The sequence below is a fragment of the Ewingella sp. CoE-038-23 genome (assembly GCF_040419245.1).
Classification (GTDB): domain Bacteria; phylum Pseudomonadota; class Gammaproteobacteria; order Enterobacterales; family Enterobacteriaceae; genus Ewingella; species Ewingella allii.
The window spans coordinates 115,344-346,029 of sequence record NZ_JAZHOH010000001.1; the positions used below are offsets into that span (position 1 = coordinate 115,344).

Genomic DNA, 230,686 nt, shown 5'->3' on the forward strand with positions numbered 1-230,686 from the left:
AGATGATCAGATGACCAATATTTCACAGGTCACCGAGGTTTATGGTGTATCGCGTAACCATATGGTGAAAATCATCAATCAGTTAAGCCGGGCTGGATTGGTCACAGCCGTGCGGGGTAAGAACGGTGGGATTAAGCTGGGTAAGCCGGCAGAAACTATCCTTATTGGCGACGTAGTGCGTGAGCTTGAACCTTTGACGCTGGTGAACTGCGCCCAAGATTTCTGCCACATCACGCCAGCGTGCCGACTTAAGCAGGTATTACACACTGCTGTAGAACATTTTCTTGATGAGCTGAATCAATATACTTTGGCTGACATGGTCAAAGACAATTCATCGCTCTACAAATTATTGCTTGTTGAATGAAAGAGTTTCAACAAACTGCTGATGACAACGGAGGAACCGCTATGTCACAAGATCCATTCCTGGAACGAGAAGCAGAGAAGTACGAATCACCTATTCCAAGTCGTGAATTTATTCTTGAACATCTCGCTAAACGTGAAACCCCTGCCAGCCGCGAAGAGCTTGGCAATGAACTGAATTTATCCGGCGAAGAAGCGCTGGAAGCACTGCGCCGCCGTCTGCGCGCCATGGAGCGTGATGGCCAGCTAGTCTTTACTCGCCGCCAGTGTTACGCACTGCCAGAGCGCCTGGACCTGCTGAAAGGCACGGTCATTGGCCACCGCGATGGTTACGGCTTCTTGCGCCTCGAAGGCGTGAAAAAGGACGACGTTTACCTCTCTGCCGAACAGATGAAAATGTGCATCCACGGCGACGTGGTGCTGGCGCAGCCTATCGGCACTGACCGTAAAGGTCGTCGCGAAGCCCGTATCGTGCGCGTGGTGGTACCGAAAACTAGCCAAATCGTTGGCCGCTACTTCACCGACGCCGGTGCAGGCTTTGTGGTGCCGGACGACAGCCGTTTAAGCTTCGACATCCTGATCCCAGCCGACGCCATTAACGGCGCGCGCATGGGCTATATGGTGGTGGTCGAGCTGACCCAGCGCCCAACGCGCCGCACCAAAGCCGTGGGGAAAATTGTTGAAGTGCTGGGCGACAAAATGGGCACCAGCATGGCGGTGGATATCGCGCTGCGTACTCATGAAATCCCTCACGTCTGGCCGCCGCAGGTGCTCAAGCAGGTTGAAGGCCTGAGCGAGCAGGTGCCGGAAGAGGCTAAAAAAGGCCGCGTCGATTTACGCAAATTGCCGCTGGTCACCATTGATGGGGAAGACGCCCGCGACTTCGATGACGCCGTATACTGCGAGAAAAAACGCGGTGGCGGTTGGCGTCTCTGGGTGGCTATCGCCGATGTCAGCTATTACGTGCGTCACGGCACCGCGCTGGACGACGAAGCGCGCAGCCGCGCGACCTCTGTCTACTTCCCGTCGCAGGTTGTGCCAATGTTGCCGGAAGTGCTGTCCAACGGCCTGTGCTCGCTCAACCCGCAGGTTGACCGTCTGTGTATGGTCTGCGAGATGACCATCTCCGCGCAGGGCAAGCTGACCGGCTCGAAATTCTATGAAGCGGTGATGAGCTCCCATGCTCGCCTGACCTACAACAAAGTCTGGCGCATCATCGACGGCGACGAAGAGCTGCGCGAGCAGTACAGCCCGCTGGTGAAACACCTGCAAGAGCTGCACACCATGTATAAAGTGCTGGATCAGGCGCGTGCAGAGCGTGGCGGTATTGCCTTCGAAACGGAAGAAGCCAAGTTTATCTTCAACGCTGAGCGCCGTATCGAGCGCGTCGAGCCGACCGTGCGTAACGATGCCCACAAATTGATCGAAGAGTGCATGATTTTGGCGAACATCGCCGCCGCGCGCTTTGTTGAGAAGCACAACGAGCCGGCGCTGTTCCGCGTCCACGACCGTCCAAGCGACGACCACATCTCCGCGCTGAAAAGCGTGCTGGGTGAGTTAGGCCTGGTGATGGGCGGCGGCATGAAGCCTGAGCCGAAAGATTACGCGCAAATCATGGATGAGCTGGCGGATCGCCCTGACCGCGAAATGCTGCAAACCATGCTGCTGCGTTCAATGAAGCAGGCGATTTATGATCCGGAAAACCGCGGTCACTTCGGTCTGGCGCTGCAATCTTATGGTCACTTTACGTCGCCAATTCGTCGCTACCCTGACCTGGCGCTGCACCGTGCGATTAAGTACCTGCTGGCGAAAGAGCACGGCACGCTGAAAGAGCGCTGGACGCCAACCGGCGGCTGGCACAGTGATTACGAAGACATGCTGCAACTGGGCGAGCACTGCTCGATGGCCGAGCGCCGCGCGGATGAAGCAACGCGTAACGTGGCCGATTGGCTGAAGTGTGACTTCATGCAAGACCACGTGGGTGAAGTGTTTAACGGCATAATCGCCAGCGTCACCGGCTTCGGCTTCTTCGTGCGCCTCAACGACCTGTTCATCGATGGGCTGGTGCACGTCTCCACGCTGGATAATGACTATTACCGTTACGACAACATCGGTCAGCGTTTGATTGGTGAGTCCTCCGGCATGGTTTATCGCTTGGGCGATACCGTCGAAATCCGCGTTGAAGCTGTGCACATGGACGAGCGCAAAATCGACTTTGCTCTGGTGTCCAGCACGCGCAAACCGCGTGGCGAAGGTAAAACTGCCCGCGACCGTGCGAAGAAACCGGGTGAACGCGCCATGCGCCCAACCGGCCCGGCCAACGGCGGTCGCCGCCGCACGGGCAAGAAAGGGGTGAATTTCGAGCCGGACAGCGCTTTCCGCAAAGAAGACGGTAAGCCAGCCAAACCCGCGCGTTCGAAAAAAGCCGCGAAAGATGCCGCTGTAGCCCCTGTAGATAAAGGGGCTGTTAAAGGGGCGACGGGCAAAGACGGTAAGCCGAAGAAGGCCAAAAAGCCTTCTGACAAAACGCAGAAAATTGCCGCCGCCACCAAAGCCAAGCGCGCAAAGAAAAAGCAGTCTGACAGCTAGCCGGACGGGTGATAGAATCGCCCGCAACCTTGTTTAATGTTTAATTGCGGACAGCATGCTGTCCGCAAGTCTATTTTAAAGAGCATCATGAGCGAAATTATCTACGGTATTCACTCCGTTAAAGCCTTACTCGACAACGATCCGCAGCGCTTTCTGGAAGTTTTCATCCTGAAAGGCCGTGACGACAAACGCCTGAAACCCTTGATCGATGAGCTGGAAGCCAGCGGCATTGTGATTCAGGTGGCAAACCGTCAATGGCTGGATGAGAAGTCCGAAGGTGCGGTGCATCAGGGCATTATCGCCCGCGTGCGCGAAGGGCGTCAGTATCAGGAGAATGATCTTCCTGCGCTGCTTGAAAGCCTCGACAGCCCATTCCTGCTGGTGCTGGACGGCGTGACTGACCCGCACAACCTGGGTGCTTGCCTGCGTACCGCTGACGCGGCGGGCGTTCACGCGGTGATTGTTCCTCGTGACCGTTCTGCCAAGCTAAACGCCACGGCGAAGAAAGTCGCCAGCGGCGCGGCAGAGAACGTGCCATTGATCAACGTGACCAACCTGGCACGCACCCTGCGCGTGTTGCAGGAGCACAATGTCTGGATCGTCGGCACCGCCGGTGAAGCCGACCACAACCTGTATCAGAGCAAAATGACCGGCCCAATGGCGCTGGTGATGGGTGCCGAAGGCGAAGGTATGCGCCGCCTGACTCGCGAACACTGCGACGAGCTGATCAGCATCCCAATGGCCGGTTCCGTCTCTTCTCTGAACGTGTCAGTGGCGACTGGCGTCTGCTTGTTCGAAGCTGTGCGCCAGCGCGCGCTTAAAGCCTAATCTTTCGGATTAAGTCTTTGATAATTAAACGGGAGCCAACAGGCTCCCGTTTTGCATTCCTGCCTTTGTGATCTACCCGCCGGTTAATTCCCCGATTTTTACCATACTTGATCCCATCACGACGTGGCCCTTTTACAGTCATGGAGAACATTATGGACTGGCAAACCCATCGAGTTTTTAATCAGCCGAAGCCGCTCAGCAACAGCAATTTATTCCTTTCTGACTCCCCTCTGCGCGAAGCGGTAAGCCGACACCATGCCGGCTGGGACGCCGACGTGCTGGCCTCCCTTGGTCAACAGCTGGGTTCGGCCGAGTCGCTGGAGCTTGGGCGACTGGCCAATGTTAACCCGCCCGAGCTTTTGCGCTATGACCCGACCGGCGAGCGGCTGGACGAGGTGCGCTTTCACCCCGCGTGGCACCTGCTGATGCAAGGATTGATTGCCAATCGCGTGCATAACCTACCGTGGGAGGATGAGGCGCGGATTGGCTCCTCGGTGGCGCGCGCGGCGCGTTTTCTGCTTCACGCGCAGGTGGAGGCGGGCACGCTCTGCCCGATAACCATGACCTTTGGCGCGATCCCGCTGCTCAAGAAAACCCTGCCCGCCGAGTTCAAGCAGTGGCTCACGCCGCTGCTTTCTGATCGCTATGACCCTCATTTGCTGCCCGGCGACCAGAAGAAGGGCGTGCTGATTGGCATGGGGATGACCGAAAAGCAGGGCGGCTCGGACGTGCTGAGCAACACCACTAAGGCGACGCCGCTGGCCTCGCGCGGCCCCGGCGAGGCGTATCGGCTGGTCGGGCATAAGTGGTTTTTCTCCGTGCCGCAGAGTGATGCTCACTTGGTGCTGGCCCAAGCCGACGGCGGGCTGTCGTGCTTCTTCCTACCCCGCGTCTTGCCCGACGGGCAGCGCAACGCGGTGCGCATCGAGCGCCTGAAAGACAAGCTGGGCAATCGCTCCAACGCCAGCAGCGAGGTGGAGTTCCAAAACGCCACCGGCTGGCTGCTGGGGGAGGAGGGTGACGGCGTTCGCCATATCCTCAAGATGGGCGGCCAGACGCGCTTTGACTGCGCCTTGGGCAGCCACGGCATGATGCGCCGGGCGCTGTCTGTTTCGCTTTACCATGTGTTCCAGCGGCAGGCGTTTGGTAAGTCGCTGGTGGATCAGCCGATGATGCGCCAAGTGGTGAGCCGCATGGCGCTGCGCCTTGAAGGGCAAACCCAAATTTTGCTGCGGCTGGCGGCCGCCAGCGGCGCGGCGGAGAGTGTTAGCGAGCAGGTGCTGTATCGCCTGCTGACGCCCGCGGCCAAGTTTGAAGTGTGCCGACAGGGCATGCCTTTTGTGGCCGAAGCCATGGAGACGCTGGGCGGCGTGGGGTATTGCGAAGAGAACGAGCTGCCGCGCCTGTATCGCGAGATGCCGGTCAACAGCATTTGGGAAGGCTCTGGCAATATCATGTGCCTTGACGTACTGAGAACCCTGAAGAAAGTGCCCGACAGCGGCGAGCTGGTGCAGCAGTTTTTACATCAGTCTCGCGGGCAGAATCGCTGGTTTGACCGCGCCGCGCGACAGTTGCTGCAAAGGCTGCGTTCTCCCGATGAAGCGCAGGCGCGCTGGCTGACTTCGCAGCTATTTAATCTGTTTACTGCCGCGCAGATGTTGGAGTTTTCCCCGCCGCCGATTGCCGATGCCTGGTGCCAAATGACCTTAGACGAGCGCGGCGAAAGCCTGCTTTCAGAGCGCCTGTGCCAGCAGTTGCTTAACCGCGCCATAGGGGCGGAGTAGCGTTTAGCGGTACAGAATAGCCTGTGAATACCAGCGGCCCGGCACGATGGTTTCGCTGTTAAACATGATCACATAGTAACGCGCGCCTTGGGCATCCGCCTTGCGCTGCACGGCGGCTTCGGCGTCCATCGGGCTGCCGATCACTTCCACCGTAATGCTGCCCATTTTGGTCAGGGTGGATGTTTGCGCGCGGGTGATTTCCTGCGCCTTGGCGGTGAGGGCCGGTGGCGGAACCGGCGTGGTTTGCGTCAGGCTGCTACAGCCGCCGAGGGCGACAACAAAAAACAGGGCAATCAGGGGAGGCGTTTTCATGGGAGTGTCCAAAATATCGGCGATAGCCTCAGTGTAGCCCTTCGCCGAGGAGTCTGGCGAGAGGCGCTACGTCACCCCTCGCCAGAGATCGCACTTTTAGGAACTTATCTTGAACAGGCTGACAACGCGCGACAAGTGCTCACCCTGCTCGCTGAGCGACTCGGTGGTCTGGTGAGAATGCTCAACCAGCATGGCGTTCTCCTGCGTGGCTTTGCCAATCTGCATAATCGCCACATTGACTTGGGAAATGCCCGCCGACTGCTCGTGAGAAGCCACGTCAATGTCATGCATCAGGGCGCTCACTTGACGAATGCCCCGCAAGATATCGCTCATAGTGGCCTGCGTTTTACGCGCGCTGTGCTGGCCGTCGTCGACCTTCTGCAAAGAGTCGTTGACCAGCGTCTCAATCTCTTTCACCGCATTGGAGCTGCGCTGCGCCAGAGCGCGGACTTCGGCGGCGACCACGGCAAACCCGCGACCCTGTTCGCCCGCGCGGGCGGCTTCTACGGCGGCGTTCAGCGCCAGAATATTGGTCTGGAAGGCAATGCTCTCGATGACCGTAGTGATATCCGCAATGCGCTTCGACGAGTGCTCGATGGCCGCCATGCTCTCTGCGGACTGCCTGACGGCATCTTCGCCCGCCGTGGCGGCCTCTGCCGTCTGCTGCACCAGTCGTGCCGCCTGAGAGGCGTTGTCGGCGTTGTGCTGCACATTGCCGGTGATCTGCTCCATGCTGGCCGAGGTTTCTTCCAAACTGCTGGCCTGCGTGCCAATCTGCTGGGTTATCTTGCCGCCGTTGGAAGCCAGACTTTGAGTGCTTTCGCTGACTTCCACCGAAACTTGGCGAACCTCCGCGACGATTTTCTCCAGCCCGTTGCCAATGCCGTCGATGGCATTCATCAGCGCGCCAATTTCATCAATCCGCTGAGTCTGCGCTCGGGCCAGCAAGTTACCACTGGCGTACTGCTCGGCGATTTTCACCACCTGATTCAACGGCTGGCTGACCATTCTTTTGGTTAGCCAGACAAACAGCACGGCAAAGGCGGCGAGGGCCAGCAGACTGATGACAATGAACTGGTTGCGAGTCTGATCGACCTTTTCAACCAGACTGTCTCTGTCGGTGGTGCCCGCCACAATCCAGTGCCATTCGGGGATGCTGGTGTACACCATAAATTGTGAACGATGGGTTTCGGTGTCGATATACTCCTGCTCGCCGTGCTGCTGGCTTATTACTTTCTGCAGCATGCCTTCCGGCCACGCTGGGCGCTGGCCTTCGCGATGTGCATCAATGAGATAGTTACCCAGATTTTTCCCTTCGGCGCTGTTCAGCGCGAAGAATTCTCCTTTGGCGCCAATGCGTTTAGCCAAAATCTTACTGCGCATATCGGCAAATTGTTTGGTGATATCCACCCCGACAAACAGAATGCCGATCACGCCACCCTGGGCATCGCGCACCGGCTGATACTTGGTGATGTATTGCTTGCCGAACAGCGTTGCCAGCCCGCTAAAGGACTGGCCCGCCATGATTTGCCGATATGCCGGGGCGGTCGGGTCAAGCAGCGTGCCCATGGCGCGACTGCCGTCCTGCTTTTTAAGCGAGGTGGTGATGCGAATGAAGTCATTGCCGCGCCGGGCGAAAATGGTGGAAATCGCGCCAGTGCGTTCGAGGAAATCGTCAGGTAACTGCGTATTCAGGTTGAGCACCTGACCGCCAGCCTTTAGCGTGGGTGCCAGCTGGTCGCCCACTTTCAGGGGGTTTTGGCTATCAAGTTCAAAGTCGGAGGGCAGGAATCGGCTGAAAAGGCGCGTATAACTGTCGACCTGCGCATTCAAACTATTGTTATAGATTTCAATCATATCCACCACGCCAGTGACCTGTTCATTGATCGCCTGTATCGCCAGCGTGTTGATCTGCTTACCTGCCGATTGGGCCAGAGAAAGGGTGATAATGATAAATAGGATCCCTACCAGTGCCGAAGCGCAGCTGGCGAGCTTTGCGCCAATACTCCAACTGCGAAAAAAGAAAGGCTTAGCCGTTTTCATAGTCATTTCCGTTTATTTTTTGAATAGCGCAGTAACGGCTAAAGCTGAGAAATGATTAGTTCCATAATGTAAGGATTTGTTTCACTAAAATTTGATCTAAATCATGGAAATTTATATTTAACTTAGTTCGCGATTTTATTCTTGGTTATAAATCATGCCAAAAAGCCAGTGGTAGCTTTTGTTGAGGCGGCTAAAATAGAGGCCTTGCGAGGGTTTTCGCCTTATCGCCATTATTTAAGGGAGTGAATCAGATGGTTGAGATGTATCAAGAGGAGGTGGAAGGCATTCAGCTGATCCACGCCGTTCCTTCCGGCCAGTACCGTGCGCAGCTGCCCACCATTTTCTTCTATCACGGTTTCCTCTCTTCAAAAGAAATTTACTCCTACTTTGGCTACACGCTGGCGAAAGCGGGGTATCGCGTGATTTTGCCGGATGCTCTGCTGCACGGCGCGCGCGTCGATGGCGATGAGCCGAAGCGTCTCGCCAGTTTCTGGCGCATTCTGCAAAATAATGTTGATGAGCTTGAGACGCTGAAGGATTCGTTTGTCGCCCGCGGCCTGGCGGATGCCGAGCGTTTGGCGGTAGGCGGCGTGTCGATGGGCGGCATGACCACGCTGGCGTCGCTGGTGCGCTTCCCTTGGGTGAAAGTGGCGGCGTGCTTGATGGGCTCTGGCTACTTCTCGACGTTATCTGCCACGCTCTATCCCAATTATCAGCAGGAAGATGCCGAGCAGCTTGAGGCTTTCCGCCAGCATCACGCGCCGCTCCTGAGTTGGGACGTCAGTGACAAAGTGGCACAGATAGCGGATAGACCTCTGTTTATCTGGCACGGCGAGCAAGATGACGTGGTGCCCTTTGCCGACAGCCTGCGCCTGCGTCAAGACATTATTGCCTGCGGACACGGGTCGAACCTGACCTTTGTTGCCGAGCCTGCCGCCACGCATAAAGTCAGCGTTTATGCCCTCAATGAGACGGTTGCCTTCTTCGAGCGCCAGCTTTAATGCCCGTATTTTCAAAGGCTGAGAATTAATCAGCCTTATTCCTTGAGTTTTCCGCTGGCTGTACATATAATTGCGCGTCATTTTTTCGACCGCACAACAAACACGTTCCTTGCTTCCATGGGCCGCGGTTGACCCTGACAGGAGGCTGAATAATCCGTAAGGAGCAATTCGATGCGTCATTACGAAATCGTTTTTATGGTTCACCCTGACCAAAGCGAACAGGTTCCGGGCATGATCGAGCGTTACAGTGCTGTAATCACTAACGCTGCTGGTCAGATTCACCGTCTGGAAGACTGGGGCCGCCGTCAACTGGCTTACCCGATCAACAAACTGCACAAAGCTCACTACGTTCTGCTGAACGTTGAAGCTCCGCAGGAAGCGATCGATGAGCTGGAAACTAACTTCCGCTTCAACGACGCCGTTATCCGTAGCATGGTTATGCGTACAAAACACGCGGTAACTGAAGCTTCACCAATGGTTAAAGCGAAAGACGAGCGCCGTGAGCGTCGTGAAGATTTCGCCGAAGCTAATGATGATTCTGAAGCTGGGGATTCTGAAGAGTAATTGCCGTGACGGCGAATCGTCTGGTGTTGTCCGGCACAGTGTGCAAGGCACCCATTCGTAAAGTGAGTCCTTCCGGGATACCCCACTGCCAGTTTGTGCTAGAGCACCGCTCGCAGCAGGAGGAAGCCGGATTTAACCGACAAGCATGGTGCAGAATGCCCATCGTTGTCAGTGGACAAGCGTCACAAGCATTAACTCACAGTATAACGGTCGGCACGCAACTCACTGTTTCCGGATTCATTAGTTGCCATCAAGGGCGCAATGGACTGAACAAAGTGGTGTTACATGCCGAGCAGATTGATTTGATAGATTCTGGAGACTAGCCTAATGGCACGTTATTTCCGTCGTCGCAAGTTCTGCCGTTTCACCGCGGAAGGCGTTGTAGAGATTGATTACAAAGACATCGCTACGCTGAAAAACTACATTACCGAAAGCGGTAAAATTGTCCCGAGCCGTATCACCGGTACTCGTGCAAAATACCAGCGTCAGCTCGCTCGTTGCATCAAGCGCGCTCGCTACCTTTCTCTGTTGCCATACACTGATCGTCATCAGTAATCGGCAACTGTCCATTAACGACTTTGAGAGGATAAGGTAATGCAAGTTATTCTGCTTGATAAAGTAGCAAACCTGGGTAGCCTGGGTGATCAAGTTAACGTTAAAGCGGGCTATGCTCGTAACTTCCTGGTACCACAGGGCAAAGCTGTTCCTGCTACCAAGAAAAACGTTGAGTTCTTCGAAGCACGTCGTGCAGATCTGGAAGCCAAACTGGCTGACGTTCTGAGCGCTGCTGAAGCTCGCGCAACTAAAATCAACGAACTGGGTTCAGTCACCATCGCGTCTAAAGCAGGCGACGAAGGTAAACTGTTCGGCTCTATCGGTACTCGCGATATCGCTGATGCCGTTACTGCTGCTGGCGTTGAAGTTGCTAAAAGCGAAGTTCGTTTGCCGAATGGCGTTCTGCGTACCACTGGTGAACACGAAGTTGAGTTCCAGGTACACAGCGACGTATTCGCTAAACTGAACGTAGTTGTGGTTGCTGAAGCGTAATAACGCTGAGGTTAACCTGTGAGACGCCGGCCTAGTGCCGGCGTTTTGCTTTTTAGAGAAGCAAAAATTGAAAGCGCGAATTAACGGCTGCGCTGATATGTCCCATCTGCCTGACGAGTAAAGAGTACCGTCGTATTCTGCTCGGTGGTGATTTGTAGCGACGTCACCGCGCCCTGCGCATTGCGCTGAATCTTCACTTCCTGCCCCGCCTTCAAGTTACTCAGCGGCTTTTGGCTGCCTTCCACCTGTGCCATCGCGAACACATCGTTAACCGCCAGATTATTGTCGCGGAACAGCTGTGCCATGGTTTGACCCGGCTTCACGCTGTAGCTCTGCCAGTTGTCCTGTACGACAGGCTGAGGCGGCTCAGTGGCCGCCTGCTGTTGAGGTTGAATCTCTTGCTGTTGCGGCACAGCCCGCTGGGTGGTGCGCCCTTGGTCGTTTCGCAGGTCAGCTTGCATCGGAATGGATGTCGGCTGCTGCGGCTGGGAAGGGGTATAGGTGTTCGGCGGTGAATAAGGCCATAACAGCGCCAGCACCACGATCAGCGCGCTAAGAAGTATCCAGCGGCGGTGCGCGTAAGGCAGAGGTGACATCCAGTGAAAATTATCACTCATATGCCAGACTTTATGCCCCAGCGCCTTGGCTTTGCTCACCAGTGACGGCTTCTGCGGCGGCAGCTCTTGCGATTCATCGCTTTCAGACTGCGGCGTAGCGTTACGCATCGGTCTTTTCATAATGGCAATCCAGGATCTCAACATGGGTTGATACATACGGATGGCTTTCCTTCTCCTGGGCGGGATTCGGCCCATGACAACCTCTCTTTCTTACGCTTAAAACGCACGACTTCTGGATTTAACAGAACAAAAATCATACCCGATTATTCTGTCGGATTTTCCCGCTAAGTATAGCTGGTTAACTGCTTGATGCGGAAAGGAACAACGCACAAATAGCACGCAAACGATGCCTTTGCAGAGAATTAGCGGAATAAACCATGTCCTATCTAGGAAAATGCCGGGCCGATGTCATGCCACTTCATAGAGAATTTTACCCAAAAGCCGCACACTGTTATGCTGCGTTTTCGACTTTTTAAGAATTTAAGGAAACTTCATGACAACCCCTTCATTTGAAAGCGTTGAAGCGCAGGCAAGCTACGGTATCGGCTTGCAAGTTGGTCAACAATTGCAAGAATCAGGTTTACAAGGTTTAGAGCCTGACGCATTGCTGGCAGGCTTACGCGATGCGCTGGAAGGGAATACGCCAGCAGTTCCTGTTGACGTCGTTCACCGTGCTCTGCGTGAAGTTCACGAGCGCGCTGACGCTGTGCGTCGTCAACGTCAAGAAGCTCTGGCGGTTGAAGGACAAGAGTTCCTGACTGCCAACGCTCAGCGTGAAGGCGTAACCAGCACCGAGTCTGGTCTGCAATTCTCTGTGATCAAACAAGGCGATGGCCCAATCCCAGGCCGTCAGGATCGCGTACGCGTTCACTACACTGGTAAGCTTATCGACGGCACCGTGTTCGACAGCTCCGTTCAGCGCGGCGAGCCAGCTGAATTCCCGGTAAACGGCGTTATCGCTGGCTGGATTGAAGCTCTGACCCTGATGCCAGTCGGTTCTAAGTGGGAGCTGTATATCCCTCATGAGCTGGCTTACGGCGAACGCGGTGCTGGCGCGTCCATCCCGCCATTCAGCGCGCTGACTTTCGAAGTTGAGCTGCTGGAAATCCTGTAATCGCGACAGATTACAGAGATAAGAAAGGGCGCCTCGGCGCCCTTTTTTGCGTTCACAAAACGATTTGATTATTTTTTCAGCGGAGTTTGCAGGTCAACCTGATAGACCTCGAAACCGACATCATCCGCGCCCTTGGCTGTCATCGGGTACTGCGCGTGAGTTTTGATGAACTCAGCCGCTTTTTCGCTTGGAGACGTTTCGAAGCGAATGTCCAGAGGCTGGCTGGCGACAATCGGCGCCAAACGCCAATTGTTGTCCGCGGTTGGCGTGACCGCCCCTGATTTCTGGGTTTCAGCGCCGATATAGGCCGCTACGACGGAGCGGTTTTCATCCGGCGAGGCGAAGGCGATGTGCTTATCGCCCGTTCCGGCGAACTTACCGCCATAGGCGCGGTAGTTGTTGGTGGCGACCAAGAAGGTGGCCTTCAGGTCGATAGGCTTGCCGTTGAACGTCAGGTTCTTGATACGCTCTGCATCTTTATTGACAAGCGTACACTCGCCGTCATATCGCGCGGGCTGGGTGACGTCTATCTGGTAATTCACCCCGTCAATCACGTCGAAGTTATAGGTGCGGAAGCCGTCCCAGTTAATTAGCGACTGCGGTTTGCTGCTGTGGACGTCGATTTGGTTGAACTGCCCGGCGGAGCACTCCAGCCAGTCTTTCACTTCCTGCCCGCTGACCTTCATCACCACCAGGGTGTTCGGGTAAAGGTACAGGTCTGAGGCATTGCGGAAGGTCAGATTGCCTTTCTCGACTTCGACGAAGCTCGCCGGGTCATTCTTGCGGCCACCGGCTTTGAACGGCGCGGCGGCGGAGAGCACCGGCAGGTTCGCTAGGTCCGGATCGCCCTGAATAAAGTGCTCGGTATAGGCTTTCTGCGCGTTGTTGACGATTTGCACCGTTGGGTCATCCTGAATCAGCGACAAGAAGCTGTACATGTTGTCGTTAGATTTCCCCACCGGCTTGCTGACAAACTCACGGGTGGCCTTGTGGTCGTCGGCCAGCACTTTCACTAACTCCGGGTCTTCCGCCGCTAACGACTTCTTGCTGGCTTTGTCGAAAATTGGCCGGGCTTCGGCGCGAGCCGTTTCCACGCTCCACTTGCCGTCTTTATTGTTCAGCACCATGTCAACCACGCCGAGGTGGTCGCCCCACATGCCCGGCATCACGGCCGGTACGCCATTTAAGGTGCCTTGTTTGATGTCCGCACCTTTGATATTGGCGAAATCTTCACTTGGGAACACGGCGTGCGCGTGGCCGAACATGATAGCGTCGATGCCCTTAACCTGGCTTAAGTAGTAGACCGAGTTCTCTGCCATGGTTTTGTAGGGGTCGCCGGACAGGCCTGAATGTGGGATGGCCACGATAATATCGGCGCCTTGCTTACGCATCTCTGGCACCCACTTTTTGGCGGTTTCGGTGATGTCGGCGACGGTCACTTTGCCTTGCAGGTTGGCCTTATCCCACACCATGATTTGCGGCGGCACAAAGCCGATATAGCCAATGCGCAGGTTGTGCGTTTTGCCATCGCGGTCTTTGACAGTGTTGTCGGTGATGAGGAAAGGTGTGAACAGCGGCTTGCCGGTTTTGCTGTCGATGACGTTGGCATTCACATAAGGGAATTTCGCCCCGGCAATGGCTTTTTGCAGGTACTCCAGCCCGTAGTTGAACTCGTGGTTGCCCAAGTTGCCGACCACGTAGTCCAGCGTATTCATGGCTTTATAGACGGGATGTATGTCGCCCTTGTTCAAGCCCTTCGCCGCCATATAGTCGCCCAGCGGGCTGCCCTGAATCACGTCGCCATTGTCGACCAGCACGGAGTTAGTGACTTCGCCCCGCGCCGCGTGGATCAGGCTGGCGGTGCGCACCAGCCCGAATTTGTCCGTCGGCTTATCTTTGTAGTAGTCGAAGTCCATCATGTTGCTGTGTAAGTCGGTGGTTTCCATGATGCGAAGATCAACCTGTGACGCGTGGGCCGAGACGGCAACCAGCGAAGCCAGCAGGGATAACGTCAGATGACGCTTAAGCATTGAAGTGCCTCCAGAAAAGAAGAACAGTGAACAAAAAGTCGGATATATATCTCAAAATTCGCTGAGAATGTAATCAGGTGTCATAAATAATTGTGAGATGTAACAGGTATTGCCCAGCGGAATTGTTAACACGGGCAGATTACGGGATAGCTATTCCGGCTAAAAAAAACTAGGCTTCTTACATGACTTAGCGTTTTGAAAAGAACAACTGAGGTGGACAATGTTAGAGCAAATTTGCCAACTGGCGCGCGAGGCGGGTGACGCTATCATGGCGGTGTATGACGGTGAGCAGCCGTTAGACGCCCGCCAGAAAAAGGATGACTCTCCGGTCACGGCGGCGGATATCGCGGCTCACAACGTGATTAAGCAAGGTCTGGCGGCGCTTGACCCGCAGACGCCGATGCTGTCCGAAGAAGACCCGCAGAGTTGGAGCGAGCGGCAGGGCTGGACTCGCTATTGGCTGGTCGATCCGCTGGACGGCACCAAAGAGTTCCTCAAGCGCAATGGCGAGTTCACCGTGAATATCGCGCTGATCGAAGACGGCAAGCCGGTGCTGGGCGTGGTGTATGTGCCGGTGACCGGCGTGATGTACAGCGCGGCAGAGGGCAAGGCGTGGAAAGAAGAGAAGGGCGAGCGCAAGCAGATCCGCGTACAGGAAGCCCATCCGCCGCTGGTGGTGGTAAGCCGTTCGCACTATGACAACGATCAGGAGTTGCAGGATTACCTGACTCAGCTCGGCGAGCACCAAACCGTGGCTGTAGGCTCTTCGCTGAAATTCTGTCTGGTGGCGGAAGGCGAGGCGCAGCTCTACCCGCGCTTTGGGCCAACCAATATTTGGGACACCGGCGCAGGCCATGCCGTGGCGATTGCCGCAGGCGCGGTGGTCAAAGACTGGACCGGGCAAACCCTGCTCTATACGCCGAAAGAGTCATTCCTTAATCCGGGCTTCCGCGTTTCATTATTCTAGTGAAGTAAAAGATGCCATAAAAAGAAAAGCGCCGACGGGCGCTTTTCTGTTCGAGTCTTCCTTGCCGGCAATTACTCCTTCACCAGCTTATGCAGCAGATCAATCACCTGTTTGACCTCGGTCTGGGTCAGCGCGCCATCTTTGGCAAATTTAATCATCCCATTCTTATCTAGCACCACGATGGCCGAGCTTTTCGGCTCCAGCTGCCATGCTTTTTTCACCACGCCGTTGCTGTCGACAATCACCTGTGACCATGGGAACTCCTTCTTGCCGCCCTCGATGCTTTTTCGCACAAACATGCCGGTGCCGATAATGGCGTCATCAGTATTCACGATTGTCGTCGTTTGGTAACGATCGTGAGGTAGATTGGCTGCCCTGATGGCATCGACCAGCGGCGCATTCAGCTCTTTAGCGCTGCTGCGCCCGGCCATGTGCTGCACCACGCGGACCTTGCCCGGCAGCTTGGCACTGTTCCAGCGGGCGTAGCTGAACTCATCGTTGACGTAATTGAGTTCGCCTTTTTGGTCCACGCCGACCGCCGGAAGGCGATTATCGATGACCAAATTGTGGGCTGAGGCGAAGAATGGGAAAATAACTAAGGATATAATTAGCAAGCTTCTTAAAGTCATAGTGGCTCCATAGAAAAGGCGACAAAACGTACCGACCCGACAATCATAGAAGTTGTTAAGTGGTCTGTCCTGTTGAGATGTTAACAGTGTGTTATAGCTTACAGAAATGACATAGATTGAAGGGTTATACTGTTGGCATAAGGACTATTCTGAAAGCGTACTGTCAAGGTAGGTAAAAGCAGTTAAATATACTGGCAGAACCTGAACTCCCTGCTATGTTATATGTCTACTCACTGCGAATATGATTCGATTCAGGCTTTCATCGCAGCTTTAACCTGAGCCTGAGCACGCAGTGATTTATCGGAGGAAAGTAGAAAAATGAGAATCTTCCAGCGCTACAATCCGTTGAAAGTAGCCAAGTATGTTAAGACGTTGTTCCGCGGTCGTTTGTATATTAAAGATGTCGGCGCATTTGAGTTCGACCATGGCAAAATTTTATTGCCGAAAGTACGTGATAAGCGCCATTTTAGTGTGATGTCTGAAGTTAACCGTCAGGTTATGCATCTTCAGGCCGAAATGGGCTAAGGCCCTCAGGCGCGCACAACAGCGAGTTTTCTGTTGTACGCGCCATTATGTTTCTCTTCAGTCCTCGATTCCCCCTTCGCTTCAAACCGGCCGTTTCAGCTTTGCTCGCAGCGCCTCCACTTCCTGACGACAAATACAACCTTCGAGATGATCGTTCACCAGCCCCAGCGCCTGCATTAATGAATAGGTGGTGATTGGCCCGACAAAGGTCCAGCCGCGCTTTTTCAGGGCTTTGGACATGGCGAGAGAGGCGGCGCTGGTGGTGTTTTCATGCCAGTAAGCCAGATTGACGGTTTCCGGCCGCTCCTGCGGCGACGGCTCAAACTGCCATATCCACGCCGCCAGGGAGCCAGCTTCTTGCACCAGTTCAATCGCGCGTTTGGCATTGTTAATGGTGGAGAGGATTTTCGCCCGGTTACGCACAATGCTGGCGTCTTGCATCAGCCGCTCAACGTCCTGCTGGTCGAATTGCGCGACAAGATGGAAGTCGAAGTCGTTGAAAGCCCGGCGGAAATGCTCGCGCTTGTTATAAATCAGCTTCCACGACATGCCCGAATGAAAGCCTTCGAGACAGATTTTTTCAAACAGCCGCTGGTCATCCACCACCGGATGGCCCCATTCGTTATCGTGATAGTCCGGCATGCTTGGTTGCCAGAAGCAGCGAGGCGTCCCGTCTTCAGCCACGATCAGCCCTGATTCTGTATTGCTCGATGCTTTGCTCAAACCGCACGCTCCATAGCTGGGGGGATAAACTTACCCTAGTGGGCTTTGTGGCGCCGATCAACCCGCATAAAAAAATCCGAAAACGCGATGAACGTTTCCGGATTCCGTTTTCGAGATTGATTTAGCGCGCGGCTAACGACGGTTAGTGGTCGCCGTTTTTCTCAGCCAGCTTGTTCGCGGCTTTCTCATCTTTGATCTCTTGCGGCGTTTTTGGCAGCAGAGGCGCGACCGGTTTGTCAGTGATGCGAGTCACCAGCAGCTGGTCAATCTTGTAGCTGTCGATGTCTACCACTTCAAACTTGTAGCCCGAGAACTTGACGAAATCGGTGCGTTTCGGGATTTTACGCAGCATGAACATCATGAAGCCGCCGATGGTTTCATAGTTGCCAGACTGCGGGAACTCTTCGATATGCAGCACGCGCATCACGTCTTCGATTGGCGTACCGCCTTCGATAAGCCATGAATTCTCGTCACGGGCGACAATCTGCTCTTCCATACCCTGACCGACCAAATCGCCCATCAGGGTGGTCATCACGTCATTCAGGGTGATGATGCCCACGACCAGCGCGTATTCGTTGAGGATAACCGCGAAGTCTTCCCCGGCGGCCTTGAAGCTTTCCAGCGCCTCGGAGAGGGTCAGGGTGTCCGGCACAATCAGCGCCGAGCGAATCTGCACGCCGCTGCTCAACATTAGGCTCTGATTGCCCAACACGCGGTTCAGCAGGTCTTTGGAATCGACATAGCCCACGACCTGATCGATATGACCGTCACACACCAGAAACTTCGAGTGCGGATGGGTGGCAATCTTCTGTTTGATGCTGTCTTCGCTCTCGCGCAGGTCAAAGTAGATCACGCTTTCGCGGGAGGTCATGGAAGAAGGCACGGTACGAGATTCAAGCTCAAACACGTTTTCAATCAGCTCGTGCTCCTGCTTGCGCAGCACGCCCGCCAACGCACCGGCTTCAAACACGGCGTAAATGTCGTCGGAGGTAATGTCGTCGTTGCGCACCATTGGCAGTTTGAACAGGCGGAAAATCATATTTGCCATGCCGTTGAAGAACCAGACCATAGGGCGGCAAATCATGAGGCAGAAACGCATCGGGTTGACTATACGGACGGCAACCGTCTCAGGTGAAATCATACCGATGCGCTTCGGCGTGAGGTCAGCAAACAGAATAAACAGACTAGTGACCAGGACGAAGGAACAGATGAAGCTGACTTGATCCGCCAATTCCGGCGACATGAAGCGAATAAAGAACGTCTGGAAAGCAGGGGAGAAGGCCGCATCACCGACAATACCACCAAGAATGGCGACGGCGTTCAGACCAATTTGTACCACGGTGAAGAACAGGCCAGGGGTTTCCTGCAATTTCATAACACGGGAGGCATTGACGTTTCCTTCGTCTGCCAACTGTTTAAGTTTAATTTTTCGAGAAGCGGCCAGCGATATCTCCGACAGGGAGAAAAAGGCACTGATCGCGATGAGTAAAAGAATCAGTAAGATACTGTTTAACATAATCTATCCGTTTAACACCGACCTAAAACCGGCAGGGAAGGGTACTCGTTGGGTTGCTGTATAAAAGAAAAATCATCAAGGGCGAAAAAATCAAAGATAACAGCTAGAAATACTCTGATTGGGCCACATTCGCGGCCCGCATAGTATAGCGGAGCCGCGATATTGCCGCCAGCGCTTAAAAATTCTCCTGCATCGCCCGTGCTGCGGGGCTTTTCGCCATCCGCGCCACGGGCAAATTGGCAAATCATCAGCGCGTCGGTGGCAGACAAACGCCAATGCCGCCTAACCCGCAATAACCCTCTGGGTTCTTGAACAGGTATTGCTGGTGGTCATCTTCGGCATAGTAGAAAGGCAGCGCTTCGCTGATTTCCGTGGTGATGTGGCGCTTGTCGTTGGCGGCGTCCATAGCATCCTGGAAACGCTGGAGGCTCGCCAGGGCGGCGTCCTGCTGCGCTTCGCTAAGCACGTAAATCGCCGAGCGGTACTGAGTGCCGATATCGCCACCCTGACGCATGCCCTGCGCAGGATCGTGATTTTCCCAGAAAATTTGCAGCAGCTTTTCATAGCTGATGATGGCCGGATCGAACACCACGCGCACCGCTTCGGCATGGCCGGTCTGGCCGGTGCACACTTCGCGGTAGGTCGGGTTGGGGGTGAAGCCGCCGGTGTAACCTGCCGCCGTGCTGTAAACCCCTTCTTGCTGCCAGAACAGGCGCTCAACGCCCCAGAAACAGCCCATGGCGAAGATTGCCACGTTCATTTCATCGGGAACGTGAGTCATGGAGTGGCTGGTCACGGCGTGAGTGGTCGCAACGGGCATTGGCGTGGTGCGGCCGGTTAAGGCGTCTTCTTGCTTCACCCGTTGAGTTTTGTCAGAGCTATTTTTATCAGATTGTTGAACCAAAACGGACTCCAGTTGTTTCTTTAATAACCTGTTACGGTCAATAGTTTGCTGTTAGTTGTATCTGATTGCGACTTTGCACACAATACGGGAGACGTTGCTCTGTCGTTGACGATTTTTAGGGAATTAGCACTAAACTACGTGAATTAGATTTTAAAGAGGCGAATCTGCCGACTTTCGGCATTAATTCCCCGGCAGGCATCTGATATTTTAACAGGATAGTAAAATCAGCAGGAGCGCTTGTGCCACGTTACCACCGTAAACTCTTTGTGTTAGGTCTGTTGCTGGCCCCCTCGCTCTCTATGGCGGCGAAAGTGCGCTTGCAGTTGGAAGGTCTGGAAGGCGACCTGCAAAAGAACGTCCGTGTCCGACTCTCCTCAATTCAGAGTGACGAAGTGGGGGCGGACGGGCGTTTCCGCGCGCGCGTCAGTGCGGCTATCCAGCAAGGCCTAAGGCCGCTGGGGTATTACCAACCGACTATCGATTTCGACTATCGAGCGACTCCGCCGCCGGGCCGTCCGGTGCTGATTGCCAAAGTCACGCCGGGCATTCCGGTGAAAATCGCCGGGACCAGCGTGGTGATTGAAGGTCAGGCGAGCAAGGACGATGAGTTTGAAGCGCTAAAGAAGTCGCGCGTCCCAGCCGTGGGCACCATCCTCAATCACGGAACCTATGACAATTTCAAAAGCGCGCTGACCGGCGCTGCCGTGCGTAAGGGCTACTTTGACGCAGATATGCGCAAGAGCCAGCTCGGCGTGATAGAAGATGAACACAAGGCGTTCTGGGATATCCAATTCGACAGCGGCGATCGCTATCACTTTGGGCAAGTGAATTTCCAAGGCTCGCAAATCCGCGAAGAATATCTGCAAAATCTGGTGCCGTTCCATCAGGGCGACTACTACAGCTCCTCAGATCTGGCGGAGTTGAACCGCCGTCTGTCCGCGACGGGCTGGTTTAACTCGGTGGTGGTCGCGCCTGATTTTAGCGACGCCAAAGCCACCAAAACGCTGCCGCTGAACGCCGTGGTGACGCCGCGAACCCGCAACACCTTAGAAACCGGTGTGGGTTACTCCACCGACGTCGGCCCGCGCATCAAAGCCAACTGGAAGAAGCCGTGGGTCAACGACCGCGGCCAGAGCATTGAAAGTACCATTAACCTCTCAGGCCCGGAGCAGTCGTTGGACCTGAGCTATAAAATCCCCCTGCTGAAAGCGCCTCTCGAGCAATATTATCTGGTGCAGGGCGGCTTCAAACGTGAAGACCTCAATGACACGAAATCGGACTCCAGCACCGTCAATCTGGCGCGTTACTGGGATCTGAGCAGCGGATGGCAGCGCGCGGTTAACCTACGCTGGAGCCTCGACCACTTTACCCAAGGTAATGTCACCAACACCACCATGCTGATTTATCCGGGCGTGAGTGCCAACCGCACCCGCCAGCGCGGCGGTTTGATGCCAACCTGGGGCGACTCCCAGCGCTACTCGCTCGACGTGTCTGATACCACCTGGGGATCGGACGTCGACTTCGCGGTGGTGCAGGCGCAAAACGTCTGGATCCGCACCTTGGCGGAGAAAAATCGCTTCGTGGTGCGCGGGAATTTAGGCTGGATTGAAACCAACGACTTCGAGCGCGTGCCGCCATCCCTGCGCTTCTTCGCCGGTGGTGACCGCAGTATTCGCGGCTATAAATACAAATCTCTGTCGCCAAGAGACAGTGACGGCAAGCTGACCGGTGCGTCAAAACTGGCGACCGGCTCGCTCGAATACCAATACAACGTGACCGGAAAGTGGTGGGGCGCGGTGTTTGTTGACTCCGGCGAAGCCGTAAATGATATCGCCAAAAGCAATGTGAAAACCGGCGCGGGTGTGGGCGTTCGCTGGGCTTCCCCCATTGGGCCAGTCAAGTTCGACATTGCCGCGCCCGTGGCGGACAAAGATGAGCATGGATTGCAGTTTTACATCGGTTTGGGTCCAGAATTATGAGTTTGTTTAAAAAGATCTGTATTGGTTTCCTCATCGTTCTGCTGTTGCTGCTGGGCACGGTGGCGTTTCTTATCGGCACGCAGACGGGCCTGCATCTGGTTATCAACAGCGCCCAGCGCTTTGTCCCCGGCCTGAAGATCGACAGCGTTGAGGGCGGCTGGCGCAACCTCCAGTTGAAAGGCCTGCATTACCAAATGCCGGGCGTGGATGTGAAAGCGGGCGAGTTCCACCTGTCGCTCGACCTCTCGTGCTTTAAAAACAGCGCGCTGTGCGTCAACGCCATTGGCCTGAGTGACGTGGACGTGGCGGTGAAAACCAATGAAATGGCGCCGTCACAGCCCGCCGCTGAACCAGAAAACAGCGAGCCGCTGACCAACCTCAGTACGCCGTACCCCATCACGCTGCGCGCGCTGACGCTCAATAATGTCAATGTGACCCTCGACGACCGCGCCATTTCGCTGGGTGAATTCAGCACTGGCGCGCAGTGGACGGATCGCTCGCTGCATCTGACACCGACTCATATCGGCGGCCTGCTGATTGCCCTGCCGAAGACCCCTGCTAACCCTCTGCCAGAGGTGGTTCAAGCCGCGCAAGATAAAGCCGTGGAGAAAGCCACCGGCAAACCGGCCGAAAAACCGGTTGAAGCCCCGCCAGAGAAGCCGCTGGGTGAAACGCTGCAAGAGCTGTTTGCCAAGCCGCTGCTGCCAGAACTGCCTGACTTCCGCCTGCCGCTGGATTTGAATATTGAGCAACTGACGGCGGACAATTTACGCCTGACGGGGGATACCGACGTGTTGATCACCCGTTTCGCCCTTAAAGCCAGCTCGCAGGATCAGATTGTGAAGCTTGAGCAGCTGCAAGTGCGTTCGCCGCAAGGCTCGCTAGACGGTGTCGGCCAAGCGACGCTGGAAAACAACTGGCCGGTGGACATGACGCTGAACACCGCGCTGAACGTCGATCCAATCAAAGGTGAGAAGATTAAGCTGAAGGTGGGCGGAGGTCTGCGCGATAAGCTGGATCTCGGCATTAACCTCTCAGGCCCGGTGCGCGCCCAGCTGGCGCTGCAAACCCAGCTCGCCGAGGCGGGCCTGCCGCTTAATCTGACCCTGAACAGTGACGCGCTGCAATGGCCGCTGACCGGCACGCCGCAGTATCAGGTCAAAGGCTTCAAACTGAAGTTTTCGGGGAAAGCGACGGATTACGCGCTCTCTCTGCACTCTGACTTCAGCGGCGACCAAATCCCTCCTGCCACCTTGACCGTGGATGGCAAAGGTAACGTCGAGCAGTTCAAACTGACCCTGCTACGCCTGGCCGCTCTGCAGGGTAATACTGACCTGACGGGCATTGTGGACTGGAGCAAGGCGATTAGCTGGAATGCCTTACTGACCCTGAATGGCATCAACACCGCCAAGCAGTATCCTGACTGGCCAGCCAAATTGCAGGGCAAAATCGCTACGCGCGGCAGCCTGTATGGCGGAAGCTGGCAGATGCAGATCCCGACGCTGGAGCTGGACGGCAACGTTAAGCAGAATCTGGTGAAGGCGCGCGGGAATCTGCGTGGCAACAACTACGGCCAGTGGGATATCCCTCAGCTGCATCTGGAGTTGGGCCGCAACAACATTGATGTGAAAGGCTCGCTCAGCGATAAATGGGCGCTGGATGCCAACATTGACGCCCAGCATCTGGATGGCGCGCTGCCGGGACTGGGCGGCGTCGCTAAAGGCATGATTCAGGTGCGCGGTGACTTGAAAGCGCCGAAGCTGCTGGCTGACCTGACCGCCAGCCGCCTCAAGTGGCAGGCGCTGACCATTAACCGGGTGGACATCAAAGGTGATGTCAGCTCGGCGGAGCAGATTCAGGGCAACCTCGCGGTTCGCATCCAACAGCTCAAGCAAGATGCTCTGGATATCAGTAACCTGACGCTAGATGCCAAAGGCAATGAGAAGCAGCATCAGCTTAAACTGAATGTCGAAGGAAAACCGGTTTCTGGCCAACTGGCCCTGACCGGCAGTTTCGACCGCGCCACAGAGCAGTGGAAAGGCAACATCAATAACACGCTGTTTGATACGCCAGTGGGCGCGTGGCGCTTGAATCGCTCGATTGCGCTGGAGTACTTCAACAAAGAGCAGCGCGTTACCGTCGGCCCGCACTGCTGGCAGAACCCTAATGCCGACCTTTGCGTGCCGAAAACCATCGACGCCGGTGCCAGCGGGCAGGCGAGTTTGCAGCTCAATCGCTTTGATTTGGCGATGCTCAAGCCTTTCCTCGGCGACGATACCAAGCTGAGTGGCGTGTTTACCGGCAAAGCCAACGTGGCGTGGAAAGCCGACGGCGGCTTGCCGCAGGGCAGCGTGTCGCTGGTGGGTAACGGCGTGAAGGTACAGCAACTGGTGAGTGGCAACCCCCTGCCTATCGCCTTCGACACCCTGAACCTAAATGCCGGCATGAACAACGGCCGCGCGACGCTGGACTGGTTAATCAAGCTGACCAATAACGGCCAGTTTGATGGCAACGTGCAAATCGCCGACCCGCAGAACCGCCGCAATCTCAGCGGGACGGTGAATATCAATCGCATCTCGATGGCGCTGATCCAGCCGATTCTGGCCGATGGCGAGAAGGCATCGGGCCTGCTCAACGCCAATCTGCGTCTGGGCGGCAACGCGCAGAAGCCGCAGGTGTTTGGCCGATTGGCGCTGTCCGATATCGACTTCGACGCCGAGTTTATGCCGTTTGATGTCACCAGCGGCAACCTGAATATCAACTTCAACGGCATGTCGTCGCTGATGGATGGGGTGATCCGCACCGCTCACGGCCAGCTGGCATTAAACGGCGACGCCGACTGGAGCGTGCTGAACGCGTGGCGCGCCAGAATTGCCGCCAAGGGCGACCGGGTGAGGGTTTCCGTGCCGCCGATGGTGCGACTGGACGTCTCGCCGGACGTGGTGTTTGAAGCCACGCCGCAGCTGTTCTCGCTCAACGGTCGGGTGGATATCCCGTGGGCGCGCATTACCGTGCAGGAGCTGCCGGAAAGCGCGGTGGGCGTCTCGTCCGATGAAGTGATGCTCAATGACCAGCGCCAGCCGATTGCGGCGCCGTCGACCTCGATCCCCATCAACAGCAATCTGATGGTGAATATCGGCGATGACGTGCGTCTCGACGCCTTCGGCCTGAAAGCCCGTCTGAAAGGGGCGCTCAAGGTCGCGCAGGATAAACACGGTCTGGGGTTAAACGGCCAGATTGATATTCCTTCCGGTCGTTTCCACGCTTACGGGCAGGACCTGATTGTGCGTAAAGGCCAGCTGCTTTTCTCCGGCCCGGCCGACCAGCCGCTGCTGAATCTGGAAGCGATTCGTAACCCAGACTCGACCGAAAATAACGTTATTGCCGGTTTACGTGTCACGGGCGAGGCGGATTCGCCTAAACTTGAAATATTCTCAGATCCGGTGATGTCGCAGGAACAAGCCTTGTCCTACCTGCTTCGCGGCCAAGGTTTGGACAGTTCTGGTGCCGATAGTGGCGCGATGACCTCAATGCTTATCGGGATGGGGGTTGCGCAAAGTGGTAAACTTGTGGGTAAAATCGGCGAAGCATTCGGTGTCAGCAATCTGGCGCTGGATACGCAGGGCGTGGGGGATAACTCTCAGGTGGTGGTCAGTGGCTATGTTTTACCGGGTCTTCAGGTGAAATACGGTGTCGGTATCTTCGACTCGCTGGCAACGCTGACTCTGCGTTATCGTTTGATGCCTAAACTTTACCTCGAAGCCGTTTCGGGTATCGATCAGGCATTGGATTTGCTTTATCAGTTTGAGTTTTAACTCATGTGACTTTTACTATACGAAACCAAACATGCGAATAATTGTTTATGGCAGTTTACGACGCAAGCAAGGCAACAGTCATTGGATGACGAACGCTCAGTGGTTGGGTGACCACGAGCTGGAAGGCTACGCGCTCTATAATCTGGGGCACTATCCGGCAGCCGTTCCAGGGGATGGAAAAGTCTATTGTGAAGTTTACCGCATCACGTCATCCATTATGGCTGAACTGGATGAACTGAAAAGTAATACAAAAGATTATAAACGTGAGCTGATTTCCACTCCGTACGGCAGTGCCTGGATCTACCTCTATATACGTTCGCTCGAAGGCGTACCGCGTATTGAAGGTGGTGATTGGCTCAAGCGTGCGGAAGATGTGAAGTAAGAACGCTGAGCAAGGTCGTCGTTCCGTTGATACCAAACACATCTCTTCTAAAACCAGGGAGAGAGACATAAAAAAAACACCGTCCAATGGGCGGTGTTTTTCTTTTTATACGGCCTGCCGTTCGGCGACCGTAAAGCTCAAACAATTACTTGTTTTTAGCGCGTTCGAAAGAGGTCACGATCTCTTCTTTCGCGGCAGCAGCATCAGCCCAGCCGTCAACTTTAACCCATTTGCCTTTTTCCAGCGCTTTGTACTGCTCGAAGAAGTGGGTGATCTGGCCGCGCAGCAGCTCTGGCAGGTCGTTCACATCTTTAATGTGATCGTACTCTTTGCTCAGTTTGGTGTGTGGTACTGCAACAACTTTGGCATCTTCGCCAGATTCGTCGGTCATTTTCAGCACGCCAACTGGACGGCAGCGAATGACCGAGCCTGGTTGCAGTGGGTACGGCGTTGGGACCAACACGTCTACCGGGTCACCATCAAGGGACAGGGTGTGGTTGATGTAACCGTAGTTGCATGGGTAGAACATCGCAGTCGACATGAAGCGATCCACGAACAGTGCACCGGTATCTTTATCTACTTCGTATTTGATGGGATCAGCATTAGCTGGGATTTCGATAACTACGTAGATATCTTCTGGCAAGTCTTTGCCTGCCGGCACATTGATTAAGCTCATTTTGGTTTCCTTCATTGAACCAGGAATTGGAGTGGCGGACATTATAGCCAAGTCCGTCACGATTTCCTGTCCTTTTCGTGGTGGGGATTTCTGGTGTTTCTCTCTTTTTCCCTGCTGTTAATCCCTATTGTTTGGCATGAAAGTTTTCTGAGTCCTCGCTTTACCGCCTAACTGCCTGTTTTACGGTTTCTTCTCAAGATTTTCACAAAATAGTCGATAACAAATGACATAAAAAAGTCTGCGGCATCGACAGATTACCTCTCTTCATTTTCCTCCATTTCCTAAACCACCGGATAACACAGCATGTTGAATAAGTTGAGCGTAAAGGCTGGATTGATCGCCTTGTTAGGGGTAATGACCCTGATTTTATTGTTGGTCAGCGTCTTAGGAGCCAACGCCATTCGCCAGAGCGCCTCCTCGTTGCAGCAAATTAACCAGTTGCAGGGTGAAGAGTTGGGTTCGCTGGCGGAGAGTTACAGCTTCTCGCTGCGCGCTCGCGTGGCAAGCAGCGTGGCCGTGCGTCAGTTGGAAATTGGCATGATGGATGACTCGAAGGCCACGGCGGGGCGAGTGGCTGGCTATTTGAAACAAGCCGATGAGAAAGTGGCTCTGTTTGTGGGGATTGATGATGGCAACGAGCAGGGGCGTGCGCTGACCAAGGCCTTGAAAGACGCCTATGATGCTTATAAAGCCAACGGTTTGCTCCCCGCGCTGGCGGCGATTCAGTCACAAAGCAGTGACGCCTATTACGACGTGTTAGAAAACAAAATAACGCCGTACAGCAACGCCTACGATAAGGCACTGAGCGATTTCCGCATTTACGCTCAGGAGAGCACTCAGCAGCGCATTGAGCATGCTCGCGCCCAGTCGCGCATCCAGCTGACCATTATTATTGTTGCCTGCATCGCTGCGATCTCTATCGCACTGCTGTCGTGGTTTGCGTTGCAGAAAATCATCATGCATCCGCTGAGCACCTCTATTGCCCAGTTGGAGTACATCGCGGCGGGGGATTTGACCCATGACATCGATGATTCGCGTAGCAACGAAATGGGCCGTCTGCTGCGCGCCATGAAGAAGATGCAAGACTCGCTGGCGGCGTCGGTCGGAAGAGTGCGCGATGCGGGCAATCAGATTGACGTCGGCACCCGCGAACTGGCGGCCGGAAACGTGAATTTGGCGCAGCGCACCGAAGAGTCGGCGGCTTCGCTGGAAGAGACGGCGGCCAGCATGGAGCAGTTAACCTCTACGGTGCGCATGAACGCCACCAACTCCGAGCAGGCGAATCAGCTGGCGCAGAGTGTCTCGAGCATTGCCGATAAAGGCAGTCAGGTGGTGAATCACGTGATGGATAAAATGCGGGCCATCACTGACAGCTCGAAACGTATTACCGACATCATCACGGTGATTGACGGTATTGCCTTCCAGACCAATATTCTGGCACTGAACGCCGCCGTTGAAGCTGCTCGCGCCGGTGAGCAGGGGCGCGGTTTTGCCGTGGTGGCGGGCGAAGTTCGCAGTCTCGCGCAGCGCAGCGCGCAGTCGGCAAAAGAGATCAAAGAGCTGATTGTGGACTCTGAAAGCCGCATCTCGGAAGGGGAAGCCATGGTCAAATCGGCGGCCGGCACCATGACGGAGATTGCCAACGAAGTGCGCCGCGTTACCAGCTTAATGCGTGAGATTTCTATCGCCACCACCGAGCAGACGCACGGTATCGAGCAGGTGAATATCGCCATTACCCAAATGGATCAGGTGGCGCAGCAAAACGCCGCGCTGGTGGAAGAGGCGACAGCGGCAACGCGCTCGCTGGAAGAGCAGGCGCAGTTACTGGCGCAAAGCGTGTCGGTGTTTAAGCTCAGCCAGCAAGATTTGGTATAAATCGAATCCAAATTAATGGCTTGGGCAAATAAAAAGGTTCGGCACATGCCGAACCTTTTTTATGTAAGTGATGTACAGAGATAACGCGTTCTTATTGTGGGTAAGCGTCGTCTGGGAACTCAGCGATGAAGCGTTCTGCATCTTCAACCATTGAACGGTTGCCGACGAAGAAAGGTGCGCGCTCGTGCAGCTTTTGCGGAATGATGTCCAGAATACGGTTTTTACCATCGCTGGCTTTACCACCGGCTTGCTCGGCAAGGAACGCCATCGGGTTGCACTCATACAGCAGGCGCAGTTTACCGGTAGGGTGACTTGCGGTGCTTGGATAGATATAAATGCCGCCTTTCAGCAGGTTACGGTGGAAATCCGCTACCAGAGAGCCGATATAGCGCGAGGTGTAAGGGCGATTTGTGGCTTCGTCCTGCTCCTGACAGTACTTAATGTACTTCTTCACGCCGAGCGGGAATCTGATGTAGTTGCCTTCGTTAATAGAGTACATGTTGCCCTTCGCTGGGAAACGGACTTTTTCATGAGACAAGCAGAAGACGCCGAGTGAAGGGTCATAGGTGAAGGCATGAACGCCCGCGCCCGTGGTGTAAACCAGCATGGTGGAGGAGCCGTAAACCACATAACCTGCCGCGACCTGACGGTTGCCCGGTTGCAGGAAGTCAGCTTCGGTGACCGGCTGGCCCAGTGGAGTGGTACGACGGTAAATAGAGAAGATGGTGCCGACAGAGACGTTAACATCAATGTTGGAGGAGCCATCAAGGGGGTCCATCAGGATCACGTATTTTGCATTTTCAGCACGTTCCCCTTCAAAGACGACGATCTCATCTTCTTCTTCCGACGCGATACCGGCAATTTCGCCGCGCGCTAACATCGCCGCTTTTAACTTTTCATTGGCGTAAAGGTCGAGTTTCATTTGAACTTCGCCCTGCACGTTTTCTACACCACTTGTACCGAGAATATCGACCAGCCCGGCTTTGTTGATGTCCCTATGAATGATTTTTGCGCCGAGTTTTATTGCTGAAAGGAGAGCGGTCAGCTCGCCGGTCGCATGGGGAAAATCCTGCTGCTTTTCAACAATAAATTCGCCTAACGTTTTCATGACGCATTCCCTAAATCTAGGATGGATAACGGTTTATTAATAAAACCTTAACATGAGCACGAGCAGTTTAGCCCAAATATATGGATGAATCCTAGGCAAATCCATTTCTTCTGGAGGATTCTGAGCGGTAGAATAGCGGCTGACTTAAAGGCATTAATGGAAAACATATGCGCATTCATATTCTTGGGATTTGCGGCACCTTTATGGGCGGGCTGGCAATGCTGGCACGCGCACAAGGGCATCAGGTTGCCGGTTCAGATAACAACGTTTATCCACCAATGAGTACGCTGCTGGAGAATCAGGGTATTGAACTGATCCAGGGTTACGACCCCGCGCAGCTCGAGCCTCGTCCTGATCTGGTGATCATCGGCAACGCCATGACGCGCGGAAACCCGTGCGTGGAAGCCGTGCTGGAGCAGGGCATTCCTTACGTTTCTGGACCACAGTGGTTACACGACCACGTGCTGCCGGGCCGCTGGGTGATTGCCGTTGCGGGCACCCATGGTAAAACCACCACGGCTGGCATGGTCGCGTGGATCCTAGAAGCCTGCGGCTACGAGCCGGGCTATGTCATCGGCGGCGTGCCGGGCAACTTCGACGTCTCTGCGCGTCTGGGTAACAGCCCATTTATGGTGATTGAAGCCGACGAATACGACAGCGCGTTCTTCGACAAACGTTCCAAGTTTGTTCACTACAGCCCGCGCACGCTGGTGCTGAACAACCTTGAGTTCGACCACGCTGACATCTTCGACGACTTAAAAGCTATCCAGAAACAGTTCCACCATTTGGTTCGTCTGGTACCGGGTCAGGGGAAAATCATCCTACCCGACAATGACACACCGCTGAAACAAGTGATGGCGATGGGCTGCTGGAGTGAGCAGGAGTTTGTTGGTGAAGCCGAAACCTGCGCCTGGGATGCCAAGAAGCTGACCCCTGACGCCAGTTCTTTCACCGTCTATCTGCACGGTGAGAGCGTCGGCGAAGTGCACTGGTCGCTGGTTGGCGAACACAACATGCACAATGGCCTGATGGCGATCGCCGCGGCGCGTCACGTCGGCGTTAAGCCAGAAGATGCCTGCAAAGCCTTGGGCGATTTCATCAACGCCCGTCGCCGTCTCGAACTGCGCGGCGAAGCCTATGGCGTGAGCGTGTATGACGATTTTGCTCACCATCCGACGGCGATTCTGGCCACCCTTGCTGCCTTGCGCAGTAAAGTCGGCGGTACCGCGCGCATTTTGGCCGTGCTCGAACCGCGCTCTAACACCATGAAAATGGGCATGAGCAAGAATGAACTGGCGCCAGCGCTGGGCCGTGCCGATGAAGTCTTCCTGTTACAGCCTCAGCACATTCCTTGGCAAGTAGCAGAAGTTGCTGAGCACTGTGTGCAGCCTGCTCACTGGAGCGCGGATGTCGACTCGCTGGCCGATTTAGTGGTGAAAGCCGCGCAGCCGGGCGATCACATTTTGGTGATGAGTAACGGCGGCTTCGGCGGCATTCACACCAAACTGCTGGATGCTCTGGCGGCGAAATCTGTGGCGGTCGAGCAGGAATAAGCTTCAGCCTGTTGGAACCTTCTTAAACACAGCTCCGGCTGTGTTTTTTTATGGCTGAAAGGCAGCAGGGCGCGGAAAAAAGGATAAAAAAAAGCTCCCGCAATACACGGGAGCCAAAGGGTGTCGTCGGACAGGACGACGAGGGTCTCGGGAAGTTAAGAGCACGGCAGTGGCAGTGTCAGCTCTCTTTCCAGCCTCAACAGCGCTTATTCTTATCGCTGGGTGGCTATTGAAACCGGGACTTCAATACAACAATTTTTCTACTTATGAGGGTGACTCGCTTCGCTCAATAAAGCTTATTTATAGAGCTCAGCCGTCGCGTGATATGCGCCTTCGTTATAAGCCTCAATCACACGGTAAGAGGTCGCGCCTTTGCTGTCGGCTTTGTCAGACAGTTGCTGGCGGATATCCATAGGTACGCCGTTAACGCCGCTGACGCTAATGGTACCCATAGGTTGTAAATTCTGTGCCTGATCGTTGGTGACCAAGTTGGCAGCTGAAGCGCCAAATGAGATGGCAGAGAACAGGCTAAGTGCAGCGATAGTAGTAGTGATTTTCATGACAATTTCCTGATATTTATGACGTTGATGCAGGTTATTTGATAGCAACGTCGATTCATGTTTTGGATTCATCAGGTCTGTATTATCAAGATTGAAGGGCGTTTTTGCGCTCTGGAAACTTGGTGCGTTGCAGCGATAAATCCGTTTTTTAATGCTTCGGCCTCTATTTCTTAGGCCAGATAATTTGTCTTACTCAAACTTCTCTTACTAAAACGTCTGTGACTTCAACGTATTATTGGTAAATCTCTGCCGTTGCGTGGTAGTTGCCTTCTTGGCGAACTTCAATCACGCGGAAGGCTTTTGCACCTTGCTCATCCGCTTTATCAGATAGTGCCTGACGAATATCCGTAGGAGCACCGGCCACGCCGCTGACGCTAACCATACCGACGGATTGCAGATTTTTAGCCTGATCTTGTGTGACAGGTTGTGCTGCAAATGCGCCAAATGACAGTGCAGAGAGAATGCTGAATGCAGCGATAGTAGTTGTTACTTTCATGATTGACCTCGTCTCTTTTATTATGTAGTCCGAACAAACAGTGATTCACATCACGGAAATGAGTATACATCTAGTAACCAGAAATATTAATAGTTTGCTAATAGTTTTTGGTGTGGTTATAAGGGGGCTAGTAGTGTTTTTAATAACAGAAAAGAATAAAAAACGGCTTAAAATTGACCTTTTGAGGGTATTGTCTCGATAAATTAATGGGTTATGTCATTTGAGCTATTTGTGCTGAATATTGCAGAGATTCACACTATTGAAACCAGCATGTGAAGATGGTGTGACTGGTAGGGTCGTATTTAACAGGATGACATCATGTCAAGTCGGTTGGAAAACAACCTGATAGGTGGGTTTTAGGGTTAATGATTTATAAATAACCAGAAAAGAAGGTAGAAAAGGGTGCTCGCAGGATACCGTTGAGTACTTCACGGGTCACCTGCGCATATAATGGAGTGGCTTTACGCTGAGGAAGAGCGCGATTAAAGCTCTTGTTCGAACAGACTGAGAATGGCTTCGTACAGCTGTTTCACGCTAAACCCGCGGGCTGGCGTGGTGAAAATGGTGTCATCCCCGGCGATGGTGCCAAGAATGCCTTCCGATTTGCCTAATGAGTCCAGCAGGCGGGCAATAAGCTGCGCTGCACCCGGGCTGGTGCGGATCACCACAACAGCATCGTTATAGTCGATATCCAGAACCAGGTTTTTTAACGGGCTGGTGGTGGTCGGGACACCAATCTCGGCCGGCAGGCAGTACACCATCTCCATTTTCGCATTGCGGGTCCGTACGGCACCGAATTTGGTCAGCATGCGAGAAACTTTAGATTGGTTGATGTTCTCAAATCCGTCCTCTTGCAAAGCAAGGACGATTTCGCCTTGAGAACTGAACTTCTCTTCCTTCAATAAGGCTTTGAAGGCTTTAATTAGATCTTCCTGTTTGGCAGGATTACGCATTTTGCACCCTAAGGTCATAACGATAGTGCGGGTGATTATGCATATATATGAATTTTTATGCAATAAAGATAATCACTCATTACCCTGAGTTGTGCGCAATGTCTGGTTATACCCATTTATCCAGCGATGAATTTAGTAATGAATATGCTGGAATTGTGCATTGTTGACATAAGACATAGTTATTAAATTGTTATGGAATTGATATTGTCCTGATGCCATCAACGGGTGTAATGTAACCGCCGGTTAACCTGTCGTGTTTCGTGACGCTATTTTTATGATGTCATTGATTTATGCCATTGATGCATAAGCAAATAATCTTAAATAAAGCCGACATACAGCCAAAATTACCGCGTAGCTTCTCAATCTCAGGTATAGAGATTGTTGCAGTAGTGCAGTGGATGATGGTCACTACCTAGATGAATTCACGGCGCTTTTTAAGTTTATGATAATAAAGGAGTATAGGATGAAAGTTGCAGTTCTCGGTGCAGCTGGCGGTATCGGCCAGGCCCTCGCCCTTCTACTCAAGACCCAACTGCCTTCAGGTTCAGAACTCTCTCTGTATGACATTGCCCCCGTTACCCCGGGCGTAGCAGTTGACCTCAGCCACATCCCTACAGCAGTAAAAATCAAAGGTTTCAGCGGTGAAGATGCAACGCCTGCACTGGTTGGTGCTGACGTGGTGCTGATCTCTGCTGGCGTAGCTCGTAAACCGGGTATGGACCGTTCCGACCTGTTCAACGTGAACGCGGGCATCGTCCGTAACCTGATTGAGCAAGTGGCTAAAACCTGCCCGAAAGCACTGATTGGTATTATCACCAACCCAGTGAACACCACCGTTGCGATCGCAGCAGAAGTGCTGAAAAAAGCCGGTGTTTACGACAAAAACAAACTGTTCGGCGTGACGACGCTGGATGCTATCCGTTCAAACACCTTCGTGGCTGAACTGAAAGGCAAACAGCCTCAGGACATCGAAGTGCCTGTGATCGGCGGCCACTCAGGCGTGACTATCCTGCCACTGCTTTCTCAGATCCCTGGCGTCTCTTTCACTGAAAGTGAAGTCGCTGATCTGACTAAACGTATCCAGAACGCGGGTACGGAAGTGGTTGAAGCGAAAGCCGGTGGCGGATCTGCAACCCTGTCTATGGGTCAGGCTGCGGCACGTTTCGGTTTGTCTCTGGTTCGTGCTCTGCAAGGCGAAAGCAACATTGTTGAATGTGCATATGTTGAAGGTAAAGGCGAACACGCCCGCTTCTTCGCACAGCCAATTCTGTTAGGTAAAAACGGCGTAGCCGAGCTGAAAAGCGTGGGTACTCTGAGCGCATTCGAGCAGCAATCTCTGGATTCAATGCTCGACGTACTGCGTAAAGATATCGAGTTAGGTGAGCAGTTCATCAACAAGTGATATCTGCCTAAGCAGTGCCAAATCAACCGCCGGTCTCCCCGGCGGTTTTTTTATGCGTTGTTTGCAAGAACCTCAGGCTTTATTTGGGGAACGGATTTTTCGCTCAATTCTTTTAGAGGTCGTAGGATCAAAATATCTGTTCGGCCAAATGAGGGAAGGGTGGATACCTATTGCATCAGCAATAATGCGCTCTCCTTTAGGCCACGGCCGCGATAATGCATTTGCTAGGGTTGATGAACTCAAACCGGCCTCTCGTGATACTGCCGCCAGAGTGGTGCCTTTCTTGCGTAATGCAGCAATAATGTCTGCCTGATGCCAATTTTCTTTATGTCCTTTCATACGTATTCCCTTTTATTATCGGCAAGTTGATCGTCGTAATATTGATATGATTTTTGGTATCAAGATCCAGAATATGAGCTTTAAAAATGGATGTTCTTGGTTTCTGAAAAGCTTTTCATTTTTGGGAAAATATCTCTTTATTCTTGCTAACGCAAATGAGTAATACAAATTGTTCTAAATTAATGGCGCAAGTTAATCAAAATCGCCTATTTATTAGGAGGATAAATGAATGACTTTTTTTGCTACTTTAAATATATGAATAAGATGTCTGACTAATTATCGACAGCCGTGAGGTCTTTGGTGGCAAGTGAGTGAGGGTTGTAAAAGATTTTCGCTCATCACTTTTGTTTTTATCTCTATGAAAAATATGGGTTTAATGATTTTGTTTGGTTTGTTGACTAACTGTTTAATACTTTCCAAAAAACACTGATTGTGTATTTATTAACTTTCATAAAAAAGATTAATCGATATCTGGGCTTCTTTTGTTACTTATTGAAGTGAGTTAATCAGCTTTATTACTTCTATTAAGTAGTGCTATAAGTTATCTGCTTTTATTAAATCTAAAGCTAAACGGAAAGCAGAACAGGCCATTTATGGACATTTTCATGGTCTCAGCGCGTTATAACAGCATTCTTTTGTGCAAATGCACAATATGAAAAGGAACGTTATGAAAAAAGAGTGGTTTTCAGCGAGGGAATTAATTGGTTTCGACGGTCTGCCAAATTCAACTCAGGGCATTCACAGTATGGCACGGCGTCAGGCATGGTTAAAACGCCGTCGTTGGGGTGTTCAGGGACGCGCCGTTGAATATCACATTGGCACCTTACCGATTAAAGCGATGAATAGCCTGGAAATGAAAGAGCAGTCCGCTGAATATGTTTACACTGCCCATCAAGATCCTTTGGCGATTTGGATTGAGAGCTACAAACAGTTAAAAGAAGATGAGCGGGATTTAATTATCAAATTCATTGTGCGGGAAGGGATGTCAGAGGTGTTAAATCGATTGAGCGCTAAGCCCGATACGCCTGATGTCTGAAGCCATGTGAAATGACAACTGTACCGCAGCCGAATCGCGGTACAGCCGTTTTAAGAGTCGTGAATTAGAAATCTCTTCTTACCGCAATATGCGCCAAGCCTTCCAGCGCCGTGCGGTAAGGCGATTCTGGCAAGACCTGCAATGCGCGAATCGCCTTATCAGCTTCTTCTTCAGCGCGAGCGCGAGTGTAGTCCAGAGAACCCCACTGGTGCATCGCTGCCAGAACCGGCTCCAGCAGATGGCGGCCGTTTCCTTGCTCAATAGCACCACGGATCATGGTTGATTGCTCGGCATCGCCGTGCTTCATGGCGTGAAGCAGAGGCAGGGTGGGTTTGCCTTCGTTCAGGTCATCGCCGGTGTTTTTACCCAGCGTCTCGCCATTCGCATCATAATCCAGCAAGTCGTCGATCAACTGGAAGGCCGTGCCCAGATAGCGGCCATAGTCTTGCAGACCCTGAATTTGCTCGTCGTTGCCGCCGGCCAGCATGGCCGATGACTGGGATGCCGCTTCGAACAGGCGGGCCGTTTTGCTGTAGATAACCTGCATATAGATCTCTTCCGTAATGTCAGGATCGTTGCAGTTCATCAGCTGTAAAACTTCACCTTCGGCAATCACGTTGACGGCTTTCGCCATCAGCGCCAGCACAGGCATTGACTCTAAATCCGTCATCATCTGGAAAGCGCGGGTATAGATAAAGTCGCCAACCAGCACGCTGGCGGCATTGCCAAAGGCCGCATTGGCTGTCGCTTTTCCACGGCGCATATCAGATTCATCAACCACGTCGTCGTGCAGCAACGTCGCGGTATGGATAAACTCGATAAGGGCGGCGATGGTCACATGCTTGTCGCCTTCATAGCCCAACGCGCGCGCGGTGAGTACGGCGATCATTGGGCGAATGCGTTTACCACCGCCACTAATAATGTAATAGCCCAACTGATTGATCAGTGATACATCAGAATTCAGCTGTTCCAGAATGGTTGCGTTGACCGCAGCCATGTCCTGCTCGGTGAGATCGATAATCTGTTCTAGGTTCATTGTGTTTTTTCGGCTGCGTTACTCTTCACCGCAATGAGATCTGGCTCACATTGGCACATGGCGCTAACTGTAAAGGGGATTGTACTTGAAAAACAATGGAGATAAATGCCATCTAGTGAACTGCGCTTTTTTTCTTCTTTTGTCGTGAAAGTGCTCTTGTCATATGCTGATTTTTTGCGTAGAATTCGCGCCCTATTGTGAATATTTATAGCGCCCTCTGGACTATACAAAGTTGAGTGCGCGGAAAGCGGAGTTTTATATGTACGCGGTTTTCCAAAGTGGTGGTAAACAACACCGTGTTAGCGAAGGGCAGACTATTCGCCTTGAGAAATTGGACATCGCAACTGGTGAAACAGTTGAGTTTGACCAAGTTTTGATGATTGCTAACGGTGAAGAAATCAATATCGGTCTGCCATTAGTTTCTGGCGGTTTGATCAAGGCTGAAGTTATTGCTCACGGTCGTGGCGACAAAATTAAGATCGTTAAATTCCGTCGTCGTAAGCATTACCGTAAGCAACAGGGCCACCGTCAGTGGTTCACTGATGTTAAAATCACCGGCATTAGCGCTTAAGTTTAGGAGAGCGGAACAATGGCACACAAAAAGGCTGGCGGCTCCACACGCAACGGTCGCGATTCAGAAGCTAAACGTCTTGGCGTAAAACGCTTTGGCGGCGAAGCAGTACTGGCAGGCAGCATCATCGTTCGTCAGCGCGGCACCAAATTCCACGCTGGTAACAACGTGGGTTGCGGTAAAGACCACACTCTGTTTGCTTTGGCTGACGGTAAAGTCAAGTTCGAAGTTAAAGGCCCGAAAAATCGTAAATTTATCAGCATCGAAGCTGAATAAATTTCTCGAGTCTTAAGAAAATAGATGTAAGCCCCGCAATTCGTTGCGGGGCTTTTTACATTCTGGTTCGCCTAAGTATGGCAGGGACATGGACACGAAATCGCAGGCGCCTATAGGGATTCTGTTAGCGGTGATCACGGCAATGTGCTGGGGTTCGCTGCCTATAGCGATGAAGCAAGTGTTAGTGGTCATGGACCCTTTCACTGTCGTCTGGTTTAGGTTCTCTCTGGCCGCAGTGGTGCTGGGATGTATTTTGGCGTCACGGCATAGATTGCCGCCGATGCAAATGTTCAAAAGTCCTCGCTGGTTGATTTTATTGTTAGTCGCGACCTGTGGGTTATTGGGCAATTTCGTCTTATTTGGGTCATCTCTGCAATACCTCAGCCCTACGGCGTCGCAGGTTATCGGGCAGTTATCACCCGTCGGCATGATGTTCGCCAGCGTCATTATCTTGAAAGAGAAGATGCGCGTAACCCAAGTGATTGGGGCGGGCATGCTGATACTCGGCTTGGTACTGTTCTTTAATACCAGCCTGATTGAAATTTTCACACGTCTCACGGATTACACCCTGGGTGTATTGCTGGGGATAAGTGCGGCAACGGTTTGGGTTATTTACGGCGTTACGCAGAAGGTCTTATTGCGGCGGCTAGCCTCACCTCAGATCTTGTTTTTGCTGTACACTTTATGTTCTATCGCATTGCTCCCGCTGGCCAGTCCGGCGATGCTCTCGCAGCTCAATAGTTGGCAATTTGCCTGTTTATTGTTTTGTGGCGCGAATACGTTAGTAGGATATGGCGCATTAGCGGAAGCGATGGCGAGATGGCAGGCGGCACAAGTAAGTGCATTTGTTACCCTGACGCCATTGTTTACCCTGCTATTTTCAGATTTATTAGCACTTGCCTGGCCTAATATGTTTGCTGCACCAGTGCTTAACCTAATTGGTTATTTGGGAGCATTCGTGGTGGTGGCGGGAGCGATGTTTTCCGCAATTGGCCATCGTTGGTGGCCTGGTCGGACAGAACAAACCCTGGTGGCGACTCTTAAGCAGCCGGGTGAATGATTTACGGAGACGGTACACATGAAGTTTGTAGATGAAGCCACAATTTTGGTCGTGGCAGGTGATGGCGGTAACGGCTGTGTCAGCTTCCGTCGTGAAAAATATATCCCCCGTGGCGGCCCTGATGGCGGCGACGGCGGCGACGGCGGCGACGTCTATGTGCTGGCAGATGAAAACCTCAACACGCTGATCGATTTCCGTTTTGTGAAATCTTATCGTGCAGAGCGCGGCACCAATGGCCAGAGCAGCGATTGTACGGGTAAACGTGGCAAAGACATCGTCATCAAAGTCCCGGTCGGTACGCGTATTCTGGATCAGGGCACTGGCGAAGTATTGGGTGACATGACCCGCCACGGCCAGCAGCAGATGGTTGCCAAAGGCGGTTTCCACGGCCTCGGTAACACCCGCTTCAAATCATCCGTAAACCGTTCCCCTCGCCAAAAAACGATGGGCACCAAGGGTGAGATGCGCGACATCTCTCTGGAACTGATGTTGTTGGCTGACGTGGGCATGCTAGGTCTGCCGAACGCCGGTAAATCAACCTTCATTCGCTCTGTCTCAGCCGCTAAACCAAAAGTTGCCGATTATCCATTTACTACGCTGGTGCCAAGCTTGGGCGTTGTGCGTATGGATAACGAGCAGAGCTTCGTGATTGCCGATATCCCAGGTCTGATTGAAGGGGCTTCGGAAGGCGCAGGTTTAGGTATTCGCTTCCTGAAGCACCTTGAGCGCTGCCGCGTGCTGCTGCATCTTATTGATATCGCACCAATCGATGAATCTGATCCGGTTGAAAACGCTAAAGTTATCATCAACGAACTGCAGCAGTATGATGCCAAATTGGCAGAAAAACCGCGCTGGTTGGTGTTCAACAAAGTTGATCTGATTGAGAAAGAAGAAGCTGAAGCTCGTGCTAAAACCATCGCCGATGCTTTGGGTTGGGAAGGAGATTACTACCTGATCTCTGCCGCCAATCGCGAAGGCGTTAACGCGCTGTGCTGGGATGTGATGAAGTTCATCAATGAAAATCCTAAGCACATGGCTGTTGAGGCTGCCGTGCCAGAGAAAGTTGAATTCATGTGGGATGATTACCACCGTGAGCAACTGGCCGAAGTCGAAGCCGAAGATGACGACTGGGATGATGACTGGGACGAAGATGATGACGAAGGCGTAGAGATTATCTACGAACGTTAATTCTGCGTTTAAGTGATTATTTACACGTCGATAAAGGCCGCTCTAGAGCGGCCTTTTTTCATGCATAAATTCGAGGTTCAGGCTGGGCTTAGTATTTGTCGATAAAGGTTTCTGGCAGCCAGCACTGGGCGCAGAGGCCTTGGGTATCTTTGCGATTGCTCAATTGCAGATTGCCGCCGTGCAGTGCGGCAATGCGCACAATGATATTCAGCCCCAGCCCGCTGCCACCGTAGCGCTGGTCAACGCGTTTGAAAGCCTGAGTAAGTTCACTGGCTGTCTGTTCATCAATTCCCGGGCCGTTATCTTCGACTTTTATCACTGCGCCCTGATTCTCACTCAGCAGGGTCAAGGTTATCTCACCACCCTCCGGGCCATACCTAAAGGCATTTTCCACCAGATTGCGCACCATCAGGCGTAATAGGATGGCGTCGCCCTGAATCACCCGCTTCTCAGGCAGGGAGTAGCGCAGAGACTGTTGGCGCAGGGTGAGCATCTCCTCCAGCTCCTCCTGCAGCGGCAGCACCACGTGCTCGACCAAGTCCACCTGATCATAATGCCCCTTCGCGAAGTTTTGCCCCGCCCGCGATAGCATCAGTAGCTGCTCGATAGTCAGCATCAGCTGATCGATGCGGCTAATCAAGGTCTTGCTGCCTTCCACACCTTTCTGCTCCATCAGCTCGAGATGCAAACGCACTCCGGCCAGCGGCGTGCGCAGCTCATGGGCGGCATCGGCGGTAAACAGCCGCTCTTGCTGAATGGTGTTGGAAAGCCGGGCAAAAAGCTGATTCAGCGCCTTAGTGACCGAGACGATTTCGCTAATTTCACTGTTAAGCGGCAGGGGGGATAAGTTGTCCGCCGAGCGAGTTTCCAGCCGATTCTGCAATTGGTTAAGTGGCCGAATGATCCAGCTTATAGCCCAGAAGGAGAGCAGCAGCGTGACGGCCATCATCAGTAGGGAAGGGGCAATCAGCGAGGCAATCGCCTCGGCTATCTCTTTCTCAACGTGGCTATTGCGCACCTTGGCAGAGAGCGTGTCGTTGACCAACAGGTTGATCTGTTCCTGACTCTCATGCCAAAGCCAAAATACGCTGGTGAGCTGAGTGACGAACAAGATCAGCGCCAGCATGACGAGCAGCCGACGCCGCATGCTGTTCATTCAGAGACCTCTAAACGATAGCCGTTACCGCGAATGGTGCGGATAACCTCTTTGCCTAATTTGCGGCGCAGGTTGTGCATATGCACTTCCAGCGTGTTGGAGCCGAGATCGTCATTCCAGGTGTAGAGATCTTGCTGTAGAAGTTCGCGATTCACGGTTTGGCCTGCCCGCATCATCAGCCGGGAAAGGATAGCGAACTCTTTCGGCGTCACTTCGACGGGAGCGCCATCTTTATAAACTTGCTGGGTGGAGAGGTTAATTTTGAGGTAGCCGACGATAACCTGATTATCGCTCTGCCCCTGATAGCGGCGGATTAAGGCTCTGACCCGCGCCAATAGCTCGACCAGCGCGAAAGGTTTAATCAGATAATCATCTGCACCGGCATCAAGGCCGTCTACGCGATCCTCAAGGGCATCGCGCGCGGTGAGGATCAGCACGGGGATGGAGATATGCTCCCGGCGCCACTGGCGCAGGAGAGAGGCGCCATCGCGATCGGGTAGGCCCAGGTCTAACACCACCAAGCTGTACTGGCTTGCCAGAATTAGGCCATGGGCCTCTGCCGCTGTCGATGCGCAATCACAAGCGTAATTCTCTCCGCTGAGGGCCAATGCCAGGCCCTGTCGTAAGAGTTCATCATCTTCAACGATCAGTAATTTCATCGTTTAGAACTCAGTTATTTTGATATACATCCCGATAGAGACGGCTTTCAAAACGAACCAACGGTGCTCTACGCGTGCGCTGATCTTCCGGCGGAACAGCATAGCCAGATAAGAACTGCACAAAGGCCATACGTTGGCCGCTGGCCGTCGTGATGAAGCCCGCGAGGTTATAAACGCCAGCCAGTGAGCCGGTCTTCGCAGAAACTTTTCCATCCACGCCCGCTTCGTGCAAACCGCCGCGATATTGCAATGTACCGTCATGGCCCGCCAGAGGGAGCATTGATATGAAGTTTAGCTCCTGATCGTGTTGAGCAATGTATTGCAGCACTTGCATCATGGTCGCAGGTGACAACAGGTCGTGGCGCGACAGGCCAGAGCCATCTACCTGAATAGAGTTACCTAAATCGATACCGGCTTTCTGGCGAAGGATCTGACGCACGGCGTCGGAGCCCGCACGCCACGTGCCCGGCACGCCAAAACGCTGGTGTCCTATGGTGCGGAACACGGTATCAGCAATCATGTTGTCCGATTTCTTCAACATGATGTGCAGCAAATCGTGCAGCGGCGCGGACTGCGTTTGGGCCAGAACCGTACCCACTGGCGTCGGCTGTGTCTGGCGCTTCAGCGTGCCGTCGATTTGAATCTCAGCCTGTTGCAGCTCATCTTTAATGATGGCACCGGCATAGCTCGCTCCGTCTTGAATGGCGAAGGCCAAAGGCAGAGGTTCGCTGCGCTGGGTCAGGCAGCCCGTCAGCGTGTAACGGTTGAGTTCGCCAGGCACCACGTCCAGTTCGCAATATTGCGCATCAGGTGAGCCTTTCGCCAGTGTCCGCACTTCGCTAAACATGTGGACTGGATAGTATGATGCGACGCGAATGAAGGCGTTATCGTTAGGTTTTGGCGCACTGTAGAGCGAAACCGAGAAGCAGTTTCGATCGACAATCGCTGCCGCCGGTGGCGCGCTGAAGCACTGGGTTATATCGTTCCACGGCCAGCCCGGCGCTTTGTCATGGCTGGCGAAAACTGAGCTGTCGATGATCACATCGCCAGTGATTTGTTTGATGCCCTGCTTGCGTAATGCAGCCACCATATTGCGAATATTCTGACGCTTAAAGGTGGGATCTCCACCGAAACGCGCGACCAGATCGCCTTTCAGCACACCATCGCCGACGGTGCCTTTGGTTTCGAATGTGGTCGTAAACCGGAAATCCGGGCCTAGCTGGAGCAAGGCTGCCAGCGCGGTCAAAATTTTCATCGTACTGGCGGGCAAAGCCATCTGCTGCCCGTGATAGTCTATCGAAGGGGTTGTGGCTCCAATCTTCTGTACCAGTAACGCCAGGTTTGTACCGTCGGGCAGATACTCGGTGTAATTTTCGACCTGAGCTGCGTTTGCGTTCAAAACAAACGCGCAAGCTAATCCACTGACAATTTGTAAAAAACGCATTATTTTGAGTAAGGGCCTTGGGTAACTGCGGAATGACGTGCCGCCATACTACGATGCTACGAAGTGGGGTGCAACGAGGGCGAAAGTAAACGATGACCCTCAGGGAACTCTACGTTAAAATACGCATCAAAATGCAAAACCAATCCTGACTTGGGTCTTTGACTCCGGGTTAGGTTTTTTTTGTTTTTAGCCAGAGAGAGTCGGTCAAGAGCACTGACTTATTTCTACCTGATTCGATCAGGACGGTGTTTACCGAAAGGACAAGTTAGAGGTAGTTAATATATGAAACCGATTCCGATGACATTACGTGGCGCTGAAAGATTACGTGAAGAACTTGATCATCTTAAGAGCGTTCGTCGCCCGAAGATCATTGCAGATATCGCCACTGCACGTGAACATGGCGACTTGAAAGAGAATGCTGAATACCACGCCGCTCGTGAACAACAGGGCTTCTGTGAAGGTCGTATTCAGGAAATCGAAGCCAAGCTTTCCAATGCTCAGGTGATCGACGTAACCAAAATGCCGGCAACGGGTCGCGTGATTTTTGGTGCCACGGTATCCGTGATGAACCTTGATACTGAGGAAGAGCAAAAATACCGCATCGTGGGTGATGATGAAGCAGATTTTAAGCAAAATCTGATTTCTGTTAACTCGCCTATTGCTCGTGGTTTGATTGGCAAAGAACAAGATGACGTCGTGGTGATCCGTACGCCGGGCGGGGATGTCGAGTATGAAGTGCTGAAGGTTGAATACCTTTAATCTGCCTCAGCTAACCTGAATAAAAAGTGCCATTCTTCAGGCGCAGCGACCATTCAAAACGCTCACTTCCCGCGTGAATTACTTCACAGGGAAGTGAAAACTAACGTAAAAAGGCCGCGAGCGGCCTTTTATTGAAAGTAATAACGTGTCACCGTTCCACTTATCTACAGCGTTTTTCGTTAAACCTTAAACAATTAACGCGGTAAGATAATTTTGCGGTCTTCAGTCGAAGGGCGATAAAGTACCAGAATATTGCCGATGACTTGCACATTGCTCGCCTTGGTTTCACGCACAATAGCGTCAACAATCAAGGTCTTCGTTTCACGCTCTTCAGCGGCTACTTTCACTTTGATAAGTTCGTGGTGTTGCAGAGCCAGTTCGATTTCTGCGAGCACACCTTCGGTAAGGCCGTTATTACCTAGCATGACAACCGGTTTGAGTGGATGTGCCAGACCTTTCAGGTACTGTTTTTGCTTATTGTTAAGATTCATCGTCTTTTTTGCTTAAGTTGGGATTGAAAACGGGTCATTCTACCGCCATCTCATGGTTATCACCAAATCGGACTGCTTTGGCGCGAAGATTTGAGTGGCTTTAGCTATCGACGTAATGACGCTAAGAGCTTGTTCCAAATGCTCTATATGAGTGTTAATGGAAAATTAAATGGTTAATAAATAATGTCTAATAAAAAGCGTTCTGCAAGTTCCAGTCGCTGGTTGCAGGAACACTTTAGCGATAAATATGTGTTACAAGCACAGAAAAAGGGCCTACGTTCCCGCGCCTGGTTTAAACTGGATGAGATACAGCAAAGCGACAAACTGTTCAAACCAGGAATGACCGTGGTTGACTTGGGCGCTGCGCCGGGTGGTTGGTCACAATTTGCTGCCACCCAAATCGGGCATAAAGGCCGCATTATCGCATGCGATCTTTTACCTATGGATCCCATCGTTGGAGTCGACTTTCTTCAGGGCGACTTTCGTGATGAATTAGTTCTCAAAGCTCTGTTGGAAAGAGTGGGAGATAACAAAGTTCAGGTGGTCATGTCCGATATGGCCCCGAATATGAGCGGTACTCCGGCAGTCGATATTCCAAAATCGATGTATCTGGTTGAGTTAGCGCTGGATATGTGTCGTGATGTATTGGCACCAGGTGGAGGTTTCCTGGTGAAGGTGTTCCAGGGAGATGGCTTTGATGAATACCTACGGGAAATTCGCTCCCTTTTTACGAAGGTGAAGATTCGTAAGCCAGACGCTTCTCGTGCACGTTCGCGTGAAGTGTACATCGTAGCGACAGGGCGGAAACTGTAATACCCTAACGCTGTTTGTTAACACAGTTGTAATATGAGGTTAATCCCTTGAGTGACATGGCGAAGAACCTGATTCTCTGGTTAGTCATCGCGGTTGTATTGATGTCTGTATTTCAGAGCTTTGGGCCCAGCGAGTCTAATGGCCGTAGGGTAGATTATTCTACCTTCATGTCCGAATTGACCCAAGACCAGATTCGTGAAGCACGTATCAATGGACGTGAGATTGACGTTGTTAAAAAAGATAGCAACAAATACACGACCTACATCCCAGTTGATGACCCTAAATTGCTGGATACGCTGCTGAGCAAAAACGTGAAAGTTGTTGGCGAACCGCCAGAACAACCTAGCCTGCTGGCCTCTATCTTTATTTCATGGTTCCCGATGCTGTTGTTGATTGGCGTCTGGATATTCTTTATGCGGCAGATGCAGGGCGGCGGCGGCAAAGGGGCAATGTCCTTTGGCAAGAGCAAGGCGCGCATGCTGACGGAAGACCAAATTAAAACCACTTTTGCTGACGTCGCTGGTTGTGACGAAGCCAAGGAAGAGGTTAGCGAACTGGTAGATTACCTTCGCGAACCAAGCCGTTTCCAAAAACTGGGCGGTAAGATTCCAAAAGGCGTGTTGATGGTCGGCCCCCCAGGTACCGGTAAAACCTTGCTGGCGAAAGCCATCGCGGGTGAAGCAAAAGTACCTTTCTTCACGATTTCCGGTTCCGACTTCGTTGAAATGTTCGTGGGTGTGGGTGCATCTCGTGTGCGCGACATGTTCGAACAAGCGAAAAAAGCAGCGCCATGCATCATCTTCATCGATGAGATTGACGCCGTAGGTCGCCAACGTGGTGCTGGTTTGGGCGGTGGTCACGACGAACGTGAACAAACGTTGAACCAGATGCTGGTTGAAATGGACGGCTTTGAAGGCAACGAAGGCATTATCGTTATTGCTGCAACTAACCGTCCAGACGTACTTGACCCAGCGTTGCTGCGTCCAGGTCGTTTTGACCGTCAGGTGGTTGTTGGCCTGCCAGATGTTCGCGGTCGTGAGCAGATCCTGAAAGTCCACATGCGTCGTGTGCCACTGGCACCAGATGTTGACGCATCTGTGATTGCACGTGGTACGCCGGGCTTCTCTGGTGCTGACTTAGCCAACTTGGTTAACGAAGCGGCTCTGTTCTCTGCTCGTGGCAACAAACGCGTTGTTTCTATGGTTGAGTTCGAGAAAGCCAAAGACAAAATCATGATGGGTGCGGAACGTCGCTCCATGGTGATGACCGAAGCGCAGAAAGAATCTACGGCATATCACGAAGCGGGCCACGCCATCATTGGTCGCCTGGTTCCTGAGCATGACCCAGTACACAAAGTCACTATCATCCCTCGTGGACGTGCTTTGGGTGTGACCTTCTTCCTGCCAGTAGGCGATGCGATTAGCGCCAGCCGTCAGAAGCTCGAAAGTCAGATCTCTACCCTGTACGGTGGTCGTCTTGCTGAAGAGATCATCTACGGTGTAGAAAAAGTCTCTACCGGTGCATCCAACGACATCAAAGTGGCGACCTCCATTGCGCGTAACATGGTTACCCAGTGGGGCTTCTCTGAGAAATTGGGTCCATTGCTGTACGCAGAAGAAGAAGGCGAAGTGTTCTTGGGTCGCTCAGTCGCGAAAGCCAAACACATGTCTGACGAAACTGCCCGTATCATCGATCAGGAAGTGAAATCTCTGGTTGAGCACAACTACCAACGTGCCCGTAAGCTGTTGATGGAAAACATGGACATCCTGCATTCAATGAAAGATGCATTGATGAAATATGAAACCATTGATGCGCCACAAATTGATGACCTGATGAACCGCAAAGATGTTCGCCCGCCAGCTGGCTGGGATGAGTCTAGCGCGAAAAATGGTAACGACAGTTCCAATGACGGTGGCGCGCCTAAAGCACCAACGCCAGTAGACGAACCGCGTACGCCGAATCCAGGCAACACGATGTGTGAACAATTTAGCGGCAAATAAGCCGGTAATTGTGTCCCATTGTCGACGTTGTGAATAAAAACCTCGGGCTTGCCCGGGGTTTTTTTATGCATAATGTACGGACGACACAGAATATTTATCAGAAGCGATAGGACACCAGCATGCTGCTAAACGCCCAAGGGGTTTCGTTAGACCTCAGATTTCCTCAGGTCATGGGGATCCTAAACGTTACGCCAGATTCTTTCTCTGACGGTGGTCGCCATAACCGCATTGATTTGGCACTGCAGCATGCTCAGGCCATGGTTGATGCCGGCGCAACGATAATCGATATCGGCGGCGAGTCTACTCGTCCGGGCGCGGCAGAGGTCAGCGAGGATGAAGAACTTTCCCGCGTCATCCCCGTGGTCGAAGCTATTTATCGCCGGATGGAAGTTTGGATATCCGTCGATACCTCGAAAGCCGCGGTTATCCGAGAGTCAGCCGCCGCTGGCGCCCACATCATCAATGATATTCGCTCTCTGCAAGAGCCTGGCGCCCTAGAAGCCGCTGCGGCGAGCGGCCTGCCTGTCTGCCTGATGCACATGCAGGGGCAGCCAAAAACGATGCAACATTCACCGAAATATGACGATCTGATTGGTGAAATCGATAGCTACTTCGCCGCACAAATTGCGCGTTGTGTGAGCGCGGGTATTCCGAAAAATAAATTGTTGCTCGACCCAGGCTTCGGTTTCGGTAAGAATTTGAACCACAACTACCAGCTGCTCGCAAGGCTGGCTGAATTCCACCATTTTGGGTTGCCATTACTGGTTGGGATGTCGAGAAAATCGATGATTGGGCAGTTACTCAATGTGTCCCCGGAAAATCGGGTGAGTGGAAGTATTGCCTGCGCCGTTATTGCTGCAATGCAGGGCGCGCAAATAATCAGAGTGCATGACGTAAAAGAAACCGTCGAGGCGATGCGTATCGTTGAGGCAACACTTTCAGCAAGGGAAGAATAAAAATTATGAGCAACCGTAAATACTTTGGTACAGATGGCATTCGTGGCAAAGTTGGCGAAAGCCCGATCACGCCTGATTTCGTATTAAAGTTGGGCTGGGCCGCAGGTAAAGTCCTCGCCCGCCATGGTTCGCGCAAAGTCATTATTGGCAAAGATACCCGCATTTCTGGCTATATGCTGGAATCAGCACTCGAAGCCGGCCTTGCTGCCGCAGGTCTTTCCGCCTCTTTCACCGGCCCAATGCCAACTCCGGCCGTTGCTTACTTGACCCGCACCTTCCGCGCGGAAGCAGGTATCGTCATTTCAGCCTCTCATAACCCTTATTATGACAACGGCATCAAATTCTTCTCCATCGACGGTACAAAGCTGCCTGACGATGTTGAAGAAGCCATTGAAGCCGAAATGGATAAGCCGCTGACCTGCGTTGAGTCGGCAGAGCTGGGTAAAGCCAGCCGCATTGTGGATGCCGCTGGCCGCTACATTGAATTCTGCAAAGGCACATTCCCAAGCGAACTGAGCCTGAATGGCCTGAAAATCGTGGTTGACTGCGCAAACGGCGCGACCTACCACATTGCGCCAAGCGTGATGCGCGAGTTAGGCGCGAAAGTGATCGCTATCGGCTGCGAACCCGATGGGATGAATATCAACGAAAAATGCGGCGCGACGGATGTTCGTCTGCTGCAAGAGCGCGTTCTGGCTGAAAAGGCCGATGTCGGTCTGGCCTTTGATGGCGACGGCGACCGTATCATCATGGTTGACCATGAAGGCAATAAGGTCGATGGCGACCAGATCATGTATATCATTGCGCGCGAAGGTCTGCGCCAGGGCCAGCTGAAAGGCGGCGTGGTGGGCACCTTGATGAGTAACATGGGTCTTGAGCTGGCATTGAAACAGCTAGGTATTCCATTCACTCGCGCCAAAGTTGGCGACCGCTACGTTCTTGAGAAGATGAAAGAGAAGGGCTGGAGCATTGGCGCCGAAAACTCAGGCCATGTGATCCTGTTAGACAAAACCACCACCGGTGACGGTATTGTGGCCGGTCTGCAAGTGCTGACCGCCATGGCGCGTAACCACATGAGTCTGCATGACCTGTGCAGCGGCATGAAATTACTGCCACAGGTGCTGGTCAATGTTCGCTTTGCGGGTACCCATGACCCGCTGGAAACTGAAGAAGTGAAAACCATTACTGCTGAGGTTGAAAAACAGCTGGCAGGGCGGGGCCGAGTATTACTGCGTAAATCAGGTACTGAGCCGTTAATTCGCGTTATGGTGGAAGGTGAAGACGGCGCGTTAGTAGAAATGCTGGCTAACCGAATTGCTGATGCCGTAAAAGCGTCAAAGCCATAATTGAGTAACAGCACTGATTCTTAAAATAATTTGGGCCTTTTTTGAGCATGAAAAAGGCCCGAAATTTTTCTGACGCACAGACTTTGACAGCTTTTGACGTTTTTTTCCGCAAACGAACAATCCTCGTCAAATTGCCCTTGCGTCCCCATACACCTTTGGTTAGTATTCACACCCGCTTCAGTGGGTCATTGAAATCCACTAAATTGGTGAGAAGCATTTAGCATGCGGTGAACCCGCAAGGATACAGGTACTACTATGTACGAAGCTCTTCTGGTGATTTTCCTTCTCGTAGCAATCGGCCTGGTGGCTATGGTTATGCTGCAACAAGGTAAAGGTGCTGATATGGGAGCCTCTTTCGGAGCAGGTGCTTCTGGCACATTGTTCGGTTCGAGTGGTTCCGGTAACTTCATGACCCGTACGACAGCTATTTTAGCGGCGCTTTTCTTCGTTATTAGCTTGATCTTGGGCAACATGAGTACCCATAAGGGCCAGCAAGGTAGTGAGTGGGAGAACTTAGGTCAGCCAGCGAAAACTGAGCAGACGACAACTGCACCAGCGGCTCCTGCAGCGCCTAACAGTGATGTTCCTCATTAATCTGTAGATTAAATGTTATTGCTCTTATAAAGAAGTGGAAGTAAGCTTTTCAATCAATGGCTTATGCTTGGACAGTAGAAGCGATTGTGAAAAATAAGTGCCGAGGTGGTGGAATTGGTAGACACGCTACCTTGAGGTGGTAGTGCCCGAATGGGCTTACGGGTTCAAGTCCCGTCCTCGGTACCAATCTTTGTGATAACTTGCTTTTAAGCGGTTATCGGCGTAGTATTTGCCACGTTTTCGGACGCGGGGTGGAGCAGCCTGGTAGCTCGTCGGGCTCATAACCCGAAGGTCGTCGGTTCAAATCCGGCCCCCGCAACCACTTTCCCTAAGTGTTTATTTCAAATAGACTTTCAGTTTCCTCCTGTTATGTTCTGCAGTTTCAATTTGAAATAACACTTTCGAAAGTTGCGCCGAAGTCGCTTTTCGGCGAACAGGGTCCAGTTTCATAAAGCCCCGATTTATCGGGGTTTTTTGTTATTTGGCAGCAGAATCACTGGGCTATTAGGCCCTTTTTTTATGTCTTGGGGGTGGGCTTGTCCACATTAGAACAAAAATTAACAGAGATGATTTCAGCACCGGTTGAAGCATTGGGCTTCGAGCTGGTAGGCATCGAGTTCGTAAGAGCTCGCCAATCGACGCTACGCATCTATATTGATAGTGAAGACGGGATCACAGTTGATAATTGTGCTGATGTCAGCCACCAGGTTAGCGCCGTGTTGGATGTCGAAGACCCCGTCACTGTTGCATACAACCTGGAAGTTTCCTCTCCCGGTCTCGATCGCCCTATGTTTACCGCTGAACATTACCAACGTTTTCTCGGTGACGAGGTGAGTCTGGTACTGCGGATGGCTATGCAGAACCGTCGCAAATGGCAGGGAATTATTAAGGCTGTCGAAGGCGAAATGATCACGGTTACTGTGGAAGGCAAAGATGAAGTGTTCGCGCTGAGCAATATCCAGAAAGCGAACCTGGTACCCCACTTTTAAAGTTTGGATGAGGCAACTAGGATGAACAAAGAAATTCTGGCTGTTGTAGAAGCGGTTTCTAATGAAAAATCACTCCCGCGCGAGAAGATTTTTGAAGCGCTGGAAACTGCGTTATCGACAGCGACTAAGAAAAAGTACGAACAAGAAATTGAAGTCCGCGTCACCATCGATCGTAAAACCGGTGACTTTGACACCTTCCGCCGTTGGGTTGCTGTTGACGAAGTTACGCAACCAACGCGTGAAATCACCCTTGAAGCTGCCCAATACGAAGACCCTTCTATTGAATTAGGCGGTTACATCGAAGATCAGATTGAGTCTGTCACCTTCGACCGTATTACAACTCAGACCGCGAAACAGGTTATCGTACAAAAAGTACGTGAAGCTGAACGTGCGATGGTGGTTGAGCAGTTCCGCGAACAGCAAGGCGAAATCGTTACTGGCGTGGTTAAGAAAGTTAACCGTGATAGCATCGCTCTCGATTTAGGCAGTAATGCTGAAGCCGTTATCCTGCGCGAAGACATGCTTCCACGCGAAAACTTCCGCTCTGGCGACCGTATTCGTGGCGTGCTGTATGACGTCCGCCCAGAAGCACGCGGCGCACAGCTGTTCGTCAGCCGTTCTCGTAATGAGATGTTGATCGAACTGTTCCGCATCGAAGTACCAGAAATTGGTGAAGAGCTGATTGAAATTAAAGCAGCAGCTCGTGACCCAGGCTCTCGTGCCAAAATTGCCGTTAAAACCAACGACAAACGCATTGACCCAGTGGGTGCATGTGTTGGTATGCGCGGTGCTCGCGTGCAGGCCGTGTCTAGCGAATTAGGCGGCGAGCGTATCGATATCGTATTATGGGACGACAACCCTGCCCAGTTCGTTATCAATGCTATGGCGCCTGCCGATGTTGCTTCCATCGTGGTTGACGAAGACAAACACACTATGGATGTCGCTGTTGAAGCCAGCAATCTGGCTCAGGCGATTGGTCGTAATGGCCAAAACGTACGTTTAGCCTCTCAACTGAGCGGTTGGGAACTGAACGTTATGACTGCGGATGACCTGCAAGCCAAACATCAGGCTGAGGCTCATGCCGCGATTGAAACTTTCACCAAATATCTGGCTATCGACGAAGATTTCGCCACTGTCTTGGTAGAAGAAGGTTTCTCAACGCTCGAAGAATTGGCCTATGTGCCAATGAAAGAATTGCTAGAAATCGATGGCCTGGATGAAGACACGGTAGATGCTCTGCGCGAACGTGCGAAAGAAGCATTAACTACACTGGCTTTAGCTCAGGAAGAAAGTCTCGGCGACAATAAGCCTGCAGAAGATTTGCTGAACCTGGCGGGTCTGGAACGTAGCATGGCATTTAAACTGGCTGCACATGGGGTTTGTACGCTGGAAGATCTTGCCGAGCAGGGTGTCGACGATCTAGCGGATATTGAAGGTCTTAGTGACGAACAGGCTGGTGAACTTATCATGGCCGCGCGCAATATCTGCTGGTTTGGCGACAATGCGTAATAAACTGTAGCAGGAAGGAACAGCATGACAGATGTAACCGTAAAATCGCTGGCAGCAGAGATTCAAACTCCGGTTGATCGCCTGGTACAGCAATTTGCTGATGCAGGGATCGACAAGTCTGAAGCTGACTCTGTCACCCAGCAAGAAAAAGAGACATTATTGGCGCACTTGAACCGTGGAAACGGCAGTGCTCCAAACAAACTGACCTTACAACGCAAAACGCGTAGTACACTGAACATTCCGAGCACCGGCGGAAAGAGTAAATCGGTGCAAATCGAAGTCCGCAAGAAACGCACTTATGTAAAACGTGATATGACCGAAGCTGAACAAGCCCAGGCCGAAGCGGAAGAGCAGGCGAAGCGTGAAGCGGAAGAACAGGCACAGCGTGCAGCAGCAGAGCAAGCCCAGCGCGAAGCTCAAGAAAAAGCGAAGCGCGCCGCCGAAGAGCAAGCCAAACGTGAGGCCGCTGAAAAAGCTAAGCGCGACGCAGCGGAAAAAGACAAAGTGACAAATCAACATACCGACGAAGTAACCAAACCAGCTCAGGCAGATAAAGCACGCCGTGAAGCTGAAGCCGCAGAGCTGAAACGCAAAACGGAAGAAGAAGCCCAGCGTAAGATCGAAGAAAACGCGAAACGCGTTGCTGAAGAGGCCCGTAAAATGGCTGACTCTGGCGTCTGGACTGAAGTTGTTGCGCCAAGCGAATCCGAATCCGCTGACTATCATGTCACCACTTCTACCCACGCTCGTGCAGCTGAAGACGAAAATGACGCCAAGGTTGAAGGCGATCGTCGCAGCCGTACTCGCGGTGGCAAAGCGACCAAGCAGAAGAAAGGCAATAAACTGTCTGAATCTAAAGCAGACCGCGAAGAAGCGCGCGCTGTAGGTCGTAATGGTAAAGGCAAACGTAAGCCAAGCACGCTGCAACAGAGCTTCAATAAGCCAGTTGTTGCTGTAAACCGTGACGTTGTGCTGGGTGAAACCATCACCGTTGCTGAGCTGGCGAACAAAATGGCTGTTAAAGGCTCTCAGGTCATCAAAACGATGATGAAGCTGGGCGCGATGGCGACCATCAACCAGGTTATCGATCAGGAAACTGCTCAGCTGGTTGCTGAAGAAATGGGCCATAAAGTTATCCTGCGTCGTGAAAACGAGCTGGAAGAAGCGCTGATGAGCGACCGTGACACAGGTGCGTCAGCAGCTGCTGAGCCACGTGCTCCAGTTGTGACCATCATGGGCCACGTTGACCACGGTAAAACCTCTCTGCTTGACTACATTCGTTCAACGAAAGTCGCAGCGGGCGAAGCCGGCGGTATTACGCAGCACATCGGTGCTTATCACGTTGAAACTGAAAACGGCATGATCACCTTCCTGGATACTCCAGGACACGCCGCATTTACCTCAATGCGTGCTCGTGGTGCTCAGGCAACGGATATCGTGGTTCTGGTTGTTTCTGCAGATGATGGCGTAATGCCACAAACCATCGAAGCTGTTCAGCATGCGAAAGCCGCTGGCGTGCCAATCGTGGTTGCAGTAAACAAAATTGATAAACCAGAAGCGGATCCAGATCGCGTTCGCACCGAACTGTCTCAGTACGGCGTTATGCCAGAAGAGTGGGGCGGCGAGTCTCAGTTCGTACACGTTTCTGCGAAAGCAGGTACAGGTATCGACGAACTGCTGGACGCTATCCTGCTGCAAGCCGAAGTTCTTGAACTGAAAGCAGTTCGCAGCGGTATGGCAAGCGGTGTGGTTATCGAATCCTTCCTGGATAAAGGCCGTGGCCCAGTGGCGACTGTCCTAGTTCAAGAGGGTACGCTGAACAAGGGTGATATCATCCTGTGTGGCTTCGAATACGGCCGTGTTCGTGCAATGCGTGATGAGTTGGGCCGTGACATTTCGTCTGCGGGTCCTTCTATCCCTGTGGAAGTGCTGGGTCTGTCTAGCGTTCCTGCTGCCGGTGACGAAGTGACTGTTGTACGTGACGAGAAGAAAGCCCGTGAAGTTGCCCTGTATCGTCAAGGTAAGTTCCGTGAAGTTAAACTGGCTCGCCAGCAGAAATCTAAACTGGAAAACATGTTTGCGAACATGACTGAAGGCGAAGTTTCTGAACTGAACATCGTTCTGAAGTCTGACGTACAAGGTTCTTGTGAAGCGATTTCTGACGCGCTGCAAAATCTGTCTACCGACGAAGTGAAAGTTAAGATTGTTGGTATGGGCGTAGGTGGTATCACCGAAACCGACGCAACGCTGGCTGCCGCTTCTAACGCTATCATCCTTGGCTTCAACGTACGTGCCGATGCATCTGCTCGCCGTGTCGTAGAAAGCGAAAGTCTGGATCTGCGTTACTACTCCGTCATCTATAACCTGATTGACGAAGTTAAGCAGGCGATGAGCGGTATGTTGGCGCCAGAATACAAACAGCAAATCATTGGTCTGGCTGAAGTTCGTGACGTGTTCAAGTCACCGAAATTTGGCGCAATCGCAGGCTGTATGGTTACTGAAGGTATGATTAAGCGTAACAACCCAATCCGTGTACTACGTGACAACGTGGTTATCTATGAAGGCGAGCTGGAATCCCTGCGCCGCTTCAAAGATGACGTTGCCGAAGTTCGTAACGGCATGGAATGTGGTATCGGCGTGAAGAACTACAACGATGTGCGTACTGGCGATGTGATCGAAGTATTCGAAATCATCGAGATCAAACGTACCATCGCGTAATCTTAGCGATGTCGCTTATATCCAGTTGGGGGGCCTTGAGCCCCCCTCTTTGTCTGGAGATTGTCTGAAGGAGTTTTATCATGGCAAAAGAATTTAGCCGTACCCAACGTGTCTCCCAAGAGATGCAAAAAGAGATCGCCATCATCCTACAGCGCGAAGTCAAAGACCCGCGCGTAGGCATGGCGACCGTTTCTGGCGTTGAAGTGTCTCGTGATCTGGCCTATGCCAAAGTCTTCGTGACCTTTTTAGATGTTTTGACAACAGACAATCACGATCCTGATCGTGTGAAGAATGGCATTAAAGCTTTGCAAGACGCGTCTGGTTTCATCCGCACGTTGATTGGTAAAGCCATGCGTCTGCGTGTTGTTCCAGAGTTAACCTTTGCTTACGACAACTCACTGGTTGAAGGCATGCGTATGTCTAACCTGGTGACGAACGTAGTGAAGAATGACGCTGAGCGTCGTTCTGCTGCAGGTGATGACGAGGAATAACAATGAGTCGCCCACGTCGTCGCGGCCGTGATATTCACGGCGTTCTGTTATTGGATAAGTCCCTTGGTCTGTCCTCTAACGACGCGCTGCAAAAAGTAAAACGTTTGTATAACGCCAACCGTGCAGGCCATACCGGTGCGTTAGACCCACTGGCTACCGGTATGCTGCCGCTGTGTTTAGGGGAAGCGACCAAGTTCTCGCGTTTCCTTCTGGACTCAGACAAGCGTTATCGCGTGATTGCCCGCATGGGGCAGCGCACCGATACTTCTGATGCCGAAGGTCAAATTATCTCCGAGCGCGATGTCACCTTTAACCAACAGCAGTTGGATGAGGCGTTGGACAGCTTCCGCGGCGAAACTCAGCAAATCCCTTCTATGTATTCCGCATTGAAATACGAGGGGAAGAAGCTCTATGAATATGCCCGTCAGGGGATTGAAGTTCCTCGCGAATCTCGCCCGATTAACGTCTATGAACTGAAGTTCATTCGTTGGGAAGGCTTTGAGGTTGAGCTTGAGATCCACTGTTCCAAAGGCACTTATATCCGCACTATCGTTGACGATTTGGGTGAAAAGCTAGGCTGTGGCGCGCACGTGACTTACCTGCGTCGCTTGCAGGTGGCGACTTATCCTTTCGAACGCATGGTGACGATGGAACAGCTGCATGCGCTGATCGCTCAGGCGGAAGCCGAAGGCATTGAACCGCGCCTGTTACTGGACCCTCTATTATTGCCGATGGACAGCGCCTGTGAAGATTTCCCTGAAGTAAACCTTTTGCCAGTTGTGGCGGGATACGTGAAGCAGGGGCAACCCGTACAGGCTTCCGGCGCCCCGACGTCAGGCATGGTGCGCATCACCGAAGGCGAAGAACGTAAGTTCATTGGCGTCGGTGAAATTGACGATGATGGCCGCATTGCGCCGCGTCGTTTGGTGGTTGAATACACCGAGTAAGCCCTTTCTGCTCACCTTGCGATCGTATTATGCAAAGAGTAGAATAGCGCAGCTTATGCATTGGGTAGCTGAATTAGAGATCGGCACCCGTATTAATTATCTATAATATTTTGGAGTATGATTATGTCTCTAAGCGTTGAAGCTAAAGCTCAAATCGTTGCAGACTTTGGTCGTGGCACTAACGACAGTGGTTCTACCGAAGTTCAGGTTGCTCTGCTGACTGCTCAAATTAACCATCTGCAAGGTCACTTTGCAGAGCACAAAAAAGATCACCACAGCCGTCGTGGTCTGCTGCGTATGGTTTCTCAGCGTCGTAAACTGCTGGACTACCTGAAGCGTAAAGATGTAGCACGTTACACCAGCCTGATCGAGCGTCTGGGTCTGCGTCGCTAATCAAGCGAGTTTCAGTGTAAAGGGGCCTATAGGCCCCTTTATTCTAGGAAGCGACAGCAAATCAGGTTACTGTATGGCTGTTGTTTCTGTAGTACTTTTAAGAACATGAACTTCCGTTACAGATGTTTTCGCGCGGCTAATGAGAGACTTTATTGCCACTTTGTCAGGTATATAAGGATTGTCATTAGTCGCGAGAATGTAGTGAGAAGCTCAGATATTTATCGGCGTGAACTGCTGTCATAACAGCTGCGCGCCACAAAAAAGGATATTACATTGCTTAATCCGACTATTCGTAAATTCCAATACGGTCAACATACCGTAACGCTTGAAACCGGTATGATGGCTCGTCAAGCGACAGCCGCAGTTATGGTTAGCATGGACGACACCGCAGTATTCGTTACTGTTGTTGGCCAAAAGAAAGCAAAACCAGGTCAGAGCTTCTTCCCACTGACCGTAAACTATCAGGAGCGTACTTACGCTGCTGGCCGTATCCCGGGTAGCTTCTTCCGTCGTGAAGGCCGCCCAAGTGAAGGCGAAACGCTGACTTCACGTCTGATTGACCGTCCAATTCGTCCACTGTTCCCAGATAGCTTCCTGAATGAAGTTCAGGTTATTGCTACCGTGGTTTCTCTGAACCCACAGGTGAACCCAGATATCGTTGCGATGATTGGTGCTTCTGCTGCACTGAGCCTGTCTGGTATTCCATTCAATGGCCCAATCGGTGCTGCACGCGTTGGTTACATCAATGACCAATACGTTCTGAACCCAACCGCTGACGAACTGAAAACCAGCCGCCTGGACTTGGTGGTTGCCGGTACTCAGGGCGCTGTGCTGATGGTTGAATCTGAAGCTGAAGTATTGAGCGAAGATCAGATGCTGGGCGCAGTCGTGTTCGGTCACGAACAACAACAAATCGTTATCGACAACATCAACTCTTTAGTTGCTGAAGTGGGTAAAGAGAAGTGGGATTGGCAGCCAGAAGTCGTGAATGCAGAACTGCACGCACGCGTTGCTGCTCTGTCCGAAGCTCGTCTGGGTGATGCTTACCTGATCACTGAGAAACAAGAGCGTTACACTCAGATCAACACCATCAAAGCTGAAGTTGTGCAGACTCTGCAAGCTGAAGATGAGACTCTGGACGCTGGCGAAATCTCTGATCTGCTGGGCAGCATCGAGAAAAACGTCGTTCGTAGCCGTGTGCTGCGTGGCGAGCCGCGTATTGACGGTCGCGAAAAAGACATGATCCGTGGTCTGGACGTGCGTACTGGCGTTCTGCCTCGTACTCACGGCTCTGCTCTGTTCACCCGTGGTGAAACTCAGGCACTGGTTACTGCAACGCTGGGTACTGCCCGTGATGCACAGAACCTTGACGAGTTGATGGGCGAGAAGACAGATAGCTTCCTGTTCCACTACAATTTCCCTCCATACTCTGTAGGTGAAACCGGTATGGTTGGCTCGCCAAAACGTCGTGAAATTGGTCACGGTCGTCTGGCGAAACGCGGTGTGTTGGCGATGATGCCTAAACCAGAAGACTTCCCGTACACCGTGCGCGTTGTTTCTGAAATCACCGAGTCTAACGGTTCTTCTTCAATGGCTTCCGTTTGTGGCGCTTCTCTGGCACTGATGGACGCAGGTGTACCAATCAAAGCGGCCGTTGCTGGTATCGCGATGGGTCTGGTTAAAGAAGACGAAAACTTTGTGGTTCTGTCTGACATTCTGGGTGACGAAGATCACCTGGGCGACATGGACTTCAAAGTGGCCGGTAGCCGTGACGGTATTACCGCACTGCAGATGGACATCAAAATTGAAGGTATTACCCGCGAAATCATGCAGGTTGCTCTGAACCAAGCTAAGGGTGCGCGTCTGCACATTCTGGGCGTGATGGAACAGGCTATCAGCACGCCGCGCGGTGATATTTCTCAGTTCGCACCACGCATCCACACCATCAAGATCAGCCCAGATAAAATCAAGGACGTGATCGGTAAAGGTGGTTCAGTGATCCGTGCGCTGACTGAAGAAACCGGCACTACCATTGAAATTGAAGATGATGGTACAGTTAAAATCGCTGCGACCGACGGTGAGAAAGCGAAATACGCTATCCGTCGTATCGAAGAGATCACTGCTGAAATCGAAGTTGGCCGTATCTACCAAGGTAAAGTTACCCGTATCGTAGATTTCGGTGCCTTCGTGGCTATCGGCGGCGGTAAAGAAGGTCTGGTCCACATCTCTCAAATAGCTGATAAGCGTGTTGAGAAAGTGACTGACTATCTGCAGATGGGTCAAGAAGTTCCAGTTAAAGTTCTGGAAGTTGACCGTCAGGGCCGCGTTCGCTTGAGCATCAAAGAAGCGACTACGCCAAGCTCGGATGAAACTGCAGAGCCTTCAGCTGAGTAATATCTGTAACATTTGTTTTACAGCTCTCTGTCTATAAGGCAGAGAGCTGCTCGTATCATGAGCGCAGGATGCACTTGTGTTAAGCAGGCGGATGACAGGATGTTAATCCAATGTTTGTCTTCGGGAGTGGAAATGAAGCCTTTCTTGCGCTGGTGTTATGTTGCGACAGCACTTATGTTGGCAGGATGCAGCAACCATGATTGGCGTAAAAATGAAGTTCTGGCGATTCCGTTGCAGCCTACGTTGCAGCAGGAAGTCATATTGGCGCGCATGGAACAAATTCTTGCCAGCCGGGCTTTGACAGACGATGAACGCGCACAGCTGTTATATGAGCGCGGTGTACTGTATGATAGCCTTGGACTTAGAGCGTTAGCGCGAAATGATTTTTCACAAGCGCTGTCTATTCGTCCTGATATGCCAGAAGTTTTCAACTACCTGGGGATTTACCTAACGCAGGCAGGCAATTTTGATGCTGCCTATGAAGCGTTTGATTCTGTACTAGAGCTTGATCCAACTTACAACTACGCGCGTTTGAACCGAGGTATCGCACTGTATTACGGTGGCCGATTCTCGTTAGCGCAGGATGATCTGCAGGCGTTTTATCGAGACGATCCAAATGATCCCTTCCGTTCGTTATGGCTTTATCTTGCGGAGCGAGAAATCAATCCGAAGAATGCCGACGTAGCATTGCAACAGCGTTACGACAAAGCGGACAGAGGGCAATGGGGATGGAATATCGTCGAATTCTACCTGGGTAAGATCAGCGAAAAAACGCTGATGGAACGCCTAAAGGCGGAAGCAACGGATAACACTTCGCTCGCTGAGCATCTCAGTGAAACTGACTTCTATTTAGGTAAGCATTACCTAAGTCTGGGGGACAAGAACAGCGCCTTGGCACTGTTCAAACTGACGGTAGCTAACAACGTTCATAATTTTGTTGAGCACCGCTATGCATTGTTGGAATTGGCGCTATTAGGCCAAGAGCAAGACGACCTATCAGAATCGGACCAGCAATAGCTGACGACACCAATCAGCCTTCTTAACCATGGTTTAACCATTTTTAAGCGCCTTAACGGGCGAGGGTTGCTTTGTTCGTTTTATAATCTAATTTGAGCCGGTTCACACTTTTCAATGAAAATGACAGAAAATTTTCTCGACGAGTTATGTAGACTGGCTGCCATTATTAATGAGGCACGTGTACATGACTACTGAGCTTGAAACCTCTTTTGCTGACCTGGGGCTGTCCGCTCCAATCATTTCTGCCCTTACCGATTTGGGCTACGAAAAACCATCACCAATCCAGGCTGAGTGTATTCCTCACCTGTTGAACGGCCGCGATGTTCTGGGCATGGCTCAGACCGGTTCCGGCAAAACTGCAGCCTTCTCTCTGCCACTGCTGCACAACATTGATGCTTCTTTGAAAGCACCACAAATTCTTGTTTTAGCACCGACTCGCGAACTGGCAGTTCAGGTTGCTGAAGCAATGACCGACTTCTCTAAACACATGCATGGCGTGAACGTTGTTGCCCTTTACGGTGGCCAACGCTATGACGTCCAGCTGCGCGCTCTGCGTCAGGGGCCACAAGTTGTTGTGGGTACCCCAGGTCGCCTGCTGGACCACTTGAAACGCGGTACTCTGAACCTCTCTAACCTGAGCGGTCTGGTACTGGACGAAGCCGATGAAATGCTGCGTATGGGCTTCATCGAAGACGTTGAAACTATCATGGCGCAGATCCCGGCTGAACATCAGACCGCGCTGTTCTCTGCAACCATGCCAGAAGCGATTCGTCGTATTACTCGTCGCTTCATGAAAGATCCACAGGAAGTGCGCATTCAGTCAAGCATCACTACCCGTCCAGACATCAGCCAGAGCTACTGGTCTGTGTATGGCCTGCGTAAGAATGAAGCGCTGGTTCGTTTCCTGGAAGCTGAAGATTTCGACGCAGCCATCATCTTCGTGCGTACCAAAAACGCTACGTTGGAAGTGGCTGAAGCTCTGGAGCGCAGTGGCTACAGCAGCGCAGCGCTGAACGGTGACATGAACCAGGCTCTGCGTGAGCAGACTCTGGAGCGTCTGAAAGATGGCCGTCTGGACATTCTGATCGCAACCGACGTGGCAGCACGTGGTCTTGACGTAGAACGTATCAGCCTGGTTGTTAACTACGACATCCCGATGGACTCTGAGTCTTACGTTCACCGTATCGGCCGTACCGGTCGTGCTGGTCGTGCTGGTCGCGCACTGCTGTTCGTTGAGAACCGCGAACGTCGCCTGCTGCGCAACATCGAACGTACAATGAAGCTGACCATTCCAGAAGTTGAAATTCCAACTGCGGATGTACTGGGTGAGCGTCGTCTGGCTAAGTTCGCCGCTAAAGTTCAGCAGCAGCTGGAAAGCAGCGATCTGGATATGTACCGTGCGCTGTTGGCTAAACTGCAACCCGCTGAAGAGCTGGACATCGAAACGCTGGCCGCAGCACTGCTGAAAATGGCTCAGGGCGAACGTCCACTGATCGTTGCTGCTGATCCAGTGTTCAAAAGCCGTCCGCCACGCCGTGAATTCGACGATCGTAATGATCGCGGTGACCGCCGTGAACGCCCATCTCGCGATGGTGATCGTCCTGCACGTGATGGCGATCGTCCACGTCGTGAGCGTCGTGACGCTGGCGAAATGGAGCTGTACCGTATCGAAGTGGGTCGTGATGACGGTGTTGAAGTTCGTCACATCGTTGGCGCTATCGCTAACGAAGGCGACATCAGCAGCCGTTATATCGGTAACATCAAGCTGTTCTCTTCGCATTCAACGATCGAGTTGCCGAAAGGCATGCCGGGCGAGATCCTGTCTCACTTTACCCGCACTCGTATCCTGAACAAGCCGATGAACATGCAGTTGCTGGGTGATGCACAGCCACAGGCTGCACGTCGTGAACGTCCTGCTGGTGCAGGCGGTGAGCGTCGTGGTAACGGTGCTCCGCGTCCTTTCAACGGTGAACGTCGTGAAGGTGGCCGTGGCCGTCCTTTCAATGGCGAACGTCGTGAAGGCAGCGCACCAGCCGGTGAGCGTCGCGCTCCAAGCCGTGCTCCGCGTCGTACTACTGACGCATAATTTGGCTTATGCTTCGGCAAACGTCAGATAAACAAAAACCAGCCTGCGGGCTGGTTTTTTTATGCGTGCAATATAGGAAGGAAGAAGAGGGCGTTAGCCGATCCGCACTTCTTTCACCAGGTCGCCCTGCAACTGCGAAACAATGTCGAAAGAGTGCAAGCGCGCCTGATGGTCAAAAATCTGGCCATTAATCATCAATTCGTCGGCTTCGGTTTCGCGCAGGATATTTTGCAGGCCGGTGCGGATAGTCTCTTTATTCCCCACCACTGACATGCGCAGTGCCTGATCTACGCCAAAGCGTTCAGACGCCGACCACAGACTTTCAATGTTATCCACCGGCGCTGGCAGTTTGCCCGGATTGCCGCGACGCAGATTGATGAACTGCTGCTGGTTCGAGGTGAACATGCGGCGCGCTTCTTCATCAGTATCGGCCGCGATGGCGTTGATGCACACCATGGCATGCGGCTTTTCAAGCTGCTCTGAAGGTTTGAACTGGCTGCGATAAATCGCCAGCGCCTGATACAGCATGTCTGGTGCGAAGTGGGAGGCGAAGACAAACGGCAAACCTAGTGCTGCAGCCAGTTGTGCGCTATACAGGCTGGAACCCAGTAGCCACAGCGGTACGTGCAGGCCCTGACCCGGCACGGCTTGTACAGGCTGGCCCGGCTGGACATCGCCAAAGTAGTGCTGCAACTCCTGCACGTCGCGCGGGAAATTATCCACATCGCCAGACATATGGCGGCGCAGCGCAATCATCGTGCGCTGGTCAGTGCCCGGCGCACGGCCCAGGCCCAGATCGACACGGTCCGGATAGAGCGTTGCCAAGGTGCCGAACTGCTCGGCAATCACTAAGGGTGAGTGATTGGGCAGCATCACGCCGCCGGAGCCTATACGGATGGTTTTGGTGCCGCCAGCGATAAAGCCAAGCAGTACCGAGGTCGCCGCACTGGCGATACCAATCATGTTGTGGTGCTCGGCCATCCAGTAACGCTTATAGCCAAGCTTTTCAGCGTGTTGCGCTAACTCCAGCGAAGAATGAAAGGCTTGTTTAGGGCTTGAACCTTGAGGTACGGGGGCTAAATCCAGCACGGAAAGGGGAACGGTGTATTTCTCAGACATAGTCGTCGCTCACTCGTTGAGGGCTGAGGGCGAAGCCAATCGCCCGCTAATTATACAGGTCAGTATTACCGAATATGTTTGGGCTGAATACTTGATTTGTGCTCTATGTATTTGGCTTTGGGTGAATGTATTTGGTTTAGTTTATAATTTTAACCAATATGTTGTTTCGTGTTAAAAAAACCAGACCGCACCCCGCTATCATGCGTCCTCTTCATGACCTGAAGACGCAAATAGCAACGGACGACGTTCGATGGAAATGGAAATGCCAATGCTCGAATCTCGAGGGTTCTCGCGCTGAGTTTCACTCTGGCAAATAAAAAGGAAGCTAAAACAATGAGTAAGAGAATGTTATTGACCCTGCTGTTAGTAGCAGTGGCCATTTCGCTGGCGGTACTTTTCCGCGCGGGCAACCAGGACTTATTATTGCAGGGAGAAGTGGACGCGCCGGAGGTGATTGTTGCGTCTAAGGCCAAAGGCCGGGTGATTGAACGCTACGTTGAGCGTGGCGATGATGTGAAAGCCGGGCAGCTGCTGATGTCTCTCGACAGTCCGGAACTGATGGCGCAGTTACGCTCACTGGAGGCGGCACGCGATCAGGCCAAATCACAGCTGGAATTGTCGATTAACGGTACCCGCGAAGAGAGCATCCGCAACCTGAAAGCGACGTTGGGACAGGCGCAAACTGAGTACACCAATGCACGCGACGAGTACAATCGTAATGCCAAAGTGGCCTCCAAAGGCTATGTTTCTGCATCAGATTTAGAGAATTCCCGCCGCGCGCGCGACAGCGCTTATCAGCAAGTATTAGTCGCCAAAGCCAACCTCGATGAAGGCGTTAATGGCGACCGTGCCGAGCAACGCCAAAGCTATGCCGCCCAACTGCGTCAGGCCGAAGAAGACCTGCTGGAAGTGAAAGCCCAAACGGATGACTTACAGGTCAAAGCGCCGGTTGATGGCGAAGTCGGGCCAATCCCGGTGGAAGTGGGGGAGCTGCAAAGTGCTTCCAGCCCGTTGCTCACTCTGCTGCGCTTGCCGGACGCCTATTTCGTTTTCAACCTGCGTGAAGACATCCTCGCCGGGATACATAAAGGCGACAAAATCAGAATTCGCGTTCCCGCGCTCAATAACCAAGAAGTGGAAGCCGAGGTGCGTTACATCGCGCCACTGGGGGATTACGCCACCAAGCGCGCCACCCGCGCCACTGGCGACTTTGACCTGAAAACCTTTGAAGTTCGGCTCTATCCGCTGCAAAAAGTGCCTAACATGCGCCAAGGCATGAGCGCGCTGTGGAACTGGAAAGAGTAGTGGCAATGTACCGGGTAAAAGCCGGCTGGCGCTGTTTCTCTCGCTCGTTCAACCGTGAAACGCGCGACGCCTTTCGCAAGCCGGTGATCCACTGGCTGGGTTGGATATTCCCTTTACTGCTGTTCATCCTGATCAGCAGTAACTTCTCCGAGGGTACCTTGCTGAACCTGCCGGTGTCAGTGGTGGATAACGACCACAGCACGCTGTCCAAAACGCTGATCCGCAAGATGGACGCCGGTTCGCACGCCCACGTGCAGACTTTTGACGGTGGGTTGCAGGAGGCTGAGCATCGGCTGCGCACCGCGCAGGATTACGCCTTGCTCTACATTCCGCCTGACTTTGAGGCCGACGCGCTGGAAGGCAAACAGCCAAGCGTGGTGCTCTATTACAATGCGCTGTTTTACGGCGCCGGGCTTTACTCCACGCAGGACTTCAGCGGTTTAATCACTGAATTAAATAGTCAATATCGGGCGATTCTGGCCAATGAAATGGGCAAAACCATGCCGCCGCTGGCGAGCGTGGAGCTGCTGTATGGCAGCCTGTTTAACGCCAGCGGCAGCTACATTTACTACCAGCAGTTTGCGGCGATGATCCACCTGATTCAGCTATTTACCGTGACGTGCATGATTTACGTGATGGCGCGCAGCCAGTCCCTGCTGGGCGCGCCGTCTTTTACCTTTGCGCTGTTGGGCAAACTCGCGCCTTATACCCTGTGTTTCACCACGCTGTTGCTGGTGGAAATCGCCATGCTGGTGGGTTTTTTTGACGCGAGGGTCAGTGGCAATCCGCTGTTTATGGTGTTGATTAGCTTCTTCTATGTGATTGCCGCCCAAAGCATCGGGCTACTGCTGTTCACCTTCACCAGCACCACGATCACCGCCTATACCCTGATGGGGATTTTCGTCAGTATCGCGCTGACTTTCTCGGGCATGGCGGTGCCGGAGCTGTCCATGCCACTAGTGGCGCGGATCATCTCGAATATTGAGCCGCTGACCCACGCCCTGTACGCGATGTTTGACATTTTCCTGCGGCAGGTGCCAGCCAGCGCTATCTTCAGCGTGTGCGCCATTTTGCTGATTTACCCGCTGATCACTGGATTACTGGTGCATAAGCGATTGTACCTGCGCCTTAAGAAGCAGGAGCCAGGAAAATGACGCTACGCCAATGGCTTACCACTTACTGGAAGACCTTCGTTAAAGTCCTGACCGGCATGCTCGACAAGCCGATGTGGATGATGTTGCTGATTTCGCTGTGCGTGATGAGCACGGTTTACGCCAATCGCACGGTGTGGGATTTGCCGGTGGCGGTGGTCGATCAGGACCACAGCACGGCCAGCCGGATGCTTATCCGCCAACTTGATGCTACCTCGAAAATCAAGATGAACAGCTATGACAGCGTGGATCAGGCCGAGAAGGATCTGGCGTGGCGCAAACTGTTCGCGGTGATCATCATGCCGGTCGATCTGGAGAAAAAGATCCTCGCCGGCAGCGACGTGGTGATCCCGGTGTACGGCGATGCCACCAACCGTCTGGCGAACGGCCAGATCCAGCAGGACGTGGTGGCGGCCTACCAGTCGATTTTGACCCAGTACAACACCGAATTGTTGATGCGTAGCGGCTTCAACAGTAAGCAGGCCAATGTGCTGCTGACGCCAATCGTCGGCCAGACGCTGGACCTGTTTAACCCCGGCATCAGCTTCGCGGCCATCATCTTCCCCGGCCTGCTGGTGATGTTGCTGCAACACTCCTTGCTGATCGCCAGCGTGCGGGTGAATATCACCCTCAATAGCGCGCCCGACGGCAAGCCTGCCATCCCGGTTTTCCTCGGCGGGCTGACGGCGCTAATCCCCATCTGGCTGTTCCTGTCCATCGTGCTGTTTGTACTCTGGCCTTGGATCTTGGGGTATCGGCAGACGGCGACCATTCCCGAAATCATCATGCTGACCTTCCCGTTCCTGCTGGCGGTGCTCGGGCTGGGTAAACTGGTGACCGAATGTCTGCGCAGCGTGGAGATGATCTACCTGACGCTCTCTTTCATCACCATGCCGGTGTTCTACATTTCGGGGACCATTTGGCCGTTACAGGCTATGCCGACTTGGGTGCGGGGCGTGTCATCCATGCTGCCGTCCACCTGGGCCACCAAGGCGATTGCGGGGGTCAACCAGATGGGGCTGCCGTTCAAAGAGGTGGGCGGCGATATGCTGATGCTGCTGCTTCTCGGCGCGATTTATACCATTTTGGGTATTGGCTTGGGTATTTTGCGAGACAGCGGGCGGCTGCGTGGCCTGCTGCATCGCAAGAAACCGCTAAAGAATGATTAAGGGATGAAGCGTGGAGAACAGGCGCAGTCGCTGCGCCTGTTTTGGCTTTATTGCACTAATTCCAGCCCGGCGACGCGCTGCCAGTAGCCGTTACAGTCGGCTTTATCCTGCAACTCCAGCGCCGATAGCCCCTGTTCATTGCGGCGGAACTGCTCGAGCACCTGCAAGGTTTGCAGGCTTTCCGGCGACAATCTGACAATATCCACCAAGCCCTGCATTGATGTTTGCTCATTGCCGAGGTTGTAGCAATAGCCGCTTTGGGTCTGAATGCCGTTGAGCACGAACACCTGCTGGTTCTCCTGCGACAGCACTTTGCGGCCCTGCGGATACTTGATGCAGCAGGTTTCACAATCATCCTTGGCCCGATCTTCCGAGCGCGCGGTAAAGCAGCGCGCCGAGTAGGCCAGCGGCAAGTGGCCGTAGGAGAGCACTTCCACCTCGAACTTGCCGCCAATCCCCATGTCCTGACACTGATTGAGCAAGTTCACCAGCCAGTCGCGAGAAAGCTCCACCGGCATGCACCAGCGCGTCATGCCCTGTTGATGCAGAATTTTCAGAGTGGCGGCGTTGTAGCAGTTCAGCGCGTGGCCGGCGACAAACGGCAGTTTGCGCTCCGCGGCCATGTTCACCGCGCCAAAATCGTTGGCTTCCAGCAGAAACTCGCCGTTTTCCACGTAGCGTTTCAACTCGTTCAGTTCCGACGGCGCTTGCAGCAGCGCGAGGGTTGAAAGCACCACCTGTTTGCCGCTGGCGGCGAGCTGGCGGGCGATTTCCAGCCAGTCATTGACCTTCATCTCGCGGCGTTTGGTACAGACATTTTCGCCGAGATAGATGATATCGGCGCTGCTGCTGGCGGCGGCCTGATAAAACGCCTCAACGTCCTGCTTCGTCCAGTAATAAAGGATGGCGCCTAAAGAGTATTTCATCGTTTCCCCTGCCATTATTGCCACTTGCGGTGGTAGGCACCGAGCGTGGTTTGGGTGCCTTCTGACATTGAACCTAGCTGCGTCATCCACTGAGTATCCGTGGTGAACGCCTGCGGATTGGCCGCACAGCGATCAATAGCGGCGCGCCAGACGCGGGTTACTTCGCTGACATAGGCCGGGCTGCGCTGACGCCCCTCGATTTTCACCGACGCGATATTGGCGGCAAACAGCTCAGGCAGCAGCTCCAGCGTATTCAGGCTGGTGGGCTCTTCCAGCGCGTGGTACTTCGCGCCGTCCACCAGATAGCGCCCCTTGCACAGCGTCGGATATCCGGCGTTTTCGCCTTCGTCATAGCGGTCAATCAGCACATTGTTGAGGCGCGACTCCATGCCCTGTGCCGTCTGCTGCCAGCGAACAAAACGCGCGGGAGAGCAGGCACCCACGGTGTTTGGCGACTCGCCGGTCAGATAGGAGGAGAGGTAGCAGCGGCCTTCCGCCATGATGCACAGGCTGCCAAAGGCGAACACCTCCAGCGGCACAACGCTGGTACGCGATAGCTGGCGGACCTGATGCATCGACAGCACGCGGGGAAGCACCACGCGGGCAACATCAAAATTGCGCTGATAAAATTTAATGGCTTCATCGTTGGTGGCCGAAGCCTGAACCGACACGTGGCGCTCAACCTGCGGATAGCGTTTGGTGGCATAATCGAGCATCGCGATATCGGCCAGGATCAGCGCGTCGGCGCCCAGCTGCGCGGCCATGTCGACGGCGCGCTCCCAGCGCTCAAAGCCGTCAGGGTGGGCGAAGGTGTTAATGGCGATATGCAGCTTGCGGCGGTGGCGATGTACGTAATTTGCCGCCTCCTGCAATTTCTTCTCAGTAAAGTTCAGACCGGCAAAATGGCGGGCATTGGTATCGTCTTTCAGGCCGATATAGACCGCGTCGGCACCCTGATCAATGGCCGCTTTCAACGCGGGCAAATTACCCGCCGGGCAAAGTAGCTCCATGGTTTATTCCTGACTTTAGCCGGTAAAACTGCGCCGGTAAGAATGAAAGAGGGAGGCTCGCTGACGTAAAGCCTTCATCAGAGAGCATTTTACTGGGGACCTATTTTAGAGAAGGCGGACGCGCAGTATTTTGATTTGAGGCAGTTTATACCCGGTTGGAGCCGACTCGGGGCGAGGGTGGTTGTGCGCGCTTTCTTTCTGTTGCAGTATTTATTGATGCAGGACGCGGTACTGAATAGGCGATGTGGCAAAATAGGGCCCATCTCTTGAGCAAATCAGTGTCCAACGTTACTTAAAGGAGTGGTGCCAGTGTTGCAAAAACTACGAGCACGTATGGTGCGTCAGGGGCCGTCATTACTAAGTTTGCCGGTAAAATTCACGCCTTTCGCCGTACAGCGGCAGGTTTTGCAACAGGTACTTAGCTGGCAATTCCGGCAGGCGCTGGCCGAGGGCGATTTGGATTTTCTCGAAGATCGCTGGTTAAAAATCGAAGTCAGCGATCTTGGTCTAAGCTGGCTGATGTCAGTTGAAGATAGCAAGCTGGTGATTAGCGAGCAGGGCGAGGCGGATGTCAGTTTTAGCGGCAATGCTAACGATTTGGTACTGATCGCCGCGCGCAAGCAAGACCCTGATACGCTGTTCTTCCAGCGCCGGTTGCGTATCGAAGGAGATACGGAACTCGGGCTGTACGTCAAAAATCTGATGGACGCCGTCGATCTGGACAGCATGCCTTTGCTGCTGAAAAGCGGCTTAATGCGCCTGGCAGACTTCATTGAAGCAGGTTTACAAGAGGACCGCGAGCCTGGCGCTCCGGTAGTGCAAACATGTTAATTCGTACCGAAATACCGATTGATGCCGCCGGCATAGACCGTTTATTGCGCGAAGCTTTCAAGCGCGACGACGAAGCAGACTTGGTCAGAGAGCTGCGCGAAGACGGTTTGCTAACCCTCGGCGTGGTTGCCACCGATGACGAAGGTCAGGTGGTCGGCTACGTGGCTTTCAGCCCGGTTGATATCAAAGGAGAAGACCGTAATTGGGTCTCTCTGGCACCGTTGGCAGTCGATGAATCACTGCGCGGGCAGGGCTTTGGCGAAAAGCTGGTGTACGAAGGTTTGGACTCACTCAATGAGTTCGGCTACGCCGCCGTGGTGGTGCTGGGCGATCCTAACTACTATCAGCGTTTCGGCTTTAAACCCGCAGCCCAGCACGACCTGCACTGCCGCTGGTCAGGCACGGAAGCCACTTTCCAGCTCTACACCCTGAGTGATGACGCCCTCAACGATGCCCACGGCGAAGTGACTTTCCCGGCGGCGTTTAATCGTTTTTGAGTCTGCGTTTCGCCTTCTCTTCTCTGAGGAGAAGGCGGCTATAGCTCAACAATCCAAATAACTCTCCAAACTCCCCGGCTGTTCTTTCACCAGTTTCTCTTTCTGCGCTTTCGTCAGTTTCTTCACTTTTAGTTCAAGCTTTGAGGCCAGTGAGCGATCTCCGGCGGCGCAGTGGAACACTAATTCTAGTTCGCCTTTACCGCGCAGCGCTTTGGCGCCTTTACCCGACTGATGCTGGGTCAGGCGGCGTTCGACTTCGGTGGTGATGCCGGTGTAAAGCATGCCGGACGGCGTGCGCAGCATGTATAAAAACCAGCGTGATGGCTCGGCAGACTCGGACATTTTGAATGGCAACGCGATGCTATGAATTGAAGTTGAACGGCAAGTTTACCTTATCGCGCCGATAGCGCGCTAAACTGGCGGCAGTTAATTTTGAGGGGCAGTGCATGACTGACGCGACCGATGTAAAACATATCAGCACCTTTCTTGATGACAATCACGTGCTGGCGCTGTGCGCGTTGGCAGATGGGGAGATGTGGAGCGCCAACTGTTTTTACGTGGCGGACACGGAAATCATGACGCTCTATTTCATGACCGAGCTGAAAACCCAACACGGCGCGATGATGGCGAAAAACTCGCAGGTGGTGGGCACCATTGCACCTCAGCCGGAGAGCATTGCGCTGATTCGTGGCATTCAGTATCGCGGCGAGGCGGTGATTCTCTCTGGTGATGAAGAGCAGGCGGCGCGCCAGCGTTACTGCCAGCAGTTCCCCATCGCGGCAACGATGAAAGCCCCCGTCTGGGCGTTAAAACTCAATGAAATCAAGATGACCGACAATGATCTCGGGTTTGGCACCAAGTTGAGATGGCAGCGTAGCGAAAGCTAGATTGGCAGACACCAAAAGGGCCGGTTCCCCCGGCCCTGTGGTTCAAACTATTCAGTCAAACTATCGCATTAGTTTGGCTATTTAGCTGAGTTATGCCGCCAGCACTCTAAGCGACTCGCGGTTAAACGCAGGTAAGTCATCTGGCGTGCGGCTGGTGACCAGCGTGTCGTTATCGACCACCACTTCTTTGTCGAAGAACTCGGCTCCGGCGTTTTTCACATCAACCACCACCGGTTTCACTGTAGTCAGCTTGCGTCCGCGAATGACATCCGCGTTAATCAGCAGCTGTGGCCCGTGGCAAATGGCGAAAATAGGCTTGCCGCTTTTGGCGAATTGGCGAGTAAACTCGACGAAGCGATCGTCGCCGCGCAGAGTATCTGGCGAGTGGCCGCCCGGCAGCAGCAGAGCGTCGAAGTCAGCGACTTTGACATCATCAATAGATTTATCAATGGTGACTTTGGCTTTGCCCTGCTTGCCATGAATGACGTTTCCGGCTTTATGCTCAATGGTGATCACTTGGTGGCCGGCTTTCTTATAGGCTTCCGCTGGCGAGGTGAATTCTGAGTCTTCAAATTCGTCAGTGATTAGGACTGCAATTTTCTTGCTCATCATGTCTCCCGTTGCTTAATGGAAAATGTCTTGATGTATAAAGCTTGGACCCCATGACGGCTGAGGTCAAACCGGATTCGTCCGAGTCTGTTTCTCCATCTGGCTTATAATCAGTCAGTAACAAGATATGTCTGATGGCGCTCCCGCGCAGAAAAGACAACGCTACGCGGCTGAATCGACATAAGGAAATATCATGGCAAAAGTACTTTTGCTGGGGGCCAGCGGGCTGGTGGGGGCGGAGCTGCTCTGCCTGCTTGAGCAAGACTCACGTGTGAGTCGCATTGTTGCCCCGACGCGGCGACCATTGGCCTCACTGAGTAAGCTGGTCAACCCCGTCGGCGATGATATCCCCGCGCTGGTGGCGGACCTGGATGAGCCGATAGACCTTTTTTTCTGCTGCTTAGGCACTACTCGCAAGCAGGCGGGAAGCGCGGCGGCTTTTCGCGAAATCGAATTCAAGATGGTGGTGAACAGCGCCATCGCAGCGCGTAAACTCGGCGCCAGCCATTGCCTGCTGGTCAGTGCCAACGGTGCCAATCTTCATTCGCGTTTAATCTATAACCGCACTAAAGGCGAGATTGAACAGGCGCTGATTGCGCAGAAATGGCCACTGCTGACGCTGGTTCGCCCCTCATTGCTGGTGGGACAGCGCCAGCCTCCGCGCTTACTTGAACAGCTCAGCGCGCCGTTATTCAAGCTGCTGCCCGGCAAATGGAAAGCCATCGATGCCCTCGACGTGGCGAAGGCGATGCAGCAACAGGCATTCAATGCCGGTCTGGGCGGTATCACCGTGCTGGAGTCCAACCAGCTGGCCGCTATCGCCCGTCAATAAAGCCCGTGATATTTACCAACTCAGCGTCTGCCCGTCTCGCGCCGCGATGACGTTTTCCGGCAATGGGTTGCTCTGGAGCCATAAATCCAGCTTGTGGCTGATATGGGTCAGATAGGTTTTGCCCGGTTTTAACTGCTCATGGATAGCCAGCGCCTGATGAACGTCATTGTGATTTTTGTCGGGGATGTCGCGCGGCGGGTGGCTGCAATCCAGCACCATGGCATCCAGTGGGATCTCCTCCAGATATTTTGCCGTCGCCAGCGGCAAACCGGCGGTATCGGTGAGGTAAGCCAGCGTCGCCCGCTCGGTTTTAATCAAATAGCCGAAGGTGATTTTAGAATGATTGAGCGGCAGCGGCGTCAGTTGCAGGTTGCCGAAATTACGGGGGACAAAGGGTTGAAACGGCGGCTGAAAATTCAGAATGCCCGGATGTTTGAACAGGTCGTCACAGCCGTTTTCATCCGGCGGACCATAGACCGGGATCGCATTTCCAACACCCCAGCGCAACGGAAATAACCCCTGAACGTGATCCATATGATAATGTGTAAGCCAAAAACGCTGAATTTCGCCCGCCGCAAACTGTTGGGCTAACTCCGGCAATCCTGCATCAATCAGCGTCACTTCCCCCTGATATTCCAACTTTGCACTGCAAGGCTGACGGCGAAACGCCGGGTCTTTACGCGCCTGTTCACACACGCCGCAGTCGCAGCCAAAAACGGGCACCTGCTGTGCTCCGCCGGTGCCGAGAAAGGTCAATTGCATGCACGGATCCTTTAATGGAGTACTCAAAGGTATTTTTCGACAAAGCTTTCGAGGTTGCGGAAATCAGGCATGCGCGCTCTTAGCGTCTCGTGATCCCAGTTCCACCACTGGCTGCGCTCGATTTTCTCAATCAAGCCGTCGTTAAAACGCATACCAATCTTCTTCGCCGCCACGCCCGCCACGATGGAGTAAGGCTCGACGTCTTTGGTCACCACGGCTGAGGTGCCAATCACCGCGCCATTGCCGACTTTCACGCCCGGCATAATTACCGCGTTGTGGCCGATCCAGACATCATTGCCGACGGTGACGTGATGCTCGCGGCGCCAGTCGAAGAAATTCACGTCATCTTCACCCAAATCATAGGCCGAAGCGCGATAGGTAAAGTGGTGCTGAGCAATGCGATTATAGGTCGGATGGTTGCCCGGATTGATGCGCACATAGGTGGCAATCGAGACAAATTTGCCAATGGTGGCGTAATGAATCTGGTTGTTACCGGCGGTATAGGAGTAGTCGTCGATAGTGGATTCTTCAAAGATGGCGTTATCGGAGATGTGAACGTAGCGCCCGGCACGGGACTTATTCATCACCACGTTTTCGCCAATTTTAGGCTGTGAGAAGTCGATTTCAGCGTTTTGCGGGTTTTCAACAATATCACTCATGGCTCAACCTTCTGGGGAGAAATAGGGTAGAGAAACGCGGTGGAAGGCGCAGCGAGTAGCTGCAACAGTCCTGCCAGCGTCTGTTGTAACTGGCCGTTGTTTTCCAATCTCTGACAATGGGCGGGCATCTGATTGGCGTACTGCGCCGCCCGTTGCAAACGATGCTGGATCTGCTCGCTGTTTTCCCGCCCGCGCTGCTCTAAACGCTGGCGCAAAACGTCTTCGGACACCTGCAAGCAGACTGGGATAAGCCGCTGGCTGTAGCGCTGCATCGCCTGTTCCAGATAAGCACGAGAGCCGTTGATCACCACGTTGCAGCCTTGCTGCATCCAGTGGTCTATCTCAATGCCGATCGCGTAATGGCAACCGTGAGCCTGCCACTCCAGCGCAAACAGGCCGCGCTCGGCTCGCTGGGAAAACTCATGCTGGCTGAGGGCAATATGGTTCTCCGAGCCTGCATTGGCAGGGCGAGTGATGTAGCGATGCGCCACCATCAAATTGGGTGGCAGGTCGTGGCGCAGGGCATCCAGCAGGCTATCCTTGCCTGCTCCCGATGCGCCCATCAAGTAAACGAGTCGGCTCATCAATCATTCCTTTATCAAAACACCTGAATTCCCTGACGCCACACGTTCTTCACATAGTGGTGGTCGGCGTGGGTGCGAGCCAGCACCAAATCGGCGCGTTTTCCTTCAGCGATCACGCCCCGGTCTTGCAGACTCAGCGCGCGGGCCGGGTTACGCGTCACCAGACCAACCGCCTGCGGCAGCGTGAAGCCGTTGCTGTCGTCATTGGCGATACGGAACACGGCGTCGAGCAGGCTGGCCGGGTAGTAGTCAGAAGACAGGATGTCGAGAATACCCAGTGACGCCAGATGATGCGCGGCGACATTGCCAGAATGCGAGCCGCCTCGAACGATATTTGGCGCACCCATCAACACTTGCAGGCCACATGCGTGTGAGGCCCGCGCAGCCTCTTCAGTGGTCGGGAATTCGGCAATCACGCTGCCCAGCGCGCGCGACTCTTCGACGTGCGCGGTGGTGGCGTCATCGTGACTGGCCAGCGCGATGCCCAGATTGCGGCAGTGCTCGGCGATGGCGTAGCGGTTCGGTTTGGCCCAGCGCAGGGAGTTCTGGATTTGATCTTCCTGAAACACCTCCATCTGGTCGTCATTCAGGTTGTATTTGCCCTGATAGTATTCGCGGTACTTTTGCGGCGTGGCGAACTGGCGCTGGCCCGGCGAGTGGTCCATTAGGGAGACCAACGACAGCACTTCGGTGTGCATCAGCTTCTCAAACAGCGGCAGAGTGCTTTCGTGCGGCAGCTCGCAGCGCAGGTGCAGGCGATGCTCGGCGCGGTTCAGGCCCGCCTTGCCGCTGTTGACCACGGCGTCGATCATCTTTTGCAGGTTTTCCAGACGATGGCCACCGTCGCGCACGTCTCCCACCGCCACCGCGTCGAGCACGGTGGTAATGCCGCTGGCGACCATCAGCGCGTCGTGGCTGCTCATCGCCGAGTGGGCCGGCCAGTCAACTTTCGGGCGCGGTGTGAAGAACTTGTCGAGGTTATCGGTATGCAGCTCGATAAGCCCCGGCAGCAACCAGCCGCCTTCAGCATTGATCGCCTGCGGCAGTTGGCTGCTGGTGTCGGCGAAGGCGGTAATGACGCCGTCCTGCACTTCCAGCGAGCCTTTAACTACCTGATCTTCTAGAACCAAATTGACATTATTAATGATCATGCTGGGATCTCCGCAGAGGGCGCTGGTGTCATGGCATAGAGTCTATCGGCGACGCGCTCGCGCACGTCTTCATCGTGGAAAATCCCCACTACGGCGGCTCCGCGAGCTTTGGCTTGCTGGATCAGGGTCACCACCGCGGCGCGGTTGGTGGCATCCAGTGAGGCGGTCGGTTCGTCGAGCAGTAAAATCGGGTAGTCGACGATAAAACCGCGCGCAATGTTCACGCGCTGCTGTTCGCCACCGGAGAAGGTGGACGGCGCGAGGTGCCACAGGCGCTGCGGCACGTTGAGGTGAGTGAGCAGGCGGCTGGCGCGATCTTCGGCTTCGGCTTTGTCGACGCCCAGTTCAATCAGCGGCTGCATCACCAGATTCAGGGCGCTAATGCGCGGAATAACCCGCAGGAACTGGCTCACCCAGCCGACGGTGTGGCGGCGCACGGCGAGAATTTCCCGCGCTTCTGAGCCCACCATGTCGATCCACTGGCCCTGATGCTCGACCCAAATGTGGCCGCTGTCCGGCAGGTAGTTGCCGTAGAGCGAACGCAGTAAGGTGGATTTTCCGCTGCCGGAGTGGCCGTGAAGCACTACGCACTCTCCGGCATCAACTTGCAGACTGGCGTTATTGAAAACCGGCAACCGTGCGCTGTTCTGGTTATGTAATACAAAGGTTTTACTAAGGTTTTCGACCCTGAGCTTTGTCGTCATTTTTGGTCACCTATTAAGACAGCACGGAAGACACGAGTAACTGCGTATAAGGATGATGCGGATCGTCGAGCACGCGGTCGGTTAAACCACTTTCCACCACCTGACCCTGCTTCATCACCAGTAGACGGTTGGCCAGCAGGCGCGCGACGCCCAAATCGTGGGTCACAATCACCACCGCGAGCTGCATCTCCACCACTAAGGTGCGCAGTAAGTCGAGCAGGCGGGCCTGTACCGACACATCCAGACCGCCGGTCGGCTCATCCATAAACACCAAGCGCGGGTGCGTCACCAGATTGCGGGCGATTTGCAGACGCTGCTGCATGCCGCCGGAGAAGGTGGTTGGCATGTCGTCAAGGCGCGACACCGGGATTTCCACATCTTCCAGCCACTTTGCGGCCTGTTTGCGGATGTCGCCGTAGTTACGCTGACCAATGGCCATCAGGCGCTCGCCGATATTACCGCCAGCGGAAACCTGACGACGCAGGCCGTCCATCGGGTGCTGATGCACCACGCCCCAGTCGGTGCGCAGCAGGCGACGGCGGTCGCTCTCCGGCATGTCATAAAGCGACTGTGGTGCCTGCTGGCCGTTGTTATAAATAACCTGCCCCTGCTGCGGCGCGAGGCGCGCGGAGATTGACTGCAACAGCGTGGTTTTGCCGGAGCCAGATTCGCCCACGATGCCCAGCACTTCGCCCGGATAGAGATTAAAAGAGACATCGCTGAAGCCTTTGCCCGGCGCATACAGGTGGGTCAAGTTGTTGACCGACAGCAGAGGTTCAGCGTTGAGTTGGCGTGGAGTGGTCATCAGTGTTGCGCCTTATTCTGGGTTTGTTGGCTGTTCAGTTCGACCTGCTGGGCGCAGAAGTCGGTGTCTGAGCACACGAACATCCGGTTGCCGAGGTCGTCGAGCACCACTTCGTCGAGATAGCTGTGGTGCGAGCCGCAGATAGCGCAAGGCTCGTCCCACTGCTGCACGGTGAACGGGTGGTCCTCGAAGTCGAGGCTTTCCACCTTGGTGAACGGGGGCAGGGCGTAAATGCGTTTCTCGCGACCGGCACCAAACAGTTGCAGCGCCGGCATCATGTGCATTTTCGGGTTATCAAATTTCGGGATTGGCGACGGGTCCATCACGTAGCGATCGTTCACCTTGACCGGGTAGGCGTAGGTGGTGGCGATATGGCCGAAGCGCGCGATGTCCTCATACAGTTTCACCTGCATCACGCCGTACTCTTCCAGCGCGTGCATCTTGCGCGTCTCGGTTTCGCGCGGCTCGATAAAGCGCAGCGGCTCAGGGATGGGTACTTGGAAAATCAGCACCTGATCTTCGGTCAACGGCGTTTCAGGGATGCGGTGGCGGGTCTGGATCAGCGAGGCATCAACGGTTTTCTCGGTGGTTTTCACCCCGGCGACGCTCTGGAAGAACTTGCGAATCGACACGGCGTTGGTGGTGTCATCCGCGCCCTGATCGATGACTTTCAGCACGTCTTGCTGACCAATAATGCTGGCGGTGATCTGAATACCGCCGGTGCCCCAGCCGTAAGGCATTGGCATTTCGCGACCGGCGAACGGCACTTGATAACCGGGGATCGCCACGGCTTTCAGAATGGCGCGACGGATCATGCGTTTGGTCTGTTCGTCGAGATAGCCGTGGTTATAGCCAGCGATGATGGGGGCGTGGTTATCACTGCTTTTCATGGTCTGAGTCCTGTGAAGTCGTTGAATCATGCTGCTGGCGCAGGCGTTTCAGCAGTTCCAGTTCGGCCTGGAAGTCAACGTAGTGCGGCAGTTTGAGGTGGGAAACAAAACCGGCGGCTTCGACGTTGTCGGCATGGGACAGCACGAACTCTTCGTCCTGCGCCGGGCTGTTCACCAGTTCGTTGTACTCTTTGGTCTGCAATGCGCGGTCGACCAGCGACATCGACATCGCCTTACGCTCGGCGCGGCCAAACACCAAGCCGTAGCCACGGGTGAAGTGCGGCGGCTTGTCGTCCGGGGTGACAAAGCCGTTCACCATTTCGCATTCGGTCAGCAGGATCTCGCCGATATCAATCGCAAAGCCCAGCTCTTCCGGCACGATTTCCACCGTCAGCCATCCGGTACGAATTTCGCCAGCAAAGGGGTGGGTGCGGCCATAACCACGCTGGGTGGAGTAGCTCAGGGAGAGCAGGAAACCCTCGTCGCCGCGCACCAGCTGTTGCAGGCGAGCCGCGCGAGAAGCGGGGTAAACCGGCGGGGTGCGGGTGATGTCTTCAGGCTCGCTGCCGTCGTCCTCTTCTTTCACCGCCAACTGTTGCGCGGTCAGCAGGTCAAACACGTGGCTGCACTGCTCTGGCAGGGTTTCGTCGGCGATGGGCGTGAACGGCGCTTCGCCTTCGGCCAGCAGGGCGAAATCCAGCAAGCGGTGGGTGTAATCGTACGTCGGGCCAAGCACCTGTCCGCCCGGCAAGTCCTTATACACCGCAGAAATACGGCGTTCGAGGCGCATATCGCTGGTGTCCAGCGGCTGGCTGGTGGCGAGGCGTGGCAGAGTGGTGCGATAGGCGCGCAGCAGGAAAATCGCTTCGACCAGGTCACCGCTCGACTGTTTGATAGCCAGCGCGGCCAGCTGGCGGTCGTAAATTCCGCCTTCGCTCATCACGCGATCTACCGCCAGACCCAGCTGCTGTTCGATTTGCGCGCATTCCAGTTCATCAACGTGGGTGTCGCCACGGCGCTCGTGCGCCAGAAGTTGATGGGCGGCAGCAATGGCTTTTTCGCCCCCTTTAACGGCTACGTACATCAGCAAACCTCCACGCGGGTGGTGCGCGGCACGGCAATCAGCTCGTCACCGCAGGTAAACATGAAATCCAGCCCCAGCGGGAAGCGGTGCGGACGGTTAAGCAGGTATTGGCGTACCGCGTCTGGCAGTTGCGGGGTGATCACCCGCTCGGACTCAATGCCCGGCCCGGTCAGGCGCAGCGCAGTTCCGCCGCTCAAACCGTCGAGCTGCACAATCACGCTGGTGGCAAGCTCTGGAGACATTTCGTCGCCGCACGGAAAGGCCAGCAGGGTGGCGCTGTCGAGGGCCGGGTCTGCCAGCGCGAAGCTGACGGAGGACGGCTCTTCGGTCAGAACCGCGCCGGTATGGAAACGCAGGTTTTTACGCAGAATGTCGTCATTGAGCGCGGCGCTTATCCAAAGCGGCGTGTCTTGGTCAATCAACGTTAACAGCACGCAGGCGCTGGCAGAGCCAAGCGCGCCGAAGCCCGGAACGGCAGGCAGTTTGACGCAGGTTCCCGGCTCGCTAAGGGCTTTAAGGATGCGGCGAAAGCTGAACTGCGCATCGGCGACGGGATTTTGGAAGCTGGCAACTAGTGACATGAATTACTCTCCGCGAACCAGGGTGAAGAAGTCGACGCGGCTGGCTGCCACTTCCCGAGCGCGCTGTTCGCGGCGCTCTTGTTGGGTAGCGGCCAGCGGGGCGATCAGGGATTTGTGCAACAGCTCATCCATGCCGTTTACCTGTAAAAGCGCGTCGATAATGGCGCACAGTTCGGCATGGGCTTTGTCGCGACCGGCGACATAGCTGTAGCCATAAACGCCGGAGTCGAGCTGCACCACGGCGCGAGTGACGGTCATATCACCCATCACAAAGCGTTTTCCGGTGCCACCCATGCGGCCTTGCAATTGGGTCAAGCCGGTTTCTGCGGCGCGCAGGCGTTCAAATTTTGGCGAGAGGTTCAGCGGTTGCCACAGCGCCAGAAGTTCGGCGGGCTGGCTGTGTGCCAGCACTGACATCCAGCGCTGGCGATTTTCGAGGGCGTGCATTCAGTGCTCCATTGTCAATTCAATCATGTCGGCGCGGGTCAGCCCGACGGAGTATTCCGCCACGTTGCCACTGCCGTCACAGGTGTTGAGAGTTCGCACGCACAGCAGCGGGGCCTGCGGGACGATTTCGAGTAATTTGCTTTCTTTCGCCAGTGCGCGGCGGGCGTTAATGCGGGTAGTGCGGCGGGTCAGAGTCTGTTTGATTTCAGTACGGATAAAGTCGTGCAGTGAACCATTGTGGAAATTTTGCAGAGAAGGCCACCAGTCGAGATCCGGCAGGTAGTGGTCGATAACGCTGACCGGCACCCCGTTCACCCGTCGCAGCGTGCGCAGGTGGATCACCGTGTCGCCCTCTTGCCGCGAAAGGGCCGTCGCGACGTGGTCGGTGCAAGGTCGCAGCACGGCTAACAATCTTTCGCTGGTGGGGTGACTGCCTTGCTCCAGCAGGTTCTGACTAAAACGGGCCTGCGAGTGCAGCGGGTAATCGTAAGGGCGCATCAGCACCAGGGTGCCAATCCCCTGACGGCGTTGCAGCCAGCCGCGCTCGACCAGCTCATCCACAGCGCGGCGCAGGGTGTGGCGATTGACTTGAAAACGGTCGGCCAGTTGTTGCTCAGGAGGAAGATAGTCGCCACAGCGATAGCCGTTGCGCAGTTCGAGTTCGAGTTCGGCAGCAATTTGCTGATATCGCGTGGGGTAACTGGTCGGATGTCTAGATAAGTTCATCATAATGAAAACCTCGCACGGTCTTAACGAGCAGACAAAACCTAAAAAGTTGAGCTGGCGGGGAAGCGATGAAGAGAGGGGAATACGCTTTCATAGTGCCAACCTCGTTTCGGTGTTGGCATCAGAATGGCCGAGCTAAGTGACAATTTGGTGAATGGCGGGTTGCAGATAAATGAATAGTGGAAGACAGCTCGCAGGAAAGTGAGAGGGGAGTTTACGGGGCAGGAGTGTTCAAATTACACTCAATGAGCAATAGGAAAAGGTAAGTCTCTCTCACATAAGGAATATGTATGTCTGAAGCAAATAATATGGATTTTCAGCCTGCCGGAAAGCCGGTATTACCCGAAACCGCCGCCGAAATTTGGTTGCGCGAAAATCAGCAAGGTCTTGAGGCAGTCAAACGATATGCCGAAGAGAATGGCGCTTTCTCTGATTACCAGCGGGCTTTTTGATGGAGCAGTACGCTGTTTATGAGAATAAAGGTGGAGGAAAGGCCGCTTATCCTTTTCTGCTGAACATACAGCACCCTCTGGTTGAGGGCATTAGCCCTACCGTGATGGTTCCTTTAGTTCCGCTGGTTAAGTTAGCTGCTTTTCCGCCCAAAAAGCTGTGCCCACTGCTACGAGTGGAACATCAATCCTATGTTGCCATGACACACATGCTGGGTGGCGTACACTCGTGTGAGGTTGGGGAGCGGGTCAGTAGGCTTGATGGAGAAATTTACGACGTCAAAAATGCCTTTGATTTTCTACTGAATGGTATTTGAATAATAAGAGAGAGGAGTGAGATTCCTCTCTCTTCATTTACCTCACCACTTCACCTCAAGTAATGAATCACCTGATTTGAGCTGCCGCGCCAGATAAGCGCGGGGTCTTTCAGCTCTTGCACAAATTTGCCGTCTACCAACACGTTGATTAACTCGACCACCTGCTGCTGGTCGGCGGTTAATTCATCAAGCTTGTAGCCGGTCCACATCCAGACGTTTTTGCCGGGGCATTCGGCCTGAACACGTTCTAGCAGATGGCGAATTGCCGACAAATTTTGTGGATGCAAAGGGTCGCCGCCGGACAGCGTCAGCCCTTGGCGCGGGATCAATTCGTCTTGCAGGTCGGCAATAATCTTATCTTCATCTTGTTGGGTGAAGGGTTTGCCCGAGTCCAGCCGCCAGGTGCTTTTGTTGTAGCACCCGCGACATTCATGGACGCAGCCGGAGACGAACAGCACGCAGCGCGTTCCCGGCCCGTTGACGACGTCCACACTGTAATATTGATGGAAGTTCAAAGCGTTAGCCCAATTGCCCATTGCCTAAATGCTTGACGCGGCGTTTCACCTCTTCCTGCTTACCGGCGTTGAACGGGCGAGCGTCGGGGCTGCCGAGATAGCCACAAACCCTGCGAGTGACCGAGACGCGTGACGGCTCGTGATTGCCACATTTCGGGCAGGTGAAGCCTTTGCTGGTGCAGTCGAACTCGCCGGTGAAGTGGCATTCGTAGCACTCGTCAATTGGCGTGTTGGTACCGTAATAAGGCACCCGCGAGTAGCTATAGTCCCAGACATCTTCCAGCGCTTTCAGGTTATGTTGCAGGTTCGGGTATTCGCCATAGCAGATGAAACCGCCGTTGCTCAGTGGCGGATAGGGCGCTTCAAAGTCCAGCTTCTGATAAGGGTTCACCTTCTTCTCTACATCGAGATGGAAGCTGTTGGTGTAGTAGCTCTTGTCGGTGACGCCGGGGATCAGGCCGAACTCGGCGGCGTCCAAACGGCAGAAGCGATCGCACAGGTTTTCGCTCGGCGTACTGTAGAGGCTAAAACCGTAGCCGGTTTCCTCTTTCCACGCCTCGGTGGCTTCTTTCAGGCGATTGACGATGGCGATGGCCTTCTCGCGCAGCTGAACGGCGTCGAAAACGTGGGTCTGGTTGCCATACAGCGCGTTGATGGTTTCATGCACCCCGATATAACCCAGCGAGATTGATGCGCGGCCATTTTTGAAGATGGGCGCGATGTCGTCGTCAGCTTTCAGCCGGACGCCGCAGGCCCCTTCCATATAGAGGATTGGCGCGACGCGGGCTTTGATGCCGTCCAGCCGTGCAATGCGCGTCATTAAGGCCTTTTTCGCCAGCAGCAGTCTTTGGTCGAGCAATGCCCAGAAGGCCGTTTCGTCGCGGCCCGCTTCAAGAGCGATGCGCGGCAGGTTCAGGCTGATCACGCCAATATTGTTACGCCCGTCGTGCTGCATCTCGCCGTTCTCTTCATAGACACCGAGGAAGCTGCGGCAGCCCATTGGCGTTTTGAACGAGCCGGTGACTTTGACCACCTGCTCGTAGTTGAGAATGTCCGGGTACATGCGCTTGCTGGCGCACTCGAGCGCCAATTGCTTGATGTCGTAATTGGCATCGGCGGGCTGGCGGTTAAGGCCGTCGCGGATAGCAAACACCAGTTTGGGGAACACGGCGGTTTTGCGGTTTTTACCCAGACCGGCAATGCGATTACGCAGGATTGACTGCTGAATCAGGCGCGATTCCCAAGAGGTACCCAGCCCGAAGCCAAAGGTGACAAAGGGCGTTTGGCCGTTGGCGGTGTGCAGTGTATTCACCTCATATTCCAGCGACTGGAAGGCGTCGTAACACTCTTTCTCAGTGCGGCTGCGGGCGAAGGCTTCACAGTCTGCCACCTGCCACTCTTCGGCCACGGCTTTGTGTTTGTTGAAACTCTCGGTCACAAAGGGGGCGAGGATCTCATCGATGCGATTGATGGTGGTGCCGCCATAAATATGGCTGGCGACCTGAGCGATAATCTGTGCCGTGACCGCCGTTGCGGTGGAAATTGACTTAGGAGTGTCAATTTCCGCATTGCCCATTTTGAAACCCTTGGTCAACATGCCTTTTAGGTCAATCAGCATGCAGTTAAACATTGGGAAGAAGGGAGAATAGTCGAGGTCGTGATAGTGAATTTCACCGCGCTCGTGTGCCAAAACCACGTCGCGAGGCAAAATATGCTGTTTGGCGTAGTGCTTGGCGACAATGCCCGCCAGCAGGTCGCGCTGGGTGGGAATGACTTTGCTGTCTTTATTGGCATTCTCGTTGAGCAGCGCCACGTTGCTTTGCTCGACCAGCCCGCGAATCTCCTGATTCAGCCTGCCGCGCAGCTCGCGCGTCACATCGCGGTCATGGCGATATTCAATATAGGCGCGGGCGAGTTTTTTGTAGGGGCCGGACATCAGCTGGTTTTCCACCGCGTCTTGGATCTCATTGATATCCACCTGCGATTTATACAGCAGCGCCTCACTCACCACTCGGGCGACCTGTTGGCAATACTCTGCGTTATCGATCCTGGCCGCACTCGCCGCGCGGCTGACAGCTTGATAAATCAGGCTGCTATCGAAAGGCACTTTGCACCCGTCCCGTTTGATGACGATCGGCAGTTGGTGGGGGGTATTGACGGGATCAGATTTCAACAGGTCAGCCTTCACAATTTAACTCCTTTTAAGCGCAATGCCGCACTGCTCAAGGCCTGGAGCCTTAACAGCAGAGAATAGGGCATAACGCTATATGTTGGGTTGTTTTTCTTAATCGGCCCACAATATATAGTCTATAAAGAATTTCTGTATTCTTGAAATACGCCTTCCCTTGACCTAAAACAAAGATTCCCCGCATAAGTTTATAGAATGAGCAAACGGCCAAAACGGCCTGTTAAATGGCGTAAAAATTGCTTCCTTTTAAAGCAGTTATCGAGGTCACATTTCCCTGCAAATTGCCTGCAATAAGAGAAAATGCGGTGTCGGCTTGCTTGATACTTTAGGTTTAAACTGAATTGACCGCTGAGGGTCTACAGGGCAGGGCACGGACATGAAAAGATAGCCTCAACAGGCAGAGCGATGCCTCTCATATTACCTATTGAGGAAGTGAAAATGTCATCGATTTTAGTGTTAAGCGCCCACCGCACGCCGGACCAGTCTCGTATCAATAAGGCGCAGGTTGCCGCGCTGCGCGAGGTTCCGGGCATCACCGTGCACGAACTAATGCGTGAATATCCAGACTATAAAATTGACGTGGCGCGTGAGCACGAGTTGCTGAAAAACCACCAGCACATCGTCATGATGTTCCCGTTTTTCTGGTATAGCTCACCGGCGATTTTGAAAGAGTGGGAAGACGCGGTATTAACCTACGGTTTCGCCTACGGTACCAACGGCACGGCGTTGCAGGGTAAGACTTTGCAGGTGATTGTTTCGACAGGTGGTGATGAAAAGGCTTATACGCCAGAGGGTTACAATCGTTATCCTGCCAAAGACCAGCTGTTGCCGTTCCACGCTGTGGCTAATCGTACTGGTATGGACTGGTTGGAGCCGCTGCTGATCCAAGGCGCGAACAACATGACTGACGAACAGGTTCCTCATCATGTTGAACGCACTCTGGCATTGCTGAAGAGCCAGCTTTAATCGCGCTGGCTCTGGGCTACTGCTTTATAACAGATAGAGGCACTCGTACGGTCGCAGGCAGTTGGCGACCGGCGCATCAGCATAGTTGCTGAAAATAGGTGCCTGCTGGTGGTTATCAATATTGAGGATCTGCTGCTCGCCGCTGAGGTTAGCAATCACCGTTAGCTGCTCCCCGTGCCAAGTACGACGATAGCACCACAGGTGTGGGTTATCTGGCAGCAGGTCTTGATAATCACCGTGCGTCAGCACCGGCAGCTCTTTACGCAGGCGAATCAGATACTGATAGGTGTAAAACACCGAATCGGTGTCCGCCAGCGCCTGCTCGGTGTTGATGTGGGTGTAATTCTCGCTCGGGGTGATCCACGGTGTGCCGGTGGTGAAGCCCGCATTGGCCGAGGCGTCCCATTGCATCGGCGTACGGCCATTGTCGCGGGATTTCGAGGCCAAAATCTCCAGCAGTTCTGCCTCGTTTCGGCCACTGGCCTTCAGCTCAGCAAACATGTTCAGGCTTTCCACATCGCGGTATTGCTCAAGATGCTGGTAGCCCGGATTGGTCATCCCCAGCTCTTCACCCTGATAGATGTAAGGCGTGCCCTGCATGCCGTGCAGCACCATCGCCAGCATCTTGGCGGCAGGCACGCGCAGCTTACCGTTTTCACCAAAGCGGCTCACGATGCGCGGCTGGTCGTGGTTACACCAGAACAGCGCATTCCACGCGTGGCCGTGCATCCCTTGCTGCCACTCATTGAAAATCTGCTTGAGCTGCACGAAGTCTGGCGCGGCCTTGGTCCACTTCTCACCGTTGGGATAGTCCACTTTCAGGTGGTGGAAGTTGAAGGTCATCGACAGCTCGCTGCCATCGTTGGCGGCGTATTTGCGGCAGTGCTCCAGCTTGGTTGACGACATTTCGCCGACGGTCATCAGGCCCAGCGGCTTGAAGACGTCGCGGCTGAATTCTTGCAGGAACTCGTGAATACGCGGGCCATCAGTGTAGAAACGGCGGCCATCGCCGATGTCGTCGGACGGGAAATCCTGCTGCTTGGAAATCAGGTTGATCACGTCGAGACGCAGGCCATCCACCCCTTTTTCCGCCCAGAATTGGCAGATCTTTTTCAGTGCTTCGCGTACCGGCGGGTGCTCCCAGTTAAGGTCCGCCTGCTCGCTGGCGAACAGATGCAGATAGTACTGCTCGCTCGCCTCGTGCCACTGCCACGCGCCGCCGCCAAACTTGGAACGCCAGTTATTTGGTGGACCTCCGGCGCTGTCGGCATCGCGCCAGATGTAGTAATCGCGATAAGGACTGGCGGGATCTTGTGCCTGTTTAAACCACTCGTGATGGGTCGACGAGTGGTTAAACACCATATCCATAACAATGCGGATCCCGCGGCGATGGGCTTCGGTGGTTAAATTTTCGAAATCTTCCAGCGTACCGTAATCCGGGTCGATAGCGCAGTAGTCGGCTACGTCGTAGCCGTTATCAACCTGCGGAGAAACGTACATTGGCGTTATCCACAGCGCATCAACGCCGAGGGTTTTCAGGTAGTCCAGACGGCGGGTGATACCGTTGATATCCCCCATGCCGTTGCCGGTGGTGTCCTGAAAACTCTTCGGGTAAATCTGGTAAATCACGCCGTTTTTCCACCACGGCAATTCACTGCTCATCGTCTTATCCTTTTCTTAATGCGTCATCTTTTACTAAACAATCGCCAGCTCGCCTTTACGCGCTTTACGCTTGTAAACCAGTACCGTCAGAATGATTGGAATGACGGTAGCGACCAGCATTGCCAGTGCGAATACGCCCCAGAACTGCGGTTTAATGGACAGAATGCCCGGCAGGCCGCCAACGCCGATACCGTTAGCCGTGACGCCGCTCAGGCCACAAATCAGGGAGGCCACTGCGGAGCCAATCATCGCGCAGAGCATTGGGAAGCGGTATTTCAGGTTGATACCGTACATCGCCGGTTCGGTTACGCCGAGGAAGGCGGAGATGGCGGCCGGGACTGAAACTTCGCGCTCGTTGTGTTTCTTAGAAGCAATAATGATGCCGACTACCGCCGCCGCCTGCGCGATGTTGGAGATAGCAATCAGCGGCCAAACTGGCGTGCCGCCGGTGCTCTGCACCATCTGCATGTCGATAGCCAGCGTAGTTTGGTGCACGCCGGTGATAACCAGAGGTGCATAGAGGAAGCCAAACAGGGCGGCGCCGATCGGTGCGAAGCTGCCGGTCATCACGGCTTTCACAGCCCATGCCACGCCATCACCAATCATGCGGCCGAATGGACCAATCAGGGTGTGGGCCAGGAACACGGCGAGGATCAGCGACACCACTGGCACGATCACCAGATAGAGGTAGTTCGGCACGATTTTCTTCAGGGCGTTTTCGATAATGGCTAATGCCATACCCGCCAGCATAGAAGGAATGACCTGCGCCTGATAACCCACTTTCTCAATAGTGAACCAGCCGAAGTTCCACACTTCAGGAATTTGCTGGCCGAGGTTGTAGGAGTTCATCAGCTGTGGGGAAACCAGCGTGATACCCAGCACGATACCGAGGATCTCGGTGCCGCCCATTTTCTTCACCGTGGACCAACAGACCGCCACTGGCAGGAACATGAAGATGGCTTCACCCAGCAACCACAGGAAGTCGTAGATGGTTTTCCACATCGGGTGCATCTGGGCCAATGTCTGACCGCCGCTCATCGGGATATCACCGATGACGTTGCGGAAACCTAAAATCAAACCGCCGCTGATAAGAGCGGGCAGCAGGGGGAAGAAGATCTCAGCGAAGTGCGAAATGCCGCGCTCCACCCAGCTCATGTTCTGGCGGGCAGCCACCTTGGCGGCCTCTTTGCCGGTGTCATCTTTACCACTGCTGGCGATCAGGGCTTTGTAGTAATCGTCAACTTCAGGACCAATAACCACCTGGAACTGTCCGGCATTGGTGAAACACCCTTTGACCATTGGCAACTCTTCAATGGCTTTCGGATCGGCTTTCTCTGGATTATTTAATACGAAGCGCAGGCGGGTAATACAGTGCGTGACCGTGGCGATATTTTCGCTTCCGCCGACCAGCTCTATTAGCCGATTAACAGCTTGCTGATTTACTTTGCTCATGGATTGACCTTATGTTCCCTTTGTACCTGACGCTAAGGAGGAGCCAAGGACGCTAGGGATATTGTGATTGTCGTTAGGGTACATTTCGACCTTTAGCATAGCCAAAGGGATGGGAACTTGTCCGGGAACGTTCCCGGTTTTAAGCGGTAGATCACAATTTTTCTGCATGGCTCAAAGTGAGGTATTCAGCTGGCCAATTGGCCGGGAATAATAATTTGCCTTAAGTCGGTTTTTTGGCTGAGTTGGGTGAGTAATTGGCGGGCAGCGGATTCGCCCCCCTTGCCATAACCCAGCTCGACCGAGAAGGTATTAGGGAAGAGGAAGCGGAGCAGGGGGTTGTTACCAATGCCGCACACCTGAACGCCGCTAACGTTCTGTTGTTGCAGGTATTTCTGTGCACCGAGCGCAATGGTGTCGGAGGCGCAAATCACCGCGTCGGTCTCAGGGAGCAAGACTTGAGAAATCAGCTCGAAGCCGCTTTCATAGTTCAGTTTGCCCAGAGCCATATGTGGCGTCAGGCCATGTTCCGCGCAGTAGCTTTGGTAAGCCTGAAAACGCAGCTGGCCGGTGGTGGTATCTTGCGGCGAGACGCCGATAAAGCTTATCTGCCGATGGCCTTTTTCCAGCAGGGTATCCATCAACAGGCGCACCGCGCCCGCGTCGTCATAGCAAACCGAAGAAAACTGCGGCATTTCGCGCGCCATCATCACCAGATTGTCCTGCCAGCCTTGCAGCATCGCGGCTTCTAACCCGGAGAAGCCAAACAGCACCACGCCGTCGATATTTCTCTGCTTCAGCACCTGCAAATGCTCTTGCACCCGTTCGGCGCTGAACTGGCTTTCCATCACAATAGGGTCGTAACCCTGCTCGTAAAATAGCGGCAGCATGGCGCGCACTGCCTGATTCTCAGAGGGAGAATCAAGGCGCGACACGATGATCGCCACAATCTTATCGCTGAACCCGCGCATCGCCCGCGCCGACTTCGACGGACTGAAATTATGCTGCTCAATCACCGCCAGCACCCTTTCGCGCGTGCGTGGGCTGACGTTGCCTTCATGGTTTAGCACGCGTGAAACGGTAGATTTACCGACCCCGCTCAGGCGGGCAATGTCATTAATGGTCAGGCGATTTTGCATGATTTTAGCGCTAATGATTGATCAGGTTTATGTTTGGTTGCAGTTAACCAGCGTAAACTGCGGGCGTTTGATAACCGCTGTATGCCAATTTGCCGATGAGCTGATGGTTTTGCTCAGCCGATGAATTGTAATACCGGACGGGTATCTTTTCCTAAACGTTCCTTACCGGAGATAAAAACCTAATGGGACCCGACCCCAATTCTGTAGGTCCGTTGTGATCCGGTAAGCATCCGCTTTTTAGCTACTGCTTACCGTGACACTAACGCTTGAAAAAGTGCTGTACAGGTAAGCGGTGGCGATCGATTTTCGTTCGTCCCCCCAATTTTAATTTATCCAATCCCCTGCACGGGCTAGCCACGCCTGCGTGTTGCAGTGGGACGGGTTTTGCTTTTGCCATGCCTAAATTTTAGATTCTGGGCGCAACAAAGGGTCGAACGATGTTCAAAACTATTACTCAACGGCTGCTCAATGCACTAAGCCGTAACTTACCACGCCGTCTGGTTCGCCGTGATCCCCTGCTGGGTGATGCATTGCAACAAAATGTGCACGGCGGCAAAACGCAGGAAATTCCTGCCAGTATCGCCAATCACAGCCTGAAGTGCGCCCGCGCGACGGAAGATCAGCTCTATCTGCAATTTGGCAGTCATCCTGAAGGGCTGACCGGCCCCGAGGTCGAGGCTATCCGCGAGCGCGTGGGCTTCAACCAGACTGACGATCAGCAGCCCGCGCCTTGGTGGCAGCACCTGTGGCACTGCTATCGCAACCCGTTCAACCTGCTGCTCACCGTGTTGGGGCTGGTCTCTTACGCCACCGACGACCTGACGGCGGCCTTGGTGATTGGCGCGATGGTGCTGATCTCCACCTTGATGCACTTCATTCAGGAAGCGCGCTCGAACCGCGCGGCGGACGCGCTGAAAGCCATGGTCAGCAACACCGCCACCGTGCTGCGCAGCGATGCTGAAACTGGCCGCAGTGAAACCTGCGAAGTGCCCATCAGCCAGCTGGTGCCGGGCGACCTGATTAAGCTTTCCGCCGGGGATATGATCCCTGCCGACTTGCGCATTCTGTCGGCCAAAGATCTGTTTATCAGTCAGGCCGCGCTGACCGGGGAGTCCCTGCCGGTCGAGAAGCAGGCCAACAGCCGCATGCCCGCCAATACCGACCCGCTGGAGCAGGATACCCTGTGCTTTATGGGCACTAATGTGGTCAGCGGCACGGCGATGGCCATTGTGATTGCCACCGGCGGCGAAACGTGGTTTGGCCAGCTGGCCGAGCGCGTGACGCAGGAAGAGACGCAGCCGAACGCCTTTCAGGCCGGGATCAGCAAAGTCAGCTGGCTGCTGATTCGCTTCATGATGGTGATGACCCCTATCGTGCTGGTGATCAACGGCTACACCAAGGGCGACTGGTGGGAAGCGGCGCTGTTTGCGCTCTCCGTGGCCGTGGGCCTGACCCCAGAAATGCTGCCGATGATTGTCACTTCGACGCTGGCGAAAGGCGCGGTTAAGCTTTCAAAACAGAAGGTTATCGTTAAGCGTCTGGACGCCATTCAGAACTTTGGCGCCATGGACATTCTCTGCACCGACAAAACCGGCACCCTGACGCAGGATAAAATCGTTCTCGAGCGCCACACCGACGTGCTCGGCGTCACCAGCGATGAAGTGCTGCACTTGGCGTGGCTCAACAGCCATTATCAGACCGGCCTGAAAAACCTGCTCGACGTGGCGGTGCTGGAGCGCGGTGACATTGCCAATGCGCGCAACTCATTGAAAGTCGATGAGATCCCGTTCGACTTCGACCGCCGCCGTATGTCAGTGGTGGTGTCTGACCATGCCGACAGCCATCGCCTGATTTGTAAAGGCGCGCTGGAAGAGATGCTGTCGATTTGCACCTTAGTGCAGCTCAACGGTGAGATTGTGCCGCTGACCGATGTGCTGCTGGCGCGCATTCGCCGCATTACCGATGACCTCAACCAGCAGGGGCTACGCGTGGTCGCCGTGGCGCACAAAGTGATGCCATCGCGCACCCAGGGTTACGGCATTAATGATGAATCCAGCCTGATTCTGGCCGGTTACATTGCCTTCCTTGACCCACCAAAAGAGAGCACCGCGCCTGCGCTGAAAGCCTTAAAAAACAAAGGCGTGACGGTGAAAATTCTTACCGGCGACAACCCGCTGGTGGCACGTAAAGTCTGTAAAGACGTCGGGCTGAAAGTGGATGAGATCCTGATTGGCAGCGATATCGAAAGCATGGATGACGCCCAGCTGCTGGCGGCGGCGGAGAGCACCACGGTGTTCGCCAAACTGACCCCGATGCACAAAGAACGCATCGTGCGCGTGCTGCGCGACAAAGGCCACGTGGTGGGCTTTATGGGTGACGGCATCAATGATGCTCCGGCGCTGCGCGCGGCGGATATCGGTATTTCAGTAGACTCGGCGGTGGATATCGCCAAAGAAGCGGCTGACATCATCTTGCTGGAAAAGAGCCTGATGGTGCTGGAGCAGGGCGTGACCGAAGGGCGTAAAACCTTCGCCAACATGCTGAAATATATCAAGATGACCGCCAGCTCCAACTTCGGCAACGTCTTCAGCGTACTGGTCGCCAGCGCCTTTCTGCCGTTCTTGCCAATGTTGCCGTTGCACCTGTTAATTCAGAACCTGATTTATGATGTGTCTCAGGTGGCTATCCCGTTTGATAACGTGGACGAAGAGCAGCTCGCCAAGCCGCAGAACTGGAACGCCGGGGATATCGGCCGCTTTATGGTTTTCTTCGGGCCGATCAGTTCAGTGTTCGACATTCTAACCTTCAGCCTGATGTGGTGGGTGTTCAAGGCCAACACACCGGAAATGCAGACCCTGTTCCAGTCCGGCTGGTTTATCGAAGGCTTGCTGTCGCAGACGCTGATTGTGCATATGATCCGCACCCGCAAAGTGCCGTTTATCCAGAGCCGCGCCTCGTGGCCGCTGTGCGTGATGACCCTGTTGGTGATTGTCACCGGTATCGGCCTGATCTACACCCCAGCCGCCGGATTCCTGCAATTGCAGGCGCTGCCGCTGAGCTACTTCCCGTGGCTGATCCTGATTCTGGCGGGGTACATGGTGCTGACCCAAACAGTGAAAGGCTGGTTTGTTCGCCGCTACGGCTGGCAGTAACCGCGCGTTGTTAAGCTTAAGGCGGTGATTGTTAACTCAATCACCGCCTTTTTATTACACAAAGGCTATAGTTAATCCTTTACGATTCAGCAGGCTATGTCAGTCTGCTTTACCTCTAAGGGATCTTGCCAATGCCATTGCCATTCCGTCGTTCCTTATTTGCCTCGTCGTTACTCCTTGCTATCAGCGCCTCGGCCTTTGCCGCACCCGCCGGGAATTTGCCCCTTATGCCTTGGCCGCAGCAGGTTGAAGTGGCCCCGCAGGCCGGAAAATGGGTGGTGGACAACAGCCTGTCGGTGGCGGTCAGCGGAGACAATCTCGGCGCTATTCCCCAGCGTTGGCGTGAGCGCATTGAGCAGCAGACCGGCTGGACGCTCCGGCCGCAGCCGACCGACGGCAAGCAGAGCAAAATTCAGGTAGTGATCAAACATAAAGTAGACGCCCTGCCGAAGCCGGACAGTGACGAAAGCTATGATCTTGACGTCACGCCGCAGGGCGCGACCATTACCGCCAACAGCCGATTTGGCGCGCTGCACGGCATGGAAACCCTGCTGCAATTGCTGCAAAACGACGGCGAAAACACCTTCCTGCCACTGGTAAAAATTAACGACAACCCGCGCTTTGCGTGGCGCGGCGTGCTGCTGGACTCCGCGCGGCACTTCCTGCCGATAAGCACCATTAAGCGCCAGCTCGACGGCATGGCCGCCGCCAAGCTGAACGTTTTGCACTGGCATTTGACTGACGATCAGGGCTGGCGCTTCGCCTCCGAGCACTATCCGAAGCTGCAACAGTTAGCCAGCGACGGCGAGTTCTACACCGTGGCTGAAATGAAAGACGTGGTGGCCTACGCCACTGCGCTGGGTATTCGCGTGGTGCCGGAAATCGACATGCCGGGCCACGCCTCGGCGATTGCCGTCGCCTATCCTGAGCTGATTAGCGCCCCCGGCCCTTACCAGATGCAGCGCGAGTGGGGCGTACACGAGCCAACACTCGACCCTTCCAACGAGCAGGTTTACAAATTTGCCGACACCATCGTTGGCGAGCTGACCGCCATCTTCCCCGACCCTTATTTGCATATTGGCGGCGATGAAGTGAAAGACACCCAGTGGGTGAATTCTCCGGCGATTCAGGCTTACATGAAGAAGCATAATATTGCCGACAGCCACGCGCTTCAGGCCGCGTTCAACAAGCGTTTGCAGGAGATTTTGCATCTGCATCATCGGCAGATGGTCGGCTGGGATGAGATTTTCCATCCGGACTTGCCGCACGACATTGTTATCCAGTCATGGCAGGGGCCGGACTCGCTGGGGGCCAGCGCGCAGCAGGGGTATCAGGGGATCCTTTCCACCGGCTTCTACCTCGACCAGCCGCAAAGCTCGGCCTACCACTATCGTAATGAGATCCTGCCGCAGCCGCTGGGCGTGGAGCAAAACGTCGCCGAGGGTGAAAAAGCCCAGAGCTGGGCATTCTCCATGCCGCGCCTGAAAGGCAGCGCGGTAGACGGCAGCTTTACGCTGATTGAAGGTAAGCAGGGCTGGCGCGGATTTATTGATTTCAAAGGCAAAACTCGCCGCGCCGTGCGCGATATCCTTTGGCAGAATGACGGCAAAGTCAGTTTCGTGGTAGACACGTGGATGGGTGACACCCGCCCGGTGCTCACCCTGAAAGACGGTAAATTCGACGGCTATTTCCTGATTGGCAACGCGCGCTATCCGGCTACCGGCAGCCAGCTCAGTGCAGTACCGCAAGGCACGCCGCCGGTGGTGCCAGACGCCAAAGGAATGAAAAACATTCTTGGCGGAGAAGCCGCGCTGTGGCAGGAAAATATCACCTCGCAGATTCTCGATCTGAAGCTGTGGCCGCGCGGCTTTGTGGTTGCCGAACGCCTGTGGTCAGCAGAAGATGTGAAAGATATCAACAACATGTATCAGCGTTTGGCGAAGGTGGATGCCTGGTCGGCGGTGTCGGTCGGGCTACAGCAGCATGCCGAAACCACCCGCCTGATGACCCGTCTGGCCAACAGCAGCGACATCACGTCGCTGTTGACCCTCTCCTCGGCCCTCGAGCCAGCGCAGTATTACACCCGCCAGCACCTGAAATTTAAGGCTGGAAACTACACCCAGTTTGAGCCACTGAATCGCCTGGTGGACGCGCTCCCTGCGGAGAGCAACGCGGTGCGCGAGCTGGATAATCAGGTCAAGGCCTTGCTGGCTGACGGCAAAGACGCACAGGCCGCCGCCGCCATTCGCAATCAACTGACGCTGTGGCAGGCCAATACCGCGCAGGTTCAGCCTATTCTGGCGCAAAACTACGTGCTGAAGCCGGTACAGCCGGTGGCGGAGCAGCTTGGCAAGCTGTCCGAGCTGGGGCTGCAATGGCTGGATAAAATCCAGAAAGGCGAGAGCATCACGGCAGAAGAGCGCCAGCAGGCGCAGGCACAGTTGGACGGCGCGGCGCAGATTCAGGATGAGTTGGTGATTGCGGCGGTCTATCCGCTGGAAAGACTGCTGCAGGGCGTGAAGTAAGGGACCGTGCGGCTGGGAGTCCATGATTGCGACAGATTTATAAACCCCGTTGCAACGGAAATAATGATCGGAGGAATGAAAAAAGCCGGAGGGGAAATCTCCGGCTTGGATTTTAGTAGTGATAGCGACAGGCTGCGATCATGATCGCATCTTCGGTCACTGCATAGACTAAACGATGTTCTTCAGTAATGCGCCGAGACCAGAAACCTGTCAGGTTGTACTTTAAGGGTTCAGGTTTACCTTTTCCTGCAAAGGGTTCTCGTTGTATGTCCTTAATGAGTTCGTTAATCCGTTTAACTATTTTTTTATCCGTTTGCTGCCAGTAGAGATAGTCGTCCCAAGACTGGCTGGAAAAGGTAAGTTTCAATCAAGTAGCTCCCTCTCAACGCCTTTGCCTGCCCTCAGTTCATCAATAGAATCCATGAGATGTCTGATGTTGGCTGGTGAGCGTAGCAGGTGAGCTGTTTCTTCTAAGGACTCGTATTCTTCCAACGACATCAGTACGCAAGGCGTCCCGTTTTGGCGAGTGATAAGGATCGGGGCGCGATCCTCTGCCGCCTGCACCATGGTCGTTGAGAGATTCTGACGAGCTTCGCTATAACTAACCGTTCTCATCGTGAATATCCTATATCGGTATGTACGGCATTCATTGTACGTCAATTTGTACAATTGGACAAATTGACGTACAAGTGCTTCTAAGAATTGCCGATTACACCTTCTGGCACGCCGCCGCAGTAAAGATAACGTCGGTGGAGGAGTTCAGCGCGGTTTCTGCCGAGTCCTGAATGATGCCGATGATAAAGCCGACGGCGACCACCTGCATGGCGATGTCATTGGGAATGCCAAACAGGCTACAGGCCATGGGGATCAGCAGCAGCGAGCCGCCCGCCACGCCAGAGGCACCGCAGGCGCAGACCGCCGCCATCACGCTGAGCAGCAGCGCGGTGAGGATATCTACTTCAATGCCCAGCGTGGTAACCGCCGCCAGCGTCAGCACGGTGATGGTGATGGCGGCACCCGCCATGTTGATGGTTGCGCCAAGAGGAATAGAGACGGAGTAGGTGTCTTCATCCAACCCCAGTTTGCGGCACAGATTCATGTTCACCGGAATGTTGGCGGCCGAACTGCGGGTGAAGAAGGCGGTGACGCCGCTCTCGCGCAGGCAGGCGAAGACCAGTGGATAAGGATTGCGGCGGGTTTTTACGAATACAATCAGCGGGTTGAAGACCAGAGCGACCAGCAGCATACAGCCCACCAGCACCACCAGCAGGTGCGCGTAGTCATACAGCGCGCCAAAGCCGCTGGTGGCGAGGGTTTCTGCCACCAAGCCAAAGATACCCAGCGGCGCAAAGCGAATCACCACGCGAACGATTTTCGTCACGGCTTCAGACACATCGCTAATCATCGTCTTACTGGTGTCAGCCGCGTGGCGCATAGCCAGCCCCAGACCAATGGCCCAAGCCAGAATGCCAATATAGTTGGCATCAATCAGTGCGCGGAACGGGTTCGACACGATGCTCATGATCAGCCCTTTCAGCACGTCGACAATGCCGCCCGGCGGGGTGATGGCGACATCGGCGATTTTCAGATCCAGTGTAGAAGGGAACATAAAACTGACCACCACGGCGATCAGCGCCGCCGAGAAAGTCCCGAAAAGGTAGAGAAACAGGATAGGGCCAAGCACGGTTTTACGGCCCAGCGGGTGGTTCATGATCGAGGCAGTCACCAGTACCAATACCAGCAGCGGCGCGACGGCTTTTAATGCGCCGACGAACAAACTGCCGAGCAGCCCGACGGAGGTTGCAGCTGCCGGGGCAAGCCACGCCAGAGCAATACCAGCCAGCAGGCCGAAGAGGATTTGTTTAACCAAACTTGCGTGCAGGATACGTTGAAACAGCGATGGTGTTGATTGTTTTTGCATGTTGTTTTCCTTGTAGTGTTGCACCTTTCCCAATCCTGAGAGGTGGCCTAGCAGAATCTAGCTTAAAAAATAACGGGCACTTCGTGGTGCCCGTTTTGGCTTCTCATATTGCGAGCTATGCCCGCTTATTTTTCTAATTTTGCGCGGTCAGTTCGATGATTGACCCAAGTATTGATCAGCAGCGTCGTTACCAAAATGATCGCGATCACGCCAAGCGATACGCCGACCGGAATATGGAACACATCGAGCAGCAGCATCTTGATACCGATGAAAATCAGAATCACCGCCAGACCGTATTTCAGCATCGAGAAACGTTCCGCCACGCCAGCCAGCAAGAAGTACATGGCGCGCAGGCCGAGGATGGCAAACAGGTTGGAGGTCAGCACAATGAACGGGTCAGTGGTCACGGCAAAGATAGCCGGAATACTGTCTACCGCGAAAATCACGTCGCTGAGTTCCACCATAATCAACACCAGCAGCAGCGGCGTGGCGAACAGCAGGCCGTTGCGACGCACGAAGAACTTCTCGCCGTGCAGCTCATCGGTCATGCGCATTTTACTGCGCAGCCAGCGAATCATCGGCTTCTCGCCAATCTCGCCATCATCCTCTTTCGCCAGCGCCATCTTGATGCCGGTAAACAGCAGGAATGCGCCGAAGACGTAGAGGATCCAGCTGAACTGCCCGACTAACCAGCTGCCCGCGAAAATCATCCCGGTGCGCAGCACTATCGCGCCCAGCACGCCGTAGACCAGCACGCGGCGCTGAAGGTTTGCTGGAACAGAGAAGTAGCTGAACAGGATCAGCCAGACGAAGACGTTATCCACCGCCAGCGCTTTTTCCAGCAGATAGCCGGTAAGGAACATCAGCGCCTGTTTGTCCGCCACTTCGCGGCCAAACTCGCCGTTCAGATACCACCAGAAGCCGTAGTTAAACAGCAGCGACAGGCCAATCCACACCAGCGACCACATCGCGGCACTTTTCATGGTCATCACCTGCGCGCCTTTGCGTCCCTGTAAGAACAGATCCACGGCGAGCATGATAACCACGACGACGGCAAAACTGCCCCAGAGCATCGGGTTGCCTACGGAATTCATCATTCTGTTATCCTCGAAAAAACATCAAAAAAAAACGGCCACGTCAGAAGACGTTAGCCGCTCTTATTGAGCTATAAGCAAACCTCGCCTGACGGCAAGGTCTCACTTACAACCCATATGCTTCACTGCCAAATTGCGGCGAAAAACGCGCAACTTGAATCAATTCACATAGATGCTATTCATTCGATGAATATTTTGAATTAAATAAATAGCTGGATTGCCCGGAAACCGGGTGGCTGAGACGTGCGCTGCGACAGCGCGGGTCCAGACACCGTAATGACGATTATCCGACGAAGAAGTTACTCCCCTTTGCATGGCAGAAAGTAATCCAAGACGTGTCTAAAGTCAAACATTCTGACACATTATGAAATATTCAGCCTGCCAGTGCATTACGCTTGCCGAGCGCCGCAACAAACGACAGCAACAGCCCCTGAGCCAGCGGCGTATCACTGAGTTGCTGCAATTTCTCAGCATAGTTGACGTTATCCTCAAACGCCTGCGCGTCCAGCCATTCCAGATAGGTTTTCATCACAGAACCCGAGAATTCAGGATGGAACTGCGTGCTGATGGCGTTCGGGCCGTAACGCAGGATCTGGTGTGGGTCGACGGAGGAGCGCGCCAGCACCGTGGCGCAGGCGGGTGGGGTGATCACGGCTTGCAGATGTATAAGGTTTGCCGCGAAGCGAGCGGGCAGGTGCGACAACAGCGGGTCGAGATGGCCGCTCGGCGTGAGTTCGATGTCCAAAGTACCGACTTCAATACCTTGCGCCAGATAATCCACTTCGCCGCCCAATGCATAGGCCATCAGCTGATGCCCGTAGCAAGCGCCAAACAGCGGCAGCTCTTGCAGCATCGCCAGACGCACCCAGTCGGCGGCGGCTTCGCTCCAGTCCAGATGCTCAGTCACCATGCTGCGCGAGCCGGTGATGATGGCGCCGCAGTAGTTTTCCGGCGGCAGGGGGCGTTCGCCCGCCTGCAGATCGACAATTTGCAGCTGCTGGGGATTGATGTCCCCCTGACGCAGGAACATCTGCGGGAAATTGCCGTGGACGTCCTGAATCGGCCCTGGTGCGTGGCCGGTTTGTAAAATCAGCAATGGCTTCAGATTGGCTGCGCTCATCTCAACTCCCACTCACATGTCGTCTATTTATCTGCCGGGAAAACCACGCCGGTCTGGCGGCGGATTTCGGTGAGCAGCTTGGCGGTAATACGCGAAACTTCCAGCCCCGGATGGCCTACGAACTGGTTATCGACCAGCAGCGCAAAAGTTTCAGCCTCATACAGCATGGTGTTGATGTGCTGTGGTTGGGTGAGATCTAACTTTTGGCTGCCGCGAGGCGTCAGGCTAAGTGTCTGGCATTCGGAGATTTTCTCCATCTGCAAGGTGCCTTCTTCTCCTTGGATCTCACTGGCAAGATGGGAGTCAGCGATTTTCGAATGGTTAATCACCACCTCGAAATCATCGGCATATTGCAGCACCACGGTGCCCTGACCATCGACGCCGCTTTCCAGCAGAGTGGCAGAGGCTTGAACTGAAAGAGGTTCGCCAAACAGGGAAACCGTGCTCGCCAGACAGTAATAGCCAATGTCCATAATCGACCCATTGGAGAAGGCCGGATTGAAGGTGTTTGGGTTCTCGCCCGCCAGATAACGCGGGTAGCGCGACGAATATTGGCAGTAGTTGAAAATGGCTTTGCGCAGCTTACCAATGCGATTTAGCGCGCCTTTCATATGCAGGAAATTCGGCAGATAGGCGGTTTTAAAGGCTTCGAACAGCACCACGTTGTTTTCGGTGGCGTAGGCAATCATCTCTTCGGCCTGTTGTAGATTCGACGACAGCGGCTTTTCGCAAATGACGTGCTTTTTATGGCGCAGGAACAGCAAAGATTGCTGGCAGTGCATCGAATTCGGGCTGGCGATATACACCGCGTCGAGTTCGTCCGAGGCGGCGAGGGCGTCGAGCGAGTCGAAATAGTGCTCCACCGGATAATCGTGACCAAAGGCTTTAGCACCTTCGAGCGTGCGGGAATAGATCGCAGTGAGCTTCATTTTGCCACTCTCATGAGCGGCATCGATAAAGCGCTGGGTGATCCAGTTAGTTCCAATTACTGCAAAACGAATCATGGTTGCTCCAATCCCCTTCATCCTTCGAACTGCCTCGGCGTTATTTGCCTTGATGCAATCCGAATGATTTTGGGTAGGTATGGTGTATTTTGAGAAACACGCACCATCAGTATCACTGATAAAGTTTCCCGAATAACTCCAGATGCGTCAGGTACATGCGTGTGTCGAATTCTAGCTGATGGTAGTCGGGCGCCATATGACAGCAAAGGCTATAAAATGCCTTATTGTGATCTTTCTCTTTAAGGTGCGCTAACTCGTGCACCACGATCATTTTCAAAAAGGCTTCCGGCGCGGTTTTGAATACCGTCGCCACGCGGATCTCAGCCTTGGCCTTCAACTTTCCGCCCTGAATCCGCGAAATGGCCGTGTGCAGGCCGAGCGCGTGCTTCATGACGTGAATTTTATTGTCATAGGCGACTTTGCTCAGCGGCGACGAGCTGCGCAAATATTGATTCTTGAGGTCCAGCGTAAACTGATACAGCGACTTGTCGGTGGTGAGTTCGTGCGGTTGCGGATAGCGCGACAGCAAAACTTGCCCCAGACGCTGCTGGTCAATCAATTGGCGTACCTGAGCCTGTAGCGACTCGGGATAACCTTGTAGATAGGTCAATTCAGGCATAACTGTTTGCTTTAGCTCTCATTGATCCAAAAAGAGTGCCGCAAGGGCGGCAGATAAAGCCTTTTTAACTGAAAAAACATTTTACTGATAGCCCAATTTAAGGGATAAACAGCGCAAATTGAATAATGAGGAGGGCCAATGAGCCAATTCGAACTCGAACAAGGTGATCAACTGCTGCAACTGGAACTGGAACGTTACCCGCAAGATGAGGCGGCGACGCAGTTGCAGGCATGGGAAGCTGCGGACGAATATCTGCTGCAAACCCTGACCACCGACGCGCTCAATGGCCGTCCTGTCCTGATCTTTAACGACGCTTTCGGCACGCTGGCTTGCGCGCTGCAACAGTTCGAACCGACCAGCATCAGCGACTCCTTTATGAGTCAGCTGGCGACGCGCCACAACCTGCGTTTGAACCATTTCGACGAAAGCCGCGTCGCCCAGCAAAGCAGTCTGGTTCCGCTGCCAATCAATCCTGGCCTGGTGGTTATCAAGATACCAAAAACTTTGGCTCTGCTGGAGCAACAGCTGATTGCCCTGCGCGAAGTGGTGACGCCGGACACGCAGATTATCGCCGGTGCCAAGGCGCGTGACATCCACACCTCCACGCTACAGCTGTTCGAGAAGATTCTTGGTCCGACTAAAACCACGCTGGCGTGGAAGAAGGCTCGCCTGATTCACTGCCAGCCGACTTTGCCTGCGCAAGCCGCCGAGCCTGTTACCACCGAATGGGCGCTGGATGACAGCGAATTTCGCATCACCAACCATGCCAACGTGTTCTCGCGCACCGGGCTGGATATTGGCGCGCGCTTCTTCATGCAACATTTGCCGGAAGGCATTGAAGGGCGGATTGCTGATTTAGGCTGTGGCAATGGCGTGATCGGCATGACCGCGCTGGCGCTGAATCCAGATGCAGAGATGCTGTTTGTCGATGAGTCATACATGGCGGTGGAGTCGAGTAAGCTGAATGTCGAAAACAACCTGCCGGAAGATATCAGCCGCTGTCAGTTTGAAGTGAATAACATGCTGGCCGGCGTTGAGCGCGAAAGCCTGCACGCCGTGCTGTGCAACCCGCCATTCCACCAGGGTACGGTGATCAGCGATGACACCGCGTGGCGCATGTTCTGCGACGCTAAGCGCTGCCTGCAAACCGGCGGCGAGCTGCGCATCGTCGGTAACCGTCATCTGGACTACTACCAGAAGCTGCGCCGCCTGTTCGGCAACTGCACCACCATCGCCACCAATCAGAAATTCGTTATTCTGCGCGCGGTGAAGTCGGCGGCTAGAGGGTAGGTTTTTAATTTTTAGAATGCCTTCTTGGTGAATTTCAGGATGAAAGCACTGAGAAGGTGTTTCAGGAGAACGTTGTGGGAATTGATGTTTCTGCAAACAAGGATGTCACCTTTAATGCCACTCATGAGCACCGTGTCATCACGGCCATCCATTTAAATCCCAAAAAATCCAAAGTGGGGAAGAACCCGCGACTGGATATCTTCAATATCTATACCCGTACTAAGCAAGGTGATGACCGCCGCGATGGTAACCCTTTGATTTACGGTTTGAAGAATATGCATGGTTTTACATTGAGCTATGCGAGCCTGCTTGAATTCAAACCAACGTTTTCAGCAATTGTTGATAAAACCCTCAACGGTTGGTCCTATCCCTATGTTCTCTCGATGCCGTTCTCTTCAAGGGTGGCTGAGCAGTTTGCGCGGCGTATAGCGCGAAAACTTGGCGCAGTTCTAATCAATAGTGCTTTCTCCAAAAGAACCGCCTCTGAGATCTTGGCGGACTACTATTCTCGCCATGTTGTTCCTAAAAGCAGACATAAGTCTGATGTGAATCGAGTATTAGCAGAACTGGCGAAAGTACCACCCAATACTCTGTTTTCAATGAAGAAAGTCGAAAACAATATCCGCGAATATTTCCGTCCGCTTAAGTTAAATCCGCATTTCGATTTTGCGCCCTTAGTGGGAGGAACGGTCATTTTAAGCGATGATTTACTTTCGACAGGAACAACGCTTTTGAATGCGCGAGATGCATTGCTTGAGGTCAAGGTGGCTTGTAACCAAGGGGTCTGTTTGTTGAGTGATTTATGAACGATGGTTTGCAATTAAGCCATGGCTGCCGTAGACTTCTTTCAGAGCCAACATACGCCCTTGGCTCTTTAAATATGAAGCAACTCGCGAGGGTTGTGGGTTCGCGCAGGCACTTTAGTGTTGGTCCAGTCGGTAAGCGACAAAATTAACACTTGATGAATGGCAGCGACATTCTCCAACTGGCAATGTTGTAAAAATGCATACTGGTGTCTGAAAACAGACTTTCAGTAGATTAAAAAGCCGCCGCAAGCGGCTTTTTTTTCGCCCTTAAATCGCCATCGCCAGTCTCGTTCCTTGATCTATCGCCCGTCGGGCGTCTAGCTCCATGGCCATCTCTGCGCCACCTATCAAATGCACGATTTTCCCGGCTGCCAGAAGGGGAACCTGCAAGTCACGCTGCGGCTCCTGACCTGCGCAGATGATGATGTTATCCACCGCCAGAAACTCCTCGGCACCGTCGCGCACGATGTGCAGACCTTGATCATCAATGCGTTGATAGGTCACGCCGCTCCACATCTTCACGCCGCGTTGCAGCAGGCTGGCGCGGTGGATCCAGCCGGTGGTTTTGCCCAAGTTCGCTCCCACTTTGCTGGTTTTGCGTTGCAGCAGCACGATTTGCCGCGCCGCCGGTTCGGCTTGCGGGCCGTCGGCGCTCAATCCGCCGCGTTGGGTGAGGCTTTGATCGATGCCCCATTCGTGGCTGAAAGCGCGGCTGTCGAGACTGGCCGAAGGGCCGTTTTGCACCAGATATTCGGCGGTATCAAAACCAATGCCGCCGGAGCCGATGATGGCGACGCGTCGGCCAACCGGCTTTTTATCTCTGAGCACGTCGAGATAGGTCAGCACGCTCGGGTGGTCTATCCCCGGGATTTCGGGCAGACGGGGAAGTATGCCGCACGCCAAAACGATTTCATCGAAGCCATTGAGCTGGCTGGCATCCACTTTTTCGCCCAGACGCAGCGTCACCTGCAAAATAGCTAACTGGCGCGAGTAGTAGCGCAGCGTCTGGTAAAACTCCTCCTTGCCGGGAATTTGCTTGGCGATATTAAACTGCCCACCAATCTCACTGTTGGCGTCGAACAGGGTGACCTGATGCCCGCGACTGGCGGCCGTGATAGCGAAGGAAAGCCCCGCCGGGCCAGCGCCAACCACCGCCAGACGTTTGGCGTGCTGGGCCGGGATCAGCGGCATTTCGGTTTCGCGGCAGGCGCGCGGATTCACCAGACAGGAGGTGAGTTCGCCGACAAAAATCTGGTCCAGGCAGGCCTGATTGCAGCCAATACAGGTGTTTATCTCATCTGCGCGGCCCTGCGCGGCTTTCTGCACAAAGGCCGGGTCGGCGAGGAAGGGGCGCGCCATGGAGACCATATCCGCGCAGCCGTTAGCCAATAGATCTTCGGCCACCTGCGGATCGTTAATGCGGTTGGTGGTGATCAGCGGAATGTTCACCTTGCCCATTAACTTGCGCGTCACCCAGCTAAACCCGGCGCGCGGCACCATGGTGGCGATGGTCGGCACCCGCGCCTCGTGCCAGCCAATGCCGGTGTTGATGATGCTGGCACCGGCCTGCTCAATGCCTTTGGCGAGGGCTTCTATCTCCTCCCAGTTCGAGCCTTCTTCCACTAAATCCAGCATCGACAGGCGATAGATAATAATGAAGTGTGGGCCACAGGCCTGGCGCACGGCGCGCACTATTTCCAGGGCGAATCGCATGCGGTTTTGCGCATTGCCGCCCCACTGGTCGCTGCGCTGGTTGGTGCGCGCGGCCAAAAACTGGTTAATCAAATAACCCTCTGAACCCATGATTTCCACGCCGTCATAGTCGGCCTGCTGCGCCAGCGCAGCGCACTGGGCGAAGTCGGCAATCGTCTCTTCAATCTGTTCGTGAGTCAGCGCCAGCGGGGAGAAACGGTTGATTGGCGCCTGCAACGCCGATGGTGCCACGGGGTTAGGCTGATAGCTGTAACGCCCGGCGTGGAGGATCTGCAAGGCGATTTTCCCGCCAGCCTGATGAACTGCCTCCGTCACCACTTGGTGATGGGCGATTTGCTGCTGCTGGTTGAGCACCGAGCCGCCGCGATAGACCACGCCCTGCACGTTGGGGGCGATGCCGCCGGTGACAATCAGGCCCACGCCCGCGGCGGCGCGCTCGGCATAGAAAGCCGCCATGCGCTGCGGCCCCTCTTTCAACTCTTCCAGCCCGGTATGCATTGACCCCATCAGCACGCGGTTTTTCAGCTGGGTAAAGCCTAAATCCAGCGGGGCTAACAGGTGAGGATAAAACGGCGCGTTGTGTTCGGTCATAAGGCAGACTCTTAAGTGGTCGGATGAGATAAGAGTCAATTTAGCCGCAGAACGCCAGATTGGAAAGGAGAGTGGTGCCGAATGTGATGCACTTCATAAAGATCATCCGATGTCGGAAAAACAACAAATAATGTCCATCGACGCTTATGCATTGAGATTAATTTATTAGCAGGCTTTGTCTTATGAAGAGTATTAAAAAGCATTTATTTCCTGTGCCAATAATTTCCCAACGAAATAAAAATAAGACCGTGGTTACCCCTATTTAATTTCTACCGGTTTATATAAAAGACATTATTTTAGGGTAATAAGATTATTTTTATAGTCGCGCTTCGAATCGATTCAGTTCAGGTGGTGGCTGGTCTAGGCTGGTGCTGCTTCACCCAACCTACCATTCCAACCTGGATATAAACTATGAATCTTATTGACCATACGGCATGCCGTCCATTCACCGAAGCTGGGCATTTATCACAAATAGCGGCCTATTATGAAGAGGGTCGAAATGTGATGTGGATGATGCTAAAAGCCTTCCCGCGCCCATGTTTTAATCAGCCTTTAATTGAAGACATTATGAAACTGACCTATGCGGCGAAAGCCTCGGGTCTGCGTTTTGATTTTTGGGTAACCGGATCGCTGGTGCCTAATATGTATAATGTAGGAGGAGATTTAAGCTTTTTTGTTGAGTCCATTCTCAATAATAAGCGTGAGGCACTGCGCGCCTATGCGCGAGCCTGCATTGACTGCGTACACGCCGCTGCGCGCGGCTTTGACGTAGGCGCCATCAGCCTGTCGATGATTGAGGGATCGGCGCTGGGTGGCGGTTTTGAGGCCGCGCTGGCGCACCACTATGTCTTAGCGCAAAACACCGCCCGGATGGGATTCCCAGAAATTGCCTTTAATCTGTTCCCCGGCATGGGCGGTTATTCGCTGGTTTCACGCAAAGCGGGAATGCGTCTGGCGGAGGAGCTGATCTCAACCGGCGAGTCGCACTCTGCGGAATGGTTTGAAAGCCGGGGGCTGGTGGATGTGGTGTTCCAGCCCGGCGAAGGCTTTATCGCAACCCGTACTTTTATCGATACGATGCGACCAAAGTTAAACGGCATTCGGGCCATGCTGCGGGCGCGCCAGAGAGTGCTAAAGCTTTCGCGCTCCGAGTTGATGGATATCACGGAAGATTGGGTAGATTCAGCGTTTACGCTGGAGGAGAAAGATGTGGCGTACATGGAGCGTCTGGTGATGTTGCAAAACCGCCATACGGCTTCTCTGCGTAAATCCGGCTAGTCTGCTCATGATTGTCGTTAGCGCTGCCAGACGCCGTGACTGACGACTAGCGCGTAACGTTGTTCAAACTACCGGGTGAAGCAATTGCTTTCTGCACAAGCCAGTGCTCGAGCTCATCGGCGGGCATTGGTTTGGCAAACAGATAGCCCTGTTTGCTATCTACGCCAATTTCATCAATCAGCCGCTCTTCTTCATGGGTTTCAACCCCTTCGGCAACCACGGTCAATTGCAGGGTTCTTGCTACGGCAACGATAGCCCGGACCAGCGCCTGCGACACTGAATTATGATTAATACCGCGCACAAAGCTTTGATCCAGCTTGATGCAGTCCAGCGGGATCCGCGCCAGCTGCGACAGGGAAGAGTAGCCGGTGCCGAAATCGTCCAGATGCACTTCCGCGCCCAACTTATGCAGTTGATTGATCATGGTGACGGCCGCTTTTTCATCTTCCACCAGGCAGCTTTCGGTCAGCTCAAAATCCAGCATGCATTGAGTCATTCCGGCGTTTTGCATCGCCTCGGTAAAATCCGACACCAGCGAACTGCTGTTTAATTGGCGGCCTGACAGATTCACCGCCACGCGCAAATTCAGCCCTTTCTTCTGCCACTCGGTTGCCTGTCGGGTAGCGGTTTCGATAACCCATTTGCCTAGCGGCGCAATCAGTCCGGACTCTTCGGCGTAGGAGATAAAGCTCTGTGGCTGAATCACGCCGCGCTCAGGCGAGTGCCAGCGCAGCAGGGCTTCGACACTCTTTACTTCGCCATTGTTGGAGATTTTCGGCTGATAATAGAGCTTCAGCTGTTGCTCCTCGAGGGCTTTTCTCAGATTGGTGTCGAGCCACATGTATTCGGAAACTTTTTTGTTCATCTCCGGTGAGAACACGCAGTGCGCGTTTTTGCCCGCCTCTTTCGCCACGTACATGGCCGTATCGGCGTTGCGGATCAGGCTTTCTGCATCTGTTCCGTGCTGCGGGCAGACCGCGATGCCGCTTGAACAGCCGGTATAAACTTCGATTAACCCGATGCGGAAAGGGGCTTTGAGGCGGCCGAGGATCTGTTGGCTGATGGCTTCCAGCTTTTCGACCGACGCTTGGGTACTAAGAATAATGAATTCGTCACCGCCCAGTCGCGCCAGGGTTTCGGTGTCTTCTAAACAGCCCTGAATGGCGTGAGCCACCTCTTTGAGCAGACGGTCACCAAACATGTGTCCGTAGGCGTCATTCACTTTTTTGAAGTTATCTAAGTCGAGATAAATCAGTCCGATAGAGTTGTCACCGCGCAGTTCCAGCGCGCTTTTCAGCTGGTCTTGCAGGGCGTTGCGGTTGGCAAGGCCGGTGATGAGATCGGTATTGGCTAAGACCCGCAGCCGCTCCTGCGCCATGCGCTCATCGGTGATGTCAGAGCCGGAGCAGATGAGGAATTTCTGCTGTTTTCCACTGCCGCTGTGGACAAATTTATTGCGGAATAAGAACAGGCGCTGGCCTTTTACCGTGTTAATCCAGCGTTCTACTTCATATGACTGCTCTTTTTGAAAGAAGCCGGTGATGTTCTGGCGAGAGGCGATACCTTCTTCCATCGACATAAACATGTCGTAGGCGCTACGGCCAATCACGTCCTGCTCGCGCAGGCCGGTGTACTCTTCGCTCAGACGGTTGAAGCGATGCACTTTACCGTCTTGATCGATAATCACGATCACCGAGTTGGCTTCGGACACTACCTGTTCGGCGAAGGTCAGCCCCACTTCAAGGTCGTGCGCCACGGACGCGGTATCTTCGTAATCAGAGGCGGTGCCCGCCCAAACGTTGCTGTCTACCTTACGGCCAACCAAATAGAGACAAACCGGCACGCCGAACAGCGCGACGTCAATGGTGAAGCAAGAGGTGATGCCCGTCAGTTCGCGAATGCGCGCGGCTTGCAGGCTGGTGAGGGAAACGGCGACGTTGGTCACGCCCTGTTCCGCTGAGAGTTCTAATGCGTTGCTATCTGAACTTAACCGCCAGTAGGGGCGCGGTGTACCAAAATGCAGGTATAAAATGGAGTCATCTTGAGCGTCTTTCATGAAAGTTTCTCCGTGTCACCAGCAACCTGATCTGACAATGTTAAGCAACGTGCAATTAAAAGCGCGGGCCCTGAGAACAGAGGCCCGCTCTTGATTTTAGATGATTTTTATTACCAGCGATGGCGCTCCACGCGGCGCGCCATCACCTTCTCTGCGGCAGTTATTTCAGCAGGAAGCTACTTTGCTTCACATCCTGCGAATCCAATCCAATGAATACATTGAATTTGCCCGGTTCAGAGGCCCATTTGAGCTTGTCATTGAAGAAACGTAAATCTTTTTCATTGATCGCAAATGTAACGACTTTTTCTTCACCCGGCGCCAGATTTATTTTCTCGAAGTTTTTGAGCTCTTTAACCGGGCGGCTGATAGAGGCCGTCAGGTCACGCAGATAGAGCTGTACCACGGTCGCGCCGCTGCGTTTGCCGGTGTTTTTCACCGTCACGCTGGCAGTCAGTGGCTGCGTGGCACTCATGGTGGTCGAAGACAATGAAATATCAGAGACGCTGAACTGGGTGTAGCTCAAACCATAACCAAACGGGAAGAGCGGGCCATTGGTGATGTCGAAGTAGCGCGAGGTGTATTTATCTTCTCTCTGCGGATTCCGTGGTCGGCCAGTATTCAACTCGCTGTTGTATAACGGGATTTGACCAACAGAGCGCGGGAAGGTCATTGGCAGTTTGCCCGACGGGTTGTAGTCGCCGAACAGCACGTCTGCAATGGCGTGTCCGCCTTCTGTGCCGCTGAACCAGGTTTCTAGCATGGCATCGGCAATGTCATTTTCCCACGTCAGGGTCAGTGGACGGCCATTCATCAGCACGATCACCAGCGGCTTGCCGGTGGCTTTCAGCGCTTTAAGCAGGTCGCGCTGGCTTTGCGGAACGTTCAACTCAGTGCGGCTGGACGCTTCGTGCGCCATGCCCTGAGCTTCCCCCACTACCGCAACCACGACGTCGGCTTTCTCGGCGGTTTTCACGGCTTCATCAATCATTTCCTGCGCTGGGCGCGGGTCGTTAACCACCTGTTTCTCATAGGAGTTCAGGAAGTTGACGATGTCTTGATCGTTGGTGATGTTGGCGCCACGGGCATATAGCAGGGTGGCTTTGTCGCCAATCGCGTCTTTCATACCTTGCAGCACGGTGACGGTCTGGTTGGCTTTACCGGCAGCGGACCAGCTTCCCATGACATCACGCTGGCTGTCGGCCAGAGTACCAATCAGGGCGATGGTGCCTTTCTTCTGCAACGGCAAGGTTTCGTTCTGGTTTTTTAGCAATACCAGTGAGGTACGCGCCACTTCACGCGCCTCTTTGCGATGCAAACGGCTTTCGGCGTTGGTATCAACCGGGTCACTCGATGCCGGGCCAAGGTGGCGGTACGGATCGATGAACAGGCCCATATCCCACTTAGCATTCAGTACGTTACGCACCGCACGGTCAATCTCTTTGACGCTAACAATTTTGTCGGCCACTAAGCCTTTCAGGTACTTGCCGTACATGTCATCGGCCATGTCCATATCGACACCGGACTTCAGCGCCATGGCGGCGGCCTGACGGTCATCTTCGGCCACGCCGTGTTTGACCAAGCCGCCGATAGCGCCGTGATCGCTAACGGTTAAACCTTTGAATTTCCACTGGTCGCGCAGAACTTGCTGCAACAGCCACGGGTTGGAGGTCGCCGGAATGCCATTCACCGAGTTCAGCGCCACCATCACGCCGCCCGCGCCTGCATCAAGCGCGGCTTTATACGGCGGCATGTAGTCGTTGAACATGCGCGTCAGGCTCATGTCCACGGTGTTGTACTCGCGGCCGCCTTCTACTGCGCCGTACAGCGCGAAATGCTTCACGTTGGCCATTACGCTGTCAGGGGCGGACGGATCGTTATTCTGATAGGCGCTGACCATTTCGTGGGCCAGGCGCGATGTTAAGTAGGTGTCTTCGCCAAAGCCTTCAGAGACGCGGCCCCAGCGCGGATCGCGGGTGATATCGACCATCGGTGAGAAGGTCATGTTCAGGCCATCGGCCGCGGTTTCAATGGCAGAGATACGCGCGCTGGTGGCGACGGCTTGCATGTCCCAGCTGGCGGCAAGGCCAAGGCTGATAGGGAAGATGGTGCGCTGGCCGTGGACCACGTCATAGGCGTAGAACAGCGGGATTTTCAGGCGGCTGTGCTGTACCTGATCCTGAATGCGGCGAATGTCAGGTTTGGTCACGGTATTGAACATACCGCCAACTTTATCGGCGCGAACGTCAGCCATAATGGCTTCTTTCGGGTAGTCGGGACCAACGCTGACTAAGTTAAGCTGGCCGATTTTTTCGTCCAGCGTCATTTGGGTCATCAGATGAGAGACGAAGGCATCCCGCTCTTTTGTCTGATTTTGGGGAATGCTCGACGCTTGCTCAGCAAACGACGAGGTAGAACCTGCTATTAACACCAACGCGCCAATCAGGTGATGCGTATTCATCGAATATCCTTCAGACAAAAAACATGCGGCTTAGGTTAATGACAGCCCCTAGCCAGAACGCGAACAAGGTAATGATCATTATAAGAAAACTATAGCGTGAGAATCTAATACGTCGCCTCAATTATTAGCAATGAATAGTTTTCTGCAAAAACGACTTATTGACTGCGAGCCGTCACAGCTCGCAATTTACGCTGAATTAGGAATTGATGTGCAAATACTGATACGAGATAGCGCGCAATTTCCGTTATTTAGGAATATGCGCACAGTAATAAATAGGGCGAGGGGCGTTACAACAGCGGCATGTCAGTTGGCGTTTTGCTCATGACGTCGAAGAACACGTCTTTGGAGACTGACCAGAATTGCGCAACGGCTTCGGCATTGTAGCTAATACCCATCAGGCTCATGACGAAGAAACAGGTCACGGTCAGGCCAATCCCGCTACAGACGAAGGCCATGACATTATGGCTGGACTGGCGGCAGCGAATATTTAATTGGCTGGTGCAAAACATCAGAAACGCGCTCAGTAATTCCCAACGCATCATCATGAAACCTGCAGTTAACGTACCCATCGAACCTATTCCTCAACTGAATTAAGCACCTGAAATGCACCAATCCAAAGGCAGTCCTCGGGGGGGCTGAATACCGGGGTGGAGCAAGGAGGCGTAGAAATGAAAATGTGATTTGCGTCACATTGTAGCGAGGGTTAATTCGATGCGCAAAAAAAAGTCGATATAGGATTTGATCTTCGTCATCGAGCCATAAAAAAACCGCCCTTAGCGGCGGTTTTCGAGTGAAAAGGGAATGCGTCGAGCGCCATCAGGCACCGTAACCCATCACTTGCAGCAGGTGTTGCTCATGCTGCACGGCGTCCTGACGGTGGGTCACCCCCAGCTTCTGATACAGATTGCGAATGTGAGTTTTAATGGTGGTAGAAGCCACGGTCAGCTCGCCGGCAATCTGGTCATTACTGTAGCCGGAGTAGATAAGGCCGAGCACTTGCCATTCGCGCTGGGTCAGCGGGCTGGTGCGAATCAGCTCCGGCACCTGAGGATGGGTCAGTAATTTACTGACAAAGCCTTCGTCGAAATGGGCGAACTTGTGGCGATGGTGCTGGTTAATGTCGCGCAACACCTTCTGCGCCCGGCGCTGCTCCATCTCCGGCAGAAGATTTAACTGGATAAGCTGGCGCAACTGCTGCGCCATCATTTCGCCTTCGATAACAAAGTGGCTGACAAAACCCGTGCGGTTGGCTAATTCCAGCGCTTCAATCAGCACGCGCTGGGCTTCATTTTTGCGATCGGTGTGCCAATAGAGCAGGTTGCTGAGGATCAGATTGCGGTTGAGGTCACTGACCAGCTTCAGCTGGCGCGCGTAACCATTCAGCTCATCAATGATTTTTTCTGCTTCCTCATATTGACCCAGCAGGATGTGCACCCGGGCAATGTTGCGCCATTGGCCTTGCAGGAAGTGGTTATCCGCCATACCCGGTTTGGAGGTCTGGTTCAGCCAGCTGCGCGCCGCGTTTTTATCCCCGACCATCTGCCAGTAAATAACGCGCGGCTTATCAGTGTTGGTCAGCCAGTCAGTGTGATACTGCCCGCTCTGCAACAGGGCTTCGCAGCGCTGCAAATAGCGATGGGCATTGTCGAGATGCCCGCGCGCCAGCGAGCACTTCGCCAGCATCGCCAAACATTGCAACTGCTGTTGCGGCTGGAAGTTAGCCAGCACTTCCAGCCCTTCGCGCGCGGCGCTTTCGGCATCGTCGAGGCGCGCCCACGACCACAGCAGCTGTGAGCGCAGGCGCAGTAAGAATTCGTGCATCGGCAGCTGTTCGAGATGCTGCTCGCGCACCAGTTCGAAGGCTTTATCCTGCGTCTCGTAAGCCGCCTGCAAGAAGCCCTGAGCGATCAGAATTTCACTCTGCTGGAGCAAAGCCCACAGCGCGTAGTGATAGGCCTCATGGCGGCGGGCGATTTGCTCGGTTTGCTGCATCAGCGGCAGGGCGCGGGTCAAATCGCCTTTGCAGTGCTGGATCTCGCCGGTCACCGAGGTGGCAACAATGCGGCTGTAATAGCTTGAATAGGGAAGATATTTCAGCGCCTGCGCCGCCAGCTTCTCGGCTTTATCCTGCTTGCCGTCGTTGATGGCGACCTGCGCTCTCAGGGCGTCAAATTCGGCGCTGAGGGTTTTATCCATCTCGATTTGCTCGACCTGCATCTCGTTTTCGGCGCGCTCAAGCAGCATTTCTACTTCGCTGTAGCGGTGCTGGCTCTGCGCTAACCATGCCTGCAACAAGGCCAGTTTCGGGTTTTGAATCAGCCGCTCATAAGGCAGGGCGTTGAGGCACTCTTCGAGCAGCACCAGCTCGCTTTGGTTGAACAGCGCCCAGGCGTGTTGCAGCAGAATGTCGCGCAGCATGTCGGTATCTTCGGCGCCCAGCGCGTGGTGAATGGCCTCGGCGGGGAAGCCCAGCGCCAGCCAACCTTCGGCCGCCAAACGGTGGATAGCCGGGAGTTCAGCCGCCAGTTCCCACTGGCAGCGCTGGCGCAGGAAAGTGGCAAACAGCGGGTGGAAGTTAAACCATTCGCCGGAATCATCCATTCGGTGAATGAATAGACCCTGACGCTCCAGCTCTTCCAGCCGGTGCTGGCCGTTTTCCGCGCCGGTCAGTTGCACAATCAGCGAATCATTCATTGAGCGCAGTAAAGAGCAGCGCAGCAGGAAGTCGCGGGTTGGCGCGTCCACGCGATCCAGAACCTCATCCACCAGATATTCGGATAGATGGCTGGCATTCAGCCCGGCAAGTTTTTTGGCCGACTGCTGGGCCGAGGCCGTCGAAGTGTGCGACTGGCGGGCGGAGAGGGCAATCAGCTGGAGCGCGGTGGCCCATCCGGCCACGTCGTCGCACAGGCGGCTGCTGTCGGCTTGCTCGATAGGGTCGGCCAAACGGCAATCAAAGAACTGCTGGGCTTCGGAATGGTTGAAAGCCAACTGTGCGGCATTCAGCTCCAGCAGTTGGTCGCGCACGCGCAGGTTGGCAATGCCAAGCTGCGGCAGGGTGCGTGACAGCACCATCAATGTGAGGTTTTCCGGCTGATGGCGCAGGAAGAAGCGCATGCCTTCGTGAATGGCGTCATTGGAAATCAGGTGATAATCGTCAATCACCAGTAACAGGGGGCGATGCCAATCAGACAGCTCAACAAAGAGTTGCGCAAACAGTGCTGAGAGGCTGGCGTATTGATGCTTCTGACTGAGTGCTTCGCTTTTGGCGCAGTGCCCGCCGGTTGCCTGCTGAATAGCGGCAATCAGGTAGCTGGCAAAACGCTCGGGCTGGTTGTCGCTTTCATCAAGAGAATACCAGCCGAGATCGCTTTTACCCGCCGCCCAGTGGGCAACAAGCGTGGTTTTGCCGTACCCAGCAGGGCAAGCAACCAGAACGAGTCGGTAATTCTGTGCGCTCGCCAATTTGGTTAATAGGCGATCGCGCACCACCGTATTTTGCAGTCGCACCGGGCGACTCAGTTTCGAAGGGATCAGCATTTTTATAGATTCTTATGAACTGTAAGCAAATGAAAGGTGTGTTTATTTATTTTACAGCGCGTAATTAATATTATTCCTAAGGTCTGCCAATGCCGAAAGTATTGCAAGGCTGTTACATAATTACGTGTCGTTTAGTTGCTCTTGATCACAGTTTAGGCCCCTGTTTTTGGCCGAAAAAATCCTGATTACGCTACGCCCTTTTCCTCCTCCCTGTCTAATCCTTTACGGGATGATGCTGCACTTTCTACTTGGTTGCAGCATAGCCTTATTGTTTCAGCTTTTTACCCTACACCTACTCTACAAATACCCCATAGAGGGAGCTTATGTTGCCATCCACATTAGAGAAAACCCGGTTTGAACACGCCCTGACGCGCCAATGGCAGCGCTTTGGTTTACAGAGTGCCCAAGACATGACGCCGCATCAGTGGTGGCAGGCGCTGAGCGGCGCGCTGTCCGATCAGTTAGCCGCGCAGCCCACGCCTGCCAAGACTCAACAGCAGCAGCGCCACGTAAATTATATTTCGATGGAGTTTCTGATTGGCCGTCTGACCTCCAACAACTTGATTAATCTGGGTTGGTTCGACACCGTCAGGGACGTGCTGAAAGCGCAGGGCGTAGAACTGGCCGATGTCCTCGAGCAAGAAACCGACCCAGCATTAGGCAATGGCGGGCTGGGGCGTCTGGCGGCCTGTTTTCTGGATTCGATGGCGACCGTGGGGCAGTCGGCCACCGGCTACGGGTTGAATTATCAATATGGCCTGTTCCGCCAATCCTTTAGCGAAGGCAAGCAGCAAGAAGCGCCGGACAATTGGCATCGCGAGAGTTATCCGTGGTTCAGCCATAACAGCCACCTGTCGGTGGATGTCGGCTTTGGCGGTAAGTTAGTGAAGAATGAGCAAGGACAGGAGCTCTGGCAGCCGGAGTTCACGCTGCGCGGCGAAGCCTGGGACCTGCCGGTGGTGGGCTATCGCAACGGCGTTACCCAGCCATTACGTCTGTGGCAGGCGACGGATGTGCATCCTTTTGACCTGACGCTGTTTAACGACGGGCAGTTCCTCAAGGCTGAGCAAAAGGGCATTGATGCCGCCAAGCTGACTAAAGTGCTCTACCCGAATGACAATCATCAGCAGGGCAAACGCCTGCGCCTTATGCAGCAGTATTTCCAGTGCGCCTGCTCGGTGCGGGATATTTTGCGCCGTCACCACTTCCTTGGACGCAAAATTGCTGAACTGCCTGATTTTGAAGTAATTCAGCTTAACGATACCCATCCGACCATCGCTATTCCCGAGCTGTTGCGCATTCTGCTCGACGAGCACCAGATGGAGTGGGACGCGGCTTGGGCTATTACCAGCCGGACCTTCGCTTATACCAACCACACCTTGATGCCAGAAGCTCTGGAGCGCTGGGATGAGAAGCTGGTGCGCAGCCTGCTGCCGCGCCATTTCTCACTGATTAAGCAGATAAACGCGCGCTTCAAAAAGGTGGTGGAGAAGCAGTGGCCGGGCAATAAAGCCGTGTGGGAGAAGCTGTCGGTGCATCAGGACAAACAGGTGCGGATGGCGAACCTCTGCGTGGTCAGCGGCTTCGCGGTCAACGGCGTCGCGGCGCTGCACTCGGATCTGGTGGTGAAAGACCTGTTCCCCGAGTATCACCAGCTGTGGCCGCAAAAATTCCATAACGTAACCAATGGCATCACGCCGCGCCGCTGGCTGAAACAGTGTAATCCGGCACTGTCGGCGCTGATTGATGACAGCCTGAAAACTGAGTGGGTTACCGAGCTTGATGCATTGCGCGGGCTGGAAAAATTCGCTGAAAATGCCAAATTCACCCAACGTTATCAACAGATTAAGCGCGAGAACAAAGTGCGGCTGGCGGAGTATGTGCAGCAGCGCATGGGGATCATCCTCAACCCAGACGCCATTTTTGACGTGCAGATTAAGCGCCTGCACGAGTACAAGCGCCAGCATTTGAACTTGCTGCATATCGTGGCCTTGTACCGCCAATTGCGCGAAAACCCACAGCTCGACAGGGTGCCGCGCGTGTTCCTGTTCGGGGCGAAAGCCGCGCCGGGCTACTATCTGGCGAAAAACATCATCTATGCGATCAACCAAGTGGCGGAAAAGGTCAATAACGATCCGATCGTCGGCGATCGTCTTAAAGTGGTGTTCATTCCCGATTATCGCGTTTCGGTCGCCGAGCTGATGATCCCGGCTGCCGACGTCTCCGAGCAGATCTCCACCGCGGGCACCGAAGCCTCCGGTACTGGCAACATGAAGCTGGCGCTTAATGGGGCGATGACCGTCGGCACGCTGGACGGCGCGACGGTGGAAATCGCCGAGCAGGTTGGCGAAGACAATATCTTTATTTTCGGCAACACCGTCGATCAGGTGAAAGCTCTAAAAGCTCAAGGCTATTCGCCGCTGCAATGGCGCAAAAAAGACACATTATTGGATGCCGTATTGAAGGATCTGGAAAGCGGCCTGTTCAGCCATGGGGATAAATCCGCCTTTAGCCCGATGCTCGACAGCCTGCTGTCAGGCGGCGATCCCTACTTAGTGTTAGCGGATTTTGCTGATTATTGTGAGGCACAACAGAGAGTTGACGTGTTGTACCGCGATCGGGCGGAGTGGACGAAGCGCACTATACTCAATACGGCCCGTGTTGGCATGTTCAGTTCAGACCGGTCGATCCGCGATTATCAGCAACGGATCTGGCAGGCGAAACGCTAAGGAGCAGCAATGGAGAGCAAACAGCTAGAACAAGCGGCGATCGAGGCTGGGATCGCCGCCGGTTATATCAATGCGCATGGTAAACAACAGGCTATTGCTGCCGCTACTAAACGGGATTTGCTGGAGGCGATGGGCTGGGCCGCGGGCGTTCCACACGCCGTCGAAGCCCCCGTGCCGGTAGTAAAAGTGTTTATTAAGGGCAGCCGTTTAGCCCTGCCGATTGGCGGCGAAGGCGAGTTTCAGTGGCAGTTGAAGTTGGAAAGCGGCGCGGTGCAGCAAGGGCGCACCAGCGCCAAAATGACCTTGGCCCTGCCGGGGCGCATTTCCAGCGGCTACCACCAGTTGACGCTGACGCAGGACGCGCAAAGCTGGGAGTGCAGCATCATCGTCGCGCCAAAACGCTGCTATGAACCCGATGCCCTGCTGGCGGGGAAAAAGCTGTGGGGCGCCTGCGTGCAACTCTACACGCTGCGTTCCGAGAACAACTGGGGCATTGGCGACTTTGGCGATTTACGCCAACTGGTGCAGGAGATGGGCAAACGCGGCGGCGCTTTCGTCGGCCTCAACCCCATTCACTCGCTTTATCCCGGCAACCCCATCGCCGCCAGCCCATACAGCCCGTCTTCACGGCGCTGGCTGAACGTGATTTACATTGACGTCAACGCGGTGGAAGATTTCCAGCTCAGCGAGGCGGCGCAGGCGTGGTGGCGCGAGCCGCAAACGCAGAAAATCCTTAAAGAAGTTCGCCGCAGCGCATGGGTGGATTACGCCCGCGTGGTGCCGCTCAAGCTCACCGGGCTGTCGCTGGCGCATCAGCGTTTTGTCACCCGTAGCGCGTCCGATCCGCTGCAAAAAGCCTATCGAAAATTTGTCCGCGAGGGAGGCGACAGCCTCTATCAGCAGGCGGCCTATGACGCGCTTTATAGCCATCTGGCAAAGCAGGGCGAGCAGCCACAAGGCTGGCCGCACTGGCCGGAAAAGTACCGCAGCGCGCAGAGTGCCGCCGTCAAAGCCTTCTGCCAGCAGTATGAGTCCGAGGTGGATTTCTACCAGTGGCTACAGTGGCTGGCGGAGTATCAGTTTGGCCGCTGTTACCACGACAGCCAGCAGGCGGAGATGCCGATTGGTTTGTATCGCGATTTAGCCGTGGGCGTGGTGGAAGGTGGAGCCGAAACCTGGGGCGATCGCGACGTTTATTGTCTGAAAGCCTCGGTCGGCGCGCCGCCGGATATCCTTGGGCCGCTCGGGCAAAACTGGGATCTGCGCCCGATGGATCCGCACGTCATGGTGCGCCGCGCCTATCAGCCTTTTATCGATCTACTGCGCGCCAACATGACCAGCTGTGGCGCGTTGCGCATCGATCACGTGATGACCCTGCTGCGCCTGTGGTGGATCCCTTATGGTGAAACCGCCGACAACGGTGCTTATGTGCAGTATCCGGTGGACGATCTGCTGGCGATTCTGGCACTGGAAAGCCAGCGCCACCGCTGCATGGTGATAGGAGAAGATCTGGGCACGGTGCCGGTGGAGATCGTTAGTAAGCTGCGCGAAGGCGGGGTCTACTCGTACAAGGTGTTGTACTTCGAGCGTGACGCGGAGAATAACTTCCGCGCGCCGCAGTCTTATCCGGTGCAGGCGATGGCGACCATCACCACCCACGATCTTCCTACGCTGCGCGGTTACTGGCAGGGGGATGATTTGGCGCTAGGCAAGAAGTTGGGGCTGTATCGCGACGAAGAGGTATTAACCGAGCTGTACGCCGATCGCGGTCGCGCCCGGCAGGGGTTGCTCAACGGGTTGCATCATTATGGCTGCGTGCCGAAAAGCACCGGTCACAATGCAGACGTGATGAGCATGACGCCGACGCTCAATCGCGGCCTCCAGCGTTATGTCGCCGACAGCGCCTGCGCCCTGTTGGGCCTGCAACCCGAAGACTGGCTGGACATGGGCGAGCCGGTCAACATTCCCGGCACCAGTGACGAATACCCCAACTGGCGGCGCAAACTCACCCGTACTCTGGAAGATATGTTCGCCGACGACGAAGTGAATAAGCTGATCAAGGACTTGGATAAGCGCCGCAGGAAGGTGTCGGTGAGTTGAGTTTTGGCTCTACTTCCTCCCCTAATTAGGGGAGGGATCAAATCAAAAGCCACAGCAAAACCGCACTACTCTAAATCCGGGTTATTGGCGATTTGCTCCACCGTCATTGGCCTGCCGAGCAAATATCCCTGCAACGAATCACAGCCTAGCTCGGTGAGGAAATCTTGCTGTTGGGTGGTTTCCACACCTTCGGCAACCACTTTCAGATTCAGCGTCTGGCCGAGGGCGATGATAGCTTGCACGATGCTGGCATCTTCGCTTCCCGCAATCAGATCATTAATAAAAGCGCCGTCGATTTTCAGTTCGCTGGCCGGTAAGCGTTTCAGGTAGAGCAGGCTGGAGTAGCCTGTACCAAAGTCATCAATCGAGGCTTTGACGCCAAAACGCGTGAGCTGCTCGAGGATCTCGACGCTGGCGTCGGGGTTGCGCATCGCGGTGGTTTCAGTCACTTCCAGCGTCAGCATCTCTGGCGGGATCTGATGCTTCTGCACAGTAGCAATCACCTTTTCCACCAGATTCGGCTGCTCAAATTGCAGGGCAGAGAGGTTTACCGCCACGGTCCAGGTGCGATGTCCCGCCAAGTGCCACTGGCGCAGCTGGCGACAGGCTTCGTTAATCACCCATTCGCCGATTGAGATGATCAGGCCGGTTTTCTCCGCCATCGGCAGGAAGACGTCCGGGCTGAGCATCACGCCGTGGCGCTCCCAGCGCAGCAGCGCCTCAAAGCCGGTCACCGGGCCGTGTGGCGCGACAAATTTTGGCTGATAGTGCAGGCGCAGCTCGTTGTGTTCCACCGCCATGCGCAAATCGTTGAGCATTTGCAGCTGGTCTTGCGCATTGGCATTCATCGACGGCTGGAAAAAGTTGTAGCCGTTGCGCCCGGCATTTTTGGTGTGGTACATCGCCGCGTCGGCGTTGAGCATCAGCTCGCGCTCGTTTTCGCCATCGCCCGGATAAACCGCAATACCAATACTCACTGACACCAGCAGCTCGTAGCGCGAAACCTGGAAAGGTTTAGCAATCAGATGCCCGAGCTTGTCGGCCAGCGTCGCGGCGTCGTTGGGATCGCCGATTTCCATCAGCAGCACGAATTCATCGCCACCCAAGCGCGCCAAGGTATCCGAGGCGCGCAGGTGGGCCTGTAGCCGCTCGGTGACGGCAATCAGCAGCAAATCCCCCACGTGGTGCCCAAAAGCGTCGTTCACCGCCTTAAAGCCGTCGAGGTCGAAAAACAGCAGGGCGAAGGAGGATTGAGTACGCTCCGCTTTCTGGAAAGCCTGGCTTAGACGGTCTTCCAACAGGAGGCGGTTCGGCAAGCGCGTTAGATTATCGTGCAAGGCGAGCTGGGTTAGCTCGCGGTTGGCCTGCGTCAAAGAAGAAGCCAGAATCGAGGTGCGCGCCTGCAAGCGGGCATCCAGCACGGAAATAATCAGGGTGATGGCGAGCACGGCCAAGGTGACGACAATCACCAACAGCGCCAGCCAGTTATTATTCACCCCGGAAACTGCCGCCATGCTGTGGCTATCGTGAGGGAAATTGGCGGCGGCCATGCCGATATAGTGCATGCCGACAATCGCGGTGCCCATGACAATCGCCGCGCCGACGCGCAGCATTTTGACATTCGGCGAGTGCTGGCGCAGGTGAAACGCCATCCACAGCGCGGCACCGGAAGCCACCACGGCGACCACCACTGACAGCGCCACCCAGCGAAGATCGTAATCTATGCCGGGCATCATGCGCATTGCCGCCATGCCGGTGTAGTGCATCGCCACAATGCCGCCGCCCATCAGCAGGGAGCCAAGCAGCAGGCTCTGGGTCGGCAGCCGGTCATGGCACACCAGCCAGAGGGCGAACGCGGAAGAAACGATGGCGATCAGCATCGAAAATAGGGTGATAAGCGGGTCATAGCCCATCGACACTGGCAAACTAAAGGCCAACATGCCGATAAAATGCATCGACCAGATACCAATCCCCATAGACAGCGCGCCGCCCGCTAACCACAGTTTCGACGCTCTTCCTTGTGTCGTTGCCACTCGTCCAGCCATGTCGAGCGCGGTGTAAGACGCGAGCATCGCAACGATGAAGGAGAACAGAATCAGGACATCGTTGTAATTACTGGAAAGCATGCAAACTCCACACAATAGGATATCTATATTAGGTGCTAATTTTGGCGCGGGATAATCGCATTAAATAATAATAAAGGCTATTGAATTAGCGCCTTTCTATTAAATTTACTTAAGCTTATTGCTCAATCCTTATAAATTCAGTTGCAAAACTCGTGAGAAGTAAACGTAATAGGAACAAGGTCTTTGCCTTTATAAAATACGCCAGCGAGCAGATGGTCTATAGTTAACTATTAATTTGGCTAATCAGTTTGGAGTTATAAACATGATCACGGTTCACCATTTAAATAACTCGCGGTCCCAGAGAGTACTCTGGATGCTCGAAGAGCTAGAATTGCCTTATCAAATTCAGCGTTATCAACGTGATGAAAAGACCATGCTGGCCCCGGCCTCACTGAAAAAAGTGCATCCTTTGGGGAAATCGCCGGTGCTGGTGGATAACGACCTGACGCTGGCTGAGTCGGGGGCGATTTTGGAGTACCTGCAAGAAACCTATGATGCACAAGGGAATTTCAAACCTACCGATCACTTCGCTCGCCAGCAGTATCGCTATTGGATGCACTATGCCGAAGGGTCGCTGATGCCGATTTTGGTGATGAAGCTGATTTTTGGACGATTAGGCAAACCGCCGATGCCTTGGCTGATCCGCCCGATTGCCGGTGCCATCGGCAAAGGGGTGCAGCAAAACTATCTGGATAAGCAGCTGGCGACTCATGGCGCCTATCTTGAACAGCATCTGACTGAAAACACATGGTTTGCTGGCGGCGACTTTAGTGCCGCCGACGTGCAGATGAGTTTCCCGGTGGAAGCGATGGTGTCGCGCGGAGGATTAGATAAATATCCGAAATTGCATACCTGGCTTTCTACCATTCATGCGCGGCCAGCTTATCAAAAAGCCTTAGAGCAGGGTGGCCCTTACCAAATTGGTAGCTAATCAAAATTCCAGTGTTCTCTATTTTTCAGCAACGCCGATTTATATTTTCAGCAATACATAAGTGTTGCTTAATATCTTCGAATCGGCGGGTCTGAATTTTGATAACGCAATAGGAATATTGTTAAGCTATTAATCCTCTCCGGTTTTATTTCTTTATCTCTTGGGCCTTTTTCCTCCCTTTCAAAATAGCGCGGTCTATTTTCTTTTCTTCTAATGCCTTGCCTGATTTTCCATTTTTTCATCACCGTTTTGGCATGTTGCACAGCCTGCTAACCATTCAAAATAGGCGGTTTGCGCAAATTCTGTGGCGATCTGGCTTTTTATTGAACAAATCGCCATAAAATGTCGTGAACGGGAGTTGAAAAGAGGGGGTTAATGGCTGGATAATCGTTTGCTTTGCAGTACCCGTGGTTTTTATTTCCGCCTTACGCGATGAGAGTTAAACGTTTGCCTTGGTTTTGCGCATCGATCTTGCAGGTTTTCGAGCACATTACGGCGGTTAGGGAAGCGAACGTGACGAAACGGTTTCGTAATGACCACGCAGGCATTTCAGCAAGACACTTCAGAGGGTTGCACATGGCTAGTCAACACAATCAAACGGGCAGTGGCGTTGCGCCTGCCGGTTCGCTTGATGCTTTCTTTAAAATATCTGCGCGTGGCAGTAACGTTCGTCAGGAAATCATTGCCGGTCTGACGACCTTTTTGGCGATGGTTTATTCCGTCATCGTGGTTCCGAGTATGCTGGGCAAAGCCGGTTTCTCCCCGAGCGCCGTGTTTGTCGCGACTTGCTTGGTGGCAGGCTTTGGTTCTCTGCTGATGGGGCTGTGGGCCAATTTGCCTTTAGCCATTGGTTGCGCAATCTCCCTGACTGCGTTTACCGCCTTCAGTCTGGTGCTGGGCCAGCACATTAGCGTGCCGGTCGCACTGGGCGCGGTATTCCTGATGGGGGTGTTGTTCACCATCATTTCCGTTACCGGGATTCGTTCGTGGATTTTACGCAATTTGCCGATGGGCGTTGCGCACGGCACGGGGATTGGTATCGGGCTGTTCTTGCTGCTCATCGCCGCCAACGGTGTCGGCTTGGTGATCAAGAACCCACTCGACGGCCTGCCGGTGACTCTCGGCGCTTTCACCTCTTTCCCGGTTATCATGACGCTGTTGGGCCTGGCGGTGATTTTCGGTTTAGAGAAACTGCGCGTGCCGGGCGGCATTCTACTGGTGATTATCGTGATTTCTATCATCGGCCTGATTTTTGACCCGGCGGTGAAGTATCAGGGACTGTTCGCCATGCCGTCTTTGTCAGACGCTAGCGGCCACTCGGTGCTGTTTAATCTCGACATCATGGGCGCGCTGAAACTGGCGGTTCTGCCAAGCGTGCTGGCATTGGTGATGACGGCAGTCTTCGACGCCACCGGGACTATCCGCGCGGTAGCCGGTCAGGCGAATTTGCTGGATAAAAACGGTCAGATCATCAGCGGCGGCAAAGCGCTGACCTCTGACTCAATCAGCAGCATGTTTGCCGGTTTGGTAGGTGCATCCCCAGCCGCGGTGTATATCGAATCCGCCGCCGGTACTGCCGCAGGCGGTAAAACCGGCCTGACCGCCACGGTGGTCGGCGTGCTGTTCTTGCTGATGCTGTTCCTCTCTCCACTGTCGTATCTGGTTCCTGCCTACGCTACCGCCCCTGCGCTGATGTACGTGGGTCTGTTGATGTTAAGCAACGTCACCAAACTGGATTTCACCGATTTCGTCGATGCGATGTCCGGCCTGCTGTGCGCGGTGTTTATCGTTCTGACCTGTAATATCGTGACCGGTATTATGTTAGGTTTCAGCGCGTTAGTGATTGGCCGCATCTTCTCCGGCGAATGGCGCAAGCTGAACATCGGCACGGTGATCATCGCCGTGGCGCTGGTGGTGTTCTATGCCGGTGGATGGGCAATTTAAGATTTTTGGGGGGCGAAAATCTGACGCCCTTTTAAGGTCAAGGTCGTGGGCATCGGCCCACACCGACCAAGGGAGGCGCAAAACAGCACCCACTGAAACGGCACGGTTGAAATGCCTCAAAACCGCAGTCAAAAATGGCGCTGAGCGAACGGTTCGAGACCTTAGGCTCGAAGCCTGAAGCGAAGGCACCGCCTAAGCGGCGACATTTTGCGGTGAAGAACCGAAGTGACTGAAACACGTCCATCCAACGAGCGATAGCGCGCAGTAAAGAGCCGGAGATTCTTAAGAGGCGCGGCGATAGGCGCCTCTTAAGGCCGGTTTGGGTGGCAACCCAAGGTTTTGAATTTGAAGTTAAGTCGGTGTGGGCCGACGCCCACGGTTTTGAATTTAAATTTGAATTTAGTTTTTAAATTAAAAATGCATTAAAAGGGGCGCGTGTGGCCCCAACCACACCCCTTTTCAGCACGCTCTGATTTAAACCGTAACGGTTTTTGATCTACTATTCCTTAGGTATGTGTCAGGCGCGCCTGATTGAAAGTCATAAAAATAAGAGTCTAAGGAAAGCATGGAAATCTTCTTTACCATCCTCATTTTGATTCTGGTGGTATCGCTCTCCGGGGTGGTGACCAGAATGTTACCTTTTCAAATCCCGCTTCCATTAATGCAGATCGCCGTCGGGGCGTTGCTGGCATGGCCGAATTTTGGCCTGCACGTGGACTTCGACCCTGAGCTGTTCTTGGTACTGTTCATCCCGCCACTGCTGTTTGCCGATGGTTGGAAAACCCCGACGCGGGAGTTTTTGCATCACGGACGTGAGATCCTCGGGCTAGCGCTGGTACTGGTTCTGCTCACCGTGGTCGGCATTGGTTATCTGATTTATATGATGGTGCCGGATATCCCGCTGGTGGCGGCCTTCGCGCTGGCTGCGGTTCTGTCGCCAACGGACGCCGTGGCGCTGGGCGGCATTGTCGGCAAGGGGCGTATCCCGAAATCGATTATGGGCGTGCTGGAAGGTGAGGCGCTGATGAACGATGCGTCCGGTCTGGTATCCCTGAAGTTTGCTATCGCAGTAGCGATGGGCACCATGATCTTCACCGTCGGCGGTGCCTCGGTAGAGTTCCTCAAGGTGGCCATTGGCGGGTTGATGGCCGGTGTGGCGGTGACGTGGCTGTACAGTAAATCACTGCGCATCATGAGCCGTTGGAGTGGTGATGACCCGGCGACGCAGATCGTCTTCCTGCTGTTATTGCCGTTCGCCTCTTACCTGATAGCCGAACATATCGGCGTGTCGGGCATCCTGGCGGCGGTGGCGGCCGGTATGACCATCAGCCAGTCGGGCATCATCCGTAACGCGCCGCTGGCGATGCGCCTGCGTGCCAACAGCGTCTGGGCGATGCTCGAGTTTGTGTTCAACGGCATGGTGTTCATCATGCTCGGCCTGCAATTGCCGGGCATTCTGGAGAACTCGCTGGATCAGGCAACCCATGACCCGTCTATCGTCACCTGGCACTTGTTTGCTGACGTCGGCATTATCTACTTCGCCTTGCTGCTACTGCGCTTTGTCTGGCTGTGGGTGATGAAAAACATCAGTAACCGCTTCCTGAAAAAGAAACCGTTGCTGTTTGGCGCGTACAGTACGCGTGAACTGTGGGTAGCTTCCTTTGCCGGGGTTCGCGGGGCCATTACGCTGGCCGGTGTGCTCTCCATCCCGCTGTTCTTATCCGACGGCACGGCCTTCCCATCGCGCTATCAGTTGGTGTTCCTCGCCACCGGCGTCATCCTATTCTCGCTGATTGCGGGGGTGATTGCGTTGCCATTCCTGCTTAAAGGCGTGGTGGTGGCCGATGGCACGGCGTATCGCGAAGAAGAGCGCATGGCGAAGTCGATTGCCGCTGAAGTGGCTATCGAAAGCCTGCATAAGATGGAAGAGCGTCTGGCGGCGGATTCCGAAGAGAATATCGATGAGCAGACGCTTAAAGAGATCAGCTCGCGGGTGATTGGTACGCTGCGGCGACGCACGCTCAATAAAGATGATATTGAGACGGCGCTGAAGCTGGAAAACCTCGAGCGCCGCTTCCGCCTCACGGCGCTGCGCGCCGAGCGCGGGGAGCTATATCATCTGCGCGCGACGCAGAAAATCAGCAATGAAACGCTGCAAAAGCTGCTGCATGACCTCGATTTGCTCGAGGCGCTGCTGGTCGAAAAAGAGGTGTAAAGCCTCGCAACGCGCACGCTATCCGGCGTGCGCGTCTCTTTGCTGCTGCTTGAAGTGCTCCCGACACATGGCAATCCACGCCTGGGTGCTGTGCGACATATAACTTCCCTCCCGCCAAATCAGCTCCAGTTTCCACAGCATCTCCGGCTCGATAGGCATCCACATCAGGCTTGAATCCAGACGGCGGCAGATTGGCTCCGGCAGAATTGCCACGCCCATTCCCGCCTGCACCATCGCCGCCAGAAAGTCCCACTGGCCGCTGCGGGTGGCAATTTTAGGCGTGAATCCATGCGCCGCGAAGCTGTCCATCAGCATGCCGTGCAGCGCAAAATCTTCGTTATAAATCAGGATGCTTTCATCGGCTAATTCAGAAATCGGCAGGCGGGTGCGGTTGAGCCACTTCTCGCTGCGCGGCACCACGGCGCACATGGGGTAGCTAAAGAGGGGGATCGACGTCAGGCCCAGATTTTCGTCAATCGATAGCAGGTTCATGGCTAAATCCAGCTCGCCGGAGACAATCGCCGACTGCACCGTGCGGCCGCCAAACTCGGAGATAATCAGCTCAATGCCGGGATATTTTTGGCGAAACGCGCCAATCAGCGGGGCCATCTGGGTGCCCACCATCGGCGGGATGCCAATCCTCAACTGCCCGCGGGTGAGGGAGCTGATGTCCTCCAGTTCGCTTTCCAGCTGGCGAAACTCTTCCAAAATATTCTGCCCGCGTTGGTACAGCGCCTGCCCGCTGTCGGTCAGTCTTAGGCGGCGGCCATCGCGAATAATCAGCGTACATTCCAGCTCTTCCTCCAGATGGCGCAGCATCTTGCTGATGGTCGGCTGAGTGACAAACAGCTTTTCAGCCGCGCGGGTAAAGCTCTGCTGGCGAACAACTTCGACAAAATAACGCAGGGTGCGCACGTCCATAATGATCCTCTTAATCAGCTTTTTGCGCAGAAAGGCAAAATATGCCGATTTGGAATGATTTCGATGATTTTAATTCATTTCTATACCGGTTTGCCGCCAACGTATACTTCTTTCGTCCCCTTTTTAACCCACTGAGGTTATTCCTATGTTGTTGGCGTTGCGCACTCGAGCGCCGTCGTATTTAAGTCGTTTACAGGTCCCCATTCAGGTGGTGCTGTACGCGGCTCTTTATCTGGTTGCCGACCGTCTGGTAAACCTGTTGCATCTGCCTCTGCCGGCCAACGTCGTCGGTATGTTCATGCTTTTATTATTGATTATGTCCGGTATTTTGCCGCTGAAATGGGTCAAAGCCGGGTCTCGCTGGCTGCTGGCGGAAATGCTGCTGTTCTTTGTTCCCGCCGTGGTCGCCGTGGTGAATTACACCTCGTTGTTGATGGTTGAAGGCTGGAAAATTTTCTTGGTGATCGCCATCAGCACCACTCTGACGCTGGGTATTACGTCGCTGGTGGTGGACAGGATCTATCGTCTGGAGCTGCGTTTAGCGGAGCGGAAGGTGCGCGGTGAGTGACATTATTATTAGCGCCATCTGTTTTGTCGTAACCGTGTTGCTGTATTACGCCAACAAGAAGCTCTACCGCCAGCGCCGCACTCTTTTATTAATGCCGCTGGTGTTCACGCCGGTGGTGCTGGTTCTGCTGTTGGTGGTCGCCCGCGTGAGCTGGCAGGACTACATTGGTGAGACGCACTGGCTGCTGTGGCTACTCGGCCCGTCAACCATCGCCTTTGCCGTCCCAGTCTACGAGAATATGGCGATTATCCGCCGCCACTGGCTGTCGCTTTCTGCCGGCGTGGTGACGGCGGTGGTGGTCGCGGTGTTCAGCTCCGTCTGGCTGGCCCGGCTGTTTGCGCTGCCCGAGGTGATTCAGCGCAGTTTATCGGTTCGCTCCATCACCACGCCTTTCGCCCTGGCCGCCGCGAAGCAGGTGGGCGGGCAGCCGGATCTGGTCGCGCTGTTTGTGGTGATCACCGGCGTCTTCGGTATGGCGATAGGCGACATGATGTTCCTGCGTTTGGCGGTGAAAAGTAAGTTAGCGAAAGGCGCGAGCCTCGGGGCGTCATCCCACGGCGCAGGCACGGCCAAAGCCTACGATATGGGCGCCGAAGAGGGCGTGGTTTCAAGCTTAGTGATGATGCTGGCGGGGGTTGTCACCGTGGTGATGGCGCCGGCAATTGGGATTTTGATGTGGTAGTTCGGGTTTGCTCCTTTGTGAGAAATACTCCAGCCCAGCCCTCCCCTAATTAGGGGAGGGAGCAACTGCCCTAAATTAATGAATCACCTGTGATAAAAACTCCCTGGTCCTTGCTGATTTCGGTGCGGCGAAGAACTCCATGGGTGGCGCTTCTTCGACGATTTCTCCGCGATCCATAAAGATCACGCGGTCCGCGACGGTTCTTGCGAACCCCATCTCATGGGTCACGCACAGCATGGTCATGCCTTCCTCGGCGAGTCCGATCATAGTATCTAACACCTCTTTCACCATTTCCGGATCCAGTGCGGAAGTGGGTTCATCGAACAGCATGATTTTTGGCTTCATGCAGAGTGAGCGGGCGATGGCGACGCGTTGCTGCTGCCCGCCGGAAAGCTGGCCGGGGAACTTGTGCGCGTGCTCGGCAATGCGTACCCGTTTCAGGTAGTGCATGGCCAGCTCTTCGGCTTCCTTCTTCGGCATCTTGCGCACCCAGCAGGGCGCCAGCGTGCAGTTCTGCAACACCGTCAGGTGCGGGAAAAGGTTGAAATGTTGGAAAACCATGCCGACTTCGGTACGAACGCGCTCGATATTGCGCAGATCGTCGTTTAACTCGGTGCCGTCCACGACGATCCGGCCCTGCTGGTGCTCCTCCAGATGATTAATGCAGCGGATGGTGGTGGATTTCCCCGAGCCCGACGGGCCGCATAGCACGATGCGCTCGCCCGGCTTCACGCGCAGGTTGATGTTTTTCAACACGTGGAACTGTCCGTACCACTTGTTAACGTCTTCCAGGGTGATCATCATTTTTTTAGCATCAATAATGTGATGGTCGCTCATGTTTTACCTCAGTGTGCGGAACGTCCGGTGTGAAAGCGTCTTTCCAAATGTTGGCTATAACGCGACATGCTGAAACAGAAAATCCAGTAAACGGCGGCGGCGAAGACATAGCCTTCGGTCGACATGCCGAGCCACTCGGGATCGACGGTGGCTTGCTGCACGCTGCTGAACAGGTCAAACAGGCCGATGATGATCACCAGACTGGTATCTTTAAACAGCGCGATAATGGTGTTGACCAGGCCGGGGATCACCATCTTCAGGGCCTGCGGCAAAATCACCAGCCCCTGAGTTTTCCAATACCCCAGCGCCAGTGACTCGGCGGCTTCGGTCTGGCCCTTCGGCAGCGCCTGCAATCCGCCGCGCACCACTTCCGCGACATAAGCCGACTGGAACAAAATCACCCCAACCAGCGCGCGCACCAGTTTGTCGATGTTGGTCCCTTCCTGCATAAACAGCGGCAGCATCACCGAGGACATAAACAGCACGGTGATCAGCGGCACGCCGCGCCAGAACTCGATAAAAATCACTGACAGCACGCGAACAATCGGCAGGCGAGAGCGGCGAGCCAGCGCCAGCAAGATGCCGAGCGGCAAGGCTCCGGCGATACCCACTGCGGCGATGATCAGCGTCAGCGTCAGCCCGCCCCATTGGCGTGTTTCGACCACCGGCAGGCCGAAGAAGCCGCCATAAAGCATGAACCAAGTGAAAATCGGGAACAGCACCACCCAGGCGGCGATGTATCGGCCACGGCGCGGCATGGCGTGAATGAACATCGGTACCAAGGTGAGCAAGCCGACGATTAAGGTCAGATTGATGCGCCAGCGCTCTTCAAAGGGGTAAAGGCCATACATGAACTGGCCGAAGCGCGCATGGATAAACACCCAGCAGGCGCCTGCTTTGGTGCAGTCCGAGCGAGCCGTGCCGACCCAGTTGGCCTGAAAAATCACCCAGTTGAGCAGTGGAGGAACAACCAGCCACATCAGCCACAGGCAGAAAATCGTCAGTAAGCTATTGAACCAGCTGGAGAACAGGTTTTTTCGCATCCACATCAAAGCGCCGCTAACCGAGGCCGGGTGCTTATTGGTAGGCATGGCAGAGGGGAGTGTGCTCATCGTCATTCGATTCCCTTAACGTTCGACCAGCGCGATACGCCGGTTGTAGATGTTCATTAAGAACGAAATCGCCAGACTGATGATCAAGTAGACGGACATGGTAATAGCAATAGTTTCAATGGCCTGGCCGGTTTGGTTGAGCACCGTTCCGGCAAACAGCGACACCATGTCGGGATACCCGATGGCGGCCGCCAGTGAGGAGTTTTTGACGATATTCAGGTACTGGCTGGTCAGCGGCGGAATAATCACCCGCATCGCCTGCGGCAAAATCACCTGACGCAGCGTCACCGGATTCGGCAGGCCGAGGGAGCGCGCGGCTTCATGCTGGCCGTGGGAAACCGACTGAATGCCCGAGCGAATCACTTCGGCAATAAAGGTCGAGGTGTAGACCGACAGCGCCACCGTCAGCGAGGCCAGTTCAGGGATAAGCACCATGCCACCGCGGAAGTTAAATCCGCGTAGCGCCGGGATGTCCCAGTGAACCGCAGGCCCGAAGAACAGGTGCGCCAATGCCGGGAAAATCACCAGCATGGCAATCGCCCACGGCCAAATACGCCATACCCGCCCCGTGTGGATCTGGCGGAAATGGTTGTAACGCTTCAACGCCCAGATGCCAAACAGCGCCAGCAGCAGGGCGATGCCACTCTCCAGACTGCCCGGAGCCAGCTCGGGAGAAGGCAGATACAGCCCGCGATTGCTAATAAAGGCCACGCCAAAAGCCTCAAGGCTTTGACGAGGGCCGGGCAAGTTGCGCAAGACGGCGAAGTACCAGAAGAAGATTTGCAGGAGAGGCGGGATGTTGCGGAAGATCTCAATGTAAAGGGTAGAAACTTTGCGGATCAGCCAGTTTTCCGACAGGCGACCCAGCCCAATAATAAAACCGAGGATTGAAGCAAAAACGATACAGAGTGCCGAAACCAGCAGTGTGTTAAGCAGGCCAATCACGAACACGCGGCCGTAGGTGTCCCCTTCCTGATAGTCGATAAGATGTTGAACGATACCAAAACCTGCGCCGCTATTGAGGAAAGCAAAGCCCGAGGTGATGCCTCGTGTTGTCAGGTTGGTGATGGTGTTGTGCAGCAGATAGCCGAGACAGGCAACCAGCACGACGACGGCGATGATCTGATAGATCCACGCGCGCACGGCTGGGTTGGTCAGCGATAACGCACCTTTTCTAGCTGGGCGTTGTGGCATAGAAAGTACCTCAGAGATGAAGCCTGAAAACGGCGCGCTGGGGAACGGCCAGCGCACCGTTTTTTATCATTACTTATTTAATTCAACTGCTTGGATTCCCAAGAAAGAAGGGAATTAGCGAACCGGTGGTGCGTACTGGATCCCACCCTGATTCCACAATGCGTTTTGCCCACGTTTGATTTTCAGTTCGCTGCCTTCGCCGACGTTGCGGTCGAAGCTTTCGCCGTAGTTACCGACTTGTTTAACGATTTTAACCACCCAGTCATTAGGCAGTTTCAGGTCTTCGCCGTATTTGCCGGTTTTACCTAACAGGTTGCTCATGTCCGGCGTGGTCGGGTTAGCGGCCAGTTGCTCAACGTTTTTAGAAGTGATGCCCATCTCTTCGGCGTTCAGCATGGCGAACAGCGACCAGCGCACCACTTCCAGCCAGTCTTCGTCACCACGGCGAACCACCGGGCCTAAAGGCTCTTTGGAGATCACTTCTGGCAGCACGATGAAGTCATCTGGCTTGCCGAGCTTGATACGCAGGGCGTAAAGCTGGGATTGGTCAGAGGCCAGCGTATCGCAGCGGCCGGAGTCCAGCGCCTTGGCGCTTTCGTCGGAACGGTCGAAAGTCACCGGGGTGTAGGTCATTTTATTGGCTTTGAAGTAGTCGGCCACGTTCAGCTCAGTGTCAGTACCGGCCTGGATGCAAACGGTTGCGCCATCAAGCTCTTTAGCACTCTTCAAACCGGCTTTCTTATGGGTTAGGAATCCAATGCCGTCGTAGTAGTTAACGCCCGCGAAGATCATGCCCATACCCGCGTCACGCGATGAGGTCCAGGTGGTGTTACGAGAGAGGATGTCCACTTCGCCAGATTGCAGGGCGGTAAAGCGCTCTTTGGCAGTCAGCGGGGTGTATTTTACTTTTTCCGCATCACCAAAAACGGCGGCGGCGATGGCGCGACAGACGTCGACGTCGATACCGGTGAATTTCCCTTTTGAATCAGCGTAAGAGAAACCCGGTAAGCCGTCGCTTATCCCACATTGAACAAAGCCTTTCTTCTTCACAGCGTCCAGAGTTGTGCCTGCGTGAGCCTGACCTGCCAGCGTCATCATGCTGGCAGCAGCAATAAGGGTAGAAAGCAGTATTTTTTTCATAAGTCGTCCTGTGAGACATAACCAAAATTATTATTGTATGAATGCGCGAGGCACCCTGTCCGTTGCGGGGCATTGCCCTCTGCAGGGGACATTGCAAAGGCAATGCCAACATGCAAAAACACTAATCAATTGGCTTCTGTGATTGTTTCGGCCAGTAACATTGATTTGCGTTATAGGATTTATTGCCCCAATCCTGTGCGTGGTCAATATTGCTGCAACAAAGTGGTGCGGCTTATTTTACTATTTGGAACTGGATCTCACTCTGGTTCCGCTCAGTGAGGTCTGGTTCATCTTTAAGCGCTATATGGAAGGTCAAAAACAGAGGGAAGTGGAATTAAAAAACTCTCAGGCGGGCGCCTGAGAGTCAGAAGATTAACGGGCAGCTTGGATCAACGCGCCGACCAGCGGCGGGAGCTGGCCTTTCAGCGCGGCGCGTTCCGGCTGGAACAGGGTGGCGACGAAGAACGGGTGGTTTGGCAACTCGATCACGCGGATTTCACCCTGCTGGTCGTGGCCAGTCAGGCGCAGGGGCTGAGACTCCAGCGCGGCCTGAAACTCAGTGTTAATCCCGTAGCGGCAGTGATAACCCTCTTCAATATCCGACTTACCGTAGGCGCGGCCCGCGATGCTGTCGGCCAGCAGAGTGATACCCGCCTTCTTCTCCACCATTTCGCAGGTCAGCGCGGCAATCACCAGCCGACCTTCGGTATCGGTTTCGCCATGGCCCGCATCCTGCCAGCCCATCACGTTGCGGGCATACTCGATAATCGCATGCTGGAAGCCGCCGCAGGTGCCGAGGAACGGCCTCTGCTGCTCGCGAGCATAGCGAATGGCGCGCAATGCACCTTCGGTAGAAAGGTAAGGGCTGCCGGGCACGCACCAGAACGCATCGAACTCTTCAAGTGAAAGCTCAGCGTCAATGGTGTCGGTGTTAAGCCAGGTGGTGTGGATATCAAGGTCGAAAGTTTGTGCTGCGAGGTTTAATGCAAGGGGGATAGCTTGGTGGGCAAGAATGGCGGGGTTGTGGTCGCCGATTAGTGCCAAACGGACTTGCTGACTCATCACTTCTCTCCTGAGCAGGTAAAAGAGAATGTTATAGAAAAGTTAACTTGGCGTCATGAGAATTATTTTCATCAATAAAAAAAGCCCGACCATTGCTGGACGGGCTTAATGCATGGCGATTCACTGCTTAGAGATAGAGTGAAGGCGCTCCCGTTGGGCGGGTTTTAAAGCGGCGATGCAGCCAGAGATACTGGTCTGGTGCGCGCATAATCTCTTTTTCCACCACGCGATTCATGTAGGCCGCGGCCGCCATTTCATCATCGATTGGGTAATCTTGCAGAGCAGGCTGGATAACCAGGTCATAGCCTTTACCCTTGTCTTTGCGCACCAGCACCACGGTGACCAGAGCCGGTTTCGCCAGACGCGCCAGCATGTAGGTGCCGCTGGTGGTGGCTGCCTGATCGACGGCGAACAGGGGAGCAAATACGCTGCCACGCGGGCCGTAGTCTTGGTCCGGAGCGAACCATACGGCTTCACCTTTCTTCAGCGCATGAACCATACCGCGCAGGTCTTTGCGATCCAGCATCGCTTTATTGGAGCGCATGCGTCCCCAAGTCTGCACGAACTCCATCGCTTTATTGTTATGTGGGCGATACATCGCCATCATCGGCTGACAAATGCCCATGGCACGGCCACCCAGCTCAAGCGACATGAAATGCACGCCAATCACCAGTACGCCTTTTTTGTTCTGCTGCGCCATTTTCAGGTGGTTCAGGCCACTGACGTCAAACCAGCGTTTTACACGGGCGTCCGACCAGAACCACGCCATTCCCGTCTCCAGCAGGCCCATGCCCAGCGATTCGAAATTGCTGAGAATGCGGCGCTCAATTTGAGCTTCGTCAAGATTAGGGAAACAGAGTTCTAAATTGCGGCGAGTGATGGAGACACGGCGTTTGAGGAAACGCATCGAGGTGCGGCCAAGCCAGTTACCAAGGCGGTAAAGGACCGGATAAGGCAGTTGAACAAGAAGGAACAGGACGCCCAAGCCAAACCAGGTCAGCCAGTAACGCGGGTGGAGAAACGATTTGCGAAAGCAAGATGGTGAAGTCATATAAGCTCAATCATCGGCATAATTAAATCTGAGGTACCGCGTTGGAAGTAGCTCGATCGCGATACAGGGGGTGTGTCAAAGATTGGGACAACGAAAGTGGGCAAATGTTTTAAACAACGCCGAACTTGACGCAATCTTTACACTAAAAGACGGGATCGCGGGCTAAAAGGCTTTCCGTAGGCGATGAGCGGGGCGAATACGACTTTAGGTGTGAAGTATATCACGCTCTGTTATCAATCCTGAGTGGGGAATCGTCCGATAACAACACTAATTCGTATCTTATTTTGTCAGGCGTTAAAATAGTCTTAGAATTAATGGTTTGAGCGATTGTAAGCTTTGTAAATTATGCAATAGGAGAAGTCTGAAGGTGATTGTGCTGGGCAAACGGCCGCTTCTCTGTAAAATATTTCACATTCTATTCCCACCGCATTAACTCTTTATGATCGTTCGTCCCCATCAACACTGGTTCCGCCGCCTGTTTGTCTGGCACGGCGCCGTGCTTTCAAACATTCTTTTCCGCCTCAGCCTGAACTTCGGTATGTCGATTGTCGCGGTGTTCAGCGTGCAGATTTACGAAGCATTGGGCATCCGCCTGACGCTGGCCCCGTTTAGCTTACTGGGCATCGCCATCGCCATCTTCCTTGGTTTTAGAAACAGCGCCAGCTACGCGCGCTTTAACGAAGCCCGGCTGTTATGGGGAAGCTTGCTGATCACACATCGCTCGCTATTTCGGCAGGTAAAGAGCCTGCTGGCGGACTCGCCGCAGGCCGTCGCCGCCTTCAGCCAGTTGCAGATAGCTTTTAGTTACGCGTTGAAGCACCAGCTGCGTGGGGAGGATGCCGCCAAGGATATGCAGCGCCTGCTGCCCGCTGAAGTGGCTACTGAGGTGTTGAACAGCCCGACTCCGGCTAATCGTCTTTTGCTACTCATGGGCAAATGGCTTGCCGAGCAGCGCCAGCAGGGGCGGCTGAGCGATATGCTCTTCCACAGCGTCGACCGCAACCTTAATGAGCTTTCCCACGTGCTGGGCGGCTGCGAGCGCATTGCCAACACGCCGATACCTTTCGCCTACAGCCTGATAGTCCATCGCACGGTTTATCTGTTCTGCACCTTGCTGCCGTTCGCACTGGCTCCGGCACTGGGTTATATGACGATTTTGGTGTCGGTGTTTATCTCCTACACCTTTATCTCAATTGATGCCTTAGCGGAAGAGTTGGAAGACCCGTTCGGCACGGCAGATAACGATTTACCGCTGACCGCGATGTGCCGGAATATCGAGATCAATCTGTTAGAAATGAATGACGTGCACCCACTGCCGGAGCACATTAAGCCGGACCAACATTACCGGCTGAGCTAAAACAAAAAGGCGCTCTCCTTGCGGAAAAGCGCCTTTTATCAACACAACTGATTAGTATCAGTTCATGCCGTATTTTTTCAATTTCTTACGCAGCGTACCGCGGTTGATACCCATCATCAGGGCCGCACGAGTCTGGTTGCCACGGGTATATTGCATCACCATGTCTAACAGTGGCTGTTCAACTTCAGCCAATACCAACTCATACAGGTCATTCACGTCCTGACCATTCAATTGAGCAAAATAGCCCTTAAGTGCTTGTTTTACCGAGTCACGCAGGGGTTTTTGGGTTACCTGATCCTGAGAATTAACGGTAGAAACGGTCAGTACGTCAGAATTCACGCGTTGTTCGAACATAGTTCTGTCAGCTCTTTTTTGTTACGCAAGATTTTCGAAATATGCTTCCAACGCCTCCAGCTGTTCGCTGGCATCCTCTATGGCGTTGAAGGAGCGCCGAAACTGGTCATTCGGGGCATGCTCCTGGAGATACCAGGAAACATGCTTACGAGCGATACGGAATCCCTTGCCTTGACCATAAAAGTCGTGCAATTCCCGTACATGCCCTAATAACAAGTGCTGAACCTCCCCAAGTGGTGGCGGCGGTAACAGTTCCCCTGTGTCCAGATAATGCTGGATTTCCCGGAAGATCCAGGGTCTCCCCTGAGCGGCACGTCCAATCATCAGAGCATCAGCTCCGGTGTAGTCGAGTACCGCCCTGGCTTTATGCGGGTCAGTTATGTCGCCATTCGCGATAATCGGAATGGAAACACTCTGCTTAACTGTCCGAATGCTGTCGTACTCTGCCTCTCCATTGAAGAGACAAGCACGGGTTCGGCCATGAATCGTCAGGGCCTGAATTCCACAGTCTTCAGCCAATTGTGCAATTTGTACACAGTTACGGTGTTCCGGTGCCCAACCAGTACGAATTTTCAACGTGACTGGCACATCTACCGCATTCACAACGGCAGAGAGGATCTGTTTGACCAAATCCGGATACTGCAACAAGGCAGATCCTGCCAGTTTGCGGTTCACTTTCTTGGCCGGGCAACCCATATTGATGTCAATGATCTGCGCACCGCTGTCCACGTTAATTCGGGCAGCTGCCGCCATATCTTCGGGATCGCAACCGGCAATTTGCACGGCCCGGATTCCCGGTTCATCGCTATGTACCATACGCAAACGGGATTTATCCGTACGCCACACTTCCGGATTGGAAGAGAGCATTTCGGAAACAGCCATCCCAGCACCCATCGCATGACATAAGGCACGAAACGGTCGGTCTGTTATACCGGCCATTGGGGCCGCAATCAGGCAATTTGTAAGTTGGTGGTGTCCGATGCGCATAGACTAGGAATGACCATACTGATGTCCGCAAGGGCGCGTATATTACGCATTTTTGAATCCAGATGAAAGGCCAAACTTTAACCAATAACCTAAGAAAATGCTTGCATCAGGCCTCTGAGGTCTGGGTTATGGGTTTTTATTGAGACTTAACATAGGGTTAATGAATAAAGGCTAAATTGTGCGCTTATGAAAATTCCTTAAAACTCGCTGTATATGCAGGTTAAGCCAGTTGAATCTAAGGCTAAATTTGCTGTTTTAAGTAGCAATAACCGCAAAATTTCCGTGACCCACCTCTCGCCGTGGTCAAAAAATGAGTCATTTTTAGTAAGAATCCATAACCCTATGTTTGAGATAAAAAGCCAAGGCCGGGAGAGTCGAAAAAGCAGGGCGGGGCAATAAAACAGAAAAGCGCCGCCCGGTGAGCATTTAAGCCTGCGGGCGGCGGAGTATTAGGCTTTCTTGACGCCGGTAATGCGGCACCACTCTTCTTTTTCAGCCACTGGGTCTAGCTCGAACAGCGCCTCATAGGCTTCTGCGACGCCCTGCGCCTGACTTGCCAGCACGCCGGACAGCCCCAGATGGCCGCCTGCTACTGGCAGTACGCTGATAAGGGGCGCCAGCTCGCGCAGTGGGCCTGCAAGGATGTTAGCGACCACTACATCGGCCGACAGGTTGTCCGGCTGGTCTTTTGGCAGATAGAGCGATAGACGCTCGGAGACGCCGTTACGCTGCGCATTATCACGGCTGGCCTGAATCGCCTGCGGGTCGATATCAATACCGATAGCCTGCGCAGCACCCAGTTTCAGAGCGGCAATCGCCAGAATGCCGGAGCCACAGCCGAAGTCGATCACCGTCTTACCCTGTAAATCTAAACCGTCGAGCCACTCTAGGCACATGGCGGTGGTCGGGTGGGTGCCGGTGCCGAAGGCCAGACCCGGGTCGAGCATTACGTTGACGGCGGTTGGGTCCGGCACGTCGCGCCAGCTCGGGCAGATCCACAGACGCTGGCCGAAACGCATTGGGTGGAAGTTATCCATCCACTCGCGCTCCCAGTCTTTATCTTCCAACTGCTCGATTTTATGCACAAAGCCTTTGCCCAGCAGCGGCTCGTTTTCGAGCATAGCCACCACTTCCGCCATGTCGGTTTCTGCGTCATACAGACCGATAGCGTCGGTATCGCCCCACAGCAGCGTCTCTCCCGGCAGGGGTTCGAACACCGGATTGTCATGGGTATCCTGGAAAGTCACGGATACCGCACCACTCTCGATAAGCGCGTCGCTCAGCGTTTCCGCGTCGTTACCGGTGGTGTTAATTTTCAATTGGATCCAAGGCATAGCAATTCTCTTTTAAGCTTGCAGTAAATAGTTTGCCGCCCCTCAGGACGGCTTGAGCGCGGCTTCTGCGCGCGCATCGCCAAATTTATTGCCGATGTAAAACGCCAGCAGACTCAGGGTCAGCGACGGCACAATCGGATGCAGACCGGCAAGGTGCAGGTCGAAACTGGCAAGCAGGGTATAACAAACCGCGCCAACAATCATTGAGCTAAGCGCGCCGGTGGCATTGGCGCGTTCCCAGTACAGCCCCAGCACCAGCGGCCACAGGAACACGGCTTCTAAGCCGCCAAAAGCCAGCAGATTCAGCCAGATAATCATTTCCGGTGGGCGCCATGCCGCCAGCAGCACCAGCAGACCAAGCACAAAGGTCGCCCAGCTTGAGAAGCGTTTGAGGCGTTTCTCATTGGTGATTTCTGCAGGGCGAATGCCAAGATAGAGATCTTTAACAATCGTCGCCGAGGACTGCAACAGCTGGGCATTGATGGTCGACATAATCGCGGCCATGGGTGCAGCAAGGAAGATCCCGGCGGCATAAGGCGGCAGCACGGTGATCATCAAGGTGGGGATCACCTGATCCGGGATTTTAAGATCAGGCAGGATAGCGCGACCTAATGCGCCGGCCAGATGCATACCGAACATCAAAATCGCCACCACCAGCGTGCCGAGCACGATGCCGCGATGCACTGCCTTACTGTCTTTGTAGGAGATACAGCGCACGGCGGTGTGCGGCAAACCAATTACGCCGAAGCAGACCAGGATCCAGAACGAGGCCATGAACGGCAGCGACAGCACGTCATCCGCGCCGCTGACCGACACCAGTTTAGGGTCAATCTGTTGCAATTTATCGACCGCGCTGTGCAAGCCGCCCGCCGCGTGGATCACCGCAATCAGCAGCAAAATGGTGCCGAGCAGCATCACCAAACCCTGCATGGCGTCATTGAGCACGCTGGCGCGGAAGCCGCCGAAGGCCGTGTAGAGCGCGATGCTGATGCCGAAAATCAGCAGGCCGGTGTCGTAAGGGATGCCCGCCGCGGTTTCCAGCAAGCGCGCGCCGCCGATGAACTGCACGGTCATGGCGCCGAGGAAGGCAACCAGCAGACTCAGGCTCGCCAGCCAGACCAGCAGGCGGCTTTTATAGCGGCCGTACAGCATGTCGTTGAGCGTCACCGCGTTATAACGGCGAGCCAAAATAGCGAATTTCTTGCCCAGGATGCCGAGAGAAAGCCACACGGCGGGCAGCTGAATCATCGCCAGCAGCACCCAGCCCAGCCCAAATTTGTAGGCCGCGCCCGGCCCGCCAATAAACGAACTGGCGCTGATATAGGTCGCGGTCAGGGTCATGGCTAAGACAAAGCCGCCCATAGAGCGGTTGCCGAGGAAGTATTCAGTGAGGAAATTACCGGCCTGACGGCGGGTATAGGCATAAACCGACAGGCCAAAGACCAGCAGCAGATAGGCAATAAGAGGAAGTAAAACTTCAGTCTGCATGGGGAGTGTCCTCGAGCGAAATGTCGCGGTAAATCACCCGCACCATCAGCCAGCTTAGTAACACAAAAATCAGCGGAACCAACAAACAGGCCATTTCGAACCAGTGGGGCAGCCCGGTGATCCCCTGCTTGTCGTCGGGCAAATAGGCCGCCAGACACCAGGCCAGCAAGTAGGCCAGCGTCAGCCCAAAGGCCCAGCGCGCTTCGCGATTGGCTTGTCGAAAACGTGGGTCAGTGTCTTGAGTCTTCATCATAAAAGTCCCAAATGAAAAAAGGCCGGAATATCCGGCCTTGGTAAGAGAGTACGCAAGGTACGGTCTTATTTTTCCTGCAATCCGAGCTTCTTCTCTAGATAGTGGATGTTGGTTCCACCGTGCTGGAAGTTCTCGTCGCTCATGATGCGCATTTGCAGATCAACGTTGGTTTTGATGCCGTCGATAATCAGTTCAGCCAATGCGTTTTTCATGCGGGCAATCGCCACGTCACGGTTTTCACCGTAAGTGATCAGTTTGCCGATCATGGAATCGTAGTACGGAGGCACGGTATAGCCAGCGTAGATATGCGATTCCCAGCGCACGCCAAAGCCACCAGGAGCGTGGAAGCGGGTAATTTTACCCGGGCTTGGCAGGAAGGTATTTGGATCTTCAGCATTGATACGACATTCGACCGCGTGGCCCTGAATGCGTACTTCATCCTGTTTGATCGACAGCGGCTGACCGGCAGCGATACGCAGCTGCTCTTTGATCAAGTCAACGCCGGTGATCATTTCAGTCACAGGATGCTCAACCTGAATACGGGTGTTCATTTCGATGAAATAGAACTCGCCGTTTTCATACAGGAACTCAAAGGTACCCGCGCCGCGATAGTTAATGTCTACGCACGCTTTCGCACAACGCTCGCCGATGTAACGACGCAGCTCAGGCGTGATGCCCGGTGCTGGCGCTTCTTCGACAACTTTCTGGTGACGACGCTGCATGGAGCAGTCACGTTCTGCCAGATAAATCGCGTTGCCCTGACCGTCAGCCAAAATCTGAATTTCGATGTGGCGTGGGTTTTCCAGATACTTCTCCATGTACACCATGTCGTTGTTGAAAGCCGCTTTGGCTTCCGCACGGGTCATGTTGATGGATTGTTCCAGATCTTTGTCGCTGCGTACTACGCGCATACCACGACCACCGCCGCCGCCAGAAGCTTTGATGATGACCGGGTAACCGATGCGTTTTGCATAGGCGCGGTTTTGGTCCATATCTTCGCCCAGCGGGCCGTCAGAACCTGGTACGCAAGGAACACCGGCTTTTTTCATCGCGCCGATGGCGGAAACTTTGTCACCCATCAGGCGGATAGTTTCAGCTTTCGGGCCGATGAAGATGAAGCCAGAGCGTTCAACTTGTTCAGCGAAGTCGGCATTTTCGGACAGGAAACCGTAGCCAGGGTGGATAGCCACCGCGCCAGTGATTTCAGCTGCAGCAATGATTGCCGGGATGTTCAGATAGCTTTTTACTGAAGGTGCAGGACCGATACAGACGGTTTCATCTGCCAGCAGTACGTGCTTCAGGTCGCGGTCGGCAGTTGAGTGCACGGCTACCGTTTTGATGCCCAGCTCTTTACAGGCACGCAAAATACGTAGCGCGATCTCGCCGCGGTTCGCGATAACAATTTTATCTACCATGGTACGCCTCGTTATTCGATGACGACCAGCGGCTCGTCGAATTCAACCGGTTGGCCGCTTTCCACCAGAATGGCTTTAACCACGCCAGATTTGTCTGCTTCGATTTGGTTCATCATTTTCATTGCTTCAACGATGCACAGGGTATCACCTGCGTTAACTTTCTGGCCGACTTCCACGAAGGCTTTCGCGTCCGGGCTTGGCGTGCGGTAGAAAGTACCCACCATCGGTGAACGAACGATGTGTCCGCTGATCGCAGCCGGTGCGGCTTCAGCTGGCGCCGCCGCTGGTGCAACTGCAGCAGCCAGACCCGGTTGCTGTTGTGGCGCAGGCATTGCGTACGCTTGTTGCATCATTGGGTAAGCTTGCGCAGGTGCTGCACGGCTGATGCGTACTGATTCTTCGCCTTCAGAAATTTCCAGTTCAGAAATGCCTGACTCTTCAACCAGTTCGATCAGTTTCTTAATTTTACGAATATCCATGGGTGTGATTCCGTACTCTTTTTGCGAAAAAAATTAATGGGTTTTAGACAAGCGGTTAACCGCTGCCTGTAAAGCAAAATGGTAGCCATCTGCGCCAAGTCCGCAGATAACGCCCACTGCGATATCAGATAGATAGGAGTGATGCCGGAACGGCTCGCGGGCGTGAACATTCGACAGGTGGATCTCGATAAACGGGATCTGCACTGCCAGCAACGCATCGCGTAGCGCTACGCTGGTATGGGTAAAGGCTGCGGGATTGATCAAAATAAAATCAGTGTTTCCGCGTGCCTGATGGATTCTATCAATCAGGAGGTGCTCTGCGTTGGATTGCAGATGGCTAAGCGCGACGTCTGCGGCGGCTGCCTGCTGCTCCAAACCTTTAACTATATCGTTGAGCGTAGTGCTGCCGTAGGTTTCAGGCTCACGCGTCCCTAACAAATTCAGGTTAGGACCGTTTAGAAGCAAAATGTCAAACTTATGCGCCATTGTGAGCCTATCTCCGGCAATTAGACAAAGATTGTAGAAAATACCCTGATGTCACCGATTTGTCACCTATTTCGCGGCAAATCTACCCTGCTCATCAGCATGAGGTCGGGCATTATAATGATATCGTGGCAATTCGCAGCTAAATACTGGTCTTATCAGCGAAGATAATCAACCCTCAGAATGCTACTGAGGGTTTAGACTGTAGGATTATGCGGGGTAGAACACAGAAAAGTTAAGCCCGTTAACGCAGCCATTGGCGGAATTTTTTGTAGCGTAATGCTAACAAGATCGCTGCAATTGCCGCGTAGATGATGGGTTGTGGCGAGATAATTTTCACTGACCACATGTAGTGAATCGGTGCCAAAATGGCGACCACATAAATTAAGTTGTGCAATGTCTGCCATTTCGCACCCAACTTACGCTGCGACCATAATGTCGACGTGCAGGCCAGCGCCAGCAGGATTATCCAGCTGATAATGCCCAATGTCAGATAGGGCCGCGAAATCAATTCACTGCCCAGCAGCGCCAAATTGTTAATGCCCAACTCTAAGAACGAATAGCTGAGAAGATGCAGCGTTCCCCACGCAAAGCACCACAAACCCACCAATCTGCGCACGCGCATCAACAGCGGCTGTTTACCATAACGCGCAACGGGGGTAATAAGCAGCGTCGCCAGCAGCAATTTCAGAGTCATCCTACCGGTGAAATGCTGAATATCTTTAGATGGATCGGCACTGAACCAGCCCTGATTAATCGACAAGATCAGCCAAATAAAGGGCAGGAACGCCGCCAGATGGATAACCACCTTTAGCCATTTAATTTGTGTCAGGCTTAAACGCCGCATCGCATTTCCCTCAAAATCATCAATAGTTCGCGCGCAAATCGAGGCCGCGGTACAGCGACGCCACCTGATCGCCATAGCCATTAAACAGCAGCGTCGGCTGGCGTTTAACATCCAAAATACCGCCAGAGCCGATGAAACGCTCGGTGGCCTGTGACCAGCGCGGATGGTCGACGTGCGGGTTCACGTTGGCGTAGAAACCGTACTCATTGGTCGCAATCTGGTTCCATGTCGTCGGCGGCTGGTTCTTGGTCAGGCTGATATTGACGATAGACTTGATGCCTTTAAAGCCATATTTCCACGGCACGGTCAGGCGAATTGGCGCGCCGTTTTGCGGTGGCAGGGCCTTGCCGTAGACGCCGACGGTCAGCATGGTGAGCGGGTGCATGGCTTCATCCATCCGCAGCCCTTCAACATAAGGGTAATCCAGCCCGCCGCCGATAAAGCGGTCTTTCTGGCCCGGCATGTGTTCCGGGTCATATAAGGTTTTAAACGCCACAAAGCGCGCATTGCCGGTCGGCTCGGCTAGCTTGATGATGTTGCTCAGCTGGAAGCCAATCCACGGCACTACCATTGACCACGCCTCGACGCAGCGCATCCGGTAGATACGCTGCTCCAGCGGGAAGCGTTTCATGATGTCATCCATATCGAGGGTGATCGGCTTGCCGACTTCGCCATCAATCACGATTTTCCACGGCGAGGTCACCAACTGGCCCGCATTGGCGGCCGGGTCGGCTTTATCCAGACCAAACTCGTAGAAGTTGTTGTAGCCGGTGACTTTATCTTCTGGCGTTAACGTCAGGTCATTTTGATAAGCGGCGGGCTTGGTGAAGTCCAAAGGCTTTCCGGCTGGCGCTTTCGGCCGGTCGTGGCCTTTGAACCAGGATGAAATGTCGGCCTTGGCGGTCTGGGGCAGGGCCAGCGCCGCCGCGCTCAGGCCCAGTGCCTGCAATACTTTGCGACGATCGTGAAAGATGCTTTCAGGCGTGACGTCTGCCTCAGTCAGTTTGCGGGAATTGTTCATGGCGTACTCCAGAATTTCTTAATCATTATTGTTACTGAGGATTCTGGTTTAAGAATGGCTGTTAAATCGATTTTTGGCGAGAGGACTGGGGAAAATACGAAATTTCAGAGGAGAAGAGAACCGAGCAGCGCAGGGAGAGTTTTCCTGCGCTGCTGATTGGCTTAGCTGTTAGCGCACCTTGACCAGAGTGCGGCCCGTAATGGTGTTCGCCATCATTCCGGCGGCCGCCGCTGGCGCTTGTTCAAGGCTGATTTCCGTAGCGGCTTGCTCATAAAAAGAAGCAGGAAGAGTCTGGGTCAGGCGCTCCCAGGCGTCCATTCGACGATGCAGCGGACACATCACAGAATCTACCCCTTGCAGGCGAACGTTGCGCAGAATAAATGGCATCACCGTGGTGGGAAGCTGGTAACCGCCCGCCAGACCACAGGCCGCCACCGTACCGCCGTAGACCGTTTGCGACAGCAAGGTTGCCAGCGTGTGGTCGCCGACGGTGTCGATGGCGCCGGCCCACAGCTGTTTATCCAGCGCCCGGCCTTCTTTGCTGAACTCTTCGCGCGACAGCACGGTTTTCGCGCCGAGCTGCTTGAGATATTCGGTATTGCTGGCGCGCCCGCTGATTGCCACCACGTCATAGCCGAGGGTCGACAGTAGGGTGATCGCCGTGCTGCCCACGCCGCCGCTGGCACCGCTGACAATCACTTTGCCGCTGTCGGGCAGCACGCCGCCTTCCTCCAGAGCCATCACGCAAAGCATGGCGGTGAATCCGGCGGTGCCGATAATCATCGCGTGGCGCGAGTCCAGACCTTCCGGCAGCGGCACCAGCCAGTCACTTTTTACGCGCGCCTTTTCTGCCAGCCCGCCCCAATGGTTTTCGCCCACGCCCCAGCCAGTGAGGATCACCTGCTGGCCGACGCTAAAGCGTGGGTCTTCACTGCTACTGACCCGACCGGCGAAATCGATGCCCGGCACCATCGGGAATTGGCGGATAATTTTCCCTGTGCCGATGATTGCCATTGCGTCTTTATAATTGAGGCTCGACCAGTCAACATCGACCACAACATTGCCTTCCGGCAAATCATCTATGCTGATATCACCCACGCTGGAAAGGGTCTGGCCTGCGTCTTGCTGTAATAAAAGTGCGCGCATTTTGAGCTCCATAAGATTTATCAATTGATTGTTTATGCAGTTGCTATGCTATGAATATAACGCAATAGGGGGGATAGGGACTGATATGAGACAAAAACGGTGCCACTGAGTGCAAATTTAGGCACAATTTTGCATAAATCTTTACCGGATCTGACATGCTTATGTTTTATGATAGCGGCGTTTAAACGGCGGCCTGACAATGAAGGAATATTCTCTGGTTTGCCTCCTCCATTTATAGGTTTCAGGTAAGGCACAAGGATGCGATTTACTAACAGACTCACCGCGCTTATTTCCATGCTGGTTGCAGTAGCTATGTTGCTGATGCTGCTCGGCGTGACGTTTAGCTTTGTCTATCTCAGCAAGCAAAATACTGAGCAGCATTTACGGGCGCTGGCGACCACTTTCGACCAATCTCTTCTGCAACACTCTCCCGACGAAGCCCAGCGCTGGATGCCGACGGCAATGCGCATGCTGGATGTTTCAAGCATCACCCTGCTGGAAAATAAAAAACCCTTTTTGCAATACCGCGAGTCCGCCGATTTACACGCGGCCTGGGACAGCGGCTACCCCGACTATGCCGAGACAACCTTGCCGCTGATGCAGCACCCGTCGATGGCGCTGCACGTGGTGTATGTAGACCCCATTACCACTTACACCCATTCGCTGCGCTCGACCATCACCATCAGCTTCGCCATTATTTTGATGATTGTAGTGGTGCTGATGAGTTTCCGCTGGCTGCGCAGAGAGACGGCTGGGTTGGAACGACTGGAAGAGCGCGCCCAGCGCATTCTTCGCGGCGAGCGGGAGAATATTCGCCACGGTGATGTCTCCGAATGGCCGCCTTTTGCCAGTAGCGCCATTGATTTACTGATGGCGGATCTGGCCGAGGCCCGCGAGCAACGCAGCCGGGTCGACACGCTAATTCGTGCATTTGCCCAGCAAGATGCCCAGACCGGCCTGAGTAATCGGCTGTTTTTCGACAATCAATTGGCGACTCAGCTTGAAGAAAAGGGCGCGCACGGCGTGGTTATGCTGCTGCGACTGCCTGACTTCGACACGCTGCGCGAAATCCACGGGCAGGGGCACGTTGATGAACTGCGTTCCGCGATGGTCAATCTGCTTTCGACCTTCGTCATGCGCTACTCCGATGCCCTGCTGGCGCGCTATTTCCACAGCGACTGTGCTGTGTTACTGCCTCACCGCACTTTAAAAGAAGCAGAAGTGATGGCGGCCCAACTGGTCAATGCGCTCGGCGCGCTGCCAACCTCTAACAATATCGATCGCGATGCCCTTCTATATATAGGTATCAGTGCTTATCGTTTTGGTCAGCAGGCGGAAGAGGTGATGGACCACGCCGAGCAGGCGACGCGCAACGCAGCCTTCCAGGGAAGTAACAGTTGGCTGGTTTATGACAGCAAAGTGCCTGAAAAAGGGCGCGGCAGCGTTAAATGGCGCACGCTACTGGAAAATACCCTATCGCGCGGCGGGCCGCGTCTTTATCATAAAGGCAGCTTTACCAAAGACCGCAAGCTGGATCATCGTGAAATTCAGCGCCGTATCTTTGATGGCGAGCAAGAGCTGCTGGCCGCCGAGTTTATGCCGCTGGTGGTGCAATTTGGCATGTCGCAAAGCTATGATCGCCAAATGCTTTCTCAGATAATTCCGTTACTGGCGCGCTGGCCGGACGAAACGTTGGCATTTCACCTGACGGTTGATTCATTATTGCAGCGCTCTTTTGTCCGCTGGTTGCGCGATACTTTGCTGCAATGCGAAAAAAGGCAGCGTAATCGCATTCTGATTGAACTTGCAGAGGCAGATCTCTGTCAACATACCGAGCGATTACGGCCCGTTGTCCGCCTGCTACAAGGAATGGGCTGCCGTCTTGCTGTTTCTCAAGCCGGGCTTACCGTGGTCAGCACCTCATATTTGAAAACTTTCCCGGTTGAACGGGTGAAACTGCACCCGGGATTGATTCGCGATATCGACAAAAGAATTGAAAATCAGCTGTTCGTACAAAGTCTGATTAGCGCCTGTGAAGGAACACAAGCCAAGGTTTTCGCTTCTGGCGTGCGCAGTAAAGAAGAGTGGGCAGTACTGTTAGAAAAGGGCATTCATGGCGGGCAGGGTGATTTTTTTGCTATCCCGCAGGCCGTGGAGCCCGTTAGCAAAAAATATTCACACAACGGTGATGTTTAAACTGATCGTAATGTGAAGATTTAACGTAGAATGGCGCAGCCTTTAACCGGTTACTGTCCAATGACGCCTGTTTGTAAAGTTTTTGGCGAATTGTGGCGGGAGTTCTCGGAGCGAGAGCAAGAATTCATGTGCGGTGTTGGTGCTTGTAAGTTGCTGGTTGTACACAGGTAAAGAGTGATTCTGGTTTAAATGAACAGGTCATTTTTCACCTCTGATTTCACAACCAAAAGTCATCGCAACTGTAAGCGGCCGACATCGTGGACAATTTCACCGAAGCAGAACGTTTTTGCGCCTTGTCGCTGCTTCGCGTGGTTGGTAAAGTAGGCGGATTTTATTTTCCGCCCCCAGCTAGCAGGATTATCCTTTCGTTATGTTTAAGAAATTTCGTGGCATGTTTTCCAACGACTTGTCCATCGACCTGGGTACCGCCAATACCCTCATTTATGTAAAAGGACAAGGCATTGTGCTGAACGAGCCATCAGTTGTGGCTATTCGTCAGGATCGTGCTGGTTCACCGAAAAGCGTTGCGGCCGTCGGCCATGATGCCAAACAGATGTTGGGACGTACTCCTGGCAACATCGCTGCTATTCGTCCGATGAAAGACGGCGTTATCGCTGACTTCTTCGTGACCGAAAAAATGCTGCAGCACTTCATCAAACAAGTTCACAGCAACAGCTTCATGCGCCCAAGCCCGCGCGTGTTGGTCTGTGTGCCAGTCGGCGCAACTCAGGTTGAACGCCGCGCTATCCGTGAATCTGCACAGGGTGCAGGCGCGCGTGAAGTGTTCTTGATTGAAGAGCCAATGGCAGCAGCGATCGGTGCAGGTTTGCCTGTCTCCGAAGCGACCGGTTCTATGGTTGTGGATATCGGCGGTGGTACTACCGAAGTCGCGGTTATCTCCCTGAACGGCGTGGTCTATTCTTCTTCTGTACGTATCGGTGGTGACCGTTTCGACGAAGCTATCATCAACTATGTGCGTCGTAACTACGGCTCACTGATTGGTGAAGCCACCGCTGAGCGTATTAAGCACGGTATCGGTTCCGCTTACCCAGGTGATGAAGTTCACGAGATTGAAGTTCGTGGTCGTAACCTGGCTGAAGGCGTTCCACGCGGCTTTACTCTGAACTCCAACGAAATTCTTGAAGCGCTGCAAGAGCCGCTGACTGGCATCGTTAGCGCGGTGATGGTTGCGCTGGAACAGTGTCCTCCAGAGTTGGCTTCTGACATCTCCGAGCGCGGCATGGTGTTGACCGGCGGTGGCGCATTGTTGCGTAACCTCGATCGCCTGCTGATGGAAGAGACCGGTATTCCGGTGGTTGTGGCAGAAGATCCGCTGACCTGCGTTGCTCGCGGCGGTGGTAAAGCGTTGGAAATGATCGACATGCACGGCGGCGACCTGTTCAGCGAAGAGTAATTTTAGCGACGCACGCTTTTGCTTAAGGCGTGCATAGCAAAGAATAAGTCTTGCCCGCCAAGGTGAATGTTCGTCTGGTGAAACCTGCTGCGTTAAAGTATGCAGTGTCAAATTGGGGTCGTGCATCGAACTACCTGAAGAAATGCGTATTCAGGTAGTTTTCGCTCGATCCGCTTCGCTTGCTACTTTTCCTGCTTAGGCTATCTTTCACTGGATTGGCTGAAACCTTCTGTTGCCGAGGAACTCGCATATTTTATGAAGCCGATTTTTAGCAGGGGACCTTCCCTGCAACTGCGACTTTTTTTGGCTATTCTCACGGCCATTGTCCTGATTTTTGCCGACAGTAAAGTAGGTACGTTCGTTAAGATTCGCACCTATATGGACACTGCCGTCAGCCCTTTCTATTTTTTGTCGAATGCTCCACGTGAATTCCTCGATCAGGTTTCCACCACCTTCGCTACCCGCCAGTCTCTTGAACTTGAAAACCGCGCGCTGCGGCAGGAATTGCTGCTCAAAAACAGCGATTTGATGCTTCTCGGCCAATTCAAGCAAGAGAACGCGCGACTGCGCGAGCTTCTGGGGTCACCGCTGCGTCAGGATGAGCACAAGATGGTGGCTCAGGTGCTGTCGACCAGCAATGACCCCTATAGCGATCAGGTTGTCGTCGACAAAGGCAGCAACAATGGCGTCTATGTCGGCCAGCCGGTGATTAGCGATAAAGGCGTGGTGGGTCAGGTGGTCGCCGTGGGTGCCGTCACCAGCCGCGTATTGCTGATCTGCGACGCCTCCCACGCCTTGCCGATTCAGGTTTTGCGTAACGATATTCGCGTGATTGCCGCCGGTAGCGGCTGTGCTGACGACTTGCAGCTGGAGCACTTGCCGAGCAATACCGACATCCGCGTCGGTGACGTGCTGGTGACGTCCGGTCTCGGCGGTCGCTTCCCTGAAGGCTATCCGGTTGCCGTAGTTTCTTCGGTAAAAGTCGATAACCAGCGTGCTTACACCGTGATTCAGGCGCGCCCGACGGCGGGTCTGCAACGCCTGCGTTACCTGCTGCTGCTGTGGGGCTCTGACCGCAATGGCGATAAGCCATTGCCGCCGGACGAAGTGCATCGCGTCGCCAATGAGCGTCTGATGCAGATGATGCCTCAGGTCCTGCCGCCTCCGGGCGAAATGGGCCCTCCTGCTCCCATTCCTCAACCTGCTACTGGCACCATTACCACGCCAGTTTCGCCACGGCCTTCTAGCGGGGGCAGTCAATGAATCGCTACCGGAGCCACGGCCGCTGGATAATTTGGCTATCCTTTCTGATAGCCATGTTATTGCAAGTGATGCCGTGGCCGGACGAGATCTACATGTTTCGGCCATCCTGGTTGATGCTGATCCTGATTTACTGGGTCATGGCGCTGCCGCATCGCGTCAACGTAGGTACCGGATTTATCGTCGGTTTTGTGATGGATTTGATTCTTGGCTCGACGCTAGGCGTGCGCGCGCTGGCTTTGGCGCTGATTGCCTATCTGGTCGCTTTCAAGTTCCAACTGTTCCGCAACATGGCCCTGTGGCAGCAAGCGCTGATCGTCATGCTGCTGTCACTGGCTGTCGACGTGGTGGTGTTCTGGGCCGAGTTTTTGGTGGTGAATGTCTCGTTTCGTCCGGAAGTGTTCTGGAGCAGCGTGGTCGACGGCATTCTCTGGCCATGGTTATTCCTGCTGATGCGCAAAATTCGCCGTCAGTTCGCTGTGCAATGAGGAAATGATGACTGAACTTTATCTGGCTTCTGGTTCACCGCGCCGCCGCGAATTACTGGCCGTGCTGGAGTTGGCTTTTGAACGTCTGGTGACTGACGTTGCCGAGCAAAAGCAGCCAGATGAAGCGCCAGCAGACTATGTTCTGCGCCTCGCCTGTGACAAAGCTTTAGCAGGCGTGGCCGTTGCGCCGCAGGACCTCCCGGTGCTGGGTGCTGACACCATCGTGGTGCTCGACGGGCAGGTTTTGGAAAAGCCGCGCGATGAAGCTCATGCCGCGCAGATGTTAACCGCATTGTCTGGCCGCCAGCATCAAGTGATGACGGCCATTGCTCTGGCAGACCGCCAGACGCATCGTAGTACGCTGGTTGTGACTGATGTCACCTTCCGCTCTCTATCCGCGGATGATATTCAGCACTATATTCTGAGCGGGGAACCCATGGATAAAGCGGGTGCATACGGTATTCAGGGAAAGGGCGGATGTTTCGTCCGTGAAATTCGCGGCAGCTACTACGCAGTGGTCGGGCTTCCTTTAGTGGAAACTCAAGAACTGTACAGTGAGTTTGCTGCATTACGCGAGCTTAGGAGAAAGCATGACAGCTGAATTACTGGTCAATGTTACGCCGTCCGAAACGCGCGTGGCTTACATTGACGGTGGCATTTTGCAAGAGATCCATGTTGAGCGTGAAGCCAAGCGCGGCATTGCAGGCAATATTTACAAAGGTCGCGTCAGCCGAGTTCTGCCGGGTATGCAGGCAGCCTTTGTTGATATTGGTCTAGAGAAAGCGGCTTTTTTACATGCTTCAGACATCATGCCGCACACCGAGTGCGTGGCTCGTGATGAGCAAAAGAATTTTAACGTTCGTGACATCGTAGAGCTGGTCCATCAGGGGCAAGATCTGATGGTGCAGGTGGTGAAAGACCCGCTGGGCACCAAAGGCGCGCGCCTGACCACCGACATTACTCTGCCTTCCCGCTATCTGGTCTTCATGCCGGGCGCCTCACACGTGGGTGTCTCACAGCGCATTGAGAGCGAAGCCGAGCGCGATCGCCTGAAAAATATCGTTCAGGAATATTGTGACGAGCAGGGTGGCTACATTATCCGCACCGCGGCAGAAGGGATTGGCGAAGAAGAACTTAAACAAGATGCCGCCTTTCTCAAGCGTTTGTGGACCAAAGTCATGGAGCGCAAGCGCCGCAATAAAACCAAGTGCAAACTCTATGGCGAGCTGGCGCTGGCGCACCGCGTATTAAGAGACTTTGCTGGCGAAGCGCTGGACAGAATTCGCGTAGATTCGCGCCTGACCTATGAACTGTTGGTGGAATTTACCAGCGAATATATTCCCGAAATGACGGCCAAGCTGGAGCACTACGCGGGCAAGCAGCCTATTTTCGATCTCTTTGACGTTGAGAATGAGATCCAGCGCGCGCTGGAACGCAAAGTCGAACTCAAGTCCGGCGGCTATCTGATTATTGACCAGACCGAAGCCATGACCACTGTGGATATCAACACCGGTGCCTTTGTCGGCCATCGCAATCTGGAAGAGACGATCTTCAATACCAATACTGAGGCGACCCAAGCCATTGCCCGCCAGCTGCGCCTGCGCAATCTCGGCGGCATCATCATTATCGACTTCATCGATATGGCGAATGAGGACCATCGTCGGCGGGTGCTGCACTCTTTGGAGCAGGCGCTGTCAAAAGATCGGGTGAAAACCGGCATTCACGGCTTCTCGGCGCTAGGTTTAGTCGAAATGACCCGCAAACGGACGCGCGAAAGCGTCGAGCACGTGCTGTGCAGCGATTGCCCAACCTGTCACGGCCGGGGCACGGTGAAAACCGTCGAAACCGTCTGTTATGAAATCCTGCGTGAAATTGTTCGCGTGCACCACGCCTATGACGCCGACCGTTTCCTGGTCTATGCTTCTGCGGCAGTCGGCGAAGCCTTGAAAGGGGAAGAGTCCCACGCGCTGGCCGAAGTGGAGATTTTCGTCGGCAAACAAGTGAAAGTTCAAATCGAGCCGCTCTACAACCAAGAGCAGTTCGACGTTGTCATGATGTGATTACCCGTCCGGCTTAGCGTCGCGGCGGCATAGGCCGCAACATAAATCATTGATTATGGGTAAATTTATTAAATTTCCATTGTAGTCCGGGGCCAACATGCCTGCGGAATGGAAACAAGGAGAGAAGTTTGAGGCGACTGCCGGGGATACTGTTAACTACCTGCGCAACAATTATCGTGATTGTTGCGTTGGCAATCAGTGGCTTGCGTCTGGCTTTGCCTCAGCTTCACCGTTTTCAGGATCAGCTGGTCAGCAAAATCGAGTCTGTGACCGGCGTGCCTATCGAACTGGACCAAATCAGCGGCAGCTGGAAAACCTTTGGCCCGACTCTTGAGTTAAAAAACCTTAGCGTGACCCTACCAGACACCTCGGTGAAAGCCGAGCGCGTGACTCTGGCGCTGGATGTCTGGCAATCGCTGCTGCATTTCCGCTGGCAGTTCCGCGACCTGACTTTCTACAATCTTGACCTTGATACCAACGCCACTTTTGGTAATAAAACCAACGACGGTAAAGGTTTCGAGGCTAACCGCATCAGCGACATCTTCCTCAAGCAGGTCGACCATTTCGACCTGCGCGACAGCCATATCTCCTTTATGACCCCAGCCGGGCAGCGCGCCGAAATCACCGTGCCGCAGCTGCGCTGGCTGAACAGCCGTAACCGCCACCGCGCCGAGGGGCTGATCAGCCTGTCGACCTTCAACGGCCAGCATGGCGTGGTGCAGGTGCGCATGGACCTTAACGACAACGACGGTTTGCTCAACAACGGAAAAATCTATCTTCAGGCCGACGATATCGACATGAAGCCTTGGTTTAGCCGCTGGCTGCGCAGCAACACCGGGCTGGAAAGTGCTGACTTCAGCCTCGCCGCCTGGCTGACCGTGCGCGGCGGCGACATCTACGCCGGTGACGCTTGGGTGAAAAACGGCGCGGCGACCTGGAGCAGCGCGGGGCAGGAGCATCGGTTAGACGTTGAGAACCTGACGCTGCACGGCAGCCGACAGGGCAATGGCTGGCAGGTCGATGCCCAGCAGCTCAACTTGAAAACTGACGGCGTGGCCTGGCCGAAGGGCCAAATCAGCGCGCTGTATCTGCCGGAAAACAATGAGTTTTTAGGGGCTTCGCAGGGGGATGAACTTCGCCTGAGAGCCACCAAGCTTCAGTTAGAGCGCCTTGGGCCGATTATCCCAACCTTCTCCTTCCTGACGCCAGAATTGCTCGAGCGTTGGCAGGATATCCAGCCAAAAGGCTTAATCGACCAGCTGTCGTTAGATATTCCTCTTAAGCAGACCGACCACACGCGCTTTGCCGCCAAATGGCGCGATCTCAGCTGGGATCGCTGGCAGCTACTGCCGGGCGTGAATCACTTTAGCGGCCAGCTGAGCGGCAGCGTGCAGCACGGCCAACTGACGGTCAATTTGCAAGACAGCCTACTGCCGTATGGTGAGATGTTCCGCGCGCCGCTGGAGATCAGCGCGGCGCAGGGCACCGTCGATTGGAGCTATAGCCAAGAGGGCTGGGCGCTGTGGTCGAAGAGCCTGGATGTCAAAGCCAACGGCCTGTGGGCCAAAGGCGGCTTCCACTATAACCAGCCGGAGCACGGCGAGCCGTGGCTAAAAATTCTCGGCGGCATTCGTCTGTATGATGCAGGGCAGGCGTGGCGCTACTTCCCTGAGCCGCTGATGGGCAAACATCTGACGGATTATCTCAGCGAGGCGATTCAGGCCGGGCAGGTGGATAACGCCACGCTGACCTTCAACGGCAATCCGCACGACTTCCCGTTTAAAAAGCATGAAGGGCAGTTTGAAGTGTGGGTGCCGCTGCGTAACGCCACCTTCCAGTTCCAGCCTGAGTGGCCAGCCTTGACCAATTTGGATATCGACCTCGATTTCCTCAATGACGGCCTGTTCATGAAAGCCGAGCACACCAAATTGGGTAATGCTGACGGCAATAACGTGGTCGCCAACATCCCTGATTATCTGAAAGAGAAGCTGTTCATCGACTCCGACATTTCAGGTACCGGCAAAGACATTGGTGACTATTTTAAGGACACGCCGCTGAAGGACTCCCTCGGCGCGGCCCTAGATGAGCTGCAGATTGGCGGCAATGTGAGTGGTCGCTTACACCTTGATATCCCGCTGGATGGCGAAGAAGTTCGCGCCACCGGCGGCGTGACGCTCAATGACAACAGCCTGTTTATCAAACCGCTGGAAAGTACCATTGAGCACCTCAGTGGCCAGTTCACCTACGACAACGGCAACTTGCAGAGTAGTTTGCTCACCGCCAACTGGTTCGGGCAACCTCTGAACGTGCAGTTTAGCACGCACGAACTTACTGATAATTATCAAATTAATGTCGGTCTTGACGGCAACTGGGAACTGGGCAAAATCACCGGGATGCCGGATGCTGTCGCCAGCAAACTCAGCGGCAGCGCACCCTGGAAAGGGACGGTGGATATTTCACTCCCTCATAAGGGTGAGCCAAATTACAGTATCGGCGTAACTACCGACCTGAAGAGTGTAAGTAGTCACTTACCTAGCCCGCTCGACAAGAAGCCGGGCCGCAGTCTGCCACTGGCGGTAAATGCCAAAGGCGGGCTGAAGAGTTTTGAAATGAATGGCGTGCTGGGCGGCAAAGACCGTTTCAACAGCCGCTGGCTGCTGGGCAAGCAGCTACAGCTGGATCGCGCCTCCTGGCAGATGAATGCCCAGAAAACCCCGCCGCTGCCAGCGACCAGCAGCCTGACGTTGCACCTGCCTGAGCTGGATGGCGAGAGCTGGCTGGAGCTGATGTCGCCAGATAACGCCCCGAAAGCGCCAGTGCAGAAGAGTGCCAAAGGCGCGAAGAAAGCGGCCAATACCGCCGCTTCTTTTGGCTTCCCACATGAAGTGACGCTGACCACGCCGAAGCTCAAATTAGGCGGTCAGGTCTGGAATGACCTACTGATTAGCTCGACTCAGGCCAGCAATGGCATGAACATCACGGCGAAAGGCAAAGAGATCGACGGCACGCTGGCGATGAATGACCGTGGTCCGTGGCAAGCCAATATCCGCTACCTCTATTTCAACCCGCAGTGGACGGTCGCTGATGCGGCCAGCGGCGGTAAGTCAGGCCAGAATCCTTTTGCCGATGACAAAATTTCCTTCGCCAAATGGCCGGCACTGCTTCTGCGCTGTGAAGACTGCTGGTTCCTCGGGCAGAGCTTCCGCAAGGTGAATGCTGATATCACGCCGAGTGGCGATCAGCTGGCGCTGCGCAACGGCCTGATTGATACCGGCTCGGTGCGTTTAGACGTGCAGGGCGACTGGAAGCAGAACGGCAGCGTTGAATCTACCGGCCTGAAAGGCAAACTGTCGGGCAAAGATATTGAAGCCGCGACCTCCTTCTTCGGCGTCACTACCCCACTGCGCGGTGCGCCTTTCAACATCGACTTTGATTTGCACTGGAAATCTATTCCGTGGAAGCCAGATCTGAAAACCCTGAATGGCACCCTGAAAACTGACCTTGGCAAAGGTGAAATCGTGGATTTAGGCGGCGGCCGCGCCGGGCAATTGCTGCGTCTGGTCAGCTTCGACGCCCTGCTGCGTAAGCTGCAACTCGATTTCAGTGACACCTTCGGCAAAGGCTTCTACTTTGACTCTATCCGCTCAAACGCCTGGATCAAAGACGGCACGCTGCATACCGAGGACCTGCTGGTTGACGGGTTGGCGGCGGATATCGCCATGAACGGCAGCGTCGATTTAGTCAATCAGCGGCTAAATATGGAAGCGGTGATCGCTCCTGAAATCTCTGCCACCGTCGGGGTCGCCACGGCCTTTGCTATCAACCCAATCGTCGGCGCGGCGGTGTTTGCCGCCAGTAAGGTATTGGCGCCGCTGTGGAATAAGATTTCGTTAATCCGTTACCATATCGACGGCACCATTGCGGATCCAAAAATTAATGAAGTGCTGCGCCAACCGCGACCTGCAAAAGAGTCTGCCGCACCTTGAGTGCTGAACGCGCTGTGTTAGGCTGTTTAAAACCCGTGTTACGATAGAATTGTTTGGCGGCTAACGAATCACAGTTCATGCCGCGACAATTCATCCCCAAAGAGAGTGAGAATCTATGAGTCTGGCATTAGTCAGTGAGCGGTTACTAACCGCTAACAATCTGAGTCATCAAGACCTGTTCGCTGTATTAGGTCAACTGTCTGAACGCCGTCTCGATTACGCCGATCTCTTTTTCCAATCCAGTTTCCACGAAGCCTGGGTGATTGAAGACAGCATTATCAAAGATGGCTCTTACAACATTGATCAGGGTGTTGGCGTGCGCGCGGTCAGTGGTGAGAAGACCGGCTTTGCCTACGCTGACCAAATTACCCTGAATGCCTTGCAGCAGAGTGCCACCGCCGCGCGCAGCATCGTGCGTGAGCAGGGCAATGGCAAAACCCACACGCTGGGTGAAATTGGCTATCAGGCGCTATACCCGATCCTTGACCCACTTCAGAGCCTGTCTCGCGAAGAAAAAATTGAGTTATTACATCGCGTTGACCGTGTTGCCCGCGCCACAGACAAGCGCGTGCAGGAAGTCAGCGCCAGCATTACCGGCGTTTACGAAAGCGTATTAGTCGCCGCCACCGACGGCACTCTGGCGGCGGACATTCGCCCGCTGGTGCGCCTGTCGGTCAGCGTATTGGTTGAAGATGACGGGCGTCGTGAGCGCGGCTCTAGCGGCGGCGGCGGTCGTTTTGGCTATGACTATTTTCTTGAAACCGTGAATGGCGAAGTGCGCGCCGAAGCCTACGCCCGCGACGCGGTGCGCATGGCCTTGCTGAACCTCAACGCGGTAGCCGCCCCTGCCGGTGGTATGCCGGTAGTGCTTGGCGCAGGCTGGCCGGGCGTGCTTCTGCACGAAGCCGTAGGCCATGGCTTAGAGGGCGATTTCAACCGTCGCGGCACGTCTATGTTCAGTGGGCAGATGGGCCAACTGGTGGCGTCTGAACTCTGTACCGTGGTGGATGACGGCACCATGCCGGGCCGCCGTGGTTCACTGGCGATTGATGACGAAGGCGTGCCGGGCCAATACAACGTATTGATCGAAAATGGCGTGCTAAAGGGTTACATGCAGGACAAGCTGAACGCGCGCCTGATGGGCGTTGCGCCGACCGGTAACGGCCGTCGCGAGTCTTATGCTCACCTGCCGATGCCGCGCATGACCAACACTTATCTGCTGGGCGGCCAGTCTACGCCGGAAGAGATCATCAGTAGCGTGGAGTTCGGCCTGTATGCCCCTAACTTTGGCGGCGGCCAGGTGGATATCACCTCGGGCAAATTTGTGTTCTCCACCACCGAAGCTTACCTGATTGAAAAAGGCCGTATCACCAAGCCGGTGAAAGGCGCGACGCTGATTGGCTCGGGTATTGAAGCGATGCAGCAGATCTCCATGGTCGGCAACGATCTGGCGCTGGATAAAGGCGTCGGCGTCTGTGGCAAAGAGGGTCAGAGCCTGCCAGTGGGCGTAGGCCAGCCGACTCTGAAACTCGACAACATCACCGTCGGCGGCAGCGCCTAAGCCTTCGAGATAATAATAGAAAGGGAACCCGCGGGTTCCCTTTTTTTATGCTATTTCGGCCCGAGCTTGCCTTGCCGATAGCCCTGATAGACTTTCCCCACCTCTTTGAAGTACTCGGTCAGGTAGTTGATGCACACCTGCACTTTCAGCGGCATTTTGTCCTTTTCAGTGTACAACGCGTAGACCGGGCGCGGGTCCGACTGATAATTGCCGAATAAAATTTCCAGCTCGCCGGAGTTAATCTCATTGATTACCCACATTAGTGGCACATAGGCGATGCCCACCCCGGCTTTCAGCCAGCGCGTTAAGGTTTGCGAGTCGTTGGTGACGAAGCGCCCCTGTGGGTTGATGCGCGTGGTAATGCCTTCTGGCGCGATCAGCTCAAACTCGCTGTCGGGCCGCACGCTGTATTCAATCCATGAGAAATTCACCATGTCTGCCGGTTTTTCTGGCTTACCGTGCTGGCTGAGATAGCTGCGCGCGGCGCAGACGATCATCGGCATGGAGCCAAGCCTTTTGGAGAACAGGCTCGAATCCTGCAGTTTTCCCACGCGGATCACCACGTCGAGGCCGTCGGCAATCAGATCAGGCGCCGGGATGCCGGTGACCAGATTCACTTTCAGGCCAGGGTACTCAATCAGCATCTCGGCAGTCATGGCGGCAAGAACGTTTTGTGCCATTGTCGACGAACTGCCGATGCGCAACGTGCCGGTCGGCGTGTTGTTAAAGGCATATAATTGCTCGTGTACTTCGCGTACATCCAGCAGCATTTTCATACAGCCTTGATAGTAAATCTTACCGGCTTCGGTGAGGCTCAGGCTGCGCGTGCTTCTGTTCAACAGTTTGACTTGTAAGTCATTTTCTAGTTTTGAGATCGTCTGGCTGATTGCGGAAACACTCATCTCAAGGCGGCGAGCGGCGGCAGTAAACGAGCCGCTTTCGACCACTTGAGCATAAACCGACATTCTTTTTAATCGTTCCATTGTTAACTCTGGCTTAAAAGTGATTGTGATCACAGAACGTTGATTACTTGATAATAAGCACGCTAATATACTTGCTCGGGTGAATACCTCGGGTTCGGCGCTCGCTGGCAACATAATGCTTACCTTCGCACACTTTTCTGGCAAACCCATTGTCTCTTTTTAACTCATTCTGGCTCTCAGAATGCAGTTGTATTGCCTAAAATAATGATAAAGCTCGGGCGTGTTGCGACGGGGCCTTCTGGTGAGAGTAACGCCACGAGACGAAAGCCCGTGACTATAAACTAAGGATTTTTGAATGAGTTTGCTTCCGGTAATGGTGATTTTCGGATTGTCGTTTCCTCCGGTGTTCTTCGAAGTACTGTTGGCGTTAGTGCTGTTTTTCCTGCTACGACGCCTATTACAACCCACCGGAATTTATGACTTTGTCTGGCATCCGGCGTTATTTAACACAGCGATGTACTGCTGTCTGTTCTACCTGATTTCCTGCTTCTTCATCTGAGGGTGTCGTGAAAAATTTCTCTATAAAAATAATACGTTACTTAATAACGTTAATCCTTGTGGTTCTTGCTGCCATCGCAATTTTCCGGGCATGGGCGTTCTATACTGAATCCCCTTGGACCCGTGACGCCAAATTTACCGCCGACGTGGTTTCTATCGCGCCGGACGTCACCGGCTTGGTGACGGATGTTCCCGTGGTGGATAACCAGTTAGTCAAAAAAGGCCAGACGCTGTTCAAAATAGACCAGCCGCGTTACCAACAGGCGCTGGACGAAGCCAATGCCGACGTTGCCTACTATCAGGCGCTGGTCGCGGAGAAAAAACGCGAAGCAGGCCGCCGCGTGAAGCTGGGCGTGCAGGCGATGTCGCAAGAAGAGATCGATCAGGCCAATAACGTCCTGCAAACGGTTCAACACCAGTTGGCAAAATCTCAGGCCGCACGTGACCTCGCGGTGCTTGATTTGCAGCGTACCGTAGTGACGGCTCCGGCTGACGGCTGGGTGACTAACCTCAACGTGCATCCGGGGAACTACATTAATCGCGGTTCGACCGCCGTCGCGCTGGTGAAGAAAAACACCTTCTATATTCTGGCTTATCTGGAAGAAACCAAGCTTTCTGGCCTGAAAAAAGGCGACCGCGCCGAAATTACCCCGCTGGGCAGCAATCGCATCATGCATGGTTCCGTGGACAGCGTCGCGGCGGCGGTCACTAACAGCTCGTCTTCTGCGGCAGCCAACGGGCTGGCGACGGTAGACAGTAATTTGGAATGGGTACGTCTTGCACAGCGCGTGCCGGTGAAAATCGTGCTTGATGATGTTGACCAGCAACACCCGTACCCGGCAGGGACCACCGCAACGGTGGTGATCACCGGCGATCACGATATCAAACATGAGCACCAGTCGCCATTCTCCAGAATGTTGCACCGTCTGCGTGAGTTCGGTTAATCGGCGATGAATAGCATACTGATCCCGCGTATCAGGTTCGCCTGCAAGCTGACTTTCGCCATTCTCGGCGCGTTGGTTCTCGGCTTCTATATGCAGCTGGAAACCCCGCGCTGGGCTGCGATGACCGCGGCGATCGTCACCTCCGGCCCGGCGATGGCGGCGGGCGGAGAACCCTTCGCCGGTGCCATTCGCCACCGTGGCTTCCTTCGCGTTATCGGTACCTTTTTCGGCTGTATCGCGGCGTTAGTCATTGTTATCGCCACGGCGCGTGCCCCGGTAGTGATGCTGCTTTTATGCTGCATCTGGGCTGGGGTCTGTACCTGGTGGTCCTCGCTGGTTCGCGTCGAGAACTCCTATGCGCTCGGGCTGGCGGGATATACGGCGCTAATTATCGTAGTGACTTCCGCCGCCACCCCTTTGCAGACGCCGCAGTTTGCCGTCGAGCGCTGTAGTGAAATCGTGATTGGTATTTGCTGCGCCATCGTGGCCGACCTGCTGTTTTCCCCGCGCTCGATCAAAACCGACATTGACCGGGCGGTTAGCCAACTGCTGCTAGACCAGTTCGCGCTGATGCGGCTGTGTATTAATCGTGGTGATAAAGAGGATGTTGACAAGTCGTGGGGCAATCTTATCAAGAGCACTACCGCGCTTAACGGCATGCGTAACAGCCTAATGATGGAGTCTTCGCGCTGGCAGCGTTGCAACCGGCGGTTGAAAGCGTTGCACAGCACCTCGCTGAGTTTGATTACGCAGGCCTGCGAAACCTATCTTATTTTGCAAAACTCCCCTGACCGGGTGACGCCTGAGATCAAAGCGCTGTTTGCCGAACCGGCAGAGACGCCGCTGGAAGTGCGTCGGCGGATGAAACAGCTGCGTTTGGCGGTTTCTTCCTCCCATAGCAAAGATATTTTGCTCACCGTCACCAGCTGGATTGGAGCCGGGACGCGCGCGCTGCTGCTGATTAAGGGCATTCATACCAATAGCAGCATTAGCAATCTGGAAGCCGATTTGCTCAATACCGAGGTGGAAGTCAGGCCAGCCTCCGCCGAGCGCCACCACGCGCTGATTAACGGCATTCGCACCTTTGTCGCCAGCGCGGCGGGCTGCCTGCTGTGGCTATGGACCGGCTGGACCTCGGCGAGTGGTTGCGTAGTGATCATTGCGGTAGTGACCTCATTGGCGATGCGCACTCCAAATCCGAAAGGCATGGCGATAGACTTCGTGGTCGGCATGCTGCTGGCAATCCCGGTTGGCTCCATTTACTTCATGCTCATCATGCCCGCCACCCAGCAGAGCCTGTTCTTGCTCTGCCTTTGTCTGGGGATTTTGACCTTCTTCATTGGGATTGAAGTGCAGAAGCGTCGTCTGGGTATGCTGGGGCTATTGGCGGGTACTATCAACGTGCTGGTGCTCAGTAACCCAATGAAATTTAACGTAAGCGCATTTCTCGACAATGCAACGGGCCAGGCGATTGGTACCATTATTGCGCTGGTGGTGCTGCTGCTAATTCGCGATAAATCGCGCGACAAAACCGGGCGCACACTGCTGAACCGATTTATGAGCAGCGCGGTGTCGGCCTTAACCACCAAGGCGTATCGCCGTCGTGAGAACCACCTTCCGGCGCTTTACCATCAGTTGAATCAGCTGCTGGTAATGTTCCCGAATGACATTGATAAATACCGTCTGGCGCTGATGCTGATCATCGCGCACCAGCGAATGAAAATGGCGGAGATCCCTGTCAGCGAAGAGCTATCTGCCTTCCACAAGAAAATCCGTAATACCGCCGACCACGTGGTGTCGTCGGGCGAAGGCAAGCGAACTTACTACTATCAGCGGCTGTTGTCCGAGCTGAATGAGTATCAGCAAAAGCTAGTGGAACACGACGCGCCGCTCAAGGTGACAGAGCCGGTCAAACGACTCGCCGATATGCTGCACAAGTACCAGCACGCCTTTCTGGCCTAACGGTCAGACTCGCGTAAATCATGCCGGGGCCTTTAATGCTCCGGCTTTTTTTTTCCTTATGCCGCATGGACATGATGTGCGGTCTGAAGCCCGCAGTCCGTATTAGCCGCTATACTTAAGCGATTCAAGACTGAAACTTACATTCTTACGTCGTTGTTTTCGAACGATGTTTATTAGCAGGAGAGACAACCTTTATGTCAGCCAATCAACAGAAACTCACTTCTCACAAACTGTTTAAAACCGGGTTTTATGTGGGCGGCAAATGGCAAGAAGCCAAAGAAACTTTTGATGTGTTAAACCCAGCCACTGGCGACGTGGTGGCGAAAGTCGCCAAAGCAGGCAAAGCGGAAACCAACGCGGCCATCAAAGCCGCCAGTGACGCACTGCCGGCATGGCGCAAAAAAACCGGCAAGGCGCGCTCTGAGATTTTGCACCGCTGGTATGAACTGATGATTGAAAACAAACAGTTCCTCGGCGAGCTGATGGTGGCCGAGCAGGGTAAGCCGCTGAAAGAGGCCTTGGGCGAAGTGGAGTACGCCGCCAGCTACCTGCAATGGTTTAGCGAAGAGGCCAAGCGCGCCAACGGCGAGATCATCCCGCCAGTGAAAGAGGGTTCACGCATCTTTGCGACCCGCGAGCCGATTGGCGTGGTCGCGGCCATCACGCCGTGGAACTTCCCGCTGGCGATGCTGACCCGCAAACTCGGCCCCGCGCTGGCCGCGGGCTGTACCGGCTTGATTAAACCTGCCAACAACACGCCGCTGTCAGCCTTCGCGCTGCTGGAGTTGGCACACCTGGCGGGCGTTCCCGACGGCGTGATCAACGGCGTGGCCGGTGATACGCATGCTATCAGCGACGCCATCATGGCCAGCAACGAGGTGCGTAAAATCTCCTTCACCGGCTCGACCGAAGTGGGTAAAACGCTGGTGCGCAACAGCGCCGACACCATGAAGAAAGTGTCGATGGAGCTGGGCGGAAACGCGCCCTATATCGTGTTTGACGACGCCGACCTTGATGCCGCGGTGAAAGGCGCGGTGAGCTGCAAATTCCGCAACAGCGGGCAGGTTTGCGTGTGCATTAACCGTATTTACGTGCAGGACGGTGTCTACGACAAGTTCGTCACGGCGCTGGCGGAAGAAGTGCGCAAGCTGAAAGTCGGTAACGGCATGGACGACGGCGTGATTGTCGGCCCGCTGATTGATATCAAAGGGTTAGAGAAGGTTGAAGACCACGTCAAAGACGCGCTGGAGAAGGGCGGTCGTCTGGTGGTCGGTGGTCAGCGCCACGAACTGGGCGGCAACTTCTATCAGCCAACGGTGATTGCCGACGCCAACGACGACATGAAAGTGGCGGCAGATGAAACCTTCGGCCCGCTGGCGGCCTGTTTCCGCTTCAAAACCGAAGAAGAGGTTATCGAGCGCGCCAACGCCACGCCGTTTGGCCTGGCGGCATACTTCTATACTCAAAACTTGCAGCGCGTATTCCGCGTTGCCGAAGCGATTGAAAGTGGCATGATTGGGATTAACGAATCTGCGCTTTCTACCGAAGTCGCGCCGTTTGGCGGGGTGAAAGAGTCCGGGCTGGGCCGAGAAGGTTCGGTGTTAGGTCTGGAAGAATATTTACAGGTGAAAACCTTACATTTAGGTAATTTGTAGAGACATACTAAAATGCTGAATCAGTAATCTGAATGAGTATAAACAGGGCAATGATGAATCGATTGAAAGGGCTGCGTCAGCGCAGCGTTTGGATAAGTTTGTGCCTCGGGCTGTTGGCGGGGCCGTTCTCGTCTGTCGTTTTGGCGAAACAATCCTCTGATACGCTGGCTGGGTTGACCTCGGAGCAAACCGTGGTGAGCTATTTGCGGCAGAATCATCGGTTGCCCGACTATTACGTGACTAAACGGCAGGCACGTGATGCGGGATGGGACGCCCGCGCGGGCAATCTGTGTCAGGTCTTACCGGGTAAGGCGATAGGCGGCGACAGGTTCTCAAACCGTGAAGGGCGCCTGCCTAATGCTTATAAACGCGTGTGGCGCGAGGCGGATATCAACTATCGCTGCGGGCGGCGCGGCGCCGACCGCGTGCTGTTCGCCAGCGATGGCCTGATTTACGTCAGCCGCGATCACTATAAACAATTTGTTCGGGTGGAGTGACATCGATGAATAAAGTGGTCTTCGATTTTAATCATATTCCCGATTTGCCCGCGTTTTATAGCGAGTTTTCCCGACAATTTGGTCTGAGCGAGAGCTTTGGTGCCAATCTTGACGCACTCTGGGATGAGGTGACGGGAGGCATTACGCTGCCCGTTGAAATTGATTTTGCCCATCTGAATGCCAGCCGTAAACGGCGTTTTGGCGCACTGATTCTGCTGTTTGAAGAGGCGGAAGAGGAGCTGGACGGCGAGCTGCGTTTTAACGTGCAAGAGAAAGCGGCGGCAGCGACGGGTAAAGCTAAAGAGTAAGCGAAAGAGTAGGCGGGAGAGAGTGAAAAGTAGCAGCCACCCGGTGACTCGCGGTGGCTACTGCTGATGGCTGAAAAGACTTACAGGTCTTTGGCTTCGGCCAGCTCGCGCAGATATTGGAAAATCTGGCGGTAAGATTTCGGCGGCTTATTGGCTGCCTTTTCTTTTTGTGCGTTACGGATAAGCGCGCGCAGCTGCTGGCGATCGGCCTCTGGATAAAGCTCCAGCACCGGCGGGATCGCGTCGTCGCCATCTTCCACCAGACGGTCACGCAGCTGTTCCAGTTTGTGGAACAGGGAAACCTGCTGGTTGTGGCGGTTTTTCAGCTTATCCAGCGCGGTGGTGATAGGATCAACATCGCGGGAACGCAGCATTTTACCAATCAGCTGTAGCTGACGGCGGCGGCCTTCTTTCTTGATCTTCTGGGCTAAATCGATGGCGGCGCGCAGATCATCATCTAGCGGCAGCTTGTCCAGCGAGTTCTTGCCTAAATCGACCATCTCTTGACCCAAATCTTTCAGGGCTTCGGCGTCGCGTTTAATTTCACTTTTGCTGACCCAGATGATTTCATCATCTTCTTCGTTCTCGTTGCTCTCGGGAACGTCATCCAGCCAGTCGTCAATTTTCTTTGTCATGAGTGCTTCCTCCTTGGGAGGTTTTCCTATCATTTTTCATTGTGCTTTATTGCTTGGCGGCATTATGCATGGTTATGGGGTTTACCTCCACGTTCTGTTGCATATTAAGCCGCTTCCTAGCGTGTCGGGTGCGAAATAATGGGGCGTCTCTGTTAGACTCAAAGACAACGTAACCTCTTTTTTCTCATAAGTGATGGCAGGCTGATGAACGTAGTCAATCAAGTTGCAGAACAGCGTAAGACACTGGAACAGGCCGTAGCTCAGGCCCTCGAATTAGCGAAAGCCGGTTCAGACGGTGCTGAAGTCGCGGTCAGCAAGACCACCGGCATTGGGGTAAGCACCCGCTTTGGTGATGTTGAGAACGTCGAATTCAACAGCGACGGCGCGTTAGGCATTACCGTCTATTATCAGAATCGTAAAGGCAGCGCGTCATCTACCGATCTCAGCTCAGATGCCATTTCTCGCACCGTGCAGGCCGCGCTGGACATCGCCCGCTTCACGTCTCCTGACCCCTTCGCGGGCGTCGCCGATAAAGAGATGCTGGCTTTTGATGCGCCGGATTTGGACCTGTTCCACCCAACCGAATTAGACGCCGATCGTGGCATTGAGCTGGCAGCCCGCGCCGAGCAGGCCGCATTAGCCGCCGATAAGCGCATCACTAATAGCGAAGGCGGCAGCTTCAACAGCCATTACGGCATTCGCGTCTTCGGCAACAGCCACGGCATGTTGCAGAGCTACTGCTCGACGCGCCACTCGATTTCCGCCTCGGTGATTGCCGAGCACGATGGCGACATGGAGCGCGATTACGCCTATACCATCGCGCGTAAAATGAGTGATTTGGCGAATCCTGAATGGGTGGGTGCCGAGTGCGCACGCCGCACGCTGTCGCGCCTCTCTCCGCGTAAATTGCCAACGATGAAAGCCCCGGTGCTGTTCGCCTCTGAAGTAGCGACCGGCCTGTTCGGCCACTTGGTCGGCGCTATCAGCGGCGGCAGCATCTACCGTAAATCCTCTTTCTTGCTCGACAGTCTGGGCAAGCAGATTCTGCCGGAGTGGCTGACGATTGAAGAGCATCCGCACCTGCTGCAAGGCTTGGCTTCTACGCCGTTCGACAGCGAAGGCGTGCGCACCCAGCGGCGTGACATCGTCAAAGACGGCGTGCTGCAAAGCTGGCTGATGACCTGCTACTCGGCGCGCAAGCTCGGCCTGCAAACCACCGGCCACGCGGGCGGCATCCACAACTGGCGCATTGCCGGGCAGGGCGATGACTTCGCCGCTATGCTGCGCAAAATGGGCAAAGGCTTAGTCGTAACTGAGCTGATGGGCCAGGGCGTCAGCGGCGTGACCGGCGACTACTCGCGCGGCGCGGCGGGCTTCTGGGTGGAAAACGGTGAAATTCAGTATCCGGTTAGCGAAATAACCATCGCTGGCAATCTGAAAGACATGTGGCGCAACATGGTGAGTATTGGCAGCGACATCGAAACGCGCAGCAATATTCAGTGTGGCTCCGTGCTGCTGCCAGAGATGAAAATCGCCGGCGAATAATCGTTTTCTTCGCGTTATCCGCGCAGCGATCGCCCGATCGCTGCGTTTTTTTTATCCTTTTCCGCTCAGACATTACTTATTTACAAAAAAGCTCTGCCACTTTTTCCTTCGCCCATTTATTTTGTCATTGCTGAATAAGTAATGTCGTTTTTTAACAAAATTATAAATTTCTATTAACCTAGATGGATGACCCGAAAATGCGTAAACATTTGATAGCAATGGTTGCCGTTGCCCTACTTGGAAGCAGTTCTATGGTTCTGGCGGCGGATGTCGGCACCAACATGGACACTATCGCCGATAACTACGGCAAAGCGCTGAAAGCCAGCAATGCACAGGATTTCGAAGCGAGCCTGGCGAACATGAAAGCCGCCGCGCTGGACGCTAAAAACGCAACCCCGCCAAAACTGGAAGGGAAAGCGGCCAACAGCCCAGAGATTCAGGATTACAAAAAAGGCATGGATGATTTAGTGGCCGGTATCGACAAAGCCTCTGCATTGGCGAAGGCTGGCAAACTGGATGACGCGAAGAAGGAAGCGCAAGGCTTCAAAGCGATTCGTGACGAGAACCATAAGAAGTTCAGATAAGATTTATACGCCCTCCCGGTCATCGGGAGGGCGTGACGCTGACTAGCGGTACTTAGCGGTACTCTCCGGCTGCTTCCGGCTGATACAGCAACTCTAGCACTTTAACCAGGCTCTCTTTGCCATTGGGCATCGTCCACGTGATGCTACTACCCACGCGCAGGCCCAGCAGTGCCGCACCTAGCGGCGCCATCACGGACAGCTGCTCATCGGTATCTTTTAACGCCGCCGGGAAAACCAGCGTGCGAACATGTTCTTCCCCTTCGTTGCCTTCCGTGAAGCGTACCTTACTGTTCATCGTCACGACGTCGGCAGGCATCTCCTGCGGCGGCAGGATTTCAGCGCGATCCAGTTCTTCGTTTAATGCCTCTGCCACCGGGCTGCTTGCGTAAGCAGGCTTCGCCAGTAAGGAATCTAAACGTTCTGCATCCAGCTCGTTGATGGTCAGGGTCGGTTTGCTCATAGCATTATTCCTATTTCCTTCTGAGTCGCCATCGCGAGCGATGGTGTTGGGTGGCATGGTTGCCGATTGTCAAAAAGCAACACCCCCGCGCACTAGCGCAGGGGTGTTGGCGTTTTTCGAATTTCTCATCTGATACTAGGCAGAGATAGCGCAAAATGGAAGGGCTATCCTTTCATTCGTCACTACTAAAACTCCGTTAAGCAGTGAAATACCCTGAACCCTCGCCGTCTGATAGTCGTATCCCCAGATTAATCCCAGTTTTGAGAATGTGATCCGCTTAGGTCACTGCATTTCCACTTTGAACTGGAAAAAAACCATCTACACAGGAAATGCCCGCGGGGTTAGGGTAAAGACAGATGAAATAAACGCGCTTTTTTAGCATTGCACGGCAAGGAGAGGGGTAACCGCGAGTGAATAACGGAACCGCATCTGTTAATACGGCAGGGCAAATTGGTTTGGAAGACGCAGAAGCAACCACAGAGAAAGTGTTAAAAGATATTCAGGTTATGTTGAACGCCGAAAATATCTATACCAATGATGTCCAGCAGCAGATGTTAGCCTCGCACGTTAAGGCAATGGTATTACGCTCTATTACCGGTGAGCCATTACCCGAGGTGGAAAAAGAGCTGTTTGACGAAATTTCTGCGGAGTCAATGCGAATGGCGGAGCGGGTTGTCGACCTGTTCGGTAATTTACCTATCGAAGAGGCTTATTTACTCTCGGTACATTTTGAAGTCGCAAAAGACAATAATTCTTAACAATTTAAATTTTACTCAATTTATCTGGAGAAAGAACTCATGGGACAAATTACCGTTGTTATCGGCGACCGTTTAGGGAAAGGCCAGAAAGTTGCAGCGGGCGTAGAAGCCGCAGGTGGCAAGGCTATCGTGGTGCCGGGCGTGGCCGCTGACATGAAATTAGGCGACGTGATGAAAGCAGAAAATGCCACCTTCGGCATCTCTTTCTGCGGCAGTGGCGGCGCGGGCGCAATTACTGCGCAAACCAAATACGGATATAAAGCAAAATATGGAATGCGCTCTGTGGATGAAGGCGTAACTGCAATTAACGAAGGCTGTAATGTATTAGGTTTCGGATTTATGGATAAAGAAGAGCTGGGTCAACGCCTGGTTGAAGCTTATATCAAGAAATTCGGCCAGCCGTAATGAAACAACAATTAACCACCACTGTTCGGGTTGAAGGAAAAGGCGAAAATAAGGCCGCCGCCTTTTCTGCCGCGCTGAGTCAGGTGCAAAGAACCGTTCTTAAATCTACGAATAATATCTTGCTGCGAATTGAACCGCAGGACGTCAAGGTGATCACCGCAGAAGAGACGGTAAGAAAGGAAAAGTTCCTGTTCTTTTTTCTGGCCAGAGAAAGGAAGAGTTATTACGTAGTGCTCGATATTACCGTCAATATGACGGCAATAGAGACTGACAAGGTAGTTTTTGTCACTAAATAAGGAGCCATTGAGTCAAGAATATTATTTCTTGGTGCAAGGCTCTAAAAACGTTAGCTATAAATGACAAGGATATACTGATGTTTTTAATTATTTTATTTAAGTCGCTTATTATCGGCGGATTGGTCGGCGTGGGCGTAGGTGCAGGTGCTGCACGTATGTTTCACGCGCCAAGCGTGCAAGGGATGGGGGCTTTTCGTACTCTTGGGGAATTAAATTCCTGTGAAGGCGATCCAGCTTCGCATTTCTCTTTCGGTTTAGGCTTCTTCTTCAACGCCTGGGCATCTTCTGTCGCTGCAGGTTCCTTCACACAAGACGTCGACCACCGCATTATTCCTCACTGGGCAGCCGCCTCGTTGATGGTGAAAAACCGCAACGTGTCTGAAACCCTGCACGATCCGCGCAAGATGGCCATCGCCGGTGCTGTTATCGGCATGATTGTCGTCGCGTTCCTTAACACCACCGCCTCCGCCGTACCGGCAGCCTTGCAGGTTACTGCGGTGAAAGTGCTGGTGCCCGCTGCTAACCTGTTGGTCAACACCGTCATGCCAGTGATCTTCTGGCTGGCTGCGATTGACGCAGGCCGCCGCTCCGGCTTCTGGGCCACCATCTTCGGTGGTTTGGCGCAGATGATCATGGGTAACGCCGTGCCGGGTCTGGTACTGGGTATCTTGATTGGTAAAGGCGTCGAAGAGGGCGGCTGGAACCATGTGACTAAGGTGATGATGGCGGCAATTATTGCGCTGTTCGTGCTCAGCGGGTTCTTCCGCGGTTTCGATGTGAAATTGCTGCAGTCCTTCATGTTGGATGTTCCGGCATGGTTGAACGGCATTCACAACTCTCTTAGCGGCAAGTAACAGGGGATTATGACAATGGAAGAACAAGCCAAAAGTGGTTTTTGGTACGCCGAGTGGTCGTTCCCGATCTTCGTCGGATTACTCTCCTCCGGGGTATTTGCCGGTACGCACATGTACTACCTGTACGGCATCGGTGCTTTTAACGAAGTCGCCTTCGTCTCAATGCTGCGTTCCGGCATGGATACCGGGGTGTATGGCGCAGTAGCGGCCTTCGGCGCGAGCTTCTTGTTCGCCCGTATTATCGAAGGTTCGCTGGTCGGTATTCTTGATATCGGCGGCGCTATCCAGACGGGTATTGGGCTAGGGGTTCCGGCGATTCTGCTGGGTGCTGGCATCGTGTTCCCGGTGGCGAACTTCGCGGCGTCTCTGGTGACTGGCCTGATTCTGGGGCTGGCGGTGGGTTACATCATCATTCTGGCGCGTAAATTTACCATCAACCAGAGTAACTCGACCTATGGCGCAGACGTCATGATGGGCGCGGGTAACGCCTCAGGCCGCTTCCTCGGCCCGTTGATTATCCTCTCCGCCATGGCGGCTTCAATCCCCATCGGTCTGGGGTCATTGCTCGGCGCGCTGGTGTTCTATATCTGGCAGAAACCGATCACCGGCGGCGCAATTTTAGGCGCGATGATCCTCGGTGCAATTTTCCCAGTATCGCTGTAGTAGAAAGCAATAAAACGAGTTAAATCAGGCGTCGGCGGCTCGCCGCTGACGCCTAAAAGCAGGACAGAACGGGGCGGGTGGCCACTGTGACTGCCCTGCGTTTACGGAGAATGGCGTATGTTGTATGACCTGATAATCCGACAGGCAAAAAGCTCAGACGGCAGCTTGACGGATATTGCAATTCACGACGGTAAAATCGCCGCCATCGGCCAGCTGGATTCCAGCGTCAGCGCCAAACGGATTCTCGAACTACAGGGCAAGGTTTTCGCCAGCGCCGGGTGGATCGACTCTCATGTTCACTGTTATAGCAAATCGCCGATTTATCACGACGAGCCGGATTTAGTCGGCGTCGCCAGCGGCGTCACCACGGTTATTGATGCAGGCAGCACCGGCGCGAACGACGTCGATGACTTCTACCAGCTGACCCGCCAGGCCAAAACCAACGTCTTTGCTTTCCTCAATATCGCCCGTACCGGCATCGTGACCCAAAACGAGCTGGCGGACATGGAGCAAATCGACAAAGTGGGCGTGCGCGAATCCATTGCCCGCAACCCCGGCTTCATCATTGGTATCAAAGCTCGCATGAGCAGCAGCGTAGTGGGCAAAAACGGCATTAAGCCGCTGATCCGCGCCAAAGAAATTCAGCAGGAAAACGACGACCTGCCGCTGATGGTGCACATTGGCAATAACCCGCCAAATCTGGATGAAATCGCCGATTTACTCACTTCGGGCGACATCATCACCCACTGCTATAACGGCAAACCCAACCGCATTTTATCGCCAGAGGGCGTGCTGCGAGATTCGATTAAACGCGCCCTGAGCCGCGGCGTGCGTCTCGACGTCGGCCACGGCAGCGCCAGCTTTAGCTTTGAAGTGGCCCAGTTGGCCATTCAGCAAGGCATTTTGCCGCACACCATCAGCTCCGATATTTACTGCCGCAACCGCGTCAACGGCCCGGTCCACAGCCTGGCTGCGGTGATGTCCAAGTTCTTTACCGTCGGCATGACGTTAGAACAGGTGATTGATTGTGTCACCTGTAACGCCGCCGACGCGCTTCGCCTGCCGTCAAAAGGACGCCTCGAAGTCGGTGCCGACGCTGACCTGACGCTGTTTGAGATCCAACACGCGCCGAAAGTCTTTCTCGACTCCGAAGGCCAGTCAGTGACCGGCGAACACCATCTGATCCCACTGGCCGCCGTGGTCGCTGGCGTCACCCTATTAACTGATGAAGGGAAATCAAATCATGTCTTCCAATGCTGATCTCTACGAAAAATATAAGCTAAAACAGGTCATTAATGCTTCAGGTCGTATGACCGCGCTGGGCGTGTCTACCCCGCGCCCGGAAGTGGCTGACGTGGTGAATACTGGTCTGAATCACTACTTCGAAATGAAGGATTTGGTCAATAAAACCGGGGCTTACATCGCCAAACTGCTGGATGTTGAAAACGCGGTAGTGGTGTCCTGCGCCTCGGCGGGGATTGCTCAGTCCGTCGCCGCCGTGATTATCAAAGACAATGCCTGGCTGCTGGAAAACCTGCACGCCGCGCCGCTGGACGTGCCGCACGACATCGTGCTGCCGAAGGGCCACAATGTAAACTTCGGCGCGCCGGTCGGCACCATGATCACCCTGGGTGGCGGTAAAATTGTTGAAGCCGGTTATGCCAACGAATGCTCTGCTGCCCAGCTGGCGGCCTGCATTACGCCGCGCACCGCCGCGATTATGTACATCAAATCGCACCACTCGGTGCAGAAAAGCATTCTCTCCGTGGAAGAAGCCGCCGCCGTGGCGCAGGAGCACAACCTCCCGCTGATCGTCGATGCCGCCGCTGAAGAAGATCTGACCTGCTACTACAACATGGGCGCAACGCTGGTGATTTACAGCGGCGCGAAGGCCATCGAAGGCCCAACCAGCGGCTTGGTGCTGGGCAAGCACCAGTACGTCGAGTGGGTGAAGCAGCAGTCCGGCGGCATTGGCCGCGCGATGAAAGTGGGTAAAGAGGGCATTCTTGGCTTAACGCAGGCGATTGAAAGTTACATCACTCAGCCGAAAACCACCGGGCAGGAGATGGTGGACAAGATGACGCCATTCATCGACAGCCTGAACCAAATCAACGGTGTGAGTGGCCGCGTGGTGTGGGACAGCGCCGGGCGCGACATTGCGCGCACCGAAATCACGTTCGACGAAGCCGTGCTGGGTTGGAAAACCAAAGCCATCGTGGAAGCGATGAAAGAGGGCGATATCGCGGTGTACTTCCGTGGCTACCGCGCCAACGAAGGCAAGATTGAAGTCGACGTGCGCAGCGTGACTCCGCCGCAGTTAGCCATCGTCGCTGAACGTTTCAAACAACTTTTTGATGGAGCAAAAGCATGAACCTGACCCCGAACTTCTACCGCGATCGCGTGTGTCTGAACGTGCTGGCAGGCTCCAAAGACAACGCCCGCGACATCTATGACGCGGCGCAGGGCCACGTGCTGGTTGGCGTGCTTTCCAAGAACTATGCCGATGTACCTTCTGCCGTGGCGGATATGAAAGAGTACGCGTCGCTGATTGAAAATGCCCTGTCCGTCGGGCTTGGCGCGGGCGATCCGCGCCAGTCGCTGATGGTCAGCCTGATTTCACAGCACGTCCAGCCGCAGCACGTCAATCAGGTGTTCACCGGCGTGGGCACCAGCCGCGCGCTGCTGGGCCAAAACGACAGCGTGGTTAACGGCCTGATCTCCCCAACCGGCAAAGTGGGCTGGGTTAAAATCAACACCGGGCCATTGAGCGCCTCGCAGCCCGACGCCATCGTGCCGGTCGAAACCGCCATTGCGCTGCTCAAAGACATGGGCGGCAGCTCGGTGAAATACTTCCCGATGGGCGGCCTGAAGACCCGTGATGAGTTCGCCGCCGTGGCGCGCGCCTGCGCCGAGCACGATTTCTGGCTGGAGCCGACCGGTGGTATCGATCTGGAAAACTTCGAGCCGATCATGGAGATCGCCCTCGAAGCCGGGGTGAGCAAAATCATTCCGCACATCTATAGCTCGATTATCGACAGCACCAGCGGCGACACCCGTCCGGCCGATGTCAGAACCCTGCTGGCGAGCGTCAAAAAGCTCGTAAGCTGAGGTTTATTCTCGTATTCCAATCCGCGCCGTCAGTTCGCTGCGCTGTTAAACACCCTGCGTCGCCGTTTTATGGCGCAGGGATCCCGCGTTTGTCTGGCAATCCCTTTGATTTGAGGAAATGTATGAGAAACTGGTTACTGATTTCAGGTTTAACATCCGCGATGCTGGCGATGTCTGCCACGCCGCTCTACGCAGCAGAAAAAGCCATGGCCCAAACTTCACACTATGCCTATGTCGGGACTTACAATCCCAATGGCGAAGGCGTCTATCGTTTTAAATTTGATAGCAAAACCGGCGCGCTGACTGAGCGCGTGCTGGCCAGCCAGTTGCCGAATCAGGCACAGATGGTGCTGAGCCACGACGGCAAAACGCTGTTCATTGGCAGCGAAATCGATAACTTCAATGGCGGCAAAAACGGTGCGATTGCGGCATATAAAATCAACCCGCAGGACGGCAGCTTAACGCTGATCAATCAGGTAGATTCACAGGGCGCAGGTCCGGTGTACCTATCGCTGACGCCAAAAGGCGATCACCTGCTGGTGGCTAACTACATCAGCGGCGTGGTGGCGACTTTCCCGGTGGATGCCAGTGGCAAACTGGGCGAAGCCAGCGATCATCAACAGGACTCAGGCCCGGCCGGTGCCGCCAAACCTGAAGCTGCGGCGCCGGGCAGTTTTGCCGCCAGCGACCACAACGGCCCGCATGCGCACATGATCGCCACCGATCCGAGCGGCAAGTTTGTCTTCTCAACCGATCTGGGTCTGGACAGGATCTATCAGTGGAAGCTGGACAGTGCCAGCGGCAAGCTGGAAGCCAACGATCCTCCGTTTATCAACGCCTCTTCCGCCGGTGCGGGGCCGCGCCATTTCGTGTTCCACCCGAACGGCAAAGTGGTGTTCCTGATTAACGAAGAAGCTTCGACCCTGACCAGCTATCGCTTCGACAGCGCCAAAGGCACGCTGACCCAGCTGCACGTGCTCTCTTCATTACCTGCTAACTTTAAAGGCACCAACTTTGCCGCCGGTATCGTGCTGAGCAAGGATGGCCATCACCTTTACGTGGCGAACCGCCTGCATAACAGCATCGCGCAAATCAACGTGACGGGCGAGGGGGCAATGACCTTCGCGGAAGAAGCCTGGACCCGTGGCGACTACCCGCGCACGCTGACCTTGTCGCCGGATGGAAAATACATTTACGCGATGAATCAACGAAGCGATAACATCACTCGATTCAAGATTGCCGCCGAGAGCGGTAAACTGACTTTTGTTGATGATTACACGCCAGTGGGCAGCCCGTCGCAGATGGTGATTGTTCCTTAAGCCGTTTTACCTCGTGAGGTAGGCGGAAAATAACGGGTGCGGGGTGACGCGGTTGGTCATCCCGCCTTGTCATTTCAAGTGGCAGTAGAATTGATGTTTCACAGCAACAACCGACTGGAAGGATTATGGTGAGATTTCCCTATCAACGACTGGCCCATCTGTTTGATGCCCTACAGGCCGAAACGCTGCCTCAGGACGAGCTGGCGAAGCGCCTTGACGTCTCCACTCGCACCGTGCGCGCTGATATTACCGCGCTGAATGAAATTATGGCCCAGTACGGCGCTTCCTTTGTGCATAACCGCGGTAGCGGCTATCAGCTGAAAATCGACGATCAGACGCTGTTCTCTGCGTTGCAGGAAACCAATAATCGTCGGGTCAGCCCAACGCCGCGCACCGCGCCGGAGCGGGTGAATTACCTGCTTATACGCTTTTTGACCTCAGCCTTTTCCCTCAAGCTAGAAGATCTGGCCGATGAATGGTTTGTCAGCCGGGGAACCCTGCAAAATGATATGGCTGAGGTCAGAGAACGTCTGGCACGTTACCACCTGAGCATTGAAACCAAGCCGCGTTACGGCATGAAGCTGTTTGGCGCCGAGCTGGCGATTCGCTCCTGCCTGACGGATTTGCTGTTCCAGCTGGAAAGCGACGAGCAGAGCCATCCGCTGCTGAAAACCGAGAGTCTGGCGCTTGAGGCGCTGGGGCCGTTAACCGATTTTATGCACCAGTCGCTGGCGCAGTCCTCGATCCAACTGACCGATGAAGGTGAGCAGTACCTGATTCTGTACTGCGCGGTGGCGATTAAGCGCATTAGCGGCGGCTATCCGTTAACGGATTTTGATGCTGAAGAGGGCGACCCGGCGGTGAAGCAGGTCTCTACGCGCCTGGCGGCCGAGCTTAAGGCGCTAGTCGGTAAGGAGATCCCGGCGGCTGAAGAGGCCTATTTGCGGGTGAATATCGCGGCACGGCGGGTGCAGAACATCCTGCCGACGGATATTAATGCCGATGACGATGAGTCGCTGGTGGACTACATTCTGTCCTACATCAATGCGCACTATAACTATGATTTACAAGGGGATAAGCAGCTCCGCGCCGACTTGCTCACCCATATCAAAACCATGATAACCCGGGTGAAGTATCAGATTAACATCCCCAACCCGCTGCTGAGCAACATCAAACAGCACTACCCAATGGCCTACGACGTCACGCTGGCGGCGGTATCGAGCTGGGGCAAATACACCCCTTATTCGCTCAGTGAAAACGAAATCGGTTTTCTGGTGCTGCATATCGGCGTCGGGCTGGAGCGCCACTACAACATCGGCTACCAGCGCCATCCGCAGGTGATGCTGGTGTGCGATACCGGCAACTCGACCATTCGCATGATTCAGGCGCAGATCAGCCGCAAATACCCGCAGCTGGTGGTGACGCAAGTGGTGACGCTGCGAGATTACGAGAAGCTGGAGCACATCGACGAAGATTTCATTATCTCCAATGCGCGCATCACCGAGAAGAACAAGCCGGTGGTGGTGCTGTCGCCATTCCCCACCGAGTACCAGATGGAGCAGCTCGGCAAGCTGGTGCTGGTGGACCGCACGCGGCCCTATATGCTGGAGAAGTTTTTCGACGAGCGCCATTTCATGATAATCAATCAGCCGATGACCCAGGCCGAGCTATTCCACAAGGTGTGCAGCCAGCTGGAAGAAGAGGGCTATGTCGACGCAGAGTTCTATCCGTCAGTGGTCGAGCGCGAAGAGATTGTGTCGACCATGCTGGGCGAAGGCATTGCGCTGCCGCACTCGCTGGGGCTGCTCGCCAAGAAGACGGTGGTGATCACCCTGCTATCCCCGCAGGGCATTGAGTGGGGCGATGGCGAAACTGCGCACGTGATTTTCCTGCTGGCGATCAGCAAAGCGGACTATGAAGAGGCGATGGCGATTTACGATTTGTTCGTGACGTTTGTGCGGGAAAGGTCGATGAGCCGTTTGCTAAGTAGTGAAAGTTTTAATTCTTTTAAAGCGATAGCGATAGATTGTTTGAGTAGAATTTAAGAAAAATGCTGCTTTACCCAAAATAGTTCGAGGTGCAGCCAACGCGCCTGCACCTTGAAATATGATGGGTCAATTAGTCTTCGTCGAAGCCGGAATTGATAAGATTAATCACGGCTTCCAAAGCTTGAACCTCATCGGAGCCGGTGGCTTCGATTTCAATCTGCTGGCCCTTTGGCGAGTCCAGCATCAGCAGCGCGATCACGCTGCTGGCCTCGGCTTCAATGCCTGCGTCGTTACGCAGCATCACTTCTGACTCAAAGCTCTGCACCAGTTCAAACAACTTCATTGCCGGACGAGCGTGCATGCCCAGCCGGTTTTTGATTTCTACCGTTTGTTTAACCGTCATGATTTGCGTTTTTCCAGCGTGCGATGGCGGGATTGCACATTCTTCCCGCGAGAACGGAAGTAGTCAGCCAATTGTTCAGCGATGTAAACCGAGCGATGTTTCCCGCCGGTGCAGCCAATGGCGACGGTCAGATAACTGCGATTGTTGGTTTCCAGCATCGGCAGCCACAGTTCAAGGTAGCTGCGGGTCTGGTAAATGAAGTTATGCACATCGGTATGGCGGTCGAGGAACGCAGCGACGGGTTTATCCAGACCGGTCATCGGGCGCAGTTTCGGGTCCCAATGCGGGTTCGGCAGGAAGCGCACGTCAAACACGTAGTCGGCATCAATAGGAATGCCGTGCTTGAAGCCAAAGGACTCAAACACCATGGTCAGTTCGCGCTCGCGCTTGCCCAGCAGGCGAGTACGCAGCATTTCAGCCAGTTCGTGAACTGACATCTCGGAGGTGTCGATGATCAGATCTGCGGAAGAGCGCAGCGGCTCTAGCAGGTCAGCTTCTTCATCAATCGCACTTTCGAGCGACAGATTTTTACTGGAAAGCGGATGCAGGCGACGAGTGTCGCTGTAACGGCGGATCAGCGTGTTGCGATCGGCGTCGAGAAACAGCAGCTGCGGCGAAAAGCTCGCGGGCAGCTGCGTCATTGCATGTTCGTAAACTTCCGGGGTTTCCGGCATGTTGCGCACGTCGATACTGACCGCGGCGGAGGTATTACGTTCAGCAAGGGTCTGTGCGAGCTGCGGCAGTAAGACCACCGGCAGGTTATCGACACAGTAAAAACCCATATCTTCCAGTGCCCGCAAAGCAACCGATTTCCCTGAACCGGAACGGCCGCTGACAATCATCAGCACCATGTTGTCACTCCCCTGCAATCAGTGTTCTGAATTCACTTTCCCGGAAGACTATCCGGGAACCGTCATTGGCAAAATCGCGCCGGTAAACACTATTATCCGGCTGAACATTAAAGAGATCTTAAATCTGTATTCTTCTTATTATTCACTTTCGGTCATGATTTGGAACAGTTCTTCGTCACTTTGCGCGCCGCGCAGGCGACGGCACACGGCTTTGTCAGCGAGCTTTTTCGCCACTAAAGACAAGGTGTGTAGATGGGTTTTACATTGATCGGCAGGGACCAGCAAGGCAAAAAGCAGGTCGACAGGTTGATTATCGATAGCGTCGAAAGCGATCGGCTGTTCCAGTTGAATGAACACACCTACGGCGCGCAGCGTATCCTCTTCCAATTTGCCGTGAGGAATGGCGATACCCGCACCGATACCGGTGCTGCCCATTCTCTCGCGGGTCAAAATGGCGTCAAAAATAACCTGTGGCGCCAGATTGAGCTGCTTGGCGGCGAGTTCGCTGATGATTTCCAGCGCGCGTTTCTTACTGGCGCAGTGAACGCCGCTTTTGGTGCACTCGGCATTAAGGACCGACGTTAACTGCATGGCTATATCGTTAATCATTTCATCATTCACTTTTTCGCTCTGACACCGGACAGGCTCTTTTACCCTAAATGACAGTTCGGCTCGCTGCCAGAAGGTCGCGAGCCGATACTCAAGGTCCGTAGTGCATAGAGACTATGTGGGTGCTAGTGCTGTTTCAGTTTATCTTTATGCTTATTGAGCTGGCGAGCCAGCTTATCAATCAGGAGATCGACGGCTGCATACATATCCTGATGATCCGAGGTGGCGTGCAACTCGCCTCCATTCACATGCAGCGTGGCTTCCGCCTTTTTCTGCACTTTTTCAACGCTCAACACCACGTATACCTGATTTATTCGATCAAAATATTGCTCAAGTTTGGCAAATTTTGTCGTAACAAATTCTCTGATAGGTTCCGTGATCTCGATGTGGTGTCCGGTAATGTTGAGCTGCATAATGTCTTCCTTCTCTGTTGAGGTCAAACTAACTGTTTACGTTGGTTTGAAGGCGGGATGGACAAAGACTCTCGGTATTTCGCTACTGTGCGACGTGCGACCATGATCCCTTGATCAGAGAGCATGGTGGCTAACTTGCTGTCACTTAACGGTTTGACAGGGTTTTCCGCCGCGATTAATTTCTTCACCAGCGCCCTAATGGCGGTAGATGATGCCTCGCCTCCGCTGTCAGTACTGACATGGCTGGAGAAGAAATATTTTAGTTCGAAGATACCGCGCGGGCTGTGCAGAAACTTCTGCGTGGTCACGCGCGATATGGTCGATTCGTGCATATCCACGGCGCTGGCGATGTCGGCCAACACCATAGGTTTCATAAATTCTTCGCCTGACTCAAAGAACGCCTGCTGCTGCTCGACAATGCAGCGCGTCACTTTTAACAGCGTGTCGTTGCGGCTTTCGAGGCTCTTAATCAGCCACTTGGCTTCCTGCAAATTACTGCGAATGAACTGCCCGTCGCTGTCACTGCGCGTTGAGTTGCCCATCGCGGCATACTGCTGGTTAATCTTCAGGCGTGGAATGCTGTCTGAATTCAACTCGACGGTCCAGACGTTCGACACTTTACGCACCAGCACATCGGGGATCACATACTCAGATTCGCCGGTGTTGATCGACTGCCCTGGGCGCGGATCGAGCGACTGAATCAGCTGCATCGCACATTTAAGTGTATCTTCTTTTAAGCGGGTCGAACGCATAAGTGCGCGAAAATCATGATTGGCGAGCAGATCCAGATGTTCACTGACGATCAATTTAGCTTCGGCCAGAAAAGGCGTTTCCGCCACGTATTGCGATAGCTGGATCAGCAGGCAGTCGCGCAGGTCGCGTGCGGCAACCCCCACCGGATCAAAGCGTTGAACGCGCTTAAGCACGGCTTCAACCTCATCCATGCTTATCTCTTCATCGCCCATGCTTTCAAGGATATCTTCCAGCGAGACGGTGAGGTAGCCGGTGTCGTCAACGGCGTCGACGATAGAGGTGGCAATGGCGGCATCGGTGTCGGTGAAGGGGGTCAGTTCCACTTGCCACATGAGGTAATCTTGCAGCGTTTGGGTGGTTTCGCCCTGATAGATTGGCAACTCGTCATCACTGTAGTCATTACCAGTGCCTGACGGCGTTCCTGCGGTGTAAATCTCATCCCACGTGGCGTCGAGCGGCAGCTCCTCGGGCATATCTTTCTGCTCAAGGGCTTCACGCGTATCTAAGCCTTCACTGGCCGTGGCTTCGACGGAATCAATTTCATCATGCAGATCGGTTTGCTCCAACAGCGGGTTGCTTTCCAGCGCCAGTTGGATCTCCTGTTGGAGCTCAAGCGTTGATAGCTGCAACAGGCGAATAGCCTGCTGTAGCTGAGGTGTCATGGCCAATTGCTGGCTAAATCTGAGCTGCAAACCTTGCTTCATATCTTGGCTTTACTTCCTGAACTGAACTACCCGCCGTCACTCAACGCGAATGAAAGCGGGCAGAATCGGTGATTACAGACGGAACTCATTGCCGAGATAAACGCGTTTCACTTGTTCATCTTCCAGAATATCTGTCGGAGTACCATGAGCGATAAGCTTGCCCTGACTGACGATGTAAGCGCGCTCACAGACATCCAGCGTTTCACGAACGTTATGGTCGGTAATTAATACCCCCAGCCCGCTGTCGCGCAGATGTTCGATAATCTTTTTGATGTCGATAACTGAAATAGGGTCAACGCCGGCAAAGGGTTCATCCAGCAGGATAAATTTCGGGTTGGCGGCCAGCGCGCGGGCGATTTCAACACGACGGCGCTCACCACCAGACAGGGATTGACCCAAGTTATCGCGCAGATGAGAGATATGGAACTCTTCCATCAGCTCGTTGGCGCGGTCGTTACGCTGCTCTTTGGTCAGGTCGTCGCGAATTTCCAGCACGGCCATCAGGTTGTTGAAAACGCTGAGGCGGCGGAAAATAGAGGCTTCCTGCGGCAGATAGCCAATACCGCGACGTGCGCGGGTATGCAGCGGCAGCAGACTGATGTCTTCATCATCAACCACAATACGACCCGCGTCGCGCTGAACGATGCCCACGACCATGTAGAAGGTGGTGGTTTTACCGGCACCGTTTGGCCCCAGCAACCCAACGATTTCGCCGGAGTTGACGGTCAGGCTGACGTCCTCGACCACTTTGCGGCCTTTATAAGCCTTAGCCAGATTTTCTGCGATTAACGTTGCCATAAATTATCACTTACTCTTTTTGGTCGGAGTTGTCGCCGGTTGCTGGCCTTTGTCTTGCAATTGCGTAGGCACCAGCACGGTGGTCACACGGCCGCCTTTATTGTCACTGAAGGCCTGCATCTGCTGTTTTTGCACCAGATAAGTAATTTTGTCACCTTTCACGTTGCTATCTTGTTGTTCGAGATAAGCATTGCCGGTCAGCGTCACCAGATCGCTCGCCACTTCATAGCGCACTTTCGAAGCGTGGCCGCTGATTGGCTTACCGTTATCCTGCATCTGATAGAAGGTCACGGGATTACCATAGCCTTCTACCACTTCTTGCCCGGAAACGCCGTTAGGGCGGATAACCACGACTTTATCGGCTTTCACCTGAATAGAGCCTTGATTCACCACCACGTTGCCCGTAAAGGTCGCGGTATTGGTGTTCACATCCAGTGCCTGGTTAGCAGAGTCGATAGTGATCGGCTTTGTGGTGTCATCTTTCAGCGCAAACGCCGGAATGCTGACGGCTAACAGAGAGCTGGTGATCAGGAGATTACGGATTCTGTTTTTTGTTTTGAATTTCATAAGAGGTATTTACCTTATCGATCAGCTCTGCGGTTTTGTTACGCAGATTTCCACGCATTTTCATGCCGTTAGATGTAAAGCCTGTGCCGTAAAGCGTCACTTCATCATCAGAGGCAACATCTTGCGTTACCAAATTGACAGAAGCGTTGTCGGTTCTAATACGCTGCAATTGCGAGGTATCAGGCGTCAGACTGTCGACCTGCACATGACCATACAAATAGAGCATCTTGTCATTGGTCATCTTGGCGCGATCTGAGCGAACCGTCCACACAGGAATTTTGTCTTTGTCATACATGGTCATTACCGGGTTGGTAAACCATGTTAATTGAGTCGTAGTGTAATATTTGACTTCGTCAGAGACTAGCTTGTAATTCAGGGCGCCCATAGGGTTATAAACGACCGTCACCGTGTGCTGGCTCTGATAAGTCGGGTCCTGATCATTCACTGTGACAGGGGCAGTGTTGTCTGAATCAGACAGGTTCCAGCCAATCAGGGCTAATACCACGATGGCCAGAACGATAGTTATCCAAAGCTTAGGTTTGTTCATATTGACAGCCCTTTGGCGTCCTCCAGCTTGCCCTGTGCCAGCAGAATAAGGTCACATATTTCGCGTACTGCGCCACGCCCACCGGGGATTTGGGTTACATAATGCGCCTTTGGAAGCAGAATAGGGTGCGCATCTTTTACGGCAACAGACAGACCTACTTCAGCCATCACCGGCCAGTCAATCAGGTCATCACCAATGTAGGCAACTTCATCAGCCTTTAAGGACAGTGTATCTAACAGTTCGCGGAAGGCCAAAAGCTTATCTGACTGCCCCTGATATAGATGACGAATTCCCAGCGTATTAGCGCGATCTTCCAGCAATTTTGCATTTCTACCGGTAATGATCGCCACTTCGACGTCGGACGTCAGCAGGCAGCGAATGCCATAGCCATCGCGTACATTGAAGGTTTTCAGCTCTTCGCCTTGATTACCCATATAAATCAGGCCATCAGACATCACGCCGTCCACATCACAAATCAGCAGGCGAATGGACTTAGCTCGCTCCAGCACATTGGCGCTGACCGGGCCATAACACGTATCCACCGTAGCTGCTTTATTACTCATTCAGGGCATTCCTCAATTAAATGACGCCAGCGCGCAGCATGTCGTGCATATGTACCACACCCATCAACTGGTCGCCATCGGCAACCATTACGCAGGTAATGTGTCGTTCCTGCATCAAGTTTAGGGCATCAACGGCCAGCAAATTCGGACGAACGCGGATGCCGCCCGTGGTCATGACATCAGCGATGGAGGCCTCATTGATATTGACGCCCATATCGAAGATGCGCCGTAAGTCACCATCAGTGAAGATGCCTTCGATTTTCATCAAGTCATCGCAAATGATGGTCATCCCGAGATTTTTGCGAGTGATCTCCAGCAGGGCGTCGCGCAGAGACGCATCGCGGCTGACGTGGGGGATTTCGCTCCCGGTGTGCATGATATCGCTGACGCGCAGCAGAAGCTTACGGCCAAGTGCTCCGCCGGGATGGGACATGGCGAAGTCTTCCTCGGTGAAGCCGCGAGCCTGTAACAGCGCCACGGCCAGCGCGTCGCCCATCACCATCACCGCGGTGGTGCTGGTGGTCGGCGCAAGGCCCAGCGGGCAGGCTTCTTCGGGAACGCGCACGCAGATATGCACATCGCCGGCTCGACCCATGGAGCTTTCCGGGTTGGCCGTCATGCAAATCAAGGGGATTGAAAGACGCTTCAGCACCGGGATCAGCGCCAAGATTTCGTGCGATTCACCGGAGTTGGAAATCAGGATAACAACGTCTTGTTTAGACACCATGCCCAGGTCGCCATGGCTGGCCTCGCCCGGGTGGACGAAGAACGCTGGCGTGCCTGTGCTGGCGAAGGTTGCCGCCATTTTGCGCCCGACGTGGCCTGATTTCCCCATCCCCATCACCACTATTTTACCGACGCAGGCGAACATCTTTTCACAGGCGCGGGTAAAATCGTCGTTGATGTATTGGTCGAGTTGCTCCAGTCCTTCGCGTTCCGTCTTCAGCACTGCTTTTCCTGCGGATTGATAATCAAACCCGCGCTCTAGCTCGAAATTTCCCATTTTTTCTTCCTGATGGGTCAAAAATCAACGCTGCCCGGCACAAAGTAGAGCAACGCGAGATAGGCGACAAAGCCGCATAATAACAAGGTTCCTGCCAGATGGCCGATGCGATGTTTGCGCATCAAACACAGGCCAGTTAGCACCACGCTGACGGCTAACATGACCCAGTAATCGCGGTGGAACGCCTCAGGGCTAAACGACCCTGGAGCCACCAGCGCGGGCAGGCCCAGCACCAAACAGGTGTTAAAGATGTTGGCACCGATAATATTACCCAGCGCGATGTCGTCTTCACCTTTCACCGCGCCAGCAATAAAGGTCGCCAGCTCCGGCAGGCTGGTGCCGATAGCCACCACCGTCAAACCGATAATCAGTTCGCTGACGCCAAAGTAGCGGGCAATCACCGTCGAGTTATCAACAATCATGCTCGACGCCAGCGGCATGATAATGAACCCCAGCGCCAGCCACAGGAAAGCGACCGTATTGCTACTGTCCTGTGGAAGTTCGGCCATCTGTTCATAAGTCAGCGTGTCCAACCCTTGCTTCTCGGCGGCGCGGGCAATTTTTATCATTAAGATGACAAAAATCGCGGCACTCGCCAGCAGCAGAAGGCCGTCCATTCTGCTCAATTCACCATCGCTAAGCAGAAAACCACAGAGCACGGTGACCAGTAACAATAAAGGGAGTTCGCGGCGCAAGATATCAGAACCCACGGAAAGTGGATGAATTAGGGCCGCTCCGCCCAAAATCAGAAGAATATTAATGATATTTGAACCGATGGCGTTACCCACGGCTAAATCCATCTGATCATTAATCGCGGCGGTGGTGGATACCACCAGCTCCGGCAAGGAGATCCCGATGCCAACCACGGTCATACCTATAATTAACGGCGGGATGCCAATTGAGCGGGCGAGAACGGCGGCTCCGTACACTAATCGATCGGCGGCATAAACCAGAAGCAGGAGGCCGACAACCATGAGTACGATAGCGAGAAGCATGAAAAGTCCTTTAATTAGGTATAATGCGAGGTTCGTAACCCGAACAGGCGACCAAAATGGTAGTCAAAAATGATCAACAAGCTTCAAACTGTCCTGAATACAGCCAGTCAAAGCTGCTATATGTTAGACGAATTGTTGATTTGTTTTAATCGTGTTTTCGAAGATTTTGACCCTCTGCCAGAGAAAAGTAAATCAATGGCAACTTTAGTGACGCAAACGCGGTAAGTTTTTGTAAAAATACCGGAGTTATGCGCTGATCCCTCTAACATCAGGGGTATCGTAAGCTGAAACAGTCCGAAGGGATAAACTGAATGAGTCAGAGCCAATCGAATCTGGTCGAGATCAAAGGCATGAGCTTCATGCGCGGCGATCGTCCCATTTTCGAAGAGATAAACATGACGGTGCCACGCGGCAAAGTCACTGCCATCATGGGGCCATCGGGGATCGGGAAAACCACCTTGTTGCGTCTCATTGGCGGCCAGCTAGCACCAGACAGTGGTGAAATCTGGTTCGACGGGGAAAATATCCCTGCCTTATCACGCAGTAAGCTCTACGAATCACGTAAAAAAATGAGCATGCTGTTTCAGTCCGGTGCATTGTTCACCGACCTCAATGTGTTTGAAAATGTCGCCTTCCCGCTGCGCGAACACAGCAAGCTGCCCGAAGAGCTGCTGCGCAGCACTGTTACCATGAAGCTGGAGGCCGTTGGCCTGCGCGGGGCAGGGGAACTGATGCCGGCGGAGCTGTCCGGCGGTATGGCGCGTCGCGTCGCCTTGGCTCGCGCCATCGCGCTTGATCCCGAACTCATCATGTTCGACGAACCATTTGTCGGCCAGGACCCTATCACCATGGGCGTCTTGGTGAAGCTGATTGATGAGCTTAATCATGCACTTGGTGTTACCTGTATTGTCGTGTCGCACGACGTTCCCGAGGTCCTTAGCATCGCCGACTATGCTTATATCGTGGCGGCTCAGCATGTTATTGCGGAAGGAACGACGGAGGAATTGCAGAACAATCCTGACCCACGCGTCCGCCAGTTCCTGGACGGCATTGCGGATGGTCCGGTGCCTTTCCGGTTCCCAGCGGGTGATTATAAAACCGAGCTGCTTGGATGATGGAGTTGTATATCAATGTTAATTAAGGCATTAGCCTCAACGGGCCGCCGTGGCATTCAAACTTGCGCCTCTTTCGGTCGCGCCGGTTTGATGCTGTTCCGCGCTCTGGTCGGTAAGCCGCAGTTTGCCAAGCAGTGGCCGTTGCTGCTCAAACAGCTGTACAGCGTGGGCGTGCTGTCACTGCTGATCATTTTGGTTTCAGGCCTGTTTATCGGCATGGTGCTGGGGCTGCAAGGCTACATCGTTCTGACCACCTACAGTGCTGAAGCCAGTCTGGGCATGATGGTGGCACTCTCTTTGCTCCGCGAGTTGGGGCCGGTAGTCACGGCTCTGCTGTTCGCCGGGCGTGCGGGTTCTGCACTCACTGCGGAAATCGGCTTGATGAAAGCCACCGAGCAGATCTCAAGTCTGGAAATGATGGCAATCGACCCACTGCGCCGCGTTGTCGCGCCGCGCTTCTGGGCCGGGATGATCTCCATGCCACTGCTCACCGCCATTTTTGTCGCGGTGGGGATTTGGGGCGGCTCTCTGGTCGGCGTTAACTGGAAAGGCATCGACAGCGGCTTCTTCTGGTCCGCCATGCAAAGTGCAGTAGAATGGCGTCATGACCTGCTCAACTGTTTGATTAAAAGCGTAGTTTTCGCTATTACCGTGACCTGGATTGCGCTTTTCAATGGTTATGATGCTATCCCAACTTCGGAAGGGATTAGCCGGGCAACGACTCGTACCGTGGTGCATTCGTCTTTGGCGGTGCTGGGATTAGATTTTGTGCTGACAGCACTGATGTTTGGGAATTAATCGATGCAAACGAAAAAGAGTGAAATTTGGGTTGGCGCATTTTTGATAATCGCCCTGTGCGCCGTGTTATTCCTTTGCCTCAAAGTGGCCGATATTCGTTCGATCGGTTCAGAACCGACTTACCGTATCTCTGCCACCTTTGACAACATCGGTGGCCTGAAAGCGGGCTCTCCGGTGAAAGTGGGCGGCGTAGTGGTTGGCCGTGTTAGCGCCATCACCCTCGATAAAAACTACTCGCCAAAAGTGGAAATGGATATCGAGCAGAAATACAATCAGATCCCGAGCACCAGTACTTTGGCGATTCGTACATCTGGCCTGCTGGGCGAGCAATTCCTGGCCCTGAACATTGGTTTCGAAGACCCAGAGATGGGAACGACTATCCTTAAAGATGGCGGTTCAATTCAGGACACCAAATCAGCTTTAGTGCTGGAAGACCTTATCGGCCAATTCCTGTACAAGAGTGGTAACGATGGTAAAGATGCGAAATCCGGTGACGCACAGGCAGCGCCAGATGCTGTATCAGCCCCACAACCTGCGGCCCCAAGTCATTAAGTAGTTTCCATCGCAAAGCTTTATTAAGAGGAGCACGGCATGTTTAAACGTATTATTTTGGCCACTCTGCTGGTGGTAATGGCACCCCTAGCCAATGCGGCAGTAGACAAGACCAACCCTTATAGCGTGATGAATGAAGCGGCGAAAAATACCTTTACCCGCTTGAAAACCGATCAGCCGAAAATCAAACAAGATCCAAACTATCTGCGTACCATCGTGCGTGAAGAGCTACTGCCTTTCGTGCAGATCAAATACGCGGGCGCTCTGGTGCTAGGCCGTTACTACAAAGATGCGACCCCAGCCCAGCGTGATGCGTACTTCAAAGCGTTCGGCGACTACCTGCAACAGGCTTACGGTCAGGCGCTGGCGTTATACCGCGATCAGACCTATCAGGTACAGCCTGAGCAGTCTTATGCCGGCCAGCAAATCATCGCTATCCGCGTTACCATCATCGACCAGCACGGCCGTCCGCCGGTTCGTCTTGATTTCCAATGGCGTAAAAACAGCCAGACTGGCGATTGGCAGGCTTATGACATGATTGCCGAAGGCGTCAGCATGATCTCTACCAAGCAGAACGAGTGGGCAGACATTTTGCGCCAGAAAGGCATTGATGGTCTGACTGAGCGTCTGAAACAAGCCGCTGCGCAGCCAATCACTCTGGATCAAAAATGAAAGGCCAACTGAGCTGGGAACATCAACCACCGCGCCTGATTTTGCGCGGTGAGTTGGATCGCGAAACCCTGCTGCCATTATGGAACCAGCGCCTGACTCTGATGGCGGGCGTTAACACTGTGGATGTTGCTGGCCTTGAGCGCGTTGATTCTGCCGGACTGGCGATGCTGGTTCACCTGCGTGAGCTGGCAGAGCAGGGCGGTGGCTCACTCAGCGTGACCGGCATGACCGACCGTTTGAGCACCTTGATCGCACTCTACAATTTGCAGGACATTATTCCTGTTAACTAAATGTGCCTTCCATGCCGGATAAAATAAGGCAATAGATACCGTGAGTTAGCCTGAAGTCATGGCTAAAGCGGCGTCCATACCGACAAGCCCCTGTGCGAAACTCTCGAACAGGGGCTTTTTCATGGTTTAAGAGTTGGCCGGATCTCTATAAGATGTTCGGCTGTTATGATCTCTTCAGAAGAATCGATTGCTATGGACACTAACGAAATTAAAGACGTGCTGATGAACGCATTGGCATTAGATGAAGCTCACATTACTGGCGACGGTAGCCATTTTCAGGCCATCGTGGTCGGCGCCATGTTCGACGGCATGAGCCGCGTGAAAAAACAGCAAACCGTGTACGCCCCGCTGATGGAATACATCGCTGATAACCGCATCCACGCCCTTTCTATCAAAGCTTATACCCCTGAAGAATGGCAGCGCGATCGCAAGCTGAACGGTTTTTAAGCTGCTGGTTCATCCGGCAGTTCCGCAATATTTGAAATGAAGTTTTTGAAATTAAGAGAGCCGTCATAATGGATAAATTTCGTGTACAGGGTGGGACTCGTCTAAGTGGCGAAGTGTCTATCTCCGGTGCAAAAAATGCCGCACTTCCTATCTTGTTTGCCGCGCTTCTCGCCGAAGAGCCGGTTGAGCTACAGAATGTCCCGCATTTAAAAGACATCGACACCACCATGAAGCTGCTTGGTCAGCTGGGGACTAAAGTCGAACGTAATGGTTCGGTTTTTGTTGATGCACGCGACGTAAATGAATTTTGCGCGCCATACGACTTAGTCAAAACCATGCGCGCTTCTATCTGGGCATTAGGCCCGCTGGTTGCTCGTTTCGGTCAGGGGCAGGTTTCCCTGCCGGGCGGCTGCGCTATCGGCGCGCGTCCGGTTGATTTGCACATTAGCGGCCTTGAGCAGTTGGGTGCCAAAATCGTGCTGGAAGAAGGCTATGTGAAAGCTTCTGTCGATGGCCGCCTGAAGGGCGCTCACATCGTGATGGACAAGGTGAGCGTAGGCGCGACCGTGACAATCATGTGTGCGGCAACCTTGGCTGAAGGCACCACCATCATCGAGAACGCGGCGCGTGAGCCTGAAATCGCGGACACTGCCGGCTTCCTCAACGCCATCGGTGCGAAAATCACTGGCGCAGGTACCGACAAAATCACCATCGAAGGCGTGAAGCGTCTCGGCGGCGGTGTTTACCGCGTCGTGCCTGACCGTATCGAAACCGGCACTTTCCTGATTGCAGCTGCTATCTCTGGCGGTAAAGTGGTTTGCCGCGATACTCGCCCTGACACGCTGGATGCCGTGCTGGCAAAACTGCGTGAAGCAGGTGCTGATATCGAAGTAGGCGAAGATTGGATCAGCCTCGACATGCACGGTAAGCGCGCGAAAGCCGTAACGCTGCGCACCGCCCCGCACCCGGGCTTCCCGACTGACATGCAGGCGCAGTTCAGCTTGCTGAATCTGGTGGCTGAAGGTACCGGCGTTATCACCGAAACCATCTTCGAAAACCGCTTCATGCACATCCCTGAGCTTATCCGTATGGGTGCTCACGCTGAGATTGAAGGCAGCACCTTGATTTGTCACGGTGTTGAGCAGCTGTCCGGTGCGCAGGTAATGGCGACCGACCTGCGCGCTTCGGCGAGTCTGGTACTGGCGGGCTGTATTGCGGAAGGCGTGACTATCGTTGACCGTATTTATCACATCGATCGCGGGTATGAGCGTATCGAAGATAAACTGCGCCAGCTGGGTGCAAAAATCGAACGTGTGAAAGGCGAGTAATTACGCCGTACTGCCCGACATATCCTGTCGGGCCACCCATAAAAAAGCCGGAAGATTGAATCTTCCGGCTTTTTTTATCGCTCTGGTTTTTATCGCCCGATCAATGCGACGGATATTCCTGAATGGTGACCTGTAGAGCAATCTTCTTGCCGTCGCGCATGATCTCAACCGGGATAACCGTGCCAGGGCGAATCTCTGCGACCTGGTCCATCGTCTCAATGGCTGACACCGCCGGTTTGCCGTTCACGCTGACAATCACGTCGCTCACCACGATACCCGCGTTGGCCGCCGGACCGTTTGGTGTCACTTCATTAACGATAATGCCCTGAATTCTATCTAAACCGGTATTTGGCCCGTGCAGAGGAGAAGCCTCGCGCCCGCCGATACCGATATAACCACGGATCACCCGACCATCGCGGATAAGCTTGCCCATGACTTTGGTGGCCAATGCGGTAGGGATGGCGAAGCCGATGCCCTCTGGCGTCGCGCCATCATTGCTCTGGTCGAAGGAGAGGGTGTTGATACCCACCAGTTCGCCCAGTGAGTTCACCAGCGCCCCGCCCGAGTTGCCTTGGTTAATAGAGGCATCGGTTTGCAGGAAGTTTTGGCGACCAGACGGGCTTAAACCAATACGCCCCGTGGCGCTGATAATCCCCTGCGTCACGGTCTGACCAAGGTTATAAGGGTTGCCAATCGCCATCACGATGTCGCCCACGTGAGGCACCCGCTTGGCGTTAATCGGAATGACCGGCAGATTAGTACCTGCATCGATTTTCAGCACGGCCAGATCGGTGAGGGTATCCGAACCGACCAGCAGGGCTTCAAACACGCGCCCATCCTGTAATGCGACGATGATTTGGTCAGCATTATTGATAACGTGTTTGTTGGTCAGAATGTAGCCTTTGTCATTCATGATGACGCCCGATCCCAGAGTGCGGATCTGCAACTCGCTTTGCGAGTTGGCTCCCATATTACGGTTATAAACGTTAACTACCGCAGGGGCTGCGTGACGCACGCCTTCGTTATAGCTGACCGGCTGTTGGCTATTTTCAGTGAAATTATGCTCAAACAGCGGCTGGGCGATATTTTTACGCAGCATAGGCACCGCGGCCAGCAAAATACCGGCAACAATCAGTCCAATAACGGCGGATCGCAATAACTTAACTAGCATGAGTGTCTGGAATGGTGGTTGAAATATGTCAGAAGGATAGCATGAGTTAATCGGACGCAGCACTGGCTACGTCCGATTTTCAGAGGTTTACGGCATTAACGACGCTTTTACGGCATCAACAAATAGATATTCTGCCCTTTACGTTGCACGCTCAGGGCAATCAAGGCCGGTTTGGTTTCCAGGATCTTGCGCAGTGCAGCCAGATTGTCGACGGCCTCGCGGTTTACGCCGACGATCACGTCATCTTTCTGCAAGCCGATTTGATCCGCCGGAGAGCCTTTCTTCACGTCATCGACCCGAATACCTTTAGCGGTTTTAGGATCAAGATCGCTCAAGGTCACGCCCTGCAGCGCCGGGTTTATCTTATCGATGCTGGTTTCCACCGTCGGGCTTTTATCTAGCGTGACATCCACATTCATCGGCTTGCCTTCGCGCAGCAAACCAATCTGCATGGTGACGCCCGGACCGGCAGTTCCCACTTTGGCACGCAGTTCGGCAAAGCTGCTTAGCGGTTTGCCTTGCAGGGTGATCAGCACGTCGCCAGCCTTGATACCGGCTTTTGCCGCTGCGGAATCCGGCAGAACTTCATTGACGAAGGCACCACGCTGGCTGTCCAGTTTGAAGGCTTTTGCTAGTTCCGGAGTCATTTCGCTGCCGCGAATACCCAGTAGGCCGCGTTTCACTTCGCCAAACTTAATCAACTGAGCGCTGAGGTTTTTCGCCATGTTCACCGGAATGGCGAAACCAATGCCGATGCTGCCGCCCTGCGAGGAGAGGATCGCGGTATTGATACCGATAAGCTCGCCTTTCAAGTTAATCAGCGCGCCACCAGAGTTACCCCGGTTAATTGAGGCATCGGTTTGGATAAAGTTTTCCAACCCTTCCAGATTCAAGCCACTGCGCCCCAGCGCAGAGATAATGCCGGACGTCGCGGTTTGACCCAGACCGAAGGGGTTACCTACGGCAACAGCGAAGTCGCCCACGCGCAGCGCGTCGGAGTCAGCCATGGCAATTTGGGTCAGGTTTTTGGCGTCAATCAGCTGAATCAGGGCGATATCGGACTGATCGTCTTTGCCAATCAGCTTCGCATCATATTCACGACCGTCGTTGATCTGCACTTTGATCTTGTCGGCGTTGTTAACCACGTGGTTGTTGGTCAGTACATAGCCTTTGGCGGCATCAATAATGACGCCAGAACCAAGGCCTTCAAAAGCCTGACCGCCCTGATCTTCCGTTGGCGACTGTGGGCCGAAGAAGAATTTAAATTCAGGGGGAACGTCGTTGCTGGCAGGCGTGGTGCCAGTGACCTGCACGCTGACCACGGCGGGCAGGACTTTTTCCAGCATTGGCGCCAGACTTGGCAATGCCTGACCGTCTACGGCGACAGGAATACTGGCGTTCGCAACAGGAACAGAAGCGAAGGTTAATCCGAGACTAATGGCTAATGCACTGAGTAAAAATGACTTTTTCTTCATCAGGATAACTCTCTCGCTGTCTGTTAGAGGCTCTAAACGGTAATGAGATTGTTTATATTTATAAAAGAAGACGGGTTTGAAGTTGGCGCGGCGACACCGAAATCGGTGCGCCGCGAGTTGCCCGCAACGATGAATAGCGTCGCGGAGCAAGGTAGAACCTTATTTACGACCAGTACGCTCACCGCGCAGAAGGCCAGACGCGCCATCTGAGTAATCGCGTGGCATCTCAACCGGAGCCTGATCGTTATCTGCCTCTGAACCCGTCAAACGGTAGTTGAACGGATTGTCATGGGCCGGCATATCTGGCAGTAAATTGTTCGAGCTTTTCGCCATGTGCTGATACAGCTGGCGATAGTCGGTGGCCATGTTATCCAGCAGCTCAGCGCTGCGGGCGAAGTGGCCAGTGAGTTCCTGACGATACTCTTCGAGTTCTGCTTTGCTTCTCTCCAGCTCGTTTTGCATCACTTGCTGATCGCGTAATTTACGATTGCCAAAGCGCATCGCTACCGCACCAACGGCGATACCGACCACTAATCCAATGAGCGCATACTCCCAGGTCATAATGACTCCTATTTTAACTTCGTTGTTCCGTAGGGCTTTTTCACGCAATGGTTTTAACGTAAATTCAACATACGTTTCGACCCGTATAAGTCCACTATAACCGTTTACCTTGTCTGAGTGGAATCCTAGGCGAACAATCACCAAAGGAAAGCGGTTTTTTCACGAGCAGACGGGTGATAAAAGCGGCGAATAGGCATTAAATCTGCGCATAACCTCCGCGAAATACTGAAAAATATTTTCTCAGGGACGTTGAACCACATGCAACCCATTACACCACTGACAGTATATAAGAACGCATTATCGGCCGGTGAGTTCCAACCAGATGATGTTCAGCTTGCCGCCGTCACGCGGTTAGACGCTATTTATCACGCGTTAAATGCTCAAGCGGGTGCTGCGCCAGTTTCACCTTCAGCCCGGCCGGGCTTATTGGGAAGACTGTTCGGCAAAAGTGCTCAAAAGAGCCCGCAGAGACCAGCCCAGGGATTATATATGTGGGGCGGGGTAGGGCGGGGGAAAACTTGGCTGATGGATCTGTTTTTTCAGACACTTCCCGGCGATCGCAAGCTGCGTTTACATTTTCATCGCTTCATGTTGCGAGTTCACGAGCAATTAACTGAGCTACAGGGCAAGGAAGATCCGCTGGAAATCATCGCCGACGGCTTTAAAGCCGAAACGGACGTGCTGTGCTTCGACGAGTTTTTTGTCTCTGACATTACCGACGCTATGCTGCTGGCGACCCTGCTTCAGGCGCTGTTCGCCCGTGGCATCACGCTGATTGCCACTTCGAACATTCCTCCGGACAACCTGTACCGTAATGGCTTGCAGCGTGCGCGTTTCCTGCCTGCGATTGATTTAATTAAAGAGTATTGCGAGGTGATGAACGTGGATGCGGGTATCGATTACCGCCTGCGAACGCTCACCCAGGCTAATTTGTGGCTTACGCCGCTACAGACTGAAACTCAGGTCGCGATGCAGCATATGTTCGACAAACTCGCGGGGCAAGAGGGGGCGGTTGGCCCGGTGTTGCAGGTGAATCACCGCCCGCTACAGGCGATTGCTTCCGGCGATGGCGTGCTGGCCGTGGAGTTCCACACCCTGTGCGAAGAGGCCAGAAGCCAGCTGGATTACATTGCGCTGTCAAAAATCTACCACAGCGTGCTACTGCACAACGTGCCGGTGATGGGCGTGAAAGATGAAAACCCGGCCCGCCGTTTTCTTGCGCTGGTGGACGAATTCTATGAGCGCCACGTTAAGCTGGTGATTTCCGCCGAGAAGCCAATGTTCGAGATTTATCAGGGCGAGCGGCTAAAATTTGAATACCAGCGCTGCCTCTCGCGATTGCAGGAGATGCAGAGCGAGGAGTACCTCAAGCGCCCGCATCTTCCCTAAGTTGCTTGGTTTAATGGGTGAAAAAAGAATCGGTTGCGAAATCTGCGTTTTAGTCAAAAAAGGGTTCGATCTTTGTGGGCGACTTCTCTATAATCTTGCGACCCCACGTTACTACGAAGTTTTTTTCCCGAAACTTTATAAGTGCCGGCATTGGCTATTCGAAGGGGTAGGTTTGCTGGACGATGGTCGTGTGAACCTCCAATACTTATTTTATGAACTTCGGCTCATAAAAACATATAGGCGTTAGGGTGTTCGCCAACGTGTAACTTTAATTGGGTAAGCTTTTAATGAAAACTTTTACAGCTAAACCGGAAACCGTACAACGTGACTGGTTCGTAGTTGACGCAACCGGCAAGACTTTAGGTCGCCTGGCCACTGAACTGGCTCGCCGTCTGCGTGGCAAACATAAAGCGGAATACACTCCGCACGTTGATACTGGTGATTACATCATCGTTCTGAACGCAGAAAAAGTTGCTGTTACCGGCAACAAGCGTAACGACAAGATTTATTACCATCACACCGGCCACATCGGTGGTATCAAGCAAGCGACCTTTGAAGAGATGATCGCTCGCCGTCCTGAACGCGTGATCGAGCTCGCGGTTAAAGGCATGTTGCCAAAGGGCCCGCTGGGTCGTGCAATGTACCGTAAAATGAAAGTTTACGCGGGTAACGAGCACACTCATGCGGCGCAACAACCGCAAGTTCTTGACATTTAATTCGGGATTATAGGCAATGGCTGAAAATCAATACTACGGCACTGGTCGCCGCAAAAGCTCCGCCGCTCGCGTTTTCATCAAACCGGGTAGTGGTAACATCGTAATTAACCAGCGTAGCCTGGAACAGTACTTTGGTCGTGAAACTGCCCGCATGGTAGTTCGTCAACCTCTGGAACTGGTCGACATGGTTGAGAAATTTGACCTGTACATCACTGTTAAAGGTGGTGGTATCTCCGGTCAAGCTGGTGCTATCCGTCACGGTATCACTCGTGCACTGATGGAATATGACGAAAATCTTCGTGGCGAACTGCGTAAAGCTGGCTTCGTTACTCGTGATGCTCGTCAGGTTGAACGTAAGAAAGTCGGTCTGCGTAAAGCACGTCGTCGTCCTCAGTTCTCCAAGCGTTAATTCTTTCTGCTTCGGCACAAAGAACAGCGTCAAAAACCCGGTGCTTCACCGGGTTTTTTTATGTCTGAAATTTGCGTAATGCCTCAACAAATTGCCTTCTGACACACATTTCACCACGAAATCCTCCATCCCGTCCCCACAGACCGGTCAAAATCTGGTAAACTATCACACACTTTTGTGCCTGTTCGCCGAGCAGTTCCCGTTACCGCACTCTATGGCTAGGGTTTACCTTGCCAACGTTTATTGAAGAAACTAGAAGCGAAATTACGGAGCGAGACTGCGGGCTGGTGGTGAAGATGACTGTTCAGGATATAAGCCTGACCAGTTGGCTATTCGCAGATTATTCTAGATAAACTTGGAGGTTTTCATGGCTGTCGCTGCCAACAAACGTTCGGTAATGACGCTGTTTTCCGGCCCGACCGACATTTTTAGCCATCAAGTACGCATCGTACTGGCGGAAAAAGGTGTTAGCGTCGAGATCGAGCAGGTGGATATGGATCACTTGCCGCAGGATCTTATTGACCTCAACCCATATCGCACCGTTCCAACGCTGGTCGATCGTGAGCTGACTCTGTTTGAATCACGTATCATCATGGAATACCTTGATGAGCGTTTCCCGCATCCTCCATTAATGCCGGTTTATCCGGTTGCTCGTGGTGAAAGCCGTCTGATGATGCACCGCATCGAAAATGACTGGTACTCACTGCTGCGCCAAATCGAACAGGGTTCTGCACAAGAAGCTGACGCTGCGCGTAAGCAACTGCGTGAAGAACTGCTCGCCATCGCGCCAATTTTCTCTTACATGCCTTACTTCAAGAGCGAAGAATTCAGTCTGGTTGACTGCTATCTGGCTCCGTTGTTATGGCGCTTGCCTGAGTTGGGCATTGAGCTGTCAGGCGCGGGTTCTAAAGAGCTGAAAGGTTACATGACTCGCGTATTCGAGCGTGATGCTTTCCTGGCCTCTTTGACTGAACCAGAGCGCGAAATGCGTTTGCATACCCGAGGTTAAGTGATGGAGATGACTGACATGTCTCCGCGCCGTCCCTACCTGCTGCGGGCGTTTTACGACTGGTTGCTCGACAACCAGCTGACGCCGCACTTGGTGGTAGACGTCACCATGCCAGGCGTTATGGTGCCGATGGAATTTGCCCGTGATGGTCAGATTGTCCTCAATGTTGCACCGCGCGCCGTCGGCAACCTCGAACTGGGTAACGATGATGTTCGCTTTAACGCACGCTTCGGCGGTGTTCCTCGCAACGTTTTCGTGCCTATCGCCGCCGTGCTGGCGATTTACGCCCGTGAAAATGGCGCAGGTACCATGTTCGAACCTGAACCCGCTTATGACGCTGATGGTACCTTTGAGGACCACAGCGACGAAGGCGAAATAGCAGATTCAGCGCCAACGATGTCGGTTATCGACGGCGATTTGCCGGATGTCTCTGAAGAGAATCCGGATGATGAGCCACCGACGCCGCCTCGTGGTGGGCGTCCTGCACTTCGCGTGGTGAAGTAAGCGCGAATAGCATGACCACAACATAAACCCTGCATCTTGATGCGGGGTTTTTTTATGGCTGTTTTCAGCGGAGTTGCCGGGCCACTCCCTAAGTTGGTGATGGGTATCACAAAGATTTCATCTGCCGCTGTTACTTGTTTACTCAGCAAAGTATCCCGACCATGCTAAATACTCATCACGACTGTGCATATATGGAGAGGATGGGTATGGACGTATTGAATGTTGAACACCAAGGCGTTGCTGCAATCATTGAAGGGAATCAGATGGCGGCGGAGGTGTTCGCATGAAGCTGAAACCACAGTTTTTATCTTTCCCACAGGACTTTTGGTGGGGTAGCGCCTGGTCGGCAGAGCAGGCGGAAGGTCGCGGTAACACGGGCAAGGGCCGCACTCAATGGGACATGTCCTGGGATAAATATCCGAATCGCTTTCACCACGGCATTAACACCGACGTCACCACCGACTTCTTTAATCGCTATCCCGAAGACATCCAGCTGATGAAGGAGACCGGGCATAATTCCTTCCGCATCTCTATCTCCTGGGCACGCATGTTCCCGCAGGGCGATAGGGAAGTCTGTGCCGAAGCCATCGTTTTCTACCGCAAAGTGTTGGAAGAGTTGACCCAGCAAGGCATTAAGCCTTTTGTGAATCTTTTCCATTTCGACATGCCAGAAGCCATGATGCTCAAAGGCGGCTGGGAGAATCGCGAGGTGCTGGCAGCCTATGTCCGCTACTGCGACGTCTGCTTCCGCGAGTTTGGTGATTTAGTCTATCGCTGGTTTACCTTCAATGAGCCGGTTGTGCCGGTGCTGGGCGGCTTTTTAGAAGACTTCCACTATCCTAACGTGGTTGATTTCAAGCGTGCCGCTCAGGTGGCGTTCACGACGGTTCTCGCCAGCGCCATGGCAGTCCGCGCCTTCAAGAGCCACGGTCTGAACAGCAAGATTGGCGTGATTTTGAATCTCAGCCCGAGCTATCCGCGCAGCGAAAATCCGGCCGACGTGCAGGCCGCGAAATACGCCGATCTGTTCTATAACCGCAGCTTCCTCGACCCATCAGTTAAAGGTGAGTTCCCGGCTGAACTTGTCGATGTGCTGAAGAAGCACGATCAGATGCCGGTAATTGAAGAGGGGGATTTGCAAATCATCGCCGAAAACACCGTGCAGATTCTGGGGATCAACTACTACGAACCTCGGCGAGTTAAGGCGCGGCTGACGGCGGTGGATCCGCAATCGCCTTTCATGCCGGAATGGTTCTTCGAAAGCTATGTGATGCCGGGACGCAAGTTCAATCCTTACCGTGGCTGGGAAATCTACGAAGAGGGGATTTACGATTTGTGCGTGGATATCCGCGACAACTACGGCAATATCGAAGCTTATATCTCGGAAAACGGCATGGGCGTGGCGGATGAAGAGCGTTTCATTCAAGACGGGCAAGTGCAGGACAGCTATCGCATCGGCTTCATTCAAAACCATCTGGCTTACTTGCATCAGGCCATCAGCGAGGGCTGCAACGTTAAAGGCTACCACCTGTGGACCTTCATCGACTGCTGGTCGTGGCTGAATACCTATAAAAACCGTTACGGGCTGATTGCGCTGGACCTCAAAACCCAGCAGCGAACCATCAAGAAGAGCGGCGAGTTCTACAAATTACTCAGCCAGAACAACGGCTTTGAATTTGAGGGGCTGTATACCCAGTTCTAGTCAGTCAGCGTTGAAGGCAAAAAAAAGCGGGGATGTTGCCATCCCCGCTTTTCATGTTGGTTACGCTTAAACTTCGAGATAGTTCATGATGCCGTCTGCCGCTTTGCGGCCTTCAGCAATGGCGGTAACCACTAAATCAGAGCCGCGCACGATATCGCCGCCAGCAAAGATTTTCGGGTTGCTGGTCTGGAAGGCGTTTTCGCTGCCTTCAGGTGCCACGACGCGGCCCTGAGTGTCCAGTTCGACGTCGTGTGATGCCAGCCATTCCATTTTATGTGGGCGGAAACCAAAGGCCATGACCACGGCATCGGCTTCCATCACATGTTCGGAACCCGCCACGATCTCAGCACGGCGACGGCCTTGGGCGTCTGGCGCACCAAGTTCGGTGCGTGCCATTCTCACACCACTGACGCGGCCAGCGCTGTTCAGTTCGATGCTCAGCGGCTGCAGGTTGAATTTGAATTCAACACCTTCTTCGCGCGCATTCTTCACTTCACGGCGTGAGCCCGGCATGTTCTCTTCGTCACGGCGATAAGCACAGGTGACGTGCGTTGCGCCTTGGCGAATCGAGGTACGCACGCAGTCCATCGCGGTGTCGCCACCGCCCAGCACCACGACGCGTTTCTTCTCCATCGTGGTGTAAGGCTCATCAACGCTGTCGTCATAGCCCATCAGCTGCTTGGTGTTAGCAATCAGGAATGGCAGCGCGTCGTAAACGCCCGGCGCATCTTCATTTTCCAAACCACCGCGCATGGACTGGTAAGTCCCCACGCCCAAGAACACCGCGTCGTACTCGGCCAGCAGGGCATCAATGGTGATGTCCTTGCCGACTTCGGTATTGAGTTGGAACTCGATACCCATTTCGGTGAAGATCTCACGGCGCTTGGTCATCACGGATTTTTCCAGCTTGAAGGCCGGGATACCGAAGGTCAGCAGACCGCCGATTTCAGGGTGACGGTCATACACCACGGCTTTCACGCCGTTGCGGGTCAGCACGTCGGCACAGGCAAGGCCAGCAGGGCCCGCGCCGATAATAGCGACGCGTTTGCCGGTTGGCTGCACGTGAGACATATCAGGACGCCAGCCCATTTCGATGGCTTTATCGTTGATATAACGCTCGATGTTGCCGATGGTGACCGCGCCAAACTCGTCATTCAGCGTACAAGAGCCTTCGCACAGGCGATCTTGCGGGCAGACGCGTCCGCACACTTCTGGCAGGCTGTTGGTCTGGTGAGCCAGATCCGCCGCTTCCATAATGCGGCCTTCGTTCGCCAGCTTCAGCCAGTTAGGAATGTAGTTGTGAACCGGGCATTTCCACTCGCAATACGGGTTACCGCAAGAGAGACAGCGGTCAGCCTGTGACGCGGCCTGAGTCGCTGAAAACGGCTCGTAAATTTCAACAAATTCAATTTTACGGATTTTCAGCGGTTTCTTTGGCGGATCAACGCGCTGTAAGTCGATAAATTGATAAACGTTTTGACTCATCTTGACCTCTTACTGCGCTTGTACCCGCAGCTCAGCTGCGGAACGACTACGGTGACCCAACAATGCTTTGACATCACTGGACTTCGGTTTTACCAGCGCAAACTTCGGCGCCCATTCCGGCCAGTTAGCCAAAATCTCTTCACCGCGTGTCGATGCGGTCAACTGTACGTGTTCGGTGATCAAACCGCGCAGATGCTCTTCATGGATTGCCAGCTCTTCAACATCAAGCACTTCAACCAATTCTGGGTTAACGCGTTTGCGGAACTCGCCATCTTCATCCAGCACGTAGGCGAAACCACCGGTCATGCCCGCGCCGAAGTTGACGCCAGTACGGCCCAGCACGCAGACGATGCCGCCAGTCATGTATTCACAGCCGTTATCGCCAATGCCTTCAACCACGGTGATAGCACCGGAGTTACGCACCGCGAAACGCTCGCCTGCGCGGCCCGCAGCAAACATCTTGCCGCCGGTTGCGCCATACAGACAGGTGTTGCCGATGATGCTGGCTTCGTGGCTGCGGAACGCCGACCCAATCGGTGGGCGAATAGCGATACGGCCGCCGGCCATACCTTTACCCACGTAGTCGTTAGCGTCGCCGGTTAACATCAGGTCTACGCCACCGGCGTTCCAGACGCCGAAGCTCTGGCCCGCAGTACCGTTGAAGTTGATGCGAACTGGGTCAGCCGCCATGCCCTGATCGCCATGCTTCTCAGCGATGGCGCCGGACAGCAGCGCACCCACGGAACGGTCGGTGTTACGGATATCGAAGAACAGCGGCTTGCTCTGTTTGGTATCGATATGCGGCGCGGCCTGATCCAGAATGTCTTTGTTCAGCTTGCCGTTGTCGAACGGCGGGTTGCTTTCGGTGCAGTACACCGCTTTGCCCGGATGCGGCGTTGCAGTTTTCAGCAGCGCGGACAGGTCCAGTTTATTCTGCTTGGCGGTGAAGCCGTCAAGTTCCAGCAGCAAGTCAGTGCGACCAATCAGGTCTACCAACTGGCTCACGCCTAGCTCGGCCATAATCTCACGGGTTTCCTGAGCGATGAACTTGAAGTAGTTAGTCACGCGCTCTGGCAGGCCGTGGTAGTGGTTGCGGCGCAGTTTCTCATCCTGAGTGGCTACGCCGGTTGCGCAGTTGTTCAGGTGGCAAATACGCAGGTATTTACAGCCCAGCGCGACCATTGGGCCAGTACCGAAGCCGAAGCTTTCAGCACCCAAGATGGCAGCTTTAATAATGTCAGCACCTGTTTTCAGACCGCCATCCACTTGCAGGCGGATCTTGTGGCGCAGGCCGTTGGCAACCAGCGCTTGCTGAGTTTCCACCAGACCGAGTTCCCACGGGCAGCCCGCGTATTTCACAGAAGACAGTGGGCTTGCGCCAGTACCGCCGTCGTAACCTGCGATGGTGATGAGGTCCGCATAGGCTTTCGCCACGCCGGTGGCGATAGTGCCAACGCCCGGCTCAGAAACCAGTTTCACCGAAATCATGGCTTTTGGATTGACCTGTTTCAGGTCGAAAATCAGCTGCGCCAAGTCTTCGATGGAGTAGATGTCGTGGTGCGGTGGTGGAGAAATCAGGGTCACGCCCGGCACGGAGTAACGCAGTTTCGCGATGTACGGCGTCACTTTGTCACCCGGCAGCTGGCCGCCTTCGCCCGGTTTTGCACCCTGAGCGACTTTGATCTGAATGACGTCAGCATTCACCAGATAAGCCGGTGTTACGCCGAAACGACCCGAAGCCACCTGTTTGATGCGTGACACTTTATTGGTGCCGTAGCGAGCCGGATCTTCACCGCCTTCGCCTGAGTTAGAGCGACCGCCAATGCTGTTCATCGCTTCTGCAAGAGACTCGTGAGCTTCCGGGCTCAGTGCGCCGATGGACATGGCTGCGGTATCGAAGCGAGTGAACAAGCCTTCGGCTGGTTCTACCTGATCGACTGGGATCGGCTGGCCTTTTGGCGTGATCTGCAACAGATCGCGCAGGGCAGCAACCGGGCGCTCGTTGACCAGTTTGGCGTATTGCTGATAGTCGCTGTACTCGCCGCTTCTGACTGCTGCTTGCAGCGTGTTCACCACATCCGGGTTATAAGCGTGATATTCGCCGCCGTGGACAAATTTCAGCAGGCCGCCCTGTTCCAGCGTCTTACGCTTCAACCATGCGCGTTTGGACAGGTTTTGCAGGTCTTGCTCGAAGTCGCTGTAGCTTGCGCCACCGATGCGGCTCACCACGCCTTGGAAGCAGGTATTGGACAAGTCTTTGTGCAGACCCACGGCTTCGAACAGTTGCGAACAACGGTAAGAGGCGATAGTGGAAATGCCCATTTTGGACATGATTTTGTACAAGCCTTTGTTGATACCGTTACGGTAGTTCAACATGACTTCGCGGTATTTCTTGTCGATAACCTGAGTGTCGACCAGCTTCGCCAAGGTTTCATAAGCGAGGTACGGGTAGACCGCCGTCGCGCCGAACCCAAGCAGCACGGCGAAGTGGTGCGGATCGCGGGCACTGGCGGTTTCAACAATGATGTTGGCGTCGCAGCGCAGGCTCTTCTCAACCAGACGGCGTTGCAGCGCGCCCACTGCCATTGGGGCTGGCAGAGGTAAACGGTTTGGCGCGATATTGCGGTCAGACAGCACCAGCAGCACGGCGCCGTCGCGCACTTTGCGCTCACCTTCGTCGCAGAGTTTGGCGACAAAGGCTTCCATATCTTGCTCGGCTGGGTCGTAAGTCAGGTCCAGCGTGTCGGCGCGATAGTATTTGCTGTCCAGCGTGGTCAGCTGTTTAAAGTCAGACCACAGCAGGATTGGCGATTTGAAGCTCAGACGGTGCGCCTGACCTTCGGCTTCACAGAACACGTTCATCTCGCGGCCAATACTGGTCGCGAGAGACATCACGTGAGCTTCGCGCAGCGGGTCGATTGGCGGGTTGGTGACCTGCGCAAACTGCTGGCGGAAGTAATCATAAATAATGCGCGGACGGCTCGAAAGCACGGCGAATGGCGTGTCGTCACCCATTGAACCGACGGCCTCTTGACCGTTCTCACCCAGCACGCGGATGATCTGATCCAGCTCTTCGCTGCTATAAGCGAACTGCTTCTGGAAGGTTTCCAACTGGGTATCGTCGAGTTCGCGAGTGCCCACTTCGGCGTCGGAGAGATCTTCAAACGGCACCAGACGCTGAACGTTTTTCTCCATCCACTCTTTATACGGGTGGCGTCCTTTCAGGTCGTTATCGGTTTCTGCCGAGTGGTGGATCTTGCCGGTACGGGTGTCGATAACCATCAGTTCGCCAGGTCCGACGCGGCCTTTTTCGACCACTTCGTCCGGCTGGTAATCCCAGATACCCACTTCAGACGCGCAGGTGATCAGCTTGTCTTTGGTGATGACGTAGCGCGCAGGGCGCAGGCCGTTACGGTCGAGGTTACAGGCAGCGTAGCGGCCATCTGACATCACGATACCGGCCGGGCCGTCCCACGGCTCCATGTGCATGGAGTTGAAGTCGAAGAACGCGCGCAGGTCGTCGTCCATGTCCGGGTTCTGCTGCCAGGCTGGCGGCACCAGCAGGCGCATAGCGCGCAGCAGGTCCATACCACCGGCTAGGAACAGCTCCAGCATGTTATCCAGCGAGCTGGAGTCAGAACCTGTTTCATTCACAAACGGCGCAGCGTCTTGCAGATCGGGGATTAACGGCGTCTTGAACTTATAACCACGGGCGCGCGCCCACTGGCGGTTACCGGCAATGGTATTGATCTCGCCATTGTGCGCCAAATAGCGGAACGGCTGGGCCAGAGGCCAGCGCGGCACGGTGTTGGTGGAAAAGCGCTGGTGGAATAAGCAAATGGCCGATTCCAGACGCAGGTCAGCTAAATCAAGATAGAAACGTGGCAAATCGGCTGGCATACACAAGCCTTTATAAATGTTCACCACGTTGGAGAAGCTACACACGTAGAAGTCTTTGTCTTCAATACGTTTTTCCATACGGCGACGCGCCATGTACAGGCGGCGTTCCATATCGCGCGGACGCCAGCCCGCAGGGGCGTTCACGAAAATCTGTTCGATGCGAGGCAGGGAGGAGAGGGCAATCTCACCGAGAACGTCAGGGTTAGTCGGCACGTCGCGCCAGCCAACGACTGACAGCGTTTCGTTTTGCAGTTCTTCCTCAATAATGCGGCGACTTGCAGCAGCTTCTTCATCATCTTTGCTGAGGAATAACATGCCAACGGCGTAGTTTTTTGCCAAACGCCAGCCGCGCTCTTCTGCAACCATGCGGAAGAAACGGTCGGGTTTCTGTAAAAGTAAGCCACAGCCGTCGCCAGTCTTGCCATCGGCAAGGATTGCGCCACGGTGTTGCATGCGGGCCAGTGCGTGGATTGCCGTACGCACGACCTTATGGCTAGGTTCGCCTTCTATGTGGGCGATCAGGCCGAAACCACAGTTGTCCCTCTCGAGGGATTTATCGTACAACATATTAGTGAACCTCCCCAGGCTCTGCGAGACTCTCACACCTTTTGCGAGGGGGCTTTTAGACGGAGAGGGCTCACATTTCCGCGCACTCTTGCGGTGCGTTGAATGCCTGAGTTTCTCGGTCAAAGGCCCCTCGTGACGGTTCTCACAAGTGGTGGTTGACTTGTTTTAATGAGGGAGTCTTCAATTACTGCATAAATATGACGAGTGATGCACCCGTCGAGATTGCTTCCAGCGGACTCCCAACTTAGCGAGAAAGCCTACACAGGTCAAATAGGTATTTAAGTTATATCAAAATGTGCATAAATGAGGTTATTGCTTTGAAATAAAAGAACTTATTGGTGATTTTAAACCCGCATAGACGTTGCGGATAGGGGGCCGAAGTGTGAGCTGTCTCACTGTCCGGTAGCCACACTAACTATGCACCATGCTAGAAGAGACGATAATCGCAGTGTTTTATACTGCTAAAGGCCTGCCGCCTGTGCTTTGTGACTGTTTTTAACCAGACAGTAATAATGTACTAAGAGGGGGAGAATAATAAGAAATATTCATACAGCAAGAAGTGATTTTATTTGCAGTAATAATGAATAGTTATTCTTAATGTGAGTGATTCGCATTAAGGAGAATTTATGAAGAAAGGGCGGAATGACTGAGGATATTAGGGGCAAACCTGAATAGTTAAGGCGATCATTAATAATATCACACAGCTTATTAGTCAATATCTGCACGGATTTAAACTCCCTTGCACCATCACCAGCCCTGTCTGGGTGCAAAGCCTGCAGCAATAGCCGGCTCGCGGTTCAGACTCATCTTCGCCTCATTTCCGAGCATTATGCGGTATCATTTAATCGTCTTCGTTTTTAGGGAATGGTTATGAAGCAAATCCGAGTGTTAGCCCAGTATTACGTTGATCTGATGGTCAAGCTGGGATTGGTACGTTTTTCTTTGCTATTGGCATCCGCGCTAGTGGTGCTGGCGATGATTGTGCAAATGGCCGTGACCATGCTGCTGCGTGGGCAGGTTGATAGCATTGACGTGGTGCGTTCAATCTTCTTTGGTTTGCTGATAACCCCTTGGGCGGTCTATTTCCTCTCGGTGGTGGTCGAACAGCTGGAAGAGTCCCGTCAGCGTTTGTCGCGCTTGGTCGATAAGCTCGAAGAGATGCGCCATCGCGACCTGACCCTAAATCAGCAGCTGAAGGACAACATCACCCAGCTGAATCAGGAGATCGCCGACCGTATCAAGGCGGAAGAAGCGCGTTTGGCCGTGGTCGACAAGCTGAAACTCGAGATGCACCACCGCGAACAGGCGCAGATTGAACTGAGCCAGCAATCGGCTCTGCTCCGCTCCTTCCTCGATGCCTCGCCGGATTTGGTTTACTACCGCAACGAAGACAAGGAGTTCTCCGGCTGTAACCGCGCAATGGAGTTGCTGACCGGTAAAAGCGAGAAGCAGCTTATTGGGCTGACCCCCAATGATGTTTACAGCCCGGACATTGCCGAGAAAGTGGTGGAAACCGATGAGAAAGTCTTCCGCCACAATGTCTCTTTAACCTACGAGCAGTGGCTGGTGTATCCCGACGGGCGCAAAGCCTGTTTCGAGCTGCGCAAAGTGCCGTTTTATGACCGTATCGGTAAGCGCCACGGCCTGATGGGCTTCGGGCGTGATATTACCGAGCGTAAGCGCTATCAGGACGCGCTGGAGAACGCCAGCAGGGAAAAGACCACCTTTATCTCTACTATCAGCCACGAGCTGCGTACGCCGCTTAACGGCATCGTGGGGCTGAGCCGCATCCTGCTCGACACTCATCTGAACGAAGAGCAGCACAACTATCTGAAAACCATTCACGTCAGCGCCATCACCCTTGGTAACATTTTCAATGACATCATTGAGATGGATAAGCTCGAGCGCCGCAAAGTGCAGTTGGATAACCAGCCGGTGGACTTCACCGGTTTCCTGTCGGATCTGGAAAATCTCTCCGGCTTGCTGGTTCAGCCTAAAGGCCTGAAGTTCGTGATGCAGCCCGATTTGCCGATGCCAGACAAAATCGTTACCGACGGCACCCGTTTGCGACAAATCCTGTGGAATCTGATTGGTAACGCGGTCAAGTTCACTCACGACGGCGAAATCGTGGTGCGCGTCCATCACGACGGCAGCGAGCATCTGCGCTTTGAAGTGCAGGATTCGGGAATGGGCATTCCGAAAGATGAACAAGAGAAGATCTTCGCCATGTATTACCAGGTGAAAGATAAGAACGGCGGCAAGCCCGCCACCGGCACCGGGATTGGCCTGGCGGTGTCGAAACGCCTGGCGCAAAGCATGGGCGGCGATATCACCGTATGCAGCGAAAAGGGACAGGGTTCTTGCTTCACGCTGAGCGTTATCGCGCCTACGCTTGATGAACCCGTCGCCGAGAGCGAAGAGGAAGAGGATCTGCCGCTGCCGGCGCTGAACGTGCTGCTGGTGGAGGATATCGAGTTGAACGTCATCGTGGCGCGCTCGGTACTGGAGAAGCTCGGCAACAGCGTTGACGTGGCAATGAATGGCCACGACGCACTGCAAATGTTCGATCCGGACGAATACGATTTGGTGCTGCTCGACATTCAGCTACCGGACATGACCGGGCTGGATATCGCTCGCAAACTTCGTCAGGACTATGCCGGCCAGCATCTCCCACCGTTAGTGGCGTTGACCGCCAACGTGCTGAAAGACAAGAAAGAGTATCTCGATGCCGGTATGGATGACGTACTGAGTAAGCCGCTCTCCGTGGCGGCGCTGACTGCCATGATCCAGCAGTTTTGGGATCATCAACCTGAAGAATTGCCTACTGAGGAAAAAACCGTGGTCGCAAAAGCTAACGAGTCAGTGCTCGATGTCGCCATGCTGGAACAGTACATGGAGTTGGTTGGGCCGGGGCTGATTTACCAGAGTGCGGATATGTTTGAGAAAATGATGCCGGATTATCTCGCGGTGCTTGATTCCAACATGGTCGCCCGCGACCAAAAAGGCATTGCGGAAGAGGGCCATAAGATCAAAGGTGCGGCCGGGTCGGTAGGGCTTAAGCATCTACAAGTGCTAGCACAGCAAATTCAAACGCCGACATTGCCAGCTTGGTGGGATAACGTTCAGGAGTGGATCGATGAGTTGAAGCTTGAATGGCGTAATGATGTGCGAATTTTACGTGAATGGACGGCAAACGCTGAAAAAAAATAACCCCAGCCTAGGCCGGGGTGCGCGAATACTGCGCCAACACCAGGGAAATCGTTAACCCGCGTTAATTCTTAGGGTTTTGGTTTCGCAGGTTTTGGTCAATTCGACGTAAAGTCTAATACATATTCTATGAATCAACATAACAAATATAAGCGTTGCTGTTACAAGATTCATTAAAAACTGTGATGTAGATTAGTCTTTGTCTATACAAAACTACAAGTCTTTATCGCAGGATTTTTAGGAGAATACAAATGCAGGTTGTGGGTGTTTTCCTTTGTAGTCGTGATTTTTCTAATGGAACAGAGTTTTCAGACGCTTTTTTGACCGTTATGTCGGTGAGAAAACATACAGACAAGGCGCTGTTTATTGTTGCTAATGCCTCTGAACTCGCTGTTATTAAAGAGCTTATTGCAAAGTGTAACGTTAGCTTTACCGCTAACGAAAAAAAATCCTCATATTTTGATGATTATGAAATAATTTCACTCAAGGAATCGGTTCCTGAACAGCTCAGCGCGCTGATTTTTAGTGGCGGATTTGGAGTAGTTAGTCAGTTAACCACCTTCGAGAAAGATGGAAGCGATTACAGGATCGATGAACAACTGTTCACATTGGTGGATGAAATACATAAGAAACGTAAACCAATTGGCTTTGTCAGTCAGTCATCATTGTTAGCGCCGAAACTCTTTGATACATCAATAAGAGTTACCTTAGGAAAAGATGCCGATCGGGCGGAACTCCTTGATGCAATTGGTGCCGAGCCGGTTTTCTGTCCGGCGGATGATATTGTGGTCAATATGGAAATGCGGATTGTTAGCACTCCGGGGGGCTTGTCAGAAGATTCTGACACTCAAGCGGCTCTGGGGATTGATAAGCTGGTCAGATGTGTCATGGAATGGAGTGAATGAGGAAATCGTCTGGAATGGCTCTGCTTCGAGCCCCCTTAAAATGGTTAAAACGACTGGTAATTTTTGTTATCGGTGTATGGATTGCAGGGATCGTGCTGTTTTCCTTTTTGCCCGTTCCCTTTTCTGCTGTGATGGTCGAAAGGCAGATTTCGGCATGGCTGTCCGGGGATTTTGGCTATGTTTCACATTCTGACTGGGTACCGATGAGCGGAATATCGTCGCCAATGGCGCTAGCAGTCATGGCCGCAGAGGATCAGAAATTCCCTGAACACTGGGGTTTTGACGTTGATGCCATTCAATCCGTGCTCTCCAAAAGCGATCAGGAAAACGCCAGGATCCGTGGCGCATCGACGCTTTCTCAGCAAACTGCCAAAAATCTGTTTTTGTGGGATGGTCGCAGTTGGGTGCGCAAGGGGCTGGAAGCCGGTTTGACGGTAGGTATAGAAACCGTCTGGAGCAAACGCCGCATTCTCACGGTGTATCTGAATATTGTTGAGTTTGGCGACGGCGTGTTTGGCGTGGAAGAGGCGGCTCAGCACTTCTTCCATAAGCCTGCCAGCAGGCTGACAGCCTCACAAGCGGCGCTATTGGCCGCAGTGCTGCCTAACCCTCATCTGTTCAAGGTCAATGCGCCTTCGGCTTATGTGCTGCGCAGGCAGCAGTGGATTTTACGGCAGATGGGACAACTGGGCGGGGATGCTTTCTTGAAAGAGCATAACTTGCGTTAATCAGCAGTTAGCAAAGAAGATACTTCTTCCGGCCCATCCCCCCGTAAAAGAGAGGGGAGGGGCCGGGTAACACTTAGCGTTTCTTGAGTAGCAGATAGATACTGATAAACAGGAACAGCGCGCTCGGCAGGATAGCGCCAAGGATCGGCGGAATGCTGTACACCAAGCTTAATGGGCCGAAAATCTGGTCCATCACGTAGAACAGGAAGCCGAAGCAGATCCCCGTCACCACGCGCACGCCCATAGGCACGCTGCGCAGCGGCCCGAAGATGAACGACAGGGCCATCAACATCATTACCGCGACTGACAATGGCGAGAAAATCTTACTCCACATATTGAGCTGATAACGCTTGGCCTCTTGCCCACTCTGCTGCAGGTATTTCACATAGTTGTGCAAGCCGCTAATCGACAGCGCGTCAGGGTCTAAAGCCACCACGCCCAGCTTGTCTGGCGTCAGATTGGTTTTCCATTCGCCAGTCAGGGTTTGCGAGCCGGTGATCTGCTTGCCGTCGGTGAGGATAGACTCATCCACCTGCGACAGTTTCCAGGTGCCATTTTCAAATGACGCGGAAGAGGCGTAGCGAACGGACTGCAGCTTATTGTTGTTATCGAAGTGGTAGATGTTCACGCCGGTGATTTCATTGTCACCCGCGACACGTTCGATAAAGATAAAGTCTTTGCCATCTTTCGCCCACAGGCCGCTCTGGGTGGAGAGCAACGAACCGCCGTACATTTGCTGTGCGCGGTAGTTTCTCGCCATCTGCTCGCCCTGCGGAGCTACCCATTCGCCGATTGCCATGGTTAGCAGGACCAGCGGAATGGCCGTCTTCATCACGGAAGAAGCAATTTGCATACGGGTGAAGCCCGAAGCCTGCATGACCACCAGTTCACTACGAGTTGCCAAGGTGCCCAAGCCCAACAGTGCGCCTAACAGGGCCGCCATCGGGAAGAAGATCTCGATATCTTTTGGCACGCTGAGCAGGGTATAGAGGCCCGCGCCCGCCGCAGAATAGCCACCCTGACCGACTTTACGCAGCTGGTCGACGAATTTGATAATGCCCGACAGCGACACCAGCATGAACAACGTCATCATGATGGTGTTGAAGATCGTGCGGCCGATATAGCGGTCTAATACTCCAAACATCAGGCTCTCCCTCTCAAGCGCGCGCGAATCTTACGCATCGGCAACGTGTCCCACATGTTCAGCACCAGTGCTAATAAGAAGTAGGCGAGGTTGGTCACCCACATCCATATCATTGGGTCCAGTTTGTCTTTCGCACCGTTAGAGCGCAGAGAGCTTTGCAGCAGGAAGAAAATCAAATACAGCATGATGGCTGGCAGCATACTGAGCACGCGGCCCTGACGCGGGTTGACCACGCTGAGTGGCACCACCAGTAACGCCATGATGAACACGGAAGCAACCAGCGTCAGACGCCAGTGGAATTCAGAACGCGCCTCGGGCAAATCTGAGTGCCACAGCTGTTGCATCGACATCTGGTCGGAATCGCTGGTGTCGAGCGCAACCGCCTGATGACCAATGACCGCCAGATAATTGACGAAATCAGTGATACGGAAGTCACGCAGCAGGGCGGTACCTTCGTAGCGCGTGCCCTGGTCCAGCGTCACCATCTGTGAGCCGTCCGGGCGCTGTTCCATATGGCCTTTATCTGCGACCACTACCGACGGGCGCTGATTGCCGTTCGGGCGCAGCTGCGCCAGGAACACGTTGTGGAATTCTTTACCTTTCACGTTACCAACGAACAGCACGGCATTGCCGTCCTGAGCCTGTTGGAACTGGCCTTCGACCATGGCCGCCATGCTTGGGTTGGCTTTCGCTTCGGCTAACACTTCGTCTTGATGCTTGGATGACCAAGGGCTAACCCAGAAGGCGTTGATCCCTGCAAAAACAGAGGTAAATAAAGCCAGACATAGCGCAGCAAGGATTAATGAACGTTTACCAAGGCCGCAGGCGTGCATAACAGTGATTTCACTGTCTGTATAAAGTTTGCCCAATGTCATCAATAAGCCGAGGAACAGACTTAAAGGCAAGATGAGCTGTGCCATTTCCGGCACGCCTAAGCCCAGCAGAGAAAGGACTAAATTTGTTGGGATATCGCCATCAACCGCCGCGCCCAGAACCCTGACTAACTTCTGACAAAAGAAGATCAGCAGCAGGATAAAGAGAATTGCGATTTGGCTCTTGAAGGTTTCCCTAACCAGATATCTAATGATGATCACGCTTAATACGCCTGTGATAACTTGTCTTTTTGCAGGAAAATCGATAGTTTCATCGCTAATCCGCCATTTATTCTCATCATATGGCAACCTTCACAGCTAAAATAGTATTACAACACCGAGAATTGGGGTGTCCTATAGGAACATGCTTATAGCCGCCAAAATAAAAACTAACGCCGTTCAGGTTAACACAGGTCGTTAACACAGTGACGGGAGATGTCTCCGGCCTATTCATTCTAGCCGCAGCCCCCGCCGTTGTCTTTAAGATTCAGGAGAGTGCATGGAGTTCAGTGTAAAAAGCGGTAGCCCGGAAAAACAGCGCAGTGCCTGTATTGTAGTCGGCGTTTTTGAACCTCGCCGCTTGTCACCTATTGCCGAACAGCTCGACAAAATCAGTGATGGCTACATCAGCGCCTTGCTCCGCCGTGGCGAACTCGAGGGTAAAGTCGGCCAAACTCTGCTGCTGCATCATGTTCCGAACATTCTTTCCGAACGCATCCTGTTGATCGGTTGCGGGAAAGAGCGCGAACTTGATGAGCGCCAGTACAAACAGGTGATCCAAAAAACCATCAACACCCTGAACGACACGGGTTCGATGGAAGCCGTCTGTTTCCTGACCGAATTGCATGTCAAAGGGCGTAATACCTATTGGAAAGTGCGTCAGGCGGTCGAAACCTCCAAAGAGTCGCTTTACACCTTCGATCAGCTGAAAAGCAACAAAACCGAGCCGCGCCGTCCGCTGCGTAAGATGGTCTTCAACGTGCCAACGCGCCGCGAATTGACCAGCGGCGAGCGCGCTATTCAGCACGGTCTGGCCGTGGCTGCGGGTATCAAAGCTGCCAAAGACCTCAGCAACATGCCACCAAACATCTGTAACGCGGCTTACCTGGCTTCTCAGGCTCGCCAACTGGCAGATGCGTTTAGCACCAACATCACCACCCGCGTCATCGGCGAACAGCAGATGAAAGAGCTGGGCATGAATGCCTATCTGGCAGTGGGGCATGGTTCTAAAAACGAATCCTTGATGTCCGTGATGGAATATAAAGGCAATCCGAATCCAGACGCTAAGCCTATCGTGCTCGTCGGTAAAGGTTTGACCTTCGACTCCGGCGGTATCTCCATTAAGCCTGCGGCTGATATGGATGAGATGAAGTACGACATGTGTGGTGCCGCAGCAGTTTACGGTGCGATGCGCGTGGTGGCCGAACTCAACCTGCCGTTGAACGTGATTGGCGTGTTGGCGGGCTGTGAAAACATGCCGGGTGGTCAGGCATTCCGTCCGGGCGACATTCTGACCACGATGTCCGGCCAGACGGTAGAAGTGCTCAATACCGATGCCGAAGGCCGTCTGGTGCTGTGCGACGCCCTGACCTACGTCGAGCGTTTCGACCCTGAGCTGGTGATTGACGTGGCGACCCTGACCGGCGCATGCGTGATCGCATTGGGTCATCACATCACCGGTTTGCTGTCTAACCACAATCCGCTGGCCCATGAGCTGATTGGCGCGTCCGAGCAGTCGGGTGACCGCGCGTGGCGTTTGCCGTTGGCCGACGAGTATTACGAGCAGCTGGATTCCAACTTTGCTGATATGGCGAATATCGGTGGCCGTCCGGGTGGTGCTATCACCGCAGGCTGCTTCCTGTCGCGCTTTACCCGTAAATACAGCTGGGCGCATCTGGACATCGCCGGTACGGCATGGCGTTCAGGTAAGAACAAAGGCGCCACGGGCCGTCCTGTCGCTCTCCTGTCTCAGTTCTTGTTGAACCGCGCAGGGCTTGATGGCGACGATTGATCCATTTTGAGCCAGAGCGGTGCTCAAACTGCCTGCGCTAAAGGGCCTAATCAGCAATCGAAACGCCTAGGGCCGGTTAACTCCGGCCTGATTTATTTTGGATAAAACTGATGAAACAAGCCACTTTCTTCCTGCTCGATACGCCCGATGGCGACACCGGCCTGAGCTCGCACGAAGCGCTGGCCTGTCAGATTGCCGCCGAACGCTGTCGCGCCGGGAAACGTGTTTTGCTGGCCTGTGAAGATCAACAGCAGGCAGAACGTCTGGATGAAGCCTTATGGCAGCGCGACCCAAGCCAGTTCGTGCCGCACAATTTGGCCGGCGAAGGCCCAAAATTTGGTGCGCCGGTTGAGCTATGCTGGCCAGGAAAACGCGGTAACGCGCCGCGCGATCTCTTGATAAGCCTGCTGCCCCAGTTTGCAGATTTTGCTACTGCTTTCCATGAAGTGGTAGACTTCGTACCATACGAAGATTCCCTAAAACAGTTGGCGCGCGATCGCTATAAAGCGTATCGCAGCGTTGGCTTTACCTTGACCACGGCCACGCCGCCGTCTGTCACTACATCGACCGACTAAAAAAACGAAGCGAAATGGATAAGACATATAACCCGCAAGATATCGAGCAACCGCTTTACGAGCACTGGGAAGAACAGGGCTATTTCAAGCCGCATGGCGACACCAGTAAAGAAAGCTTTGCCATCATGATCCCGCCGCCGAACGTCACCGGTAGCTTGCACATGGGTCACGCTTTCCAGCAAACCATCATGGACGCCATGATCCGCTATCAGCGTATGCAGGGTAAAAACACGCTGTGGCAGGCGGGTACTGACCATGCGGGTATCGCAACGCAGATGGTGGTTGAACGCAAAATTGCTGCCGAAGAAGGTAAAACGCGCCACGACTACGGTCGCGATGCTTTCATCGACAAAATCTGGGAGTGGAAAGCCGAATCCGGTGGCACCATTACTCGCCAGATGCGCCGTCTGGGCGACTCCGTGGACTGGGAGCGCGAGCGCTTCACCATGGATGATGGCCTGTCTGACGCCGTGCGCGAAGTCTTTGTGCGCCTGTATAAAGAGGACCTGATTTACCGCGGCAAACGTCTGGTGAACTGGGACCCGAAACTGCGTACCGCCATCTCTGATCTGGAAGTTGAAAACCGCGAATCCAAAGGTTCCATGTGGCACCTGCGTTATCCGCTGGCTGACGGCGCGAAAACGGCCGAAGGTAACGACTATCTGGTGGTGGCGACGACGCGTCCTGAAACCATGCTGGGTGATACCGGCGTGGCCGTTAATCCAGAAGATCCGCGCTACAAAGATTTGATTGGCAAAGAGATTATTCTGCCGCTGGTTGGCCGTCGTATTCCTATCGTGGGTGATGAACACGCCGATATGGAAAAAGGCACCGGCTGCGTGAAAATCACGCCAGCCCACGACTTTAACGACTACGAAGTGGGTAAACGTCACGGCTTGCCGATGATCAACATCCTGACCTTCGATGGCGATGTTCGCCAGACAGCCGAAGTTTTCGACACTAACGGTGAAGAGAGCGACGCGTGCAGCAATGAAATCCCAGAAGCCTTCCGCGGCCTAGAGCGTTTTGCCGCGCGTAAAGCCGTGGTTGCTGCTTTCGACGAAGCTGGCCTGCTGGAAGAGATCAAACCTCACGACCTGACCGTGCCTTATGGCGATCGCGGTGGCGTGGTTATCGAGCCAATGCTGACCGACCAATGGTATGTGCGCACTGCGCCGCTGGCGAAAGTGGCGGTAGAAGCCGTTGAGCAGGGTGAGATCCAGTTCGTACCTAAGCAGTACGAAAACATGTATTTCAGCTGGATGCGTGACATTCAGGACTGGTGTATTTCCCGCCAGCTGTGGTGGGGCCACCGTATCCCTGCGTGGTACGACGCGGAAGGCAACGTTTACGTTGGCCGCGACGAAGCTGAAGTGCGCAGCGAAAACAATCTGGGCGCAGACGTCGTGCTGACCCAAGACGAAGATGTGCTCGACACTTGGTTCTCTTCTGGCCTGTGGACCTTCTCCACGCTGGGCTGGCCGAACCAAACTGCCGATCTGAAAGCTTTCCACCCGTCGAGCGTCGTGGTCAGCGGCTTCGACATCATCTTCTTCTGGATCGCGCGCATGATCATGATGACCATGCACTTCGTGAAAGATGAAAACGGCAAGCCGCAGGTTCCATTCCACACGGTCTACATGACCGGGCTTATCCGCGACGACGAAGGGCAGAAGATGTCTAAGTCGAAAGGTAACGTAATCGATCCATTAGATATGATTGACGGCATTTCGCTGGAAGACCTGCTGGAAAAACGTACCGGTAACATGATGCAGCCACAGCTGGCGGAGAAAATCCGTAAGCGCACCGAGAAGCAGTTCCCGAACGGCATCGAGCCGCACGGTACTGATGCCCTGCGCTTCACACTGGCCGCGCTGGCTTCAACCGGCCGTGATATCAACTGGGACATGAAGCGTCTCGAGGGTTATCGCAACTTCTGTAATAAGCTGTGGAACGCTAGCCGCTTCGTGCTGATGAACACAGAAGATCAAGATTGCGGCCTGAACGGCGGCGAGCTTGAGCTGTCTCTGGCTGATCGTTGGATCCTGGCTGAATACAACCGCACGGTGAAAGCTTACCGTGACGCAATGGACGGCTACCGCTTCGACTTAGCGGCCAGCATTCTGTATGAATTCACCTGGAACCAGTTCTGCGACTGGTATCTGGAACTCACCAAGCCGGTAATGAATGGCGGCAGCGAAGCACAGCTGCGCGGCACCCGTCATACGCTGGTAGAAGTGCTGGAAGGCCTGCTGCGCCTGGCGCATCCGATCATTCCATTCATTACAGAAACCATCTGGCAGCGCGTTAAAACCCTGAAAGGCATCACAGCTGAAACTATCATGCTGCAACCTTTCCCAGAGTATGACGCGGCTAAGGCAGACGAAAGCGCGCTGGCCGACCTTGAGTGGATCAAGCAGGCTATCATCGCTATCCGTAACGTTCGCGCTGAAATGAACCTCTCTCCGGGCAAACCTCTGGAGCTGCTGCTGCGTGGAGCAAGTGCAGATGCACAGCGTCGCGTTGAGCAGAACCTGAACTTCATCTCCTCGCTGGCACGTCTTGAGTCCATCACCGTGCTGCCTGCGGGCGATAAAGGCCCGGTTTCTATGACCAAGCTGGTGGACGGCGCTGAGTTGCTGATCCCAATGGCCGGTCTTATCGACAAAGCCGCTGAGCTGGCGCGTTTGGATAAAGAGATGGCGAAGATTGACGGCGAAATCGCGTCAATCGAAGGCAAGCTCTCCAACGAAGGCTTCGTGGCTCGTGCTCCAGAAGCGGTTGTTGCTAAAGAGCGTGAACGTCTGGTTGCCTGTGGCGAAGCCAAAGTTAAGCTGGCTGAGCAGAAAGCGACTATCGCCGCGCTGTAAGATATCGTGTCTAAGTGATGTTATGCAAAAGGCCGCTCACGCGGCCTTTTTTGTTGCAGCGGCGCAAGCTAAATTTATTGCGTATTTTAAAACGGCATCCGTGGCCCCGGCGTTGCATCATTGCGCGGTTAGGTGGTATTAATTCGGACTGATTGTGTTTTTATCATCATATTGAGTGAGCCTTATGTCTACCGCCACACCCCTCAACTTGCAGGTGCGTCTGATACGTCCTGAAGACAATGCCGCTATTGCGAATGTTATCCGCCAAGTCTCTGCCGAATTCGGCCTGACCGCCGACAAAGGCTACACGGTGGCGGATCCCAACCTTGACCATTTATATGAAAATTACAGCCAACCGCGCTGCGCATATTGGGTGGTGGAGCTGGATGGGCAGATCGCGGGCGGCGGCGGGGTCGCACCTCTACAGGGCGCAGAAGATGATTTGTGTGAATTACAGAAAATGTATTTCCACTCGGCATTGCGCGGGAAAGGTTTAGCCAAGAAATTAGCCTTACAGGCATTAGATTTTGCCCGCACCCAAGGCTTTGCACGCTGCTATTTAGAAACCACCGGCAGCCTGACGCAGGCCGTGGCTTTATATGAGCACTTAGGTTTTGTGCATATTGACGGACCATTAGGCAATACAGGTCATACTGATTGTGAAGTTACCATGCTTAAACTGCTATAATCAGGCACGATTAAGTTTGGATCGGCTAACTTTGGCACAGGCATCAGTATGTTCACTTATAAAGAAATTTCGACGCTGAACGAATTAGAATTGATGGTGTATAACACCATCATTAAAAACACGGATAAAGTCATGTATATGACTATCCGTGAACTCGCTGATGCTGCGGGCGTTTCCACCACCACCGTGCTGCGTTTTTGCAAGAAAATGAATTGCGACGGATATTCAGAATTCCGTATTCGCTTTAAATTATATCTTGAACGTGATGAAAAGCCGCCGGTCTCTTTCGGTATTAGTGAGATTATTAGTTACTTTAAAAGTATTAATAATAGCGAGTTTGATGAGTTATTAGATAAAGCCGCTGCGCAAATTGCTTCCACCCGCAGAATTATATTTGTGGGCATTGGCACGTCGGGCGCTTTGGGTAAATATAGCGCGCGTTTTTTTTCTAATATTGGTAAGTTCAGCACTTATATTGATGACCCTTATTACCCAATTAATAGCGATATGTATCAGGATGCCATCGCGATTATTTTTTCGGTTTCTGGCGAGACAGAAGAGATCATCCGCATTGCCAGCCAGTTCAGTTTGCAGAATTGCAAAATTATCAGCCTGACCAACAGCGAAAGTTCCACGCTGGCCCGCATGGCGGACCTCAACATCTCTTACCACATGCCACCCATTCTGCTCGAAGGCCACTACAATATTACGACGCAGATCCCAGTTTTGTATATTATCGAAACTATCGGCAAAAAACTGCCGCCGCTAATTAATGAAAATATTATTAAGCACCCTAAATAAAACAGGGTGTTTTAGATATGTAACATCTACCAAATAAGCCGCTTTGTTATATCGTGACTTCAAATTCTTTTTTGCTAAACTCCCGTCCGAAGTATAAAAATAATAATCTCACCTCTCGTGCCAAAAGTTATACCCGCAGTGATTGACGTTTCAGCTAGGCAGCCAAAGCGCCAAATACCACGGGTATTAGGAGAATAATAATGGCGATTGATTACGCTCAAACTGCTCAGGAAGTTGTTAAATATATTGGTGGCGATAATAATGTGATTAGCGTCACACATTGCGCAACTCGATTACGTTTTATTTTGAAAGATAATAGCATTGTCGATAAAGAGGAATTAAAACGCGTTAAAGGCGTAATTACCGTTATCGAAGCGGGCGGGCAGATGCAGGTGGTTATCGGCAACCACGTCAGCGATGCTTATAAACAGGTTCTGCGACTGATCACCGTTGACGAAAATGCCCCGGTCTCTGCACCGAATGTCGGCATTGTCAGCCGGGTGATGGACGTCATCTCGAGCATTTTTACTCCCTTCCTTTACCAACTCGCGGCCTGCGGTATTTTACAGGGGATCATCTCCTTCCTGGCCGCCGTCGGCATTATGGACTCCAGCAGCGGCACTTACCGCATCCTGAACTTTGTGTCGTGGACGGCATTCACCTTCCTGCCAGTGATGATCGCCTTTACGGCGGCTAAAAAATTCAACGTTCATCCATTCACCGCTGTTATCACCGCCTGTGCGCTGATCAGCCCTGACTACATGAACATGGTGACGGCGTTCAAAATCACCACTATCAACTCTGCGGACCCTGCGATGCAGCAATTGATGCGTGAAGCCGTTAGCAACCCGGAAATCGCCAATGCTCTGACCAATCTCGTGGGCATTCCGCTCTCCGCGCCGACGCTGGACTTCCTCGGCATTCCGGTGAAATACCTCAGCTACACCGCGTCAGTTATCCCCATCATTCTGATGGTTTGGGCGATGTCCTACGTTGAGCGTTTCTTCAATAAAATCCTGCCAGTGGTGATCCGCAACCTGTTCACCCCAATGTTCTGTATCGCGATTATGGTGCCGATGACCCTGCTGGTGTTTGGCCCGATTGGCAACCTGATTGGCGGCGCGATCGGCGGCGTTTATAACTACCTGTATCATCTCAGCCCGACCGTGGCAGGCTTCGTGGTGGGTGCCTTCTGGCAGCCGTTAGTCACCCTTGGCGTTCATTGGGGCATTACGCCGGTTACCGTCGGCAACTACGCAACCTTGGGTTATGACACCTTCACTGGCCTCCAGGCTTCTGCGGTATTCGCTATGACCGGCACCATGTTCGGCGTTTATCTGAAAACCCGTAGCCGTGAAATGAAAGGTATTTCACTGTCAGCGGGCGTAACCGGGCTGTTTGGGATCACCGAACCGGCTATCTATGGTGTGGCGCTGCGCCTGAAAAAACCTTTCCTGTGCAGCTGTGCTGCGGGCGGGATTGGCGGCGCGATTGCAGGCTCATTCAACGCCGTTTCATGGAGTTACTGCCTGCCGGGCATCGCGGTGCTGCCGGTGTTCTTCAAAGAAGGCCACATGCCGCAGTTCCTCGGATTCCTGCTTTCTATCACCGTGGCGTTCGTGCTCGGCGCGCTGTTCACCTATCTGGTCGGCTTTAAAGACGAAGTGGAAAGCCAACCCAAAAGCAGTGCCAAGGCGGCTGATACGACGGCGCCACAGGCCCAGTTGAATCAGGCTTAATCAGTATTTTGTAGATTGGGCGGGAGCTTCCCGCCCTGAATAAGGGAGAATTTGTATGAGTAGCAGCCAGCAATTACCGAAAGATTTTTTATGGGGCGGTGCCGTAGCCGCGCATCAGGTTGAAGGTGGCTGGAACAAGGGCGGTAAAGGCGTAAGTATCGCCGATGTGCTTTCCGGTGGCTCGCACGGCGTGGATCGCGTGAGAACCGATGGCGTGCTTGAAGGTTATCGCTATCCGAACCATGAAGCCGTCGATTTTTACTCGCACTATAAAGAAGACATCGCGCTATTTGCTGAGATGGGCTTCAAATGCTTCCGCACCTCGATTGCCTGGACCCGCATCTTCCCCAATGGCGATGAGGCCCAGCCAAACGAAGCTGGCCTGCAATTCTACGACAACATGTTTGACGAGCTGCTTAAGCACGGCATCGAGCCGGTTATCACCCTATCTCACTTCGAAATGCCGTGGCATTTAGTAAAAGAGTACGGCGGCTGGAAAAACCGCAAAGTGGTGGATTTCTTTGTGAAGTTCAGTGAAGTGGTGCTGGAGCGTTATAAGCACAAAGTGAAGTACTGGATGACCTTCAACGAGATCAACAACCAGCGCAACTGGAAGTACCCGCTGTTCGGTTATTGCTGCTCCGGCGTGGTGTTCACCGAACACGAAAACCCGGAAGAGACCATGTATCAGGTGCTGCACCACCAGTTCGTGGCCAGTGCCAAAGTGGTGAAGCTGGGTCATGCCATTAACCCTGACTTCCAGATTGGGTGCATGGTGGCCATGGTGCCGCTGTATCCATTCTCTTGCCATCCGGACGACGTGATGTACTCGGTGGAGTCCATGCGTGAGCGCTTCCTGTTTGGCGATGTGCACATGCGCGGATACTACCCGTCCTACATTCTTAAAGAGTGGGAGCGTCGCGGCTTTAACATCCAGATGGAAGAGGGCGACGAACAAGCCCTGCGCGAAGGCTGCGCGGATTACATGGGGCTGAGCTATTACATGAGTAACGCGGTGTCGGCGCATAACCCGAGCGATGACAACGGCTTGTCTGGCTTTGCCGGCAGCGTGCCGAACCCGCACGTCAAGGCGTCCGACTGGGGCTGGCAGATTGACCCAGTAGGCCTGCGCTACTCGCTGAGCGTGCTGTACGAGCGTTATCAGAAGCCGCTGTTCATCGTCGAAAATGGCTTTGGCGCCATCGATAAGGCTTCTCCAGACGGCATGATCCACGATGACTACCGTATCGCCTACCTGAAAGCGCATATTGAGCAGATGAAGAAAGCGGTGTTTGAAGACGGCGTTGACCTGATGGGCTACACCCCTTGGGGCTGCATCGACTGCGTGTCCTTCACCACCGGCGAGTACAGCAAGCGCTACGGTTTTATCCACGTCGATAAAAACGATGACGGCAGCGGAACCATGGCGCGTTCGCGCAAGCAGAGCTTTGACTGGTATAAGAAAGTGATTAGCAGCAATGGCGAAGTGCTTTAAGGCAAGTTTTGTAGCAAGTTGTTGAAAGTCAAAAAGAATTCAGGCCCGTTAAGGGCCTGAATGTTATGAGCGAAATGATTTACTTCACGTAGGTAAAGGCAGTGGTGACGTGTTTCACACCACTCACACCGGCTGCAATGCTCGCCGCCGATTTCCCCTCTTCCTGAGTTACCAGACCCAACAAGAAGACTTCGCCGTTTTCAGTGGTCACTTTCACATTGGAAGATTTCACCGAGTCGCTGGTCAGGATCTGCGAACGGACTTTGGTGGTGATCCAGGTGTCCATTGATGCAGTGCCCATAGAGACAGGCTTGCCGGTACGGATTTCGTTGTAGACTTCGCTCGCGCCGTCAACACCCATGGTGATTTGCTTCGCGCGCGCGGCCATGTCTGGCGTTGGCGTCTGGCCGGTTAGCAAGACTTTGCCCTGATAGGCGGTCGCCACAATGCGAGCTTCATCTTTAAGCTGTTTATCTTTGCTAATGGCGTTAGACACGCGAGCTTCCAGCGTGCCGTCATCCACCTGAGTACCCACGGTACGTGGATCGGTGGTGGTTTTCGTTGCCACGCCCGCGACGCCAACAACGGCGGCCGCTACGCAGCCTTGTAATAGTAGGGCGCTTAACAATACTGCAAAGAGAGGACTCGCCTTCATTGGATCTCCTTAATCGTCCTGGTGAGGGAACAGCGTGTTATCAATCAGGTCACAGAGGCAGTTCACTGTGAGCATATGCATTTCCTGAATACGTGCGCTGCGATGGGACGGAATACGGATCTCAACATCGTGAGGCCCTAATAGACCGGCCAACTCACCGCCGTCATACCCTGTCAGTGCGACGATGGTCATGTCGCGGGTCACTGCTGCTTCAACCGCTTTGACAATATCACGGCTGTTACCGCGGGTGGAAATAGCCAGTAAAACGTCTCCAGCCTGCCCCAGCGCGCGAACCTGTTTGGCGTAGATTTCTTCATGCAGGCGATCGTTAGCGATAGCCGTCAGCACGATGTTATCCGCACATAGTGAGATTGCGGGTAAGCTTGGACGTTCAGTTTCAAAGCGATTAATCAGACTGGCTGAAAAATGCTGGGCATTCGCGGCGGAAGTACCATTACCGCAGCACAGTATCTTGTTACCGTTTAGCAGTGATTGCACCAGCGTCATTGCTGCGCGGGAAATCGCATCGGGCAGGGCTTCTGCGGCGGCAATCTGGGTTTGAATACTTTCAGTAAAGCAGGCTTTGATTCTATCCAGCACGTGATTTAGTCCAGTCAGTAAAATGTCGGCTGCGCTATGGCAGGCGTCAGTCTCAAAACAATCTTAATCCGCATTGAATGCATCACGCAGCCATTCTATCTGGCTACCCGTGATGGCTAAAACATCAAAACGGCAAGATGATGTGTCAAAGCTCGCATTTCTTCGTGCAAGCCAAAAAGAGGCGGCTTGTAATAAACGCCGCTGTTTTTGATGCGTCACGCTGGCCGCGGCTCCACCAAATAAGGCGTTGCGACGGTAGCGCACCTCAACAAACACGATGGTTTGCTGGTCGCGCATGATCAGGTCAATCTCACCCTGTCGGCAAGCCACGTTGGCCTCGACGAAAATTAACCCGGCTTTTTCGAGATAACGCCGGGCGAAGACTTCATAGTCTGCGCCACGTTCGCGCGTTGTCGCGTTTTTTCCTAACATCTATACATCCTTGTACTTAAAAAACGGGGTAAATCCGATACCCCGTTCACGCTTTCAGCTTTGTCTTAAACCTATGATTTAAGAAGAAACCGGCACCAGCGCGCCTTTACTGTACTGCAACCACGGCATTTTGCGATGGATCACGCAGTTTTGGTTCGCACTCAGCTGGCCGGTTTTGCCACTAATCTGGAAGCCTGGGATCTGGCGCATTTGTGAGAAGTGGTTTGCCAAGTCCCATGCGTCGATACCCATTGCGTAGAGGCGCACCAGCGAGTAGTCATTTTTGAACTGACCCGTAGCTTGCTGCATCAACGCCGGGTTGGTGCCCGCCAGCAGAGGAATATCGCTGAACTGCACGCCTTCCATCTCCAGACGGTAATCCGGGCCTGCGCCTGCCTGATAGCTGCGCGAACTGGCGTAGACAGCTGGCTTATTGCGGCCGCTGACAGCCAAATCAATCATCGGCTTAATCAGCGTCAGCTCGTCCTGCGTCGCCACGATATACACCGAATCTACATTACCCGATGCGCCGCCGCCGGTGGCCTGAGTGATCTGGTCATCGGTTGGTGGTGCCGGGATGGTGATGCCGCCAATGGTCACGCCCTGCGGCGCGGTCGCCGCCGCTTGCGCGCTGCTCGACACCGGCGTGCCGGTCAGACGAATGCCGCTGCGGATGGTGGATTTCAGTTCTGCATAAGAGCCAAGGCCCTGTTTCAGCACCGTTTGTCCACCCTGTTTCTGCCACTCATCGGCAAAAGCCTGAGCGATACGGTCGCCGAAGTTACCACGCGGCACCAACAGCAGCGGAGCCTGACGATGCTGTTGCCACATGTGGCGCGCGGCATCCTGAGCTTCGTCTTCCGGAGAGAGCGCAAAGTAACAGATATTCGGGCTGCTTTTCTCAGTTTCTGGCTGATTCAGCGCTAAAACGTTTAATGGCGTTTGATCTGCCGCCAAACCGTTGACCTGATCCTTCAGCAATGGGCCGACGACGATAGTCGCGCCATCTTGCTGAGCCTGCGCGAGCAAGGCTGGGATTGGTTGGGTGCTGGTGTCATACACTTTCACCTGAGCACTTGGGTTAGCCGACGTGGTTGGCTGTGGGGCAGCCGGAGCTGCTGCAGTAGTGGCTGCCTGCTGCTCTTGATCCGCGCCGTCCTGCTGGGCCGAAGGGCTAACGGCGGCATTCGGGTCAACTGGAGCTGAGGCCGGTGCCGCGTTTGGATCTGCTGCTGGCTGCTGCTGCGCCGCAGGCTGAGCAGAAGGTAATCCGTTCATCGCTGCGTTGAAGCCTTGCTGAATGGCATTGCCATACACCTGCGCCGCGCCGCTCATCGGCAGGAACAGGGCAATCTTCTCCGTAGAAGAAGGTTGGAAGTTCAGCACGCTGTTTAACTGAGTCGGCAGGCTCTTAGCCGCCGGGTTCACCGGATAGCGGCGCTGCCAGTCTTTAATACCGGCTTTCAGCAGGTCAGGGTCTTGCTTGTTGCTCTGCCAGACGCTGAGCAGGTCGAGCCAGCCTTGCAGGGTGTTTTCATTCGCATTGATGGTGATGTTGCTAACGTCCTGCGGCGTCATCTGAGTCAGCGCGGCCCAGGTGGCGTCAATGTTGTTCTGATGCGGTTTACCCTGTAACAGCGGCTCCTGAGCGATATAGGCACGCAGCAGGCCTAGGCTGGTGCGGCCTTGGCTGGCGTCGATTTGCGCTTGATAGAAACGCGCCTGCTGGTCGCTGTTGAGGTTGGAGGGATCGATTTTGCTCAGCGTGGTGGCCGCCGCTGGGTAATTCTGCTGGGCGACCTGCACTTCGGCGCTCACCAACTGCTGCTCTTGCGCCTGCACGGCGGTCAGGTTTTGCGGCAAATTGGCCAGCTGATCGGCTGCCTGAGGCACTTTGCCTTCGCGCAACAGGGCACGAACTGCAAGTAATTGCCAGTCAGCCTTGGTATCATCACCGCTTTGCTGGGCCTGCTGCAGATAATAGTCTGAGCTGCCCGTCGCCTTCGCCTGAACGGTTTCAGTCGGCGCTTGCGGTGCCTGGCTCGAACAACTGGCGAGAAGCATCGCCACGATAACGGCAGGGATCAAACGTCCCGTGCGGGTACGAAAAGTAGTTGAGGAAGGCATTCAGTTTCCAGTGATGTTTTTTTCAAGATGCTCAATATTAAATCGGCAATCCGGATGAAACAATGAATCAACACGATCAAGCAGATATTTCTGCATCAACGCTGTACATCGTACCGACACCAATCGGCAATTTAGGGGACATTACCCAGCGTGCATTGGCGGTGCTCAGCAGCGTAGATTTGATTGCGGCGGAGGATACCCGCCATACCGGATTACTGCTGCAACACTTCGCTATTAGCGCCAAAATGTACCCTTTACATGACCATAATGAGCAGCAAAAAGCCGAGCATTTATTAGCAAAATTGCAGAGTGGTCAAAGCATTGCGTTAGTTTCCGATGCCGGAACGCCGCTGATTAACGACCCCGGCTACCATCTGGTGCGTCGCTGCCGTGAAGCCGGTATTCGTGTGGTTCCTTTGCCGGGGGCCTGTGCGGCGATTGCGGCTCTGAGCGCCGCCGGTTTGCCTTCGGATAAATTCTGTTACGAGGGTTTTCTGCCTGCGAAAACAAAATCACGAAAAGATGCCCTTCAGGCACTGATTGAAGAGCCTCGCACCCTGATCTTCTACGAATCCACTCACCGCCTGCTCGACAGCCTGCAAGATATGGTGGAAGTGTGGGGGCCAGATCGCTATGTCGTGCTGGCGCGCGAAATCACAAAAACCTGGGAAAACATCCGTGGTGACGCCGTGGGCGCGCTGCTCGACTGGGTAAAAGAAGATGAAACCCGCAAACGTGGCGAAATGGTGCTGATTGTCGAAGGCCATAAAGTGGATACCGAGGCCTTACCGGCTGAGGCACTGCGCACGCTGGCGCTGCTACAAAAAGAGTTACCGCTGAAAAAGGCCGCCTCGCTGGCCGCCGAGATCCACGGCGTGAAGAAGAATGCGTTGTATAAATACGCACTCGACCAGCAAGAGGGTGACAAGTAGGCCATTTTGGCCTATCATCCGCGCCGGAGTTGACCAGACAGTCGCCGCTTCGTTGCCGTCCCTTTCGGGGGAGACAGATGAAGGGGAGGAAAGTCCGGGCTCCATAGGGCAGGGTGCCAGGTAACGCCTGGGAAGCGCGAGCTTACGACAAGTGCAACAGAGAGCAAACCGCCGATGGCCCACGCAAGTGGGATCAGGTAAGGGTGAAAGGGTGCGGTAAGAGCGCACCGCGCGGCTGGCAACAGTTCGTGGCATGGTAAACTCCACCCGGAGCAAGGCCAAATAGGGGTTCACATGGTACGGCCCGTACTGAACCCGGGTAGGCTGCTTGAGCCAGTGAGCGATTGCTGGCCTAGATGAATGACTGTCCACGACAGAACCCGGCTTAACGGTCAACTCCTCCAATACGAAAAGGCCCGTGTAACGCAAGTTACACGGGCCTTCTTCATTTATGGCGTTTGCGGTGAAGCTTATTGCGTCACACCGGCAGGTCGATCAGCAGGGCGCGCAGCGGGGTGCTGGCGGTCAGGCTGATTTCTGACTCACCTTGGATAAACGCGCCGTCGCCACACACCAGCTTCTGCTTATCCTGACTCTCTGCGCCCAGGGCGTCGATGCGGCCGTGAATCGATTGCAAATAGGCTCGCGTGCCGCGTATCGGTAGAGTAATGCTCTCGCCTTCGCCCAGCTCAATATGATGGATCCACACCTGCTGGCGCAGCTGTAGGCTGCCTTTCTCGCCATCGGGCGACGCCAGCAACAGGTGCGGCTGCTGGCCGACCTTAAGCTGCTGGATCAGCGGATTTTCATGCTGCGGGCAGGCGTCCAGCCACAGCTGCATGCGGGTCAGAGGCTGGGTTGAACTCAGGTTCAGCTCGCTGTAAGCAACGTTATTCTGGGTTGAAAGCAGCACGGCTTCGCCCTCGTTGACCCGAACGCTGTTGCCCTCGGCGTCGCGGTACTCCGCGCTGCCTTGCAGCACTAAATTCAGGATGTCGACGTGCGGGTAGGTGCGTGGCTGGAAGCTGGCACCCGGCGCCAGCACTTCCTGATTGAGAACGCGCAGTGACGCGTAGCCCATAAGTTTTGGGTCAAAATAGTGCCCAAATGAAAAGGTATAGCGCGCCTGAAGCCAACCAAAGTCAGCTGTGCCGCACTCTTTTGCAGTTCTGCTCTTAATCATTGCGGTCTGGCTCAGTTAAAAA

At 54.0% G+C, this 230,686-nt stretch carries 209 protein-coding genes, 2 tRNA genes, 1 other RNA gene and 1 pseudogene (1 of these 213 running past the window's edge); 115 read left to right on the forward strand and 98 right to left on the reverse strand.

Annotated elements, in window-relative coordinates; all coding sequences use genetic code 11:
• The 4 genes from nsrR to V2154_RS00605 all read left to right on the forward strand — a co-directional run.
• A protein-coding gene (gene nsrR / locus V2154_RS00590) for a nitric oxide-sensing transcriptional repressor NsrR (RefSeq protein WP_034795174.1) crosses the window boundary here: on the forward strand, positions 1-364 show its 3' portion. The gene continues 62 nt to the left of window position 1, outside the view; only the last 364 of its 426 coding nucleotides appear in the window; its start codon lies off the left edge, out of view; the stop codon is at positions 362-364.
• Between the two features lie 41 nt (positions 365-405).
• Positions 406-2,949, forward strand: a complete 2,544-nt coding sequence (gene rnr / locus V2154_RS00595) for a ribonuclease R (RefSeq protein WP_353500646.1) — start codon at positions 406-408, stop codon at positions 2,947-2,949.
• Positions 2,950-3,036: 87 nt separating this feature from the next.
• Positions 3,037-3,777 (forward strand): 23S rRNA (guanosine(2251)-2'-O)-methyltransferase RlmB, encoded by a 741-nt coding sequence (gene rlmB, locus V2154_RS00600; RefSeq protein WP_034795179.1) that lies wholly within the window; start codon positions 3,037-3,039, stop codon positions 3,775-3,777.
• 152 nt (positions 3,778-3,929) lie between these two features.
• A complete protein-coding gene (locus tag V2154_RS00605) occupies positions 3,930-5,561 on the forward strand; it encodes an isovaleryl-CoA dehydrogenase (protein WP_353500647.1) in 1,632 nt (543 codons plus the stop codon).
• A gap of 3 nt (positions 5,562-5,564) precedes the next feature.
• Here V2154_RS00605 and bsmA read toward each other — a convergent pair whose 3' ends face one another.
• Together bsmA and V2154_RS00615 are read right to left on the reverse strand one after the other, a co-directional pair.
• Positions 5,565-5,873 (reverse strand): biofilm peroxide resistance protein BsmA, encoded by a 309-nt coding sequence (gene bsmA / locus V2154_RS00610; RefSeq protein WP_353500648.1) that lies wholly within the window; start codon positions 5,871-5,873, stop codon positions 5,565-5,567.
• 96 nt (positions 5,874-5,969) lie between these two features.
• Positions 5,970-7,916: a methyl-accepting chemotaxis protein gene (locus tag V2154_RS00615; protein ID WP_353500649.1), complete on the reverse strand. Its 1,947-nt coding sequence runs from the start codon at positions 7,914-7,916 to the stop codon at positions 5,970-5,972.
• A 251-nt stretch (positions 7,917-8,167) separates the two neighbouring features.
• Between V2154_RS00615 and yjfP the strand changes: the two genes are divergently transcribed.
• The 5 genes from yjfP to rplI all read left to right on the forward strand — a co-directional run bounded on the left by yjfP (position 8,168) and on the right by rplI (position 10,528).
• Entirely contained in the window at positions 8,168-8,917 is a 750-nt protein-coding gene (gene yjfP / locus V2154_RS00620; RefSeq protein WP_353500650.1) for an esterase, read from the forward strand.
• 171 nt (positions 8,918-9,088) lie between these two features.
• Positions 9,089-9,481 (forward strand): 30S ribosomal protein S6, encoded by a 393-nt coding sequence (gene rpsF / locus V2154_RS00625; protein ID WP_017492198.1) that lies wholly within the window; start codon positions 9,089-9,091, stop codon positions 9,479-9,481.
• A gap of 5 nt (positions 9,482-9,486) precedes the next feature.
• A complete protein-coding gene (gene priB / locus V2154_RS00630; protein WP_353500651.1) occupies positions 9,487-9,804 on the forward strand; it encodes a primosomal replication protein N in 318 nt (105 codons plus the stop codon).
• Positions 9,805-9,808: 4 nt separating this feature from the next.
• Positions 9,809-10,036, forward strand: coding sequence for a 30S ribosomal protein S18 (gene rpsR / locus V2154_RS00635; protein WP_002210155.1), 228 nt, complete (start codon positions 9,809-9,811; stop codon positions 10,034-10,036).
• A gap of 39 nt (positions 10,037-10,075) precedes the next feature.
• On the forward strand, positions 10,076-10,528 hold the full coding sequence (gene rplI, locus V2154_RS00640; RefSeq protein WP_100938242.1) for a 50S ribosomal protein L9: 453 nt from the start codon (positions 10,076-10,078) through the stop codon (positions 10,526-10,528).
• An 80-nt stretch (positions 10,529-10,608) separates the two neighbouring features.
• On the opposite strand, the gene V2154_RS00645 is transcribed toward rplI, so the two are convergent.
• On the reverse strand, positions 10,609-11,340 hold the full coding sequence (locus tag V2154_RS00645) for an OapA family protein (protein WP_353500652.1): 732 nt from the start codon (positions 11,338-11,340) through the stop codon (positions 10,609-10,611).
• A 298-nt stretch (positions 11,341-11,638) separates the two neighbouring features.
• Here V2154_RS00645 and bamJ point away from each other — a divergent pair, with 298 nt between their 5' ends.
• The gene (gene bamJ, locus V2154_RS00650) at positions 11,639-12,259 is read left to right on the forward strand and encodes a BamJ family beta-barrel-assembly machinery protein (RefSeq protein ID WP_353500653.1); all 621 of its coding nucleotides are present in this window, start codon (positions 11,639-11,641) and stop codon (positions 12,257-12,259) included.
• A 68-nt stretch (positions 12,260-12,327) separates the two neighbouring features.
• Here the strand turns inward: bamJ and V2154_RS00655 are convergent, their stop codons facing one another.
• The gene (locus tag V2154_RS00655) at positions 12,328-14,289 is read right to left on the reverse strand and encodes a bifunctional 2',3'-cyclic-nucleotide 2'-phosphodiesterase/3'-nucleotidase (protein ID WP_353500654.1); all 1,962 of its coding nucleotides are present in this window, start codon (positions 14,287-14,289) and stop codon (positions 12,328-12,330) included.
• A gap of 220 nt (positions 14,290-14,509) precedes the next feature.
• Here V2154_RS00655 and cysQ point away from each other — a divergent pair, with 220 nt between their 5' ends.
• Complete coding sequence (gene cysQ / locus V2154_RS00660; protein ID WP_353500655.1) at positions 14,510-15,256, forward strand: 3'(2'),5'-bisphosphate nucleotidase CysQ; 747 nt, start codon at positions 14,510-14,512, stop codon at positions 15,254-15,256.
• Between the two features lie 71 nt (positions 15,257-15,327).
• On the opposite strand, the gene V2154_RS00665 is transcribed toward cysQ, so the two are convergent.
• Complete coding sequence (locus V2154_RS00665; RefSeq protein ID WP_353500656.1) at positions 15,328-15,885, reverse strand: YtfJ family protein; 558 nt, start codon at positions 15,883-15,885, stop codon at positions 15,328-15,330.
• Positions 15,886-16,203: 318 nt separating this feature from the next.
• Here V2154_RS00665 and V2154_RS00670 point away from each other — a divergent pair, with 318 nt between their 5' ends.
• Entirely contained in the window at positions 16,204-16,410 is a 207-nt protein-coding gene (locus V2154_RS00670) for a DUF1107 domain-containing protein (protein WP_353500657.1), read from the forward strand.
• 81 nt (positions 16,411-16,491) lie between these two features.
• On the opposite strand, the gene V2154_RS00675 is transcribed toward V2154_RS00670, so the two are convergent.
• The 4 genes from V2154_RS00675 to msrA form a co-directional block, all read right to left on the reverse strand.
• On the reverse strand, positions 16,492-17,133 hold the full coding sequence (locus V2154_RS00675; protein ID WP_353500658.1) for a DNA-3-methyladenine glycosylase I: 642 nt from the start codon (positions 17,131-17,133) through the stop codon (positions 16,492-16,494).
• A 142-nt stretch (positions 17,134-17,275) separates the two neighbouring features.
• Positions 17,276-18,649: a polyamine export protein PaeA gene (gene paeA / locus V2154_RS00680; protein ID WP_353500659.1), complete on the reverse strand. Its 1,374-nt coding sequence runs from the start codon at positions 18,647-18,649 to the stop codon at positions 17,276-17,278.
• Between the two features lie 11 nt (positions 18,650-18,660).
• The gene (locus tag V2154_RS00685; RefSeq protein ID WP_353500660.1) at positions 18,661-18,918 is read right to left on the reverse strand and encodes a hypothetical protein; all 258 of its coding nucleotides are present in this window, start codon (positions 18,916-18,918) and stop codon (positions 18,661-18,663) included.
• The gene (gene msrA / locus V2154_RS00690; protein WP_353500661.1) at positions 18,897-19,553 is read right to left on the reverse strand and encodes a peptide-methionine (S)-S-oxide reductase MsrA; all 657 of its coding nucleotides are present in this window, start codon (positions 19,551-19,553) and stop codon (positions 18,897-18,899) included. The genes V2154_RS00685 and msrA overlap by 22 nt, the downstream gene beginning before the upstream one ends.
• A gap of 299 nt (positions 19,554-19,852) precedes the next feature.
• Between msrA and tamA the strand changes: the two genes are divergently transcribed.
• From tamA to V2154_RS00705, 3 genes are read left to right on the forward strand one after another with little or no spacing between them, the layout of a single operon-like run.
• Positions 19,853-21,532: an autotransporter assembly complex protein TamA gene (tamA, locus tag V2154_RS00695; RefSeq protein WP_437342017.1), complete on the forward strand. Its 1,680-nt coding sequence runs from the start codon at positions 19,853-19,855 to the stop codon at positions 21,530-21,532.
• Positions 21,529-25,347, forward strand: coding sequence for an autotransporter assembly complex protein TamB (gene tamB, locus V2154_RS00700; protein ID WP_353500663.1), 3,819 nt, complete (start codon positions 21,529-21,531; stop codon positions 25,345-25,347). Before tamA ends, tamB begins: the two co-directional genes overlap by 4 nt.
• Positions 25,348-25,378: 31 nt before the next feature.
• Positions 25,379-25,729: a gamma-glutamylcyclotransferase family protein gene (locus V2154_RS00705; protein ID WP_034795217.1), complete on the forward strand. Its 351-nt coding sequence runs from the start codon at positions 25,379-25,381 to the stop codon at positions 25,727-25,729.
• 145 nt (positions 25,730-25,874) lie between these two features.
• Here V2154_RS00705 and ppa read toward each other — a convergent pair whose 3' ends face one another.
• Complete coding sequence (gene ppa / locus V2154_RS00710; protein WP_034795220.1) at positions 25,875-26,405, reverse strand: inorganic diphosphatase; 531 nt, start codon at positions 26,403-26,405, stop codon at positions 25,875-25,877.
• 303 nt (positions 26,406-26,708) lie between these two features.
• Between ppa and V2154_RS00715 the strand changes: the two genes are divergently transcribed.
• The gene (locus tag V2154_RS00715; RefSeq protein ID WP_353500664.1) at positions 26,709-28,280 is read left to right on the forward strand and encodes a methyl-accepting chemotaxis protein; all 1,572 of its coding nucleotides are present in this window, start codon (positions 26,709-26,711) and stop codon (positions 28,278-28,280) included.
• 91 nt (positions 28,281-28,371) lie between these two features.
• Here the strand turns inward: V2154_RS00715 and fbp are convergent, their stop codons facing one another.
• Positions 28,372-29,388 (reverse strand): class 1 fructose-bisphosphatase, encoded by a 1,017-nt coding sequence (gene fbp, locus V2154_RS00720; protein WP_353500665.1) that lies wholly within the window; start codon positions 29,386-29,388, stop codon positions 28,372-28,374.
• A gap of 167 nt (positions 29,389-29,555) precedes the next feature.
• Between fbp and mpl the strand changes: the two genes are divergently transcribed.
• Positions 29,556-30,941 (forward strand): UDP-N-acetylmuramate:L-alanyl-gamma-D-glutamyl-meso-diaminopimelate ligase, encoded by a 1,386-nt coding sequence (gene mpl / locus V2154_RS00725; RefSeq protein WP_353500666.1) that lies wholly within the window; start codon positions 29,556-29,558, stop codon positions 30,939-30,941.
• A 296-nt stretch (positions 30,942-31,237) separates the two neighbouring features.
• Here mpl and yhcN (V2154_RS00730) read toward each other — a convergent pair whose 3' ends face one another.
• The 3 genes from yhcN (V2154_RS00730) to argR form a co-directional block, all read right to left on the reverse strand.
• Positions 31,238-31,501 carry a peroxide/acid stress response protein YhcN gene (gene yhcN, locus V2154_RS00730; RefSeq protein WP_353500667.1) on the reverse strand — a complete coding sequence of 88 codons (264 nt, stop codon included), beginning with the start codon at positions 31,499-31,501 and terminating at the stop codon, positions 31,238-31,240.
• Positions 31,502-31,733: 232 nt separating this feature from the next.
• Positions 31,734-31,997 carry a peroxide/acid stress response protein YhcN gene (gene yhcN / locus V2154_RS00735; RefSeq protein WP_100938234.1) on the reverse strand — a complete coding sequence of 88 codons (264 nt, stop codon included), beginning with the start codon at positions 31,995-31,997 and terminating at the stop codon, positions 31,734-31,736.
• Positions 31,998-32,479: 482 nt separating this feature from the next.
• Entirely contained in the window at positions 32,480-32,950 is a 471-nt protein-coding gene (argR, locus tag V2154_RS00740) for a transcriptional regulator ArgR (protein WP_353500668.1), read from the reverse strand.
• Between the two features lie 463 nt (positions 32,951-33,413).
• Between argR and mdh the strand changes: the two genes are divergently transcribed.
• Positions 33,414-34,352: a malate dehydrogenase gene (mdh, locus tag V2154_RS00745; RefSeq protein ID WP_034795231.1), complete on the forward strand. Its 939-nt coding sequence runs from the start codon at positions 33,414-33,416 to the stop codon at positions 34,350-34,352.
• A gap of 72 nt (positions 34,353-34,424) precedes the next feature.
• Here the strand turns inward: mdh and V2154_RS00750 are convergent, their stop codons facing one another.
• Positions 34,425-34,691 carry a helix-turn-helix domain-containing protein gene (locus tag V2154_RS00750; RefSeq protein WP_353500669.1) on the reverse strand — a complete coding sequence of 89 codons (267 nt, stop codon included), beginning with the start codon at positions 34,689-34,691 and terminating at the stop codon, positions 34,425-34,427.
• 667 nt (positions 34,692-35,358) lie between these two features.
• Between V2154_RS00750 and V2154_RS00755 the strand changes: the two genes are divergently transcribed.
• Complete coding sequence (locus tag V2154_RS00755; protein WP_353500670.1) at positions 35,359-35,727, forward strand: DNA-binding protein; 369 nt, start codon at positions 35,359-35,361, stop codon at positions 35,725-35,727.
• A gap of 64 nt (positions 35,728-35,791) precedes the next feature.
• Here the strand turns inward: V2154_RS00755 and ispB are convergent, their stop codons facing one another.
• Positions 35,792-36,763: an octaprenyl diphosphate synthase gene (ispB, locus tag V2154_RS00760; protein ID WP_353500671.1), complete on the reverse strand. Its 972-nt coding sequence runs from the start codon at positions 36,761-36,763 to the stop codon at positions 35,792-35,794.
• 259 nt (positions 36,764-37,022) lie between these two features.
• Here ispB and rplU point away from each other — a divergent pair, with 259 nt between their 5' ends.
• The 4 genes from rplU to cgtA all read left to right on the forward strand — a co-directional run bounded on the left by rplU (position 37,023) and on the right by cgtA (position 39,858).
• Complete coding sequence (gene rplU / locus V2154_RS00765; protein WP_034795239.1) at positions 37,023-37,334, forward strand: 50S ribosomal protein L21; 312 nt, start codon at positions 37,023-37,025, stop codon at positions 37,332-37,334.
• An 18-nt stretch (positions 37,335-37,352) separates the two neighbouring features.
• Positions 37,353-37,610, forward strand: a complete 258-nt coding sequence (rpmA, locus tag V2154_RS00770; protein ID WP_034795241.1) for a 50S ribosomal protein L27 — start codon at positions 37,353-37,355, stop codon at positions 37,608-37,610.
• 88 nt (positions 37,611-37,698) lie between these two features.
• The gene (locus V2154_RS00775; RefSeq protein ID WP_353500672.1) at positions 37,699-38,670 is read left to right on the forward strand and encodes a DMT family transporter; all 972 of its coding nucleotides are present in this window, start codon (positions 37,699-37,701) and stop codon (positions 38,668-38,670) included.
• An 18-nt stretch (positions 38,671-38,688) separates the two neighbouring features.
• The gene (cgtA, locus tag V2154_RS00780; protein ID WP_353500673.1) at positions 38,689-39,858 is read left to right on the forward strand and encodes an Obg family GTPase CgtA; all 1,170 of its coding nucleotides are present in this window, start codon (positions 38,689-38,691) and stop codon (positions 39,856-39,858) included.
• Between the two features lie 88 nt (positions 39,859-39,946).
• On the opposite strand, the gene pmrB is transcribed toward cgtA, so the two are convergent.
• The 3 genes from pmrB to dacB are packed head-to-tail and all read right to left on the reverse strand — an operon-like array spanning position 39,947 to position 43,117.
• The gene (pmrB, locus tag V2154_RS00785; RefSeq protein ID WP_353500674.1) at positions 39,947-41,014 is read right to left on the reverse strand and encodes a two-component system sensor histidine kinase PmrB; all 1,068 of its coding nucleotides are present in this window, start codon (positions 41,012-41,014) and stop codon (positions 39,947-39,949) included.
• Entirely contained in the window at positions 41,011-41,673 is a 663-nt protein-coding gene (gene pmrA / locus V2154_RS00790) for a two-component system response regulator PmrA (RefSeq protein WP_353500675.1), read from the reverse strand. The genes pmrB and pmrA overlap by 4 nt, the downstream gene beginning before the upstream one ends.
• 10 nt (positions 41,674-41,683) lie before the next feature.
• Positions 41,684-43,117 (reverse strand): serine-type D-Ala-D-Ala carboxypeptidase, encoded by a 1,434-nt coding sequence (dacB, locus tag V2154_RS00795; RefSeq protein WP_353500676.1) that lies wholly within the window; start codon positions 43,115-43,117, stop codon positions 41,684-41,686.
• Positions 43,118-43,399: 282 nt separating this feature from the next.
• On the opposite strand from dacB, the gene greA reads away from it, so the two are divergent.
• Complete coding sequence (greA, locus tag V2154_RS00800; protein WP_353500677.1) at positions 43,400-43,876, forward strand: transcription elongation factor GreA; 477 nt, start codon at positions 43,400-43,402, stop codon at positions 43,874-43,876.
• Between the two features lie 194 nt (positions 43,877-44,070).
• On the opposite strand, the gene yhbY is transcribed toward greA, so the two are convergent.
• On the reverse strand, positions 44,071-44,367 hold the full coding sequence (gene yhbY, locus V2154_RS00805) for a ribosome assembly RNA-binding protein YhbY (protein ID WP_034795256.1): 297 nt from the start codon (positions 44,365-44,367) through the stop codon (positions 44,071-44,073).
• Positions 44,368-44,550: 183 nt separating this feature from the next.
• Between yhbY and rlmE the strand changes: the two genes are divergently transcribed.
• The 17 genes and pseudogenes from rlmE (at position 44,551) to V2154_RS00890 (ending at position 62,620) form a co-directional block, all read left to right on the forward strand.
• Complete coding sequence (gene rlmE / locus V2154_RS00810; RefSeq protein WP_034795258.1) at positions 44,551-45,180, forward strand: 23S rRNA (uridine(2552)-2'-O)-methyltransferase RlmE; 630 nt, start codon at positions 44,551-44,553, stop codon at positions 45,178-45,180.
• Between the two features lie 56 nt (positions 45,181-45,236).
• On the forward strand, positions 45,237-47,180 hold the full coding sequence (gene ftsH, locus V2154_RS00815; RefSeq protein ID WP_353500678.1) for an ATP-dependent zinc metalloprotease FtsH: 1,944 nt from the start codon (positions 45,237-45,239) through the stop codon (positions 47,178-47,180).
• Between the two features lie 119 nt (positions 47,181-47,299).
• Positions 47,300-48,155 (forward strand): annotated as a pseudogene (gene folP, locus V2154_RS00820) (dihydropteroate synthase).
• Positions 48,142-49,482: a phosphoglucosamine mutase gene (gene glmM / locus V2154_RS00825; protein WP_353500680.1), complete on the forward strand. Its 1,341-nt coding sequence runs from the start codon at positions 48,142-48,144 to the stop codon at positions 49,480-49,482. Before folP ends, glmM begins: the two are co-directional and overlap by 14 nt.
• 255 nt (positions 49,483-49,737) lie before the next feature.
• The gene (secG, locus tag V2154_RS00830) at positions 49,738-50,076 is read left to right on the forward strand and encodes a preprotein translocase subunit SecG (RefSeq protein WP_034795265.1); all 339 of its coding nucleotides are present in this window, start codon (positions 49,738-49,740) and stop codon (positions 50,074-50,076) included.
• A 99-nt stretch (positions 50,077-50,175) separates the two neighbouring features.
• Positions 50,176-50,262 (forward strand) — tRNA-Leu (locus V2154_RS00835).
• 59 nt (positions 50,263-50,321) lie between these two features.
• A tRNA-Met gene (locus V2154_RS00840) sits at positions 50,322-50,398 on the forward strand.
• Between the two features lie 214 nt (positions 50,399-50,612).
• The gene (gene rimP / locus V2154_RS00845; protein WP_072009938.1) at positions 50,613-51,065 is read left to right on the forward strand and encodes a ribosome maturation factor RimP; all 453 of its coding nucleotides are present in this window, start codon (positions 50,613-50,615) and stop codon (positions 51,063-51,065) included.
• Positions 51,066-51,086: 21 nt separating this feature from the next.
• A complete protein-coding gene (gene nusA, locus V2154_RS00850) occupies positions 51,087-52,574 on the forward strand; it encodes a transcription termination factor NusA (RefSeq protein WP_034795271.1) in 1,488 nt (495 codons plus the stop codon).
• 24 nt (positions 52,575-52,598) lie between these two features.
• Entirely contained in the window at positions 52,599-55,292 is a 2,694-nt protein-coding gene (gene infB, locus V2154_RS00855; protein ID WP_353500681.1) for a translation initiation factor IF-2, read from the forward strand.
• 80 nt (positions 55,293-55,372) lie between these two features.
• On the forward strand, positions 55,373-55,783 hold the full coding sequence (gene rbfA, locus V2154_RS00860; protein ID WP_034795277.1) for a 30S ribosome-binding factor RbfA: 411 nt from the start codon (positions 55,373-55,375) through the stop codon (positions 55,781-55,783).
• 2 nt (positions 55,784-55,785) lie between these two features.
• Positions 55,786-56,730, forward strand: a complete 945-nt coding sequence (truB, locus tag V2154_RS00865; RefSeq protein WP_353500682.1) for a tRNA pseudouridine(55) synthase TruB — start codon at positions 55,786-55,788, stop codon at positions 56,728-56,730.
• Between the two features lie 123 nt (positions 56,731-56,853).
• The gene (gene rpsO, locus V2154_RS00870) at positions 56,854-57,123 is read left to right on the forward strand and encodes a 30S ribosomal protein S15 (protein ID WP_034795283.1); all 270 of its coding nucleotides are present in this window, start codon (positions 56,854-56,856) and stop codon (positions 57,121-57,123) included.
• Between the two features lie 273 nt (positions 57,124-57,396).
• Positions 57,397-59,517 (forward strand): polyribonucleotide nucleotidyltransferase, encoded by a 2,121-nt coding sequence (gene pnp / locus V2154_RS00875; RefSeq protein WP_353500683.1) that lies wholly within the window; start codon positions 57,397-57,399, stop codon positions 59,515-59,517.
• Between the two features lie 132 nt (positions 59,518-59,649).
• Positions 59,650-60,534, forward strand: a complete 885-nt coding sequence (nlpI, locus tag V2154_RS00880) for a lipoprotein NlpI (protein WP_034795290.1) — start codon at positions 59,650-59,652, stop codon at positions 60,532-60,534.
• Positions 60,535-60,654: 120 nt separating this feature from the next.
• Positions 60,655-60,729, forward strand: a complete 75-nt coding sequence (yrbN, locus tag V2154_RS00885; protein WP_223499600.1) for a protein YrbN — start codon at positions 60,655-60,657, stop codon at positions 60,727-60,729.
• Positions 60,719-62,620, forward strand: a complete 1,902-nt coding sequence (locus V2154_RS00890; protein ID WP_353500684.1) for a DEAD/DEAH family ATP-dependent RNA helicase — start codon at positions 60,719-60,721, stop codon at positions 62,618-62,620. Before yrbN ends, V2154_RS00890 begins: the two co-directional genes overlap by 11 nt.
• Positions 62,621-62,713: 93 nt before the next feature.
• On the opposite strand, the gene V2154_RS00895 is transcribed toward V2154_RS00890, so the two are convergent.
• Positions 62,714-63,739 (reverse strand): luciferase-like monooxygenase, encoded by a 1,026-nt coding sequence (locus V2154_RS00895; protein ID WP_353500685.1) that lies wholly within the window; start codon positions 63,737-63,739, stop codon positions 62,714-62,716.
• A 333-nt stretch (positions 63,740-64,072) separates the two neighbouring features.
• Here V2154_RS00895 and V2154_RS00900 point away from each other — a divergent pair, with 333 nt between their 5' ends.
• The 3 genes from V2154_RS00900 to V2154_RS00910 are packed head-to-tail and all read left to right on the forward strand — an operon-like array spanning position 64,073 to position 67,364.
• Entirely contained in the window at positions 64,073-65,044 is a 972-nt protein-coding gene (locus V2154_RS00900) for an HlyD family secretion protein (protein ID WP_353500686.1), read from the forward strand.
• A 5-nt stretch (positions 65,045-65,049) separates the two neighbouring features.
• The gene (locus tag V2154_RS00905) at positions 65,050-66,198 is read left to right on the forward strand and encodes an ABC transporter permease (protein WP_353503877.1); all 1,149 of its coding nucleotides are present in this window, start codon (positions 65,050-65,052) and stop codon (positions 66,196-66,198) included.
• The gene (locus tag V2154_RS00910; protein WP_353500687.1) at positions 66,195-67,364 is read left to right on the forward strand and encodes an ABC transporter permease; all 1,170 of its coding nucleotides are present in this window, start codon (positions 66,195-66,197) and stop codon (positions 67,362-67,364) included. Before V2154_RS00905 ends, V2154_RS00910 begins: the two co-directional genes overlap by 4 nt.
• Before the next feature lie 47 nt (positions 67,365-67,411).
• On the opposite strand, the gene V2154_RS00915 is transcribed toward V2154_RS00910, so the two are convergent.
• Together V2154_RS00915 and ubiU are read right to left on the reverse strand one after the other, a co-directional pair.
• Complete coding sequence (locus V2154_RS00915; protein ID WP_353500688.1) at positions 67,412-68,290, reverse strand: U32 family peptidase; 879 nt, start codon at positions 68,288-68,290, stop codon at positions 67,412-67,414.
• A gap of 14 nt (positions 68,291-68,304) precedes the next feature.
• On the reverse strand, positions 68,305-69,300 hold the full coding sequence (ubiU, locus tag V2154_RS00920; protein ID WP_353500689.1) for a ubiquinone anaerobic biosynthesis protein UbiU: 996 nt from the start codon (positions 69,298-69,300) through the stop codon (positions 68,305-68,307).
• 309 nt (positions 69,301-69,609) lie between these two features.
• Between ubiU and ubiT the strand changes: the two genes are divergently transcribed.
• Positions 69,610-70,131 carry a ubiquinone anaerobic biosynthesis accessory factor UbiT gene (gene ubiT / locus V2154_RS00925; protein ID WP_353500690.1) on the forward strand — a complete coding sequence of 174 codons (522 nt, stop codon included), beginning with the start codon at positions 69,610-69,612 and terminating at the stop codon, positions 70,129-70,131.
• Positions 70,125-70,628 carry a GNAT family N-acetyltransferase gene (locus V2154_RS00930; protein ID WP_353500691.1) on the forward strand — a complete coding sequence of 168 codons (504 nt, stop codon included), beginning with the start codon at positions 70,125-70,127 and terminating at the stop codon, positions 70,626-70,628. Before ubiT ends, V2154_RS00930 begins: the two co-directional genes overlap by 7 nt.
• A 45-nt stretch (positions 70,629-70,673) precedes the next feature.
• Here the strand turns inward: V2154_RS00930 and V2154_RS00935 are convergent, their stop codons facing one another.
• Positions 70,674-70,970: a GIY-YIG nuclease family protein gene (locus V2154_RS00935; RefSeq protein WP_353500692.1), complete on the reverse strand. Its 297-nt coding sequence runs from the start codon at positions 70,968-70,970 to the stop codon at positions 70,674-70,676.
• Between the two features lie 104 nt (positions 70,971-71,074).
• On the opposite strand from V2154_RS00935, the gene V2154_RS00940 reads away from it, so the two are divergent.
• Positions 71,075-71,515: a YhbP family protein gene (locus tag V2154_RS00940; protein ID WP_353500693.1), complete on the forward strand. Its 441-nt coding sequence runs from the start codon at positions 71,075-71,077 to the stop codon at positions 71,513-71,515.
• 90 nt (positions 71,516-71,605) lie between these two features.
• Here V2154_RS00940 and V2154_RS00945 read toward each other — a convergent pair whose 3' ends face one another.
• Positions 71,606-72,124: a type 1 glutamine amidotransferase domain-containing protein gene (locus V2154_RS00945; RefSeq protein WP_034795315.1), complete on the reverse strand. Its 519-nt coding sequence runs from the start codon at positions 72,122-72,124 to the stop codon at positions 71,606-71,608.
• Between the two features lie 193 nt (positions 72,125-72,317).
• Here V2154_RS00945 and V2154_RS00950 point away from each other — a divergent pair, with 193 nt between their 5' ends.
• On the forward strand, positions 72,318-72,956 hold the full coding sequence (locus V2154_RS00950) for a Rossmann-fold NAD(P)-binding domain-containing protein (protein WP_353500694.1): 639 nt from the start codon (positions 72,318-72,320) through the stop codon (positions 72,954-72,956).
• A 12-nt stretch (positions 72,957-72,968) separates the two neighbouring features.
• On the opposite strand, the gene phnP is transcribed toward V2154_RS00950, so the two are convergent.
• Genes phnP through phnF form a run of 11 tightly spaced genes read right to left on the reverse strand, consistent with a single transcriptional unit; the run spans position 72,969 to position 81,349 of the window.
• Entirely contained in the window at positions 72,969-73,718 is a 750-nt protein-coding gene (phnP, locus tag V2154_RS00955; RefSeq protein ID WP_353500695.1) for a phosphonate metabolism protein PhnP, read from the reverse strand.
• 23 nt (positions 73,719-73,741) lie between these two features.
• Positions 73,742-74,377 carry a DapH/DapD/GlmU-related protein gene (locus V2154_RS00960; RefSeq protein WP_353500696.1) on the reverse strand — a complete coding sequence of 212 codons (636 nt, stop codon included), beginning with the start codon at positions 74,375-74,377 and terminating at the stop codon, positions 73,742-73,744.
• The gene (gene phnN, locus V2154_RS00965; RefSeq protein ID WP_353500697.1) at positions 74,374-74,961 is read right to left on the reverse strand and encodes a ribose 1,5-bisphosphokinase; all 588 of its coding nucleotides are present in this window, start codon (positions 74,959-74,961) and stop codon (positions 74,374-74,376) included. Before phnN ends, V2154_RS00960 begins: the two co-directional genes overlap by 4 nt.
• A gap of 14 nt (positions 74,962-74,975) precedes the next feature.
• Positions 74,976-76,112 (reverse strand): alpha-D-ribose 1-methylphosphonate 5-triphosphate diphosphatase, encoded by a 1,137-nt coding sequence (phnM, locus tag V2154_RS00970; RefSeq protein ID WP_353500698.1) that lies wholly within the window; start codon positions 76,110-76,112, stop codon positions 74,976-74,978.
• Positions 76,109-76,816 (reverse strand): phosphonate C-P lyase system protein PhnL, encoded by a 708-nt coding sequence (phnL, locus tag V2154_RS00975; protein WP_353500699.1) that lies wholly within the window; start codon positions 76,814-76,816, stop codon positions 76,109-76,111. The genes phnM and phnL overlap by 4 nt, the downstream gene beginning before the upstream one ends.
• Before the next feature lie 13 nt (positions 76,817-76,829).
• Positions 76,830-77,621 carry a phosphonate C-P lyase system protein PhnK gene (phnK, locus tag V2154_RS00980; protein WP_353500700.1) on the reverse strand — a complete coding sequence of 264 codons (792 nt, stop codon included), beginning with the start codon at positions 77,619-77,621 and terminating at the stop codon, positions 76,830-76,832.
• A complete protein-coding gene (locus tag V2154_RS00985; protein WP_353500701.1) occupies positions 77,621-78,511 on the reverse strand; it encodes an alpha-D-ribose 1-methylphosphonate 5-phosphate C-P-lyase PhnJ in 891 nt (296 codons plus the stop codon). The genes phnK and V2154_RS00985 overlap by 1 nt, the downstream gene beginning before the upstream one ends.
• The gene (locus V2154_RS00990; protein WP_353500702.1) at positions 78,498-79,595 is read right to left on the reverse strand and encodes a carbon-phosphorus lyase complex subunit; all 1,098 of its coding nucleotides are present in this window, start codon (positions 79,593-79,595) and stop codon (positions 78,498-78,500) included. The genes V2154_RS00985 and V2154_RS00990 overlap by 14 nt, the downstream gene beginning before the upstream one ends.
• On the reverse strand, positions 79,595-80,176 hold the full coding sequence (gene phnH / locus V2154_RS00995; RefSeq protein ID WP_353500703.1) for a phosphonate C-P lyase system protein PhnH: 582 nt from the start codon (positions 80,174-80,176) through the stop codon (positions 79,595-79,597). The genes V2154_RS00990 and phnH overlap by 1 nt, the downstream gene beginning before the upstream one ends.
• A 3-nt stretch (positions 80,177-80,179) precedes the next feature.
• The gene (gene phnG / locus V2154_RS01000; RefSeq protein WP_034795348.1) at positions 80,180-80,623 is read right to left on the reverse strand and encodes a phosphonate C-P lyase system protein PhnG; all 444 of its coding nucleotides are present in this window, start codon (positions 80,621-80,623) and stop codon (positions 80,180-80,182) included.
• Positions 80,624-81,349 (reverse strand): phosphonate metabolism transcriptional regulator PhnF, encoded by a 726-nt coding sequence (phnF, locus tag V2154_RS01005; protein ID WP_034795434.1) that lies wholly within the window; start codon positions 81,347-81,349, stop codon positions 80,624-80,626.
• A 290-nt stretch (positions 81,350-81,639) separates the two neighbouring features.
• On the opposite strand from phnF, the gene V2154_RS01010 reads away from it, so the two are divergent.
• Positions 81,640-81,801 (forward strand): type II toxin-antitoxin system CcdA family antitoxin, encoded by a 162-nt coding sequence (locus tag V2154_RS01010; protein ID WP_353500704.1) that lies wholly within the window; start codon positions 81,640-81,642, stop codon positions 81,799-81,801.
• Entirely contained in the window at positions 81,801-82,115 is a 315-nt protein-coding gene (locus tag V2154_RS01015) for a CcdB family protein (RefSeq protein ID WP_353500705.1), read from the forward strand. Before V2154_RS01010 ends, V2154_RS01015 begins: the two co-directional genes overlap by 1 nt.
• A 50-nt stretch (positions 82,116-82,165) precedes the next feature.
• Here V2154_RS01015 and nrdG read toward each other — a convergent pair whose 3' ends face one another.
• Positions 82,166-82,630 carry an anaerobic ribonucleoside-triphosphate reductase-activating protein gene (nrdG, locus tag V2154_RS01020; protein WP_353503878.1) on the reverse strand — a complete coding sequence of 155 codons (465 nt, stop codon included), beginning with the start codon at positions 82,628-82,630 and terminating at the stop codon, positions 82,166-82,168.
• A 4-nt stretch (positions 82,631-82,634) separates the two neighbouring features.
• Positions 82,635-84,770, reverse strand: a complete 2,136-nt coding sequence (nrdD, locus tag V2154_RS01025; protein WP_353503879.1) for an anaerobic ribonucleoside-triphosphate reductase — start codon at positions 84,768-84,770, stop codon at positions 82,635-82,637.
• 486 nt (positions 84,771-85,256) lie between these two features.
• Between nrdD and V2154_RS01030 the strand changes: the two genes are divergently transcribed.
• Complete coding sequence (locus V2154_RS01030) at positions 85,257-85,784, forward strand: NAD(P)H-dependent oxidoreductase (RefSeq protein WP_034795356.1); 528 nt, start codon at positions 85,257-85,259, stop codon at positions 85,782-85,784.
• A 24-nt stretch (positions 85,785-85,808) separates the two neighbouring features.
• Here V2154_RS01030 and treC read toward each other — a convergent pair whose 3' ends face one another.
• The 3 genes from treC to treR all read right to left on the reverse strand — a co-directional run bounded on the left by treC (position 85,809) and on the right by treR (position 90,034).
• On the reverse strand, positions 85,809-87,446 hold the full coding sequence (treC, locus tag V2154_RS01035) for an alpha,alpha-phosphotrehalase (protein WP_353500706.1): 1,638 nt from the start codon (positions 87,444-87,446) through the stop codon (positions 85,809-85,811).
• Between the two features lie 33 nt (positions 87,447-87,479).
• A complete protein-coding gene (gene treB / locus V2154_RS01040) occupies positions 87,480-88,898 on the reverse strand; it encodes a PTS trehalose transporter subunit IIBC (protein WP_353500707.1) in 1,419 nt (472 codons plus the stop codon).
• Between the two features lie 185 nt (positions 88,899-89,083).
• Positions 89,084-90,034 (reverse strand): trehalose operon repressor TreR, encoded by a 951-nt coding sequence (gene treR / locus V2154_RS01045; RefSeq protein WP_353500708.1) that lies wholly within the window; start codon positions 90,032-90,034, stop codon positions 89,084-89,086.
• Positions 90,035-90,471: 437 nt separating this feature from the next.
• On the opposite strand from treR, the gene mgtA reads away from it, so the two are divergent.
• Together mgtA and V2154_RS01055 are read left to right on the forward strand one after the other, a co-directional pair.
• Positions 90,472-93,186, forward strand: a complete 2,715-nt coding sequence (mgtA, locus tag V2154_RS01050) for a magnesium-translocating P-type ATPase (RefSeq protein ID WP_353500709.1) — start codon at positions 90,472-90,474, stop codon at positions 93,184-93,186.
• Between the two features lie 131 nt (positions 93,187-93,317).
• Entirely contained in the window at positions 93,318-95,711 is a 2,394-nt protein-coding gene (locus V2154_RS01055) for a beta-N-acetylhexosaminidase (RefSeq protein WP_353500710.1), read from the forward strand.
• 112 nt (positions 95,712-95,823) lie between these two features.
• Here the strand turns inward: V2154_RS01055 and V2154_RS01060 are convergent, their stop codons facing one another.
• The 7 genes from V2154_RS01060 to V2154_RS01090 all read right to left on the reverse strand — a co-directional run bounded on the left by V2154_RS01060 (position 95,824) and on the right by V2154_RS01090 (position 101,469).
• Complete coding sequence (locus V2154_RS01060) at positions 95,824-96,078, reverse strand: Txe/YoeB family addiction module toxin (RefSeq protein WP_353500711.1); 255 nt, start codon at positions 96,076-96,078, stop codon at positions 95,824-95,826.
• Positions 96,075-96,326 (reverse strand): YoeB-YefM toxin-antitoxin system antitoxin YefM, encoded by a 252-nt coding sequence (yefM, locus tag V2154_RS01065; RefSeq protein WP_353500712.1) that lies wholly within the window; start codon positions 96,324-96,326, stop codon positions 96,075-96,077. The genes V2154_RS01060 and yefM overlap by 4 nt, the downstream gene beginning before the upstream one ends.
• Positions 96,327-96,420: 94 nt before the next feature.
• Positions 96,421-97,632, reverse strand: coding sequence for a serine/threonine transporter SstT (gene sstT, locus V2154_RS01070; RefSeq protein WP_353500713.1), 1,212 nt, complete (start codon positions 97,630-97,632; stop codon positions 96,421-96,423).
• Positions 97,633-97,757: 125 nt separating this feature from the next.
• A complete protein-coding gene (locus V2154_RS01075) occupies positions 97,758-98,729 on the reverse strand; it encodes a TerC family protein (protein WP_353500714.1) in 972 nt (323 codons plus the stop codon).
• A 370-nt stretch (positions 98,730-99,099) separates the two neighbouring features.
• A complete protein-coding gene (locus V2154_RS01080; RefSeq protein WP_353500715.1) occupies positions 99,100-99,846 on the reverse strand; it encodes a glutamine amidotransferase in 747 nt (248 codons plus the stop codon).
• A gap of 23 nt (positions 99,847-99,869) precedes the next feature.
• On the reverse strand, positions 99,870-100,850 hold the full coding sequence (locus V2154_RS01085) for a Gfo/Idh/MocA family protein (RefSeq protein WP_353500716.1): 981 nt from the start codon (positions 100,848-100,850) through the stop codon (positions 99,870-99,872).
• A 112-nt stretch (positions 100,851-100,962) separates the two neighbouring features.
• Positions 100,963-101,469 (reverse strand): M48 metallopeptidase family protein, encoded by a 507-nt coding sequence (locus tag V2154_RS01090; protein WP_353500717.1) that lies wholly within the window; start codon positions 101,467-101,469, stop codon positions 100,963-100,965.
• A 138-nt stretch (positions 101,470-101,607) separates the two neighbouring features.
• Here V2154_RS01090 and rlmG point away from each other — a divergent pair, with 138 nt between their 5' ends.
• Positions 101,608-102,759, forward strand: coding sequence for a 23S rRNA (guanine(1835)-N(2))-methyltransferase RlmG (rlmG, locus tag V2154_RS01095; RefSeq protein ID WP_353500718.1), 1,152 nt, complete (start codon positions 101,608-101,610; stop codon positions 102,757-102,759).
• Positions 102,760-102,833: 74 nt separating this feature from the next.
• The gene (locus V2154_RS01100) at positions 102,834-103,565 is read left to right on the forward strand and encodes a phosphoribosyltransferase (RefSeq protein ID WP_353500719.1); all 732 of its coding nucleotides are present in this window, start codon (positions 102,834-102,836) and stop codon (positions 103,563-103,565) included.
• 267 nt (positions 103,566-103,832) lie between these two features.
• Here V2154_RS01100 and V2154_RS01105 read toward each other — a convergent pair whose 3' ends face one another.
• Positions 103,833-105,869, reverse strand: coding sequence for an oxidoreductase (locus tag V2154_RS01105; RefSeq protein ID WP_353500720.1), 2,037 nt, complete (start codon positions 105,867-105,869; stop codon positions 103,833-103,835).
• A 411-nt stretch (positions 105,870-106,280) separates the two neighbouring features.
• On the opposite strand from V2154_RS01105, the gene V2154_RS01110 reads away from it, so the two are divergent.
• Positions 106,281-107,147: a crotonase/enoyl-CoA hydratase family protein gene (locus V2154_RS01110; protein ID WP_353500721.1), complete on the forward strand. Its 867-nt coding sequence runs from the start codon at positions 106,281-106,283 to the stop codon at positions 107,145-107,147.
• A gap of 46 nt (positions 107,148-107,193) precedes the next feature.
• On the opposite strand, the gene pdeR is transcribed toward V2154_RS01110, so the two are convergent.
• The 4 genes from pdeR to malT form a co-directional block, all read right to left on the reverse strand.
• Complete coding sequence (gene pdeR, locus V2154_RS01115; protein ID WP_353500722.1) at positions 107,194-109,203, reverse strand: cyclic di-GMP phosphodiesterase; 2,010 nt, start codon at positions 109,201-109,203, stop codon at positions 107,194-107,196.
• 160 nt (positions 109,204-109,363) lie between these two features.
• Positions 109,364-111,661, reverse strand: coding sequence for a beta-glucosidase BglX (gene bglX / locus V2154_RS01120; RefSeq protein ID WP_353500723.1), 2,298 nt, complete (start codon positions 111,659-111,661; stop codon positions 109,364-109,366).
• 287 nt (positions 111,662-111,948) lie between these two features.
• The gene (locus V2154_RS01125; RefSeq protein WP_353500724.1) at positions 111,949-112,230 is read right to left on the reverse strand and encodes a YjcB family protein; all 282 of its coding nucleotides are present in this window, start codon (positions 112,228-112,230) and stop codon (positions 111,949-111,951) included.
• 247 nt (positions 112,231-112,477) lie between these two features.
• Positions 112,478-115,201, reverse strand: coding sequence for an HTH-type transcriptional regulator MalT (malT, locus tag V2154_RS01130; protein ID WP_353500725.1), 2,724 nt, complete (start codon positions 115,199-115,201; stop codon positions 112,478-112,480).
• A 323-nt stretch (positions 115,202-115,524) separates the two neighbouring features.
• On the opposite strand from malT, the gene malP reads away from it, so the two are divergent.
• Together malP and malQ are read left to right on the forward strand one after the other, a co-directional pair.
• Entirely contained in the window at positions 115,525-117,930 is a 2,406-nt protein-coding gene (malP, locus tag V2154_RS01135; RefSeq protein WP_353500726.1) for a maltodextrin phosphorylase, read from the forward strand.
• Between the two features lie 9 nt (positions 117,931-117,939).
• Entirely contained in the window at positions 117,940-120,030 is a 2,091-nt protein-coding gene (gene malQ, locus V2154_RS01140) for a 4-alpha-glucanotransferase (RefSeq protein WP_100938191.1), read from the forward strand.
• Between the two features lie 65 nt (positions 120,031-120,095).
• Here malQ and V2154_RS01145 read toward each other — a convergent pair whose 3' ends face one another.
• Positions 120,096-122,156 (reverse strand): putative bifunctional diguanylate cyclase/phosphodiesterase, encoded by a 2,061-nt coding sequence (locus tag V2154_RS01145; protein WP_353500727.1) that lies wholly within the window; start codon positions 122,154-122,156, stop codon positions 120,096-120,098.
• A gap of 262 nt (positions 122,157-122,418) precedes the next feature.
• Between V2154_RS01145 and V2154_RS01150 the strand changes: the two genes are divergently transcribed.
• The 3 genes from V2154_RS01150 to V2154_RS01160 all read left to right on the forward strand — a co-directional run bounded on the left by V2154_RS01150 (position 122,419) and on the right by V2154_RS01160 (position 127,246).
• Positions 122,419-123,087: a glutathione S-transferase family protein gene (locus V2154_RS01150; protein WP_353500728.1), complete on the forward strand. Its 669-nt coding sequence runs from the start codon at positions 122,419-122,421 to the stop codon at positions 123,085-123,087.
• 576 nt (positions 123,088-123,663) lie between these two features.
• A complete protein-coding gene (locus tag V2154_RS01155; RefSeq protein ID WP_353500729.1) occupies positions 123,664-125,031 on the forward strand; it encodes an NCS2 family permease in 1,368 nt (455 codons plus the stop codon).
• 565 nt (positions 125,032-125,596) lie between these two features.
• Positions 125,597-127,246 carry a Na+/H+ antiporter gene (locus tag V2154_RS01160; RefSeq protein ID WP_100938189.1) on the forward strand — a complete coding sequence of 550 codons (1,650 nt, stop codon included), beginning with the start codon at positions 125,597-125,599 and terminating at the stop codon, positions 127,244-127,246.
• Between the two features lie 18 nt (positions 127,247-127,264).
• Here V2154_RS01160 and V2154_RS01165 read toward each other — a convergent pair whose 3' ends face one another.
• On the reverse strand, positions 127,265-128,167 hold the full coding sequence (locus tag V2154_RS01165) for a LysR family transcriptional regulator (protein ID WP_353500730.1): 903 nt from the start codon (positions 128,165-128,167) through the stop codon (positions 127,265-127,267).
• A gap of 145 nt (positions 128,168-128,312) precedes the next feature.
• Here V2154_RS01165 and V2154_RS01170 point away from each other — a divergent pair, with 145 nt between their 5' ends.
• Positions 128,313-128,735, forward strand: coding sequence for a CidA/LrgA family protein (locus V2154_RS01170; protein WP_353500731.1), 423 nt, complete (start codon positions 128,313-128,315; stop codon positions 128,733-128,735).
• Positions 128,728-129,417, forward strand: a complete 690-nt coding sequence (locus V2154_RS01175) for an LrgB family protein (protein ID WP_353500732.1) — start codon at positions 128,728-128,730, stop codon at positions 129,415-129,417. Before V2154_RS01170 ends, V2154_RS01175 begins: the two co-directional genes overlap by 8 nt.
• Positions 129,418-129,492: 75 nt before the next feature.
• Here V2154_RS01175 and V2154_RS01180 read toward each other — a convergent pair whose 3' ends face one another.
• The 6 genes from V2154_RS01180 to lpxP all read right to left on the reverse strand — a co-directional run bounded on the left by V2154_RS01180 (position 129,493) and on the right by lpxP (position 135,813).
• Positions 129,493-130,254: an amino acid ABC transporter ATP-binding protein gene (locus V2154_RS01180; protein WP_128124598.1), complete on the reverse strand. Its 762-nt coding sequence runs from the start codon at positions 130,252-130,254 to the stop codon at positions 129,493-129,495.
• A gap of 8 nt (positions 130,255-130,262) precedes the next feature.
• Positions 130,263-131,372 (reverse strand): amino acid ABC transporter permease, encoded by a 1,110-nt coding sequence (locus tag V2154_RS01185; RefSeq protein ID WP_353500733.1) that lies wholly within the window; start codon positions 131,370-131,372, stop codon positions 130,263-130,265.
• A gap of 9 nt (positions 131,373-131,381) precedes the next feature.
• On the reverse strand, positions 131,382-132,560 hold the full coding sequence (locus V2154_RS01190) for an amino acid ABC transporter permease (RefSeq protein ID WP_353500734.1): 1,179 nt from the start codon (positions 132,558-132,560) through the stop codon (positions 131,382-131,384).
• Positions 132,561-132,674: 114 nt separating this feature from the next.
• Entirely contained in the window at positions 132,675-133,700 is a 1,026-nt protein-coding gene (locus V2154_RS01195; RefSeq protein ID WP_353500735.1) for an amino acid ABC transporter substrate-binding protein, read from the reverse strand.
• A 372-nt stretch (positions 133,701-134,072) separates the two neighbouring features.
• Positions 134,073-134,762: a CTP synthase C-terminal region-related (seleno)protein gene (locus tag V2154_RS01200; protein WP_353500736.1), complete on the reverse strand. Its 690-nt coding sequence runs from the start codon at positions 134,760-134,762 to the stop codon at positions 134,073-134,075.
• 127 nt (positions 134,763-134,889) lie between these two features.
• Positions 134,890-135,813 (reverse strand): kdo(2)-lipid IV(A) palmitoleoyltransferase, encoded by a 924-nt coding sequence (gene lpxP / locus V2154_RS01205; protein WP_353500737.1) that lies wholly within the window; start codon positions 135,811-135,813, stop codon positions 134,890-134,892.
• A 439-nt stretch (positions 135,814-136,252) separates the two neighbouring features.
• Here lpxP and V2154_RS01210 point away from each other — a divergent pair, with 439 nt between their 5' ends.
• Complete coding sequence (locus V2154_RS01210; RefSeq protein WP_353500738.1) at positions 136,253-137,170, forward strand: bestrophin family protein; 918 nt, start codon at positions 136,253-136,255, stop codon at positions 137,168-137,170.
• A gap of 57 nt (positions 137,171-137,227) precedes the next feature.
• Here V2154_RS01210 and fis read toward each other — a convergent pair whose 3' ends face one another.
• The 11 genes from fis to acuI form a co-directional block, all read right to left on the reverse strand.
• Positions 137,228-137,524, reverse strand: coding sequence for a DNA-binding transcriptional regulator Fis (gene fis, locus V2154_RS01215; protein WP_004097144.1), 297 nt, complete (start codon positions 137,522-137,524; stop codon positions 137,228-137,230).
• Positions 137,525-137,545: 21 nt separating this feature from the next.
• Entirely contained in the window at positions 137,546-138,511 is a 966-nt protein-coding gene (dusB, locus tag V2154_RS01220) for a tRNA dihydrouridine synthase DusB (RefSeq protein ID WP_034786639.1), read from the reverse strand.
• A 449-nt stretch (positions 138,512-138,960) separates the two neighbouring features.
• The gene (gene prmA / locus V2154_RS01225) at positions 138,961-139,845 is read right to left on the reverse strand and encodes a 50S ribosomal protein L11 methyltransferase (RefSeq protein ID WP_034786641.1); all 885 of its coding nucleotides are present in this window, start codon (positions 139,843-139,845) and stop codon (positions 138,961-138,963) included.
• Between the two features lie 42 nt (positions 139,846-139,887).
• Positions 139,888-141,333, reverse strand: a complete 1,446-nt coding sequence (panF, locus tag V2154_RS01230) for a sodium/pantothenate symporter (protein ID WP_353500739.1) — start codon at positions 141,331-141,333, stop codon at positions 139,888-139,890.
• Positions 141,323-141,586 (reverse strand): YhdT family protein, encoded by a 264-nt coding sequence (locus V2154_RS01235; protein WP_353500740.1) that lies wholly within the window; start codon positions 141,584-141,586, stop codon positions 141,323-141,325. Before V2154_RS01235 ends, panF begins: the two co-directional genes overlap by 11 nt.
• A gap of 65 nt (positions 141,587-141,651) precedes the next feature.
• A complete protein-coding gene (gene accC, locus V2154_RS01240) occupies positions 141,652-143,001 on the reverse strand; it encodes an acetyl-CoA carboxylase biotin carboxylase subunit (protein WP_353500741.1) in 1,350 nt (449 codons plus the stop codon).
• 11 nt (positions 143,002-143,012) lie between these two features.
• The gene (gene accB / locus V2154_RS01245; RefSeq protein WP_034786647.1) at positions 143,013-143,480 is read right to left on the reverse strand and encodes an acetyl-CoA carboxylase biotin carboxyl carrier protein; all 468 of its coding nucleotides are present in this window, start codon (positions 143,478-143,480) and stop codon (positions 143,013-143,015) included.
• A 33-nt stretch (positions 143,481-143,513) separates the two neighbouring features.
• Positions 143,514-143,966 carry a type II 3-dehydroquinate dehydratase gene (gene aroQ, locus V2154_RS01250; protein ID WP_154145834.1) on the reverse strand — a complete coding sequence of 151 codons (453 nt, stop codon included), beginning with the start codon at positions 143,964-143,966 and terminating at the stop codon, positions 143,514-143,516.
• Between the two features lie 241 nt (positions 143,967-144,207).
• Positions 144,208-144,810 carry a protein-methionine-sulfoxide reductase heme-binding subunit MsrQ gene (gene msrQ / locus V2154_RS01255; RefSeq protein WP_353500742.1) on the reverse strand — a complete coding sequence of 201 codons (603 nt, stop codon included), beginning with the start codon at positions 144,808-144,810 and terminating at the stop codon, positions 144,208-144,210.
• Positions 144,811-144,829: 19 nt separating this feature from the next.
• Entirely contained in the window at positions 144,830-145,831 is a 1,002-nt protein-coding gene (msrP, locus tag V2154_RS01260) for a protein-methionine-sulfoxide reductase catalytic subunit MsrP (protein WP_353500743.1), read from the reverse strand.
• Positions 145,832-145,999: 168 nt separating this feature from the next.
• Positions 146,000-146,977: an acrylyl-CoA reductase (NADPH) gene (gene acuI / locus V2154_RS01265; RefSeq protein ID WP_353500744.1), complete on the reverse strand. Its 978-nt coding sequence runs from the start codon at positions 146,975-146,977 to the stop codon at positions 146,000-146,002.
• 258 nt (positions 146,978-147,235) lie between these two features.
• Here acuI and csrD point away from each other — a divergent pair, with 258 nt between their 5' ends.
• From csrD to tldD, 8 genes are all read left to right on the forward strand, one after another.
• Positions 147,236-149,173, forward strand: a complete 1,938-nt coding sequence (gene csrD / locus V2154_RS01270) for an RNase E specificity factor CsrD (RefSeq protein WP_353500745.1) — start codon at positions 147,236-147,238, stop codon at positions 149,171-149,173.
• Between the two features lie 370 nt (positions 149,174-149,543).
• The gene (gene mreB / locus V2154_RS01275; RefSeq protein ID WP_007891976.1) at positions 149,544-150,587 is read left to right on the forward strand and encodes a rod shape-determining protein MreB; all 1,044 of its coding nucleotides are present in this window, start codon (positions 149,544-149,546) and stop codon (positions 150,585-150,587) included.
• A 255-nt stretch (positions 150,588-150,842) separates the two neighbouring features.
• A complete protein-coding gene (mreC, locus tag V2154_RS01280; RefSeq protein ID WP_353500746.1) occupies positions 150,843-151,850 on the forward strand; it encodes a rod shape-determining protein MreC in 1,008 nt (335 codons plus the stop codon).
• Complete coding sequence (mreD, locus tag V2154_RS01285) at positions 151,847-152,335, forward strand: rod shape-determining protein MreD (RefSeq protein ID WP_034786663.1); 489 nt, start codon at positions 151,847-151,849, stop codon at positions 152,333-152,335. Before mreC ends, mreD begins: the two co-directional genes overlap by 4 nt.
• Positions 152,336-152,342: 7 nt before the next feature.
• Positions 152,343-152,936, forward strand: coding sequence for a Maf family protein (locus V2154_RS01290; protein WP_353503880.1), 594 nt, complete (start codon positions 152,343-152,345; stop codon positions 152,934-152,936).
• Positions 152,926-154,395: a ribonuclease G gene (gene rng, locus V2154_RS01295; protein WP_353500747.1), complete on the forward strand. Its 1,470-nt coding sequence runs from the start codon at positions 152,926-152,928 to the stop codon at positions 154,393-154,395. The genes V2154_RS01290 and rng overlap by 11 nt, the downstream gene beginning before the upstream one ends.
• A gap of 128 nt (positions 154,396-154,523) precedes the next feature.
• On the forward strand, positions 154,524-158,381 hold the full coding sequence (yhdP, locus tag V2154_RS01300; RefSeq protein ID WP_353500748.1) for an AsmA2 domain-containing protein YhdP: 3,858 nt from the start codon (positions 154,524-154,526) through the stop codon (positions 158,379-158,381).
• Positions 158,382-158,496: 115 nt separating this feature from the next.
• Positions 158,497-159,942, forward strand: a complete 1,446-nt coding sequence (gene tldD / locus V2154_RS01305; RefSeq protein WP_353500749.1) for a metalloprotease TldD — start codon at positions 158,497-158,499, stop codon at positions 159,940-159,942.
• 50 nt (positions 159,943-159,992) lie between these two features.
• On the opposite strand, the gene aaeR is transcribed toward tldD, so the two are convergent.
• Entirely contained in the window at positions 159,993-160,925 is a 933-nt protein-coding gene (aaeR, locus tag V2154_RS01310) for an HTH-type transcriptional activator AaeR (protein ID WP_034786670.1), read from the reverse strand.
• Between the two features lie 295 nt (positions 160,926-161,220).
• Between aaeR and aaeX the strand changes: the two genes are divergently transcribed.
• The 6 genes from aaeX to V2154_RS01340 all read left to right on the forward strand — a co-directional run bounded on the left by aaeX (position 161,221) and on the right by V2154_RS01340 (position 166,789).
• Positions 161,221-161,424, forward strand: a complete 204-nt coding sequence (gene aaeX / locus V2154_RS01315) for a p-hydroxybenzoic acid efflux pump operon protein AaeX (protein WP_034786671.1) — start codon at positions 161,221-161,223, stop codon at positions 161,422-161,424.
• Positions 161,425-161,431: 7 nt separating this feature from the next.
• Positions 161,432-162,367 carry a p-hydroxybenzoic acid efflux pump subunit AaeA gene (gene aaeA / locus V2154_RS01320; RefSeq protein WP_353500750.1) on the forward strand — a complete coding sequence of 312 codons (936 nt, stop codon included), beginning with the start codon at positions 161,432-161,434 and terminating at the stop codon, positions 162,365-162,367.
• Positions 162,368-162,373: 6 nt separating this feature from the next.
• Positions 162,374-164,329 carry a p-hydroxybenzoic acid efflux pump subunit AaeB gene (gene aaeB / locus V2154_RS01325; protein WP_353500751.1) on the forward strand — a complete coding sequence of 652 codons (1,956 nt, stop codon included), beginning with the start codon at positions 162,374-162,376 and terminating at the stop codon, positions 164,327-164,329.
• 194 nt (positions 164,330-164,523) lie between these two features.
• Entirely contained in the window at positions 164,524-165,984 is a 1,461-nt protein-coding gene (locus V2154_RS01330) for an NAD-dependent succinate-semialdehyde dehydrogenase (protein ID WP_353500752.1), read from the forward strand.
• Positions 165,985-166,034: 50 nt separating this feature from the next.
• Positions 166,035-166,481 carry a ribonuclease domain-containing protein gene (locus V2154_RS01335; RefSeq protein ID WP_353500753.1) on the forward strand — a complete coding sequence of 149 codons (447 nt, stop codon included), beginning with the start codon at positions 166,035-166,037 and terminating at the stop codon, positions 166,479-166,481.
• 5 nt (positions 166,482-166,486) lie between these two features.
• Positions 166,487-166,789 (forward strand): barstar family protein, encoded by a 303-nt coding sequence (locus tag V2154_RS01340; RefSeq protein WP_353500754.1) that lies wholly within the window; start codon positions 166,487-166,489, stop codon positions 166,787-166,789.
• A gap of 80 nt (positions 166,790-166,869) precedes the next feature.
• Here V2154_RS01340 and yjgA read toward each other — a convergent pair whose 3' ends face one another.
• A complete protein-coding gene (gene yjgA, locus V2154_RS01345; protein WP_353500755.1) occupies positions 166,870-167,424 on the reverse strand; it encodes a ribosome biogenesis factor YjgA in 555 nt (184 codons plus the stop codon).
• 204 nt (positions 167,425-167,628) lie between these two features.
• Here yjgA and pmbA point away from each other — a divergent pair, with 204 nt between their 5' ends.
• Together pmbA and cybC are read left to right on the forward strand one after the other, a co-directional pair.
• Positions 167,629-168,969 (forward strand): metalloprotease PmbA, encoded by a 1,341-nt coding sequence (pmbA, locus tag V2154_RS01350; RefSeq protein WP_353500756.1) that lies wholly within the window; start codon positions 167,629-167,631, stop codon positions 168,967-168,969.
• A 197-nt stretch (positions 168,970-169,166) separates the two neighbouring features.
• Positions 169,167-169,553, forward strand: a complete 387-nt coding sequence (cybC, locus tag V2154_RS01355) for a cytochrome b562 (RefSeq protein WP_353500757.1) — start codon at positions 169,167-169,169, stop codon at positions 169,551-169,553.
• Positions 169,554-169,605: 52 nt separating this feature from the next.
• Here cybC and rnk read toward each other — a convergent pair whose 3' ends face one another.
• Positions 169,606-170,013, reverse strand: coding sequence for a nucleoside diphosphate kinase regulator (gene rnk / locus V2154_RS01360; protein WP_353500758.1), 408 nt, complete (start codon positions 170,011-170,013; stop codon positions 169,606-169,608).
• 410 nt (positions 170,014-170,423) lie between these two features.
• Between rnk and V2154_RS01365 the strand changes: the two genes are divergently transcribed.
• From V2154_RS01365 to V2154_RS01410, 10 genes are all read left to right on the forward strand, one after another.
• Entirely contained in the window at positions 170,424-170,771 is a 348-nt protein-coding gene (locus V2154_RS01365) for a PRD domain-containing protein (protein WP_034786687.1), read from the forward strand.
• A 39-nt stretch (positions 170,772-170,810) separates the two neighbouring features.
• Positions 170,811-171,176, forward strand: coding sequence for a glycine-rich SFCGS family protein (locus tag V2154_RS01370; protein WP_034786688.1), 366 nt, complete (start codon positions 170,811-170,813; stop codon positions 171,174-171,176).
• On the forward strand, positions 171,176-171,472 hold the full coding sequence (locus V2154_RS01375; RefSeq protein ID WP_353500759.1) for a DUF4312 family protein: 297 nt from the start codon (positions 171,176-171,178) through the stop codon (positions 171,470-171,472). The genes V2154_RS01370 and V2154_RS01375 overlap by 1 nt, the downstream gene beginning before the upstream one ends.
• 77 nt (positions 171,473-171,549) lie before the next feature.
• The gene (locus tag V2154_RS01380; protein WP_034786690.1) at positions 171,550-172,326 is read left to right on the forward strand and encodes a DUF4311 domain-containing protein; all 777 of its coding nucleotides are present in this window, start codon (positions 171,550-171,552) and stop codon (positions 172,324-172,326) included.
• A 15-nt stretch (positions 172,327-172,341) separates the two neighbouring features.
• On the forward strand, positions 172,342-172,989 hold the full coding sequence (locus V2154_RS01385; RefSeq protein ID WP_034786691.1) for a DUF4310 family protein: 648 nt from the start codon (positions 172,342-172,344) through the stop codon (positions 172,987-172,989).
• Between the two features lie 120 nt (positions 172,990-173,109).
• The gene (locus tag V2154_RS01390) at positions 173,110-174,249 is read left to right on the forward strand and encodes an amidohydrolase/deacetylase family metallohydrolase (RefSeq protein WP_353503881.1); all 1,140 of its coding nucleotides are present in this window, start codon (positions 173,110-173,112) and stop codon (positions 174,247-174,249) included.
• On the forward strand, positions 174,233-175,360 hold the full coding sequence (locus V2154_RS01395; RefSeq protein ID WP_353500760.1) for a DgaE family pyridoxal phosphate-dependent ammonia lyase: 1,128 nt from the start codon (positions 174,233-174,235) through the stop codon (positions 175,358-175,360). Before V2154_RS01390 ends, V2154_RS01395 begins: the two co-directional genes overlap by 17 nt.
• Positions 175,357-176,097, forward strand: coding sequence for a 2-dehydro-3-deoxy-phosphogluconate aldolase (dagF, locus tag V2154_RS01400; RefSeq protein ID WP_353500761.1), 741 nt, complete (start codon positions 175,357-175,359; stop codon positions 176,095-176,097). Before V2154_RS01395 ends, dagF begins: the two co-directional genes overlap by 4 nt.
• 122 nt (positions 176,098-176,219) lie before the next feature.
• Positions 176,220-177,416 (forward strand): lactonase family protein, encoded by a 1,197-nt coding sequence (locus tag V2154_RS01405; RefSeq protein ID WP_353500762.1) that lies wholly within the window; start codon positions 176,220-176,222, stop codon positions 177,414-177,416.
• Between the two features lie 125 nt (positions 177,417-177,541).
• Positions 177,542-179,461 (forward strand): BglG family transcription antiterminator, encoded by a 1,920-nt coding sequence (locus V2154_RS01410; protein ID WP_353500763.1) that lies wholly within the window; start codon positions 177,542-177,544, stop codon positions 179,459-179,461.
• Positions 179,462-179,534: 73 nt separating this feature from the next.
• Here V2154_RS01410 and npr read toward each other — a convergent pair whose 3' ends face one another.
• The 11 genes from npr to V2154_RS01465 form a co-directional block, all read right to left on the reverse strand.
• The gene (npr, locus tag V2154_RS01415; RefSeq protein ID WP_034786698.1) at positions 179,535-179,807 is read right to left on the reverse strand and encodes a PTS phosphocarrier protein NPr; all 273 of its coding nucleotides are present in this window, start codon (positions 179,805-179,807) and stop codon (positions 179,535-179,537) included.
• Entirely contained in the window at positions 179,804-180,658 is an 855-nt protein-coding gene (gene rapZ, locus V2154_RS01420; protein WP_353500764.1) for an RNase adapter RapZ, read from the reverse strand. The genes npr and rapZ overlap by 4 nt, the downstream gene beginning before the upstream one ends.
• A 138-nt stretch (positions 180,659-180,796) precedes the next feature.
• Complete coding sequence (ptsN, locus tag V2154_RS01425) at positions 180,797-181,279, reverse strand: PTS IIA-like nitrogen regulatory protein PtsN (protein ID WP_172468494.1); 483 nt, start codon at positions 181,277-181,279, stop codon at positions 180,797-180,799.
• 113 nt (positions 181,280-181,392) lie between these two features.
• Complete coding sequence (gene hpf, locus V2154_RS01430; RefSeq protein ID WP_034786702.1) at positions 181,393-181,680, reverse strand: ribosome hibernation promoting factor; 288 nt, start codon at positions 181,678-181,680, stop codon at positions 181,393-181,395.
• A 23-nt stretch (positions 181,681-181,703) separates the two neighbouring features.
• Complete coding sequence (rpoN, locus tag V2154_RS01435; RefSeq protein WP_353500765.1) at positions 181,704-183,137, reverse strand: RNA polymerase factor sigma-54; 1,434 nt, start codon at positions 183,135-183,137, stop codon at positions 181,704-181,706.
• A 72-nt stretch (positions 183,138-183,209) separates the two neighbouring features.
• A complete protein-coding gene (lptB, locus tag V2154_RS01440) occupies positions 183,210-183,935 on the reverse strand; it encodes an LPS export ABC transporter ATP-binding protein (RefSeq protein ID WP_353500766.1) in 726 nt (241 codons plus the stop codon).
• 6 nt (positions 183,936-183,941) lie between these two features.
• Positions 183,942-184,502, reverse strand: a complete 561-nt coding sequence (gene lptA / locus V2154_RS01445) for a lipopolysaccharide ABC transporter substrate-binding protein LptA (RefSeq protein WP_353500767.1) — start codon at positions 184,500-184,502, stop codon at positions 183,942-183,944.
• Positions 184,471-185,049, reverse strand: coding sequence for an LPS export ABC transporter periplasmic protein LptC (lptC, locus tag V2154_RS01450; protein ID WP_353500768.1), 579 nt, complete (start codon positions 185,047-185,049; stop codon positions 184,471-184,473). The genes lptA and lptC overlap by 32 nt, the downstream gene beginning before the upstream one ends.
• Positions 185,046-185,612: a 3-deoxy-manno-octulosonate-8-phosphatase KdsC gene (kdsC, locus tag V2154_RS01455; protein ID WP_353500769.1), complete on the reverse strand. Its 567-nt coding sequence runs from the start codon at positions 185,610-185,612 to the stop codon at positions 185,046-185,048. Before kdsC ends, lptC begins: the two co-directional genes overlap by 4 nt.
• Before the next feature lie 16 nt (positions 185,613-185,628).
• Complete coding sequence (gene kdsD / locus V2154_RS01460) at positions 185,629-186,615, reverse strand: arabinose-5-phosphate isomerase KdsD (protein WP_353500770.1); 987 nt, start codon at positions 186,613-186,615, stop codon at positions 185,629-185,631.
• 17 nt (positions 186,616-186,632) lie between these two features.
• Positions 186,633-187,610 (reverse strand): calcium/sodium antiporter, encoded by a 978-nt coding sequence (locus tag V2154_RS01465; protein WP_353500771.1) that lies wholly within the window; start codon positions 187,608-187,610, stop codon positions 186,633-186,635.
• A gap of 311 nt (positions 187,611-187,921) precedes the next feature.
• Between V2154_RS01465 and mlaF the strand changes: the two genes are divergently transcribed.
• From mlaF to murA, 7 genes are all read left to right on the forward strand, one after another.
• Positions 187,922-188,725 carry a phospholipid ABC transporter ATP-binding protein MlaF gene (gene mlaF, locus V2154_RS01470; protein WP_034786714.1) on the forward strand — a complete coding sequence of 268 codons (804 nt, stop codon included), beginning with the start codon at positions 187,922-187,924 and terminating at the stop codon, positions 188,723-188,725.
• A 15-nt stretch (positions 188,726-188,740) separates the two neighbouring features.
• On the forward strand, positions 188,741-189,523 hold the full coding sequence (gene mlaE, locus V2154_RS01475) for a lipid asymmetry maintenance ABC transporter permease subunit MlaE (RefSeq protein WP_034786715.1): 783 nt from the start codon (positions 188,741-188,743) through the stop codon (positions 189,521-189,523).
• Between the two features lie 3 nt (positions 189,524-189,526).
• Positions 189,527-190,075 carry an outer membrane lipid asymmetry maintenance protein MlaD gene (gene mlaD / locus V2154_RS01480; RefSeq protein ID WP_353500772.1) on the forward strand — a complete coding sequence of 183 codons (549 nt, stop codon included), beginning with the start codon at positions 189,527-189,529 and terminating at the stop codon, positions 190,073-190,075.
• 39 nt (positions 190,076-190,114) lie between these two features.
• A complete protein-coding gene (gene mlaC / locus V2154_RS01485) occupies positions 190,115-190,747 on the forward strand; it encodes a phospholipid-binding protein MlaC (RefSeq protein WP_353500773.1) in 633 nt (210 codons plus the stop codon).
• Positions 190,744-191,037: a lipid asymmetry maintenance protein MlaB gene (mlaB, locus tag V2154_RS01490; protein ID WP_353500774.1), complete on the forward strand. Its 294-nt coding sequence runs from the start codon at positions 190,744-190,746 to the stop codon at positions 191,035-191,037. The genes mlaC and mlaB overlap by 4 nt, the downstream gene beginning before the upstream one ends.
• Positions 191,038-191,229: 192 nt before the next feature.
• Positions 191,230-191,484: a BolA family iron metabolism protein IbaG gene (gene ibaG, locus V2154_RS01495; RefSeq protein WP_034786719.1), complete on the forward strand. Its 255-nt coding sequence runs from the start codon at positions 191,230-191,232 to the stop codon at positions 191,482-191,484.
• A 68-nt stretch (positions 191,485-191,552) separates the two neighbouring features.
• Complete coding sequence (gene murA / locus V2154_RS01500) at positions 191,553-192,812, forward strand: UDP-N-acetylglucosamine 1-carboxyvinyltransferase (protein WP_353500775.1); 1,260 nt, start codon at positions 191,553-191,555, stop codon at positions 192,810-192,812.
• A 100-nt stretch (positions 192,813-192,912) separates the two neighbouring features.
• On the opposite strand, the gene degS is transcribed toward murA, so the two are convergent.
• From degS to zapG, 3 genes are all read right to left on the reverse strand, one after another.
• On the reverse strand, positions 192,913-193,983 hold the full coding sequence (gene degS / locus V2154_RS01505; RefSeq protein ID WP_353500776.1) for an outer membrane-stress sensor serine endopeptidase DegS: 1,071 nt from the start codon (positions 193,981-193,983) through the stop codon (positions 192,913-192,915).
• 107 nt (positions 193,984-194,090) lie between these two features.
• Entirely contained in the window at positions 194,091-195,458 is a 1,368-nt protein-coding gene (gene degQ / locus V2154_RS01510) for a serine endoprotease DegQ (RefSeq protein ID WP_353500777.1), read from the reverse strand.
• A 159-nt stretch (positions 195,459-195,617) separates the two neighbouring features.
• Positions 195,618-196,019 (reverse strand): Z-ring associated protein ZapG, encoded by a 402-nt coding sequence (gene zapG, locus V2154_RS01515; RefSeq protein ID WP_353500778.1) that lies wholly within the window; start codon positions 196,017-196,019, stop codon positions 195,618-195,620.
• Positions 196,020-196,277: 258 nt separating this feature from the next.
• Between zapG and zapE the strand changes: the two genes are divergently transcribed.
• The 6 genes from zapE to V2154_RS01545 all read left to right on the forward strand — a co-directional run bounded on the left by zapE (position 196,278) and on the right by V2154_RS01545 (position 201,748).
• Positions 196,278-197,408: a cell division protein ZapE gene (zapE, locus tag V2154_RS01520; RefSeq protein ID WP_353500779.1), complete on the forward strand. Its 1,131-nt coding sequence runs from the start codon at positions 196,278-196,280 to the stop codon at positions 197,406-197,408.
• Positions 197,409-197,695: 287 nt separating this feature from the next.
• Positions 197,696-198,124 carry a 50S ribosomal protein L13 gene (gene rplM / locus V2154_RS01525; RefSeq protein ID WP_013577239.1) on the forward strand — a complete coding sequence of 143 codons (429 nt, stop codon included), beginning with the start codon at positions 197,696-197,698 and terminating at the stop codon, positions 198,122-198,124.
• Between the two features lie 16 nt (positions 198,125-198,140).
• On the forward strand, positions 198,141-198,533 hold the full coding sequence (gene rpsI, locus V2154_RS01530) for a 30S ribosomal protein S9 (protein ID WP_013577238.1): 393 nt from the start codon (positions 198,141-198,143) through the stop codon (positions 198,531-198,533).
• Positions 198,534-198,900: 367 nt separating this feature from the next.
• Positions 198,901-199,542 (forward strand): stringent starvation protein SspA, encoded by a 642-nt coding sequence (sspA, locus tag V2154_RS01535; protein ID WP_034786725.1) that lies wholly within the window; start codon positions 198,901-198,903, stop codon positions 199,540-199,542.
• Between the two features lie 3 nt (positions 199,543-199,545).
• Positions 199,546-200,046, forward strand: coding sequence for a ClpXP protease specificity-enhancing factor (sspB, locus tag V2154_RS01540; RefSeq protein WP_353500780.1), 501 nt, complete (start codon positions 199,546-199,548; stop codon positions 200,044-200,046).
• A gap of 283 nt (positions 200,047-200,329) precedes the next feature.
• Positions 200,330-201,748, forward strand: a complete 1,419-nt coding sequence (locus tag V2154_RS01545) for a glycoside hydrolase family 1 protein (RefSeq protein ID WP_353500781.1) — start codon at positions 200,330-200,332, stop codon at positions 201,746-201,748.
• Between the two features lie 66 nt (positions 201,749-201,814).
• Here V2154_RS01545 and V2154_RS01550 read toward each other — a convergent pair whose 3' ends face one another.
• Together V2154_RS01550 and gltB are read right to left on the reverse strand one after the other, a co-directional pair.
• On the reverse strand, positions 201,815-203,233 hold the full coding sequence (locus V2154_RS01550; RefSeq protein WP_353500782.1) for a glutamate synthase small subunit: 1,419 nt from the start codon (positions 203,231-203,233) through the stop codon (positions 201,815-201,817).
• A gap of 9 nt (positions 203,234-203,242) precedes the next feature.
• Complete coding sequence (gene gltB / locus V2154_RS01555) at positions 203,243-207,700, reverse strand: glutamate synthase large subunit (RefSeq protein WP_353500783.1); 4,458 nt, start codon at positions 207,698-207,700, stop codon at positions 203,243-203,245.
• Positions 207,701-208,570: 870 nt separating this feature from the next.
• Here gltB and arcB point away from each other — a divergent pair.
• The 3 genes from arcB to mtgA all read left to right on the forward strand — a co-directional run bounded on the left by arcB (position 208,571) and on the right by mtgA (position 212,540).
• The gene (gene arcB, locus V2154_RS01560) at positions 208,571-210,910 is read left to right on the forward strand and encodes an aerobic respiration two-component sensor histidine kinase ArcB (RefSeq protein WP_353500784.1); all 2,340 of its coding nucleotides are present in this window, start codon (positions 208,571-208,573) and stop codon (positions 210,908-210,910) included.
• Between the two features lie 248 nt (positions 210,911-211,158).
• A complete protein-coding gene (locus tag V2154_RS01565; protein ID WP_353500785.1) occupies positions 211,159-211,812 on the forward strand; it encodes a type 1 glutamine amidotransferase family protein in 654 nt (217 codons plus the stop codon).
• The gene (gene mtgA / locus V2154_RS01570; protein WP_353500786.1) at positions 211,809-212,540 is read left to right on the forward strand and encodes a monofunctional biosynthetic peptidoglycan transglycosylase; all 732 of its coding nucleotides are present in this window, start codon (positions 211,809-211,811) and stop codon (positions 212,538-212,540) included. Before V2154_RS01565 ends, mtgA begins: the two co-directional genes overlap by 4 nt.
• Positions 212,541-212,613: 73 nt before the next feature.
• Here mtgA and lptG read toward each other — a convergent pair whose 3' ends face one another.
• Complete coding sequence (lptG, locus tag V2154_RS01575) at positions 212,614-213,684, reverse strand: LPS export ABC transporter permease LptG (protein WP_034786737.1); 1,071 nt, start codon at positions 213,682-213,684, stop codon at positions 212,614-212,616.
• Positions 213,684-214,778, reverse strand: a complete 1,095-nt coding sequence (lptF, locus tag V2154_RS01580) for an LPS export ABC transporter permease LptF (protein ID WP_353500787.1) — start codon at positions 214,776-214,778, stop codon at positions 213,684-213,686. The genes lptG and lptF overlap by 1 nt, the downstream gene beginning before the upstream one ends.
• Before the next feature lie 277 nt (positions 214,779-215,055).
• On the opposite strand from lptF, the gene pepA reads away from it, so the two are divergent.
• The 7 genes from pepA to V2154_RS01615 all read left to right on the forward strand — a co-directional run bounded on the left by pepA (position 215,056) and on the right by V2154_RS01615 (position 224,735).
• Complete coding sequence (gene pepA / locus V2154_RS01585; protein WP_353500788.1) at positions 215,056-216,567, forward strand: leucyl aminopeptidase; 1,512 nt, start codon at positions 215,056-215,058, stop codon at positions 216,565-216,567.
• A 110-nt stretch (positions 216,568-216,677) separates the two neighbouring features.
• Complete coding sequence (locus V2154_RS01590; protein ID WP_034786742.1) at positions 216,678-217,142, forward strand: DNA polymerase III subunit chi; 465 nt, start codon at positions 216,678-216,680, stop codon at positions 217,140-217,142.
• Positions 217,143-217,156: 14 nt separating this feature from the next.
• Complete coding sequence (locus tag V2154_RS01595) at positions 217,157-220,012, forward strand: valine--tRNA ligase (RefSeq protein WP_353500789.1); 2,856 nt, start codon at positions 217,157-217,159, stop codon at positions 220,010-220,012.
• A gap of 184 nt (positions 220,013-220,196) precedes the next feature.
• On the forward strand, positions 220,197-220,700 hold the full coding sequence (locus V2154_RS01600) for a GNAT family N-acetyltransferase (RefSeq protein WP_353500790.1): 504 nt from the start codon (positions 220,197-220,199) through the stop codon (positions 220,698-220,700).
• A gap of 48 nt (positions 220,701-220,748) precedes the next feature.
• Positions 220,749-221,501, forward strand: coding sequence for a MurR/RpiR family transcriptional regulator (locus tag V2154_RS01605; RefSeq protein ID WP_034786749.1), 753 nt, complete (start codon positions 220,749-220,751; stop codon positions 221,499-221,501).
• A 200-nt stretch (positions 221,502-221,701) separates the two neighbouring features.
• Positions 221,702-223,240 carry a PTS transporter subunit EIIC gene (locus tag V2154_RS01610; protein ID WP_353500791.1) on the forward strand — a complete coding sequence of 513 codons (1,539 nt, stop codon included), beginning with the start codon at positions 221,702-221,704 and terminating at the stop codon, positions 223,238-223,240.
• Between the two features lie 55 nt (positions 223,241-223,295).
• Positions 223,296-224,735, forward strand: a complete 1,440-nt coding sequence (locus V2154_RS01615) for a 6-phospho-beta-glucosidase (RefSeq protein ID WP_353500792.1) — start codon at positions 223,296-223,298, stop codon at positions 224,733-224,735.
• 79 nt (positions 224,736-224,814) lie between these two features.
• Here the strand turns inward: V2154_RS01615 and dolP are convergent, their stop codons facing one another.
• The 4 genes from dolP to V2154_RS01635 all read right to left on the reverse strand — a co-directional run bounded on the left by dolP (position 224,815) and on the right by V2154_RS01635 (position 228,549).
• Positions 224,815-225,390, reverse strand: coding sequence for a division/outer membrane stress-associated lipid-binding lipoprotein (dolP, locus tag V2154_RS01620; RefSeq protein WP_034786754.1), 576 nt, complete (start codon positions 225,388-225,390; stop codon positions 224,815-224,817).
• A gap of 9 nt (positions 225,391-225,399) precedes the next feature.
• The gene (diaA, locus tag V2154_RS01625) at positions 225,400-225,990 is read right to left on the reverse strand and encodes a DnaA initiator-associating protein DiaA (protein WP_034786756.1); all 591 of its coding nucleotides are present in this window, start codon (positions 225,988-225,990) and stop codon (positions 225,400-225,402) included.
• Between the two features lie 63 nt (positions 225,991-226,053).
• Positions 226,054-226,422, reverse strand: coding sequence for a YraN family protein (locus V2154_RS01630; RefSeq protein ID WP_353500793.1), 369 nt, complete (start codon positions 226,420-226,422; stop codon positions 226,054-226,056).
• A 78-nt stretch (positions 226,423-226,500) separates the two neighbouring features.
• On the reverse strand, positions 226,501-228,549 hold the full coding sequence (locus tag V2154_RS01635; protein WP_353500794.1) for a penicillin-binding protein activator: 2,049 nt from the start codon (positions 228,547-228,549) through the stop codon (positions 226,501-226,503).
• A 62-nt stretch (positions 228,550-228,611) separates the two neighbouring features.
• Here V2154_RS01635 and rsmI point away from each other — a divergent pair, with 62 nt between their 5' ends.
• Positions 228,612-229,481 carry a 16S rRNA (cytidine(1402)-2'-O)-methyltransferase gene (rsmI, locus tag V2154_RS01640; protein WP_353500795.1) on the forward strand — a complete coding sequence of 290 codons (870 nt, stop codon included), beginning with the start codon at positions 228,612-228,614 and terminating at the stop codon, positions 229,479-229,481.
• Between the two features lie 25 nt (positions 229,482-229,506).
• Positions 229,507-229,885: RNase P RNA component class A (rnpB, locus tag V2154_RS01645), an RNA gene on the forward strand.
• A gap of 74 nt (positions 229,886-229,959) precedes the next feature.
• Here rnpB and V2154_RS01650 read toward each other — a convergent pair.
• The gene (locus tag V2154_RS01650; protein WP_353500796.1) at positions 229,960-230,664 is read right to left on the reverse strand and encodes a pirin family protein; all 705 of its coding nucleotides are present in this window, start codon (positions 230,662-230,664) and stop codon (positions 229,960-229,962) included.
• Positions 230,665-230,686 lie beyond the last annotated feature (22 nt).

Excerpts from the sequence above, each read along its gene's own strand:
- rnr (WP_353500646.1), top strand. The coding sequence starts at position 406 with ATGTCACAAGATCCATTCCTGGAACGAGAAGCAGAGAAGTACGAATCA.
- rlmB (WP_034795179.1), top strand. The coding sequence starts at position 3,037 with ATGAGCGAAATTATCTACGGTATTCACTCCGTTAAAGCCTTACTCGAC.
- V2154_RS00605 (WP_353500647.1), top strand. The coding sequence starts at position 3,930 with ATGGACTGGCAAACCCATCGAGTTTTTAATCAGCCGAAGCCGCTCAGC.
- bsmA (WP_353500648.1), bottom strand. The coding sequence starts at position 5,873 with ATGAAAACGCCTCCCCTGATTGCCCTGTTTTTTGTTGTCGCCCTCGGC.
- V2154_RS00615 (WP_353500649.1), bottom strand. The coding sequence starts at position 7,916 with ATGAAAACGGCTAAGCCTTTCTTTTTTCGCAGTTGGAGTATTGGCGCA.
- yjfP (WP_353500650.1), top strand. The coding sequence starts at position 8,168 with ATGGTTGAGATGTATCAAGAGGAGGTGGAAGGCATTCAGCTGATCCAC.
- rpsF (WP_017492198.1), top strand. The coding sequence starts at position 9,089 with ATGCGTCATTACGAAATCGTTTTTATGGTTCACCCTGACCAAAGCGAA.
- rpsR (WP_002210155.1), top strand. The coding sequence starts at position 9,809 with ATGGCACGTTATTTCCGTCGTCGCAAGTTCTGCCGTTTCACCGCGGAA.
- rplI (WP_100938242.1), top strand. The coding sequence starts at position 10,076 with ATGCAAGTTATTCTGCTTGATAAAGTAGCAAACCTGGGTAGCCTGGGT.
- V2154_RS00645 (WP_353500652.1), bottom strand. The coding sequence starts at position 11,340 with ATGGGCCGAATCCCGCCCAGGAGAAGGAAAGCCATCCGTATGTATCAA.
- bamJ (WP_353500653.1), top strand. The coding sequence starts at position 11,639 with ATGACAACCCCTTCATTTGAAAGCGTTGAAGCGCAGGCAAGCTACGGT.
- V2154_RS00655 (WP_353500654.1), bottom strand. The coding sequence starts at position 14,289 with ATGCTTAAGCGTCATCTGACGTTATCCCTGCTGGCTTCGCTGGTTGCC.
- cysQ (WP_353500655.1), top strand. The coding sequence starts at position 14,510 with ATGTTAGAGCAAATTTGCCAACTGGCGCGCGAGGCGGGTGACGCTATC.
- V2154_RS00665 (WP_353500656.1), bottom strand. The coding sequence starts at position 15,885 with ATGACTTTAAGAAGCTTGCTAATTATATCCTTAGTTATTTTCCCATTC.
- V2154_RS00670 (WP_353500657.1), top strand. The coding sequence starts at position 16,204 with ATGAGAATCTTCCAGCGCTACAATCCGTTGAAAGTAGCCAAGTATGTT.
- paeA (WP_353500659.1), bottom strand. The coding sequence starts at position 18,649 with ATGTTAAACAGTATCTTACTGATTCTTTTACTCATCGCGATCAGTGCC.
- tamA (WP_437342017.1), top strand. The coding sequence starts at position 19,853 with ATGGCGGCGAAAGTGCGCTTGCAGTTGGAAGGTCTGGAAGGCGACCTG.
- tamB (WP_353500663.1), top strand. The coding sequence starts at position 21,529 with ATGAGTTTGTTTAAAAAGATCTGTATTGGTTTCCTCATCGTTCTGCTG.
- V2154_RS00705 (WP_034795217.1), top strand. The coding sequence starts at position 25,379 with ATGCGAATAATTGTTTATGGCAGTTTACGACGCAAGCAAGGCAACAGT.
- ppa (WP_034795220.1), bottom strand. The coding sequence starts at position 26,405 with ATGAGCTTAATCAATGTGCCGGCAGGCAAAGACTTGCCAGAAGATATC.
- V2154_RS00715 (WP_353500664.1), top strand. The coding sequence starts at position 26,709 with ATGTTGAATAAGTTGAGCGTAAAGGCTGGATTGATCGCCTTGTTAGGG.
- fbp (WP_353500665.1), bottom strand. The coding sequence starts at position 29,388 with ATGAAAACGTTAGGCGAATTTATTGTTGAAAAGCAGCAGGATTTTCCC.
- mpl (WP_353500666.1), top strand. The coding sequence starts at position 29,556 with ATGCGCATTCATATTCTTGGGATTTGCGGCACCTTTATGGGCGGGCTG.
- yhcN (WP_353500667.1), bottom strand. The coding sequence starts at position 31,501 with ATGAAAATCACTACTACTATCGCTGCACTTAGCCTGTTCTCTGCCATC.
- yhcN (WP_100938234.1), bottom strand. The coding sequence starts at position 31,997 with ATGAAAGTAACAACTACTATCGCTGCATTCAGCATTCTCTCTGCACTG.
- argR (WP_353500668.1), bottom strand. The coding sequence starts at position 32,950 with ATGCGTAATCCTGCCAAACAGGAAGATCTAATTAAAGCCTTCAAAGCC.
- mdh (WP_034795231.1), top strand. The coding sequence starts at position 33,414 with ATGAAAGTTGCAGTTCTCGGTGCAGCTGGCGGTATCGGCCAGGCCCTC.
- V2154_RS00750 (WP_353500669.1), bottom strand. The coding sequence starts at position 34,691 with ATGAAAGGACATAAAGAAAATTGGCATCAGGCAGACATTATTGCTGCA.
- V2154_RS00755 (WP_353500670.1), top strand. The coding sequence starts at position 35,359 with ATGAAAAAAGAGTGGTTTTCAGCGAGGGAATTAATTGGTTTCGACGGT.
- ispB (WP_353500671.1), bottom strand. The coding sequence starts at position 36,763 with ATGAACCTAGAACAGATTATCGATCTCACCGAGCAGGACATGGCTGCG.
- rplU (WP_034795239.1), top strand. The coding sequence starts at position 37,023 with ATGTACGCGGTTTTCCAAAGTGGTGGTAAACAACACCGTGTTAGCGAA.
- rpmA (WP_034795241.1), top strand. The coding sequence starts at position 37,353 with ATGGCACACAAAAAGGCTGGCGGCTCCACACGCAACGGTCGCGATTCA.
- V2154_RS00775 (WP_353500672.1), top strand. The coding sequence starts at position 37,699 with ATGGACACGAAATCGCAGGCGCCTATAGGGATTCTGTTAGCGGTGATC.
- cgtA (WP_353500673.1), top strand. The coding sequence starts at position 38,689 with ATGAAGTTTGTAGATGAAGCCACAATTTTGGTCGTGGCAGGTGATGGC.
- pmrB (WP_353500674.1), bottom strand. The coding sequence starts at position 41,014 with ATGAACAGCATGCGGCGTCGGCTGCTCGTCATGCTGGCGCTGATCTTG.
- pmrA (WP_353500675.1), bottom strand. The coding sequence starts at position 41,673 with ATGAAATTACTGATCGTTGAAGATGATGAACTCTTACGACAGGGCCTG.
- dacB (WP_353500676.1), bottom strand. The coding sequence starts at position 43,117 with ATGCGTTTTTTACAAATTGTCAGTGGATTAGCTTGCGCGTTTGTTTTG.
- greA (WP_353500677.1), top strand. The coding sequence starts at position 43,400 with ATGAAACCGATTCCGATGACATTACGTGGCGCTGAAAGATTACGTGAA.
- yhbY (WP_034795256.1), bottom strand. The coding sequence starts at position 44,367 with ATGAATCTTAACAATAAGCAAAAACAGTACCTGAAAGGTCTGGCACAT.
- rlmE (WP_034795258.1), top strand. The coding sequence starts at position 44,551 with ATGTCTAATAAAAAGCGTTCTGCAAGTTCCAGTCGCTGGTTGCAGGAA.
- ftsH (WP_353500678.1), top strand. The coding sequence starts at position 45,237 with ATGGCGAAGAACCTGATTCTCTGGTTAGTCATCGCGGTTGTATTGATG.
- glmM (WP_353500680.1), top strand. The coding sequence starts at position 48,142 with ATGAGCAACCGTAAATACTTTGGTACAGATGGCATTCGTGGCAAAGTT.
- secG (WP_034795265.1), top strand. The coding sequence starts at position 49,738 with ATGTACGAAGCTCTTCTGGTGATTTTCCTTCTCGTAGCAATCGGCCTG.
- nusA (WP_034795271.1), top strand. The coding sequence starts at position 51,087 with ATGAACAAAGAAATTCTGGCTGTTGTAGAAGCGGTTTCTAATGAAAAA.
- infB (WP_353500681.1), top strand. The coding sequence starts at position 52,599 with ATGACAGATGTAACCGTAAAATCGCTGGCAGCAGAGATTCAAACTCCG.
- rbfA (WP_034795277.1), top strand. The coding sequence starts at position 55,373 with ATGGCAAAAGAATTTAGCCGTACCCAACGTGTCTCCCAAGAGATGCAA.
- truB (WP_353500682.1), top strand. The coding sequence starts at position 55,786 with ATGAGTCGCCCACGTCGTCGCGGCCGTGATATTCACGGCGTTCTGTTA.
- rpsO (WP_034795283.1), top strand. The coding sequence starts at position 56,854 with ATGTCTCTAAGCGTTGAAGCTAAAGCTCAAATCGTTGCAGACTTTGGT.
- nlpI (WP_034795290.1), top strand. The coding sequence starts at position 59,650 with ATGAAGCCTTTCTTGCGCTGGTGTTATGTTGCGACAGCACTTATGTTG.
- V2154_RS00890 (WP_353500684.1), top strand. The coding sequence starts at position 60,719 with ATGACTACTGAGCTTGAAACCTCTTTTGCTGACCTGGGGCTGTCCGCT.
- V2154_RS00895 (WP_353500685.1), bottom strand. The coding sequence starts at position 63,739 with ATGTCTGAGAAATACACCGTTCCCCTTTCCGTGCTGGATTTAGCCCCC.
- V2154_RS00900 (WP_353500686.1), top strand. The coding sequence starts at position 64,073 with ATGAGTAAGAGAATGTTATTGACCCTGCTGTTAGTAGCAGTGGCCATT.
- V2154_RS00905 (WP_353503877.1), top strand. The coding sequence starts at position 65,050 with ATGTACCGGGTAAAAGCCGGCTGGCGCTGTTTCTCTCGCTCGTTCAAC.
- V2154_RS00910 (WP_353500687.1), top strand. The coding sequence starts at position 66,195 with ATGACGCTACGCCAATGGCTTACCACTTACTGGAAGACCTTCGTTAAA.
- V2154_RS00915 (WP_353500688.1), bottom strand. The coding sequence starts at position 68,290 with ATGAAATACTCTTTAGGCGCCATCCTTTATTACTGGACGAAGCAGGAC.
- ubiU (WP_353500689.1), bottom strand. The coding sequence starts at position 69,300 with ATGGAGCTACTTTGCCCGGCGGGTAATTTGCCCGCGTTGAAAGCGGCC.
- V2154_RS00930 (WP_353500691.1), top strand. The coding sequence starts at position 70,125 with ATGTTAATTCGTACCGAAATACCGATTGATGCCGCCGGCATAGACCGT.
- V2154_RS00935 (WP_353500692.1), bottom strand. The coding sequence starts at position 70,970 with ATGTCCGAGTCTGCCGAGCCATCACGCTGGTTTTTATACATGCTGCGC.
- V2154_RS00940 (WP_353500693.1), top strand. The coding sequence starts at position 71,075 with ATGACTGACGCGACCGATGTAAAACATATCAGCACCTTTCTTGATGAC.
- V2154_RS00945 (WP_034795315.1), bottom strand. The coding sequence starts at position 72,124 with ATGAGCAAGAAAATTGCAGTCCTAATCACTGACGAATTTGAAGACTCA.
- V2154_RS00950 (WP_353500694.1), top strand. The coding sequence starts at position 72,318 with ATGGCAAAAGTACTTTTGCTGGGGGCCAGCGGGCTGGTGGGGGCGGAG.
- phnP (WP_353500695.1), bottom strand. The coding sequence starts at position 73,718 with ATGCAATTGACCTTTCTCGGCACCGGCGGAGCACAGCAGGTGCCCGTT.
- V2154_RS00960 (WP_353500696.1), bottom strand. The coding sequence starts at position 74,377 with ATGAGTGATATTGTTGAAAACCCGCAAAACGCTGAAATCGACTTCTCA.
- phnN (WP_353500697.1), bottom strand. The coding sequence starts at position 74,961 with ATGAGCCGACTCGTTTACTTGATGGGCGCATCGGGAGCAGGCAAGGAT.
- phnM (WP_353500698.1), bottom strand. The coding sequence starts at position 76,112 with ATGATCATTAATAATGTCAATTTGGTTCTAGAAGATCAGGTAGTTAAA.
- phnL (WP_353500699.1), bottom strand. The coding sequence starts at position 76,816 with ATGACGACAAAGCTCAGGGTCGAAAACCTTAGTAAAACCTTTGTATTA.
- phnK (WP_353500700.1), bottom strand. The coding sequence starts at position 77,621 with ATGACCACTCCACGCCAACTCAACGCTGAACCTCTGCTGTCGGTCAAC.
- V2154_RS00985 (WP_353500701.1), bottom strand. The coding sequence starts at position 78,511 with ATGAAAAGCAGTGATAACCACGCCCCCATCATCGCTGGCTATAACCAC.
- V2154_RS00990 (WP_353500702.1), bottom strand. The coding sequence starts at position 79,595 with ATGTACGTAGCCGTTAAAGGGGGCGAAAAAGCCATTGCTGCCGCCCAT.
- phnH (WP_353500703.1), bottom strand. The coding sequence starts at position 80,176 with ATGTCACTAGTTGCCAGCTTCCAAAATCCCGTCGCCGATGCGCAGTTC.
- phnG (WP_034795348.1), bottom strand. The coding sequence starts at position 80,623 with ATGCACGCCCTCGAAAATCGCCAGCGCTGGATGTCAGTGCTGGCACAC.
- phnF (WP_034795434.1), bottom strand. The coding sequence starts at position 81,349 with ATGAACTTATCTAGACATCCGACCAGTTACCCCACGCGATATCAGCAA.
- V2154_RS01010 (WP_353500704.1), top strand. The coding sequence starts at position 81,640 with ATGTCTGAAGCAAATAATATGGATTTTCAGCCTGCCGGAAAGCCGGTA.
- V2154_RS01015 (WP_353500705.1), top strand. The coding sequence starts at position 81,801 with ATGGAGCAGTACGCTGTTTATGAGAATAAAGGTGGAGGAAAGGCCGCT.
- V2154_RS01030 (WP_034795356.1), top strand. The coding sequence starts at position 85,257 with ATGTCATCGATTTTAGTGTTAAGCGCCCACCGCACGCCGGACCAGTCT.
- treC (WP_353500706.1), bottom strand. The coding sequence starts at position 87,446 with ATGAGCAGTGAATTGCCGTGGTGGAAAAACGGCGTGATTTACCAGATT.
- treB (WP_353500707.1), bottom strand. The coding sequence starts at position 88,898 with ATGAGCAAAGTAAATCAGCAAGCTGTTAATCGGCTAATAGAGCTGGTC.
- treR (WP_353500708.1), bottom strand. The coding sequence starts at position 90,034 with ATGCAAAATCGCCTGACCATTAATGACATTGCCCGCCTGAGCGGGGTC.
- mgtA (WP_353500709.1), top strand. The coding sequence starts at position 90,472 with ATGTTCAAAACTATTACTCAACGGCTGCTCAATGCACTAAGCCGTAAC.
- V2154_RS01055 (WP_353500710.1), top strand. The coding sequence starts at position 93,318 with ATGCCATTGCCATTCCGTCGTTCCTTATTTGCCTCGTCGTTACTCCTT.
- yefM (WP_353500712.1), bottom strand. The coding sequence starts at position 96,326 with ATGAGAACGGTTAGTTATAGCGAAGCTCGTCAGAATCTCTCAACGACC.
- sstT (WP_353500713.1), bottom strand. The coding sequence starts at position 97,632 with ATGCAAAAACAATCAACACCATCGCTGTTTCAACGTATCCTGCACGCA.
- V2154_RS01075 (WP_353500714.1), bottom strand. The coding sequence starts at position 98,729 with ATGATGAATTCCGTAGGCAACCCGATGCTCTGGGGCAGTTTTGCCGTC.
- V2154_RS01080 (WP_353500715.1), bottom strand. The coding sequence starts at position 99,846 with ATGAGCGCAGCCAATCTGAAGCCATTGCTGATTTTACAAACCGGCCAC.
- V2154_RS01085 (WP_353500716.1), bottom strand. The coding sequence starts at position 100,850 with ATGATTCGTTTTGCAGTAATTGGAACTAACTGGATCACCCAGCGCTTT.
- V2154_RS01090 (WP_353500717.1), bottom strand. The coding sequence starts at position 101,469 with ATGCCTGAATTGACCTATCTACAAGGTTATCCCGAGTCGCTACAGGCT.
- rlmG (WP_353500718.1), top strand. The coding sequence starts at position 101,608 with ATGAGCCAATTCGAACTCGAACAAGGTGATCAACTGCTGCAACTGGAA.
- V2154_RS01105 (WP_353500720.1), bottom strand. The coding sequence starts at position 105,869 with ATGACCGAACACAACGCGCCGTTTTATCCTCACCTGTTAGCCCCGCTG.
- V2154_RS01110 (WP_353500721.1), top strand. The coding sequence starts at position 106,281 with ATGAATCTTATTGACCATACGGCATGCCGTCCATTCACCGAAGCTGGG.
- pdeR (WP_353500722.1), bottom strand. The coding sequence starts at position 109,203 with ATGAAAGACGCTCAAGATGACTCCATTTTATACCTGCATTTTGGTACA.
- bglX (WP_353500723.1), bottom strand. The coding sequence starts at position 111,661 with ATGAATACGCATCACCTGATTGGCGCGTTGGTGTTAATAGCAGGTTCT.
- V2154_RS01125 (WP_353500724.1), bottom strand. The coding sequence starts at position 112,230 with ATGGGTACGTTAACTGCAGGTTTCATGATGATGCGTTGGGAATTACTG.
- malT (WP_353500725.1), bottom strand. The coding sequence starts at position 115,201 with ATGCTGATCCCTTCGAAACTGAGTCGCCCGGTGCGACTGCAAAATACG.
- malP (WP_353500726.1), top strand. The coding sequence starts at position 115,525 with ATGTTGCCATCCACATTAGAGAAAACCCGGTTTGAACACGCCCTGACG.
- malQ (WP_100938191.1), top strand. The coding sequence starts at position 117,940 with ATGGAGAGCAAACAGCTAGAACAAGCGGCGATCGAGGCTGGGATCGCC.
- V2154_RS01145 (WP_353500727.1), bottom strand. The coding sequence starts at position 122,156 with ATGCTTTCCAGTAATTACAACGATGTCCTGATTCTGTTCTCCTTCATC.
- V2154_RS01150 (WP_353500728.1), top strand. The coding sequence starts at position 122,419 with ATGATCACGGTTCACCATTTAAATAACTCGCGGTCCCAGAGAGTACTC.
- V2154_RS01155 (WP_353500729.1), top strand. The coding sequence starts at position 123,664 with ATGGCTAGTCAACACAATCAAACGGGCAGTGGCGTTGCGCCTGCCGGT.
- V2154_RS01160 (WP_100938189.1), top strand. The coding sequence starts at position 125,597 with ATGGAAATCTTCTTTACCATCCTCATTTTGATTCTGGTGGTATCGCTC.
- V2154_RS01165 (WP_353500730.1), bottom strand. The coding sequence starts at position 128,167 with ATGGACGTGCGCACCCTGCGTTATTTTGTCGAAGTTGTTCGCCAGCAG.
- V2154_RS01170 (WP_353500731.1), top strand. The coding sequence starts at position 128,313 with ATGTTGTTGGCGTTGCGCACTCGAGCGCCGTCGTATTTAAGTCGTTTA.
- V2154_RS01180 (WP_128124598.1), bottom strand. The coding sequence starts at position 130,254 with ATGAGCGACCATCACATTATTGATGCTAAAAAAATGATGATCACCCTG.
- V2154_RS01185 (WP_353500733.1), bottom strand. The coding sequence starts at position 131,372 with ATGACGATGAGCACACTCCCCTCTGCCATGCCTACCAATAAGCACCCG.
- V2154_RS01190 (WP_353500734.1), bottom strand. The coding sequence starts at position 132,560 with ATGCCACAACGCCCAGCTAGAAAAGGTGCGTTATCGCTGACCAACCCA.
- V2154_RS01195 (WP_353500735.1), bottom strand. The coding sequence starts at position 133,700 with ATGAAAAAAATACTGCTTTCTACCCTTATTGCTGCTGCCAGCATGATG.
- V2154_RS01200 (WP_353500736.1), bottom strand. The coding sequence starts at position 134,762 with ATGAGTCAGCAAGTCCGTTTGGCACTAATCGGCGACCACAACCCCGCC.
- lpxP (WP_353500737.1), bottom strand. The coding sequence starts at position 135,813 with ATGACTTCACCATCTTGCTTTCGCAAATCGTTTCTCCACCCGCGTTAC.
- V2154_RS01210 (WP_353500738.1), top strand. The coding sequence starts at position 136,253 with ATGATCGTTCGTCCCCATCAACACTGGTTCCGCCGCCTGTTTGTCTGG.
- fis (WP_004097144.1), bottom strand. The coding sequence starts at position 137,524 with ATGTTCGAACAACGCGTGAATTCTGACGTACTGACCGTTTCTACCGTT.
- dusB (WP_034786639.1), bottom strand. The coding sequence starts at position 138,511 with ATGCGCATCGGACACCACCAACTTACAAATTGCCTGATTGCGGCCCCA.
- prmA (WP_034786641.1), bottom strand. The coding sequence starts at position 139,845 with ATGCCTTGGATCCAATTGAAAATTAACACCACCGGTAACGACGCGGAA.
- panF (WP_353500739.1), bottom strand. The coding sequence starts at position 141,333 with ATGCAGACTGAAGTTTTACTTCCTCTTATTGCCTATCTGCTGCTGGTC.
- V2154_RS01235 (WP_353500740.1), bottom strand. The coding sequence starts at position 141,586 with ATGATGAAGACTCAAGACACTGACCCACGTTTTCGACAAGCCAATCGC.
- accC (WP_353500741.1), bottom strand. The coding sequence starts at position 143,001 with ATGGTAGATAAAATTGTTATCGCGAACCGCGGCGAGATCGCGCTACGT.
- accB (WP_034786647.1), bottom strand. The coding sequence starts at position 143,480 with ATGGATATTCGTAAAATTAAGAAACTGATCGAACTGGTTGAAGAGTCA.
- aroQ (WP_154145834.1), bottom strand. The coding sequence starts at position 143,966 with ATGGCGCATAAGTTTGACATTTTGCTTCTAAACGGTCCTAACCTGAAT.
- msrQ (WP_353500742.1), bottom strand. The coding sequence starts at position 144,810 with ATGCGGCGTTTAAGCCTGACACAAATTAAATGGCTAAAGGTGGTTATC.
- msrP (WP_353500743.1), bottom strand. The coding sequence starts at position 145,831 with ATGAACAATTCCCGCAAACTGACTGAGGCAGACGTCACGCCTGAAAGC.
- acuI (WP_353500744.1), bottom strand. The coding sequence starts at position 146,977 with ATGCGCGCACTTTTATTACAGCAAGACGCAGGCCAGACCCTTTCCAGC.
- csrD (WP_353500745.1), top strand. The coding sequence starts at position 147,236 with ATGCGATTTACTAACAGACTCACCGCGCTTATTTCCATGCTGGTTGCA.
- mreB (WP_007891976.1), top strand. The coding sequence starts at position 149,544 with ATGTTTAAGAAATTTCGTGGCATGTTTTCCAACGACTTGTCCATCGAC.
- mreC (WP_353500746.1), top strand. The coding sequence starts at position 150,843 with ATGAAGCCGATTTTTAGCAGGGGACCTTCCCTGCAACTGCGACTTTTT.
- mreD (WP_034786663.1), top strand. The coding sequence starts at position 151,847 with ATGAATCGCTACCGGAGCCACGGCCGCTGGATAATTTGGCTATCCTTT.
- V2154_RS01290 (WP_353503880.1), top strand. The coding sequence starts at position 152,343 with ATGACTGAACTTTATCTGGCTTCTGGTTCACCGCGCCGCCGCGAATTA.
- rng (WP_353500747.1), top strand. The coding sequence starts at position 152,926 with ATGACAGCTGAATTACTGGTCAATGTTACGCCGTCCGAAACGCGCGTG.
- tldD (WP_353500749.1), top strand. The coding sequence starts at position 158,497 with ATGAGTCTGGCATTAGTCAGTGAGCGGTTACTAACCGCTAACAATCTG.
- aaeR (WP_034786670.1), bottom strand. The coding sequence starts at position 160,925 with ATGGAACGATTAAAAAGAATGTCGGTTTATGCTCAAGTGGTCGAAAGC.
- aaeX (WP_034786671.1), top strand. The coding sequence starts at position 161,221 with ATGAGTTTGCTTCCGGTAATGGTGATTTTCGGATTGTCGTTTCCTCCG.
- aaeB (WP_353500751.1), top strand. The coding sequence starts at position 162,374 with ATGAATAGCATACTGATCCCGCGTATCAGGTTCGCCTGCAAGCTGACT.
- V2154_RS01330 (WP_353500752.1), top strand. The coding sequence starts at position 164,524 with ATGTCAGCCAATCAACAGAAACTCACTTCTCACAAACTGTTTAAAACC.
- V2154_RS01335 (WP_353500753.1), top strand. The coding sequence starts at position 166,035 with ATGATGAATCGATTGAAAGGGCTGCGTCAGCGCAGCGTTTGGATAAGT.
- V2154_RS01340 (WP_353500754.1), top strand. The coding sequence starts at position 166,487 with ATGAATAAAGTGGTCTTCGATTTTAATCATATTCCCGATTTGCCCGCG.
- yjgA (WP_353500755.1), bottom strand. The coding sequence starts at position 167,424 with ATGACAAAGAAAATTGACGACTGGCTGGATGACGTTCCCGAGAGCAAC.
- pmbA (WP_353500756.1), top strand. The coding sequence starts at position 167,629 with ATGAACGTAGTCAATCAAGTTGCAGAACAGCGTAAGACACTGGAACAG.
- cybC (WP_353500757.1), top strand. The coding sequence starts at position 169,167 with ATGCGTAAACATTTGATAGCAATGGTTGCCGTTGCCCTACTTGGAAGC.
- rnk (WP_353500758.1), bottom strand. The coding sequence starts at position 170,013 with ATGAGCAAACCGACCCTGACCATCAACGAGCTGGATGCAGAACGTTTA.
- V2154_RS01370 (WP_034786688.1), top strand. The coding sequence starts at position 170,811 with ATGGGACAAATTACCGTTGTTATCGGCGACCGTTTAGGGAAAGGCCAG.
- V2154_RS01375 (WP_353500759.1), top strand. The coding sequence starts at position 171,176 with ATGAAACAACAATTAACCACCACTGTTCGGGTTGAAGGAAAAGGCGAA.
- V2154_RS01380 (WP_034786690.1), top strand. The coding sequence starts at position 171,550 with ATGTTTTTAATTATTTTATTTAAGTCGCTTATTATCGGCGGATTGGTC.
- V2154_RS01385 (WP_034786691.1), top strand. The coding sequence starts at position 172,342 with ATGGAAGAACAAGCCAAAAGTGGTTTTTGGTACGCCGAGTGGTCGTTC.
- V2154_RS01395 (WP_353500760.1), top strand. The coding sequence starts at position 174,233 with ATGTCTTCCAATGCTGATCTCTACGAAAAATATAAGCTAAAACAGGTC.
- dagF (WP_353500761.1), top strand. The coding sequence starts at position 175,357 with ATGAACCTGACCCCGAACTTCTACCGCGATCGCGTGTGTCTGAACGTG.
- V2154_RS01405 (WP_353500762.1), top strand. The coding sequence starts at position 176,220 with ATGAGAAACTGGTTACTGATTTCAGGTTTAACATCCGCGATGCTGGCG.
- V2154_RS01410 (WP_353500763.1), top strand. The coding sequence starts at position 177,542 with ATGGTGAGATTTCCCTATCAACGACTGGCCCATCTGTTTGATGCCCTA.
- npr (WP_034786698.1), bottom strand. The coding sequence starts at position 179,807 with ATGACGGTTAAACAAACGGTAGAAATCAAAAACCGGCTGGGCATGCAC.
- rapZ (WP_353500764.1), bottom strand. The coding sequence starts at position 180,658 with ATGGTGCTGATGATTGTCAGCGGCCGTTCCGGTTCAGGGAAATCGGTT.
- hpf (WP_034786702.1), bottom strand. The coding sequence starts at position 181,680 with ATGCAGCTCAACATTACCGGACACCACATCGAGATCACGGAACCTATC.
- rpoN (WP_353500765.1), bottom strand. The coding sequence starts at position 183,137 with ATGAAGCAAGGTTTGCAGCTCAGATTTAGCCAGCAATTGGCCATGACA.
- lptB (WP_353500766.1), bottom strand. The coding sequence starts at position 183,935 with ATGGCAACGTTAATCGCAGAAAATCTGGCTAAGGCTTATAAAGGCCGC.
- lptA (WP_353500767.1), bottom strand. The coding sequence starts at position 184,502 with ATGAAATTCAAAACAAAAAACAGAATCCGTAATCTCCTGATCACCAGC.
- lptC (WP_353500768.1), bottom strand. The coding sequence starts at position 185,049 with ATGAACAAACCTAAGCTTTGGATAACTATCGTTCTGGCCATCGTGGTA.
- kdsC (WP_353500769.1), bottom strand. The coding sequence starts at position 185,612 with ATGAGTAATAAAGCAGCTACGGTGGATACGTGTTATGGCCCGGTCAGC.
- kdsD (WP_353500770.1), bottom strand. The coding sequence starts at position 186,615 with ATGGGAAATTTCGAGCTAGAGCGCGGGTTTGATTATCAATCCGCAGGA.
- V2154_RS01465 (WP_353500771.1), bottom strand. The coding sequence starts at position 187,610 with ATGCTTCTCGCTATCGTACTCATGGTTGTCGGCCTCCTGCTTCTGGTT.
- mlaF (WP_034786714.1), top strand. The coding sequence starts at position 187,922 with ATGAGTCAGAGCCAATCGAATCTGGTCGAGATCAAAGGCATGAGCTTC.
- mlaE (WP_034786715.1), top strand. The coding sequence starts at position 188,741 with ATGTTAATTAAGGCATTAGCCTCAACGGGCCGCCGTGGCATTCAAACT.
- mlaD (WP_353500772.1), top strand. The coding sequence starts at position 189,527 with ATGCAAACGAAAAAGAGTGAAATTTGGGTTGGCGCATTTTTGATAATC.
- mlaC (WP_353500773.1), top strand. The coding sequence starts at position 190,115 with ATGTTTAAACGTATTATTTTGGCCACTCTGCTGGTGGTAATGGCACCC.
- mlaB (WP_353500774.1), top strand. The coding sequence starts at position 190,744 with ATGAAAGGCCAACTGAGCTGGGAACATCAACCACCGCGCCTGATTTTG.
- ibaG (WP_034786719.1), top strand. The coding sequence starts at position 191,230 with ATGGACACTAACGAAATTAAAGACGTGCTGATGAACGCATTGGCATTA.
- murA (WP_353500775.1), top strand. The coding sequence starts at position 191,553 with ATGGATAAATTTCGTGTACAGGGTGGGACTCGTCTAAGTGGCGAAGTG.
- degS (WP_353500776.1), bottom strand. The coding sequence starts at position 193,983 with ATGCTAGTTAAGTTATTGCGATCCGCCGTTATTGGACTGATTGTTGCC.
- degQ (WP_353500777.1), bottom strand. The coding sequence starts at position 195,458 with ATGAAGAAAAAGTCATTTTTACTCAGTGCATTAGCCATTAGTCTCGGA.
- zapG (WP_353500778.1), bottom strand. The coding sequence starts at position 196,019 with ATGACCTGGGAGTATGCGCTCATTGGATTAGTGGTCGGTATCGCCGTT.
- zapE (WP_353500779.1), top strand. The coding sequence starts at position 196,278 with ATGCAACCCATTACACCACTGACAGTATATAAGAACGCATTATCGGCC.
- rplM (WP_013577239.1), top strand. The coding sequence starts at position 197,696 with ATGAAAACTTTTACAGCTAAACCGGAAACCGTACAACGTGACTGGTTC.
- rpsI (WP_013577238.1), top strand. The coding sequence starts at position 198,141 with ATGGCTGAAAATCAATACTACGGCACTGGTCGCCGCAAAAGCTCCGCC.
- sspA (WP_034786725.1), top strand. The coding sequence starts at position 198,901 with ATGGCTGTCGCTGCCAACAAACGTTCGGTAATGACGCTGTTTTCCGGC.
- sspB (WP_353500780.1), top strand. The coding sequence starts at position 199,546 with ATGGAGATGACTGACATGTCTCCGCGCCGTCCCTACCTGCTGCGGGCG.
- V2154_RS01545 (WP_353500781.1), top strand. The coding sequence starts at position 200,330 with ATGAAGCTGAAACCACAGTTTTTATCTTTCCCACAGGACTTTTGGTGG.
- V2154_RS01550 (WP_353500782.1), bottom strand. The coding sequence starts at position 203,233 with ATGAGTCAAAACGTTTATCAATTTATCGACTTACAGCGCGTTGATCCG.
- gltB (WP_353500783.1), bottom strand. The coding sequence starts at position 207,700 with ATGTTGTACGATAAATCCCTCGAGAGGGACAACTGTGGTTTCGGCCTG.
- arcB (WP_353500784.1), top strand. The coding sequence starts at position 208,571 with ATGAAGCAAATCCGAGTGTTAGCCCAGTATTACGTTGATCTGATGGTC.
- V2154_RS01565 (WP_353500785.1), top strand. The coding sequence starts at position 211,159 with ATGCAGGTTGTGGGTGTTTTCCTTTGTAGTCGTGATTTTTCTAATGGA.
- mtgA (WP_353500786.1), top strand. The coding sequence starts at position 211,809 with ATGAGGAAATCGTCTGGAATGGCTCTGCTTCGAGCCCCCTTAAAATGG.
- lptG (WP_034786737.1), bottom strand. The coding sequence starts at position 213,684 with ATGTTTGGAGTATTAGACCGCTATATCGGCCGCACGATCTTCAACACC.
- pepA (WP_353500788.1), top strand. The coding sequence starts at position 215,056 with ATGGAGTTCAGTGTAAAAAGCGGTAGCCCGGAAAAACAGCGCAGTGCC.
- V2154_RS01590 (WP_034786742.1), top strand. The coding sequence starts at position 216,678 with ATGAAACAAGCCACTTTCTTCCTGCTCGATACGCCCGATGGCGACACC.
- V2154_RS01595 (WP_353500789.1), top strand. The coding sequence starts at position 217,157 with ATGGATAAGACATATAACCCGCAAGATATCGAGCAACCGCTTTACGAG.
- V2154_RS01600 (WP_353500790.1), top strand. The coding sequence starts at position 220,197 with ATGTCTACCGCCACACCCCTCAACTTGCAGGTGCGTCTGATACGTCCT.
- V2154_RS01605 (WP_034786749.1), top strand. The coding sequence starts at position 220,749 with ATGTTCACTTATAAAGAAATTTCGACGCTGAACGAATTAGAATTGATG.
- V2154_RS01610 (WP_353500791.1), top strand. The coding sequence starts at position 221,702 with ATGGCGATTGATTACGCTCAAACTGCTCAGGAAGTTGTTAAATATATT.
- V2154_RS01615 (WP_353500792.1), top strand. The coding sequence starts at position 223,296 with ATGAGTAGCAGCCAGCAATTACCGAAAGATTTTTTATGGGGCGGTGCC.
- dolP (WP_034786754.1), bottom strand. The coding sequence starts at position 225,390 with ATGAAGGCGAGTCCTCTCTTTGCAGTATTGTTAAGCGCCCTACTATTA.
- V2154_RS01630 (WP_353500793.1), bottom strand. The coding sequence starts at position 226,422 with ATGTTAGGAAAAAACGCGACAACGCGCGAACGTGGCGCAGACTATGAA.
- V2154_RS01635 (WP_353500794.1), bottom strand. The coding sequence starts at position 228,549 with ATGCCTTCCTCAACTACTTTTCGTACCCGCACGGGACGTTTGATCCCT.
- rsmI (WP_353500795.1), top strand. The coding sequence starts at position 228,612 with ATGAATCAACACGATCAAGCAGATATTTCTGCATCAACGCTGTACATC.
- V2154_RS01650 (WP_353500796.1), bottom strand. The coding sequence starts at position 230,664 with ATGATTAAGAGCAGAACTGCAAAAGAGTGCGGCACAGCTGACTTTGGT.